This window comes from Serratia sp. LS-1 (assembly GCF_003719595.1).
Taxonomy (GTDB): Bacteria; Pseudomonadota; Gammaproteobacteria; order Enterobacterales; family Enterobacteriaceae; genus Serratia; species Serratia ureilytica.
This window is the reverse complement of sequence record NZ_CP033504.1, coordinates 4,484,632-4,715,317: the sequence shown is the minus strand read 5'-3', so window position 1 is coordinate 4,715,317 and position 230,686 is coordinate 4,484,632. Positions and strand designations below refer to the sequence as shown.

At 60.4% G+C, this 230,686-nt stretch carries 204 protein-coding genes, 6 tRNA genes, 1 other RNA gene and 1 pseudogene (2 of these 212 running past the window's edge); 69 read left to right on the top strand and 143 right to left on the bottom strand.

The features are described from left to right. The 8 genes from tatA to udp all read right to left on the bottom strand — a co-directional run. Positions 1-232 carry the 5' portion of a Sec-independent protein translocase subunit TatA gene (gene tatA, locus EDY99_RS22465; protein ID WP_004934452.1) on the bottom strand. The gene continues 32 nt to the left of window position 1, outside the view, so the window shows 232 of its 264 coding nt (coding positions 1-232); it begins with the start codon at positions 230-232; its stop codon lies off the left edge, out of view. Between the two features lie 80 nt (positions 233-312). After that, positions 313-1,944 carry a ubiquinone biosynthesis regulatory protein kinase UbiB gene (ubiB, locus tag EDY99_RS22460; protein ID WP_033644971.1) on the bottom strand — a complete coding sequence of 544 codons (1,632 nt, stop codon included), beginning with the start codon at positions 1,942-1,944 and terminating at the stop codon, positions 313-315. Next, the gene (locus tag EDY99_RS22455; protein ID WP_033644973.1) at positions 1,941-2,549 is read right to left on the bottom strand and encodes an SCP2 domain-containing protein; all 609 of its coding nucleotides are present in this window, start codon (positions 2,547-2,549) and stop codon (positions 1,941-1,943) included. Before EDY99_RS22455 ends, ubiB begins: the two co-directional genes overlap by 4 nt. A 13-nt stretch (positions 2,550-2,562) precedes the next feature. Next, positions 2,563-3,318, bottom strand: coding sequence for a bifunctional demethylmenaquinone methyltransferase/2-methoxy-6-polyprenyl-1,4-benzoquinol methylase UbiE (gene ubiE / locus EDY99_RS22450; protein WP_004934443.1), 756 nt, complete (start codon positions 3,316-3,318; stop codon positions 2,563-2,565). Between the two features lie 78 nt (positions 3,319-3,396). After that, the gene (gene rmuC / locus EDY99_RS22445) at positions 3,397-4,944 is read right to left on the bottom strand and encodes a DNA recombination protein RmuC (RefSeq protein WP_123062076.1); all 1,548 of its coding nucleotides are present in this window, start codon (positions 4,942-4,944) and stop codon (positions 3,397-3,399) included. A gap of 140 nt (positions 4,945-5,084) precedes the next feature. Beyond that, positions 5,085-5,615, bottom strand: a complete 531-nt coding sequence (locus EDY99_RS22440) for a DedA family protein (protein ID WP_004934438.1) — start codon at positions 5,613-5,615, stop codon at positions 5,085-5,087. Between the two features lie 79 nt (positions 5,616-5,694). Further along, positions 5,695-6,477 carry a tyrosine-protein phosphatase gene (locus EDY99_RS22435; protein WP_033644975.1) on the bottom strand — a complete coding sequence of 261 codons (783 nt, stop codon included), beginning with the start codon at positions 6,475-6,477 and terminating at the stop codon, positions 5,695-5,697. Between the two features lie 294 nt (positions 6,478-6,771). Continuing rightward, entirely contained in the window at positions 6,772-7,533 is a 762-nt protein-coding gene (gene udp, locus EDY99_RS22425) for a uridine phosphorylase (RefSeq protein ID WP_004934432.1), read from the bottom strand. A 487-nt stretch (positions 7,534-8,020) separates the two neighbouring features. On the opposite strand from udp, the gene EDY99_RS22420 reads away from it, so the two are divergent. Further along, on the top strand, positions 8,021-8,848 hold the full coding sequence (locus tag EDY99_RS22420; protein WP_033644976.1) for a dienelactone hydrolase family protein: 828 nt from the start codon (positions 8,021-8,023) through the stop codon (positions 8,846-8,848). Positions 8,849-8,932: 84 nt separating this feature from the next. Here the strand turns inward: EDY99_RS22420 and metE are convergent, their stop codons facing one another. Further along, the gene (metE, locus tag EDY99_RS22415; protein ID WP_080376453.1) at positions 8,933-11,221 is read right to left on the bottom strand and encodes a 5-methyltetrahydropteroyltriglutamate--homocysteine S-methyltransferase; all 2,289 of its coding nucleotides are present in this window, start codon (positions 11,219-11,221) and stop codon (positions 8,933-8,935) included. Between the two features lie 90 nt (positions 11,222-11,311). Between metE and metR the strand changes: the two genes are divergently transcribed. Then, complete coding sequence (metR, locus tag EDY99_RS22410; protein WP_046688062.1) at positions 11,312-12,256, top strand: HTH-type transcriptional regulator MetR; 945 nt, start codon at positions 11,312-11,314, stop codon at positions 12,254-12,256. 15 nt (positions 12,257-12,271) lie between these two features. Here the strand turns inward: metR and EDY99_RS22405 are convergent, their stop codons facing one another. Further along, on the bottom strand, positions 12,272-13,132 hold the full coding sequence (locus EDY99_RS22405) for a carboxylate/amino acid/amine transporter (protein WP_033652651.1): 861 nt from the start codon (positions 13,130-13,132) through the stop codon (positions 12,272-12,274). Between the two features lie 151 nt (positions 13,133-13,283). Here EDY99_RS22405 and EDY99_RS22400 point away from each other — a divergent pair, with 151 nt between their 5' ends. Next, positions 13,284-13,613, top strand: coding sequence for a hypothetical protein (locus EDY99_RS22400; RefSeq protein ID WP_033652650.1), 330 nt, complete (start codon positions 13,284-13,286; stop codon positions 13,611-13,613). Here the strand turns inward: EDY99_RS22400 and EDY99_RS22395 are convergent. From EDY99_RS22395 to EDY99_RS22340, 12 genes are all read right to left on the bottom strand, one after another. Next, entirely contained in the window at positions 13,594-14,550 is a 957-nt protein-coding gene (locus EDY99_RS22395; protein WP_046688061.1) for an AEC family transporter, read from the bottom strand. The genes EDY99_RS22400 and EDY99_RS22395 overlap by 20 nt on opposite strands. Positions 14,551-14,610: 60 nt before the next feature. Next, entirely contained in the window at positions 14,611-15,348 is a 738-nt protein-coding gene (gene ugpQ / locus EDY99_RS22390; protein ID WP_047573114.1) for a glycerophosphodiester phosphodiesterase, read from the bottom strand. Then, the gene (locus EDY99_RS22385; protein WP_046688059.1) at positions 15,348-16,418 is read right to left on the bottom strand and encodes a sn-glycerol-3-phosphate import ATP-binding protein UgpC; all 1,071 of its coding nucleotides are present in this window, start codon (positions 16,416-16,418) and stop codon (positions 15,348-15,350) included. Before EDY99_RS22385 ends, ugpQ begins: the two co-directional genes overlap by 1 nt. A gap of 5 nt (positions 16,419-16,423) precedes the next feature. Then, positions 16,424-17,269: a sn-glycerol-3-phosphate ABC transporter permease UgpE gene (gene ugpE / locus EDY99_RS22380; RefSeq protein WP_123062074.1), complete on the bottom strand. Its 846-nt coding sequence runs from the start codon at positions 17,267-17,269 to the stop codon at positions 16,424-16,426. Further along, on the bottom strand, positions 17,266-18,153 hold the full coding sequence (ugpA, locus tag EDY99_RS22375) for a sn-glycerol-3-phosphate ABC transporter permease UgpA (protein ID WP_015376293.1): 888 nt from the start codon (positions 18,151-18,153) through the stop codon (positions 17,266-17,268). The genes ugpE and ugpA overlap by 4 nt, the downstream gene beginning before the upstream one ends. Before the next feature lie 78 nt (positions 18,154-18,231). Beyond that, on the bottom strand, positions 18,232-19,551 hold the full coding sequence (ugpB, locus tag EDY99_RS22370; protein WP_033644983.1) for a sn-glycerol-3-phosphate ABC transporter substrate-binding protein UgpB: 1,320 nt from the start codon (positions 19,549-19,551) through the stop codon (positions 18,232-18,234). A 187-nt stretch (positions 19,552-19,738) separates the two neighbouring features. Beyond that, a complete protein-coding gene (locus tag EDY99_RS22365; RefSeq protein ID WP_033652643.1) occupies positions 19,739-20,926 on the bottom strand; it encodes a PLP-dependent aminotransferase family protein in 1,188 nt (395 codons plus the stop codon). Positions 20,927-20,970: 44 nt separating this feature from the next. Beyond that, complete coding sequence (livF, locus tag EDY99_RS22360; RefSeq protein WP_015376292.1) at positions 20,971-21,672, bottom strand: high-affinity branched-chain amino acid ABC transporter ATP-binding protein LivF; 702 nt, start codon at positions 21,670-21,672, stop codon at positions 20,971-20,973. 4 nt (positions 21,673-21,676) lie between these two features. After that, on the bottom strand, positions 21,677-22,444 hold the full coding sequence (gene livG / locus EDY99_RS22355; RefSeq protein WP_004934389.1) for a high-affinity branched-chain amino acid ABC transporter ATP-binding protein LivG: 768 nt from the start codon (positions 22,442-22,444) through the stop codon (positions 21,677-21,679). Next, positions 22,441-23,724: a high-affinity branched-chain amino acid ABC transporter permease LivM gene (locus EDY99_RS22350; protein ID WP_042783462.1), complete on the bottom strand. Its 1,284-nt coding sequence runs from the start codon at positions 23,722-23,724 to the stop codon at positions 22,441-22,443. Before EDY99_RS22350 ends, livG begins: the two co-directional genes overlap by 4 nt. After that, positions 23,721-24,647: a high-affinity branched-chain amino acid ABC transporter permease LivH gene (livH, locus tag EDY99_RS22345; protein WP_015376290.1), complete on the bottom strand. Its 927-nt coding sequence runs from the start codon at positions 24,645-24,647 to the stop codon at positions 23,721-23,723. Before livH ends, EDY99_RS22350 begins: the two co-directional genes overlap by 4 nt. A 117-nt stretch (positions 24,648-24,764) precedes the next feature. Continuing rightward, positions 24,765-25,880, bottom strand: coding sequence for a branched-chain amino acid ABC transporter substrate-binding protein (locus tag EDY99_RS22340; protein WP_025304902.1), 1,116 nt, complete (start codon positions 25,878-25,880; stop codon positions 24,765-24,767). A gap of 405 nt (positions 25,881-26,285) precedes the next feature. Here EDY99_RS22340 and panM point away from each other — a divergent pair, with 405 nt between their 5' ends. From panM to EDY99_RS22325, 3 genes are read left to right on the top strand one after another with little or no spacing between them, the layout of a single operon-like run. Further along, positions 26,286-26,678, top strand: coding sequence for an aspartate 1-decarboxylase autocleavage activator PanM (gene panM / locus EDY99_RS22335; protein ID WP_033644987.1), 393 nt, complete (start codon positions 26,286-26,288; stop codon positions 26,676-26,678). Further along, positions 26,675-27,892, top strand: coding sequence for a DUF3142 domain-containing protein (locus EDY99_RS22330; RefSeq protein ID WP_033644989.1), 1,218 nt, complete (start codon positions 26,675-26,677; stop codon positions 27,890-27,892). The genes panM and EDY99_RS22330 overlap by 4 nt, the downstream gene beginning before the upstream one ends. Positions 27,893-27,935: 43 nt before the next feature. Next, positions 27,936-29,948 carry a hypothetical protein gene (locus tag EDY99_RS22325; protein ID WP_370453986.1) on the top strand — a complete coding sequence of 671 codons (2,013 nt, stop codon included), beginning with the start codon at positions 27,936-27,938 and terminating at the stop codon, positions 29,946-29,948. A gap of 62 nt (positions 29,949-30,010) precedes the next feature. Here EDY99_RS22325 and rpoH read toward each other — a convergent pair whose 3' ends face one another. The 4 genes from rpoH to ftsY form a co-directional block, all read right to left on the bottom strand. Next, complete coding sequence (gene rpoH, locus EDY99_RS22320) at positions 30,011-30,868, bottom strand: RNA polymerase sigma factor RpoH (RefSeq protein WP_038874147.1); 858 nt, start codon at positions 30,866-30,868, stop codon at positions 30,011-30,013. 317 nt (positions 30,869-31,185) lie between these two features. Next, positions 31,186-32,139, bottom strand: a complete 954-nt coding sequence (gene ftsX / locus EDY99_RS22315; RefSeq protein ID WP_033636680.1) for a permease-like cell division protein FtsX — start codon at positions 32,137-32,139, stop codon at positions 31,186-31,188. Next, positions 32,129-32,800: a cell division ATP-binding protein FtsE gene (gene ftsE, locus EDY99_RS22310; protein ID WP_004934337.1), complete on the bottom strand. Its 672-nt coding sequence runs from the start codon at positions 32,798-32,800 to the stop codon at positions 32,129-32,131. Before ftsE ends, ftsX begins: the two co-directional genes overlap by 11 nt. 5 nt (positions 32,801-32,805) lie before the next feature. Further along, positions 32,806-34,371: a signal recognition particle-docking protein FtsY gene (ftsY, locus tag EDY99_RS22305; RefSeq protein ID WP_123062072.1), complete on the bottom strand. Its 1,566-nt coding sequence runs from the start codon at positions 34,369-34,371 to the stop codon at positions 32,806-32,808. A 242-nt stretch (positions 34,372-34,613) separates the two neighbouring features. Between ftsY and rsmD the strand changes: the two genes are divergently transcribed. Beyond that, the gene (rsmD, locus tag EDY99_RS22300; RefSeq protein ID WP_033644994.1) at positions 34,614-35,234 is read left to right on the top strand and encodes a 16S rRNA (guanine(966)-N(2))-methyltransferase; all 621 of its coding nucleotides are present in this window, start codon (positions 34,614-34,616) and stop codon (positions 35,232-35,234) included. After that, positions 35,224-35,496, top strand: coding sequence for a DUF1145 family protein (locus EDY99_RS22295; RefSeq protein WP_004934327.1), 273 nt, complete (start codon positions 35,224-35,226; stop codon positions 35,494-35,496). The genes rsmD and EDY99_RS22295 overlap by 11 nt, the downstream gene beginning before the upstream one ends. Positions 35,497-35,499: 3 nt before the next feature. Here the strand turns inward: EDY99_RS22295 and EDY99_RS22290 are convergent, their stop codons facing one another. Further along, the gene (locus tag EDY99_RS22290; RefSeq protein WP_123062071.1) at positions 35,500-35,856 is read right to left on the bottom strand and encodes a DUF2500 domain-containing protein; all 357 of its coding nucleotides are present in this window, start codon (positions 35,854-35,856) and stop codon (positions 35,500-35,502) included. A gap of 160 nt (positions 35,857-36,016) precedes the next feature. Between EDY99_RS22290 and EDY99_RS22285 the strand changes: the two genes are divergently transcribed. Further along, positions 36,017-36,643: a lysoplasmalogenase gene (locus EDY99_RS22285; RefSeq protein ID WP_033644998.1), complete on the top strand. Its 627-nt coding sequence runs from the start codon at positions 36,017-36,019 to the stop codon at positions 36,641-36,643. A 40-nt stretch (positions 36,644-36,683) separates the two neighbouring features. Here the strand turns inward: EDY99_RS22285 and EDY99_RS22280 are convergent, their stop codons facing one another. Both EDY99_RS22280 and EDY99_RS22275 read right to left on the bottom strand, forming a co-directional pair. Further along, positions 36,684-37,061 carry an AprI/Inh family metalloprotease inhibitor gene (locus tag EDY99_RS22280; protein WP_025304893.1) on the bottom strand — a complete coding sequence of 126 codons (378 nt, stop codon included), beginning with the start codon at positions 37,059-37,061 and terminating at the stop codon, positions 36,684-36,686. A gap of 54 nt (positions 37,062-37,115) precedes the next feature. Then, positions 37,116-38,579, bottom strand: coding sequence for a serralysin family metalloprotease (locus EDY99_RS22275; RefSeq protein WP_033644999.1), 1,464 nt, complete (start codon positions 38,577-38,579; stop codon positions 37,116-37,118). Positions 38,580-39,259: 680 nt separating this feature from the next. On the opposite strand from EDY99_RS22275, the gene EDY99_RS22270 reads away from it, so the two are divergent. After that, positions 39,260-41,578, top strand: a complete 2,319-nt coding sequence (locus EDY99_RS22270; RefSeq protein ID WP_123062070.1) for a zinc/cadmium/mercury/lead-transporting ATPase — start codon at positions 39,260-39,262, stop codon at positions 41,576-41,578. 59 nt (positions 41,579-41,637) lie between these two features. Here the strand turns inward: EDY99_RS22270 and EDY99_RS22265 are convergent. From EDY99_RS22265 to tusA, 3 genes and pseudogenes are all read right to left on the bottom strand, one after another. Further along, positions 41,638-41,889: pseudogene (locus EDY99_RS22265) on the bottom strand (type II toxin-antitoxin system RelE/ParE family toxin); the annotation flags it as partial. Positions 41,890-41,907: 18 nt separating this feature from the next. Further along, positions 41,908-42,108 (bottom strand): stability determinant, encoded by a 201-nt coding sequence (locus tag EDY99_RS22260; RefSeq protein ID WP_223524348.1) that lies wholly within the window; start codon positions 42,106-42,108, stop codon positions 41,908-41,910. Between the two features lie 61 nt (positions 42,109-42,169). Beyond that, positions 42,170-42,415, bottom strand: coding sequence for a sulfurtransferase TusA (tusA, locus tag EDY99_RS22255; protein WP_025304890.1), 246 nt, complete (start codon positions 42,413-42,415; stop codon positions 42,170-42,172). Positions 42,416-42,635: 220 nt separating this feature from the next. Between tusA and EDY99_RS22250 the strand changes: the two genes are divergently transcribed. The 3 genes from EDY99_RS22250 (at position 42,636) to EDY99_RS22240 (ending at position 44,415) form a co-directional block, all read left to right on the top strand. Then, on the top strand, positions 42,636-43,295 hold the full coding sequence (locus tag EDY99_RS22250) for a 7-cyano-7-deazaguanine/7-aminomethyl-7-deazaguanine transporter (RefSeq protein WP_025304889.1): 660 nt from the start codon (positions 42,636-42,638) through the stop codon (positions 43,293-43,295). A gap of 41 nt (positions 43,296-43,336) precedes the next feature. Continuing rightward, the gene (locus EDY99_RS22245) at positions 43,337-43,771 is read left to right on the top strand and encodes a GNAT family N-acetyltransferase (RefSeq protein ID WP_123062069.1); all 435 of its coding nucleotides are present in this window, start codon (positions 43,337-43,339) and stop codon (positions 43,769-43,771) included. 80 nt (positions 43,772-43,851) lie between these two features. Next, positions 43,852-44,415, top strand: a complete 564-nt coding sequence (locus tag EDY99_RS22240) for a DcrB family lipoprotein (RefSeq protein WP_060438278.1) — start codon at positions 43,852-43,854, stop codon at positions 44,413-44,415. A 35-nt stretch (positions 44,416-44,450) separates the two neighbouring features. Here EDY99_RS22240 and glpC read toward each other — a convergent pair whose 3' ends face one another. From glpC to glpA, 3 genes are read right to left on the bottom strand one after another with little or no spacing between them, the layout of a single operon-like run. After that, positions 44,451-45,650, bottom strand: coding sequence for an anaerobic glycerol-3-phosphate dehydrogenase subunit GlpC (glpC, locus tag EDY99_RS22235; protein WP_033645005.1), 1,200 nt, complete (start codon positions 45,648-45,650; stop codon positions 44,451-44,453). Next, positions 45,647-46,915: a glycerol-3-phosphate dehydrogenase subunit GlpB gene (glpB, locus tag EDY99_RS22230; RefSeq protein ID WP_089195354.1), complete on the bottom strand. Its 1,269-nt coding sequence runs from the start codon at positions 46,913-46,915 to the stop codon at positions 45,647-45,649. Before glpB ends, glpC begins: the two co-directional genes overlap by 4 nt. Next, positions 46,905-48,554, bottom strand: coding sequence for an anaerobic glycerol-3-phosphate dehydrogenase subunit A (gene glpA, locus EDY99_RS22225; protein ID WP_033645008.1), 1,650 nt, complete (start codon positions 48,552-48,554; stop codon positions 46,905-46,907). Before glpA ends, glpB begins: the two co-directional genes overlap by 11 nt. 364 nt (positions 48,555-48,918) lie before the next feature. On the opposite strand from glpA, the gene glpT reads away from it, so the two are divergent. Both glpT and glpQ read left to right on the top strand, forming a co-directional pair. Next, positions 48,919-50,274: a glycerol-3-phosphate transporter gene (glpT, locus tag EDY99_RS22215; RefSeq protein ID WP_033645009.1), complete on the top strand. Its 1,356-nt coding sequence runs from the start codon at positions 48,919-48,921 to the stop codon at positions 50,272-50,274. An 82-nt stretch (positions 50,275-50,356) separates the two neighbouring features. Next, complete coding sequence (gene glpQ / locus EDY99_RS22210; RefSeq protein ID WP_025304882.1) at positions 50,357-51,436, top strand: glycerophosphodiester phosphodiesterase; 1,080 nt, start codon at positions 50,357-50,359, stop codon at positions 51,434-51,436. Positions 51,437-51,479: 43 nt separating this feature from the next. Here the strand turns inward: glpQ and yigL are convergent, their stop codons facing one another. Beyond that, complete coding sequence (yigL, locus tag EDY99_RS22205) at positions 51,480-52,277, bottom strand: sugar/pyridoxal phosphate phosphatase YigL (RefSeq protein WP_033652427.1); 798 nt, start codon at positions 52,275-52,277, stop codon at positions 51,480-51,482. A 4-nt stretch (positions 52,278-52,281) separates the two neighbouring features. Then, complete coding sequence (pldB, locus tag EDY99_RS22200; protein ID WP_033645012.1) at positions 52,282-53,325, bottom strand: lysophospholipase L2; 1,044 nt, start codon at positions 53,323-53,325, stop codon at positions 52,282-52,284. 147 nt (positions 53,326-53,472) lie between these two features. Here pldB and rhtB point away from each other — a divergent pair, with 147 nt between their 5' ends. Beyond that, positions 53,473-54,093: a homoserine/homoserine lactone efflux protein gene (rhtB, locus tag EDY99_RS22195; protein ID WP_042783450.1), complete on the top strand. Its 621-nt coding sequence runs from the start codon at positions 53,473-53,475 to the stop codon at positions 54,091-54,093. A gap of 48 nt (positions 54,094-54,141) precedes the next feature. Here rhtB and rhtC read toward each other — a convergent pair whose 3' ends face one another. Together rhtC and recQ are read right to left on the bottom strand one after the other, a co-directional pair. After that, complete coding sequence (gene rhtC, locus EDY99_RS22190; protein WP_033645015.1) at positions 54,142-54,762, bottom strand: threonine export protein RhtC; 621 nt, start codon at positions 54,760-54,762, stop codon at positions 54,142-54,144. 12 nt (positions 54,763-54,774) lie between these two features. Beyond that, positions 54,775-56,607 carry an ATP-dependent DNA helicase RecQ gene (gene recQ / locus EDY99_RS22185; protein WP_046688049.1) on the bottom strand — a complete coding sequence of 611 codons (1,833 nt, stop codon included), beginning with the start codon at positions 56,605-56,607 and terminating at the stop codon, positions 54,775-54,777. Positions 56,608-56,806: 199 nt separating this feature from the next. Here recQ and EDY99_RS22180 point away from each other — a divergent pair, with 199 nt between their 5' ends. Both EDY99_RS22180 and rarD read left to right on the top strand, forming a co-directional pair. After that, complete coding sequence (locus tag EDY99_RS22180) at positions 56,807-57,277, top strand: thioesterase family protein (protein WP_033645017.1); 471 nt, start codon at positions 56,807-56,809, stop codon at positions 57,275-57,277. Positions 57,278-57,343: 66 nt separating this feature from the next. Further along, positions 57,344-58,231 carry an EamA family transporter RarD gene (rarD, locus tag EDY99_RS22175; protein ID WP_033645018.1) on the top strand — a complete coding sequence of 296 codons (888 nt, stop codon included), beginning with the start codon at positions 57,344-57,346 and terminating at the stop codon, positions 58,229-58,231. A gap of 16 nt (positions 58,232-58,247) precedes the next feature. Here the strand turns inward: rarD and corA are convergent, their stop codons facing one another. After that, entirely contained in the window at positions 58,248-59,198 is a 951-nt protein-coding gene (gene corA, locus EDY99_RS22170) for a magnesium/cobalt transporter CorA (protein ID WP_004934262.1), read from the bottom strand. A 446-nt stretch (positions 59,199-59,644) separates the two neighbouring features. On the opposite strand from corA, the gene EDY99_RS22165 reads away from it, so the two are divergent. Further along, complete coding sequence (locus EDY99_RS22165) at positions 59,645-60,118, top strand: WbuC family cupin fold metalloprotein (RefSeq protein WP_025160392.1); 474 nt, start codon at positions 59,645-59,647, stop codon at positions 60,116-60,118. Positions 60,119-60,163: 45 nt separating this feature from the next. Here the strand turns inward: EDY99_RS22165 and uvrD are convergent, their stop codons facing one another. From uvrD to EDY99_RS22135, 6 genes are all read right to left on the bottom strand, one after another. Beyond that, the gene (uvrD, locus tag EDY99_RS22160; RefSeq protein ID WP_025304874.1) at positions 60,164-62,326 is read right to left on the bottom strand and encodes a DNA helicase II; all 2,163 of its coding nucleotides are present in this window, start codon (positions 62,324-62,326) and stop codon (positions 60,164-60,166) included. A gap of 78 nt (positions 62,327-62,404) precedes the next feature. Continuing rightward, entirely contained in the window at positions 62,405-63,121 is a 717-nt protein-coding gene (yigB, locus tag EDY99_RS22155; protein WP_033636653.1) for a 5-amino-6-(5-phospho-D-ribitylamino)uracil phosphatase YigB, read from the bottom strand. Next, entirely contained in the window at positions 63,121-64,032 is a 912-nt protein-coding gene (gene xerC, locus EDY99_RS22150) for a tyrosine recombinase XerC (RefSeq protein ID WP_033645020.1), read from the bottom strand. The genes yigB and xerC overlap by 1 nt, the downstream gene beginning before the upstream one ends. Then, positions 64,029-64,742 carry a DUF484 domain-containing protein gene (locus EDY99_RS22145; protein WP_033645022.1) on the bottom strand — a complete coding sequence of 238 codons (714 nt, stop codon included), beginning with the start codon at positions 64,740-64,742 and terminating at the stop codon, positions 64,029-64,031. The genes xerC and EDY99_RS22145 overlap by 4 nt, the downstream gene beginning before the upstream one ends. Further along, complete coding sequence (gene dapF, locus EDY99_RS22140) at positions 64,739-65,563, bottom strand: diaminopimelate epimerase (protein WP_004934244.1); 825 nt, start codon at positions 65,561-65,563, stop codon at positions 64,739-64,741. Before dapF ends, EDY99_RS22145 begins: the two co-directional genes overlap by 4 nt. A gap of 71 nt (positions 65,564-65,634) precedes the next feature. Continuing rightward, complete coding sequence (locus tag EDY99_RS22135; protein ID WP_080350231.1) at positions 65,635-65,841, bottom strand: lipoprotein; 207 nt, start codon at positions 65,839-65,841, stop codon at positions 65,635-65,637. Between the two features lie 78 nt (positions 65,842-65,919). On the opposite strand from EDY99_RS22135, the gene cyaY reads away from it, so the two are divergent. After that, entirely contained in the window at positions 65,920-66,240 is a 321-nt protein-coding gene (gene cyaY, locus EDY99_RS22130) for an iron donor protein CyaY (protein WP_033645025.1), read from the top strand. Positions 66,241-66,276: 36 nt separating this feature from the next. Here the strand turns inward: cyaY and EDY99_RS22125 are convergent, their stop codons facing one another. Further along, the gene (locus EDY99_RS22125; RefSeq protein WP_019452546.1) at positions 66,277-68,829 is read right to left on the bottom strand and encodes a class I adenylate cyclase; all 2,553 of its coding nucleotides are present in this window, start codon (positions 68,827-68,829) and stop codon (positions 66,277-66,279) included. 316 nt (positions 68,830-69,145) lie between these two features. On the opposite strand from EDY99_RS22125, the gene hemC reads away from it, so the two are divergent. Genes hemC through hemY form a run of 4 tightly spaced genes read left to right on the top strand, consistent with a single transcriptional unit; the run spans position 69,146 to position 73,171 of the window. After that, positions 69,146-70,087 (top strand): hydroxymethylbilane synthase, encoded by a 942-nt coding sequence (gene hemC, locus EDY99_RS22120; protein ID WP_033645026.1) that lies wholly within the window; start codon positions 69,146-69,148, stop codon positions 70,085-70,087. Beyond that, a complete protein-coding gene (gene hemD, locus EDY99_RS22115; RefSeq protein ID WP_033645028.1) occupies positions 70,084-70,824 on the top strand; it encodes a uroporphyrinogen-III synthase in 741 nt (246 codons plus the stop codon). The genes hemC and hemD overlap by 4 nt, the downstream gene beginning before the upstream one ends. Positions 70,825-70,846: 22 nt before the next feature. Next, positions 70,847-71,971, top strand: a complete 1,125-nt coding sequence (hemX, locus tag EDY99_RS22110; protein ID WP_123062068.1) for a uroporphyrinogen-III C-methyltransferase — start codon at positions 70,847-70,849, stop codon at positions 71,969-71,971. A gap of 3 nt (positions 71,972-71,974) precedes the next feature. Beyond that, on the top strand, positions 71,975-73,171 hold the full coding sequence (gene hemY / locus EDY99_RS22105; RefSeq protein WP_033645031.1) for a protoheme IX biogenesis protein HemY: 1,197 nt from the start codon (positions 71,975-71,977) through the stop codon (positions 73,169-73,171). A 706-nt stretch (positions 73,172-73,877) separates the two neighbouring features. Here hemY and EDY99_RS22100 read toward each other — a convergent pair. From EDY99_RS22100 to trxA, 20 genes are all read right to left on the bottom strand, one after another. Next, positions 73,878-74,009: non-coding RNA, RtT sRNA (locus EDY99_RS22100), on the bottom strand. A 32-nt stretch (positions 74,010-74,041) separates the two neighbouring features. After that, positions 74,042-74,118: transfer RNA gene (locus EDY99_RS22095), tRNA-Pro, on the bottom strand. A gap of 74 nt (positions 74,119-74,192) precedes the next feature. Beyond that, positions 74,193-74,279 (bottom strand) — tRNA-Leu (locus EDY99_RS22090). A gap of 42 nt (positions 74,280-74,321) precedes the next feature. Then, positions 74,322-74,397: transfer RNA gene (locus EDY99_RS22085), tRNA-His, on the bottom strand. Between the two features lie 63 nt (positions 74,398-74,460). Further along, positions 74,461-74,537, bottom strand: a tRNA-Arg gene (locus EDY99_RS22080). A 135-nt stretch (positions 74,538-74,672) separates the two neighbouring features. Continuing rightward, the gene (locus tag EDY99_RS22075; protein ID WP_004934226.1) at positions 74,673-76,076 is read right to left on the bottom strand and encodes an amino acid permease; all 1,404 of its coding nucleotides are present in this window, start codon (positions 76,074-76,076) and stop codon (positions 74,673-74,675) included. 365 nt (positions 76,077-76,441) lie between these two features. After that, positions 76,442-77,182: a lipopolysaccharide N-acetylmannosaminouronosyltransferase gene (wecG, locus tag EDY99_RS22070; RefSeq protein ID WP_033645032.1), complete on the bottom strand. Its 741-nt coding sequence runs from the start codon at positions 77,180-77,182 to the stop codon at positions 76,442-76,444. 14 nt (positions 77,183-77,196) lie between these two features. Then, positions 77,197-78,564 carry an ECA oligosaccharide polymerase gene (gene wzyE, locus EDY99_RS22065; protein WP_033631481.1) on the bottom strand — a complete coding sequence of 456 codons (1,368 nt, stop codon included), beginning with the start codon at positions 78,562-78,564 and terminating at the stop codon, positions 77,197-77,199. Next, positions 78,561-79,646 (bottom strand): TDP-N-acetylfucosamine:lipid II N-acetylfucosaminyltransferase, encoded by a 1,086-nt coding sequence (locus EDY99_RS22060; RefSeq protein WP_060660083.1) that lies wholly within the window; start codon positions 79,644-79,646, stop codon positions 78,561-78,563. The genes wzyE and EDY99_RS22060 overlap by 4 nt, the downstream gene beginning before the upstream one ends. After that, the gene (gene wzxE / locus EDY99_RS22055) at positions 79,643-80,893 is read right to left on the bottom strand and encodes a lipid III flippase WzxE (RefSeq protein ID WP_123062067.1); all 1,251 of its coding nucleotides are present in this window, start codon (positions 80,891-80,893) and stop codon (positions 79,643-79,645) included. The genes EDY99_RS22060 and wzxE overlap by 4 nt, the downstream gene beginning before the upstream one ends. Position 80,894: 1 nt before the next feature. Further along, positions 80,895-82,025: a dTDP-4-amino-4,6-dideoxygalactose transaminase gene (gene rffA / locus EDY99_RS22050; RefSeq protein WP_033631478.1), complete on the bottom strand. Its 1,131-nt coding sequence runs from the start codon at positions 82,023-82,025 to the stop codon at positions 80,895-80,897. Continuing rightward, positions 82,012-82,743 carry a dTDP-4-amino-4,6-dideoxy-D-galactose acyltransferase gene (gene rffC / locus EDY99_RS22045; RefSeq protein ID WP_069100561.1) on the bottom strand — a complete coding sequence of 244 codons (732 nt, stop codon included), beginning with the start codon at positions 82,741-82,743 and terminating at the stop codon, positions 82,012-82,014. Before rffC ends, rffA begins: the two co-directional genes overlap by 14 nt. Further along, entirely contained in the window at positions 82,721-83,602 is an 882-nt protein-coding gene (gene rfbA / locus EDY99_RS22040; RefSeq protein ID WP_033645039.1) for a glucose-1-phosphate thymidylyltransferase RfbA, read from the bottom strand. The genes rffC and rfbA overlap by 23 nt, the downstream gene beginning before the upstream one ends. Before the next feature lie 49 nt (positions 83,603-83,651). After that, on the bottom strand, positions 83,652-84,719 hold the full coding sequence (rffG, locus tag EDY99_RS22035; RefSeq protein WP_033645040.1) for a dTDP-glucose 4,6-dehydratase: 1,068 nt from the start codon (positions 84,717-84,719) through the stop codon (positions 83,652-83,654). After that, a complete protein-coding gene (wecC, locus tag EDY99_RS22030; RefSeq protein ID WP_033645041.1) occupies positions 84,716-85,978 on the bottom strand; it encodes a UDP-N-acetyl-D-mannosamine dehydrogenase in 1,263 nt (420 codons plus the stop codon). The genes rffG and wecC overlap by 4 nt, the downstream gene beginning before the upstream one ends. Further along, on the bottom strand, positions 85,975-87,105 hold the full coding sequence (wecB, locus tag EDY99_RS22025; RefSeq protein ID WP_033645042.1) for a non-hydrolyzing UDP-N-acetylglucosamine 2-epimerase: 1,131 nt from the start codon (positions 87,103-87,105) through the stop codon (positions 85,975-85,977). Before wecB ends, wecC begins: the two co-directional genes overlap by 4 nt. A gap of 84 nt (positions 87,106-87,189) precedes the next feature. After that, positions 87,190-88,242, bottom strand: coding sequence for an ECA polysaccharide chain length modulation protein (gene wzzE / locus EDY99_RS22020; RefSeq protein WP_103101692.1), 1,053 nt, complete (start codon positions 88,240-88,242; stop codon positions 87,190-87,192). Between the two features lie 27 nt (positions 88,243-88,269). Further along, on the bottom strand, positions 88,270-89,367 hold the full coding sequence (wecA, locus tag EDY99_RS22015) for a UDP-N-acetylglucosamine--undecaprenyl-phosphate N-acetylglucosaminephosphotransferase (protein WP_025160399.1): 1,098 nt from the start codon (positions 89,365-89,367) through the stop codon (positions 88,270-88,272). Between the two features lie 296 nt (positions 89,368-89,663). Further along, positions 89,664-90,923 carry a transcription termination factor Rho gene (rho, locus tag EDY99_RS22010; protein WP_004934188.1) on the bottom strand — a complete coding sequence of 420 codons (1,260 nt, stop codon included), beginning with the start codon at positions 90,921-90,923 and terminating at the stop codon, positions 89,664-89,666. A gap of 400 nt (positions 90,924-91,323) precedes the next feature. Beyond that, a complete protein-coding gene (trxA, locus tag EDY99_RS22005; RefSeq protein ID WP_004934187.1) occupies positions 91,324-91,650 on the bottom strand; it encodes a thioredoxin TrxA in 327 nt (108 codons plus the stop codon). Between the two features lie 131 nt (positions 91,651-91,781). Between trxA and rhlB the strand changes: the two genes are divergently transcribed. After that, on the top strand, positions 91,782-93,068 hold the full coding sequence (gene rhlB / locus EDY99_RS22000) for an ATP-dependent RNA helicase RhlB (RefSeq protein WP_033645045.1): 1,287 nt from the start codon (positions 91,782-91,784) through the stop codon (positions 93,066-93,068). Between the two features lie 5 nt (positions 93,069-93,073). After that, positions 93,074-94,570, top strand: coding sequence for an exopolyphosphatase (ppx, locus tag EDY99_RS21995; protein ID WP_047573155.1), 1,497 nt, complete (start codon positions 93,074-93,076; stop codon positions 94,568-94,570). Between the two features lie 32 nt (positions 94,571-94,602). Here ppx and rep read toward each other — a convergent pair whose 3' ends face one another. Then, positions 94,603-96,627, bottom strand: coding sequence for a DNA helicase Rep (rep, locus tag EDY99_RS21990; protein WP_033645047.1), 2,025 nt, complete (start codon positions 96,625-96,627; stop codon positions 94,603-94,605). Positions 96,628-96,736: 109 nt separating this feature from the next. On the opposite strand from rep, the gene ppiC reads away from it, so the two are divergent. Next, the gene (gene ppiC / locus EDY99_RS21985) at positions 96,737-97,018 is read left to right on the top strand and encodes a peptidylprolyl isomerase PpiC (RefSeq protein WP_004934175.1); all 282 of its coding nucleotides are present in this window, start codon (positions 96,737-96,739) and stop codon (positions 97,016-97,018) included. Between the two features lie 25 nt (positions 97,019-97,043). Here the strand turns inward: ppiC and EDY99_RS21980 are convergent, their stop codons facing one another. The 9 genes from EDY99_RS21980 to bcsR form a co-directional block, all read right to left on the bottom strand. Further along, positions 97,044-98,549, bottom strand: coding sequence for a pitrilysin family protein (locus tag EDY99_RS21980; protein ID WP_033645048.1), 1,506 nt, complete (start codon positions 98,547-98,549; stop codon positions 97,044-97,046). A gap of 260 nt (positions 98,550-98,809) precedes the next feature. After that, complete coding sequence (locus tag EDY99_RS21975) at positions 98,810-100,096, bottom strand: dicarboxylate/amino acid:cation symporter (protein WP_033645049.1); 1,287 nt, start codon at positions 100,094-100,096, stop codon at positions 98,810-98,812. Between the two features lie 273 nt (positions 100,097-100,369). Next, on the bottom strand, positions 100,370-102,376 hold the full coding sequence (gene hmsP / locus EDY99_RS21970) for a biofilm formation regulator HmsP (protein ID WP_047573158.1): 2,007 nt from the start codon (positions 102,374-102,376) through the stop codon (positions 100,370-100,372). Positions 102,377-102,606: 230 nt separating this feature from the next. Further along, positions 102,607-106,080: a cellulose synthase complex outer membrane protein BcsC gene (gene bcsC, locus EDY99_RS21965; RefSeq protein WP_096242708.1), complete on the bottom strand. Its 3,474-nt coding sequence runs from the start codon at positions 106,078-106,080 to the stop codon at positions 102,607-102,609. After that, positions 106,062-107,174: a cellulose synthase complex periplasmic endoglucanase BcsZ gene (bcsZ, locus tag EDY99_RS21960; RefSeq protein ID WP_080301929.1), complete on the bottom strand. Its 1,113-nt coding sequence runs from the start codon at positions 107,172-107,174 to the stop codon at positions 106,062-106,064. Before bcsZ ends, bcsC begins: the two co-directional genes overlap by 19 nt. Positions 107,175-107,179: 5 nt before the next feature. Further along, on the bottom strand, positions 107,180-109,468 hold the full coding sequence (bcsB, locus tag EDY99_RS21955; RefSeq protein WP_123062066.1) for a cellulose biosynthesis cyclic di-GMP-binding regulatory protein BcsB: 2,289 nt from the start codon (positions 109,466-109,468) through the stop codon (positions 107,180-107,182). A gap of 62 nt (positions 109,469-109,530) precedes the next feature. After that, on the bottom strand, positions 109,531-112,134 hold the full coding sequence (bcsA, locus tag EDY99_RS21950; RefSeq protein ID WP_123062065.1) for a UDP-forming cellulose synthase catalytic subunit: 2,604 nt from the start codon (positions 112,132-112,134) through the stop codon (positions 109,531-109,533). Next, positions 112,131-112,871 (bottom strand): cellulose biosynthesis protein BcsQ, encoded by a 741-nt coding sequence (bcsQ, locus tag EDY99_RS21945; RefSeq protein ID WP_033645054.1) that lies wholly within the window; start codon positions 112,869-112,871, stop codon positions 112,131-112,133. Before bcsQ ends, bcsA begins: the two co-directional genes overlap by 4 nt. A 3-nt stretch (positions 112,872-112,874) precedes the next feature. After that, positions 112,875-113,066, bottom strand: coding sequence for a cellulose biosynthesis protein BcsR (gene bcsR, locus EDY99_RS21940; protein WP_033645055.1), 192 nt, complete (start codon positions 113,064-113,066; stop codon positions 112,875-112,877). A gap of 189 nt (positions 113,067-113,255) precedes the next feature. Between bcsR and bcsE the strand changes: the two genes are divergently transcribed. From bcsE to bcsG, 3 genes are read left to right on the top strand one after another with little or no spacing between them, the layout of a single operon-like run. Next, positions 113,256-114,824 carry a cellulose biosynthesis protein BcsE gene (bcsE, locus tag EDY99_RS21935; protein WP_060660090.1) on the top strand — a complete coding sequence of 523 codons (1,569 nt, stop codon included), beginning with the start codon at positions 113,256-113,258 and terminating at the stop codon, positions 114,822-114,824. Continuing rightward, positions 114,811-115,017, top strand: a complete 207-nt coding sequence (gene bcsF / locus EDY99_RS21930) for a cellulose biosynthesis protein BcsF (RefSeq protein WP_033645228.1) — start codon at positions 114,811-114,813, stop codon at positions 115,015-115,017. The genes bcsE and bcsF overlap by 14 nt, the downstream gene beginning before the upstream one ends. After that, positions 115,014-116,669, top strand: coding sequence for a cellulose biosynthesis protein BcsG (gene bcsG, locus EDY99_RS21925; RefSeq protein WP_123062064.1), 1,656 nt, complete (start codon positions 115,014-115,016; stop codon positions 116,667-116,669). Before bcsF ends, bcsG begins: the two co-directional genes overlap by 4 nt. 287 nt (positions 116,670-116,956) lie before the next feature. On the opposite strand, the gene dppF is transcribed toward bcsG, so the two are convergent. The 13 genes from dppF to EDY99_RS21860 all read right to left on the bottom strand — a co-directional run bounded on the left by dppF (position 116,957) and on the right by EDY99_RS21860 (position 132,212). Continuing rightward, complete coding sequence (gene dppF, locus EDY99_RS21920) at positions 116,957-117,946, bottom strand: dipeptide ABC transporter ATP-binding subunit DppF (RefSeq protein ID WP_015376237.1); 990 nt, start codon at positions 117,944-117,946, stop codon at positions 116,957-116,959. After that, positions 117,943-118,923 (bottom strand): dipeptide ABC transporter ATP-binding protein, encoded by a 981-nt coding sequence (gene dppD / locus EDY99_RS21915; RefSeq protein WP_033645058.1) that lies wholly within the window; start codon positions 118,921-118,923, stop codon positions 117,943-117,945. The genes dppF and dppD overlap by 4 nt, the downstream gene beginning before the upstream one ends. 15 nt (positions 118,924-118,938) lie before the next feature. Continuing rightward, the gene (gene dppC / locus EDY99_RS21910) at positions 118,939-119,841 is read right to left on the bottom strand and encodes a dipeptide ABC transporter permease DppC (RefSeq protein WP_033645059.1); all 903 of its coding nucleotides are present in this window, start codon (positions 119,839-119,841) and stop codon (positions 118,939-118,941) included. Between the two features lie 11 nt (positions 119,842-119,852). Beyond that, on the bottom strand, positions 119,853-120,872 hold the full coding sequence (dppB, locus tag EDY99_RS21905; RefSeq protein ID WP_033645060.1) for a dipeptide ABC transporter permease DppB: 1,020 nt from the start codon (positions 120,870-120,872) through the stop codon (positions 119,853-119,855). Positions 120,873-121,040: 168 nt separating this feature from the next. Beyond that, positions 121,041-122,648 (bottom strand): dipeptide ABC transporter periplasmic-binding protein DppA, encoded by a 1,608-nt coding sequence (gene dppA / locus EDY99_RS21900; RefSeq protein WP_042783430.1) that lies wholly within the window; start codon positions 122,646-122,648, stop codon positions 121,041-121,043. Between the two features lie 601 nt (positions 122,649-123,249). Continuing rightward, positions 123,250-124,941: a glycosyl hydrolase family 18 protein gene (locus EDY99_RS21895; RefSeq protein ID WP_033645062.1), complete on the bottom strand. Its 1,692-nt coding sequence runs from the start codon at positions 124,939-124,941 to the stop codon at positions 123,250-123,252. Positions 124,942-125,365: 424 nt separating this feature from the next. Next, a tRNA-Pro gene (locus EDY99_RS21890) sits at positions 125,366-125,442 on the bottom strand. Positions 125,443-125,562: 120 nt separating this feature from the next. After that, on the bottom strand, positions 125,563-126,894 hold the full coding sequence (locus tag EDY99_RS21885) for an MFS transporter (protein WP_033645063.1): 1,332 nt from the start codon (positions 126,892-126,894) through the stop codon (positions 125,563-125,565). 95 nt (positions 126,895-126,989) lie between these two features. Beyond that, complete coding sequence (uhpB, locus tag EDY99_RS21880; protein WP_033652277.1) at positions 126,990-128,534, bottom strand: signal transduction histidine-protein kinase/phosphatase UhpB; 1,545 nt, start codon at positions 128,532-128,534, stop codon at positions 126,990-126,992. Continuing rightward, the gene (uhpA, locus tag EDY99_RS21875) at positions 128,531-129,121 is read right to left on the bottom strand and encodes a transcriptional regulator UhpA (RefSeq protein ID WP_033645065.1); all 591 of its coding nucleotides are present in this window, start codon (positions 129,119-129,121) and stop codon (positions 128,531-128,533) included. The genes uhpB and uhpA overlap by 4 nt, the downstream gene beginning before the upstream one ends. A 119-nt stretch (positions 129,122-129,240) precedes the next feature. Beyond that, positions 129,241-130,935, bottom strand: a complete 1,695-nt coding sequence (eptB, locus tag EDY99_RS21870) for a kdo(2)-lipid A phosphoethanolamine 7''-transferase (protein ID WP_122016879.1) — start codon at positions 130,933-130,935, stop codon at positions 129,241-129,243. Positions 130,936-131,161: 226 nt separating this feature from the next. Then, positions 131,162-131,587, bottom strand: coding sequence for an organic hydroperoxide resistance protein (locus EDY99_RS21865; RefSeq protein WP_004934114.1), 426 nt, complete (start codon positions 131,585-131,587; stop codon positions 131,162-131,164). A gap of 160 nt (positions 131,588-131,747) precedes the next feature. Then, positions 131,748-132,212: a MarR family winged helix-turn-helix transcriptional regulator gene (locus tag EDY99_RS21860; RefSeq protein ID WP_033645067.1), complete on the bottom strand. Its 465-nt coding sequence runs from the start codon at positions 132,210-132,212 to the stop codon at positions 131,748-131,750. A gap of 97 nt (positions 132,213-132,309) precedes the next feature. On the opposite strand from EDY99_RS21860, the gene EDY99_RS21855 reads away from it, so the two are divergent. After that, positions 132,310-132,909 (top strand): HD domain-containing protein, encoded by a 600-nt coding sequence (locus EDY99_RS21855; protein WP_033645068.1) that lies wholly within the window; start codon positions 132,310-132,312, stop codon positions 132,907-132,909. Here EDY99_RS21855 and EDY99_RS21850 read toward each other — a convergent pair whose 3' ends face one another. From EDY99_RS21850 to bglF, 3 genes are all read right to left on the bottom strand, one after another. Then, positions 132,910-134,280 carry a carbohydrate porin gene (locus tag EDY99_RS21850; protein ID WP_370453985.1) on the bottom strand — a complete coding sequence of 457 codons (1,371 nt, stop codon included), beginning with the start codon at positions 134,278-134,280 and terminating at the stop codon, positions 132,910-132,912. 150 nt (positions 134,281-134,430) lie between these two features. Next, positions 134,431-135,834: a glycoside hydrolase family 1 protein gene (locus EDY99_RS21845; RefSeq protein WP_042783423.1), complete on the bottom strand. Its 1,404-nt coding sequence runs from the start codon at positions 135,832-135,834 to the stop codon at positions 134,431-134,433. A gap of 14 nt (positions 135,835-135,848) precedes the next feature. After that, positions 135,849-137,714 carry a PTS beta-glucoside transporter subunit IIABC gene (gene bglF / locus EDY99_RS21840; protein WP_060660094.1) on the bottom strand — a complete coding sequence of 622 codons (1,866 nt, stop codon included), beginning with the start codon at positions 137,712-137,714 and terminating at the stop codon, positions 135,849-135,851. Positions 137,715-138,374: 660 nt separating this feature from the next. On the opposite strand from bglF, the gene EDY99_RS21835 reads away from it, so the two are divergent. Beyond that, the gene (locus EDY99_RS21835) at positions 138,375-139,124 is read left to right on the top strand and encodes an NAD(P)-dependent oxidoreductase (RefSeq protein ID WP_033645071.1); all 750 of its coding nucleotides are present in this window, start codon (positions 138,375-138,377) and stop codon (positions 139,122-139,124) included. A gap of 32 nt (positions 139,125-139,156) precedes the next feature. On the opposite strand, the gene EDY99_RS21830 is transcribed toward EDY99_RS21835, so the two are convergent. Continuing rightward, positions 139,157-140,323 (bottom strand): MFS transporter, encoded by a 1,167-nt coding sequence (locus EDY99_RS21830; RefSeq protein WP_060660095.1) that lies wholly within the window; start codon positions 140,321-140,323, stop codon positions 139,157-139,159. Positions 140,324-140,702: 379 nt separating this feature from the next. On the opposite strand from EDY99_RS21830, the gene EDY99_RS21825 reads away from it, so the two are divergent. Both EDY99_RS21825 and EDY99_RS24705 read left to right on the top strand, forming a co-directional pair. Next, complete coding sequence (locus EDY99_RS21825; protein ID WP_069100555.1) at positions 140,703-141,803, top strand: alkene reductase; 1,101 nt, start codon at positions 140,703-140,705, stop codon at positions 141,801-141,803. Between the two features lie 380 nt (positions 141,804-142,183). Next, positions 142,184-142,354, top strand: a complete 171-nt coding sequence (locus EDY99_RS24705) for a hypothetical protein (protein WP_162837995.1) — start codon at positions 142,184-142,186, stop codon at positions 142,352-142,354. Positions 142,355-142,418: 64 nt separating this feature from the next. On the opposite strand, the gene EDY99_RS21820 is transcribed toward EDY99_RS24705, so the two are convergent. From EDY99_RS21820 to EDY99_RS21795, 6 genes are all read right to left on the bottom strand, one after another. Continuing rightward, complete coding sequence (locus EDY99_RS21820) at positions 142,419-142,931, bottom strand: DUF962 domain-containing protein (protein ID WP_123062063.1); 513 nt, start codon at positions 142,929-142,931, stop codon at positions 142,419-142,421. Between the two features lie 71 nt (positions 142,932-143,002). Beyond that, the gene (locus EDY99_RS21815; protein WP_033645075.1) at positions 143,003-143,446 is read right to left on the bottom strand and encodes a universal stress protein; all 444 of its coding nucleotides are present in this window, start codon (positions 143,444-143,446) and stop codon (positions 143,003-143,005) included. Positions 143,447-143,467: 21 nt separating this feature from the next. Further along, entirely contained in the window at positions 143,468-144,241 is a 774-nt protein-coding gene (locus tag EDY99_RS21810) for a siderophore-interacting protein (RefSeq protein ID WP_033645076.1), read from the bottom strand. Continuing rightward, positions 144,222-145,667: an efflux transporter outer membrane subunit gene (locus tag EDY99_RS21805; RefSeq protein WP_069100554.1), complete on the bottom strand. Its 1,446-nt coding sequence runs from the start codon at positions 145,665-145,667 to the stop codon at positions 144,222-144,224. Before EDY99_RS21805 ends, EDY99_RS21810 begins: the two co-directional genes overlap by 20 nt. Continuing rightward, entirely contained in the window at positions 145,664-146,707 is a 1,044-nt protein-coding gene (locus EDY99_RS21800) for an HlyD family secretion protein (RefSeq protein WP_047573192.1), read from the bottom strand. The genes EDY99_RS21805 and EDY99_RS21800 overlap by 4 nt, the downstream gene beginning before the upstream one ends. Positions 146,708-146,748: 41 nt before the next feature. After that, on the bottom strand, positions 146,749-148,284 hold the full coding sequence (locus tag EDY99_RS21795) for an MFS transporter (protein ID WP_033645079.1): 1,536 nt from the start codon (positions 148,282-148,284) through the stop codon (positions 146,749-146,751). Between the two features lie 140 nt (positions 148,285-148,424). Between EDY99_RS21795 and EDY99_RS21790 the strand changes: the two genes are divergently transcribed. Together EDY99_RS21790 and EDY99_RS21785 are read left to right on the top strand one after the other, a co-directional pair. Then, entirely contained in the window at positions 148,425-149,327 is a 903-nt protein-coding gene (locus EDY99_RS21790) for a LysR family transcriptional regulator (RefSeq protein WP_046688564.1), read from the top strand. 199 nt (positions 149,328-149,526) lie between these two features. After that, a complete protein-coding gene (locus EDY99_RS21785) occupies positions 149,527-149,865 on the top strand; it encodes a colicin E1 family microcin immunity protein (protein WP_123062062.1) in 339 nt (112 codons plus the stop codon). A gap of 147 nt (positions 149,866-150,012) precedes the next feature. On the opposite strand, the gene EDY99_RS24700 is transcribed toward EDY99_RS21785, so the two are convergent. From EDY99_RS24700 to EDY99_RS21775, 3 genes are all read right to left on the bottom strand, one after another. Further along, positions 150,013-150,107, bottom strand: a tRNA-Sec gene (locus EDY99_RS24700). A 98-nt stretch (positions 150,108-150,205) separates the two neighbouring features. Next, positions 150,206-151,549, bottom strand: a complete 1,344-nt coding sequence (locus EDY99_RS21780; RefSeq protein WP_123062061.1) for an esterase-like activity of phytase family protein — start codon at positions 151,547-151,549, stop codon at positions 150,206-150,208. A gap of 75 nt (positions 151,550-151,624) precedes the next feature. Next, positions 151,625-152,824, bottom strand: coding sequence for a cyanate transporter (locus tag EDY99_RS21775; RefSeq protein WP_033645099.1), 1,200 nt, complete (start codon positions 152,822-152,824; stop codon positions 151,625-151,627). Between the two features lie 126 nt (positions 152,825-152,950). On the opposite strand from EDY99_RS21775, the gene EDY99_RS21770 reads away from it, so the two are divergent. Beyond that, positions 152,951-153,805, top strand: a complete 855-nt coding sequence (locus EDY99_RS21770; protein ID WP_060660099.1) for a LysR family transcriptional regulator — start codon at positions 152,951-152,953, stop codon at positions 153,803-153,805. Positions 153,806-153,811: 6 nt separating this feature from the next. Here EDY99_RS21770 and EDY99_RS21765 read toward each other — a convergent pair whose 3' ends face one another. Both EDY99_RS21765 and EDY99_RS21760 read right to left on the bottom strand, forming a co-directional pair. Then, on the bottom strand, positions 153,812-154,252 hold the full coding sequence (locus tag EDY99_RS21765; RefSeq protein WP_033645101.1) for a hypothetical protein: 441 nt from the start codon (positions 154,250-154,252) through the stop codon (positions 153,812-153,814). Next, the gene (locus EDY99_RS21760) at positions 154,203-154,823 is read right to left on the bottom strand and encodes a nucleotidyltransferase domain-containing protein (protein WP_033645102.1); all 621 of its coding nucleotides are present in this window, start codon (positions 154,821-154,823) and stop codon (positions 154,203-154,205) included. The genes EDY99_RS21765 and EDY99_RS21760 overlap by 50 nt, the downstream gene beginning before the upstream one ends. Before the next feature lie 208 nt (positions 154,824-155,031). On the opposite strand from EDY99_RS21760, the gene EDY99_RS21755 reads away from it, so the two are divergent. From EDY99_RS21755 to EDY99_RS21745, 3 genes are all read left to right on the top strand, one after another. Further along, the gene (locus EDY99_RS21755) at positions 155,032-156,420 is read left to right on the top strand and encodes an amidohydrolase family protein (RefSeq protein ID WP_033645103.1); all 1,389 of its coding nucleotides are present in this window, start codon (positions 155,032-155,034) and stop codon (positions 156,418-156,420) included. A 100-nt stretch (positions 156,421-156,520) separates the two neighbouring features. Next, positions 156,521-157,072, top strand: a complete 552-nt coding sequence (locus EDY99_RS21750) for an isochorismatase family protein (RefSeq protein WP_046688011.1) — start codon at positions 156,521-156,523, stop codon at positions 157,070-157,072. A gap of 2 nt (positions 157,073-157,074) precedes the next feature. Continuing rightward, on the top strand, positions 157,075-157,998 hold the full coding sequence (locus tag EDY99_RS21745; protein WP_069100549.1) for a GlxA family transcriptional regulator: 924 nt from the start codon (positions 157,075-157,077) through the stop codon (positions 157,996-157,998). Here the strand turns inward: EDY99_RS21745 and EDY99_RS21740 are convergent. After that, positions 157,993-158,985: an acyltransferase gene (locus EDY99_RS21740; protein ID WP_123062060.1), complete on the bottom strand. Its 993-nt coding sequence runs from the start codon at positions 158,983-158,985 to the stop codon at positions 157,993-157,995. The two genes, EDY99_RS21745 and EDY99_RS21740, sit on opposite strands and share 6 nt — an antisense overlap. A 217-nt stretch (positions 158,986-159,202) precedes the next feature. Here EDY99_RS21740 and EDY99_RS21735 point away from each other — a divergent pair, with 217 nt between their 5' ends. Further along, positions 159,203-160,450 carry an MFS transporter gene (locus tag EDY99_RS21735; RefSeq protein ID WP_033633516.1) on the top strand — a complete coding sequence of 416 codons (1,248 nt, stop codon included), beginning with the start codon at positions 159,203-159,205 and terminating at the stop codon, positions 160,448-160,450. A gap of 53 nt (positions 160,451-160,503) precedes the next feature. On the opposite strand, the gene EDY99_RS21730 is transcribed toward EDY99_RS21735, so the two are convergent. Continuing rightward, complete coding sequence (locus EDY99_RS21730; protein WP_033645107.1) at positions 160,504-161,130, bottom strand: LysE family translocator; 627 nt, start codon at positions 161,128-161,130, stop codon at positions 160,504-160,506. 121 nt (positions 161,131-161,251) lie between these two features. Between EDY99_RS21730 and EDY99_RS21725 the strand changes: the two genes are divergently transcribed. After that, positions 161,252-162,163, top strand: coding sequence for a LysR family transcriptional regulator (locus EDY99_RS21725; RefSeq protein ID WP_033645108.1), 912 nt, complete (start codon positions 161,252-161,254; stop codon positions 162,161-162,163). A gap of 11 nt (positions 162,164-162,174) precedes the next feature. Here EDY99_RS21725 and EDY99_RS21720 read toward each other — a convergent pair whose 3' ends face one another. The 10 genes from EDY99_RS21720 to fdnG all read right to left on the bottom strand — a co-directional run bounded on the left by EDY99_RS21720 (position 162,175) and on the right by fdnG (position 173,029). Then, complete coding sequence (locus EDY99_RS21720; RefSeq protein WP_033636570.1) at positions 162,175-162,450, bottom strand: type II toxin-antitoxin system RelE/ParE family toxin; 276 nt, start codon at positions 162,448-162,450, stop codon at positions 162,175-162,177. Next, positions 162,450-162,710, bottom strand: a complete 261-nt coding sequence (locus EDY99_RS21715) for a CopG family ribbon-helix-helix protein (protein ID WP_033639076.1) — start codon at positions 162,708-162,710, stop codon at positions 162,450-162,452. Before EDY99_RS21715 ends, EDY99_RS21720 begins: the two co-directional genes overlap by 1 nt. Positions 162,711-162,792: 82 nt before the next feature. Then, positions 162,793-164,634 (bottom strand): selenocysteine-specific translation elongation factor, encoded by a 1,842-nt coding sequence (selB, locus tag EDY99_RS21710; protein ID WP_123062059.1) that lies wholly within the window; start codon positions 164,632-164,634, stop codon positions 162,793-162,795. Then, positions 164,631-166,025, bottom strand: coding sequence for an L-seryl-tRNA(Sec) selenium transferase (gene selA / locus EDY99_RS21705; RefSeq protein ID WP_123062058.1), 1,395 nt, complete (start codon positions 166,023-166,025; stop codon positions 164,631-164,633). The genes selB and selA overlap by 4 nt, the downstream gene beginning before the upstream one ends. Positions 166,026-166,094: 69 nt before the next feature. After that, entirely contained in the window at positions 166,095-166,700 is a 606-nt protein-coding gene (locus tag EDY99_RS21700; RefSeq protein WP_033645111.1) for a glutathione S-transferase, read from the bottom strand. A 40-nt stretch (positions 166,701-166,740) separates the two neighbouring features. After that, a complete protein-coding gene (locus EDY99_RS21695) occupies positions 166,741-167,391 on the bottom strand; it encodes a DcrB-related protein (RefSeq protein WP_033645112.1) in 651 nt (216 codons plus the stop codon). Between the two features lie 114 nt (positions 167,392-167,505). Further along, entirely contained in the window at positions 167,506-168,435 is a 930-nt protein-coding gene (gene fdhE / locus EDY99_RS21690) for a formate dehydrogenase accessory protein FdhE (protein WP_033645113.1), read from the bottom strand. Beyond that, positions 168,435-169,070 carry a formate dehydrogenase cytochrome b556 subunit gene (gene fdoI, locus EDY99_RS21685; protein ID WP_004934017.1) on the bottom strand — a complete coding sequence of 212 codons (636 nt, stop codon included), beginning with the start codon at positions 169,068-169,070 and terminating at the stop codon, positions 168,435-168,437. The genes fdhE and fdoI overlap by 1 nt, the downstream gene beginning before the upstream one ends. Continuing rightward, positions 169,067-169,969, bottom strand: a complete 903-nt coding sequence (gene fdxH, locus EDY99_RS21680) for a formate dehydrogenase subunit beta (protein ID WP_004934014.1) — start codon at positions 169,967-169,969, stop codon at positions 169,067-169,069. The genes fdoI and fdxH overlap by 4 nt, the downstream gene beginning before the upstream one ends. A gap of 12 nt (positions 169,970-169,981) precedes the next feature. Beyond that, positions 169,982-173,029: a formate dehydrogenase-N subunit alpha gene (gene fdnG, locus EDY99_RS21675; protein WP_103101707.1), complete on the bottom strand. Its 3,048-nt coding sequence runs from the start codon at positions 173,027-173,029 to the stop codon at positions 169,982-169,984. 427 nt (positions 173,030-173,456) lie between these two features. Here fdnG and sodA point away from each other — a divergent pair, with 427 nt between their 5' ends. After that, a complete protein-coding gene (gene sodA, locus EDY99_RS21665; RefSeq protein ID WP_004934003.1) occupies positions 173,457-174,077 on the top strand; it encodes a superoxide dismutase [Mn] in 621 nt (206 codons plus the stop codon). A 125-nt stretch (positions 174,078-174,202) separates the two neighbouring features. Then, complete coding sequence (locus EDY99_RS21660; RefSeq protein WP_123062057.1) at positions 174,203-176,131, top strand: methyl-accepting chemotaxis protein; 1,929 nt, start codon at positions 174,203-174,205, stop codon at positions 176,129-176,131. 32 nt (positions 176,132-176,163) lie between these two features. On the opposite strand, the gene EDY99_RS21655 is transcribed toward EDY99_RS21660, so the two are convergent. Next, positions 176,164-176,778 carry a histidine phosphatase family protein gene (locus tag EDY99_RS21655; RefSeq protein ID WP_031299772.1) on the bottom strand — a complete coding sequence of 205 codons (615 nt, stop codon included), beginning with the start codon at positions 176,776-176,778 and terminating at the stop codon, positions 176,164-176,166. A gap of 131 nt (positions 176,779-176,909) precedes the next feature. Between EDY99_RS21655 and yiiM the strand changes: the two genes are divergently transcribed. Further along, complete coding sequence (yiiM, locus tag EDY99_RS21650) at positions 176,910-177,581, top strand: 6-hydroxyaminopurine reductase (protein ID WP_033645117.1); 672 nt, start codon at positions 176,910-176,912, stop codon at positions 177,579-177,581. Between the two features lie 102 nt (positions 177,582-177,683). Continuing rightward, complete coding sequence (locus EDY99_RS21645) at positions 177,684-178,463, top strand: class I SAM-dependent methyltransferase (protein WP_033652303.1); 780 nt, start codon at positions 177,684-177,686, stop codon at positions 178,461-178,463. Positions 178,464-178,474: 11 nt separating this feature from the next. Here EDY99_RS21645 and EDY99_RS21640 read toward each other — a convergent pair whose 3' ends face one another. Together EDY99_RS21640 and EDY99_RS21635 are read right to left on the bottom strand one after the other, a co-directional pair. After that, positions 178,475-178,837 carry a YibL family ribosome-associated protein gene (locus tag EDY99_RS21640; RefSeq protein ID WP_021504152.1) on the bottom strand — a complete coding sequence of 121 codons (363 nt, stop codon included), beginning with the start codon at positions 178,835-178,837 and terminating at the stop codon, positions 178,475-178,477. Between the two features lie 73 nt (positions 178,838-178,910). Continuing rightward, a complete protein-coding gene (locus EDY99_RS21635; RefSeq protein WP_033652304.1) occupies positions 178,911-180,377 on the bottom strand; it encodes a PLP-dependent aminotransferase family protein in 1,467 nt (488 codons plus the stop codon). A 148-nt stretch (positions 180,378-180,525) separates the two neighbouring features. On the opposite strand from EDY99_RS21635, the gene EDY99_RS21630 reads away from it, so the two are divergent. After that, a complete protein-coding gene (locus tag EDY99_RS21630; protein ID WP_060660109.1) occupies positions 180,526-181,134 on the top strand; it encodes a LysE family translocator in 609 nt (202 codons plus the stop codon). On the opposite strand, the gene EDY99_RS21625 is transcribed toward EDY99_RS21630, so the two are convergent. The 4 genes from EDY99_RS21625 to EDY99_RS21610 form a co-directional block, all read right to left on the bottom strand. After that, positions 181,131-181,682 (bottom strand): MltR family transcriptional regulator, encoded by a 552-nt coding sequence (locus EDY99_RS21625; RefSeq protein ID WP_016929575.1) that lies wholly within the window; start codon positions 181,680-181,682, stop codon positions 181,131-181,133. The two genes, EDY99_RS21630 and EDY99_RS21625, sit on opposite strands and share 4 nt — an antisense overlap. Before the next feature lie 94 nt (positions 181,683-181,776). After that, a complete protein-coding gene (locus EDY99_RS21620; protein WP_123062056.1) occupies positions 181,777-182,922 on the bottom strand; it encodes a mannitol-1-phosphate 5-dehydrogenase in 1,146 nt (381 codons plus the stop codon). 58 nt (positions 182,923-182,980) lie between these two features. Then, positions 182,981-184,900, bottom strand: a complete 1,920-nt coding sequence (locus EDY99_RS21615; RefSeq protein ID WP_123062055.1) for a PTS mannitol transporter subunit IICBA — start codon at positions 184,898-184,900, stop codon at positions 182,981-182,983. A 542-nt stretch (positions 184,901-185,442) separates the two neighbouring features. Beyond that, positions 185,443-186,162 carry a DUF3053 domain-containing protein gene (locus EDY99_RS21610; protein WP_025304780.1) on the bottom strand — a complete coding sequence of 240 codons (720 nt, stop codon included), beginning with the start codon at positions 186,160-186,162 and terminating at the stop codon, positions 185,443-185,445. A 217-nt stretch (positions 186,163-186,379) separates the two neighbouring features. On the opposite strand from EDY99_RS21610, the gene EDY99_RS21605 reads away from it, so the two are divergent. Then, the gene (locus tag EDY99_RS21605; RefSeq protein ID WP_123062191.1) at positions 186,380-187,384 is read left to right on the top strand and encodes a Fic family protein; all 1,005 of its coding nucleotides are present in this window, start codon (positions 186,380-186,382) and stop codon (positions 187,382-187,384) included. A 40-nt stretch (positions 187,385-187,424) separates the two neighbouring features. Here the strand turns inward: EDY99_RS21605 and glyS are convergent, their stop codons facing one another. Both glyS and glyQ read right to left on the bottom strand, forming a co-directional pair. Next, positions 187,425-189,494 (bottom strand): glycine--tRNA ligase subunit beta, encoded by a 2,070-nt coding sequence (gene glyS / locus EDY99_RS21600; protein ID WP_033645123.1) that lies wholly within the window; start codon positions 189,492-189,494, stop codon positions 187,425-187,427. Between the two features lie 9 nt (positions 189,495-189,503). Continuing rightward, a complete protein-coding gene (glyQ, locus tag EDY99_RS21595) occupies positions 189,504-190,421 on the bottom strand; it encodes a glycine--tRNA ligase subunit alpha (protein WP_004933966.1) in 918 nt (305 codons plus the stop codon). A gap of 474 nt (positions 190,422-190,895) precedes the next feature. On the opposite strand from glyQ, the gene EDY99_RS21590 reads away from it, so the two are divergent. After that, positions 190,896-191,570 carry an acyl-homoserine-lactone synthase gene (locus EDY99_RS21590; RefSeq protein WP_033645124.1) on the top strand — a complete coding sequence of 225 codons (675 nt, stop codon included), beginning with the start codon at positions 190,896-190,898 and terminating at the stop codon, positions 191,568-191,570. Here the strand turns inward: EDY99_RS21590 and EDY99_RS21585 are convergent. Next, complete coding sequence (locus EDY99_RS21585; RefSeq protein ID WP_033645125.1) at positions 191,517-192,263, bottom strand: LuxR family transcriptional regulator; 747 nt, start codon at positions 192,261-192,263, stop codon at positions 191,517-191,519. The genes EDY99_RS21590 and EDY99_RS21585 overlap by 54 nt on opposite strands. A gap of 591 nt (positions 192,264-192,854) precedes the next feature. Next, entirely contained in the window at positions 192,855-194,843 is a 1,989-nt protein-coding gene (locus EDY99_RS21580) for an autotransporter outer membrane beta-barrel domain-containing protein (protein ID WP_123062054.1), read from the bottom strand. Positions 194,844-195,040: 197 nt separating this feature from the next. Between EDY99_RS21580 and EDY99_RS21575 the strand changes: the two genes are divergently transcribed. The 8 genes from EDY99_RS21575 to ghrB all read left to right on the top strand — a co-directional run bounded on the left by EDY99_RS21575 (position 195,041) and on the right by ghrB (position 202,476). Next, entirely contained in the window at positions 195,041-195,607 is a 567-nt protein-coding gene (locus EDY99_RS21575; protein WP_042783395.1) for a DNA-3-methyladenine glycosylase I, read from the top strand. Continuing rightward, positions 195,604-196,056: an N-acetyltransferase gene (locus EDY99_RS21570; protein ID WP_046688561.1), complete on the top strand. Its 453-nt coding sequence runs from the start codon at positions 195,604-195,606 to the stop codon at positions 196,054-196,056. Before EDY99_RS21575 ends, EDY99_RS21570 begins: the two co-directional genes overlap by 4 nt. 248 nt (positions 196,057-196,304) lie before the next feature. Then, on the top strand, positions 196,305-196,967 hold the full coding sequence (locus EDY99_RS21565) for an OmpA family lipoprotein (RefSeq protein ID WP_033645129.1): 663 nt from the start codon (positions 196,305-196,307) through the stop codon (positions 196,965-196,967). 124 nt (positions 196,968-197,091) lie between these two features. Next, positions 197,092-198,126, top strand: coding sequence for a LacI family DNA-binding transcriptional regulator (locus EDY99_RS21560; protein WP_004933951.1), 1,035 nt, complete (start codon positions 197,092-197,094; stop codon positions 198,124-198,126). A gap of 165 nt (positions 198,127-198,291) precedes the next feature. After that, positions 198,292-199,044 carry a sugar phosphate isomerase/epimerase gene (locus EDY99_RS21555; protein ID WP_047573224.1) on the top strand — a complete coding sequence of 251 codons (753 nt, stop codon included), beginning with the start codon at positions 198,292-198,294 and terminating at the stop codon, positions 199,042-199,044. Between the two features lie 7 nt (positions 199,045-199,051). Further along, positions 199,052-200,017 carry a sugar kinase gene (locus EDY99_RS21550; RefSeq protein WP_046688560.1) on the top strand — a complete coding sequence of 322 codons (966 nt, stop codon included), beginning with the start codon at positions 199,052-199,054 and terminating at the stop codon, positions 200,015-200,017. Between the two features lie 139 nt (positions 200,018-200,156). Beyond that, positions 200,157-201,425: an MFS transporter gene (locus EDY99_RS21545; RefSeq protein WP_033645131.1), complete on the top strand. Its 1,269-nt coding sequence runs from the start codon at positions 200,157-200,159 to the stop codon at positions 201,423-201,425. 73 nt (positions 201,426-201,498) lie between these two features. Continuing rightward, positions 201,499-202,476: a glyoxylate/hydroxypyruvate reductase GhrB gene (gene ghrB / locus EDY99_RS21540; RefSeq protein WP_033645132.1), complete on the top strand. Its 978-nt coding sequence runs from the start codon at positions 201,499-201,501 to the stop codon at positions 202,474-202,476. 67 nt (positions 202,477-202,543) lie between these two features. On the opposite strand, the gene EDY99_RS21535 is transcribed toward ghrB, so the two are convergent. The 5 genes from EDY99_RS21535 to EDY99_RS21515 form a co-directional block, all read right to left on the bottom strand. Beyond that, positions 202,544-203,494, bottom strand: coding sequence for a hypothetical protein (locus EDY99_RS21535; RefSeq protein WP_033652314.1), 951 nt, complete (start codon positions 203,492-203,494; stop codon positions 202,544-202,546). Next, on the bottom strand, positions 203,484-204,746 hold the full coding sequence (locus EDY99_RS21530) for an ATP-grasp domain-containing protein (protein ID WP_123062053.1): 1,263 nt from the start codon (positions 204,744-204,746) through the stop codon (positions 203,484-203,486). Before EDY99_RS21530 ends, EDY99_RS21535 begins: the two co-directional genes overlap by 11 nt. A gap of 103 nt (positions 204,747-204,849) precedes the next feature. Next, a complete protein-coding gene (locus EDY99_RS21525; protein WP_080273428.1) occupies positions 204,850-205,788 on the bottom strand; it encodes a phosphotransferase in 939 nt (312 codons plus the stop codon). Between the two features lie 5 nt (positions 205,789-205,793). After that, complete coding sequence (locus tag EDY99_RS21520; protein WP_046687995.1) at positions 205,794-206,933, bottom strand: PLP-dependent aspartate aminotransferase family protein; 1,140 nt, start codon at positions 206,931-206,933, stop codon at positions 205,794-205,796. Positions 206,934-207,012: 79 nt separating this feature from the next. Continuing rightward, a complete protein-coding gene (locus tag EDY99_RS21515) occupies positions 207,013-207,792 on the bottom strand; it encodes a 2OG-Fe dioxygenase family protein (RefSeq protein ID WP_033645137.1) in 780 nt (259 codons plus the stop codon). 1,012 nt (positions 207,793-208,804) lie between these two features. On the opposite strand from EDY99_RS21515, the gene EDY99_RS21510 reads away from it, so the two are divergent. The 3 genes from EDY99_RS21510 to EDY99_RS21500 all read left to right on the top strand — a co-directional run bounded on the left by EDY99_RS21510 (position 208,805) and on the right by EDY99_RS21500 (position 210,730). After that, entirely contained in the window at positions 208,805-210,055 is a 1,251-nt protein-coding gene (locus tag EDY99_RS21510; RefSeq protein ID WP_033645138.1) for a valine--pyruvate transaminase, read from the top strand. A gap of 73 nt (positions 210,056-210,128) precedes the next feature. Next, positions 210,129-210,350: a ribbon-helix-helix domain-containing protein gene (locus EDY99_RS21505; RefSeq protein ID WP_025304767.1), complete on the top strand. Its 222-nt coding sequence runs from the start codon at positions 210,129-210,131 to the stop codon at positions 210,348-210,350. After that, complete coding sequence (locus EDY99_RS21500) at positions 210,350-210,730, top strand: type II toxin-antitoxin system VapC family toxin (RefSeq protein ID WP_025304766.1); 381 nt, start codon at positions 210,350-210,352, stop codon at positions 210,728-210,730. Before EDY99_RS21505 ends, EDY99_RS21500 begins: the two co-directional genes overlap by 1 nt. 10 nt (positions 210,731-210,740) lie before the next feature. Here EDY99_RS21500 and EDY99_RS21495 read toward each other — a convergent pair whose 3' ends face one another. The 3 genes from EDY99_RS21495 to ibpA form a co-directional block, all read right to left on the bottom strand. Then, complete coding sequence (locus tag EDY99_RS21495) at positions 210,741-212,399, bottom strand: putative transporter (protein WP_069101019.1); 1,659 nt, start codon at positions 212,397-212,399, stop codon at positions 210,741-210,743. A gap of 167 nt (positions 212,400-212,566) precedes the next feature. Continuing rightward, positions 212,567-212,995 (bottom strand): small heat shock chaperone IbpB, encoded by a 429-nt coding sequence (gene ibpB, locus EDY99_RS21490; protein WP_004933922.1) that lies wholly within the window; start codon positions 212,993-212,995, stop codon positions 212,567-212,569. A gap of 106 nt (positions 212,996-213,101) precedes the next feature. Beyond that, complete coding sequence (gene ibpA, locus EDY99_RS21485) at positions 213,102-213,515, bottom strand: small heat shock chaperone IbpA (RefSeq protein WP_004933919.1); 414 nt, start codon at positions 213,513-213,515, stop codon at positions 213,102-213,104. A 309-nt stretch (positions 213,516-213,824) separates the two neighbouring features. Between ibpA and EDY99_RS21480 the strand changes: the two genes are divergently transcribed. Next, complete coding sequence (locus EDY99_RS21480; protein WP_016929593.1) at positions 213,825-214,172, top strand: YceK/YidQ family lipoprotein; 348 nt, start codon at positions 213,825-213,827, stop codon at positions 214,170-214,172. 30 nt (positions 214,173-214,202) lie between these two features. Here the strand turns inward: EDY99_RS21480 and EDY99_RS21475 are convergent, their stop codons facing one another. Then, on the bottom strand, positions 214,203-215,483 hold the full coding sequence (locus EDY99_RS21475; protein ID WP_033645140.1) for a DUF3748 domain-containing protein: 1,281 nt from the start codon (positions 215,481-215,483) through the stop codon (positions 214,203-214,205). Positions 215,484-215,945: 462 nt separating this feature from the next. Between EDY99_RS21475 and EDY99_RS21470 the strand changes: the two genes are divergently transcribed. Next, positions 215,946-216,914: a threonine/serine dehydratase gene (locus EDY99_RS21470; protein WP_033645141.1), complete on the top strand. Its 969-nt coding sequence runs from the start codon at positions 215,946-215,948 to the stop codon at positions 216,912-216,914. Further along, positions 216,901-217,842 (top strand): ornithine cyclodeaminase family protein, encoded by a 942-nt coding sequence (locus EDY99_RS21465; protein ID WP_033645142.1) that lies wholly within the window; start codon positions 216,901-216,903, stop codon positions 217,840-217,842. Before EDY99_RS21470 ends, EDY99_RS21465 begins: the two co-directional genes overlap by 14 nt. Positions 217,843-217,867: 25 nt before the next feature. On the opposite strand, the gene yidA is transcribed toward EDY99_RS21465, so the two are convergent. The 5 genes from yidA to dnaA all read right to left on the bottom strand — a co-directional run bounded on the left by yidA (position 217,868) and on the right by dnaA (position 224,872). After that, positions 217,868-218,683, bottom strand: a complete 816-nt coding sequence (gene yidA, locus EDY99_RS21460) for a sugar-phosphatase (protein ID WP_033645143.1) — start codon at positions 218,681-218,683, stop codon at positions 217,868-217,870. A gap of 125 nt (positions 218,684-218,808) precedes the next feature. Next, the gene (gene gyrB, locus EDY99_RS21455; RefSeq protein WP_004933898.1) at positions 218,809-221,223 is read right to left on the bottom strand and encodes a DNA topoisomerase (ATP-hydrolyzing) subunit B; all 2,415 of its coding nucleotides are present in this window, start codon (positions 221,221-221,223) and stop codon (positions 218,809-218,811) included. An 18-nt stretch (positions 221,224-221,241) separates the two neighbouring features. Further along, positions 221,242-222,327: a DNA replication/repair protein RecF gene (gene recF, locus EDY99_RS21450; protein WP_004933895.1), complete on the bottom strand. Its 1,086-nt coding sequence runs from the start codon at positions 222,325-222,327 to the stop codon at positions 221,242-221,244. A gap of 45 nt (positions 222,328-222,372) precedes the next feature. After that, positions 222,373-223,473 (bottom strand): DNA polymerase III subunit beta, encoded by a 1,101-nt coding sequence (gene dnaN, locus EDY99_RS21445; protein ID WP_004933892.1) that lies wholly within the window; start codon positions 223,471-223,473, stop codon positions 222,373-222,375. A 4-nt stretch (positions 223,474-223,477) separates the two neighbouring features. Next, entirely contained in the window at positions 223,478-224,872 is a 1,395-nt protein-coding gene (dnaA, locus tag EDY99_RS21440) for a chromosomal replication initiator protein DnaA (protein WP_004933889.1), read from the bottom strand. 682 nt (positions 224,873-225,554) lie between these two features. Here dnaA and rpmH point away from each other — a divergent pair. The 6 genes from rpmH (at position 225,555) to EDY99_RS21405 (ending at position 230,342) form a co-directional block, all read left to right on the top strand. Continuing rightward, positions 225,555-225,695: a 50S ribosomal protein L34 gene (gene rpmH / locus EDY99_RS21430; RefSeq protein WP_000831330.1), complete on the top strand. Its 141-nt coding sequence runs from the start codon at positions 225,555-225,557 to the stop codon at positions 225,693-225,695. Positions 225,696-225,712: 17 nt separating this feature from the next. Then, positions 225,713-226,072: a ribonuclease P protein component gene (rnpA, locus tag EDY99_RS21425; protein ID WP_004933883.1), complete on the top strand. Its 360-nt coding sequence runs from the start codon at positions 225,713-225,715 to the stop codon at positions 226,070-226,072. Continuing rightward, on the top strand, positions 226,036-226,293 hold the full coding sequence (gene yidD / locus EDY99_RS21420; RefSeq protein ID WP_004933881.1) for a membrane protein insertion efficiency factor YidD: 258 nt from the start codon (positions 226,036-226,038) through the stop codon (positions 226,291-226,293). Before rnpA ends, yidD begins: the two co-directional genes overlap by 37 nt. Before the next feature lie 2 nt (positions 226,294-226,295). Then, positions 226,296-227,933, top strand: coding sequence for a membrane protein insertase YidC (yidC, locus tag EDY99_RS21415; protein ID WP_033645144.1), 1,638 nt, complete (start codon positions 226,296-226,298; stop codon positions 227,931-227,933). Positions 227,934-228,029: 96 nt separating this feature from the next. Beyond that, on the top strand, positions 228,030-229,394 hold the full coding sequence (mnmE, locus tag EDY99_RS21410) for a tRNA uridine-5-carboxymethylaminomethyl(34) synthesis GTPase MnmE (protein WP_004933873.1): 1,365 nt from the start codon (positions 228,030-228,032) through the stop codon (positions 229,392-229,394). Between the two features lie 147 nt (positions 229,395-229,541). Beyond that, positions 229,542-230,342: an MBL fold metallo-hydrolase gene (locus EDY99_RS21405; protein ID WP_016929603.1), complete on the top strand. Its 801-nt coding sequence runs from the start codon at positions 229,542-229,544 to the stop codon at positions 230,340-230,342. A gap of 10 nt (positions 230,343-230,352) precedes the next feature. On the opposite strand, the gene EDY99_RS21400 is transcribed toward EDY99_RS21405, so the two are convergent. Beyond that, positions 230,353-230,686, bottom strand: the 3' end of a protein-coding gene (locus tag EDY99_RS21400) for a threonine/serine transporter (protein ID WP_123062052.1). Its footprint extends 779 nt past the window's final position; 334 of the gene's 1,113 nt are visible here — the last part of the coding sequence; its start codon lies off the right edge, out of view; the stop codon is at positions 230,353-230,355.

Genomic DNA, 230,686 nt, shown 5'->3' with positions numbered 1-230,686 from the left:
GTTTCACTTCCGGCTGCTTATCGGTAATAGGCTTGGCCGAGAAATCAGCGTCATCCAGGCTGCTTTTTTCAGCCGTGTTGGGGGTCGACGGCGTGTCGTCGCCGATCGCTTTTTTGAAGCCCTTGATCGAGGCGCCGAGATCGGAACCCAGCGTGCGCAGTTTTTTGGTACCGAACAGCAGCACCACGATCACTGCGATGATCAACAATTGCGTAATACTAATACCGCCCATTTTAATTACCTCTAATTTTAAGGGGTCTTTTAAAGCCAGCCCGCATTATAGAGCCGACTTTACCAGAGTAACGAATTAAATCAGGTGGTTCGCTTCCAGCCAATCACCCAGCATACGATGCCAGCGGCCATCATCCAGGCAGGGAACACCTCGATTTGCCCCAGCAGCAACAGCGTGCCGCTTACCAACAGTGTAGCGCCAACGCCGAACAAATAACGTGACTGCCCCTGACGAACCCGCTGAGCCTGCATCTGGTTGGTCAGCTTATCAACGCTTTGTTGCAACAGTTTATGCTGCTGCAGGCTGTCGTAAAACAGCTCGGGCAGCTCGGGCAGTTTCTCCGCCCAGAACGGCGCCTTCTCTTTCAGCGCGCGCACCACGGCGGGAATGCCGACCTGATCGCGCAGCCAACTCTCGAGGAACGGCTTGGCGGTGGTCCACAGATCCAACTGCGGGTAAAGCTGACGCCCCAGCCCTTCAACATACAGCAAGGTCTTCTGCAATAACACCAGCTGCGGCTGCACTTCCATATTGAAGCGGCGCGCGGTGTTGAACAGGTTCAGCAGCACGTTGCCGAAGGAGATCTCCGCCAGCGGCTTCTCGAAAATCGGTTCGCACACGGTACGGATGGCGAATTCGAAGTCTTCCACGTTGGTGTCGCGCGGCACCCAGCCGGAGTCGACGTGCAGTTCCGCCACCTTGCGGTAATCGCGGTTGAAGAAGGCGATGAAGTTTTCCGCCAGATAGCGTTTGTCATCCTTGTTCAACGAACCGACGATGCCGCAGTCGATGCCGATGTAGCAGGGATCTTCCGGATGTTCGTAGCTGACGAAAATATTACCGGGATGCATGTCCGCATGGAAGAAGCTGTCGCGGAATACCTGGGTAAAGAACACCTGAACGCCGCGTTCCGCCAACAGTTTCATGTTGGTGCCCTGCTGCTCCAGCGTGGCGATGTCCGAGACCGGAATGCCGTAGATACGCTCCATCACCAACACGCTTTCGCGGCAGTAGTCGGAGTAAACTTCCGGCACGTACAGCATCGGGCTGCCGTCGAAATTGCGACGCAGCTGAATGGCGTTGGCCGCTTCGCGCAGCAGGTTCAATTCGTCCAGCAGGGTTTTTTCGTACTCGCGCACCACTTCGCGCGGACGCAGGCGGCGGCCGTCCGGCAACAGCTTCGGCACCCAGCCTGCCAGCCGGTACATCAAGCGCACGTCGGCTTTGATAATCGGCCCGATATCCGGCCGGATCACCTTCAGCACCACTTCCTGGCCGGTGGTTTTCAGCCGCGCGGTATGCACCTGCGCGATCGAGGCGGACGCCAGCGGCTGCTGCTCGAAGTCGTCGAACCAGGTTTCCAGCGGGCCGCCCATCGCCAGCTCGATATGCTTGCGCGCCAGCGCACCGTCGAAAGGCGCCACCCGATCCTGCAGCAGCGTCAGCTGATCGGCAATGTGCGGCGGGAACAGATCGCGGCGGGTCGACATCATCTGGCCGAACTTGATCCAGACCGGCCCCAATTCCTGCAGCGCCAGCCGCAGACGTTCGCCCAGCGGTTTGTCCTTGTGCCGATTAGGCATCCAGAACAGCAGCCGGCGGCCGAAGCGCAGCGGCAGCGTCAAACGCATTGTCGGGATCAGCTCGTCCAGCCCATAGCTGAGAAAAACGCGGACGATAAAATACAAACGGCGCAGTTCGCCTGGGGTCATCGCTTGCCCTCCAACTTATCCATGCGGGCAATCAGCGCTTCCGCGCTGCGGGCGAGCGCATCCACTTCTTCATTGAACCACACCACTTCCAGCGGCCCCGGTGCCAGACGCCACTCTTCCGTCAGCGCCTCAGCCATGTCTTGCTGCCGACGCATCAATCCGGCCTTGAGTAACGAAGCACCTTTGCCCAGCGCCTGCGTAATGCCTTGAGCGGCGATATCGCCGATATAGGGCGCCAGCCATTCCGCCGGATCCCACTCCGCCAGATCGAGCAGGCCAACCAGCTGTTGCACCACCTGAATATCCCCTTCCACCGTCAATTCGCCGCTGCGCATCAGCACCGGCAACTGCTGGCGATCGCGCAGCTTCAGTAAGGAGGGAATGCGGCTGCGCACCGTGCAATCGGCGCTGTCTTCAGACTGCCCCAGCACATCCACGCGCAGTTCGCTGAACACCAGCACCAGCGGTGAAGCCAACTCTTCCAGTTCGATGCGCAGCACCTTGCCCGCCAGGCGTTGGCGAGCGGCTTTCATGCTGCGATCGCGAAACAGCAGGTTATTCAGCGAGGTTTCCAGCGCACCGGTCAGCAGAGGGGTAAACAGCATCGGCATCTCCCTCTCAGAACTTGAAGCCGCGATGCAGGGCGACAATCCCACCGGTCAGGTTGAAATAGGTGACGTTTTCAAAACCGGCGTTGCCCATCATGCCCTTCAGGGTTTCCTGATCGGGGTGCATACGGATCGATTCCGCCAGATAGCGATAGCTGTCCGGATCTTTCACTACCAGCTCGCCGATCTTCGGCAGCACGTGGAAAGAGTATGCGTCGTAAGCTTTGCTCAGCGGCGCCAGCAGCGGTTTGGAGAACTCCAGCACCAACAGGCGGCCGCCCGGCTTCAGCACGCGGAACATCGAACGCAGCGCTTTGTCTTTGTCGGTGACGTTACGCAGGCCAAAGGAGATGGTGATGCAATCGAAGTAATTATCCGGGAACGGCAGCGCTTCGGCGTTGGCCTGCACGTAATTGATGTTGCCGACGATGCCGCGATCGCGCAGCTTCTCGCGCCCCATCTTCAGCATCGAATCGTTGATGTCCGCCAGCACCACCTGCCCCTGCTCGCCAACCATGCGGGAGAACTTGGCGGCCAGGTCGCCGGTGCCACCGGCCAGATCCAGCACGCGCTGCCCGCGGCGCACGCCGCTGCAGTCAATGGTGAAACGCTTCCAGATACGGTGGATGCCGAACGACATCAGGTCGTTCATCACGTCATACTTTGCCGCTACCGAATGAAAAACGTCCGCCACCATGGCCTGTTTTTCGTCTCTAGCGACGGTGCGAAAACCGAAATCGGTGGTTTCCTGCGATTGATCTGCCATTGTCCTGCCTGCTATTCAGTCAATTTTGTGTGGATGAGTGTACCAGAAGCCCGAGGAATACCCCACCTCGCCACGGCCTCAGCCGTGCGAAACGAAGCCCGGTTCCCCGGCGGTATCATCATCGTCGTTCGTCTGCGGCAGCGCGGCGACCTCGTCGTCGTTCGCCTCTTCCGCTTCATCGTGTTGCGCGCCGGCTTGCTGCGCCAGCAGCGGGTTGATCGGCCGCTTGACCTCAACCCCCAGCGCGCGGAAACCTTCAATTTGGCCGATAAGATTACCACGGCCTTCGCTCAGTTTGTTCATCGCCTGACGATAACTGCCCTGCGCCTTGTCCAGGCTCTGCCCCAGTGCGGACATATCGTCCACGAACAGCCGCATCTTGTCATACAGTTTCGCCGCGCGCTCGGCGATGCGCTGGGCATTCTGGCTCTGATGCTCATAGCGCCACAGGTTGGTGATGGTACGCAGCGCCACCAGCAACGTGGTCGGGCTGACCAGCATGATGTTGTGCTTGAGCGCTTCGCTGATCAGCTCCGGCTCGCGATCGATAGCCAGCAGGAAGGCCGGCTCGACCGGAATGAACATCAGCACATAGTCCAGCGAACGCAGCCCCGGCAGCTGCTGGTAGTCCTTGCGGCCCAGCATGCGAATGTGGCCGCGCAGCGAAGCGATATGTTCGCTCAGCGCCGCTTCGCGCTCCGCCTCGTCTTCACCGTTGAAATAGCGCTCGTAGGCGATCAGCGACATCTTGGCGTCGATCACGACATCCTTGCCCTGCGGCAGGCGCACGATCACATCGGGCTGCATGCGGCTCTGATGATCTACCCGCACGTTGACCTGCGTTTCATACTCGTGCCCTTCGCGCAGGCCGGAGGCCTCCAGCACCCGGCTCAGCACCACTTCACCCCAGTTGCCCTGGGTCTTGTTGTCGCCTTTCAGCGCCTTGGTGAGGTTGATGGCCTCGCGCGCCATCTGCGCATTCAACTGCTGCAGATTGCGTATCTCGTGCGTCAGCGTATGGCGCTCACGCGCCTCCTGGCCAAAGCTGTCCTGCACCTGCCGGCGGAAACCGTCCAGTTGTTCGCGCAGCGGCAGCAGTAACCGATCCAAACTTTGCTTATTTTGCTCGTCCACCTTGCGGCCGCTGTGTTCAAAAATGCGGTTGGCGAGGTTTTCAAACTGGGTGGTGAGGCGCTGTTCGCTGTTGATCAGCAGACGCTGCTTCTCCTCCGCCGCCATGCGCGTCTCTTCCAGACGGATGGTGACTTCGCGCAGCTCGGCCTCCTGCGCGCTGTTCACCTCGCGCTGGGCGCGCAGCTCTTGGTTGAGCAGCTCGCATTCGTTGCGCCAATGGTTGAGCTGTTGCAGTTTTTCATGTCCGGCCGCCAGCTGGCTGTGCAGGTTGCGCAGCTCCAGCTCGTTCTGGCGCGACTGCTGTTCGTGGCGCTGCTGGGCCTCCTGCCGCACGGCCATCTCCTGCTGCGCCTGCTGCAACGCTTGCTCCAGCAACCGCAGTTCGGTTTCATGTTGCGCGTTCGTCTGCTGCACTCGCAGACTGGCGATCAGCCACCCTAACAGCATGCCGATCGCGACGCCGCCAATCCCATAAATCAGACTGGTATCCACCCTGCCTCCTGTTGCACCTTGCCGTTCCGGCGTTTCGCACGCCCATTGCCCGTCACGTTAAGGGGAGGCTGTATGGATGTCCAGCCTGATTTTGCCCGCCGCGCACAATATTGCGCGGCGCTGCGCAATTTAGCGAGAAATCAGCCCAGCCACTGGCTGAGCCACTTGATGCCGAACGCCCCCGGCGCCAGAATGCCGAACGCCCAGATCATCGCCGACGTGACGTTGGCCAACTGGAAGTAGCGCTGCGGCATGCCGCAAATGCCCCCCACCAGCGGCACCACGGCGCGCAGCGGGCCGAAGAAGCGGCCAATGAAAATGCCCAGCACGCCCCAGCGCTCAAAGAAGGCGTGGCCGCGCGCCAGCAGCTGCGGATTGCGCGACAGCGGCCACATATGGGCCACCCGATCCTGATAGTGGTAGCCGATCCAGTACGAGAGCCAGTCGCCGAAAAACGCCCCGGCGGCGGCGGCGGCCCAAATCGGCCAAAAGGCGATGCCGCTTTCGCCGATCAGCGCGCCCAGCGCCAGCAGGATCACCGTGGCCGGCAGCAGCAGCGACAAAAACGCCAGCGACTCGCCGAACGCCAGGAAGAAGATGATGGGAATGGCCCAGCCTTCGTGCTGACGCACGACGTCGCTGACCCAGTTAATAACGTCATTGAGGCTCAATGCGGGGCTCCTGATACGCGATGGTTCGCCGCCTAGGATAAGCCGGGGCGAGTTAAACCCCGGCTAAACACGCGGCAATTTACTCGAGGTAGAACGCCCGCAGCACTTCGCGCTGGGCCGCGCCCAGGCCGTATTCCGCTTCCAGCCAGCGGTCGGTGGAGCCGTATTGTTGGCGGATGCAGCCCAGCGCCGTCATCAGGAACTCCTCGCGCGCGCTGAGCACGTAGGCGAATTGCTCCAGCGCCGCCGCATTCAACTTGATAGACAGCTGATCCAGCATCTGCTCGCGGAAAGCGGCCAGCGTGGTTTCGGTCAGCAGATAGTCTTCCAGCACCGTCGCTTCGTCGGCCCCCAGCGCGAACAGCACCAGCGCCGAACCGACCCCGGTGCGATCCTTGCCGACCGCGCAGTGTTGCACGATTGCGCCGCCGCCGGGGTTGCTCAACAGCTGCGCCAACCGCTGATAGGCCGCATTGCCGAACGGCAGGCGGCGATACAGCTCCAGCATGAACGCCCGGGCGTCGAAAGCGGCCAGCGTTTCGTTGGTGAGCTTTTCCAGGTTGGCGTTGACTTCGCTGCTCAGCGGGTTGGCCGGCACGTGGTGATAGTCGGCGCCATTCCACAGAATATCCGGTTTGGCCTGCACTTCGTCGGCATCGCGGTAGTCCAGCACCGAACGCACCGGCACCCCAGCGAGGAAAGTGCAGTCGTTTTCCGTCAGCCGCTCGAGAGAACCGGAGCGGAACAGCAGGCCGCGTTTGATGCGGCGCCCGTCGGCCACGCCGTTGCCGCCGAAGTCACGGAAGTTAATGCCGCCGTCGAGCGGCGCAAGCGAAGGATGAAGCAGGATCTGGGCGGTCATAAACGTCCTCGTTGTTTTTGTTATGACAACGCGCGGCGGCCATCGGCGCAGCGCTGAGGAGTATCACCGTAACAGATTAGCCGCGAATGGAAAAACGGACCGCGTCGGCGGCCCGTTCAGTCCGTTGACAAAGGAGGAAAAAACGCGGTTTTTCCTCCTTTGTGGTTATCAGCCGAAACTCAATAAATTGATTTTCCCTGTTTGTTATCCGCTGCTTTCTGCAAACCGGGCAATGGCATGAGGTTTGTCATCAATCTCAACGGACCGCGTCGGCGGCCCGTTGAGGGAAGGCGATTACAGCAGACGGCGGGCGGCGTCCACCACGATCTGCACCGCTTTGCTTTCGGTGTTTTTCATGGTCTCGGCGTTCGGGATCTCTTGCTGGGTGCGGTTAACGATCACCCCGGCCACCATGCCGGCGCGCAGGCCCTGGCTGGCGCACATGGTCAGGAGCGTGGCGGATTCCATTTCATAGTTCATCACGCCCATCGCCTGCCATTCTTCCATCGAGCCTTTGAAACGGCTGACCACGCGGCCAGAGTAGGTATCGTAACGTTCCTGGCCCGGATAGAAGGTATCGGAAGAAGCCGTCACGCCAATGTGGGTGGTGGCGCCGCTGGCTTTGGCCGCTTCCACCAGCGCGGTGGTGCAGGCGAAGTCCGCGACCGCCGGGAACTCCATCGGCGCAAAGTGCAGGCTGGCGCCGTCGAGGCGTACCGCTGCCGTAGTCACCAGCACGTCGCCGACGTTGATGTTCGCCTGAATGGCGCCGGTGGTGCCGATGCGCAGGAAGGTGCGGATGCCCAGTTGCGCCAGCTCTTCCACCGCGATAGAGGTAGACGGGCCGCCGATGCCGGTGGAGCAGACGATCACCGCCTTGCCATCCAGCTCTGCGCGCCAGGTGGTGAATTCACGATGGGAGGCCAGATGCACCGGATTTTCCATCAGCTTGGCAATTTTCTCTACGCGCTGCGGATCGCCCGGCACGATGGCAAGCTGGGCCCCTTGTAAATCGTTCTTGGTGAGGCCGAGATGAAAAACATCAGACTGAGACATACGAGACTCCTCATGGATCATGTTTATTGGGAGGAACAAAAAAGCACTCTACTGAAAATCGCCGCTTAATTTCGTGACGATAGTCACTATGAAAAGAGAAACAAATTACATGCTACATATTTTTTGTGATTTTTATCACAAAAAAGCACTGCAAGGCATCCAGAACGTACCGCTAAACCTCAGTCTAGCCGACAAACCTTGCCGCTCCCTGCCTGTTGGTTGCCGACTGAAACTATTTAGCTCATCAATTCGAAATACCCCCATCTTATCGGTTGCTTAGGGACAAAAAAGCCCTCTAACGCACCTTATGGCACTTACGCGGGCCAAAACGCGTAATAACATGATAAAAAGCGCTTAAAAATGCCGTAAAGCCAGATAATTAGCCGTTTTTTATCGACTTGTCCGAAAGTGCGCCACGCGGCGCCAATAATGGGTAATCTTTCCTATAGTTAATCTCAGCGCTTTTTTCTATTGCACGGAGACCGCAATGAAAACCGAACATGTGATGACATTAGAACAGGCTCAGGGAGGATTCGCCCCGGCCGCCGCGCCGGTAGCCGCCTCCGCGATTATCACCGATGAACAGGGCATTCACGCCGGGCAAACGACTATTCCTTCCCAGGGAGACGCGCTGCCGGCCTACGTCGCCAAACCCGCCGACCACAACGGCCCCTTCCCCATCGTGCTGGTGGTGCAGGAAATCTTCGGCGTCCATGAACATATTCAGGATCTGTGCCGCCGTCTGGCCAAACAGGGCTATCTGGCGATTGCTCCCGAGCTCTATTTCCGCCAGGGCGACGCCAACGACTACACCGATATCGGCGAGCTGTTCCAGCAGCTGGTGACCAAGGTGCCGGATCGTCAGGTGCTGTCGGATCTGGATCACGCCGCGCACTGGGCTATCCGCCACGGCGGCGACGCCGGCAAGCTGGCGATCACCGGTTTTTGCTGGGGCGGCCGAATTACCTGGCTGTACGCGGCGCACAACCCGCAGTTAAAAGCGGCCGTCGCCTGGTACGGCAAACTGGTGGGTGAAAAAACGCTGAATTCGCCGAAGCATCCGGTCGATATCGCCACGCACTTGTCAACGCCAGTGCTGGGGCTGTATGGCGGGCAGGACAGCGGCATTCCGCTGGATACGGTGGAAAACATGCGTCAGGCGATCCGCGCCGCCAACGCCGATGCCGAAATCGTGGTGTATCCTGGCGTCGGGCACGCATTCAACGCCGACTATCGCCCCAGCTACAACGCCGAAGCGGCGGAAGACGGCTGGCAGCGCATGCTGGCGTGGTTCGCCCAGCACGGCGTCAAGTAATCCCCCTCGCATAAAAAAGGGCGCCGAAGCGCCCAATCATCACACCAGTAAATCTATCTGCGGCGGTTTACCCGCCGCACGGCATCACGCGTGCTCGCGCAGGCGCTGCGCCGCCAATACCATGTTGGCCAGCGACTGCCGGGTTTCAGGCCAACCGCGAGTTTTCAGGCCGCAATCGGGGTTGACCCACAGGCGTTCCGCCGGGATGTTCTGCGCCGCTTTACGCAGCAGCGCTTCGATCCATTCCACGCTCGGCACGTTCGGCGAGTGGATATCGTAGACGCCCGGCCCGATTTCGTTCGGGTATTCGAACTCTTTGAAGGCTTCCAGCAGATCCATATCGGAACGCGAGGTCTCGATGGTGATCACGTCGGCGTCCAGCGCGGCGATGGAGTCCATGATGTCGTTGAACTCGCAGTAACACATGTGGGTGTGGATCTGGGTGTCATCCTGCGCCACGGCGGCGTTCAATTTGAAGGCATCCACCGCCCAGTTCAGGTAGGCGGCCCAGTCGGATTGTCGCAGCGGCAGCCCCTCGCGCAGCGCAGGTTCGTCGATCTGAATGATGCCGATGCCGGCTTTTTCCAAATCTTCCACCTCGTCGCGCAGCGCCAGCGCAATCTGCTTGGCGATCACTTCGCGGGTCACGTCTTCACGCGGGAACGACCAGCACAGGATGGTCACCGGCCCGGTCAACATGCCTTTCACCGGCTTGTCGGTCAACGACTGGGCGAATTTGGCCCATTCGACGGTAATGGCTTCCGGGCGGCTGACGTCACCGATGATCACCGGCGGCTTCACGCAGCGGGAACCGTAGCTCTGCACCCAACCATTCTGGGTAAACACGAAGCCGTCGAGGTTCTCACCGAAATATTCCACCATGTCGTTGCGCTCGGCTTCACCGTGCACCAGTACGTCCAGCCCGAGGCGCTCCTGCTCGACGATCGCCTGTTTGATGTGCTCACCGATGCTGGTGCGGTAGTTGCTGCCGTCCAAACGGCCCTGTTTGAAGTCCAGACGCAGGCCGCGGATTTCGGTGGTCTGTGGGAACGAACCGATGGTCGTCGTCGGCCAGGCCGGCAGCTTGAAACGCTCGTGCTGCGCCCTGGCGCGCTCGGCGTACGCGCTGCGGCGTTCGCAGTCCTGCGCGGTGATCGCGGCCAGACGGCGCTCAACCTGTGGGTTATGCACGCGGTTCGACTGGCGACGGGCGCGGATCGGCGCGCTGTAGGCGTCCAGCTCGGCCTGTTTCGTCGCGTCAGGCGCGTTCAGCGCCGAGCTCAACAGCGCCAGCTCGGCGCATTTTTGCAGGGCGAAGGCGAACCAGCTTTTCACTTCTTCGTCCAGACGGCTTTCCACGCTCAGATCGATCGGGCTGTGCAGCAGTGAACAGGAGGTGCCGATCCATAGCGGGCGCTGTCCCACCAGCGGCTGCAGACGTTCGAACCAGCGGCTCAGATCGGCGCGCCAAACGTTGCGGCCGTTGATCACGCCCAGCGACAGCAGCCAGTCTTGCGGCAATGCGGCGCTCAGCGCGGCGATATCGTCATGGCCGGCGACCAGATCGACGTGCAGCCCCTGCACCGGCAGCGTGCGAATGGTGTCGAGGTTGTGGCCGACGCTGTCGAAATACGTGGTCAACAGCAACTTAACCTGCCCCTGCAACGCGTCATACGCCGGTTTGAAGGCGTCCAGCCAGGCTTGCGGCAGCTCCAGCACCAGCGCAGGTTCGTCGATTTGCACCCACTCGACGCCGCGCTTCGCCAGCTCCGCCAGCACCTGCTGGTAAACCGGCAGGATCTCTTTCAGCAGCGACAGGCGGTCGAACGGCTCGCCCTTCACTTTACCCAACCACAGATAAGTCACTGGGCCAAGCAACACCGGCTTGATGTGATGCCCCAGCGCCAGCGCTTCGTCCACTTCGTCCAGCAGTTGGGTCCAGCCCAGCTTGAACTGCTGGCCTTGCTGGAATTCGGGCACCATGTAGTGGTAGTTGGTATTGAACCATTTGGTCATTTCCGCCGCGGCCGCCGGCTCGCCGGTCGGTGCGCGGCCACGGCCGATGCGGAACAGCGTGTCCAGATCAATAGAGCCATCCGCATTCTGATGGCGCGCCGGCACGTTGCCCAGCAGCAGGCTGGTGGTCAACACATGATCGTACCAGGCGAAATCGCCGACCGGCACCAAATCCACCCCGGCCTGCCGTTGCTGCTGCCAATGACGAGCGCGCAGCTCGCGGCCAACCGCCAACAGCTCTTCCTGCGTTGAGTTGCCGGCCCAGTAGCTTTCCTGAGCTTTTTTCAGCTCACGTCGTAGCCCAACGCGAGGAAAACCCAGTGTGTGATTCAAAATTGCCATCGTCATATTCCCCATTTAGCCGTCCAGATGTTTACACATCCATAATCAGCAGGTACTGTATTAACCACAAGCGCAATTTATTCACTGTCAATGTGAAGGACTCTCATGATCGAACTGAAACATTTACGGACGCTGCAGGCTCTGCGCAACAGCGGTTCGTTGGCGGGGGCGGCGGCCCAACTTCATCAGACGCAGTCTGCCCTGTCGCACCAGTTCAGCGATCTTGAACAACGTCTGGGCTTCAAGCTGTTCGTGCGCAAGAGCCAGCCCCTGCGCTTCACCGCCCAGGGCGAGATCCTGCTGCAGCTGGCGGAACAGGTGCTGCCGCAGATCCAGCAGGCGTTGCAGGCCTGCCACGAGCCGCATCAAACCACGCTGCGCATCGCCATCGAATGCCACAGCTGCATTCAGTGGCTGACGCCGGCGCTGGACAACTTCCGCCAGCGTTTCCCGCAGGTGATGATGGACTTCACTTCCGGCGTGACTTTCGATCCGCAGCCAGCCTTGCAACAGGGCGAACTGGATCTGGTGATGACGTCGGATATTCTGCCGCGCAGCGGCCTGCACTATTCGCCGATGTTCGATTTCGAGGTGCGTCTGGTGCTGGCGCCGGATCATCCGCTGGCCGGCAAGCCGCACATCGAGCCGGAAGACTTGAGCGATGAAACGCTGTTGATTTACCCGGTGCAGCGCCAGCGGTTGGATATCTGGCGGCATTTCCTGCAGCCGGCGGGCGTCAACCCGGCATTGAAGAACGTCGATAACACGCTACTGCTGATCCAGATGGTATCGGCGCGGATGGGGATTGCGGCGCTGCCGCATTGGGTGGTGGAGAGTTTCGAACGGCAGGGGCTGGTGGTGACCAAAACCCTGGGTGACGGCCTGTGGAGCCGCCTGTACGCCGCCGTGCGCGACGGCGAACAGCGCCAGGCGGTGACCGAAGCCTTTATCCGCTCGGCCCGCCAGCACGCCTGCGATCATCTGCCGTTCGTGCGCGACGCCGCACGCCCCGGCGCGACCGGCGCCAAAGCGTTGGCGGCCGGCGTGTAAACTGCCGGCCCTCGTTTAGCCGAGCTGTTTCGGCGCCACCCAGCGGCGGTGCACCCACAGCGAAGCGACGATCACCGCCCCACCGAGGATAAAGCTCGGCCAGTGCGGCTGCTGCTGCCAAATGGCCAGGTTGACCAACAAGCCGGCCGGCACATGCATGTTGTTCATGATGCCGAGCGTGCCGGCATCCACCTGCGTCGCGCCGTAGTTCCACATGAAATAGCCCAGCCCAGACGCTACCACGCCCAGCCAGATCAGCACGCCCCACTGCAGATTGGTGGTTGGCAGCTGCTGCGGGTTGCCCCACAGGAACCAGGCCACCACCGCCACTGCCGCCGCCCCCAGGTAGAACCAGGAAAAGGCGGTATGTTGCGGCAAGGGGTGCACTTCCATCAGGCGCTTATAGCCGACCATGCCGATGGCGAAGCTGATGTTCGCCGCCTGCACCAGCAACAGCCCCCACCAAAAATGTTCGCTCAGTTGGTGATAGCGAATGATCGCCGCGCCCAGCACCGCCAGCAGCGCGCTGAAGGCGTAGCCCCAGCGCAGGCGACGGCCGCTCAGCAAGTCGTAGATCAGCGTGATGTACAATGGCGTCAGCACGGTGAACAACAGGAACTCCGGCACCGTCAGATAGAGATAAGCGCGGAAGCTGATGAGGTACATGATGCCCAGCTGGAAGGCACCCACCAGCATATACAGCAGGATCACCTTGAGTTTGATGTTGCGCCAGCGCAGGAACGGCAGGAACACCAGCGCCGCCAGCCCGATGCGCATCAGCACCGAGAACCAGCTGTCGACATGGCCCGCCAAATATTCGCCGATCAGGCTGAAAGAGAACGCCCACAGAATGGTGGTGATAACCAAAAGCAGCACGATGGGTTCATCCTAACAATTCATAAACCGCGATTGTAACGGAAGATGGACGCATAAGGGGATGAAAGGCGGTTTACATCTGAACAAAATACAAACTACCAGCAAAATTTCACCGCTGAGTTAGGCTTAATAAAAAGGCGAGGTAACCATCATGAAAACTTCTCACATTCTGTTCGCTCTGCTGTTGCTGCCTGGGTTGGCGGCGGCGGCCAACGGCGTAACCGACCTGCGCTCACAGCAGCAGTTACTCAACCAAAACAGCCAGCAGGCGCAACAACAGCGCTTGTTGAACAACCGGCAGATGGATCAACGCCGCCTCCAGCAGCAGCGACAGTTCGACAATCAACGGCAACAGCTGTTGCAAACCGCGCCGAACGGCGGGCAACTGCTGCCTAACGGCAACCAGCCGCGCGATCCGTTCAATCGCACCGCGCCGGCGGTGCCGCAGGCGCCGATGCCGGCTACGCCCGCACGCCCATAACGGTGAGGATCAGCGGCGTGGTGATCGCCGCCAGCACGGTGGACATCACCAAGCTGGTGGCGGCCGGGCCGGTGAGCGTATTGAACTGGCGCGACATCAGGTAGACGTTCACCCCCACCGCCATTGAGCCCAACAGCACCACCACGCGGGTCTCCATCGGCGGCAGATCCATCATCCAGGCCAGCAGCCAAATCACCAACGGCTGCACCAGCAACTTCAGCACGCAGATGGCGCTGCTCAGCTGCCAGCCTTCGCTGATGCGATACTCCGCCAGGCCCATGCCGAGCACCACCAGCGACAGCGGTGCCGCCACCTGGCCGAGCATGCTGACCGGCCGATCGACGAAGGCCGGCAGCGGCAGGCCGGTCAGGCTGAACAGGGTGCCGGACAGGATGCCGACGATCAACGGGTTGGTCAGCACGCTGCGGGCGGTTTTGGCAAAGCCGCTCAGCGTCGGCGAGCCGTTGCGCGCCCATTCGATCGACACCGTCACCAGCGTCCACAGGATCAGGCCGTTGAACACCAGCACCAGCGCTACCGACGGGATCGCCGCCTGCCCCAGCATCACGCTGGCGATCGGTAAACCGAGCATCACGTTATTGGAGAAAATACCGCCCAGCGCAAACACCGAACCAGCGACCCCATCCAGCCGGAAGAGGTGCCGGGCGACCAGGCGGCCGAGCACGAACACCAGCAGGCAACTGCCGAAGAACGCGATCAGCAGCCGGGCGTCGACCGCCGGGCGCTGCGAGAAGTCGCACATCATGCGAAACAGCATGGCGGGCAAGGCGAGGGAAAACACGAAGCGCGTCAGGCCATCAGTGATACTGGAAGGCCATTTCCCCCAGCGAATCAGCCCATAACCCAACGCGATCAGGACGAACAGCGGTAAAGACAGCACGATCTGGTGCCACAGTGACAGGATAAAGCCAGGCATCGCATTCCTTCCGGTGGTGCGGCGGCAAGGCTTGTCGTCGCGGGATTCATCGGCGCCGGATTAAAAATCCGGGCCAATCAAATCTATCCGGTCGGTGCAAATGCAGTCAACGCCCCAGTCGAGCAGCAGACGCGCGCGATCCGGTTGGTTGACGGTATACACCAGAATGCGTAGACCGGCGTCTTTCAACGCTTTCACCCGCTCAGCGGTCAGCGCTTTGTGATCGATATGCAGCGAGACGCAATCCAGACGCTCCGTCAGCTCGCGCCAGTTGTCGTCCCAGGCCTCCAGCAGCAGGCCGCGCGGCAAGTCCGGCACGGTGCGTTGCGCCGCCGCCAGCGCTTCGACCGAGAAGGAGGAGAGCAGCGGGTCGGTCTGCCCTTGCCACAGCAACCGCGCCGCCAGCGCCACCACCCGCCCGGTTTCATCGTCGCTGCCGGTGGTCGGTTTGATCTCGATATTGGCCATCAGGCCGTGTTCCCGGCAGCGTTCCGCCACCTCCGACAGCAGCGGCAGCCGCTCGCCCTTGAAGGCCGAACTGTACCAGTTGCCGGCGTCCAGCTGCACCAGTTTGTCCCACGGCAGCTCGCCCGCCACGCCCCAACCGTTGCTGGTGCGATCCAGCGTGTCGTCGTGCAGCAGGAAAATTTGCCCGTCCTGCGCCAGCTTGGCGTCGAACTCGATCATCTTGTGGCCGTGGCGCGCGCCGACGTTGATCGCCGCCAGGGTGTTTTCCGGCGCCAGAGAACCGCCGCCGCGGTGGGCGACAATATGAGGGTAAGGCCAGGGTCTCGTCATCAATCCATCCGTAATCCGCTGTGGGTGTCAAAGAAGTGCAGCGCCTGAGCAGGCAGCTGCAAATATAGCGTACTGCCCGCCGTCGGCAAGGTTTCATGCGACAGCCGCGCGATCACCCCGTGCCCGCCCCACTGGCCGTGCGCCAGATTGTCGGCCCCCAGCAGTTCCAGCGTCTGCAGCTGCAGCGGCACGCCCTGGCCTTGCGCCACCAGCTGAATATGCTCCGGCCGAACGCCCAGCGTCAACGACCGCCCCGCCCACTGCGGCTTGGCCGCCGGCAACGGCAGCGCCATGCCGTCCGCCAGCAGCAGCTGGCCGCCGTCGGCACTGAGGGTGCCGGGCAGCAGGTTCATCGCCGGCGATCCGATAAAGCCGGCGACAAACAGCGAAGCCGGCCGTTGGTACACTTCACTCGGGGTGCCGATCTGCTCCGCCACGCCCTTGTTCATTACGATCACCCGCTGCGCCAGCGTCATCGCCTCCACCTGATCGTGGGTGACGTACAGGCTGGTGGTTTTCAGACGACGATGCAGCTGTTGCAGCTCCAGGCGCATCTGCACCCGCAGCTTGGCGTCCAGGTTGGACAGCGGCTCATCGAACAGGAATACCGCCGGTTCGCGCACGATAGCGCGCCCCATCGCCACGCGCTGGCGCTGGCCGCCGGAAAGTTCGCGCGGTTTGCGTTTGAGCAGCGGCTCCAGCTCCAGGATGCGCGCCGCCTCCTCCACCCGCTGGCGGATATGCTCCTTGCCGAAACCGCGGATCTTGAGGCCGTAGGCCATGTTGTCGTACACGCTCATGTGCGGATAGAGCGCGTAGTTCTGGAACACCATCGCGATGCCGCGATCCTTGGGCTCCAGATCGGTCACGCGCCGGGTATCGATATAGATATCGCCGCTGGTGGTGCGCTCCAGCCCGGCCACCATCCGCAGCAGCGTGGATTTGCCGCAGCCGGACGGGCCGACCATCACGATGAATTCACCGTCCGCCACGTCGAGGTCGATCTGTTTGATCACCGGCGTTTTACCGTCGTAAGACTTGGTGACCGCCTGTAGTTTTAATCCTGCCATCGTCGTTATTTCTCGCTATCAACCAGACCGCGCACAAACCAGCGCTGCATCAGAAGCACCACCGCCAGCGGTGGCAATAAAGTCAGAATCATCGCCGCCATCACCTGGTTCCACTGGGTCGGCGCGCCGGAAGTGGAGATCATGCTCTTGATGCCCGCCACCGCGGTGCCCATCGAAGCGTCGCTGGTGATCAGGATCGGCCACAGGTATTGGTTCCAGCCGTAGATAAAGGTGATGACGAACAGCGCCGCCAGATTGGTTTTCGACAGCGGCAACACGATGTCCCAAAAGAAACGCATCGGCCCGGCGCCGTCGATGCGCGCCGCCTCCAGCAGCTCATCCGGCAACGTCATGAAGAACTGGCGCAGCAGGAAGGTGGCGGTGGCCGAGGCCATCAGCGGCAGCGTCAGGCCGGTATAGCTGTCCAGCAGGTTGAGGTTGGAGATCACCTCCACCGTCGGGAAAATGCGCACTTCCACCGGCAGCATCAGGGTGAGGAAAATCAGCCAAAAAAACAGGCTGCGCAGCGGGAAACGGAAATACACGATGGCGTAAGCCGACAGCACTGACACCGCGATCTTGCCGCAGGTGATCGTCAGCGCCATGATCACGCTGTTGAGCAGCAGCAGCGAGAACGGCACCTTGAGGTTGCCCACGCCGCCCTGCCAGATATTGCGGATGTTCTCCCACAGGTGACCGCCGGGCACCAGCGTCATCGGCACCTGAAACACCTGTTTGTCGTCCAGCGTGGCGGCGACAAAGGCCACGTACAGCGGGAACAGCACCACCAGCACGCCGATAATCAGCATCACATGGCTGAAGACATCCAGCCCGCGTCGATTCTCAATCATTGGTAGCGCACCTTACGTTCAACGAAGCGGAACTGGATCACCGTCAGGCCGATCACCAGCAACATCAGGATCACCGACTGCGCGGCGGAACTGGAGAGATCCAACCCTGCGAAGCCTTCGCGGTAGATCTTGTAGATCAACGTGGTGGTGGACTGCACCGGCCCGCCGCCGGTGGCGGCGTCGATCACCGGGAAAGTATCGAAGAAGGCGTACACCAGATTGACCACCAGCAGGAAGAAGCTCACCGGCGCGATCAGCGGCAGCACCAGATGGAAGAAACGCCGCACCGGGCCGGCGCCGTCGATGGCCGCCGCTTCCACCAGCGAACGCGGGATCGACTGCAGCGCCGCGAGGAAAAACAGGAAGTTATAGCTTATCTGCTGCCATACCGAGGCCAGCACCACCAGGAACATCGCCTGGCCGCTGTTTTGCGCATGGTTCCAGTTATAGCCCAGACCATTGAGGAAATGGGTGATCAACCCCAGACCGGGGTTGAACAGAAAGATCCACAGCACCGCCGCCACCGCCGGCGCCACCGCGTAGGGCAGGATCATCAGCGTGCGATAGAGGCGGCTGCCGCGCAGCACGTAGTCCACCAGCGCAGCGAAGAACAGCGAAACCGCCAGCCCGATGCCGGCCACCAGGAAGCTGAAGATCAGCGTGGTGTAGAACGAGTCGAGGTAGTAAGGATCCTGGAACAGCTGTTTAAAGTTATCCAGCCCGACAAACTGGCTGGACAGGCCGAACGGATCGAGGCTCTGCACCGAATACCACAGCGCTTCGCCGGCGGGCCATAAAAAGAAGACGGCGGTAATCAGCAGCTGCGGCAGCACCAGCGCATAGGGCAACCAGCTGCAGCCGAAACCGGGACGGGAAGATGACATAGCAGTTAAACCATTAATCGGGTACGGAAGGATCGGCATGAAGACGCGAGCCCGGTCTACCGGGCCCGCGACGCGGGGTTACTTGGTCGAAGCTTCGAAGCGGCGCAGCAGCACGTCACCGCGCTGCACGGCGGCGTCCAACGCCTGCTGAGGCGTTTTCTTGCCGGTCCACACGCCTTCCAGCTCCTCATCCACCACGCTGCGGATCTGCGGCATGTTGCCCAGGCGCAGGCCCTTGGTGAACGGCAACGGCGGCTTGTTCAGCATCTGACGAGTGGCGACGTCGGCACCCGGGTTCTTGTCGTAGAAGCCCTGCTGCTTGGTCAGATCGTAAGCCGCGGTGGTGATCGGCAGATAGCCGGTCTTCTGGTGCCATTCGGCGGCGATTTCCGGCTGCGCCAGGTACTGCAGGAATTCGGCCACGCCCTTGTAGGTGGCGGCGTCTTTGCCGTTCATCACCCACAGGCTGGCCCCGCCGATGATGGCGTTTTGCGGCGCATTTTTCGCGTCGGCGTCGTACGGCATCATGCCGACGCCGTAGTTGAATTTGGCGTAGTGCTTGATGTCCGCCAGCGAACCGGATGAGGCGGTGGTGATGGCGCAGTCGCCGTTATAGAACTTCTCGGTGGATTCGTCTTTGCGGCCGAAATAGGTGAAGTCGCCCTTCTTGTTCATCGCTTCGAGCAGCGCAATATGTTTGACCTGCAGCGGTTGGTTGAACTCCAGCTTGGCGCTGGTGCCGCCAAAGCCGTTGTTTTCACTGGCGAACGGCACGCCGTGCCAGGCGCTGAAGTTCTCCAGTTGGATCCAGCCCTGCCAGCCGCTGGCGTAACCGCACTTCATGCCGGCTTCGCGCAGTTTGGCGGTATCCGCCGCCAGTTCCTGCCAGGTTTTCGGCGGTTGTTCCGGGTTCAGGCCGGCCTTTTTGAAGGCGTCTTTGTTGTAGTACAGCACCGGCGTGGAGCTGTTGAACGGCTGCGACAGCAGATGGCCGCTCTTGTTGTCGGTGTAATAGCCGGCCACCGTCGGCACGAACACCGACTCGTCGAAGTTGATGCCGGCCTCTTTAAACACTTCATAGACCGGTTTGATGGCTTTGCTGGCCATCATGGTGGCGGTGCCCACCTCGTAAACCTGCAGGATCGCCGGCGCCTTGCCGGAGCGGTAAGCGGCGATGCCCGCCGCCAGGCTCTGTTCGTAGTTGCCTTTATAAACCGGCACAATCTTGACGTCGCTGTGCGACTGGTTGAAGCGATCCGCCAGAGAGTCCACTTCTTTACCCAGTTCGCCTTCCATCGAATGCCAGAACGGGATTTCTGTCGCCGCCAGCGCCTGTGCGCTGACCGCCAGGGTCAATGCGACGCACAGCGTGGTTTTGCGAATAGCGTAGGTGAGCATGCCTAACTCCTGAAAAAGCTGGTGTAAAAGCGCGTGAGCGAAAAGAATCAGTTTTTTGTTCGGAAGCTAACATGCCATGCGCGGATGACAGAAAAATAACCGTTAGATGACAGCCACATGACGGCAAGGTGAAGTGAAGATGGCGGTTTGATGTCGGCGGCGGGCATGGGCTCCGCCGCCGCGAGGATTACAGCGAACGGCGCAGGCGCGCGACCGCTTCTTGCATCTGCTGCTCGGTGGCGGTGGCGAACGACAGGCGGAAGGTCGAACGATCCGGGTTGTCGGAGAAGAAGTATTCCCCCGGCACGAACACCACACCCTGCTGCAGCGTGGTGTTCAGCCATTCGGTGGCGTTGAACGGCTGGCGGAAACGCGCCCACAGGAACATGCCGCCCTTCGGTTTATCGAAGGTGATGTAGTCGCCCAGCTCCTGCTCCACCAAACCGGCCAGGATCTCGCCCTTGTGTTTATAGGCGGCGCGGATCTTGTCGATCTGCGCCGGCAGGCGATCCAGGCCAAGGTAGCATTCGACGATGCTCTGCGACAGGGCGCTGGCGTGCAGATCCGCCGCCTGTTTGATGATCGCCACTTTATGCAGCAGGAACGGCGGCAGGATCGCCCAGCCCAAACGCAGGCCCGGCGCCAGGATCTTGGAAAAGGTCGAGGTATAGATGATGTGGTCGGTGTTGCCCAGCACCTGCTGCGACACCTGATGCAGCGTCGGGTGGCGCTCTTCGGTGAAACGCAGCTCGCCGTACGGATCGTCTTCGATGATCAGGAAGTTATGTTCGGCGGCCAGCTTCACCAGCAGTTCGCGGCGCGCGGCGCTGAGGGTGATGCCGCTGGGGTTGCCGAAGTTCGGCACCACGTACACGCCCTTGATGCGCTGGGTTTTCAGCAGCTCGGCCAGCTCTTCCACCACCATGCCGTCGCTGTCGGACGAGACCGACATGATGTTGGCCTCCGCCAGTTCCAGCGTTTGCAGCGCCGCCAGGTAGGTCGGGCGCTCCACCACGAACACGTCGCCCGGGTTGACGATGGCGCGCATCACCAAATCCAGGGCCTGCTGAGAGCCGGCGGTGACCATCACCTCTTCTGCGCGCGCGGTGACGCCGCGCTCGGCGCACAGCGCGCAAATGCGCTCACGCAGCAGCGGGCTGCCCTCGGTCAGGCCATACTGGAATGCGCTTTTCGGCTGTTCGGTGATCGCCTGCTGGGTGGCGATGCTCAGTCCTTCGAAATCGAACAGCGCATCAGAGGGGATGCCGCCCGCCAGCGAAATGACGTGTTCCATCTTGCTGTGCTTAAGCAATTCACGGATGGCCGAACTTTTTACGTTAACGATGCGCTGCGCGAGTAACCCTTCTGTCTTCATTTCTTCTTCTCGTACCTGATTATTTTAATTCGTAGGGGGGCGGATTAACCGCCCAGATACGCCGACCTCACTGCTTCGTTGGCTAACAATGCAGCCCCCGTATCTTCCAACACCACGCGGCCGTTTTCCAGCACATAACCGCGGTCCGCCAATTTCAGCGCCTGATTGGCGTTTTGCTCCACCAGAAAGATGGTCATGCCCTCTTCCCGCAGCTGCTGAATGATGTCGAAAATCTGCTGGATGATGATGGGCGCCAGCCCAAGCGAAGGTTCGTCGAGCAGCAGCAGCTTCGGCTGGCTCATCAGCGCGCGGCCGATGGCCAACATCTGCTGTTCGCCGCCGGACATGGTGCCGGCACGCTGGCTTCGGCGCTCCAGCAGGCGCGGGAACAGCGTGAACACCCGTTCGATGCGCTGCTGATATTGGTGACGATCGGCGAAGAAGCCGCCCATCGCCAGATTTTCTTCCACCGTCATGCGCGAGAAGACGCGCCGCCCTTCCGGCACGATCGCCACCGCTTCGCGCATGATGCGCGAGGTTTGCCACTGGGTGATGTCCTGCCCCTGGAAGACGATGCTGCCTTCGCTGGCGCGCGGTTCGCCGCACAGGGTGCCGAGCAGCGTGGTTTTACCGGCGCCGTTGGCGCCGATTAACGTCACGATTTCGCCCTGACTAATCGTGAGACTGACCTGATGCAGCGCCTGGATTTTGCCGTAATGGGCGGATACCTGATTGAATGACAACATATTATTATTCGCCCAAATAAGCCCGGATCACGTCCGGATTGTTGCGGATCTCCGCCGGTGTGCCCTGCGCCAGCGGCGTGCCCTGATTCACCACGTAAATGCGATCGGAGATGCCCATCACCAGCTTCATGTCGTGCTCGATCAGCAACACCGAGACCTTATGCCGATCGCGCAGCTCGACGATCAGATGATCCAGCTCGTCGGTCTCTTTCGGGTTCAGACCGGCGGCCGGTTCGTCCAGCATCAGCAGCTCCGGCCGGGTCACCATGCAGCGGGCGATCTCCAGCCGACGCTGCTGCCCGTAGGCCAGGTTGCCCGCCGAACGGTTGGCCATCGATAGCAGGCCGACGCGCTCCAGCCACTCCGCCGCGCGCGCCAGCGCCTCGGCTTCGGCGCGGCGGAAGGCCGGGGTTTTCAGCAGCCCGGCGAACACGCCGCTTTTCAGGTGCTGATGCTGCGCCACCAACAGGTTCTCAATCACCGTCATTTCACGGAACAGCCGCACATGCTGGAAGGTGCGCACTACGCCCATACGGGCGATGGCCTGCCCCGCCAGCCCTTCCAGATGGCGATCGCGCAATTTGATGGTGCCGCCGCTCGGGCGGTAGAAACCGGTCAGGCAGTTAAACACCGTGGTTTTACCGGCGCCGTTGGGGCCGATCAGCGACACGATTTCGCCTTCATTGAGCGTCAACGCGACATTGTTGACCGCCAGCAGCCCGCCAAAACGCATTGACAGGCCTTCCACCTGCAGTAAAGGTTGAACGCTCATGCCTGTTCCCCCTTGCCCGCGTGAATGTCCGCCGCCTGCAGCTTCAGCTGCGGCCGTTTCATCGGCAACAGCCCCTGCGGCCGCCAAATCATCATCAGCACCATCAGAGCGCCCAGCAGCAGCATGCTGTATTCATTCAGATCGCGCATCAGCTCGCGCGACACCACCAACAGGATCGCCGCCAGAATGACCGCGAACTGCGAGCCCATGCCCCCCAGTACGACGATCGCCAACACGAAGGCCGACTCGACGAAGGTGAAGGATTCCGGGCTGACGAACCCCTGGCGCGCGGCGAACAGCGTGCCGGCAAACCCGGCGAACGCGGCGCTGATGGTAAAGGCGGTCAGCTTGATGCGCGTCGGGCTGAGGCCCAGCGAGCGGCAGGCGATCTCGTCTTCGCGCAGCGCTTCCCAGGCGCGCCCGAGCGGCATGCGCAGCAGGCGGTTGATGACGAACAGCGTCAGCACCACCAGCAGCAACGCCACCAGGTACAAAAATACGATGCGATCGCTCGGATCGTATTTCAGGCCGAAGACGTTATGGAAGGTATCCCAGCCGCCGTCGCGCACGCTGCGGTTAAACTCCAGGCCGAAGAAGGTCGGTTTCGGGATCTGGCTGATGCCGTTCGGCCCGCCGGTGATCTCGGTATTGTTCAGCAGCAGAATGCGCACGATCTCACCGAAGCCGAGCGTCACGATCGCCAGATAGTCGCCGCGCAGCCGCAGCACCGGGAAACCGAGCAGGAAGCCGAAGGCGGCGGTGACGATACCCGCCAGCGGCAGGCTCTCCCAAAAGCCGAGGCCGTAATAATGATTCAGCAGCGCATAGGTGTAGGCGCCGATGGCGTAGAAACCGCCGTAGCCGAGCACCAGCAGACCGGACAGGCCCACCACCACGTTGAGGCCGAGGCCCAGCATCACGTAGATCAGCGTCAGGGTGGCGATATCCACCGTGCCGCGCGACACCAGGAACGGCCAGGCGACCGCCGCGACGAGCAGCAGAGCCGCCAGCAGCTTTTGCCGCGGCGTGGTGCCGTCGAAGCTCGGCAGCACGAACGCCGGGCCGGAGACCTTTTTCAGGCCCTGCTGCAGCAGCGGGCGCAACAGCTGGAAGAAAAAGACGATGACGCAGCCGATGCCGATCCACATCCAGCGCACTTCCGCCGCGCCGTGCACCACCAGTTTGGTGCCGTCCAGGCTCAGCTGCATGCCCATCAGGAACGACGCCATCACGAACAGCACCGCCGTGGCGATCAGCGCATTGAGCAGATTGAGTTTCATACTTTCTCAACCTCCGGACGCCCGAGGATGCCGGTCGGCATGATCAGCAGCACCACGATCAGCAGCGCGAACGACACCACGTCTTTGTATTCGGTGCTCAGGTAGGCGGAGGTCAGCGCTTCCGCCACGCCCAGCACCAGGCCGCCGATCATCGCGCCCGGAATGCTGCCGATGCCGCCCAGAACCGCGGCGGTGAAGGCTTTCATACCGGCCATGAAGCCGATGTAAGGGTTGATGACGCCGTAGAACTGGCCGAGCAACACCCCGGCCACCGCCGCCATCACCGCACCGATGACGAAGGTCAGCGAGATCACCCGGTCCGTGTTGATGCCCAGCAGGCTGGCCATCTTCAGATCTTCCGCACAGGCGCGGCAGGCACGGCCCATGCGCGAATAGCGGATAAACAGCGTCAGCGCCAGCATCGCCAGGAAGGTCACGAGCCAGATGGTCAGCTGCATGGTGCTGATGGTGGCGGCGAAGCCGTTGCTTTCCCCCAGCACCCACTGGCCGGTGACCAGGCTGGGCAGCGCCAGATCGCGTGAGCCCTGCGTCAGGCTGACGTAGTTTTGCAGGAATATCGACATGCCGATGGCCGAGATCAGCGCAATCAGGCGCTTGGAGTTGCGCACCGGCTTGTAGGCCACCCGCTCGATGCTCCAGCCGTAGGCGCTGGCGATGACGATCGAGACCAGGAACGCGGCGCCGATCAGCAGCCAGCCGACGTCGATGCCGAGCATCATCAGGGCGGCAATAACGATAAAGGAGACATAGCTGCCGATCATGTACACCTCGCCATGGGCGAAGTTGATCATGCCGATGATGCCGTAAACCATGGTGTAACCGATGGCGATCAATGCATAGGTGCTGCCCAACGTTAAGCCGTTGAACATCTGCTGCAGAAAATAGAGGAGCTGCTCTGACATACTCTGAACCCTTGGCTGCGAAACCCGCCGGCGGAGAACCGGCGGGTAAAGGGAGACGGGGCCGACAAGCCGACCCGCCGGGCGCAGCGGGCTGCGCCCCACCCTAATCATTATGGCTTATTTGATCGGTGTGGACGTGCCGTTGGCATGCCATTCGAACACGCCGAACTCGAAGCCTTTCAGGTCGCCCTTGTCATCCCAGGTCAGCGGCCCCATCACGGTTTCCACCGGCTTACCGGTTTTCAGATCCTTGACGATGTCCGCCGGTTCCTGACTGCCGCTGCGCTCCATGCCGGTGGTCAGCGACTGCAGCGCGGCATAGGTGGTCCAGACGAACGGGCCGGTCGGATCCAGCTTCTTGGCTTTCAACGCATCGACGATCGGCTGGTTGGCAGGCACCTGATCGTAGCGTTTCGGCAGCGTCACCAGCATGCCTTCCGAAGCGGCGCCGGCGATGTTGGACAGTGAGGAGTTGCCCACGCCTTCCGGCCCCATGAAGCGGGTAGTCAACCCGGCCTGTTTGGCCTGACGCAGGATCTGGCCCATTTCCGGGTAGTAACCGCCGAAGTACACGAAGTCGATATTCTCTTTCTTCAGGCGCGCCACCAGGGTGGAGAAGTCTTTGTCGCCGGCGGTGATGCCTTCGAACATCGCCACTTCGGTGCCCTGTTTTTTCAGGCTGTCGCGCACCGAGCGCGCCAGGCCTTCGCCGTATTGTTGCTTGTCGTGCACCACGGCGATGCGCTTCGGCTTGATGTCGCTGAGGATGTATTTGGCGGCGGTCGGGCCCTGATCCGAATCCAGACCGGTGGTGCGCAGGATCATCTTGTAGCCGCGGGTGGTCAGATCGGCGTTGGTGGCCGCCGGGGTAATCATGATCACGCCTTCATCTTCATAGATATCGGACGCCGGCTGGGTGGATGAGGAGCACAGGTGGCCGATCACGTAGCGAATGCCGTCGTTGATCACCTTGTTGGCGACCGCAACCGCCTGTTTCGGGTCGCAGGCGTCGTCGTATTCCACGCCGACCAGCTTGTCGCCCTTGATGCCGCCCTTGGCGTTAATGTCGGCAATCGCCTGGCGCGCGCCGGTAAATTCCATGTCGCCATACTGCGCGACCGGGCCGGACATTGCCCCGACGATCGCCACCTTGATGTCTTTCGCCATGGCCGCCTGGCTCATGGCCATCGCAATACAACCCGCCAGCAGTGCCTTACCTGTTGTTAATTTCATCCGCAAATCCCCATCTGTCGTTGTGAACGTACCTGTTGTGTTTGCCTGCGCCCGATCGTTATTGACCGCTTTTGTTATAAGTAATAATGATTTAGGCGCTTCGTTGGCATTATTTTCTAATAAGACTTTATTTTTCATACCATTAAACAGGAATTTTCTGCTGCAAATCAACTTCATCCGACAGAAACAAGCGGTGTAAACAGGATAAAATTCGAATTAAATCTGCGCTGTTTACCTTGAGTCGTAGCGCGTTGTGCTGGTTAACAATCCGTTTACTAACTATTTACTCGGAAAATGCCCCGTGCAAAAAACATATTGCACAGTAATCGTACAGAAAAACTTACACAACGCTCTGCACAAGATCTATTACACTGTCGGCATCATTTAGCTGCGCGGAAATTCTGCATGAAACTGACCATCGAGCGCCTGACCGCGCTGTCCCCGCAAGACCTTATCGACCTCGGTAAAATTTGGCCGCACCAGCAGCCGGAACAGTGGCAGAGCTGGCTGAGCGGCGGCAAGGCGCTGTTCGCCGCCCGCTTCAACGAGCGTCTGCTGGGCGCGGTGAAAATTGCGCTGCAGGACGACCGCGCCGAACTGCTGGATCTGCTGGTACGCGAAGTGACGCGCCGCCGCGGCGTCGGTCTTTACCTGGTGCAAGATGCACAGCGTCAGCTGCCGCAGGTCGCCCATTGGCAGCTGTCGACCGCCGGTCTGGCGCCGCGCGAACGTGGGGAAGTCGATAACTTCATGCGCGCCTGCGGCTTCGCGCCGCAGGGCGATCTCTGGCAAAAATGAAACGCTGGCTGGCGGCGCTGGTCTTGATTGCGCTGGGGTTGGCGGCCTGGTTCGCCGGGCGTCAGCAGGCGCTGCGCCAGGCCTCAGGCTGGGATCAGCAGGTTTACGTTTGGCAGCGGGTTTGGACGCCGCAACACGCCGATGCGCTGGCGCGTAGCCGCGATCTGTTCGGCGCGCTGCGGGTGCTGGTGCTGCAGGTGCATCCACGCGAAGGCTGGCGGGAAATCCCGGCCGATCTCAGCCTGCTGAAGCGGGACGGCCGCCCGCTCTGGCTGGTAGCGCGCCTCGACGGCCAGCTGCCGCAGCTGGACCAAGAAGCCATTATCCAGCGTCTGCTGGCGATCACCCAGCGCTGGCAGGCGGCCGGGCTGCCCGTCACCGGCGTCGAGATCGATCATGACGCCGCCACGGCTCGCCTGCCGGATTACCAACGTTTTCTGCAGCGGCTGCGCCAACGGCTGCCCGCCGCTTTGCAACTCGGCATCACCGCCCTGCCCGCCTGGATCGGCTCGCCCAACTTGCCCGGCGTACTGCAACAGGCCGACAGTTCCGTTCTGCAAGTGCATGCGGTGCTCTCACCGCAGCAGGGGCTGTTTGACGGCCCGCTGGCGCTGCGCTGGGTGCGGCAGTACGCCGCCGTCACACCGAAACCGTTTCGCGTCGCGCTGCCGGCCTATGGCATGGCGCTGTTGGGGTTTGATGCGCAGGGCGCGCAGGTGGAGAGCGAATCCTCGCTGCGCGTAGCCGGCAACGGCCGAGAACTGACGGTCGCGCCGCAGCAGATCGCCGATTTTCTGCAAACGCTGGCGCAGCAAACGCCGCCCCGGCTGCGCGGCGTGATTTGGTTCCGACTGCCGCTGGCGGACGATCGGCGCGCCTGGTCGCTCGCCACGCTGCGAGCGGTGATCGAACAGCGGCCGCTGAATGTAGACTGGCAGGTAAAATTTAGGCCTCAGCCGCAGCAAAACGGGCTGTATGATCTGATAATTCATAACAACGGGCCGGTGGACGCCCCGCTGCCGCAAGAGGTGGTCATCCGCGCCGACGACTGCCTGGCGGCGGACGCGGTCGGCAACTACCGGCTGGAATCCGCACCGCAACGGCAACGCTTTATTCGCATCAGCAGCGACCAGCTGCGCGCCGGGCAATCCCGGCCGTTGGGCTGGCTGCGCTGCCAACAACTGACGCCAGGAGGCACCCTTGTCACACCTTGATTCGCGCGCGGCACGGAACACCCGCCGCCTTCTTCCGCTGGCCATGCTGATCGGCGCCGCACTGCCGCTGGGCGGCTATGCCTGCGGCCCGGATTTTCCTAATCGGCTGCTGATCGATCGCAACGGCACCCTGCTGTATATGCCGGAGGGCAATTTCGCCTTCGAAGCCGGCCGGCTGGTGCCGACGGATAAACAGTTGCCGCACTGGCAAGCCCCGCCGCCGCCGATGCCGCCGAAACCGATGCCGCAATCGCCGGAAACGATAGCGATAGGCAAAATGCGCGCCGCCAAAACGGTGGAAGAGGCTGACGCCGTCAATACGCAGGGGTTGTCCAACGCCGCGCGTCTCTATCAACTGGGCGCCGTGGCTTTCGCCAACCACGATCCGCGCGCCGCAGACTATTTCCAGCAGGTGCTGAAGCTACCGGCCGCCGAACAGGGCGACTGGGGACTGCGGGCGCAGTATTCGCTTGGCCGCGTACTGATGGCTGACCACGGGACGCCGGTGAACGAATCCGGTGAAGCGGCCCCCGCCGCCGAGCACCCGCCAAAAGCCGCGCTTGAACAGGCGCTGACGGCATTCCAGCAGGTGATCGACCGGGTGAAAAGCGGCGCCGCCGATCCCGATCAGTTGGCGCTGAGCAGCCTTGGGCAGCAGGCGCGCATCCACCTGTGGCTGGGTGACGTCGCCCCCGCCGCCCATCTGTACGCGCAACAGGCGGCGCAGGGCGATCCGAGCGGCGGGCAGTCGCTGCAGTACGTCTCCAGCTTCCTGGTCAATCCCGACCATTTGGACACGCTGAAACAGATTATCGGCGATCCGTTGATCCAGCAGCTGGTGACCATTGAGCTGTTCGCCCGCAGCGGCAACCTGCAAATGGCGGATACCGACGGCAACGGCCGCTCCGCGCAAATCATCAACCAGATCCTGACGCTGCTGGACGGCTCAGTGAAAAGCGGCTTCGCCGGCAGCGATCGGCTGGCGGCGCTGGCTTACCGTTCGGGGCAGTACCCGATGGCGGCCAGCCTGCTGAAAAACGCCGGCGACAGCGGCCTGGCGTGGTGGCTGCGCGCCAAAATGGCGCTGCGCGACGGTGACGTGAAAGCCGCCACCGCCGCCTACGCCAAGGCGGCAAGCGCGTTCCCCGCCGACGAAAGCTGGGGTGAACAGCGCAACGCCGACTTCGTCGCGGAAACCATCGTGCCGGAGTGCCGGGTGGCCGGCGAACAGGCCATCCTGGCGCTGAACCGAGGCGACTATCTGCAGGCGATGGACCTGCTGTATCGCGGCAAAGCGCTTTACTGGGCCGACGTGGCCGACGTGGCGGAACGGGTGCTGACCGTCGATGAGTTGAAAGGCTTTGTCGATAAGCACGCCCCGGCGCCGACGACGCCGCTCAAGCCGGTTAATCCGGACGATTACGGCGGCCAGCAGATCACGCCGGAGGTGCAGCTGCGCGAACTGCTGGCGCGGCGGCTGATGCGCGCCGGGCGAGCGCCGGAGGCGCTGGCCTACTTCGATATTCCCAACTACCGGCAAGCGGCGCAGCAGTTCGCCGACGAGCTGAAGGCCGCCAAGGACAAATCCGCTGCGCCGCTGGCGCGCGCGCAGGCTTACTATCGCGCCGCCAACCTGCTGCGCGCCCAGGGGCTGGAGTTTACCGGCTATGAGATGACGCCGGATTACGCCATCTATGGCGCCGGCTATTCCTATCTGGGGGATGCGTTCGATACCCGCGAACTGAAGCATAAAAGCTGGATCGACAGCGCAGAAGCGGCGCGCGCCAAGGCGGCGCTACCGGAGGAAGACAACCGTTTCCTGCACTATCGCTGGCAGGCGGTGGGACTGGCGCAACAGGCGGCCGATCTGCTGCCGCCGAAGAGCCAGGCCTATGCCGCCGTGCTGTGTAACGCCGCCAGCTGGGTTATCAAACGCGATGCCAAAACTGGCCGGGCGCTTTATCAGCGCTATATCAACACCGGCACCCGTTATCCGTGGGCGACGAAATTCGGCTACGACTGCCCGGCGCCGGACTTCGCCGCCGTGGCGCCATAACGCCGAATTTCAGGCACTAAAAAGCCCGGCTTGCCGGGCTTTTTTTCGAATATCGCATCGACTCAGGCTTCGATCGCCATTTTCAATTTCTTCATGGCGTTCTTTTCCAACTGGCGCACACGCTCGGCGGAAACGCCGTACTGATCGGCCAGCTCCTGCAGCGTCGACTTGTTGTCGTCGTCCAGCCAACGGGCGCGGATGATATGCTGGCTGCGCTCGTCCAGACCTTCCAGCGCATAGGCCAGTTTGTCTGCGGCGTTGCTTTCCCAGTTATCTTCCTCGATGCCTTCGGCGAAGTCCGAGCTCTTGTCCTGCAGGTACAGCACCGGCGCCATCGCCTGGCCATCGCGGGCCTCGTCGTCCGGAGTCGGATCGAAGGTCATGTCCTGCGCCGCCATGCGAGATTCCATCTCGCGCACGTCTTTGCTGGTGACGCCCAGCTCGCGGGCCACCAGCTCCACTTCGTCCTGGTTGAACCAACCCAAACGCTGTTTGGTTTTGCGCAGGTTAAAGAACAGCTTGCGCTGCGCTTTGGTGGTCGCCACTTTCACGATGCGCCAGTTGCGCAATACGTACTCGTGGATTTCCGCCTTAATCCAATGCACCGCAAAGGAAACCAGACGCACGCCGACTTCAGGGTTGAAGCGGCGAACGGCTTTCATCAGGCCGATATTGCCTTCCTGAATCAGATCCGCCTGCGGCAGACCGTAGCCTGAATAGTTGCGGGCAATATGAGCGACAAAGCGCAGGTGAGACAGGATGAGCTGCTTAGCGGCATCCAGATCGCCCTGATAATGCAGCCGTTCAGCCAGCTCCCGCTCTTCCTCTGCCGTCAGCATCGGATAGGCGTTGGCTGCCCGGATATAGGCTTCCAAGCTACCTTGGGGTACTAAGGCTAAAGTTTGCATTTCTTTGGTCATTCAAACCCTCTCTATGAGAATACAAAATCATGCAGGTGATTATTACAGCGGGGAAATGATTGATTCTACGGCAGTTGCTGAAGCAAAAGCGGTTCCACACGCCGGGCACCTTAACATTTGCTGCAATTTTTGACCGTACTCCGCCCTAAAAGTTCACCCTTTTTTGCAAGCATTGTTGCTGACAATACGTGACGAGGGTGCAGGCCGATAGGGAATTTGTGCGCTAAGAAGAGAGGGATGGTGCTGACTTCGCTTGAGGTCACTCTTCTCCCGCAACGCGATCAAAAGCAGCAGGAGAAGAGTATACCAAAAAAATCTTACTGTGGTGTAAATCGGCGTAAATGTTGCACCGTCGCCAGCCAGGCGGCGATCCAGCCGATCATCGCGGAGATGATCAGCAGCAGCAGCGCCTCATCCCAGCCCAGCCCGTGCAAGGTGAAGGTGGTGCCGAATACCTTGGCCACCCCGGCGACCACCGACTCCAGCTGCCACACCAGCGCGCCGGACAACACCAGCGACAGCAGCGCGCCGGCAAAACCCAGCATCGCCCCGCCGTTGAGGAACGGCCGCAGAATAAAGCCGTCGGTGGCACCGATCAGCTTCATCACGTTAATGGTGTCGCGGCGGCTGAAGATGCTCAGACGCACGCTGTTGCCGATCACCAGGAACACCGCCACGATCATCAGCACGCCGATGATCGCCGCGATCTGACCCGCCAGCCCGGTCAGCGCCGCCAGGCGGGCAAACCAGCTGTCATCCATACGCACTTCTTCCACGCCCTGCACCGCCGCTACGCGATCGCGCAGGGTGTTGAGGGTATCCGAACTCTGGAAGCTCATCTTCGGCGTGACGATCGCCACCGCCGGCAGCGGGTTCTCTTCCAGCATGTCCAGCGCGCCGCCAAAGCCCGACCAGTTGCGGAACTCGCCGCGCGCTTCTTCACGCGACAGGTAATTGACCTTCTCCACGCCGGCTTCCGCCTTGATGGCGTCGAGCACTTTCAGCGCGGCGTCGTCATCGAGCGATTTATCCAGATAAACGGTCAGCTGCGGCGTTGGATACCACTGGCTGGCCGCGGTGCTGACGTTTTTCCACACGATGTAGCACACACTCGGCAGCGTCAGGGAAATGGCGATCACCATCACCGTCAGCAGCGTCGCCAACGGCTGACGCAGCATGTCTTTGATGGCGTTCATCCAGGCGTAACGCCACTGTTCGCGCCAGCCGCCGCGCAGCGCCTTGCTCTTGGCGGTTTTTGCGTTATTGGCCATGGTGAGCGCCCCCTTGCATGCGGCCCTGGCTCAGCGTCAGGATGCGGTAATTGCGGCGGGCGATAAGCCCGGTGTCGTGCGTCGCCATCAGTACGGTCACGCCGACGCGGTTGAATTCTTCAAACAGGCGCAGAATGCCTTCCGACAGCGCATCATCCAGGTTACCGGTCGGTTCATCCGCCAGCAGCACCGCCGGCTTGTTCACCACCGCACGGGCGATGCCCACGCGCTGCTGCTCACCGCCGGACAGCTGAATCGGGAAGTTTTTCGCTTTATCCAGCAAACCGACCTTGTCCAGCGCGGCGGAAACGCGGCGGCGGATATCTTCGGTGCTGGCGCCGGCGATGATCAGCGGCATCGCCACGTTGTCATACACCGTGCGATCCAGCAGCAGGTGGTGATCCTGGAAGATCATGCCGATCTGCCGACGCAGGAACGGCACCTCGCGGTTTTTCAAGCGACTGATGTCGTGACCGCCAAACCAGATGTGGCCGGCGCTGGGCCGTTCGATACCGCAAATCAGTTTCAGCAGGGTACTTTTCCCCGCGCCGGAATGGCCGGTCAGAAACGCCATCTCCGCCGGGCGCAGATGGAAATCAACCCCCTGCAGCGCTTGCCGTCCGCCCAGATAAGCTTTACTGACCTGTTCAAAGCGAATCATCCGTATTAATCCTCTCGGGCAAAAAGTGCCTCAATAAAATCGTCAGCCTTAAACGGCCGCAAATCTTCGATGCCTTCCCCGACGCCGATATAGCGGATCGGGATACCGAACTGATCGGCGATGGCGAAGATCACCCCGCCCTTGGCGGTACCGTCCAGTTTAGTCAGCGTGATGCCGGTTAAGCCCACGGCCTCATTAAATAATTTCGCCTGACTGACCGCATTCTGGCCGGTGCTGGCATCGAGCGTCAGCATAACCTCATGGGGGGCCTGGTCGTCCAGTTTTTTCATGACGCGGACGATCTTCTTCAGCTCTTCCATCAGGTGCGATTTGTTCTGCAGACGGCCGGCGGTATCGGCGATCAACACATCGATGCCGCGCGCCTTGGCGGCCTGCACTGCATCGAAGATCACCGAAGCGGAATCCGCGCCGGTATGCTGCGCCACCACCGGAATGCGGTTGCGTTCACCCCACACCTGCAGCTGCTCCACCGCGGCGGCGCGGAAGGTATCCCCCGCCGCCAGCATCACCGACTTGCCTTCCGCCTGGAATTGACGCGCCAGCTTGCCGATGGTGGTGGTTTTACCCACGCCGTTCACCCCGACCATCAAGATGACATACGGGGTTTTCCCGCTGACATCCAGCGGCTGATCGACCTTGGCCAGAATTTCGGACATTTCCTCCTTCAGCTTGCCGTACAGCGCTTCGGCGTCTTTCAGCTGCTTGCGGCTGGCGTGCTGGGTCAGGGAGGTGATGATTTTGCGCGTGGTATCCACGCCGACGTCAGCGATCAGCAGCTGTTCTTCCAGCTCGTCGAACAGATCGTCGTCGATCTTTTTACCGCGGAACAGCCCCATAAAGCCGGAGCCGAGGTTTTGTTTGGTCTTCAGCAGGCTGCGTTTCAGGCGGGCGAAGAAGCCTTCTTTGGTCGGCCTTTCCTGTTCTTGCGCCGCGGCCGGCACCACCGGCTCAAGCGGTTCTTCTTCCACTTCCGGCACGGATTCAGGTTCAACGACCGACACAGGCTCGACGACCGGCTCAGGTTCAACGACCGGCTCAGGCTCGACGACCGGCTCGGGTTCAACCACCGGCTCAGGCTCGACGACCGGCTCAGGCTCAACGACCGGCTCAGGCTCAACCACCGGCTCAGGCTCAACGACCGGCTCAGGCTCAACGACCGGCTCAGGCTCGACGACCGGCTCAGGCTCGACGACCGGCTCAGGTTCAACGACCGGTTGCTGTTGCGCCGCCACCTGTTCGGTGACGCTGACGAGCTCTTCGGCCAGCGCTTGCGCCGCCGGCTGTTCAGCCGCCGCCGGCAAATTTTCCGCGATTTGCTCGCCGGCCTGACCGTTATCCCACTCTCCCGGGGTGTCGACGGAGGCGGCAGGTTCAGATTCCTGGGCGGGGAGCTTGTCGTCCAGCTTGGCGGCGGCCGGTGCAGCCGGCGTCTCCGCGGCCTGAGCTTCCGCCTGCTCTACCGGCTGCTCAGGTTGCTGTTGCTCTTCTTCCTTTTCCTTCTGGCCAAAGCCCAGCCAGGAGAAAAACCCACGTTTCTTATCTTTTGCCATGTTATGACTCTACTCCGTACCGAAGGCTCGCTTACCCTACATACCTGAAGGATATATGCTGACAATAATCCGCCGAGTCTATCACTTTCCCTCGCGCAGCAACACGCATCCGGCATGCTTTCCGGTGTGAAATCAGACAACAAAGTTTTACCGTTCCCCCCGACGCCCGTCACCGGTAGAATAGGGACAACTTTTCGTTAACCTCTGCGGCCCCGCGCCGCAAAAGAAATCAAACAACGCTTATGACAAGACTCTCGCCACGGGCGGCGGCCAAAAAACCGCCCCAGGCCGCAGCCGGACAGATCCGCATCATCGGCGGCCAATGGCGCGGCCGTAAGCTTCCGGTGCCGAACAGCCCGGGGCTGCGCCCCACCACCGATCGGGTACGCGAAACCCTGTTCAACTGGCTGGCGCCGGTGATTCAGGGCGCGCGCTGCCTGGACTGCTTCGCCGGCAGCGGCGCATTAGGGCTGGAAGCGCTGTCGCGCTATGCCGGCAGCGCCACGCTGTTGGAATTCGAGCGGCCGGTGGCGCAGCAGCTGGAAAAAAATCTGGCGCTGCTGCAGGGCAAAGGGGTGGTTATCAACACCAACGCGCTGAGCTGGCTGGCGGGCGACGGTCAACCGTTCGACGTGGTGTTCCTCGATCCGCCGTTTCGCAAAGGCCTGCTGGCGGAGACCGCCCTGCTGCTGGAGCAGCGGGGCTGGCTGGCCGACGAGGCCTGGATCTATGTAGAAGCCGAGGCGGAAAGCGCCGCGGCGGACGTGCCTGCCAGCTGGCAGTTGCACCGGGAGAAGGTCGCCGGCCAGGTGGCTTATCGCCTTTATCTTCGTTCGCAAGAGAAAACCGACCATGCTGATTAATCTGGGCCGCCTGCTGATGCTGTGCGTATGGGGCTTCCTGCTCTCTAACCTGTTCCATCCGTTTCCCAAGCCGCTGAAGTATTTCATCGACGTGGCGCTGTTCTTTATGGTGGTGATGCACGGCCTGCAGTTGGTGCTGTTGAAATCCACCCAGCCGAAGGATCAGCCGATCAGCTACTGGCAAGAGGCCAAGATCTTTATCTTTGGCGTGTTCGAGCTGCTGGCCTGGCAAAAGAAACAGCCGCCCATCAAGAAAAAGTGACCGCTACGGCTGAACGGTGAACGAGACGAAGCGCGTGCCCTGCATGTTTAACTTGCCCTGCGCGCCTTTTTCTATCGGGTTGTACTGCCATTGCTTCAGCCGCAGCGTAATGTTTTCACCACCCTGGTTAGGGCTGAACACCACCTCGTAATACATCGGCTCGTTGACCAACGGCTCGCGCTGCGGCGCACGGGTCTTGGCGACCGGGAAGCTCCGCTTGTCACTCACCGTCACCTGCAGACTGCGCATCGGCGCGCGATCGTTTTCCGCCTCCTGCTGGCGCTGTTTGAAGTAACGTTGCGTGGCCAGCACGGCGATCAACGCAATGACGGCGACAAAAAATAGCGGTGGCTTACTCATCGGTTTCCCATTTCCTTCACGGTCAAATCGGCGTAAACATAGCATTCTCAAGAAAGCATTGTCGATCGTCGGCAGGCTACCTACACTGAAATGAAGAAGTGACATGGGTGACAGTTTGGAGCCGGTGGTTGCGGCTCCCTCCTACATAAGGAAGACATAAATGAGTTGGCCGTTCCTTGCCGTATTCTTTTCCGGTTGGCTGTTCGTCGACGCCTCTTACCGTGGGCCGCGCTGGCAGCGTTGGGTGTTCAAACCCGTCACGCTGCTGCTGCTGTTGCTGTTGGCCTGGCAGGCGCCGGTGCTCAGCGCCGCGGGCTATCTGATCGTACTCGGCCTGCTGGCAACGCTGATCGGCGATGCGCTGCTTCTGTTGCCGCGCGAGCGGGTGCTGTACGCCATCGGCGCCTTTTTCCTGTCCCACTTGCTGTACACCCTGAGTTTCGCTAGCCAGATGACGTTCAGTCTGTTCTGGCCGCTGCCGCTGGCGCTGCTGGCGATCGGCGCATTGCTGCTGGCCGCCCTTTGGACCCGGTTGGAAGAGATGCGTTGGCCGATCGTCACCTATGTGGCGATGACGCTGCTGATGGTCTGGCTGGCGGGCGAGCAATATTTCCTGCGCAGCACCGATTTCGGCTTCTCGCTGCTGACCGGCACCTCGCTGCTGCTGCTGGCCAACGTGGTTTGGCTGCTCAACCGCTACCGCTTCACCTTCCGCGCGGCGGACGCCATCGTGGCTTTCTGTTACTTCTCCGGCCACTTCCTGATCGTGCGTTCGCTCTACCTGTAGAGACCTGCCGCGGGTTCGGCGCGCCGAACCCGTTTCTTCATCAAGCCAGCGCTTTCAACGTCAGGGCATCACCCGCACCCAGCTGATTGCGGTACAGATCGCCGTCGCGCGAGAAGAACGCCAGCGTGCTGCCATCCGCCTGCAGCAGGGCGATGCCGTCCGGCGCCGGGCGCCAGCCCACCACCTCGGCCGCAAATACGCTTTGCAGACAACGCTGCCGATCCACCAGCTGGTAGCCGTTGGTCTCGCTTTGCTCATTGGCCAGAAACTCGATTTGGCATTGCCGTTCGCTGTCGGCTACCTGCCATTGCCCCGCCAGCGACTGCGCGGTCGGCAGCGCCAGACTGCCGGCCATCACCGCACTCGTCACCATCATGCCTCCCGCCGCCAGGGCGGCGCGCGTTAAAGTACCTTTCATACCGGCTCCCACATCACGCCCGGCCGAGACTGCGCCGGGCGCTCCGTTGCTGCGTTACACGATAAAGTCAGTGGCGACGTCTACCTGACCGACGATTTTCACCAGGAAGTCAGGCGCCTGATGACCACCGATGTTCACCGACAAATCGGTCACGTTGTTGGACGCGTTGTAGCTCAGCAGCGCTTCACCGGCCGCGCCGCTGAAGTGATCGACGAAGTGAATGAAATCGCTGCTCTGCGCTTCTTTGTTGAAGAACGAAAGATCAATCTTGTCGATCCCTTTCTGGAAGTCGCGGATCCAGTCTGAAGCGCCCGGCGCGGAATCGCTGGCGGCAGAGAACACGAAGATGTCTTTACCGGCACCGCCCCACAGCTCATCCGCCCCGCCGCCGCCGAACAGCACGTCGTTACCCGCGCCGCCTTTCAGCACGTTATTGGCCGCGTTGCCGACGATCACGTCGTTGCCGGAACCGCCAATGGCGTTCTCGATGGTCACACCGGCGGCGATCGAGACGTTGCCTTTCAGGCCGCCCACGTCGGAGAACGACTTCTCGTTCAGGTTGATGCGCTGGTTAGCGGTATAACCGGAGAAGTCGAAGGTATCGTTGCCACCCGCATCCCAGGCCGCAAAGATCACTTTCTGCGAATTGCTGGTGGTGCTGAGGAAGTCACGACCGGTGTTGGAGTTAAAACCGTACACGGTGTCGCCGGTGCGGGTCGACAGGTTGGCGCCATACAGATGTTGAATGGCGGCAATGTCATCCAGCAGCGGAGCTGCGGCGTAATGACCGCCGTTATCACCACCGGTGTTGGTTTCGCTCCAGTAGCTCATCAGGCTGAACTGACGGGTGTCTTCCGCATAAGTGACGTCGCGATAGGTCGGGTTGCCTTCACCGGCGTTGTAATCGCCCGGATGGCTCAGACCCAGCGCATGGCCAATCTCATGGGTAAACGTCTGGCGGCCGTAGTCTTCGGTCGCCGGATGCTTCACGTTGGACTGGTTGACGTTGTACCAGGTCTGGCCCCCCAGATCCTGCCCCTGCCAAATGGTGTTCGGCAGGAAGGCGTAGGCCTGGGTGCCGTAATCATAGTGGCCGGGACGATCCTGGCTGTAGTTACCGAAGGTGATGTTGGCCTTTTGTCCGGCCGCCACTTCGGTAAAGGTGATATTGGCGACGTCGGCCCAGGACTGCAGCGACAGCTTAGCCTGCTGCTGCTGTTCCGCGCTGAACTTGCTCAGCCCGGTGTCGCCGGCGACGTTGGTGGAAGAGAACTTATAGTCCGGGAAGGAGAAGGTTAATTTGACCGGCTGGCCAAATACCTTGTAACCGTTCCAGGTTTGGTTCTCACGGGTAATAAACAGCCCAGCTTGCTCGTTAGAAAATGAATCCTTGCCATTAATCTGAATCCCGTTGCCCCGCTCATGATAATGCAACAGGTCGTCTACAGCATCGTAGCCGGTTGTGGCGGCCGCGAAGTTGGATTCAGTAATTTCAATTGCCTTTTTAGTAGATTGCATTGGTTCGATTCCACTCATTACCTGATTGATATCAATCAGACAGATAGACATAACCTCCCCGTAAGCCACGGTTAATGAACCTTAAGCTTGCTGGAAGGGGCTTATGCGCCGTTGCCGGCAGTGTGTTTGGTAGAATTAATGCATATATATCAGCAAATAAGATCACCATTAAAAATGGTAATCGATTCCAATTATAGGCAGGACCGCAAAACTGCACATAAAATAATCAACCATTTATTATCGCAACGAAAGTTTGTTATGCTACTTTTTGCGCTTATTTACAAAACAAATGAAACTTAGAGAGGAGAAGTTGGCACCAAACTTCAATAGCAATGCGGCTTGCAGACACAAGCGAATCATGCTGGCTAATCAGGCGCCAAAAGATAAATTTTGCTAACGCGTTATAGATAAATAACTCTTTATTATTAGACCGGGCGACTTTTTAGTTTCTATAGGAATATTATTTTCTTATTTAAACTAACGGCGGCGAGACTTTTTCTCGAAATAGGTAATAAGAAAAAGCAATAGATTAAAATTCGCATTATTCATTATTGAATGAATCCCCCCATAACGCCTGAACGCCGTTAGCAATAATTCTCATCCGGCGCTTGACTCTGGAGTGGACTCCAGGGTGTAGAGTCAGCTGAGCAAACCCGGTTAACTGCCCGAAGGGGGACGTTATGCACAATCAGCAAAATCATAATCATCAGGAACATCACCACGCCGAAGGCGGATGCGGCTGCAACCACAGCCACAGCAAAACCCAGCATGGCTGCAGCAGCGAGCCGAAAAACGCCGCTGCGCAGACCGAACACGCCCATCACCATCACGATCATGGCGAGAGCGGCTGCTGCGCCGCCGCCCACGACGATCCGGACGAGGAAAGCGACAGGCTGGCCGCCGCTCCCCCTTCCGGCAGCCAACGTTTCAGCTGGAAAGTCACCGGTATGGACTGCCCCAGCTGCGCCAAGAAAATCGAAAATGCCGTCACCGCGCTCCCCGGCGTTGACAGCGCACGCGTATTGTTCGCCACCGAAAAACTGGTGGTCGACGCACAGTCCGATATCAGCCTGCGGATCCAGGACGCGGTCGCCCAGGCCGGTTTTACCCTGCTCGGCGCTCAGACAGCCAAAGATGCCGTGCCAAAAGCCTCGCGCTTCGGTGAATTTGCGCCGCTGCTGTTGTTAACCACCCTGATGGTGGTCAGCTGGGTGCTGGATCGGATTAACCCGGAGCTGGGTCGCATCGCCTTTATCGCCACCACGCTGGTCGGGTTGGCGCCGGTCGCCGCGAAGGCGCTGCGTCTGATTCGCTCCGGCACGCCGTTCGCCATCGAAACGCTGATGAGCGTGGCGGCCATCGGCGCGCTGTTCATTGGCGCCACCGCCGAGGCGGCGATGGTGCTGCTGCTGTTTATGGTTGGCGAGCTGCTGGAATCCTACGCCGCCAACCGTGCGCGGCGCGGGGTGAAGGCGCTGATGGAGCTGGTGCCGGAAGATGCGCTGCTGCTGCAAGGCACGGAACGCAAACGCGTGCCGGTCGCCAGCCTGCGCCCCGGCGACGTGATTGAAATCGCGCCCGGCGGGCGTCTGCCGGCCGACGCCGAACTGCTCAATCCGTTCGCCAGCTTCGACGAAAGCGCCCTGACCGGCGAATCGGTGCCGGTCGAGCGTCAACGGGGGGAAAAAGTGGCCGCGGGCAGCCTGTCCGTCGATCAGGCGGCACAGATGAAGGTGATCTCAGAGCCCGGCAAAAACGCCATCGACCGCATTCTGCAATTGATTGAAGAGGCCGAAGAGCGCCGCGCGCCGATCGAACGCTTCCTCGATCGCTTCAGCCGCTACTACACCCCGGCCATTATGCTGCTGGCCGTCGCGGTGATCCTGGTGCCGCCGCTGCTGTTCTCGCAGCCGTGGGAGACCTGGATCTATCGCGGCCTGACGCTGCTGCTGATCGGCTGTCCATGCGCGCTGGTGATCTCGACGCCGGCGGCCATCACATCCGGGCTGGCCGCCGCCACGCGGCGCGGCGCGCTGATTAAAGGCGGTGCGGCGCTGGAGCAACTGGGCCAGATTCAAACCATCGCCTTCGATAAAACCGGCACCCTGACCGAAGGCAAGCCGACGGTCACCGACGTGCTGCCCATCGGCGCGCTCACCGAACAACGGCTGTTGCAGCTTGCCGCCGCGGTAGAGGCCGGTTCACATCACCCGCTGGCGCAAGCGATCATTAACCGCGCCGCCGCCAGCGGGGCCGAGCTGCCGCTGGCGCAGGCGCGCCGCGCGCTGGCCGGCGTCGGTGTGGAAGGGATCGTGGACGGCAAGACCGTGCTGATCAGCGCGCCGGGCAAGCTGGCGCCGGGCCTGCTCGCCACACAATGGCAGAGCCAGGTAGACAAGCTGGAAAACGCCGGTAAAACGGCGGTGGTGGTGCTGGCAGACGGCGCGCCCATCGGCTTGCTGGCGCTGCGCGATACGCTGCGCAGCGACGCCAAACAGGCGATAGCCGAACTGAACGCGCTGGGTATTCGCGGCGTGATGCTGACCGGGGACAACCCGCGCGCCGCCGCGGCGATCGCCGGCGAGCTGGGCCTCGACTATCGTGCCGGTCTGTTGCCGGAAGATAAGGTCGCTGCGGTTACCGAGCTGAACGAACTGCGCCCGACGGCGATGATCGGCGACGGCATCAACGACGCCCCGGCGATGAAAGCCTCCAACATCGGCATCGCCATGGGCAGCGGCACCGACGTGGCGCTGGAGACCGCCGACGCCGCCCTGACCCACAACCGGCTGGTGGGCGTCGCGGAAATGATCCGCATCTCGCGCGCCACCCACGCCAATATCCGGCAAAACATCACCATCGCGCTGGGATTGAAAGGGGTCTTTCTGATCACCAGCCTGCTGGGGTTAACCGGGCTGTGGCTGGCAGTGCTGGCGGACTCCGGCGCCACCGCGCTGGTCACCGCCAACGCGCTGCGGCTGTTGAGAAAGCGCCAATAACGTGACGCCAGGCCGGGTTCCTCAATGGGAACCCGCCATTATCGATTGCAGCGAAGATACTAAGGATATTGTCGGCGCGTATGTAATACCCGCAACACCCGGATGTGAGTTTCCAGCACCTGGTAAATCAGGAGATAATGGGGATGCAAGGGGATTTCATGCGTGCCGTCCACTCTGCCACGCCGGAAAATTCGGGGATGCCTGGCGGCGGGAGTGACGGCCTCCATGATGAGAACCTTCATTTTTCTGGCCGCCAGAGGGTTATCGTTGGCGATGAATCCCACAATCTCCGCCAGATCCTGACGTGCGGCTCGAGTCCATGTTGAGCATTATGCCTGCTTCGCGTTGATCCTGGCTTCTGCAGCAGCGATAACAGCATCCATTTCAGCCATCACGTCATCATGAGGAATACCGGGCCACGGCTCATCCATGGCTTCCTGAACTCTTTCAAGAAACCAGCGCTCATAGCCCTGTGTGTGTTCCTCATTTTCCATCTTGGCAACCGTAGGCAGTAGTAAAATACTCATCATCGTTTGTCCCTTTCGAACGCTCCCCAATCGCAGGGAGCTTATCTTACGAGACGATTAAAAACTATACACCTTTCCGTAACAGATAACGGTATGGCGCCTGCTCGGTCTCCTGCGCCACCAGCGTGTGCTCCATAAAGCGGCAGAACCCCGGGATATCGCGGGTAGTGGCCGGATCGTCGGCAATAATCAGCAGCGTTTCGCCGTTGTCCATATGGCGCACGGTTTTACGCACCATCATCACCGGTTCCGGGCAACGCAGCCCCAGCGCGTCGAGCGTCTGGTCTGCCTGGGCAAATAAGTCAGTCATGCAATTTTTCTCGTTCAAAAACGATCGGCGAACGCTCGCCGCATCTCATTAGCGCCTAGTTTACGCCGGTAGTTTTTCTGCGCAAGATGCGTTAACGTTTGCGTTAAATTTAACCATTGCATTGGTTGCGCAAACGCGTATCATGCCGCCGCGCAGCGTTTTTTGCTGTTTTGACAAGACACACTGGGTTCCCTCACCCCACTGCTAAAAAGGCTACAACATGTATTCGTTTACCGCACAGCAGCGCTTCACGGCGTTGGTCTGGCTTTCGCTGTTTCATATCGCCATCATTACCTCTAGCAACTACCTGGTGCAGCTGCCGATCACCGTTTTCGGCTTCCATACCACCTGGGGCGCCTTTACCTTCCCGTTTATCTTCCTGGCGACCGATCTGACCGTACGCATTTTCGGCGCGCCGCTGGCGCGACGTATTATCCTGGCGGTGATGGTGCCGGCGCTGTTCATCTCTTATGTGATCTCCACCGTCACCTATCAGGGAGAATGGCAGGGCTTCGCGGCGCTGAGCAGTTTTAACCTGTTCGTGGCGCGCATCGCCGTGGCCAGCTTTATGGCCTATGTGCTCGGCCAGATCCTCGACGTACACGTCTTCAACCGCCTGCGCCAACGCAGCGCCTGGTGGGTGGCGCCGGCGGCGGCGATGTTCCTCGGCAACATCAGCGATACGCTGGCGTTCTTCTTCATCGCCTTCTACAAGAGCAGCGATCCCTTCATGGCCAACAACTGGGTGGAGATCGCGCTGGTGGATTACAGCTTCAAGGTGATGATCTGCCTGCTGTTCTTCCTGCCGATGTACGGCGTGTTGCTGAACATGCTGCTCAAACGCATCGCGGCGCGCAGCGGCAGCCTGCAGCCGAGCTGAGCCGTGTTATTCTGGGCGGCCCTATTCTTTGGAGGCCGCTCATGCTCCCCATCGTCCGCACCGCCACGCTCGAAGACATCCACCGCCTTTACCAAAGCATCCCCGAATTCGGCAGCCTGCATAGTCTGGCCGATCTGCAGCGGCGTATCGGCACCGCCCCCGTCAGCCTGTTGATCGCCGAGATAGACGGGCAGCCGGCCGGTTTCAAACTCGGCTATCAACGGCAAGAAACGGTGTTTTACAGCTGGCTGGGCGGCGTGCTGCCGGCATTTCGTCGCCACGGCGTGGCGCAGGCCTTGTTGGCTGAACAGGAACGCTGGGCGCGGGCGCAGGGCTATCGCCAACTGACGGTCAAAACCCGTAACCGGTTCCGCGCCATGCTGACGATGCTGCTCGCCCACCACTATCAGATTGTTCAGCTGGAAAAGAAAGGCGAAGTGGCTGATTATCGGCTATTACTGGAAAAAAACTTGTGACAACATCTGCCTTGCATTTCAACCTGGAATAGGTTGCGATACGACAGTGAATCCCTACCGGAAAGGAAGAAGGAAGCCCGATGCGTAAAGTAGCGAAATTGATGGGTATCAGCCTGCTGGCGCTTGGCCTCGCGGCCTGCGACGGCGACACCAAAGACACCAAGGCAGCGTCTGACGGCGCGGCGGCCAGCGCGCCGGCCGGGCAGCAGGTGAGCCTGCTGGACGGTAAACTGGCGTTCACCCTGCCGGTCGGCATGGCGGATCAAAGCGGCAAGCTGGGCAACCAGGCCAACAACATGCATGTTTACGCAGACAGCACCGGCCAGCGCGCGGTGATCGTCATCTTGGGCGACAAGACCGCCGACAGCCTGGAGACCTTGGCCAAGCGCCTGGAGAACACCCAGCGCGCACGTGACGCCAACCTGCAGGTGATCACCAACAAAGCGCTCGACGTCAACGGTGTGCCGCTGCGTCAGCTGGACAGCATCATCACCAGCGGCGGCGAAAAAGCCTATTCCTCCGTTCTGATCGGCTCGCTGAACAACAACATGCTGACCATCCAGGTAACGCTGCCGGCAGACAATCAGCAGCAGGCGCAGACTGAGGCCGAAGGCATCATCTCCACCCTGAAGCTGAAGCAGTAATCCCACAGAGGGCCGGCTTGCCGGCCCTTTCGTTTTTATGCCAGCGCCTGCGCCAGCAGGGTGATCGGATGTTCGCAGCGTTTGCTGGTGGACATTTCGATCTGCCACTTGCAGGTTTCGCAGTCGGTCACCACCAGATCCACTCCGCTCTCTTCTATCTGCCGGAACAGCGGCGCGCCAATGCCTTGCGACGTGGCGTAGTTCTCCGATTTGAACCCGTAAGTGCCGGCGATGCCGCAGCACTGCGAATCCAGCACCACCAGCTCCAGCCCCGGTATCTGCCGCAGCAGCTCCAGGGTATAGGCGGTCCAGCCCATCTTCTCCATATGGCAAGGCGTGTGATAAGCCACCCGCAGCGGCGTGCGCTTGAGCGGCAGGCTGCGCCCCTGATTGATCAGGCGATAGAGATAGCGCGTCGCCAGCTCCACCCGATCGCGCACCGCAGTGGTGTCTACGTCCAGCAGATGAGGGTATTCGTCACGCAGGGTGAAGGTGCAGCTCGATGAGGTCGCCACCACCGGAATGCCGCGCTCCAGCACCGTTTCCTGCAGCGATTCGGCATTGACCCTGGCCTGCTTTTTAGCCTGCTCGATAAATCCGTTGGCGATCAGCGGCACGCCGCAGCATTTCTCGCGTTTCAGCAGCTGCACGCCGATATCCAGCGCGTTGAACACCCGGACCAAATCCTTGCCCAGCTGCGGGTGGTTATAGTTGACGAAGCAACCGTGGAAGAATGCCACCTGCTCGGCGTAACGCTGCTGAGCCTGCGCCTGTTGCCGGTACCAGCGGCGGAAGGTGCCGAAGGAATATTTCGGCAGTTCGCGCCGGTGATCGATCTTCAGCGCCTTGTCCAGCAGCTTGCGCACCGGTTTCAACCCGGTGGCGGCGTTGACGATCGGCGCAAACGGCGTCGACAGCGATCCCATGATATCGGTATGGCTGAGGATGGCATCGCGCAGCGTCGGCTTGCTCTGGGCGAAGTCGGCGCGGGCGCGCTGAATGATGTCGCCGATTTTGACGTCGGACGGGCAGGCCACTTCACAACGCTTGCAGTTGGTGCAGTATTTCAGCGCTTCGTCGTACAGCGCCGGGTCTTTCAGCCGCAGCCGCTCACCGTCCGGCCCCGCCTGTTTCGGTCCCGGGTAAAGCGGGTTCACTTTGGCGACCGGGCAGTAAGTGGTGCAGACGGTGCATTTGATGCAGCTTTCAAAGCTGTGGTCCCGATGCAGGCTCATACGTTCTCCTCCGCGGCGATCTGCTGCGCGACGTGCAGCGCGCCGATCAATGACACGCCGGCGCCGCAGCCCTGCTGCAGCGGATCGTAGCCGCCGGCGACCGCGCCGATGGCGTACAGGTTGTCGAACGGCACTCCCTGCTTCATCGCCCGCAACCTGCCGTCGGTACGCACGCCGAACTGCAGGTAAGGCTGCGGCGCGAACAGCTCGCGTCGGCTCCAGTCGGCGCGATCCGCCCGACTGTGTACGTCCAGCCCGAAGATCGGTTCGCGCACCCCGTCGAAATCGGCCACCAGTCCATTGCTGAAGAAGCTGCCGCTGGCCAGCACCACCTGCTGCGCCCGCAGCGGAATATCGCCGTGGTTGCGGGTGTACAAACCGGTGACGCGGCTGGCCTCGCTCTCGGCGCGCAGCACGCTGTCGCCCGGCATGAAAACGCCGCCCAACTGCTGGAAACGCCGCCGCAGCGCCTGATGCAAGCGCATGCCGGGCACCGAAGGCGGCAACGTCGGCAGCAGTCGGATCGGCTTGCCGACCGCATCCTGCAGCACCGCCAGCGACGCGTCGTCCTCCAGACCCAGACAGGCCGGCAGGAAGAGCGCCTCGGCCTCGCCCGCCAGCCGCCGCAGCTCTTCGGCCATCGGCGGCAGGCTTTCCATCAAATCCAGTACCCGGGCGATGTTCACCGCGCGGAACTCGCTGGGATTATTGCGCAATCTGTCCAGCGCCGGCATGTGCAGATAGGCCACGTCCGTCTGCACGCCGAGCTCGCGGCTCAGGGCGTCGGCGGCCATCTGCGGTTGGAAGTCGAGGAACCCTTCGATGCCGATCACCGCAATACGCCGCCACGGCAGTTGGCCGGTCAGCGGCAGCGTCGGGATCGCCTGCGGGCTGAGCCAGGTGGCGCGGCGCGTGCCGAGCGGCGTGATGCGCAGATGGTTGTTCACCCCCTCGCCCTGCAGATTCAACCCGCAGCGTTCCAGCAGCCGCTGCGCGGCGGCGGACAGCGCCGCCACCCGGCCGGGCCCGATCAGGGCGTACGGATGCTGCGGCGCCTGTTGCGCCAGCTGCGGCAACGCCGCCAGCGGCATCTCGACCGGCGTGCCGTCCGGCAATCTCGCCAGCAGATCGAGCGAGCCTGAGGAGAAGTAGAGCGCGCTCTGGCCAGAACTAACCACCGCGCAGCGCTTGCCCTGTTCGGCCACGGCAATGGCGCAGCTCAGGCCCGCCAGACCACCGCCAATCACCACAACGTCAAATCGCATCATCCGCCTCCTGCTCCTGGTCGGCCTGGGCTTCAAGCCCGCATAATCCCTGGTAAACCCAGCTGGTGAATTCGCTCTCGCGCAGCGCATCGCCCCAGGCGATCGGCCGTACGCCTTTCCAGCGTTCGTTGAGGAACTGCGACAGCTGCGCGATGGATTGCTGCGGCGTGCTGACGTTAAAGCGCGTCAACAGCCCGGCGGCGCGGCAGGCGCAGAGTTCGCCCTGGCAGGTGCCCATGCCGACACGGGTGCGGCGGCGCAGATCCACCAGGTTATTGACGGTCAGCGAGTTGACCGCATAGCGCACTTCCCCGGCGGTCACCGCCTCGCATTCGCACACCAGGCTGGTGTCGAGCCGATCGGCCGCCGGCACCTGGCTGGCGCGATCGCCGTGCCGATAGATCGCCGAGCCGCGAATGCTGGCGGGCAGAGAAACCACGCTGCGCACCGTTTCCTCCGCCGACTGACGGGATCCGGGCAGCGCGTCCTGCGCGGTGGTGCACGGACTATTTACGCCGAGCTTTTCGCATACCTTGTCGGTGGCCCACTCCGCCATCAGGCGGTAGGTCATCAGCTTGCCGCCGGTAATGGTGATAAACCCTTCCAGCCCGTCGCGGGCGGCGTGATCGAGCAGCACGATGCCGCGGCTGACGTTGCGCCCGCTGGGATCGTCGTCGCTGGCCACCAGCGGCCGCACCCCGGCATAGGCGCGCAAAATGCGGGTCTGCGCTAGGGTGGGCGCCAACAGCGCCCCTTCGCGGATCAGAATGTCCACCTCCTGCGGGGTCACCAGCATGTTGTCAATTTGGTCGTAGTCGATATGGGTCGAGGTAGTGCCGATCAGCGAGATAGTGTCGCCCGGCACCAGGATGTCGGCATCCGCCGGTTTGCGACAGCGGTTGATCACCATGTTGTTGATACGGTGGCCGAGGATCAGCAGCGCCCCTTTGGCCGGGAACATGCGGATGCGCAAGTCGGCGTATTCGGCGATCTGCTGGCCCCAGATGCCGGCGGCGTTGACCACCACCGGCGCATGCAGCTCATAACGCCGCTGATTCTGATGGTCGTAAACGCGCACGCCCGTCACCCGGTCGCCGCTGCGCAGCAGCCCCACCACCTGGTGGTAGGTCAGGATCTGCGCGCCGTGTTCACGCGCGTCCAGCATGTTGGCGGCGGTCAGCCGGAAGGGATCGACGGTGCCGTCCGGCACCCGCACCGCGCCGATCAGCGCCGGGTTGGCCGCCGGCTCCAGGCGCAGCGCCAGCTGCGGGTCGATCGCTTCGGCGTCGATGTCGGCCTGGCGACAGGCGGCGATAAACTGTTGCTGATAGTCCAGCGAGTCCTGCGGCAAGGTGATGAACAGCCCATCGGTGCGCTCGATGCAGTGGTGGGCAATGCGTTTCAGGATGCGGTTCTCTTCTATGCATTCGCGCGCCGACTCGCCGTCGGTCACCGCATAGCGCGCGCCGCTGTGCAGCAAACCGTGGTTGCGGCCGGTGGCGCCGGTGGCGATGTCGTGGCGCTCCAGCAAAATGCATCGCAAGCCGCGCCGCGCACAGTCGCGGGCAATGCCTGCGCCGGTGGCGCCGCCGCCGATGATGATCACATCCGTTTCGCCGCCGTCAAAATAGCTGCTCATGTCGCTCCCTCAGGATCGGTAGTTATGAGCCTATTGAGCCACGGTTATTAGGGTCTTTGTTTGATAAGGAACAATAACGAACATGAAACGAAATAAAAATGTCCACAAAAAACCATCAATGTGATCATAATCACGATTTTTGGACGTTTTTCTATTTCATAACGTTAACGAATCGCTCAAAATCCGCCGTGGTTTCATGAAAGTGTAACAATTGCGCCATTCGTCACAGCGACACCAGGCGTATTTGATGACAATGGCGCTCGTTATGGAACACAAAAACACCACATTCGATATCCGCTCAATCATCAAATGAACGTAAAAGGTCATATTGATGTGATAACAGATAAAGCCATCGGAGGCGCTCATGTTGAGTATTTTTAAGCCGGCCGCACACATCGCCCGTGTGCCGAGCGATAAGGTAGACCCGCTCTACCGTAAGCTGCGCTGGCAAATTTTCCTGGGGATCTTCTTCGGTTACGCCGCCTACTATCTGGTGCGTAAGAACTTCACCCTGGCCATGCCTTACCTGATCGAACAAGGCTTCAGCCGCGGTGACCTCGGCTTCGCGCTGTCGGGCATCTCCATCGCCTACGGCTTCTCCAAATTCATCATGGGTTCGGTCTCCGACCGTTCCAACCCGCGAGTGTTCCTGCCTGCCGGCCTGATCCTGGCGGCGGCGGTGATGTTGTTCATGGGCTTCGTGCCGTGGGCAACCTCCAGCATCGCCATCATGTTCGTCCTGCTGTTCCTGTGCGGCTGGTTCCAGGGCATGGGCTGGCCGCCGTGCGGCCGCACCATGGTGCACTGGTGGTCGCAGAAAGAACGCGGCGGCATCGTCTCCATCTGGAACTGCGCCCACAACGTGGGCGGCGGCCTGCCGCCGCTGCTGTTCCTGCTGGGCATGGCCTGGTTCAACGACTGGCACGCGGCGCTGTACATGCCGGCCTTCGGCGCCATCCTGGTGGCCCTGATCGCCTTCGGCCTGATGCGCGACACCCCGCAATCCTGCGGCCTGCCGCCGATTGAAGAGTACAAAAACGACTACCCGGACGACTACAGCGAAAAAGACGAAGAAGAGCTGACCGCCAAGCAGATCTTCATGCAGTACATCCTGCCGAACAAGCTGCTGTGGTACATCGCGGTCGCCAACGTGTTCGTCTACCTGCTGCGTTACGGCATTCTGGACTGGTCGCCGACCTACCTGAAAGAAGTGAAGCACTTCGCGCTGGACAAGTCTTCCTGGGCCTACTTCCTGTATGAATACGCCGGTATCCCGGGCACCCTGCTGTGCGGCTGGATGTCGGACAAAGTGTTCAAAGGCAACCGCGGCGCCACCGGCGTGTTCTTCATGACGCTGGTGACCATCGCCACCGTGGTGTTCTGGATGAACCCGGCCGGTAACCCGACCGTGGATATGATCTGTATGCTGGTCATCGGCTTCCTGATCTACGGTCCGGTGATGCTGATCGGCCTGCACGCGCTGGAGCTGGCGCCGAAGAAAGCCGCCGGCACCGCCGCGGGCTTCACCGGCCTGTTCGGCTACCTGGGCGGCTCGGTTGCGGCCAGCGCCATCGTCGGTTACACCGTAGACTTCTTCGGTTGGGACGGCGGCTTCATGGTGATGATCGGCGGCGGCGTGCTGGCGGTTATCCTGCTGCTGCTGACCATGCTGAACGAGAAGAAACACCACGCGGAAATCGCTGCCGGCAAGCGCGGCTAACCGTCACACGACTTTTGCATGATTTAAAGGCCGCCCTGCGGCCTTTTTACTACCCTGCCCCCAACAACACGGAGAAAACGGAATGCGGACTCAAGTCAAAGCCCTGCTGACAGGGATCATTCTCGCCACCTCAATGGTCAGCGCCGCGCAGGCGGCGGACAAAGTGGTGATCGCCCACCGCGGTGCCAGCGGCTACCTGCCGGAACACACCCTGCCGGCGAAGGCGATGGCCTACGCGCAAGGCGCCGATTACCTCGAGCAAGATCTGGTGATGACCAAGGACAACGAGCTGGTGGTGCTGCACGACCATTACCTCGATCGCGTCACCGACGTCGCCGAACGTTTCCCGAACCGCGCACGCAAAGACGGCCGTTATTACGCCATCGACTTTACGCTGGCGGAGATCAAATCGCTGAAGTTCACCGAAGGCTTTGACATCGAAAACGGCAAGAAGGTACAGGGCTACCCTGGCCGCTTCCCGATGGGCAAATCCGACTTCCGCGTCCACACCTTCCAGGAAGAGATCGAATTCGTACAGGGTCTGAACCATTCGACCGGCAAAAACATCGGCATCTATCCTGAAATCAAAGCGCCTTGGTTCCACAAGCAGGAAGGCAAAGACATCTCCAGCAAAGTGCTGGCGGTGCTCAAGCAGTACGGCTACACCGGCAAGAACGACAACGTCTACCTGCAGTGCTTCGACGCCAACGAGCTCAAACGCATCAAGAACGAGCTGGAGCCGAAGCTGGGCATGGATCTGAAGCTGGTGCAGCTGATCGCCTACAACGACTGGCAGGAAACCTACGAGCAGAAAGCCGACGGCAAGTGGGTGGAATACGACTATGACTGGATGTTCAAACCGGGCGCGATGAAGAAAATCGCTCAGTATGCCGACGGCATCGGGCCGGACTACCACATGCTGGTGGTGGCGGATCAATCCAAACCGGGCCACATCGTGCTGACCGACATGGTGAAAGAAGCGCACGCCAGCAAGCTGGCGGTGCACCCGTTCACCATCCGCGCCGATGCGCTGCCGAAGTACGTGACCGACGTAAACCAGCTGTATGACGTGATTTACAACCAGGCCGGCGTCGACGGCGTGTTCACCGACTTCCCGGACAAGGGCGTGCAGTTCCTGCAGAAGCAGGGCCAGCACAAGTAATAACAAGGGCGCCGCAAGGCGCCCTGATTATTTAAAGGTTATTTCAGAGGAACATCTTGCGCAGGTAGTGCGGCACCGCGTTATCGGCATTGGAACCGATCACCTCCAGCTCCGGCAGCATATCCTTCAGGCGCTGATGCGCATCGCGCATGATGCAGCCCTTGCCGGCCATCGACAGCATCTCCAGATCGTTCATGCCGTCGCCGAAGGCGATGCACTCTTGCAGCGTATAACCGATGATCTTGGCCACTTCTTCCAGCGCATGCCCTTTCGACACGCCGCCCGCCATCACTTCCAGGCAGGTCGGGAACGAGAAGCTGACGTTGACCCGATCGCCCCAGCGGGCGTTGATGGCGTCTTCCACCTGCAGCAATCGCTCGTGGTCTTCACAGGTGAAGTAAACCTTGCAGACGCCGTCGGTTTCCAGCAGGCCCGGCTCGAACAGCTGATATTTGAACACAGACTCCTGGAAGAACTCTTCCTGCTCCGGGCTTTCGCGGTTGGTAAACCAATCGTCGTTGCGGTAGACGTTAGTGGTGATCTGCGGATCGTCGTGCAGCATGCCGTACAGATCGCGGGCGATATCCCCGTCCAGGTTATGGCTGAAGATCAGCTCGCCGGCCGTGTTGTGCACCCGCGCGCCGTTGGAGGTGATCATAAAGGCGCTGATTTCCAGGCTGTCGCGGATCTGCGCCACGTCGATGTGGTGGCGGCCGGTGGCGAACACGAAATGCACGCCTCGCTGGGTCAGCAACTTCAGCGTTTCTTTGGCGTACGGCGACAGGGTATGGTCGGGAGACAGCAGCGTGCCATCTAAATCGGAAGCGACGACGTGATACATAGCGTTATGTTCTAACCTCTGATGGAGTTGTCGGCGGCAGCGCGCCGCCTAAGTGTTGAGCAAAGAAGCGCAGGATTGCGTTCAGTGCTTCGGCGCGCATCGCGTCCCGCTCGAACAGGATCTCATGGCGTGCGCCGTTGATAACCCACGGAAGCCCCCCTTCGCAAGGGCGCCCCGCGTCTGACAGAGCCTGACAAAAAGCCTGGTGCGAACGGTTGTCGACCACCCGTTCTTCACCGGCCTGCAAAAGCAACAGCGGCGTTGTGATTTTCCCGGCCTGCGCGATGATCTGCCGGCCAGCGCGGATGCTCTCACGCACCCAATGGTAAGTCGGCCCGCCCACCTGCAGCTCGGGATAGTCGGCGTAATAACGCAGGCTGCGCCGGTAGCGCTCGCGGCTGTGGGTCAACACGTTGACCACATAGGGCAGCGGACGCCACTGGCCGGTGCCCACCGCGTAATAATCACGGATCGCCGGGCGTGTCTCCACCCAGTCGAGAATGCGGTCGGCCAGCCAGCCCGGCATCGGCAACTGGATGCCGAACATCGGCGCGCAAAACGCCGCCGCGTCGAACGCCTGCGGCCGCCGCTGCAGGAACTGCGCCAGGATCGCGCCGCCCATCGAATGCGCCAGCGCGAAACGCTGCCGGTAACCGCGCGACTCGACCTCGCGCAGCCACAGCTGCTCGAAATCGTCCACGTAGTCGGCAAAGTTTACCACATGACCGCGGTGCGTATCCGCCAGTAAACGCCCGGAGCGCCCCTGGCCGCGATGATCGACGATCACCACGTCGTAACCGCAGTGGAACAGGTCGTAGGCCACCTCAGGGTATTTCACGTAGCTTTCGATGCGGCCAGGGCTGACCACCACCACCCGCTGATGCCGCGCGGAACGGAAACGCACAAAGCGGATCGGCACGCCGTCCACGCCGCTGAACTCGCCTTCTTCGCGCTGCCGCCAGAAATCCAGCAGCGGCCCGGTGGCGAAAGCAGCGAACTGCGTTTCACGCGTTAACCAGTCATCGGAGCTGAGAGTGAACGAGGTCATCGAGAGCGTTTTCCCTGTGGAGCCGGCGGAAAATGTGACCGCTGGCACAAGAAATCATACTAGCGTATTGTGATTCAATTCTGACAAAAAACGGCGCCGCCTCGGCGCATTGTGGCACAAAACGACACTTTCAGGGAGCCGAGAACCATGACCTTGGACTGGTGGTTAACCTACCTGCTGACCACGCTTATCCTTAGCCTCTCCCCCGGATCCGGCGCCATCAACACCATGAGCACCGGCATCAGCCACGGCTATCGCGGCGCCGCCGCGTCGATCGCCGGGCTGCAGGCCGGGCTGAGCGCGCACATCGTGCTGGTGGGCATCGGCCTCGGCGCGCTGATATCGCAATCGCTGCTGGCGTTCGAGCTGCTGAAATGGCTGGGCGCCGCCTACCTGGTGTGGCTCGGCATCCAGCAATGGCGCGCCGCCGGCGCGCTGGATCTGCATGCGCTGGCGGGCAGCATGCCGCGCCGCCGCCTGTTCCGCCGCGCGGTGCTGGTCAACCTGACCAACCCGAAAAGCATCGTGTTCCTCGCCGCGCTGTTCCCGCAGTTCATCTTGCCCCATCAGCCGCAGGCCGAACAGTATCTGGTGCTCGGCGTCACCACCGTGGTGGTGGATATTCTGGTGATGATCGGTTACGCCACCCTGGCGACGCGCATCGCCGGCTGGCTGAAGACCCCGCGTCAAATGCAGCTGCTCAATCGGGTGTTCGGTTCGCTGTTTATTTTGGTGGCGGGGCTGCTGGCGACCGCCCGCAAAGCCTGACAAAAAAGGCCGGGCATCGCTGCTCGGCCTTGGGCATTTCACTGCCGGTTAGCGGGTAAAGATCAGGTGTAACCCGAAGCCGGTAAACAGCACGCCAGCCACCCCGTCTATCCACTTGGCCAACCGCTGATAACCGCGGCGCATCGCCGGCAGCGCGAACACCACCGCCACCAGGCTGAACCAGACGAAGGTCTCGGCGACGATCAGCAAGAACAGCCCCCAGCGCGCCCCGGCGCCGACGCTGTCGCCGACGAACAGCGAGAACACGCTGCCGAAATAGATCACCGCTTTCGGGTTGGACAGGTTGGTCAAGAAGCCGCGAATAAAGCTGCGCCCGGCCTTCGGCAACGCCACCTGGGCCTCTGCCGCGGGCGGAGCTTGCTGCGCCCGCGCGGAACGCAGCAGTTGCCACCCCATCCAGCACAGGTAAATGCCGCCGCCGACCATGATTATCTGATGCAGCCAGGCCATCTTCTGCAGGATCAGATGCAGCCCCATCAACGCCACGCCGGCCCATACCACGATGCCGAGCGAAATGCCGACCACGCCCATCATCGCCTCGCGGCGCGAGCGGCTGGCGGCGGTCTGCGACACGAAAAAGAAGTCCGGCCCCGGGCTCATCAGCGCAATCAGATGCACCAGCGCCACGGTGAGAAACAGCATCAGCATGATTTATCGCCCTCAGTCTTCGTCATTGTCGAGATGGTCGCGGATCATCGCCATAAAGGGCGCGCCGAAACGCTCCAGTTTGCGCTGCCCCACGCCGTTGACGCTCAGCAGATCGCCGGCCTTGATCGGCATCTGTTCGGCCATTTCCAGCAGCGTGGCGTCGTTGAACACCACGTAGGGTGGAATGTTTTCTTCGTCGGCGATCGACTTGCGCAGTTTGCGCAGCTTGGCGAACAGCTTGCGATCGTAATTGCCGCCGTAGGATTTCTGGTTGGCGCTGCTGCGCGACTTCAGGCTCTGAATGCGCGGCACCGCCAGCTGCAGCGCCACCTCGCCGCGCAACACCGGACGCGCCGCCTCGGTCAATTGCAGCGCCGAGTGCATGGCGATGTTCTGGGTGATAAAGCCCAGGTGGATCAGCTGACGCAGCACGCTGGTCCAGTGCTCCGTGGTTTGATCGCGGCCAATGCCGTACACCGGCAGCTTGTCGTGACCGTATTCGCGAATGCGCTGATTGTTGGATCCGCGCAGCACTTCCACGATGTACCCGAGGCCAAAGCGCTGGCCGACGCGGTACACGCAAGACAGCGCCTTGCGCGCGTCCTCCAGCCCGTCGTAGCGCTTGGGCGGATCGAGGCAGATATCGCAGTTGCCGCAGTTTTCGTGCTTGCCTTCGCCGAAGTAATTGAGCAGCACCAGGCGACGGCAGGTTTGCGCCTCGGCGAAAGCGCCCATGGCGTTCAGCTTGTGACGCTCGATGTCCAGCTGTTGCCCGGCGGGTTTCTCCTCCAGACAGCGGCGCAGCCAGGCCATGTCGGCGGGATCGTACAGCAGGATGGCTTCGGCCGGCAGGCCGTCGCGCCCGGCGCGGCCGGTCTCCTGATAATAGGATTCGATATTGCGCGGGATGTCGAAATGCACCACAAAACGCACGTTGGGTTTGTTAATGCCCATGCCGAAGGCGACGGTGGCCACCACCACCTGCAGATCGTCACGCTGGAACGCCTCCTGCACCTGGGCGCGGCGATCGTTGTCCAGCCCCGCGTGGTAAGCGCCGACGCTCAGCCCGCGGCTTTGCAGGCGCGCGGCGGTGTCTTCCACCTTGGCGCGGCTGTTGCAATAGATAATGCCGCTCTTGCCGCGCTGATCCTGCACGAAGCGCCACAGCTGGTCGAGCGGTTTGAATTTTTCCACCAGCGTGTAGCGGATGTTCGGTCGGTCGAAGCTGCTGACCTGCACCAGCGGATCCTGCAGCGACAGCAGACGCACGATATCGCCGCGCGTGGCTTCGTCGGCAGTGGCGGTCAACGCGATCACCGGCATCGACGGGAAGCGCTGTTTCAACTGCCCCAGCGCGCGGTATTCCGGCCGGAAGTCGTGGCCCCATTGGGAGATGCAGTGCGCCTCATCCACCGCCAGCATCGCCGGCGGGCAGTGATCGAGCAGGTTGAGGAAGCTTTCCATCATCAGCCGCTCCGGCGCGATGTACAGCATCTTGATGGTGCCGTTGCGGCAGCCGGCCATGACGTCCAGCTGCTCCTCGCGGGTTTGCGTCGAGTTGTAGCAGGCGGCGGAAACGCCGTAGGCCAACAGTTGGTCGACCTGATCCTTCATCAGCGAGATCAGCGGAGAAACGACCAGCGTCAGGCCGTCCATCACCAGCGCAGGGATTTGGTAACACAACGACTTGCCGCCGCCGGTCGGCATCACCACCAGGCAATCCTGCCCGCCGATCGCGGCATTGATAATCGTTTGCTGCCCCGGACGGAATTGCTGGTAGCCGAAGGTATCGCGCAATACCTGCTCGGCCAGCAACTCTCTGTTAATCACTGCTGCGGTTGACACACACTTCCCCATTTTTTCATCGGTACACACCCACCGGGTATGATTACACAATATCGTTCAGCATGACACCAACGCGCGCGTGACTCTTTTGCCTAAACGGGCTGGCAAGCAACAAAGGTTAAGCATAAAATCAACATTCCATTAACCTGGACTGACCAGTTAGCTCCCTTAAAACGCAAAAGAAAAACGGAAACCCGCTATGTCGACAACACCACTGACCCTGGAAGCCGCCCGCCGCAAGATCGGCGAAATTTTTGTCTACCACATGCCGTTCAACCGCGAGCTTGGCCTGGAGCTGCGCCGCTTCGACGATGACTACGTCGAGCTGAGCTTCACCAACCAGCGCAAGCTGGTGGGCAACGCCGCGCAGGAAATTCTGCACGGCGGCGTGATCGCCGCCGTGCTTGACGTCGCCGCCGGGCTGGCCTGCGCCGGCGGCGTGCTGACGCGCCTGGAGCCGCTGGTTGAAGAGGAGATCGCCGCCAAGCTGTCGCGCATGGGCACCATCGACCTGCGCGTCGACTACCTGCGCCCCGGCCGCGGCGAGCACTTCGTCGCCTCCGCCAGCGTGCTGCGCAGCGGCAACAAAGTCGCCGTCGCGCGCGTAGAACTGCATAACCACGACGGCCTGCATATCGCGACCGCCACCGCCACCTACCTGGTCGGCTGATGATTGTGTGCGGTGAGCGTCTTCAGTACACTCACCGCATCTTAAGTTCCCCACCAGAGTGACGTCATGGACGCAAAGCAAACGCGTCAGGGCATTTTCTTTGCCCTGGCCGCCTATTTTATGTGGGGCATCGCCCCGGCTTATTTCAAACTGATCCAGCAAGTGTCCGCGGATGAGATCCTCACCCACCGGATCATCTGGTCGTTTTTCTTCATGCTGGCGCTGATCACGCTGGGCCGCAACTGGCCTAAAGTGCGCGCCGCCTGCCAAAATCGCAAACGGCTGCTGTTGCTGGCGGTCACCGCGCTGTTGATCGGCGGCAACTGGCTGCTGTTCATCTGGGCGGTGAACAATCACCATATGCTGGAAGCCAGCCTGGGCTACTTCATCAACCCGCTGGTTAACGTGCTGTTGGGGATGCTGTTTCTCGGCGAACGTTTCCGCCGCATGCAGTGGGTAGCGGTGGCGCTGGCGTTCACCGGGGTGCTGGTGCAGCTCTGGCAGTTCGGGTCGTTGCCGATCATCGGTCTGGGGCTGGCGTTCAGCTTTGCCTTCTATGGCCTGCTGCGCAAGAAAATCGCCATCGACGCGCAGACCGGCATGCTGATTGAAACGCTGTGGCTGCTGCCGGTGGCGGCGGCCTATCTGTTCCTGTTCGCCGACAGCCCCACCAGCCACCTGAGCGCCAACCCGTGGTCGCTGAACCTGCTGCTGGTCGCCGCCGGCATCGTCACCACCGTGCCGCTGCTGTGCTTCACCGCGGCGGCTACCCGGCTGCGCCTATCGACGCTCGGTTTCTTCCAGTATCTCGGCCCGACGCTGATGTTCCTGCTGGCGGTCACCTTCTACGGCGAGACCGTCGGCCAGGACAAGCTGGTGACCTTCGGCTTTATCTGGGCGGCGCTGATCCTGTTCACCCTCGACGCGCTCTATACCCAGCGCAAGCTGCGCTGAGCCCGGCGCCGCCGGGTTACAGCCAGTTCTTGCGCTTGAAGTACAGGTAAGGGGCCAGGCCCGCCAGGATCATCAGCGTGATCGCGCCCGGGTAGCCGAACGACCATTTCAGTTCCGGCATGAATTCGAAGTTCATGCCGTAGCTGGAAGCCACCAGCGTAGGCGGCAGGAACACCACCGACACCACCGAGAAGATCTTGATAATACGGTTCTGTTCGATGTTGATGAAGCCCATCGCCGCCTGCATCAGGAAGTTCACCTTCTGGAACAGCGATTCGTTGTGCGGCAGCAGGGATTCGATGTCGCGCAGCACTTCACGCGCCTGCTCCAGCTGGCCGGTCGGCAGACGCGCCTTGCGCACCAGGAAGTTGAGCGCGCGCTGGGTATCCATCAGGCACAAACGCACCTTCCAGCCGATATCTTCCAGCTCCGCCAGCGTCGAGAGCGCGGCGTCGTATTCGTCGCCCTGATGCCCTTCCATGATCACCCGGCTGAGCTGTTCCAGATCGCTGTAGATATTCTCTATCTCGTCCGCCAGCTGTTCAATCTTGGTCTCGAACAGATCCAGCAGCAGTTCGTAAGCGTTGCCTTCGAGCATCGTCTGGTTGCGGGCGCGCATGCGGTACAGGCGGAACGCCGGCAGTTCACGCTCACGCAGGGTATACAGGCGGCCGTCGCGGATGGTGAACGCCACCGTGGAGTTGCCGGCGTGATCTTCCGCATCTTCAAAGTAGAAAAAGGAGTGGATATGCAGACCGTCTTCGTCTTCGAAGAAACGGGCGGAGGCTTCGATGTCGTCCAGTTCGGGACGCGTCGCCAGGCTTTGTCCCAGCTCATTCTGCACGCGCTCACGCTCGCCCTCTTCCGGCTCGACCAGATCAACCCACAGCGATGACGTGAGATCATCCGAGTCGTCCAGTTCCAGACGGGACAAGCGGCGGTTATCTAATTTAAAAGCGCTCAGCATGTGCCAAAACTCCGTGAAGGTAACGGGTGCGGACAACGCGTTGAAGCACAGAAACAGAGGGAGATGCGTATCACCGATTTGTTTCAGACCATGAAGAGATCTGACTCATAGCGACACTTTGCGGGGTCGCCGACAACCACGAAGGCTATCAGCAAAAACGGAGAGCCTTAGAAGTTATACCTGCGGCGCAGGTCAGTGAGCCAGTATCTACTGGGTGTGTCCAAGGCGTCTGTCCTCAATGATAATAGTGCGCGCATGTTACGCCGAGAAGAAAAAGCCTGTCAACACGTTAGGCGGGATAATTGCGCAACAAATCATCACGATGATCAATAGCAGAAATGGGGCTTAAACCGTACTGAAAAAGTCGCGGCGATCGCTTACCGCCACCAAGAATGTTGCTAAGATGACATCACCCTAATGGTACGACAAGCATGCGGATTTAAATGATGAAACAGATTACCGCCCATGAACTGACCGCGATGAGCGAACAGGCCGCCAGCGTGGCCCGCCTGCGCGCGCACCGCACCTTACACGAAGAGCTGAGCGACCCGGTGCAACGCCTGGCGATCGCCATGGAACCCGGCACCTATATCCGCCCGCACCGCCATCCGCAAACCTGGGAGCTGCTGACGCCGCTGCGCGGCCGCTTTGTGGTGCTGCAGTTCAACGATGACGGCGTTGTAACACAGCGCACCCTGCTTGGCGAAGAAACCAAAGTGCTGGAGATGCCGGCCTTTACCTGGCATGCGGTGCTGTCGGTCGATGCTGGCGGCGTAGTGTTCGAAGTGAAGCAGGGCCCGTATCAGGCGCTGACCGAAGAAGACTGCATGCAGTGGGCGCCGCAGGAAGGCGGTGAAGGCACCGAAGCGGTGATGCGCTGGTATGCCACCGCACAGGTCGGCGACCGGTACCCTCACTGATCGTGAAAGGTTGCAGGGGCTGGCCCCTGCAACTCTCCCCTCTCTTTATACCGTTTCCAGGCGAGCGTAGGCCGCCACCAGCCACTTGATGCCCTCGCCCGGGAAAGCGATCTGCAGCCGGCTGTGCTCGCCACTGCCCTCCAGATTGACGATGGTGCCTTCGCCAAACTTGGGATGACGCACGCGCTGGCCCAGCTTGTAACCGGTGTCGTTCTCGCTGATCGGCGTGCCCATGCGGCGGTGATTGACCGGGCGCGATACGCTGGCGCGCAGGCGCACTTCTTCCACGCACTCCTCCGGCAATTCGCCGATAAAGCGCGACGGCCGGTGATAAACCTCTTTGCCGTACAGACGGCGCGTTTCGGCATAGGTCAGCGTCAGTTTCTGCATGGCGCGCGTCACGCCCACATAGGCCAGACGGCGCTCCTCCTCCAGACGGCCGCCTTCGTCCAGCGACATCTGGCTCGGGAACATGCCTTCTTCCATGCCGACGATAAACACCAGCGGGAACTCCAACCCCTTGGCCGAGTGCAGGGTCATCAGCTGCACCGCGTCCTGATAGGCGTCGGCCTGGCCTTCGCCCGCTTCCAGCGCCGCATGCGACAGGAATGCCTGCAGCGGCATCAGATCCTGATCTTCTTCCTGATAGCTGAACTGGCGCGTCGCCGTCACCAGTTCCTCGAGGTTTTCGATGCGCGCCTGTCCCTTCTCGCCCTTTTCCTGCTCATACATGATGAACAGCCCGGAATCGCGGATCACCCGATCGGTCTGCACGTGCAGCGGCATATCGGCGGTTTCATGCGCCAGCGACTCCACCAGCTCGATGAAGCGCTGCAGCGCCGACGCGGCGCGGCCGGCCAGAACCTTGTCCTGCATCAGTTCACGCGTCGCCTGCCACAGCGTCAGCTGGCGATCGCGCGCCGCCTGGCGCACTACGTCGAGGGTGCGATCGCCGATGCCGCGCGTCGGGGTGTTGACCACGCGCTCGAAGGCAGCGTCGTCGTTGCGGTTGGAGATCAGGCGCAGGTAAGCCAGCGCATCCTTGATTTCCTGACGTTCGAAGAACCGCTGGCCGCCGTAGATGCGGTACGGCATCGCCGTCTGCAGCAGCGCCTCTTCCAGCACGCGCGACTGGGCGTTGCTGCGGTACAAAATGGCGCAATCGTTCAGCGCGCCGCCGTTGTCTTGCCAGGTCTTGATGCGGTTGACCACGAAGCGCGCTTCGTCGAGTTCGTTGAAGGCGCAGTAGAGGGAAATCGGCTCGCCTTCGCCGCCTTCGGTCCACAGGTTTTTACCCATGCGCCCGTCGTTGTTGGCGATCAGGGTGTTGGCCGCTTTCAGGATGTTGCTGGTGGAACGGTAGTTCTGCTCCAGGCGGATGGTTTCCGCGCCGGGGAAATCCTTCAGGAAGCGCTGGATGTTTTCCACCTGCGCGCCGCGCCAGCCGTAGATAGACTGGTCATCGTCGCCGACGATCATCACGTTGCTGTTACCGCCCGCCAGCAGGCGGATCCAGGCGTACTGGATGCTGTTGGTATCCTGGAATTCGTCCACCAGCACGTTGGTGAAACGTTCGCGATAGTGGTTGAGGATATGCGGCTTGTTCAGCCACAGCTCGTGCGCGCGCAGCAGCAGCTCGGCGAAATCCACCAGCCCCGCGCGATCGCAGGCTTCCTGATAGGCCTGGTAGATACGCAGCCAGGTGGCCTCTACCGGGTTGTTGTAGGTCTCGACGTGCTGCGGGCGCAGGCCTTCGTCTTTCTTGCCGTTGATGTACCACATCGCCTGACGCGGCGGCCACTGTTTCTCGTCGACGTTCAGCGCCTTGATGATGCGCTTGAGCAACCGCAACTGGTCGTCGCTGTCGAGGATCTGGAAATCCTGCGGCAGGTTGGCTTCCAGATGATGAGCGCGCAGCAGGCGGTGCGCCAGACCGTGGAAAGTGCCGATCCACATGCCGCCCTGGCTGGTGCCGATCAGATGTTCGATACGGTGGCGCATTTCCGCCGCCGCCTTGTTGGTGAAGGTCACCGCCATGATCGAATACGGTGAGCAGTTCTCCACCGACAGCAGCCAGGCGATGCGATGCACCAGCACCCGCGTCTTGCCGCTGCCCGCTCCGGCCAGAACCAACAGGTTGCTGCGCGGCGCCGCCACGGCTTCACGTTGTTTTTCATTCAGGCTGTCGAGCAGATCGGAGACGTCCATAGGCACCACTAATGGTTAAGGAAAAACCCGCCGGCGACGGGTTTTTCACTGGAAATTTATACAGAGTTCTGGCAGGGATTATAACAATGCTGTCAGCGATGCCAACTGCGAAATCTCAATATGCGGCAGCAGGCGGCTGTCGGCGGCCTGCATCAGGCTGCGTTGCCGATCGTTGATCCAACAGGCCTGCAGCCCCGCGCGCAGCGCGCCGGCCACGTCGGTGGTCAGATCGTCGCCCACGTGCAGGATCTGCTCGGGCGCCACACCCAGCCGCTCGACGGCCAGGTGATACATGTCCTGATACGGCTTGGCGCGCCCGTCCGGCCCGGAACGCAGCACAAACTGAAAGTAGCCGTCCAGGCCGCACTGCGCCGGATCGGCGTTGCCGTTGGTGATCGCCACCAGCGGGTAGCGCGCCGCCAGCGCCTTCAGCGTGGCATGGGTCGCTTCCGGCACCTCAATACGGCTGCGCCACAGCGCGAAATTCTGCATCGCCGCATCGGCCCCGATCGCCGCTTCGGCGTCGCGCAGCCCCTGCCGGCTCAACGCCAGATGAATGGCGCGCCAGCGCCACTGGGTGACGTCGTGGTAGATCTCCGGATCCTGCTCGCGCAGTTCCTGGCGCAGGCGGTGGAAATCCGCCGACTGGAAGCCGTTCAGGCCGGGATGGTAGCTCTGCAGGAAGGCCACCGACTGCTGCTCGGTTTGCCGGATCACCGGACGGTTGTCATACAGCGTGTCGTCCAGATCGAAAGTCAGCGCCGCCAGCGGACGCAGCGGGCGATAAAAATGCATCAGGATTTCCCCCGTTTGGCGCGCGGATGCGCGGCATCGTACACGTTCGCCAGATGTTGAAAGTCGAGGTGGGTATAAATTTGCGTGGTGGTCAGGTTGGCGTGGCCGAGCAGCTCCTGCACCGCGCGCAGATCGCCGCTGGACTCCAGCATATGGGTGGCGAAGGAGTGGCGCAGCTTGTGCGGGTGGATATGGCTGTTGACGCCCTGCTTCACGCCCCATTCGGCGAAGCGTTTTTGCACGTTGCGCGTCGAGATGCGTCGCCCCTGATTGGACAGGAACATGGCGTCGTCCTGCGGTCCAAACAGATCGCGCATCGCCAGCCAGTGTTCCAGCCAGGTGACGGCGGTGCGCCCGATCGGCAGTTTGCGTTCTTTGCTGCCTTTCCCCATCACCCACACCTCGCCCGCCGCCATATCGACATGGCGGCAATCCAGCCCCACCAGCTCGGAGAGGCGCAGGCCGGCGCCGTACATCACCTCCAGCATGGCGCGATCGCGCACCGCCAGCGGATCGTTGAGATCGATCTCCAGCAGCTGGTTCATTTCATCGACGTCGATGTTTTTCGGCAGATGGCGGCCGCTGCGCGGCGTGCGGATGCCCTTGGCGGGGTTGGCGTGCAGCACGCCCTGGCTGACCAGCCAATCGAGGAAGCTACGCAACGAAGAGAGCCGCAGCGCCAGGCTGGCGGACTGCAGACCGGCGCGTTTGCTGCGCGCCGCCAGCATGCGCACCCGGGCGGCGTCCAGCGTCGTCCAGTCGGTGACGCCGATCTCCTGCGCCAGGCGCATCAGCGCCGTCAGCTGGCGTGAATAGCTGAGCTGCGTCAGCGGGCTGAGTTGCCGTTCTACCTTGAGATAACGCAGAAAAGCGTCCACCGGCTGCTGCAGGCTGGGCGCAATCGGCGTCATGCGCGTTCGATCCAGCGTTCCAGCAGCGCCGGCAGCATGCGCGCCAGCTGATTGAGCATCACCGTGCCCATGCCCTGCTGATAATGTTGCGTATCGCGGCTGCTGAAGATCACCATGCCCAGCTCGCCGTCGTCGCCCAACATCGACAGCGCCACCGAGCCAATTTGGCCAATCTGTTTGGCCTGCGGCAACAGCAGCAGCAGCTCGGGGCCGTTCAGGCTGCCGAGATAGTGTTGTTCGCTGCCCAGCCGCTGAATGCGGAACGGCTCGAACGCCGAACGCGTCAGCGCCAGGTGGGTGAAATCGGAAGGCGCGCCGATATTCCAGCGCTCGGCGAACAGCCGAACCGTGGCGCCGGCCAAACCGAAGCCGCGCGCCCAGCGCTGCAGCCGGTTTAGCATGTCCTGCAGGCTGTCGGCGGTGGCCAGATCGGCCTGCAGGTGCAGCAGCCTGGCGAACAGCCCTTCGTTGGCGCTGGCCTGCTCCATCAACAGCGTGATCTCTTCTTCCAGCCGTTCGATGTGATTGCGCTGACGAGCCAGATGCCATTCCACCAGCGAAACGGTGCCGCGCACCGGGTGAGGCACGCGCATCTGCTCAACCTGGCGCGCGTTGCGAATAAAGAAATCCGGGTTCTGCAGCAGGTACTGCATCACGGCGTCGTCATCCAGCGCCAGGCCGGCGACGCTCTGTTCTTCTACGCTTTTCATAGATGAATAAATCCGTCATAGACATGGGTTGCCGGACCGGTCATAAACAGCGGATTGCCCGGCCCTTTCCAGCGAATATGCAGGCTGCCGCCCGGCAGTTCTACATGCACCTCTTCTGACAGCAATTCCTGTTGGATCCCGACCGCCACCGCCGCACAGGCGCCGCTGCCGCAGGCCTGCGTTTCACCGGCGCCGCGCTCGTAAACGCGCAGCTTGATGTGATCGCGGCTGACCACTTGCATAAAGCCGATGTTGGCCCGTTCCGGGAAGCGCTCATGCCCTTCCAGCACCGGTCCAAGCAGCTCCACCTTGGCGGTTTTTACATCATCCACCTGCAAAACACAATGCGGGTTGCCCATCGACACCACGCCGCACAGCACGGTATGTTCCGCCGCGCGCATGATGTAGGTCTTTTCCGCCTTGGCGGCGCGGAACGGCACCGCCTGCGGATCGAAATTCGGCTCACCCATGTTGACGCACACCAGATCGTCGTCGGTGACGCTGAGCACCATACGCCCGGTTTGGGTACTGACGCGGATATCGCGCTTGTTGGTCAGCCCTTTCAGCCGCACAAAGCGCGCGAAACAGCGCGCGCCGTTGCCGCACTGCGCCACTTCGCTGCCGTCGGCGTTAAAAATTCGGTAGTGAAAATCCAGCTCGGGATCGTAAGGCGGTTCTACCACCAGCATCTGGTCAAAGCCGACGCCCAGGTGCCGATCGGCCAGCCGGCGGATCAGCTCAGGTGAAAAATAGACATTCTGTGTAACGGCATCGACCACCATAAAGTCGTTGCCCAGACCGTGCATTTTGGAGAACTGCATATCATACTCCGCTATCTGGACGCGCTATCCGTCTTGATTTTGCGGCGGCGCTCGCCACCGCAAACCGGGTGTTACTGGGCAACCATCGACGGTTTTTGCTGAGAGCCAGACTGCTCCTGCTGGTTCTTTTGCACCTGATCGCCCGTTTGCACCGGCGGTTTGGCCGTTTTTTGGCCGGCGGAGTCGGCAGGTGGGAAGTAAAGCGGGCCTTTCAGACCACAGCCGGCGAGGCCGGTAACCAGAACGGCCATCAGCGCATAGCGTAGTTGTTTTTTCATTTGCATTAATGCCTGTAATTCATGCGTCCAAGGTCTCTATAATCGCAGGTGGATCATGAAAAGCAATAGGAATTGAATATGAACGACAGTGAGTTTCACCAGTTGGCCGACCAGCTGATGCTGAATATTGAAGAGACACTGGACGATTTTGACGGCGATGCGGATATCGATTACGAAACCAATGGCGGCGTGATGACGCTGAGCTTCGAAAACGGCACAAAAATCGTCATCAACCGCCAGGAGCCGCTGCACCAGGTGTGGCTCGCCACCAAGGCCGGCGGTTACCACTTCAACTACCGCGACGGCGTCTGGGTATGCGATCGCAGCGGGCAGCCGTTTTACCAACTGCTCAGCGAAGCGGCCAGCGCGCAGGCCGGCGAGGAACTGAGTTTTTCCTGAGGCTAAGCAGGGCTCGGCAACCGAGCCCTTGCGGCGTCAATGCAGCTGGAACTGCTGCTTCAGCGGCTGAGCGGCGCCGTCGGCCACCGTCACGCACAGGCTGGACAGCACGTTGCTGCGGAACGGGATCACCTGCGTGCGCCCGTCGAGCTGCACGATTTGATAGAACTGCGGCAGGTTGAAGTTGATGAAGCTGGAGCCGTAGGTAAAGCGGTCGTGCGACGAGGAATAGAAGCGGCTGACGTCGCGCACCAGCTCCTCTTTGCTGCCCTCGCAGTGGTGATACACCTCTACCCGATTCGACTCATCCAGAATATAGATGTTGAAGCCCTTGTCGTCTGAGGTGTCTTCGAAGAAGAACTGGATGATCCCCTCGCTGGCGAAGCCGTCCACCACCGGCGGCAGATGCACCTGATCGGTTTCCACCTTGATAGACAGGCCGTGCAGCTTGTTGTTGGAGATGGCGCCGTAAAACTCCACCGCGTTCTCCAGCTTCTGCACCGACACGCTCAGGCGCTCGAAGAACAGCCCCCAGGTTTGCCCGGCGACGCGCACCGCCTTGAAGCGGCCGGGTTCCAGCCGGGTGCTGGACAGGCGCAGCTCGATGCACTCAGACACCAGCTGCTGAATGCGGGTGCGAATAAGGCCGCGCAGGTGCTGACTGTAGCAGAACACTTCCACCGACTCCGGCGGTGCGGCGTCCTGGTGCATTTTGCCGAGAATGGTTTTCAATGCTTCCAGCACCGACTGCTCGCCGCTGAAATGCAGGGTGCGCACTTCGTTCCAGGAGTTGCGATACAGCAGATCGATGCTGCCCACCAAACACTGCTGCTGCTGGCCGAAGCTGAACACGTCCAGCTTGCGGAAATCGAAGTGCACCACCTGATTGCGGAAGGCGGCGGTCGGATCGTTTTCCAGATTGACGATGATTGCCAGATGGCGAATCTCGCACGGGCTGTACAGCGCTTTCGGCGTCGGCGCCGGCAGGCGCAGCGGGAAGTGATGGGAAACGTCGGCCACCAGCTCCTGCAGCTTGGCGGTGTCGCACAGGTTGCCGCTCTTGATGTGCAGGCGGGTCTGCGGCGTCAGCAGGCCGTTGAAATAGGCCCAGGCCACCAGCTTGTTCAGGTAGCGGTTATATTCCAGCGGCTGATGGCTGACGATCGAATCCATAGCCGGTGCCTGATTATACAGGTACCAGCCGGTGCGGTTGGCGCGGCCAACCGGCACATGAATAAAGGTTAAATCGTTTTCCGACAGGTCCGGCGAGATCTGCGGGTTCACCAGCGTCACCTTGCCGGGCAGCGCTTCGAACGCCGCATACAGTTTGCGGGTCAGCACGCCGATATCCTGCGGGCTGGCGCTGACGCTGAGGTTGTTGCGGCGGGCGAAACGGATCAGGTTGCGGTAGCTCTGCATCATCGCGTCGAGCAGTTCGTTGTGCGCTTCGCGCACTCGCTCGATCTTCCAGTTGGCGCGGTTGTCCAGCATCGCCAGACGCTCTTCGCTCCAGCCCCACTCGCTGACCAATTGGCTGAGGATCTCGCGCCGCCAGCCGACGCAGGCCTTGGCCAGCGACAGCTTTTCACACACTTTCAGGTAGAAACAGCGACGGGCCAAATCGAGGCGGGTGGTGTCGTTGATGTCGGTCAGGTAGCGGGTGACGCGCTCGAGCATCATGCAGTAGGCGTCGAGCCCGAAGCTGACGATCTCGCCCTGGTGCAGGCGATGTTTGATGTCCGTCGCCAGCAGTTGGGTATTGGGGTATTCCCAGGAATAGGCTTCCAGCAGCAGTGTTTTCAGCACCGCCTTGTAAGGCGAATCGATGCTCTTGTACAGCTGCCACAGGCTGGCGCCGAAGTACTCTTCCGCCGACAGCGAACTCAGGCCGCCGAGATCCAGCCACTCGTTCGGCGTCAGCGCGCCCTGCGCGTACAGCGACAGCACGTATTCATCGTAGTGCGCTTCTTCTTCGCCCGGCACCATGTTCCACAGGATGCGTTTGCCGGCCAGGCGCACCGCGGTGCGGTAGAACTCGTCCAGCAACAGGATGTGCTGCGTCGAGCCGCAGTCTTCGCCGCCCAGGCTGCCGCTTTCATTATGGCGGAAGCGGTTTTCGTCGATCAGGAAGAAGCTGACTTCCACCCCCATCGACGCGGCCCACTTCTCAAGCAGGCTGCATTTTTGCTGCAGGCGGGTGCGTTCTTCGTTGTCCAGCCAGGACTGGTGGCAGACCCAGATGTCGAGATCCGAGCTGCAGCTTTGGCCGATAGACGAGGTGCTGCCCATCGAATAGACGCCGGTGATCGGCAGCTCGCCGCTGGCCGGTTTGTCAAACGGGCTACCCCATTTGTCTTCTAAATCGTTCAGGTAATCTTGTTGAGTTTCATCAGGCGTGTAGAGGCAAATGCCGTGGGGAACGTTACCGTTCAGGTAACCCGGCATCAGCGGGTGGTGGTGGTGCAGTAAGGTGGGCAGCAGACTGTATACCCGTTGAAACGCGGGCTTCATAGCCGCCAGGGCGCGATCGACGCGTAGCTGATTGATCGCATCCAGTCTCTGCTTCAATGTCTCGATGTAGAGGTACAAGACGTCTCGCCTGATTATCCCGGTGTTTAGAAAAAAACCCGTATTCCATAAGCGCCGTTAGTGTAAGAAGAATATTTGGCGACTTATTGCTGGAAACGTGATCAATTTAACACCTTGCTGATTGACCGTAAAGGAGGTAACGCTTCACAATTATTGTAGCGCTTCCCTAAACGATTTACCCGCAGTGTTAACTGCCCCAAAGCACATCACACGTCCCTTTGATTCCGTTGTCCTTTTTCCGCCTCCGGCTTCTTGCACTGACAGTATTGACTCTCAGTGGTAGGATGGATGGCGAAATATAAAAACGGTAACAAGCATGTTAGACAAAATTATTCGAATTGCCACCCGACAAAGCCCGCTTGCACTTTGGCAAGCACATTATGTGCAGCAACGTCTGATGGCCTGCCATCCCGGCCTGCAGGTCGAGTTGGTGCCGATGGTCACCCGCGGCGACGTTATTCTGGATACGCCGTTGGCGAAAGTCGGCGGTAAAGGCCTGTTTGTTAAAGAACTCGAGCTCGCGCTGCTGGAAGGCCGCGCCGACATCGCCGTGCATTCGATGAAAGACGTGCCGGTCGATTTCCCTGCCGGGCTCGGTTTGACCACCATTTGCGAACGCGAAGATCCGCGCGACGCTTTTGTTTCCAATCGTTTCGCCTCGCTCGATCAGCTGCCGCTGGGCAGCGTGGTCGGCACCTCCAGCCTGCGCCGTCAGTGCCAGCTGCGTGAACGCCGCCCGGATCTTGTCGTGCGTGACCTGCGCGGTAACGTCGGCACTCGCCTGGCCAAGCTGGACAACGGCGACTACGACGCGATTATCCTGGCGGTGGCCGGCCTGAAGCGTTTAGGCCTGGAGCAACGCATCCGCAGCCCGCTGAGCGCCGAAGAGTGCCTGCCGGCGGTCGGCCAGGGTGCAGTCGGCATTGAATGCCGTCTCGACGACAGCGTCACCCGCGCGCTGCTGGCGCCGCTGAACCATGCGGCCACCGAAACCCGCGTGCGCGCCGAGCGGGCGATGAATACCCGCCTGGAAGGCGGCTGCCAGGTGCCGATCGGCAGCTATGCCGAACTGGATGGCGACAGCCTGTGGCTGCGCGCCCTGGTCGGCGCGCCGGACGGCAGCCAGATGGTGCGCGGCGAACGCCGCGGCCCGGCCGCCGAGGCCGAACGGATGGGCATTGAGCTGGCGGAAGAGTTGCTGGCGCGCGGCGCGCGCGAGATCCTGCGCGAGGTTTATCAGGGAAATCCGCCGGCATGACGATCCTGGTAACCCGCCCATCGCCTTCGGGGGAGCTGTTAGTGAGCCGGCTGCGCGCACTCGGCCGGGTTGCCTATCATGCACCGCTGATCGACTTCGCGCCGGGCGGCGACCTGCCGAAGCTGCCGCAGGCGTTGCAGCAGCTTAGCGCCGGCGATCTAGTGTTCGTGCTGTCGCAACATTCGGTGAGTTATGCCGATTCGGTTATCGGCCGCGCCGGGTTGAGCTGGCCCGCTCACCTGGCTTATTACGCCATCGGCCGCACCACCGGGCTGGCGCTGCACCGCATCAGCAGTTTGCCGGTGGAATACCCGCGCGAACGCGAGATCAGCGAAACGCTGCTGCTGCTGCCGGCGCTGCAAAAATTGGCGGGCAAACGCGCGCTGATTTTACGCGGCAACGGCGGCCGCGAACTGTTGGGGTCGACGCTGAGCGAGCGCGGCGCCGACGTCAGCTATTATGAATGCTATCAACGCAGCCCGGTGCACTACGACGGCAGCGAGCAAAGCGCCCACTGGCAGCGCGCCGGTGTGGATACGCTGGTGGTGACCAGCGGTGAAATGTTACAACAGCTCTATACTTTAGTTCCTGATTACTATCGTTCTTCATGGCTGCTGCGTTGCCGCCTGGTAGTAGTGAGCGAACGCCTGGCTACCCTCGCCCGGGAATTGGGCTGGCGTACGATTCGGGTAGCTGACAACGCCGATAATGACGCGCTGATCCGCGCGCTACAATAATCTGACTATGGGATGTGCCACTATGACGGAACAAAATACCCCAGCCGCCCCGGTTGAAGAACCCACCACCGCGGTTGAGAGCTCCCAGCAGCCAGCCGCTGCCAGCCGCAAAGGCAAGAACACCGGCCCGGTGCTCGGCGCGATCGCTATCGTGCTGGTCATCGCCCTCGGCGCGGGCGGTTATTACCATACGCACAAGCAGGCACAACAGCTGATCGCCGCCAATCAGGCGCTGCAGCAGCAGCTTGACGGCGTGAAGCAGAGCCAGCAGCAGGAAAGAAATGCGCTGGAAGGCCTGTTGCAACAGCAGGGTAAAACCCTGGACGCCGCCGAACGCGAGCAGGCAAACCTGGCGCGCCAACTGAGCGAGCTGCAGGAAAAAGTGGCGACCATCTCCGGCAGCGACGCCAAAACCTGGCTGCTGGCGCAGGCCGATTTCCTGGTGAAAATGGCCGGCCGCAAGCTATGGAGCGATCAGGACGTGACCAGCGCCGCCGCGCTGCTGAAAAGCGCCGACGCCAGCCTGGCGGACATGAACGATCCGAGCCTGCTGGACGTGCGCCGCGCCATTACCGAAGACATCAGCACGCTTTCTACGCTGACCCAGGTCGATTACGACGGCATCATCCTCAAGGTCAATCAGCTGTCCAATCAGGTAGATAACCTGCGCCTGGCCGATAACGACACCGACGAAGCGCCGATGGATCAAAACAGCAGCGAGCTCTCCGGCTCGATCGGCGAATGGCGGCAGAACCTGGCCAAGAGCTGGCGCAATTTCATGGCCGACTTCATCACCATCCGCCGTCGCGATACCAGCGCCGAACCGCTGCTGGCCCCGAATCAGGACATCTACCTGCGCGAAAACATCCGTTCGCGCCTGCTGGTGGCCGCACAGGCCATTCCGCGTCACCAGAACGAGACCTACAAGCAGTCGCTGGAAACCGTCTCCACCTGGGTGCGCGCCTATTTCGACACCACCGACCCGGCGACCAAGGCCTTCCTTGAAGAGCTGGACAGCCTGAGCCAACAGTCGATCTCGATGGACGTGCCGGATCAGCTGAAAAGCCAGCCGCTGCTCGAGAAAGTGATGCAGACCCGGGTGCGCAACCTGATGACCCAGTCCCCTGCCGCTCATCAGGAGGGTTAAGCCATGTTACGCGTGCTATTTCTGTTCCTGGTGGTGATCGCCAGCGTGGTGCTCGGGCCGATGTTGGCCGGGCATCAGGGCTATGTGCTGATCCAGACCGATAACTACAATATTGAAACCAGCGTCACCGGCCTGGTGATCATGTTGGTGCTGCTGTTCGTGGTGCTGCTGGCGATCGAGTGGATCCTGCGCCGCATCTTCCGTACCGGCGCCCGCACGCGCGGTTGGTTTATCGGCCGCAAGCGCACCCGCGCGCGTCAGCAAACCAAAGCCGCGCTGATCAAACTGGCGGAGGGCGACTACAAGCAGGTTGAAAAACTGATGACGCGCAACGCCGATCACGCTGAGCAACCGGTGGTGAACTATCTGCTGGCCGCCGAGGCTGCGCAGCAACGCGGCGATGACTTCCGTACCAATCAGTATCTGGAGCGGGCCGCCGAAGCCGCCGATACCGATCAGCTACCGGTGGATATCACCCGGGTTCGCATCCAGCTGGCGCAGGGCGAGAACCACGCCGCGCGCCACGGCGTCGATCGCCTGCTGAACCAGGCGCCGCGCCATCCGGAAGTGTTGCGCCTGGCGGAACAAGCCTATCTGCGCACCGGCGCCTATGCGTCGCTGCTGGAAGTGCTGCCGTCGATGCGTAAAATCGAACTGCACAGCGAAGAGCAACTGCAGGCGTTGCAGCAACAGGCTTACATCGGGCTGATGAATCAGGCGATGGCGGACGAAGGCAGCGAAGGCCTGAAACGCTGGTGGAAAGATCAGAGCCGCAAGACGCGTCACGAAGTGCCGCTGCAAATCGCGATGGTGGAGCACCTCATCGAATGCAACGACCACGAACTGGCGCAGGAGATTGTGCTCGACGGCCTGAAACGCCAATATGACGAGCGCCTGGTGCTGTTGCTGCCACGGCTGAAGTCCGGCAACCCCGAGCAGCTTGAGAAAGCGCTGCGTCAGCAGATGAAGCAGCACGGCGCGACGCCGCTGTTGAACAGCACGCTGGGGCAGTTGCTGATGAAGCACGGCGAGTGGCAGCAGGCGGCCGACGCCTTCCGCGAAGCGCTGAAACAGCGTCCGGACGCCTACGATTACGCCTGGCTGGCCGATACGCTGGAGAAACTGCATCGTTCGGATGAAGCGGCGCAGATGCGGCGTGAAGGACTGATGTTGACGCTGAAACAGAACGGCGGCGAATAACGGCCCGCCCGGCAGAGAAAGCGTGGCCTCGGTGCCACGCTTTTTTTTGCCCGTTAGCTTGCTGAAGCGCAAAAAAAAAACACTTGCCGCATGGCAAGTGTATAAAGAAGCAATCAGGTCTAGGACAACAGGGGCGGTGCCTCACTCAACGTTTTGCCCTGAGCGTGATGACGGGTTAGTCATCGTTCTCGTGGGCGATAGGCACCCTAAATCGGCTCTGCGTCATTCCCAGGGTTTATGAAGCCTAAGGCGAACATAAGAAATGGAATGAGCATCTACGCTGTAGGTATTGCACTTGGCGTGCCAACTTTCAGATCCAGGAAAGTCTCTATAAAAAATAGCATTCAATTAATTGAAAATATTGAATTTTTATTTACGCCTAACTTTCTCTCAGCATGCCGTCCCCTGTCGTTCTTTACCCACGGCCGATCTGGCGCTGTCGCCGCAAAACGACGACTTAAGCCAAAGCCAATTTTAATGTTTAAAATCAATTAATTATGTGTCTCAAGCTGGCGACAACGTCGAACCACATTGTCGCTGAAAACCTACACACGTGCCGGTTGAGACAAAATGCCAATGTTCAGATACGCAAAAACCCGTGCAATGCTGCACGGGTTGGTCGCTATGCGTTTCGTCGCGGCGGGAAGGACTTACCCTCATAAACGGCGGACGTAAAAAAACCGACTTACGTCGGTTTCTTTGAAACTGGTCGGCGAGAGAAAGATGACGCGCGCCCCAGGATGTAACGCCCAGCGGGCCGTTGCTAAAGCAACGTTGTTTCGCTTCGCGAGGCTCGAACCTCCTGCGGAGGTGCTCATCCTCATAAACTGCAGGCGTAAAAAAACCGACTTGCGTCGGTTTCTTTGAAAGTGGTCGGCGAGAGAGGATTCGAACCTCCGACCCACTGGTCCCAAACCAGTTGCGCTACCAAGCTGCGCTACTCGCCGATTTGTGTTGCTCATACTACCCGATTTATCAGACCGTTGTCCATATAAATCTTATATTTATCAGATATTTTGCGTGGTGCGAAGAGAGGGACTTGAACCCTCACGTCCGTAAGAACACTAACACCTGAAGCTAGCGCGTCTACCAATTCCGCCACCTTCGCACTGTCACAAAATACTGCTAAATCTTCACTTCGCTTAGGAAGTGGGGTGGCTAATGGGACTCGAACCCACGACAACTGGAATCACAATCCAGGGCTCTACCAACTGAGCTATAGCCACCATTACTACTTCTTCTTACTCACGCGGTAATATTACCACCGCAGCTCCTGCGCACAAACTTAATGGCGCGCCCGACAGGATTCGAACCTGAGACCTCTGCCTCCGGAGGGCAGCGCTCTATCCAGCTGAGCTACGGGCGCGTAGCGCCGTTGCGGGAGGGGATACTACGGATTTACACCAATCCTGTCTAGTGCTTTTTCGCAGAAATGTTGCGTTTGATTACGCTTTGCTCACTCCTGCGCAGGAAAGCGCACTCCGTAGCCCCTTTTCACCGTTTATTGCCGCGTTTCTACCCGATTTTCAGCCGGATGATGTTTCTTATGCATGCCGAAAGCGAAGTAGCACAGGCTGACGCCCGCTAAGAAAATCGCCCCGACCAGCAGGGAAATTCGCGTATCCGGGTTGATTCCCATGCCGACCAGCACGCAAACCAGAAAAGCGATGGTCAGATAGTTCACATACGGGAACATGATCGACTTAAAGCTGTGGTTTTTGATCGCTTCCTTGTGCGCGCGGCGGAAATAGAGTTGGCTTATCAGCACCACGAACCACGGCACCATGCCCGGCAACACGCTGGCGCTGTAGACATAGACGAACACCTGCTCCGGATTAGGGATGATGTAGTTCAGCGCGGAGCCCACCAACAGGCAGCCGATGGTGACGGCGATGCAGTTGACCGGCACGCCGCTGGCGGAAAGCTTGGTCAGCGCCGCCGGCAGTTGGCGATTCTTGGCCAGGGCGTACAGCATGCGGCCGCCGCTGTACATGCCGCTGTTGCAACCGGAAAGCGCGGCGGTCAGTACCACGAAGTTAATGATGCCGGCAGCGGCGACGATGCCGATCTTGGCGAAGGTCAGCACGAACGGGCTGCCGGTAGTGCCGATGCCGTTCCACGGGAAGATGGTCACGATGACGAAGATCGCGCCGACATAGAAGATCAGGATGCGCCACAGGATATTGTTGATCGCGCGTTTCAGCGTCACCTGCGGGTTTTTGGCTTCCCCGGCGGTAATGCCCACCAGCTCAACCCCCTGATAGGACGCCACCACGATGCACAGCGCAAACAGGAAGCCCTTCCAGCCGCCGGCAAAGAAGCCGCCGTGCGCCGTCAGATTGGCGAAACCGATAGGTTCACCGCCGTTGCCGAAACCGAAGAAGATCACCCCCAGCCCCACCAGAATCATCACGATGATGGTGGTGACCTTGATCATGGCGAACCAGAACTCCAGCTCACCGTACAGGCGCACCGCCGCCAGGTTGGCCAGCGCCACCATCGCCACGGCGATCAGCGCGGGGACCCACTGCGGTATTTCCGGGAACCAGAACTGCACATACACCCCGATGGCGGTGATCTCGGAAATGCCGACGGCGATCCACATAAACCAGTACCCCCAGGCGGTCAGGTAGCCGAAATAGGGATTCATGTATTTATGCGCGTAAACGGCGAACGACCCGGCGACCGGCTCGAGGAACAGCATCTCCCCCATCGAACGCATAATGAAGAACACGAACAGCCCGGCGATGATGTAAGCCAGCAGTACCGACGGCCCGGCCCATTTCAGCGTACTGGCCGATCCCATAAACAGGCCGACACCAATGGTGCCCCCGAGAGCGATAAGCTCGATGTGCCGGGCCTCAAGGCCTCGGTGTAGCCCTTGCGGTTTCTCTTTGTGTGCCATAAATCCTCAATAATTTTTCTCGGGTTGTGTTTGCCTGCCGGCCGCTGCCGGTCGTTATTGTCATTATTAAAAGAATAAATCATCCCCTGCCGTTCGGGTTGGCATCAACGGGTAGTCGGAGCGAAGTTACCGTGAGAAGAACATCGTTCAGCGCTGTCGCATCAGGCTTCAGCGGCCAGGGATAATTTCCGGGCGGTATCGTTTCGCATTTCGTCGCTATAAGCAAACCGCAATTTAAAACTTTATGGAATAAATGCGGCGACGTTTAGGGCTGGGGGTTATAGATATGCGGGAGAAATAGGCAAAAGCAGATTATTGGTACAGCAGACCGGGGCGAACCGACACATTCCCCCCCGGATAAGCGATTACATTTTACCGCTGTAGTAGTAGCCGACAAACTTCAACAGCTTCAGCTGCCGGCCGATGCGGCTGGGCTGGCTGAGCAGGCGGTAAAGCCACTCCAGACCGAGTTTCTGCCATACCTTGGGCGCACGCTTCACATGGCCGGTAAACACGTCGTAGGTGCCGCCCACGCCCATATACAGCGCCTGCGGATGCACCTTGCGGCAGTCGCGCATCAGGATCTCCTGCTTCGGCGATCCCATCGCCACCGTCACGATGGCGGCGCCGCTGGCGCGAATACGCTCGAATAGCGCCTCTCGCTGCTCCGGTTTGAAATAGCCGTCCTGGCTGCCCACCAGGTTAACGTTCCACTGGCTGCGCAGCTTCCGTTCGGTTTCCGCCAAGACTTCCGGCTTGCCGCCGACCAGGAAGACCGGCGTGCCTTCGCGGCCGGCGCGCTGCATCAAGGCTTCCCAAAGGTCGGCGCCCGCGACGCGCGAAACGTCCGCCGCCGGGTATTTGCGGCGAATCGAGCGCACCATGCTGATGCCGTCGGCGTACTTGTACTCCGCTTCATCCAGCAACGCATGCAGCGCCGGGTCCTCTTCCGCCTTCAGGATCTTTTCCGCATTCATGGCCACCAACGTGCCCTGTTTGACTCGGCCGCCGTCGAACAAAAAGTCCATGCAGTGCGCCATATCGCGAAAGCCCCACAGGCTGAAACCGCGCAGCTCATACTGCGGCACCGAAATCTTTGTTTCCATCGTCGTCATTACCCTTACAAAAGACCGTCCGCCCTTGGGGGAGAGGCCAGCGCGCGGGCGCGCGTCACTCTGGCCTTGATGAGCCCGGCGGTATCGAACAGCCAATACAGCAACTTCGCCAGCACCAGACAGGCGCCGAAAATAATGCAGAAGAACACCACGCGCGAAACGAATGAGTCCACCCCTTCGCGCGCCAATACAATCATGTTGAACACCGCGCCGAAGCAGAATCCTTGCAGGATAGCCGCCTTATAGCGGTTCGGTTCGGTTTTGCCCAACTCATACAGCCAGTCGAACCACTTGATGATCATGCCCACCAGAATCGCGCCGAGCGGGATGAACAGCGCGCCGCCCATCACCACCAGCGAACCGATCAGCGTCGGGGATATCGCCAGCCCGGAGTGGTTGTTCAGCACTTCCCAGGTAAAATAGTTGGCCGAGTTCAGCACCACGTCCGGCCGGCCCGGCCATAGCCACGTTGGGATAAAGACGTAGAAATCACGCAGGATCGGCGCCAGGCCCTGGAAATCGATCTTGTCGTAATTTTGCAGCAGCAGCGCCAGATTTTCCCACGGCGAGAAAGTGTCTCGGGTCAGATAGAGGAAGGTATAAAACGCTTCCGCGCCGCTGACGTCCAGGCTGTAGCGCTTCAACGCCAGCCAGAACATGCCGACCACGCCGAATATGCCGGCCGCCGCCAACATCCACAGCGTGATCCAGCCGCGCACGATGCCGATAAACAGGAACAGCGCGAAGGCGATGATGATATTCGCGCGGGTGCCGCCGACGATGACGTAGGTCAAAATGCCGAACGCCACCGTCGCCACCAGGAACAAGAACCAGGCGCGCAGATCCTGCCGCAGGAAATAGACCACCAGCATCGCCGGAATGAAGAAGTAGAAGAACCGTTTGAGCGCCACGCCGGACACGTCGCTGGAGAAGATCTGGCTGTAGGAATTGAGCTTGAACAGCAGGAAGCCGTTCTGCATGAAGAAGATACCCACGGTCCCGATCGCCACCAGCGCCAGCAGCACCCAGGTCATATGGGTTTCCACCCGGTTCATGGTGAACAGCGCCGCGCGCGGCTGAGAGCGGCGCTTGCGCAGCCGGGTCTTGTAGGTGACGTAATAGATGGCGTAAAACGCCGTCGCCGACAGCAAGGCGTACAGCAGAAACTCCACCGGCACCACCTCGACGTCAAACTGAAACACCAGCAGACAGGTCAGCGGGAAGCCGAAATAAAACGTCAGCAAATACAGCAGCGAGAAGAAGACGTTGAAGTTAAAGCGCACGCGCCGAAACTCCTGGTAGGTCAGCGTCAGAATAAACGTCAGGCTGACCAGGTAGACGACGAACAGGCCGCCGAATTGCGCCAACGTCATGAGTGCTCTCCCGCCGCCAGCGCCAGGGCTTGCTGCCAGCCATCGACATAGTTCGGATTAAAGAAGGCGATCGTCTGCTTGTCCACCGCCGCCAGCTGACGCTGCGCTTCGCGCACCACCGCCTCGTCGAGCGAGTCGCCGTAGAACAGCACCGGCAGGTGCTGTTCCGCCAAATCCTGCCAGAACGGGTTCTGCCGGCTGAGCACGAAAGGCACGCCAAACTGAATCAGCAGACACAGGGTGCCTATCCCCTGCTGGCGATTGAAAATGAAATAACCCAGATCGCAGGCGCGCAGGATGTTGAGGTAGTCCTCAAACGCCACCTGCTGCGTGAGCAGCTGCAGGTTTTTCTCGCCGAACAGCGGCAACCCGGCGGCGCGCACCTGCTCGATGTAGACGTCGTTATTGGCCGGATAGCCCATCGGCAGAATCACGCGCACGTCGGCGCCGAACTGCTGATGTATCGCCTGCAGCGCTTCGATATGCCGGTTGCTGCGATCGCCGGAGTTGCCCACCAGAATCGTCATCGGCCCGGCCAGATTTTTCTCGACGTGAACGTCGGTCAGCGCCGGATCCATCCGCGTCGGGAAGTACAACAGCGAGGCCGGCACCCGCGCATGGCGCTGCTGATAGTGGATCACGTCGCCGCGGGTGGCGAACACGTTCCCCACTCGCCCCTGAGCAATGCGGCGCAGCAGGTAAAACAGCCGAAATTTCCAGCTGGTGGCGTCTTCGTACAGATCGGCACCCCAAATATGCCAACTGACCTGATGCGCCTTGATCTTGCCGCTCAGCAGCGCCAGCCACAGCCCCGGGTTAAACTGACCGTGCAGGAAGAAGCGCGCATCGCGATCGGCCTGGGCGCGGGCGATCACCGCCGCCGCCAGGCTCTTCTTGTCGGCGTAAGGCTCAATGTTCAGGGCGGGGAAATCCCCCAGTGCCGCCACATCCTTGGCCGCCACCATAAAATGCCGCGTCTGCTCAGCCGGCAAACGCGGCGCCAGCACGTCGTTGAAGAAGCGCAGCACCGTCTGGTTATGATGCGGGATATCGGATCCCAGAACGTGAATCAGTGTGGTCATACTCGTCTACGATAAATAAGAAACACGCAGCTACAGAGCGCGAAATACACGATGTAGGTTGCCATATAGGCCTGAGCCGCCCCCAGCGCGCCGCGCAGCGGGATCAGCCAGTGCGAGAACAGCGTCAGCAGCAGAAACTGGCTGACTTCCGTCAGGATATAAAAGCGCAGCGACGCTTTGGCGATCACCAAATAGCCGAACACATAGGCCCCGACTTTCAGCACGTCGCCCACCAGCTGCCAGGCAAACAGATCGCGCATGGCGACGAACTTGTCCGAGAACAGCAGCCAGATGGCGAAATCACGCAGCAACCACACCGTAAAGCTCGCCACCGCTACCGCCGGCAGCACGAATTTCAGCGAGCGCACGATCTCCCGCGAGATGGCGCCCTTGTCCGTCAACCGCGACAGCGTCGGCAGCAGATAGACGGTAAACGAGGCGGTGATAAACTGCAGATAGGCATCGGAAATGCTGCTGACGCCTTGCCAGATCCCCACCTCATCCCAACCGTAATGCGCGGCCAACAGGTTACGCATCATCACGTAGGCCACCGGCAGCGTCACCGAGGTGATCAACGCCATGAGGGTGAATTTGCCGAGGTTGCCGGCCACCCCTTTGTCCCAGCGTGGAGCCAGGTAGCGCAGCGGCAACGTTTTGCGCCGCCACAGCATCAGCCCGGCCGGCAGCACCACCAACGCCGGCACCAACGCCAGCCCTGCCAGCGCGCCTTCATAGCCGCCCAGCTTGAAGCACAGATAATAAGCCACCACGCCGATCAGGCTGCCGCCGATCACCGCCAGCGCGTTGCCCATCGCGTCGCGATAGCCTTTCAGCACCGCCATGAACAGGTTGGCGTAGGCGATGCCCATCTGAATGAAGGCGACGGCGCGCACCACGCCGACGTAATCGGCATGCCCGAACAGCCCGATGCTGATCGGCTCGGCGGCGAACAAAAACACCAGCGCCAGCAAGGTCGAAAAGCCCAGCACAATGCTCGACGCGGTGCCGACCGCCAGACGCAGACGCTGCGAGTCCTGGTGGTACTCCGCCACGTATTTGGTGATGCCGTTAAAAATGCCCGCGCCGGACAGCACGCCCAGCACGGTGATCAACTGGCGAAAGTTACCCGCCTGCCCCACGCCGCTGGGGCCAAACGCCACCGCCAGCAATTTCACCACCAATAGCCCCACGCCAATTTTGATCAGCGTAGAGCCGGCGGTCCATATCGATGCTTTTGCCAACGACATATCAGGCGAAGAAGCTCAGAATGGTATTGATTACCGTACGCTGATTGACATCGGACATATTGTAGAACAGCGGCAAGCGCACCAGACGCGCACTTTCCTGCGTGGTGTAACGGTCTTCGCCGGCAAAGCGGCCAAACTGTTCGCCGGCCGGGCAGTCATGCAGCGGGATATAGTGGAACACGGCCATGATTTCGGCTTCCTTCAGGTAGTCGATAAAAGCCGTGCGCTCTTCGATATCGCGCAGCTTGATATAGAACATGTGCGCGTTATGCACGCAGTCCGCCGGAATGCTCGGCAACTCGATACGGCCTGACCGAACCAACGGCAGGAAACTGTCGTAGTACTTCTGCCACAGCGACAGGCGGCGCTGGTTGATGCGCTCCGCCACTTCCAGCTGACCCCACAGGTAGGCGGCCTGCAGGTCAGACATCAAGTAGCTGGAGCCGATGTCGCGCCAGGTATATTTGTCGACCTGGCCACGGAAGAACTGGCTGCGGTTGGTGCCTTTCTCACGGATGACTTCCGCCCGATCGATCAGGGCCGGATCGTTCACCAGCGTCGCACCGCCTTCGCCGCCGGCGGTATAGTTTTTGGTTTCATGGAAGCTGAAGCAGCCGATATGGCCGATGGTGCCCAATGCCTTGCCTTTATAGGTCGACATCACGCCCTGCGCGGCGTCTTCCACCACGAACAGGTTATATTTCTTCGCCAGCGCCATGATGGTATCCATCTCGCAGGCGACGCCGGCGTAGTGTACCGGCACGATCGCGCGGGTTTTATCGGTAATCGCCGCTTCGATTTTGGTTTCGTCGATGTTCATGGTGTCCGGACGCAGATCGACGAACACCACTTTGGCGCCGCGCAGCACAAAGGCGTTGGCGGTTGAAACGAAGGTAAAGCTCGGCATGATCACTTCGTCGCCCGGCTGAATATCCAGCAGGATGGCGGCCATTTCCAACGACGCGGTGCAGGAAGGCGTCAACAGCACTTTCGCGCTGCCGAAATGCTGTTCCATCCACTGCTGGCAGCGACGGGTAAAACCGCCGTCGCCGCACAACTTGCCGCTGCCCATGGCAGCCTGCATATATTCCAGTTCAGTGCCAACAACCGGTGGTGCGTTAAATGGAATCATGTCTACCTCTGTATAACCAGTACGCGGTGCTTTCAATCACGGCACCCTGTCGTTGATAGAGTCGTAATGCGGCGATATTGCCTATCTGGGTCGCGACCCGCAGGTGCTGCATCCCCTGACGCCGGGATTCGGCGATCGCCGCCGCCATCAGCCTGGAACCAATCCCCCGGCCGGATGCGCCGGGGAAAGCTGCCAACAGGCCGATGCGTGTTTCCCGTTCGCCCAAATTGCGCAGGCTGACGAATCCTTCTGGGTGCCCCTGTTCGTCCAGCGCCAACAGGCACTGATGATCGAAGGTGCCCAAAACGGCCTTTTCGATCCACAAAGCATAAAACCGGCCGCTGTCATCAGGTTGATACCAGGGCGCACGAAAGCGGCTGGCGGCGAACGCCTGAGCCGCCGCGCTACGCAATGCGGGGATATCGGCCTCGGTCGCAAAGCGTATCGCCTGTACGCGGTCACCAAATTCAAGTATCGACCTGTTATCAAGCGCCAAAACCAGATCGACCTCGCCCTCAACCAGGCGGAAGCCGAAATCGGCCAAGTCATCCGCCAAGGCCAGTTGCTGCGCGGAGATTTTGGCCTGCACCAGGGCATAAGCCGCCAAGTCGGCCTCAGCCAGAACCGGAGCTGAGGAGGAGAAGATGAGTTTCGCGCTGTCCAGCGCGAAAAACTCACTTTCCCATGACAAAGGCTCAATAATGGCGTGGACGCACATGCAGCAAATCCAGCAAATACTTGCCATAGCCGGTTTTGGACAAGGAGTGGGCGGCACGTTTGACGCCCTCATCATCCAGCCAACCGTTGCGCCAGGCGATCTCTTCCAGACAGGCGATTTTAAATCCCTGACGTTTCTCGACCGTCTGCACGAAGCTACTGGCTTCCAGCAGGCTGTCGTGAGTCCCGGTGTCCAACCAGGCAAAACCGCGCCCCAGCAGCTCGACAGTCAGATCACCGCGCTCCAGATACATCTGGTTGATGCTGGTAATTTCCAGCTCGCCGCGCTCGGAAGGCTTCACCTGCTTGGCAAACTCCACCACCTGGCTATCGTAGAAATACAAGCCGGTTACCGCCCAATCGGATTTCGGTTTTTTCGGTTTTTCTTCGATCGACAGCGCGCGGAAATTGTCGTCAAACTCCACAACGCCAAAGCGCTCAGAATCCATGACCTGATAACCGAACACGGTGGCGCCCTCGGTACGAGCCGCGACGGTTTTTAATTTCGGACTGAAAGACTGGCCGAAGAAGATGTTATCTCCCAACACCAGGCAGCAAGAATCGCCGTTGATGAACTCCTCGCCGATCAGGAACGCCTGAGCCAGGCCTTCCGGCTTAGGTTGCGCGGCGTAGCTGAGATTGACGCCAAACTGTTCGCCATTACCCAGCAAACGTTCGAAGGACGGCAAATCCGCTGGGGTCGAGATGATTAAAATGTCGCGAATCCCCGCCAACATCAGCACCGACATCGGATAATAAATCATCGGTTTGTCATAGATCGGCAACAGCTGTTTGGACACGCCACGCGTGATCGGATGCAAACGCGTGCCGGAACCGCCGGCCAGAATAATACCTTTCATACTAGCTCCCAAATCCGCAGCGCCTTATAAGGACAGCACTGCGCTACATTCAATCGGACAGCCCCAAACGCTCGCCGGCATAAGAACCGTCTTGCACCCGGCGCCACCAGACTTCGTTATTCAGGTACCAAACCACGGTTTTGCGAATGCCGCTTTCGAACGTTTCCTGCGGCCGCCACCCCAACTCACGGTCGATCTTGCCAGCGTCGATGGCGTAACGCATATCGTGGCCCGGACGATCCTTGACGTAAGTGATCAGATCGCGGTAGTGCGCCACGCCCTGCGGTTTGTTCGGCGCCAGTTCTTCCAGCAGGTCACAGATGGTCTGCACCACTTCGATATTCTTGCGCTCGTTATGGCCGCCGATATTGTAAGTTTCGCCCACCACGCCTTCGGTCACCACCTGATAGAGCGCGCGCGCGTGATCCTCGACATACAGCCAGTCGCGCACCTGCGCGCCGTTGCCATATACCGGCAGCGGTTTACCAGCGACGGCATTCAGGATAACCAGCGGGATCAGCTTCTCCGGGAAGTGATAAGGGCCGTAGTTGTTCGAACAGTTGGTGACGAGGGTCGGCAAACCATAGGTGCGCAGCCAGGCGCGCACCAGATGATCGCTCGACGCCTTGGAAGCGGAATACGGGCTGCTCGGCGCATAGGGCGTGGTTTCGGTGAACAGATCGTCAGTGCCATGCAGATCGCCGTACACTTCGTCGGTGGAGATATGATGGAAGCGGAAAGCCTGCTTCTTCTCCGCCGCCAACGGCTGCCAATAGTGGCGCGCCGCTTCCAGCAGGGTGTAAGTGCCGACCACGTTGGTCTCGATAAACGCCGCCGGGCCGTCGATAGAGCGATCGACGTGACTTTCCGCCGCCAGGTGCATCACCACATCCGGCTGATAGCGGGCAAACACCCGATCCAACCCGACGCGATCGCAGATGTCGATCTGCTCGAAGGCATAACGATCGCTGTCGGCCACTACCGCCAGCGACTCCAGGTTACCGGCATAGGTCAGCTTATCCACCACCACTACGCTGTCGCCGGTGGCCTCGATGATATGTCGCACGACCGCAGAACCAATAAATCCGGCGCCACCGGTGACTAAGATACGCTTCAACGCCAAACTCCTTTGGTATCCACCACCCAGCTTTGCTTGATCTCTTCCGGCCGGATGGCCTTGAACTGCTGATGATCGACCAACATCACGATCACATCGGCCTGCTGCAACGCCTCAGCGATCGTTTTCAACGCCACATGACCCACCAACGATGCCGGCAGGTGTTCGACGTTAGGTTCCACGACTAGCGTTTCCCCCGAATGCCAATCAGCAATCAAATGGGCAACTTCCACCGCCGGGCTTTCACGCAGATCGTCGATATTGGGTTTGAACGCCAGGCCGAAGCAGGCGATTTTCACCTCGGACGCGCGCTTGTTAGTCGCGGCCAGGCAATCGGCCACCGCCGCTTTCACCCGGTCGACTACCCACAGCGGTTTACCGTCGTTTACCAGGCGCGCGGTGTGGATCAGACGCGCCTGCTGCGGATTTTGCGCCACGATAAACCACGGATCGACGGCGATGCAGTGGCCGCCGACGCCCGGGCCAGGCTGCAGAATATTCACTCGCGGATGACGGTTCGCCAAACGAATCAGTTCCCAGACGTTGATCCCCTGCTCGGCGCAAATCAACGACAGCTCGTTGGCGAAGGCAATGTTCACATCACGGAAGCTGTTTTCCGTCAGCTTGCACATCTCGGCGGTTCGCGCATTAGTCAGTACGCATTCACCCTCGAGAAAAATCTTGTATAGCGCACTGGCGCGCGCCGAGCACTTCGGCGTCATACCGCCGATCACACGGTCGTTTTTAATCAGCTCCACCATCACCTGCCCCGGCAACACGCGTTCCGGGCAGTAGGCAATATTCACGTCCGCCGCTTCGCCCGCTTGCTGCGGGAAGCTGAGATCGCTGCGCGTTTCAGCCAACCATTCCGCCACCTGCTCAGTGGCGCCCACCGGCGAAGTGGACTCAAGGATCACCAGATCGCCTTTTTTCAGCACCGGCGCCAGCGACTTCGCCGCTGTCTCGACATAGCTCAGGTCGGGTTCATGATCGCCCTTGAACGGCGTGGGCACCGCGATCAGAAACGCATCGGCCGGCTGCGGTTTGGTCACCGCCCGCAGATAACCGCCCTCAACGGCGTCCTTGACCACTTTATCCAGATCCGGTTCGACGATGTGGATCGCGCCACGGTTAATGGTATCTACCGCATGTTGGTTTACATCAACGCCCACCACTTTTTTCTTGCGTGAGGCAAACGCCGCCGCCGTTGGCAAGCCGATATAACCCAGACCAATGACAGAAATAGTGTCAAAGCTCATAGTGTCACCTGATGATTCTTTAAGGCTTCGAGGATACGCTGGCAGGCATGTCCGTCACCGTATGGGTTATGCGCCCGGCTCATCGCTTGATATTCGCTTTCGTCCGTCAACAACCGAGTTACCGTATCAACGATTTTGGTCACATCGGTCCCAACCAGACGCACCGTTCCCGCATCCACCGCCTCCGGGCGCTCGGTGGTATCGCGCATCACCAGCACCGGCTTGCCTAACGAGGGCGCCTCTTCCTGAATGCCGCCGGAATCGGTCAGGATCAGGTGCGCTTTGGTCATCAGATAAATAAACGGCAGATAATCCTGCGGTTCGATCAACATGATGTTATCGATACCTTTCAGAATACGGTTGACCGGCTCGCTGACATTCGGGTTCAGGTGCACCGGATATACTACCTGCGCCTCCGGGTGGTTGCGGGCTATTTGAGCCAACGCGCTGCAGATCCGCTCAAAACCGCCGCCGAAACTTTCCCGGCGATGGCCGGTGACCAGAATCAGTTTTTTGTCGGCGTCGAGGAACGGGTAACGCTGCGCCAGGCTAGCCTGCAGAGCGGCATCGCTCATCACCCGATCGCGCACCCAAAACAGCGCGTCGATTACCGTATTGCCGGTCACGAAAATCTGATTATCCGGCAGTGTTTCGCGCAGCAGGTTTTGACGTGAATTTTCGGTCGGCGCAAAATGGAATTTCGCCAAATGCCCCGTCAGAGTTCGGTTGGCTTCTTCAGGCCAAGGGGAGTACAGATCGCCAGTACGCAATCCGGCTTCCACATGCCCGACAGGAATTCGCTGATAGAACGCCGCCAGGCTGGTCGCCAGCGTGGTGGTGGTATCGCCGTGCACCAGCACCACATCAGGTTTGAACTCTTCCAACACCCCTTTCAGCCCTTCCAGGATGCGACAGGTGATTTCCGTTAGCCCCTGGCCAGGTTTCATGATGTTCAGGTCGTAATCCGGCGTAATCTCAAACAACCGCAATACTTGATCCAACATCTCACGATGCTGCGCCGTTACACAGACCTTTGCGTCAAAGGCCTCATCCTGAGCCAAAGCATGTACCAGCGGCGCCATTTTAATGGCTTCAGGTCTGGTGCCGAAAACAGTCAACACTTTCACAGAGAATCTCTTTTTGGTCAGTTAAGCGCAGGCGTACCTGCGAACCGAGCGCACTAAGCGCCCATCGGTAAGTTAAATCTATGGTTACTTCGGCTGCCGACGCGCCAAGGCCACACCGGCGCCAACCAACGCGCCCATCGCGCCCCACAAAATCAGCCAGAAGACCCGGCGTGGGCTGTCGCGTTTTACCGGCTCTTCCGGCGTGCGCAAATAGCGATAGGTCTGGAACTTCTCATCCAACGTCGGGCCAATGTTCAGCGTCGCCAGCATTGCGCGGTTCTGATCGTAATCCAGATCGTAGGTCGGGCCGGAGGCCTGCAGGCCTTCCAGACGCGCCTGCAGCATTGGCCGGCCCAGCAAGAACAGATCCGAATCCGGCAACTGTTCGGCCGGAGTGTCGGTTTGCGTACGGCTGATCCCCTGGCTCTCGGCAATTTTCAACGCCTGTTGCGTGGTGTTCAGCTCGCGCTTGTAAACCGACTCCGCGACCGCTTCCTGACGCTTGACCTGTGCCTTCATCGAGGTGGTGCGAGCGGCCCACGCGCCCTGGATCTCTTCGTTCAGGTGCAGGGCTGCGCGGTGGCTGGCGAAGGCCACGTATTGTCGCAGCAGGCGGTTGGCGTCCGCGGCGGTTTCCGCCGTCAGCTTCACGCCGTCGTTCGGGACTTTTTTGTCGTCGCGCGGCGTAAACAGGATGTTATTGATCAGCTCGTCGAGCAATGCCGCATCGGCACGGGCATCCCCTTCCTGACGCTGTTTGTAGTAATCGCTCTGCAGCCAGAAATCGCGACGCGTGTCGTAAGCCGCCAGCTGCATGATGAATTCATTGTACGCTTCATCCGCGATGCTCGGCTGATCGCCGGCCGCCGCCGGCAGCGTGCGCACATCCAGATTGCGCAGGAACTGCTGCTGGGAGTAATAACCGCCCAGCGCATTCACCGTCGGCCTGTCGGTGATCGCGGTGGCGCTCCACTCTTGCTTAACCAGGTAAGAAACGATCAGCGCGACCGCCGCGAACAGCACCGCAATGCCGATAATCCACGGTTTGCCGCGCCACAGGGTGCAGCACAGGCCGCGGATATCGAGTTCGTTATCCACCGCCGGGGTATGCTTGTCAGACGTTGTTTCTGGATTCATCACAGCCAAAAAGCCTCTGGTCTCTGGTTAAGGTACTTGCTTGTTATCGCCCGAACGCCGCAGCCGGCGCTTGATACGCTTAATGTACCGCGCAACCCGCCAGGCGCGCTTGATGCAGTAACCGTACAGGAAGAAGGCAAGCAAGAATAATGCCAACATAACCCACTCAGGGATAAAAGTCAGGCGTTCGCCGATCACGCCCACCGCAGCCAGCAACGCGGCCGCCAGGGTGATCAGCACGAAAGCCTGCCGCGGCGTAAAGCCGGCGCGCATGATCAGGTGGTGAATATGTTGACGATCGGGAGAGAAGGGGCTCATCCCCTTGCGTAAACGACGATACATGATTGCTATCATGTCCATCAGCGGAATAGCGATGATCCACAGCGCGGTCACCGGGTTGATCGAGTGCGCCTTTCCCTGTGAACTTTGCAGCAGCAGCCAAATGGCGGTAAAGCCGATCAGGGTGCTGCCGGCATCCCCCATAAACACCTTATAACGGCGGCCGAGGATGCCGAGATTGAGCAAAATATAGGGAACGATAGTGGCGATCATCGCAAAGCACCAGAACGCCAGCTCATGATGGCCGCTCAGGTACAGCAGCAGGCCCAGCGCCCCGAAGGAGACGCACGACAAACCGCCCAGCAGACCATCGATGCCGTCGACCATATTGAAAGCGTTGATCGCCGCCCATACCGCGAACAGCGTCACCAGATAGCCGAACGGTCCCAGCAGCATCTCCCAGTCACCCAGCACATGGCCGAAGCTGCGCAGATACAGACCGGCGAACACCATCATGGCGATGCCGACCAGCGCCTGCACCAGGGCGCGAATTTTAACGCTGATATCGAAACGATCGTCGAGCGCCCCCACAAACACCAGAATACCGGCGCAGGTGAGATAAAGCTTGGCGTGTGCGATGGGTTGTTCAGAGATCCAAAACGCGAAGCACAACCCGGCATAAACGGAAATACCGCCGACCAGAGGAATCAGCCCCTGATGGCGTTTGCGATAATTGGGTTTATCTACCAGACCAATACGTTTTGCCGCCTTGCGGGCAACAAAGAGAAAAGCCAAAGAAAACAGGAAAACAAATAGAATTTCAGTACTCATAGTGAGTAAGTTCACAGTTAACAGATCTCTGTAGAAGATAAGGCAGCTTACCACGGGCTAAGGCTTGTGCCATCGGCCCCCGCTACCTTTCGGTCATTTCCTATGACAACGGTGATTCATGCCTATTTTCTTCGCATCGACTGACAAAATGACAGCAGCAAAGCCGACCGGCGCGAAACCGACCGACAAACAAGATGAATTCTCAATAAGTCGAGGAAACAACTTACTTTTCCATTACTGCTACTTATCGTATCCGCCAAAAGCGAAAAACGCCACGACTAGGCGTGGCGTTCAGCGAATTTTTTAACGAATTATGAGCGTTTCATCATATCGAAGAATTCATCGTTGGTTTTAGTCATCGCCAACTTATTAATGAGGAACTCCATCGCGTCGATTTCACCCATCGGATGAATGATTTTGCGCAGGATCCACATTTTTTGCAGCTCTTCAGAGGTGGTGAGCAGCTCTTCTTTACGGGTACCGGAGCGGTTGTAATCGATAGCCGGGAATACGCGTTTCTCGGCGATTTTACGCGCCAAGTGCAATTCCATGTTGCCGGTACCTTTAAATTCTTCGTAGATCACTTCGTCCATCTTCGAACCAGTATCAACCAGCGCGGTCGCGATAATGGTCAGGCTGCCGCCCTCTTCCACGTTACGCGCCGCACCGAAGAAGCGCTTCGGACGATGCAGGGCGTTGGCGTCCACACCACCGGTCAGCACCTTGCCCGAGGCCGGCACCACGGTGTTGTAGGCGCGCGCCAGACGGGTGATGGAGTCGAGCAGAATGATCACGTCTTTCTTGTGCTCAACCAGGCGCTTGGCCTTCTCGATCACCATTTCGGCCACTTGTACGTGACGCGAAGCCGGCTCGTCGAAGGTCGATGCGATCACTTCGCCTTTCACCAGGCGCTGCATCTCGGTCACTTCTTCCGGACGTTCGTCGATCAGCAGCACCATCAGCACACAGTCTGGGTGATTGTAGGCGATGCTCTGCGCGATGTTCTGCAGCAGCATGGTTTTACCGGCTTTCGGCGGTGCCACGATCAGGCCACGCTGGCCGCGGCCAATTGGCGCCGCCAGATCCAGTACGCGCGCCGTCAAGTCTTCGGTCGAGCCGTTGCCGCGTTCCATCCGCAGACGGGAATTGGCGTGCAGCGGCGTCAAGTTCTCGAACAGGATCTTGCTGCGGGCGTTTTCCGGCTTGTCGTAGTTGACTTCGTTGACTTTCAGCAGGGCAAAATAGCGCTCGCCTTCTTTTGGCGGACGAATCTTACCGGAAATGGTGTCACCTGTGCGGAGGTTGAAGCGGCGGATTTGGCTAGGGGATACGTAGATGTCGTCGGGACCGGCGAGGTAGGAACTGTCTCCAGAGCGGAGGAAACCGAATCCATCCTGCAATATCTCGAGCACGCCGTCGCCGAAGATATCTTCTCCGCTTTTCGCATGTTGCTTCAGAATGGAGAAGATGATGTCCTGCTTGCGCATGCGGGCAAGGTTTTCCAGCCCCATATTTTCGCCGAGAGTAATCAGCTCAGAAACCGGCGTATTCTTTAATTCGGTAAGATTCATAGTGGTGGGTTCTTAAACTCGGGGTATGTCTCGAACTTGTATCGTGAATGGTATGGCAGCGAGATGCGTGCCTGTTTACTGGACGTTCGATCACCGGGCGCAGAGCCGTCGCGGTAAGAAATGGCTTACATCGGGCGCACGCATTGACGGTTGAAGATCGAAGGTACCTTAAAAATGATTTTTGCAAAACCGTTTGATTGCCAAAACACGGGTTGAGTTCAGTTTACTTTCAACGCCGGTGGTTCGACACAGAGTATAGCTTTAGATTCAAACTCTTTAGATTTAAAACTTCGGGCAAGTTCTATATGCAGTGTGGTTAAACTTAACACGCTTCTTGGCAGGCGTCTAGCGGTGAATTGAACATCACCGCCAGGCGCCTGATACTGGGCTTCCCGCCCGATTACAGATTCGCGTTCAGGAAATCTTTGAGCTGACCTTTGGACAACGCGCCAACCTTGGTCGCGGCCACTTCACCGTTCTTGAACAGCAACAGCGTAGGGATGCCACGGATACCGTACTTAGGCGCGGTAGCCGGGTTCTGATCGATATTCAGCTTGGTGATGGTCAGTTTGCCTTCGAACTCTTCGGCAATCTCATCCAGAATCGGAGCAATCATCTTGCACGGCCCACACCATTCAGCCCAGAAATCGACCAGGATCGGCCCTTCCGCTTTCAGCACGTCAGCTTCGAAGCTGCTGTCAGTCAGGTGAATAATTTTATCGCTCATGTTCTACTCCACAGGATTATGTCTACCTTGTTGGTGTAGCATTAACCAACTCAAGGTGATTTTATTGCACCGCGTTTATTTCAACGGATGTGCTTTCGTAAAGCAATAGTTAGCTGATATTCTACCACACTATGAGCAAAACACACTTGACCGAACAGAAGTTTTCCGACTTCGCCCTGCACCCGTTAGTCCTTGAAGCCCTTGAGAAAAAAGGGTTTCACAATTGCACGCCCATCCAGGCGTTAGCATTGCCGCTCACGCTCTCCGGGCGTGACGTTGCAGGTCAGGCGCAAACCGGTACCGGAAAGACGCTGGCGTTTTTGGCGTCTACTTTTCACTATTTGCTGACCCACCCGGCGAAACAGGATCGCCAGACCAATCAGCCGCGCGCCTTGATCATGGCGCCTACGCGTGAACTGGCGGTGCAAATCCACTCCGATGCGGAAGCCCTCTCCCAGAGCACCGGCCTGAAGCTGGGCCTGGCCTACGGCGGCGACGGCTACGACAAACAGCTGAAAGTGCTGGAAAGCGGCGTGGACATTCTGATTGGCACCACCGGCCGTTTAATCGATTACACCAAGCAGAACTATGTCGATCTCGGCGCGATGCAGGTCGTCGTGCTGGATGAGGCCGATCGCATGTACGATCTCGGCTTTATCAAAGACATCCGCTGGCTGTTCCGCCGCATGCCTGCGGCCGATCAACGCCTGAACATGCTGTTCTCCGCCACGCTGTCCTATCGCGTACGCGAACTGGCCTTCGAGCAGATGAACAACGCCGAATATGTTGAAGTGGAACCGGAACAGAAAACCGGCCACCGCATTAAAGAAGAGCTGTTCTACCCGTCCAACGAAGAAAAAATGCGTCTGCTGCAGACGCTGATCGAAGAAGAGTGGCCGGATCGCGCCATCATCTTCGCCAACACCAAGCACCGCTGCGAAGACATCTGGGGCCACCTGGCCGCCGACGGTCACCGCGTCGGCCTGCTGACCGGCGACGTGGCGCAGAAAAAACGCCTGCGCATCCTCGACGACTTCACCAAGGGCAATCTGGATATCCTGGTCGCCACCGACGTCGCCGCGCGCGGTCTGCACATTCCCGCCGTCACGCACGTCTTCAACTACGATCTGCCTGACGACTGCGAAGACTACGTGCACCGCATCGGTCGTACCGGCCGAGCAGGCGCCAGCGGCCACTCCATCAGCCTGGCTTGTGAAGAGTACGCGCTCAACCTGCCGGCGATCGAGACCTATATCGATCACAGCATTCCGGTGAGCAAGTACAACAGCGATGCGCTGCTGACCGATCTGCCGGCACCGAAGCGCCTGTCGCGTCCGCGCGGCGGCAACGGCCCACGTCGCAACTCCGCGCCACGTCGCGGCGGCGCGCCGCGCAGCAACCGTAAACGCTCGAGCTGATCGCCATGCTCAGCTCCAGCACGCTTTATGCTGCCATCGATCTCGGCTCCAACAGCTTCCATATGTTGGTGGTGCGCGAGGTGGCCGGCAGCATTCAGACTCTGGCGCGGATAAAGCGCAAGGTGCGCCTGGCGGCCGGGCTGGATCAGCACAATCACCTGTCGCATGAGGCCATGCAACGCGGCTGGCAGTGCCTGCGGCTGTTCTCCGAACGCCTGCAGGACATCCCGCGCGAGCAGATCCGCGTCGTCGCCACCGCCACCTTGCGCCTGGCGTCCAACGCCGATGAGTTCCTGCAGGTCGCCGAGCAAATCCTCGGCTGCCCGGTGCAGGTCATCAGCGGCGAAGAAGAAGCGCGGCTGATTTATCATGGCGTCGCGCACACCACCGGCGGGCCGGATCGGCGGCTGGTCGTCGATATCGGCGGCGGCAGCACCGAACTGGTCACCGGCACCGGCGCACAGGCATCGCAGCTGTACAGCCTGTCGATGGGCTGCGTCACCTGGCTGGAGCGCTACTTCAGCGATCGCAACCTCGGGAAAGAAAACTTCGAGCGCGCCGAACAGGCCGCGCGCGAAATGGTGCGGCCGATCGCGCCGCAGCTGCGCCAGCACGGTTGGCAAATCTGCGTCGGCGCTTCCGGCACCGTACAAGCGCTGCAGGAAATCATGGTGGCGCAAGGCATGGATGAACGCATCACCCTGCCCAAGCTGCGCCAATTGAAACAGCGGGCCATTCAGTGCGGCAAGCTGGAAGAGCTGGAGATCGAAGGGTTGACGCTGGAACGCGCGCTGGTCTTCCCGAGCGGCCTGTCCATTCTGCTGGCCATCTTCCAGGAGCTGGGCATCGAAAGCATGATGCTGGCCGGCGGGGCGCTGCGTGAAGGCCTGGTTTACGGCATGCTGCATCTGCCGGTGGAGCAGGATATTCGCATCCGCACCATCCGCAACCTGCAGCGTCGCTACCTGATCGACACCGAGCAGGCCGAGCGCGTCAGCCAGCTCGCCGCCAACTTCTCGCAGCAGGTCGCCAACGAGTGGCAGTTGGATGCGCGATGTCGCGAGCTGTTGCACAGCGCCAGCCTGATCCACGAACTCGGCCTCAGCGTCGATTTCAAGCAGGCGCCGCAACACGCCGCCTACCTGATCCGCCACCTGGACTTACCCGGCTTTACCCCCGCGCAGAAAAAACTGCTGGCCACCCTGCTGCAAAACCAGAGCAACACCCTCGACCTGTCGCTGTTGAACCAGCAAAACGCCCTGCCGCCGCGCACCGCGCAGCGTCTGTGCCGCATTTTGCGCCTGGCGATCATCTTCGCCAGCCGCCGCCGCGACGACACGCTGCCGGCGGTGCGTTTACGCGCCAATCAGGACGATGAACTGACGGTGATCTTGCCGCCGGGTTGGCTGGAGCAGCATCCACTACGCGCCGAGGCGCTGGAGCAGGAAAGCCACTGGCAGAGCTACGTCCACTGGACGCTGCGATTGGAAGAACAACGTTGAAATAGCAAGGGCGCGATGAGCGCCCTTTCTTTTTAATTCCCGCCTTTGGCCTTGGCCAGCTGGGCGCGGATATTGGCCAGATGGCTCTGCCCCTTCTGCATCCGCTCCTGCGGGCTCACCACTTTGCGCTCGGTTTCCCACGCCAAATCGTCCTGCGGCAGCTCCAGCAGGAATCGGCTCGGCTCCGGCCGCACCAACTCACCGTACTGACGGCGTTCGCGGCACAGGGTGAAGATCAGCTCTTTTTGCGCGCGAGTGATCCCTACATAGGCCAGACGCCGCTCTTCATCGACATTGTCTTCGTCGATGCTGCTCTGGTGCGGCAGCAGCCCCTCTTCCATACCCACCAGGAACACGTAGGGGAACTCCAACCCTTTGGAAGCGTGCAGCGTCATCAGCTGCACCTGATCCAGCTCCTCTTCGCTTTCACCGCGCTCCATCATGTCGCGCAGGGTGAAGCGCGTCACGACCTGGGTCAGCGTCATCGGCTCGTCCAAATCGTTGCCTTCCAGCATCTCCGTCATCCAACCGAACAGCGTATTGACGTTCTTCATCCGCATTTCGGCGGCCTTCGGGCTGGTCGAGGTTTCAAACAGCCAGCTTTCATAATCCACGCCGCGGATCAGATCGCGCACCGCCGCCACCGGCTCACGCTCCGCCTGTTGGGCGATGCCGCCCAACCAGTGGGTGAAGCGCTGGAGCGATTCCAGTCCGCGCCCGGTCAAGTGCTGGCTCAGCCCCAGATCGAAACTGGCGTGGAACAAACTCTTGTTGCGCTGGTTGGCCCATTCGCCGAGCTTCTGCAGCGTCGCCGGACCGATCTCGCGCTTGGGGGTATTGACGATGCGCAGGAAGGCGCTGTCGTCGTCCGGGTTGGTCAGCACGCGCAGGTAGGCCAGCAGATCCTTGATCTCGGGGCGAGAGAAGAACGACGTGCCGCCGGAAATCTTGTACGGGATGCGGTTCTGCATCAGCATCTTTTCAAACACCCGCGACTGGTGGTTGCCACGGTAGAGAATCGCATAGTCGCCGTAGTTGGTTTTTTTCACGAAGTGGTGGGCGATCAGTTCCCCCACCACGCGCTCGGCTTCGTGATCCTCGTTGTTGGCGGTCACCACCTTCAGCTCTTCGCCATACCCCAGCTCGGAAAACAGCCTTTTTTCAAACACGTGCGGGTTATTGGCGATCAGGATATTGGCCGCCTTCAAAATGCGCTCGCTGGAACGGTAGTTTTGCTCCAGCTTGATCACCTGCAGCGCCGGGAAATCTTCCTTCAGCAGCACCAGGTTCTGCGGCCGCGCGCCGCGCCAGGAGTAAATCGACTGGTCGTCGTCGCCCACCACGGTAAAGCGCGCGCGATGGCCCACCAGCAGCTTCACCAGCTCGTATTGGCTGGTGTTGGTATCCTGATACTCATCCACCAGCAGATAGCGGATGCGCTGCTGCCAGCGTTCACGCACCTCTTCGTTGCGTTGCAGCAGCAGCGTCGGCAACAGGATCAAATCGTCGAAGTCCAGTACGTTACACGCCCGCATATGGGCGTGGTAAAGACCGTAGCAATGGGCGAACAGCTTGTCGCGCTCCGAGCGCGCCAACTCTGCCGCCCGCTGGGGATCGATCAGGTCGTTTTTCCAGTTGGAGATGGTCGAAATCAGCTGCGCCACCAGCGTCTTATCGCTTTCCAGCCACTTTTCGGTCAGCTCTTTCAGCAATGCCAGCTGATCCTGGTCGTCGAACAGCGAGAAGTTGGACTTCATGCCCAGCGCCACATATTCCCGCTTGATGATCTCCAACCCCAGGGTGTGGAAGGTGGAAATCATCAGCCCGCGCGCCTCTTTGCGTCCCAGGGTTTGCGACACGCGCTCTTTCATCTCGCGCGCGGCTTTGTTGGTAAAAGTCACGGCGGCGATGTGCCGCGCCTGATAGCCGCAGTGGTGGATCAGGTGGGCTATCTTGTTGGTGATAACGCGCGTCTTGCCGGAACCGGCACCGGCCAACACCAGGCAGGGCCCGGTAACGAATTCGACGGCTTGTTGTTGGCTGGGGTTTAATCGCATGGCGCTGACTTGCTCGACTGTAAAACGTGGAAGGGAATTGTAGCAGAAAGCGCCGATGAGATTTAGCGGGTATAATCAGCGCAATTTTCGCATCGACAAAGGCAATACCATGGCAAAAACGGCGTGCGCCCTGCACATTCTGGTAGACAATGAAAAGCTGGCCAACGAGCTGCTGGCCAAGCTGAAGCGCGGCGTCAGCTTCGACACGCTGGCGCGCAAATACTCGAGCTGCCCGTCAAAACGCAACGGCGGCTCGCTGGGCGAATTCAACAAAGGCGCAATGGTGCCTGCGTTCGATAAAGCGGTGTTCAGCATCCCGCTGCTCAAACCTTACGGCCCGGTCAAAACCCAGTTCGGTTACCATATCATCAAGGTGCTGTACCGCAACTGAGGGGGCCTGAGCCCCCTGCCACGAATTACTGCGCGCCAGCGGCGTCCGTCGCCGGCGAAGCGACTGCGGTGTCCGCCGGTTTGGCTTCTTCCGTCACCACCGCCGGCGGCGGCATCATGATGCCGTTATAGGTATCCTGCAGCTGCTTCATGCTCATTTCCGGCTCGCCCTTCGGCTGCATCAGCACCAACGTCGCGTCCTGAGACAACTGCAGCTTCAGCGCCTGATTCAGCGTCTCCAGCGTCAGGCTGGACAGGAACTCCTGGCGCAACTTCTGGTACAGCTCCGGCGCGATATCCACCACCCCGCTCTGCTGCGACCGCAGACGCTGGCTCATCAGCACGTCGGTGTCGGTACGGGCGTAGGTCGCGAACAGCTTGCTCAGCTGATCGTTTTTCTGCGCCAGCAGCGCATCGAATTCCTCTTTCGACAGGCCGTTGTCCCGCACGTTGGCCAGTTCGCGGGCAATGAAGCCCAGGCTGCCGTTCAGGTTGTTGTTCGGCGTATCCAGGTGGATGGCGCACTGCCCGCGCTGGTACTGCACGCGGCAGTCAAAGCCCAAATGCAGGTTTTTCTGGTCGCTTTTTTCCAGCGTCTGCTGGAGGTGCCAGAACAACGCCTCGCGGGCGAGATCGCCACGCCAGTAGCGCAGCAGGCTTTGCGAATCGCGAATCGGGTGCCACGGCGAATCCCACATGATCGACAGCGTATCCTGCTTCACCTGCTCGCTGATCAGGCTCACCGGCTGCTGCGGCAGCGGCGTCAGGGTCGGCATCGGAGCCGGGGTTTCACGTTTGCCCTGCAGCGGCGAGAAAGCCTTGTTGATCTGCTCGCCCAGGCTGCGGCTGTCAACCTTGCCGACCACGAACAGCGTCATGGCGTCCGGTGTGTACCACTGCTGATAGAATTTCTTCAACTGCTCAAGGTTGACCGGCCGTTTCGCCGGCTGCGCCGGATCGTGCGCCAGCAGCGTCGAGCCTTTCAGGCGGTAACGCCACCAGGCGTCTTTGGTATTGGGTGGGAAAGTGCCGACCGGATTGATGCTGGAATTCATCACCGCGTGCACCGTGTGCTCGTCGATCGCCAGTTTGCCGGTCGTGTCCGCCAGCCAGGCCAGCGCTTCTTTCAGCAGATCGGGCCGGTTGTTCGGCAAGCTGAGGTTATACATGGTGAAATCGTACGAGATGATAGCCGGCGGCAGCGGCCGCTCGTTATCTACGCTCTGCTGCCACAGCGCCCGCAGCTGCGGCGCCGTGAAGCTTTCGCTGCGCGTCAACGCCAGCCGCGGCAGCAGGTGGGCAAAGCCGGTCTGCTGCGAAGACTCCACCAAAGAGCCGGTATTGACGATCAGCCGCAGTTCCACGCGGTCGCTCGGCCGCTGCGGCGTATCGAGAATCTGCCATGAAAACCCGTTGGCCAGCGCCCCCTGCTGCCAGGCAGGATCGGGTTGTAGTGCTTCAGCCTGCACGCTGCCACTGGCTGCCGCCAGTAGCAGCCCACCAACTATAAGATGAATTCTGGTGCCCTGCATGTGAACCCCTACTTAATGACTATCCAATTTCTTATGCAAATGCGTGTATTCCATTCAATGGAATCATAAAAATACGCCCTGAGTTTCACGGTGGGGCGGAAAGCAGAAAGTGTACCATCGTGTTAGACCGCGCGCCTTTGCGGATGTCACTCATTAGAGTGAAAAATAATAGATTGCGGGGTTTTTAATGCAAAAAATCGTTACGAGGCAGGGGAAGAAGCTCACCGGCCGCGGATGCGACCGGTGATTTACCGCCGAAATCAGGCGGAAGGCAGCGTTTTGTCCGCGCCGGTATTTTTGTTGTTCAGGGTGTCTTTCAGCTGCTTCTCATCCAGCTGATTACACCATTTGGCCACGACCACGGTCGCCACGCCATTGCCCACCAGGTTGGTCAGCGCGCGAGCTTCCGACATAAAGCGGTCGATGCCGAGGATCAGCGCCAGGCCGGCCAGCGGCAGGTGGCCCACGGCGGAGATGGTGGCGGCCAACACGATAAAGCCGCTGCCGGTCACGCCCGCCGCCCCTTTGGAGGAGAGCAGCAACACCACCAGCAGGGTAATCTGATGCATGATATCCATGTGGGTGTTGGTCGCCTGAGCGATAAACACCGCGGCCATGGTCAGGTAGATAGAGGTGCCGTCCAGGTTGAAGGAGTATCCGGTCGGGATCACCAGACCCACCACCGATTTCTTGCAGCCCAACTTCTCCATTTTATCCAGCATGCGCGGCAGCGCGGATTCAGACGACGAGGTCCCCAGCACGATCAGCAGCTCTTCTTTGATGTAGTTGACAAATTTGAAGATGCTGAAGCCGTTGGCGCGGGCGATGCTGCCCAACACCACCACCACGAACAGGATGCAGGTGATATAGAAGCACACGATCAGCTGGCCGAGTTGCACCAGCGTACCGACGCCGTATTTACCGATGGTAAACGCCATGGCGCCGAAGGCCCCCAGCGGCGCCAGGCGCATGATCATGTTGATGATGCCGAAAATCACCCGCGAGAAGCTGTCGATCACGTTGTAGATCAGCTGCCCTTTGTCGCCCAGACGATGCAGGGCGAAGCCGAACAGCACCGCGAACAGCAGCACCTGAAGAATGTTGCCGCTGGCGAACGCGCCGATCACGCTGCCGGGGATGATGTCCAGCAGGAACGGAATGATGCCCTGCTGCTGCGCCTGCTCGGCGTAGATCGCCACCGCTTTGGCGTCCAGCGTACCGGGATCGACGTTCATGCCGGCGCCCGGTTGCACCAGGTTGACGATCACCAGGCCGATAATCAGCGCGAGGGTGCTGACGATTTCAAAATACAGCAGCGCGATGGCGCCGGTGCGCCCCACCGCCTTCATGCTTTCCATGCCGGCGATGCCGGTCACCACGGTGCAGAAAATCACCGGGGCGATAATCATCTTGATCAGTTTGACGAAGCCATCGCCCAAGGGTTTCATCTGGGCGCCGAGGTCAGGGTAGAAGTGGCCAAGCAGGATACCCAGCGTGATCGCCGTCAGCACCTGAAAATAGAGGCTCTTAAAAATTGTTGTTTTCATATGAACATCCTATGGGGGGAAGACACGCACCAGGCGGCAGTCTAAAAATCCAGCCTGTTCATTGCTTGCGCGGAAAATAACACCCACTTAACAACATGGAAATAATTTGTTGCACCCACCCCTCAGGGTTGATGTGAATTTAAGAGCTGAAACGCGTCAGTCCGGGTGCAAAGCTGAAAATTGCGTAAGCCTTTGTTTGCACTAACGCAAAAGAGGTATGAGTGGAATAGCGATTTTCGGACGGGGAAAAGTACCGGAAAGGTAACGCGGCGCTCACGGCGCCGCGCGGCAAAACTCGGTTTCGAACGCTTCACGCGGCAGCGGCCGAGCGAACAGGAACCCTTGCCCGCTGCGAATGCCGTGCTGCAGCAGCCAGTCGCGCTGCTCGGCGTTTTCCACGCCTTCGGCCATCACCGGCAACGCCAGCACTTCAGAGATTGAACTGACGATGCGCACCATCGCATCGTCGGCCGGCAGCCCCTGAATGAAACTGCGGTCGATTTTAATCAAATCGATCGGCAGGGATTTCAACCGGTTCAGGTACTCCAGGCTGGAGTAGCCCATGCCGAAGTCGTCCAACGCGATCGACAGCCCCAGATCGTGCAGCTCGCGCAGCAGCGCCAGCGCGCGGTCGAGATCGTCGATGCGTACCGTCTCGGTGATCTCCAGCAGCAGCTTGCGCGGATCGATTCGATACTGCGCCAGCAGATTTTTCAGATGCGGAACAAACGCCTCGTCCTGCATCTGAATGCCGGAAACGTTGACCGCCAGCGGCAGCGCAATGCCGCGCTGCTGCCAGTCCGCCAGGATACGGCAGGACTCTTCCAGCACCCAGTTGCCGAGCGGCACAATCACGCCCAGCTCTTCCGCGAGCGGAATGACGTCGGCCGGCAGGGTATAGCTGCCGTCGTACTGCTGCCAGCGCAGCAACGCTTCTGCGCCAATCACCTCGTTGGACTGCATGTCGATCTGTGGCTGCAGGAACAGCGTGAAATGCCGCTGCTCAATGCCGTGCAGGATCTCGCTCTCCTGCGTCAATCGCTTCTGCGTGCGCTCCGTCAGGCTGGGTTCGAAGAACAGGATCTGATTTTTCCCTTCGCGATGCGCGGACATCATCGCCGAGGTGGCGCTACGCAGCAGCTGTTCCGCACTCTCCCCCTGATTGAGGTAGTGGGCGATGCCGATGCTGGCGTTGGGCCGCAGCGCCAGTCCTTCCAGCGTCAACGGCGCGTTGATCTCCGCCATGATGCGCCGCGCCAGCTGCATAGCGTGGAACGGCCGCTCGATGCCCTTGGCCAGGATGGCGAATTCGGTATTGCTCAGCTGTGCCAGCACGCCGTTTTCGTCGATGCAGCCGCGCAGCTTCTTCGCCAGCGCCAACAGCAATGCCTCGCGCATCGCCGGGCTCATCACGCCCGACGCTTCATGCAGCGTCTCGATGCCGATCACCAGCAGGTTAAAACGCTCGGGGCGCAGGCTGGAGGCGATATGCTGTTCCAGCAACGCGTTCAGCAAGGCCGGGTTCGGCAGTTCGGTCACCGGGTGGCGGGTGCTCAGGCGGCTCATGTCGGCATGCGCCTTGGCCAGCGTCTGTTGATTGCGGTTGTAATTGCGCACCAGCAGGCCGAGCTCATCATCCTGGTGCAGCGCCGGCAGCATCAGTTGATGATAGGGCGCTTCGTCCTGCGAGATGTTCTCCAGCTCTTTGGCCATCGCGCGCAGCGGATGCACCATCAGCCGGTTCATGCACCAGGTGATGGACACCGACAGGATCAGCGCCAGCAGCAGGTAGGTCGACAGCATGGTCGACAATATGCTGAGGATAAACTGATACATGCGGAACGAATCGGCCTGCAGCACCAGGTAGGCCAGCGGCTGCTGGTTGGCCGGCACCCGTTCCAGCGAATAGAGCGGCACGGATATTTGGATAGGCAGTTCAAACAGCCGGGCGATCAGCGTCGGCACCGGCCGCTCCGGCGGGAAATTGGCGTGCAGCGCCTGAAACTCGTTCGGCAAGACGATATCCGCCCGGCTGAGAATGCCGACCGGCAACAGCGTGTTCAGCACCCTTTTGGCTTCCGGCACGTCCATGCGCAGCACCGCCTCCGCCAGCGGCTGGCGCACGGAGTGGGCGATATTCTCCAGTTGCTGGGCGTAGTCATCCCTGCGCTGCTGCACAAAGTGGAATAACTGGATCACGATAAAGATGCAGATCGTAACCAGCGCCACGCCGGACACTGTCGCCATCTGCTTAATCGTTAACGAACGCCTGACCCGCAAACCTGCTCTCCGTGAAATCGGGCTGAAACAAAAAAGGGGGCTGACTCTCACCCGCCCCCTCGAACCGGGCTGAGTATACTCGATCATCGGCTGTTTTTATCTGGCTATGCCGCAGGCAAAACCAAGAAAATCGCGGGTTTCAGTCTTTTCCTAAAGCGAACAAACGCGACCCGCACACAGGGTAACAAAACTCCCCGGCGTCCGACACTCCGAATCTTTCCCCCTTCCGGCTACTTGAAGTCGGCGTAAGGCGTCAGCGGCTGCGGCGGCAAATCGAGATCCCCTTGCCAGCCGGCCAGGGAATAACGCAGATAAATCAACGCGTGGCTCGGCGTATAGTCCTTCGCCTGTTGAATGTCGATGCCGGCGCCGAGCGTCCAGTGCGAACTGAGACGGCGTTCGACGATCGCCCGCAGGGTATAACCGACGCCGCTCGAGGCGCTGCCGTCCTCGACGGCGAACTTATCGGGCAACGAATCCGGGATCAGTCCCTGCAGCGGATAGCGGCGCTGGCTGTCGGTTTTGGAATGGGACAGCGAAACCGAACCGCCCAGCTCCCACGACCAGTTCTCGGTGCGCTGACGGTAGTTGACCGGCAGCGACAGCGACAGATATTGCTGCGGGCTGTAATAGCCGCCCTGCCCCAGCGAATAGCCGCTCAAATCCTTCTGGTAGTGCCACAGCATGGTATTGAGCCCAACGCTCAGGCGGCGATTGTCTTCGTTGATCAGCTTGTAGTAGTAACCGGCCATCAACCGCTGCCGCTGGTTGTCCGCCACGTTCTTGCCGGTGAGCTGGTGCGCGCTGAGATCGGCCCACACGCCGTTCGCCTCGCCGCGATCGTAGCTGGCGCTCAGACTGACGCCGGTGGCGCGCACGCCGCCCCAGGTAGTGCCGGTATTCGGATCCTTGGCGCCGCCAAACGCCAGCAGCGAGCTGGAGATCGGCCGCCGCGAGGCCGCCAGCGTCCAGCCGATGTGGTTCCAGTCGCCGCTGTAGGCCAGGCCGCCGGTCCAGTCGACCACCTCAAAGCCCATCGGCGTCGTGCCGATGTCGGCGGCCCAGCGATCGTTTTTCCAGCCGGCCGCCACGCTGGTGCCGGTGGTTTTCTGGTGTTCATCGCCGCGGCACCCTTGCGTGTTGCAGGTGCCGAAGGTTTCGTAGTACTTGCCGCTGCCGTCGGTCGAGAAGCGGCCGGCATCCAGCTGCACGGTGTCGGTACGCAAAAAGGCGCGCCCGTCATACAGCGGCATGTCCACCTGCAGCATGGTGTCGTGCGCGTTGAAGTCGGAAATGCCGCCGGTGCCGCTCGAGCGCCAGTAATCGTGATCGAGCGTGACGTTCACGTCTTGCTGTCGATACAGATCCGCGGCGTCGGAGCGGATGCCGCGTTTCAGCCAGTCGTCGCTCGGATTATTGCGCGTCAAATAGGTGTAGCCGTCATTATCCTGCGGCAGCGTCGGCGTGATGCCGCCGGCCACCATCGCCTGGCGGTAATCCTGCTGCGCCCGCTCAGGCTGTTGCTGAGCCCGTTCCAGCCGGGCGGCGTCACGATAAACAAGCGCCTTGGTCTGCCCGGCGGGCTCCGAAGCCGCCGCCGTTTTCAGCCGGCTGAAGAGCGCGTCGGCCTGCTGCGGATCGCCGACCGCGCCCCAGGCGTTGGCGACCCGCCGTTGGCTGTTGAGCGAAGCGTCTTGCGGCTGCGGTTCGGTTTTCAGCCGCTGACGCGCCGCGTCCAGATCCCCCTGCGCCACATAGGCTTCGATCTCGCCCAGCTGCGCATCCGGGTTGTTCGGTTCACGCCGTTTCACCCGCTGATAGTCGTCCAGCGCCGCCGCATACTCCCCGCGCGCCAGCGCCCAGTCGGCGAGCAGCAAATCGATGCGGGTGTCCGCCGGCTGCCGACGCAGATAGGCTTCCGCCGCCGCTTCGTCACCGGCGGCCCGCAGCCGTTCGGCATGCTCGATTACCGCCTGCATTTTCAGCCGCTGCGCCAGTTCGCGCATGTTGTCGTTCCATTGCGCCGCAGGCAGCGTATTGAGCTGCGCCAGCGCCTGCCTGTCGCGATCGCTGCCGGAAAGATAGAGCGCATAGGCGTAGGTCAGCTGCGGATTGGCGTGCTGGCGCTGCGTCAGCTGCCGGAATAAGGCGTCCGCCTGTTGCGGCTGCCCGGCCTGACGCAGCGCCTGGGCATAGCGATAGGTCAGCCAGACATCGTCGGGCGCCATCGGCTGGGCGCGCCGATAGATTTCCGCCGCCTGCTGCCACTGTTGCTGCTGCGCCAGCGTCTCCGCCTGCTGTTTCAACCTGTCGAGCCGCAGCCCATCGAGAGTGCTGCGCAGCTTGGCCTGCTGGCTGCGCGGCAGGCCGTCAAGGTAGGCCAGCGCTTTTTCCGGCGACTGGCGTTGATAGATATTCACCAGGCCGCGCAGCGCGCTGCCGTTGCCGGGATCGCGCCGCAGCGCCTGCTGATAAAACCCTTCCGCCGCGGCGTCATCCTTGCTCGCCACCGCCACATCGCCCAGGCCGATAAACGCGTCGCCGTTGCTGTCGTCGAGCTGGCGCGCCTGTTGATATTTCTGCCGAGCCAGCGCGAGATTGCCGGCCTTGAGCGCTTTGTCGCCCTCGTCGATCGCCAGCCAGTAGCCGGTGCTCTTGATCAGACTCTGCCATTTGCCGCTGCCGTAGCCGCTCTTGTCGGCGGCCAGCGCCTGGCGAAACAGCTTCAGCGCCTGCGGGCGGTTGCCGGCGCGCGAGTAGGCCTGGCCGAGCGCGCCCAGCACCTCGGCGTCGTTCGGCGCCGCCGCCAGCGCCTTTTGCAACTCTGGAATGGCTGCCCGGCTACCGCCTTTATCCACCTGCGCCAGACCGCGCACCCTCGCCTGATAAGCCGGATCGGCCAACAGTTTCTGCTGTCTGGCCAGCTCTTCACGGGCGCGGGTCGCCTGATCGCCGGTGTCGAACACGCCGAGGAAACGGTTGAGCGCCGCTACGCTCTGCGCGCTGACCGGCATCGCTTTGACCTTGTCCAGCCACAGATCGGCGGCGTCGCCGCGCCCGGCCGGATCGGCGGCGATCTTCTGCAGCAGTTCATAGGCCTGCGCGTCCTGATTCTGGCTGAACAGCATGCGCGCCAGCGACATGCGCAGCGCCGCGTTGCCGGAATATTGCTGATCCAGCGCCTGCAGCTGCTTTAACGCCTTCGCCTCCTGTCCCGGCAAGCGCGCCACCAGCCGCCAGTATTCCACCGCCAGATCGAGCGTCGGCGGCTCGCCGTGGAACAACGCATCGTACTGCGCCTTGGCCTCCGGCAACCGGCCGGCGGTCGCCATCAGGCGCGCCTGCTGCAGCTTTTGCCGGGTTTCCGGCTGGGTCAGCAGCATGTTCATTTGCGCCTGGCGATAAGCGCTGGACTGCGGCGCGAGCGTTTTCAGCTTGTCCAACTGCTGCTGCGCCAGCGCCATGTTGCCCTGCCGCAGCGCCAAACGCATGCGCGCGGCGATCACGTCCGGGTTGTTCGGATCCATCAGTTCGAGCCGGTACAGCGATTGGCGCACCAGATCGTCCTTGTTGCCGGCCTCGCCAATGCGCACCTGCTCCAGCAGCCACTGCTCCGGCGCCACGGCCTCCGCAGCGCGCGCCTGCGGCAGCATCGCCAGACTCAGCGGAATCAAATTCAGCCAGTTTATTTTGAAGTTGTGCATTGGCCGTCCCACGAGGGTTGCAATTCACCCTGACGATTAAAGCGATAACGTTGTTGATCCCACCCCTGGCCGAACAGCGTCAGCGAGGCGCTGAAATAGGCGTCGTCACCCGGCGGGTGTTCGCCGATCCGTTGCCGCTGGGCCGCCAGCGCGTCGGCCTGCGCCGCCAACATCGGCAACATCGCGGCGGAAAAGCCGACCGGGCCGTCGCCGGTGGTTTTGCCGCTGGCGGTATCGGTTTTCTCCGGCGGCACGCCCTGGCTGGCGGTGAGCTGCGCCATCGGCTGGAAGCGTTTGAGCAGCGCCGCCTTGTGTTCATCGTCGTCCGCCAGCATGCCGGCCCACAGATAGACCCGAATGGCGTCGTAGCTGCCGACGTTCGGCTTGACGGTGTCCGGTTGCCAGCCGGCGCCAACCCGCCATACCACCCAGTCCGGTGAGAAACCGTGCGGTGCGGTGTCCAGCCACAGCCGCTGATTGACCTGGCGCATCGCGCGCCACGGGCCGTTCAGCGCCGCAAAACGCGCCAACAGCTGCGGCGGCAGGTAACTGGGGTTCAGCCGCCAGCGATCTTCCGCCACGAACCCGACTTTGCCCGGCAGCAGCATCAGGCCCAGGCCGGGAACGTCGGCCACTTCCTCGCGGCCGATGCGCTGCAGCAGCAGCGTTCCCAGGGTTTGATAACGCCGGCTTTTCCACAGGCGGCCAGCTTCGAGCAGGTTATAAGCGATCCACAGATCGGCATCCGACGCCGAGTTGGCGTCCAGCACCTTCCACTGTTTGTCGTCGCCCTCGCCCCACAGCCAGGCGGGTAGACGGGCGCTGAGATCGCCCGCAGCCAGGTTGTTCTCCGTCCAGGTCAACAGCCGATCGAAGGTCACCCTATCGTTGGCCACCAGAGCGAAGAACAGGCCGTAACTCTGCCCCTCGGAGGTGGTGATTTTGTTCGGGCTGCTCGGATCGATCACCCGTCCCTGCGGGCTGATATAGAACTGCTTGTACTGTTGCCAGCCCGGCCACTCGCAGGCCGCCACCGCGCTGAAGGCGCACAGCAGCAGCATGCCGAGCGACAGGCGTTGCAGCATCGCGCTCACCGCCGTCAATCCCGATCTTCAGGCGCCAGACGACGCCGGCTGAAGGCCTTCAGGCCGCGCCACAGCATCAGCCCCAGGATCACCACCAGCACCACCGCAATCACCGCCAGCAGTACCGGATGGGTGGAGAGGGCATACCACAGCCGCTCCCACCACGGCAGGTGGCCGACATAATAAATATCGCCGACGCGCAGGCTGTTGACCCCCGATTCGCGGATCACCGCCACCGAACCAAACACTGCTGCGCGCTTGCCGCTGTCCAGCAGGGCATTGTTCAGCAGCTCATAGCCGCGCGGACTGTCCGCCAACAGCGCCACGATGCTGCGCTGATCGTTGAACGGCGACTGCACGCCAATGATCGCCGACATCGCGCCCTCGGAGCTGACGGTGGTCTTGCTGTCCGGCCGTGTATCCTCCGCCAGCACTTCCGCACTGGGCAGCGGCGGCTGACGCGTCGGCTGTTTCACCCAGCTTTGGGTCGCGTCCACCAGCAGGCTGATTTTCTTGTCGTCGCGCAGCTCTGGCGGAATGGTGCCGACCATCAGGATATCGTCGTCGCGCTCCTTGGCCTGCGACCAATCGTCGCTCAGCGTAAAGGCCAGCGCCGGGTAGCCGGTTTGCGCGCCGATCACGCCGAGCGCGTTCAGCAGCGCGCTGACCTGCGCCGGCTGCGGTTTCTGGTTCACCAACACCAGCGTTTGCGACAGATCCGCCAGGCGGCTGAACGGGAAGCCGGCGTTGGCGAAGGCGCGCAGGTCCGGCATCGCCATAAAGTGGCGATAGCCGGAGAAATCGATGGTAGACGCGCCGTCGATCACCGCGTGGTTTTGCGTGAAGGAGTAGGTTTCGCAGCGCCCTTCCGCGCCGCTGGCCAGCAACGTGGTGTAATCAAAGTCAAAGCGCAGCTGGTTGGTGGCACCCAGCCGCAGCGCCGGGATACTGACGTTCTTGTCGGAGTCGAGCAGCCCCTGCGTCAACGGCAGGCGCAGCAGCTGCGTGCCCTGTTCGTGTTCCGGCACCAGCGAGTACGCCTGCACGAACTGGTTGTTCAGGCTGACGCTCAGCCGCGAACCGTCCTGAATGCGCGGCGCGGTATAACGGTACTTGAGGTGCATGTCGATGCCGGTGCTGCGGATCAGGAACAGATCCGGCGGCAGGTTCATGGTCAATGAAATCGGGCCGGGCTCGATACCGCTGGTTTGCAGCTGTTCGGCGTATTGCTGCAGTTCGGCGAAGGTCATCGGCCGATCGGTGCGCACCCAGTTCGGCGCGTCGTAAGGCTGACGCGCCGCCAGCTGTTCCACCTTGTCCACCGTCACGTTCTGGCCGCGGAACAGAATGTCGCCCTGCGCGATGCCTTTCACCGCGGTGATCAAATCGTTGTCATCACGCCCCTGAATCAGCAGCAGTTTGACGTAGGGATTGTCCGGGTGGCTGATCATCTCCACCGTCGGGCCGTTGACCGCCGGGTAATCGCGCAGGAAATCCGGGCGCTGCTTATTGGTGGCGAACACCACCGCGTGCTGCGTCGGCAGCGCGTTATACAGCGTCGGGAAGGATTGCCCGCGCCACTGCGCCTTGCTGCCGAACCACGAGGCCAGAATGCCCGCCGCGCGCTGCTGGGCCAGATCCGGCTGGCCGGCGAACACCATCGGCAGCGTCAGCGGCCGATTATCGCGGCTGTCGAAGAACGGCTCAGGGAAGTGCGACAGCTCGTTTTTCACCGGCAGCGTCTGGAAGCGCAGCTTCAGCGCGCTGGATTTGCTGACGTCGAGCCACAGCGAGGTGCTGGCCGGGTTTTCGCAGATGTTTTGATAATGGCCGACGAACACCAGCCGGACGCGGTTAAAATCGGTGATATAGCGCGGATCGATCGCCATCTGGATGCGATTGGGCTTGCCCAACTGCTCCTTGGCGATCGTGGTCACGCCCATCAGCTCGTCGTTCAGGTAGACTTTGACGTGCGACTCCACCGGGATCAGCGCCGGCGACGGCGTAAATTCCAGGTCGAGCATCGCCTGCGAGACCACCTCATCGCTGCGCACGCCGAATTCGATCTGCCCGTCCGGCCGGGTGCCGCGCAGAACAAAGGTGCCCGGCGGCGGCGCTATCTGCGCGAACGGCAGCGACACGTCGCGCACCGGCGCATTCGGATCCTGCGGCGCGGTCGCCGTATCAGCCGCCGCAGCGATCGGCGGCTGGGCCGCCACGGTCGGCGCGGTGGCGGTTTCGGCCTGCGACAGGGTGCTGATGCCTAAGGCCAGAGCAGTTAACCAGGTTATTTTTCTCGTCATCGTATCATCATCAATGTTGGAGCCTGTTCACCGGGCGAGTGAGCGGGCGGTTGAACTCGCAGCTAACCCACGGTTTCTTGTTGACCCAAGGTCGGATCCCTGCCGACGCCGCGCGGAATAAACGACACTACCCAGGCGGTCAACGACGTGACCCCGACCAGCAGACCGCGCACCAGCGGCGGCGCGTAGTCCGCCATGCGCACATAGCCGCGGGAGCCCAGCGCCAGCACGTCGCGCAGGCTTTCGATCGGCCGGTCTTCAGGGAACCCGTCCTGCCACAGCGCCCAGGTATCGGCGCGGGCGAAGGTGCACTGAATAAAATCGATGTGTTCGCGGGTGGAAAGACTGACCAGACGCACCCCCACCTTGTTGCCGAAGGCGCGCGTCACCACGCAGGGGAAGCTGTACTCCTGCTGGCCGCGTTTGAGCAGCAGCGAGGCCTTGTCGCCCTCTTTCAACGTGTCCGCCACCCGCATCTCGATGCCCACGCCGCCATCGGAGTAATCGCGCAGCGTGCAGGGGTAGAGGTGGCCGTCGGCACGCGCGATCGCCGCCGGCATGGCGATCTCCACGCGGTGCGCCTGACGCACCTGTTTGGCTTCCACCGCCACCGCCACCGCGCCGCCGAGAATGGTCATGTTGTACAGCACCCACACCAGGCTGATGATCACCGTCATCACCTCGTCCGTCGGGCCATAGGCCAGCCGCCAGGCGCCGAACGCCAGCCCGGCGAGGTTAAGAACCACCAGGAACATGTAAGGCCGGGTGATCACCCAGTCGACGTGCTCCTCCTCCACCAGCCCGCCCTTGGCGGTCACGTTGAATTTGCCCTTGTGCGGATTGAACAGCGCCACCGTCGTCGGCCGCGCGATATACCAGGCCAACACCGTTTCATAGATTTCGCTCCAGAACGAATGGCGGTATTTCCCCTGGATGCGCGAGTTGGTCAGGCTGGCGTGGATCATGTGCGGCAGCACGTAAAGCGCGATCGCCAGCGCCGGCGCGAAGATGATGTAGGCATGCAACAGCAAAAACGCCAGCGGCGCGGTGAGGAAGATCAGCCGCGGGATGCCCGACAGGAAGTGCAGCATGGCGTTGGCGTAGCACAGGCGCTGCGCCAGTTTCAGCCCCTTGCCCAGCAACGGGTTGTCGAGCCGGAAGATCTGCACCATGCCGCGCGCCCAGCGAATGCGCTGGCCGATGTGCGCCGACAGGCTTTCGGTCGCCAGCCCGGCGGCCTGCGGAATGCGGATATAGGCCGAGGTATGCCCGCGCCGGTGCAAACGCAGCGAGGTATGGGCGTCTTCGGTGACGGTTTCCACCGCAATGCCGCCGATTTCGTCCAGCGCGCTGCGGCGCAGGATGGCGCAAGAGCCGCAGAAGAAGGTGGCGTCCCACATGTCGTTGCCGTCCTGCACCAGCCCGTAGAACAAAGTGCCCTCGTTGGGCGTCTGACGGAAGCGGCCAAGGTTGCGCTCGAAGGGATCCGGCGAGAAGAAGTGGTGCGGGGTCTGCAGCATCGCCAGCTTTTTGTCTTTGAAGAACCACCCCATGGTCAGCTGCAGGAAGGAGCGCGTCGGGACATGGTCGCAGTCGAAAATCGCCACGAACTCGCCGGTGGCCTGCTTCAGCGCGTTGTTGATGTTGCCGGCCTTGGCGTGTTCGTGAGTCGGCCTGGCGATGTACTTCACTCCCACCTCGGCGGCGAACGCCCGGAACTCGGGGCGATTGCCGTCATCAAGGATATAGATGTTCACTTTCTCTTTCGGCCAGTCGATGCCCAGCGCCGCATAGATGGTGGGCTTCACCACCCCGAGGTCTTCGTTGTAGGTCGGCACCATCAGATCGATGGTCGGCCAGGTGGCGCTGTCTTCGGGCAACGGCACCGGCTGGCGGTTAAGCGGCCAGATAGTCTGGAAATAGCCCAGCACCAACACCACCCAGGCGTAAGTTTCCGCCACCAGCAACAGCAGGCCGCATACCAGGCTGAGCGGATCGTCCCAGTTCAGCGTGGCGGTATAGCGCCACCACAGGTAACGGCAGGAGACGGTCAACGACAGCACGATCAGCATCAACGCAGGCAAGCGCCCCGGCACCCGTCGCACCACCATCGCGATCCCCCACAGCAGCAGAACGAACACGAACTGCGCCGACAGATCGAACGGTTGCGAGATGCACAGCATGGCGAGGATCGCCGCCAGCACGCCGACCAGAATGAACAGCGCGCGCCGCAATCCGCGGTTCATGCGGCCGAGTCGCTCTACCGAGCGCTGTTCCACGCCGGCGTTTTTCAGCCGCTGCGGCAAGCCCTGCAGCCAGTCGGCATAGCGCTGCTGCAGCCGCCGCCAACCGGCGAAATAATCGCGCTGCACCGGCGCGCGGCCGCTGCGGAACAGCAGCAGCCACGCCCCCTGCAGCAAATAGCGCAGCGCATCCGCCGGGCGGGGGCGTTCGGCGGACAGATGCGGGAACCAGTAAGCGCGGCCGGCGCGCACGCGCCGCCAGGCCGGTGACTCCAAACGCAGCAGCATCCACCCCAGCGCCACCAACAGCGTAGTGAAAAAGGCGGTCAGCGCCGACGCCCCGCTGCGGCGATAGGCGCGGTAGCGCGCCTGCACCGCCTGGCGCACCGGCGGCACCAGCAGCAGGCTCAGCACCCGACTCATGGCGCAATGCCCCGTTTGAGGTTGATCAGGCACCAGTTGGCCAGCGTCAGCACTTCATCCGCCGCCAGGCTCTCGGGGCGGTACTCGCCCAGCGGCTGTTTGGCCGCCAGCGCTTCCGCCAGCGCTTCATCGCGGTGGATAACCACCGGCAACAGGCCGCTCAGCGTTTGCAGCCACAGCTGATGCAAATCCTGCTGCAGCCGGCTGGCCGAAGAGTAATGGTTAATCAGGAAATGACTTGCGTGCGGCAGCGCCTGCTGATGGAGCCGCACCTGGCAGTTGGCGTCGGGGTTCAACAGCACGAACACGCTGTCGGCCAGTTGCAATGCCTGCTGCGCCAAAACGCCATCCCCGACCGGGACGTCCAGCAGGATCCAGCGCTGCGGATCGCCGGCCATCAGCTGACGCAAATTATCGCGCCAGCGATCGGGATGCGCCTGACACCGATGTTGCACTTCCAGCCGTTCCGCCGCATTCAGGCGGCCAAACGGTAAAAAGTCGAGGTTTTCGCAATAACGCAGCGCGCCTTCCCGCCAACCGCCGCCGTCCTGTTCCGCGCGTGCCCAGCCGCGCGCCAGTTCGAATGGCGTGTTGAAATGCAGGCGCAGCAGATTGTCCGGCGTAAAGTCTATCGCCAGCACCGACTCGCCAAGCTGGCGCAACGCCCAGGCGAGCGCCGCCGTGACTGACGTCGTCCCCATTCCACCCCGCAACCCTTGCAGCGCGATCGCCGGCATAGATCAGTGGCTCCCCGCGTTTTGCGCCAATTCGGCCAGCAGCGGCCAGCGCGTCATCATTTGCGTTAACCGCTCCTGCCGCGAAATATCGACATAGCTTAATTTTGGTAATGAAAAAGCCTGGCTGAGCGCCTGCAGGTCATCCTGGCTCTCCTCCGGCGCCGCTGCACGAAAATGGCTGGGTGCGTTATTCATTCTTCCGCCTTGGCGAAAATAGGCTATGTTAATTAACTATAGCAACGATACAAAAAGAGACAGGCAATAAGATGATTCTCAACAAATATTATTGAAGAGCATCGGAGATTTGTTATTGCCAGCGTAAAAATGGCTATCTTTAAATATAAACGCCTTTAGTCGGCTTTCAACGAAAGTAGAACACATCCTATGGCGCACTCTTTTTCTCTAGGCATTCGGCAGATTTGGGAAGAGCTGTCGGTGATGCAGGCCCCCGGGCTTTATTGGATCAATATCGACAGGCAAAGCGACGCCGCGCTGTTGTGTCGCCAGGCCATCGCCGCCCAGCCGGCCACCCGCAAGCTCGCCCTGATCTGCAGCGGAGACAAACCCGATCGCCTGCTGGCCGAGCTGGCTGCGCCCGCTTTGCAGAAGCTGCCGCTGTATCAACTACCGGAGAAAAAAGCCGCGCTGGCGCAGTTGAGCGACGATCTGATGCGCGCCCTGCGGCCGCAAAATCGCTTACTTATCCTGCTGGCCCACGCCAGCCTGTGGCAAACCTTCACCACCGAAGAACTGCGCGAATGGACGCGCACCCTCGCCGCCTGGCTGCGGCGGCAGGGGTGTACGCTATTGATCCTCAGCCACGGCGGCGGCATCAATAAGCTCAAAGGGCAGCTCAGCACACAGCACCGCATCCTGAACGGCCTGTCCAGCCTGCAATGGCAGCAGGACAGCGCGCAATACCTGGTGAACTGGTGGAGCACCGAAAACGGCATCAACGCCAATCAGCTGCTGACGCTGTATGCGGCGGAAGGCGGTTGGCAGGGCGAGGAGGAAAATAGCCAACCCTCCCCCACCGCCTTGCGCAGCGACGAAGGCCAGTATCTGGCCGAGCGCAGCATCCTGGAAGGCGCACCGCCGCTGTCCGCCAACTGGCAGCTGTTGGAGAGCAACGACGAACTGGCGCAGCACGGCATGCTGAGACTCTCGGCGACGTTGATTTTCGCGTTGTATCAAAGCGACCAAATCGATCATCTGGCGCACCAAATCCACACCCTGCGCCGCAGCCGCGGCAACGGCCTGAAAATCGCGGTGCGCGAGATGAGCGCCAGCCTGCGCTACAGCGACGAACGGCTGCTGCTGGCCTGCGGCGCCAACCTGATCGTGCCGCACGTCGCGCCGCTGTCGCGTTTTCTGACCATGCTTGAAGGCATCCAGGGGCAGCGCTTCTCACGTCACGTGCCCGCCGACATCGATGCGCTGCTGGCCGGGCTGCGTCCGCTGCAGCTGAAAGGCTACATGCGGCCGGAACCGTTTAGCCAGGCGGTGCTTTCGCTGATGGCCAACACCTTGCTGCCCGAGGACGGCAAAGGCGTGATGGTGGCGTTGCGCCCGGCCACCGGCCTGCGCGCCGAACAGGCGATGACCCTGTGCCACCTGCGGCGTTTCGGCGACGTGATGACCGTGGTGCAGGGGCGCCTGGTGCTGTTCCTCTCCACCTGCCGCATCAACGATCTGAACACCGCGCTGAAGTTCATCTTCCGCCTGCCGGTGGATGAAGCCTTCAGCAACCGGGTGGTGTGGCACCAGGATGTCGATATCATTTCGGAAATCAAACGCATGGCTCAGGGGCGCTGGCAGCTTACCGCCACCGGCGCCGCGGGCGTCGCGCCGCCGCCCCCCGTGGTGACGGCCGCAGAGCCCGCAGAACGCCGCCAGCCGATCGCTTTCACGCTGCCGCTTGGCCCGCAGGAGGAAAAGCATGCTGAACCTTAACGACATCCTGCAACTGATCTTGCTGTGCGCGCTGGTCTTCATTCCGCTGGGCTACGCCTTTCACCGGCGTTTTCCGCATTTGCGTCAATACTGGCAAAACCTGTTGTTATCGCCGCGCTATTTGAAATCCGCCGGTTTATGGGTGCGCACAGGCTCATCCTCCCAGATTAAACGTCATAAGAAGCAGCCATGAATCCAAACTCAAATACGCAATCCGATAACGCTCTGTGGCGCTACTGGCGCGGGCTGGGTGGCTGGAACCTCTACTTTCTGGCGAAATTCGCCCTGCTGTGGTTCGGCTACCTGAATTTCCACGCGCTGCCGAACCTGGTGTTCATGGCCTATCTGCTGATGCCGATCCCCTCGCCGCGGCTGCACCGCTGGCGCCATTACCTCGCCATCCCGATCGGCATCGCGTTGTTCTACCACGATACCTGGCTGCCGGGCATCAACAGCATTCTCAGCCAGGGCTCTCAGCTGGCCGGCTTCAGCGCCCAGTACCTGCTGGAGCTGGTCAGCCGCTTTATCAACTGGCAGATGGTCGGCGCCGCCTTCGTGTTGCTTATCGCCTACCTGTTCGTCGCCCAGTGGGTGCGCGTTACGGTGTTCACCGTGGCCGCGCTGGTGTGGCTCAATATCGTCAACATCGCCGGGCCGGCGGTCTCACTGCTGCCCGCCAGTTCCACGGCTGCCGCCGGCGGCGCCGGCACGCCGGCCACGGCCGCGCCGACGGCAGGAGATAATGCGCCGGCAGACAGCCTGCCGCCGACCAGCGCCAACCTGACGGCCTATCTGAACCAGTTCTACGAGCGGGAAAAAGGCCGCGCCACCGCGTTCCCGGCCACTTTGCCCGCCGACGCCCAACCGTTCGATCTGTTGGTGATCAACATCTGCTCGCTGGCTTGGACCGATATGGAGGCGGTCAACCTGCAGAATCATCCGCTGTGGTCGAAGATGGATATCATGTTCGACAGCTTCAACTCGGCCACCGCCTACAGCGGCCCGGCGGCCATACGGTTGCTGCGCGCCAGCTGCGGCCAGCTTTCGCATCACGATCTGTACCAGCCGGTGAACCAGCAGTGTTACCTGTTCGACAACCTGGCGAAGCTCGGCTTCAAGGAACAGCTGATGCTCGATCACTCCGGGGTGTTCGGCAACTTCCTGAAAGAGCTGCGTGAACAGGGGGATATGCAGGCGCCGCTGATGTCGCAGGCCGGCGTCGGCAACGAGCTGACGTCATTCGACGGTGAGCCGATTTATAGCGATCTGGAATTGCTGACCCGCTGGCTGGATCAGCAGCAAAAAGCCGGAGACGCCCGCACCGCCACCTTCTTCAACGTCATTCCGTTGCACGACGGCAACCGCTTCGTCGGCTCTAACAAGAGCGCCGACTATCAGCCGCGCGCGCAGAAGCTGTTCGATCAGCTGAACACCTTCCTCGATCAGCTGGAAAAATCCGGCCGCAAAGTGGTGGTGGTGATCGTGCCGGAGCACGGCGCGGCGTTGGTGGGTGACAAGATGCAAATGTCCGGCCTGCGCGATATCCCCAGCCCAAACATCACCCATACGCCGGTCGGCATCAAACTGATCGGCATGAAGGCGCCGCATCAGGGCAGCCCGCTGCAGATCAAAACACCGAGCAGCTATCTGGCGCTGTCGGAGCTGGTATCACGTCTGGTGGACGGCAAAGTCTTCAGCGAGTCCAGCGTCGACTGGCAGGCGCTGACGCAAGGGCTGCCGCAGACGCCGGTCATCTCCGAAAACGACAACGCCATCGTGATGCAATATCAGGGGAAACCTTACATTCGCCTGAACGGCGGCGATTGGGTGCCTTATCCGCAATAAGCGCGGCCTTATCGACCCAAAGCACGCCGACGGCGTGCTTTTTTTATTGAGCAAGTCCGACAAAAGGCGAAGTTAAACGTCTGGCAAAAATATTATTACTCACCTCCCGTTAAATTTTTTATTCGCTTATTAATTCATTGCGAAAATTCCTATAAAAATAAGCATTCGTCAGATTTTCGTTAAGCATTCAATAACGCCCCGAAAAGCGATTCGATTAACTGATTGATTAAATAATAAAAAACGCCGGCGTTAAGCCGGCGTGGGTTTATGCGGTGAAATCCGACGCTTTACGCCCCCGGATGTTCGTCCTGATCGACCGCAAAACAGGCCACCATCTGCTCACCGTACTGCTTCAGCTGCGGCTGCAGCTGTACGCAGGTGCCGAAGGCGCGGCGGCAGCGGGCATTGAATGCGCAGCCCGGCGGCGGGTTCATCGGGCTGGGCAGTTCGCCGGTCAGCTTGATGCGCTCGCGGCGCATATCCGGGTTCAACCGCGGCGTCGCCGACAGCAGCGCCTGGGTGTATGGATGGCGCGGGTTGTTGAAGATCGCCTCTTTGCTGCCCTTTTCCACGCAGCGGCCCAGGTACATCACCATCACTTCATCGGCGATGTGTTCCACCACCGACAGATCGTGCGAGATGAACACGTAGGACAGCCCCAGCTCCTGCTGCAGATCCATCATCAGGTTCAGCACCTGCGCGCGCACCGATACGTCCAACGCCGACACCGGCTCATCGGCGATCACCACGTCCGGATTCAACATCAGCCCGCGGGCGATGGCGATACGCTGACGCTGGCCGCCGGAGAACATGTGCGGATAGCGATCGTAATGCTCGGTCTTCAGGCCGACCTTCGCCATCATCTCCAGCGCTTTTTCCCGCCGTTCAGCGGCGCTGAGCGAGGTGTTGATCAACAGCGGCTCCTCGAGGATCTGCCCGACCTTCTTGCGCGGGTTGAGCGATCCGTAAGGATTCTGGAACACGATTTGGATCTTCTGGCGCCGCAATTTCTCGGCGGAAACGTCCGGCTTCAGCAGATCCTGTCCCTGGTAGTACAGCTCGCCGCCGGTCGGCACTTCGATCATCGTCAGCAGGCGGCCGAGCGTGGATTTGCCGCAGCCCGACTCACCGACTACCGCCAGCGTTTTACCGCGCTCCAGAGTGAACGACACGCCGTCCAGCGCCTTGACCAGCCGCTCCGGCGCGAACAGGCCCTTTTTCACCGGGTAATGCTTTTTCAGGTCGATCGCCTGCAGTAAAGGTTGATTCTGGCTCATACGGTCGGCCTCCCCGCATCATCCAGCGGTGTGTGACATTTAACCTGACGGCCGGGAATGCTGCGCAGTTCCGGCTCCTCGTTACGGCAGCGCTCGTTGGCGTACGGACAACGCGGATTGAGCAGGCAGCCGGTCGGGCGATCGTATTTGCCCGGCACCACGCCCGGCAGCGAAGCCAGCCGCGCCTTGTCGGCGGCGAACTCCGGCAGCGCGCGCAGCAGCGCCTGGGTGTACGGGTGGCGCGGCGCGCGGAAAATCTCCGCCGCTTTGCCGGATTCCACCACCTGGCCGGCGTACATCACGATAATGTGATGCGCCGCTTCCGCCACCAGCGCCAGATCGTGGGTGATGAGCAACAGCGCCATGTTCTCGCGCTGCTGCAGATCCAGCAGCAGTTCGATGATCTGCGCCTGGATGGTCACGTCGAGCGCGGTCGTCGGCTCATCGGCGATCAGCAGCTTCGGCCGACAGGCGATAGCCATGGCGATCATCACGCGCTGGCTCATGCCGCCGGAAAGCTGGTGCGGGTACACGTCCAGCCGCGAGGCCGGATCGGGAATCCCCACCTGCGTCAGCAGGTCGATAGCGCGCTGGCGGCGAGTGCGGCGGTTGCCGCCCTGATGCACCTTCAGCGCCTCCATAATCTGATAACCGACGGTGTAGCACGGGTTCAGGCTGGTCATCGGATCCTGGAAGATCATCGCCACTTCGGAGCCCACCAGCTGGCGGCGCTCTTTTTCGGAGATCTTGCGCAAGTCCTGGCCGTTGAACTCCAGCTTGTCGGCCATCACTTTGCCGGGAAAATCGATCAGGCCCATGATCGCCAGCGAACTGACGGATTTGCCGGAGCCGGATTCGCCGACGATGCCGACCACCTGACCTTGATCCACGCTGTAACTGATGCGGTCTACCGCGCGGAACGGGGTGCCTTCGTCACCGAAGTGCACCGAAAGCTTGTCTACATTCAATAACGCCATCTCTCTCGTCCTCTGTTACTGCTTGAGTTTGGGGTCGAGAGCGTCACGCAAACCGTCCCCCATCAGGTTGAATGCCAGCACCGTCAGCAGGATCGCCAGGCCGGGGAAGGTCACTACCCACCAGGCGCTTTGCGCGAACTGCAACACGTCGGAGAGCATGGTGCCCCACTCCGGCGTCGGCGGTTGCGCGCCCATGCCCAGAAAGCCGAGAGCGGCCATGTCGAGAATGGCGTTCGAGAAACCGAGAGAAGCCTGAACGATCAAGGGCGCCAGGCAGTTAGGCAGAATATTGACGAACATCTGACGCAGCGCGCCGGCGCCCGCCACCCGCGAAGCGGTGACGTAATCGCGGTTCACCTCCGCCAGCACCGCCGCGCGCGTCAGACGCACATAGTGCGGCAAGGCGACGAAGGTGAGCGCCAGCGAGGCGTTGACGATCGACGGTCCGAATACCGCCACCAGCACCAGCGCCAGCAGCAGGCTCGGCAGGGCCAGCATGATGTCGACGACGCGCATGATCACCGCGTCCACCGCGCCGCCGAAGTAGCCGGCCAGCAGGCCGAACACCACGCCCATGACCAGCGACAACACTACCACCAGACAACCGACCAGCAGCGACAGGCGCGCGCCGTACATCAGGCGCGACAGCACGTCGCGGCCCACGTCGTCGGTGCCCAGGATGTATTGCCAACTGCCGCCCTCCTGCCACACCGGCGGCTTGAGCAGCGCGTCGCGGAACTGGTCCGCCGGCGCATGCGGCGCCAGCACCCCGGCGCCGAGCGCGATCACCAGCATCAAAACGATATACACCAGGCCGACCACGGCCCCTTTATTGCGCTTGAAATAGTGCCAGAACTCCTGAAACGGGGTCATCGGCTTCGGCGCACCTTTAACTGCAGACTCAGTGATTTGAGACATGAGAGCGCCCCTTATTTCTTGTGGCGAATACGCGGGTTGACCACGCCGTAGAGCACGTCTACCAGCAGGTTAACCAGAATGATCATACAGGCGACCAGCAACACCCCGCCCTGCACTACCGGGTAATCACGGCGCTGCAGCGCATCGATCAGCCAGCGGCCCAGACCCGGCCAGGAGAAGATGGTTTCGGTCAGAATGGCGCCGGCCAGCATGGTGCCGACCTGCAGCCCGATCACCGTCACCACCGGCAGCAGCGCGTTGCGCAGCGCGTGAACGACGATCACCCGCATGCGGCTCACGCCCTTGGCGCGCGCGGTGCGGATATAGTCTTCGCCCAACACCTCCAGCATCGAGGAGCGGGTCATGCGCACGATCACCGCCAGCGGGATGGTGCCCAGCACGATGGCCGGCAGGATCATGTGCATCACCGCATCGATAAAGTCGCCCGGTTCGCCCCAGATCAGGGTGTCTATCAGCATGAAGCCGGTCAGCGGGTGGCTGTCGTCGAGGAATACCGTGTCGCTGATGCGCCCCGACACCGGCGTCAGGTTAAGCTGCACCGACACCAGCATGATCAGCATCATGCCCCACCAGAAAATCGGCATCGAATAGCCGGTCAGCGAGATGCCCACCGCGGTATGGTCGAAGACCGAGCCGCGTTTGACCGCCGCCAGCACCCCGACCGGGATGCCCACCAGCACCGCGAAGATCATCGCGCACAGGCCCAGCTCCAGCGTGGCCTGAAAGCGCGGAACGAACTCGCTCCAGACGGAGATGCGGCTTTTGAGTGAGGTGCCCAGATCGCCGTGCAGCACGTTGGACACGTAGGAGAAATATTGTTGATAGAGCGGCTTGTCCAGCCCCATTTCCGCCATCAGCTGCGCGTGGCGCTCGGCGGAGATACCGCGTTCCCCGGCCATGATGGTCACCGGGTCGCCGGGGATCATATGGACGAATGCAAAAGTCAGCAATGTAATGCCGATAAACGTTGGGATAACTAACCCCAAACGTCGGAGTATGAACTGCAACATATCCCGAACTCTCTGTATCAATGCCCGGCAGCTCATCGTCCGCCAGGCTTATTAACGCTCACATGCCTTTGAACGATCCAACGGCCATACGCCGGAGACTGGTCAGCAGAGGCGCAAACCTGTTGCGCCCCTGCAAGTCCATTCGTGCATCTCCGGTTTAGGTCGGAATCAGTCTACAGAGACATTCTCGAAGTGATGCTTGCCGAGCGGATCCACGACGTAGCCCTTCACTTCCTTACGCACAGGCTCATACACGGTGGAGTGCGCGACGATCAGCGCCGGAGCCTGATCGTGCATCACCACCTGCGCCTGCTTGTACAGTTCGATGCGTTTGTCGTGGTTGGACTCGGCGCGCGCCGGTTGAATCAGATCTTCAAACGGCTTGTAGCACCAGCGGGAGTAGTTGGAGCCGTCTTTCGCCGCCGCGCAGCTGAACAGCGTGGCGAAGAAGTTGTCCGGATCCCCGTTGTCGCCGGTCCAGCCCATCATCACCGTTTGGTGCTCGCCCGCTTTGGCGCGCTTGAGGTATTCACCCCACTCATAGGTCACGATTTTGGCTTTCACGCCGATCTTGGCCCAGTCGGCCTGGATCATTTCCGCCATGCGGCGCGCGTTCGGGTTGTAAGGACGCTGTACCGGCATCGCCCACAGGTCGATGCTGAAACCGTCGGCCATGCCCGCTTCTTTCAGCAGTTCTTTTGCCTTGGCCGGATCGTAAGCGTAATCCTGCACCGCGTCGTTATAGCCCCACATGGTCGGCGGGATCAGGTTCTTGGCCGCCTGGCCCGCGCCCTGATAAACCGCGTCGATGATCGCCTGCTTGTTGACCGCCATGGTCAACGCCTGACGCACCTTCACGTTATCCAGCGGTTTTTTCTCGGTGTTGAACGACAGGTAACCCACGTTCAGCCCCGGCTGCTCCATCAGGTTGATGGATTTGTCCTGCTTCATGCGGGCGATATCGGCCGGGTTCGGGAACGGCATCACCTGGCATTCGTTTTTCTGCAGCTTGGCGTAACGCACGGAAGCGTCAGGCGTGATGGAGAACACCAGGCGATCGATCTTCGGCTTGGTGCCCCAGAAACCGTCGAACGCCTTGTACAGGATTTTGGAGTCTTTCTGGTATTGCAGCAGCTGGAACGGGCCGGTGCCGATCGGGTTCAGGTCGACTTTTTCCGGCGTACCGGCTTTCATCATGACGTCAGCGTATTCGGCGGACAGGATGGACGCGAAGTCCATGCCCAGGTCAGCCAGGAACGGCGCCTCCGGGCGGTTCAGCACGAAACGCACGGTGTTGTCGTCTACTTTTTCGATCTTGGCGATCAGCTTCGGCATGTCCATGCCTTCAAAGTATTCGTAACTGCCGCCGGACACTTTGTGGTAGGCGTTATTGGCATCCAACTGGCGTTCGAAGGAGAACACCACGTCGTCGGCGTTGAAGTCGCGCGTCGGTTTGAAATCTTTGCTGCTCTGCCACTTCACGCCTTTGCGCAGGTGGAAGGTATAGGTTTTGCCGTCTTCGCTGACGTCCCACTTCTCAGCCAGGCCCGGCTGCAGTTCGGTGGTGCCGACTTTGAATTCGACCAGGCGGTTGTAGATCGGTACCGAACTGGCGTCGTAGGTGGTGCCGGAGGTGAACAGCTGCGGGTTGAACCCTTCCGGGGAACCTTCAGAACAGTAAACCAACGTCTTGGCCTGTACGCTGGCCGCCACGGTCAGCGCGATCAGCCCAATGCCGAATTTCAGAACCCCCGATTTACCCAAGGAACGTGTCATCGTTAGTGCTCCATTGTGTGATGTGATGTGTGTAATTGCCGCCAGACCTGTATTTTTTATTGCGTGGCCTGTGCGGTCAGCGCCCGAAGGCAGAAGGCGTACGATGAGAGGATGCCGGATGGAACGCATCGCGACGGGGACGTCTGAGCGCGTGGAATTCACTCAAACAACTCTCGCTCTTACCCCTGAGGCTATCAAGTTGCCAACTGTTTGGGGTGTCGTCAATATAACCAGTGGGGATTTACGCAGACTGTGAGAAACAGCAAACAAACATAAAAAAAACCTTTTGTTAACAGTTCCAGCATGAAAATTTATGCTAAGCGGTCATTTTTAGCGCATTGGTCTGACCCTGATAAATTTACTGGTTTTAAACTCCGCTAAAAAACCCCAAAACTTTGTTGCTGAACGATGAATATCTGAACGGTTATTTTTGTGATCGCCGTTAAAGACAGAAGGAAATGCTGAAGGATTACCCAAAAGGGTGAGTCCGATGAGCGCATTTTTCGCCGGGCAGGCCCACAATCTGTGCGGCGTAAAAAAACTTTCGGCGGCGAAAAAGCCGGGGGCGAAAGGATATCCCCCGGCAACGCACTGCAACCGATTATTGAACGCCGGCGCTGTTGCCCAGGCTGGCGTTCATGCTGTTGAGAATATCGCCGTTGTCCGCGTCGATCTCCCAGGAGAACAGGCCGCCCAGCTGCTTATCCAACACGTACTTGCCTTTGGCCTGCACCGAGCGGGCATCGTCAAAGGTGATCAGATCGCCGGTGGAAGGTTTGAACACGTAAGGCGCTTCCGCCGTGGCGTCGTAGGTGTACTGCCACTCGCCGCTCATGAACTGGCTGGCGATCTGGCGGTAGTCCACGATGCCGTTCTCCCAGGTGCCTTTGACCGGCCCGGTGGCGGTGCCGGTGAACGGAATGTTGTTCTGGTAGCCGTTCACCCCGGTCCAACCGCGGCCATACATGGCGGTGCCGACCACGATCTTGCCCGGCTTGACGCCCTGCGCCAGCAGCGCATTCACGCCGTTTACCGTGGTGTAGGCGGTGTCCGGTTTCCAGGCCGGCGCATTCAGCGCGGTCTGATGCCCCAGGTTTTTCAGATCGAAGGCGCCGTAGAAGTCGTAGCTCATCAGGAAGATGTGATCCATCGAGTTCTGCGCGACGTTGTATGCCACCTTGTCGATCTTGTCCTTGCCGGCGCTGATGGCGGAGGTCAGCTCATACTTGCGGCCGGTTTCCGCCGACAGCTGATCCAGCATCGCCCGCAGTTCTTTCATCAGCAGCACATAAGTTTCCCCGTCCTGAGGGCTGCCCAGATTCGGGTTGGCGCCTTTGCCGCCCGGGAATTCCCAGTCGATATCCACGCCGTCGAAGAACTTCCAGGTCTGCAGGAACTCTTTCACCGAGCCGACGAAGCGATCGCGCTTCACCTTGTCGCCCATGAAGAAGAACGGGTCGGACAGCGTCCAGCCGCCGATCGACGGCAGGATTTTCAGATCGGGACGCGCCTGCTTCAGCGCCATCAGCTGGCCAAAGTTGCCCTTGTAGGGGTCATCCCAGGCGGTGACGCCCTTCTGCGCTTTTTGCAGCGCGGCGAACGGATCGTGGATGGAGACTTTGAAATCCTCGCGGCCCTGGCAGGAGCGCTGCAGCGCCTGGAAGCTGCCTTCAATCTCTTTCAGGCTGTCGTTGATGCCGTTGCCGCCGCAGATCGGGATAAAGCCGTACAGCAGGTGAGTCAGGTTCTGCGCCGGGATCTTGTCGACGGTGAAATTGCGCCCGTAAACGCCCCACTCGACGAAATAAGAACCGACCACTTTGCCGGAGTTCTGTTTATACGGTTTATTTTTTTCCAGCAGCGGCTCTTTCAACGGCGCCAAATGGCTGCCGTCGGTGTCGGCCACCACAATTTCAGTGGCGTCGCTGGCGGTGCAGCCGTCGGCATTGCACAATGCCACCTGCATTTGATAACGGCCGCCTTTATTGACTTTAAAATTCGCCGTACCGGAAGAACCGGTTGAAGGGCCGCTCCACGCCTCTTTGCCATTTAATAAAATCTTGGCCGTCGTGCCCGCGTCGCCATTCCATAAATTCCAGGAGACGGAAACATCGGCGGCATTTTTTACCTTCACCAAATTATTATAAGCGGTAGCCGCCTGGTCAACTTCAACGATGGCGAACTTGGTGTTGCCCCAGGCGATGGTCGGCTTGCCCGGCGCGGCGGCCTGCGCCGCGGAACACAGCGTGCTGCCGATCAACAGCGCCAACAGCGGTTTATTAAATTTGCGCATAACTGATTCCTTTATTCCGAGAGGATAAACATAAAAGAGTTAATCGTCGCTACGCATTGCCGAAGCGAAAAAATTCCGCAATAATCCACGAAGATTAAAGTCAATAAATAAAAACAGCGTTTTTACACGTAACGGAAAAATCATTCCCGCCGCGTACATTCAGACTATAAATAAAAAAGGCCTGAAAACAAGAGCGCTATCAACTGGGTTTTATTCAGCAAGCGTGAATTTATTTAAATATGAGAAAAAGAACCTAACTGGAATAAGGAGTTTGAATTAATTAAGCGTAAAGGATAAATATATTTCATGAGGATGGCGGATTGACACGTGCCATAAAGCGAAGCCGGTCGTATCGCAGGAGGTGCTCATCCTCATAAACCGCAGGCGAAAAAAAACCTGCTTTAAAAGCAGGTTTTTCGAATGGTGGTCGGCGAGAGAGGATTCGAACCTCCGACCCACTGGTCCCAAACCAGTTGCGCTACCAAGCTGCGCTACTCGCCGATGCGGGGCGCATCTTACTGCTGGCGGTTATAGGCGTCAATCACTTTTTTTCCCCTGCATTTCAAGTGGTGATAAAAGCGCCATAATGCGCTGCGCCGGGGGTTGCGCAGCGCATTTTACTCAGGCTTTGGCGGTTTTCAGCACCGGCGTCTGCGCACGCAGGAACGGCAGCAGGAACAGCGCCGACAGGCAGGCGGCGATGGAAATCACCACAAAGAAACCGTTCCAGTGCCAGATTTCCATCACCCGCGCGATCGGGTAGCCGGACAGCGCCGCGCCCAGGTAGGCGAACAGGCCGACGAAACCGGTCGCCGCGCCCGCCGCATCTTTATGCGAGCACTCCGCCGCCGCCATGCCGATCAGCATCTGCGGGCCGAAGATGAAGAAGCCGATGGCGAAGAAGCAGCAGGCCTGCAGCAGGTAGGTGACGCCCGGCATCAGCCACAGCGCCGCCACCGACAGGAAGATGCCGATGGCGAAGATCAGGTTCATCGGGCCGCGGTTGCCGCGGAACAGCTTGTCGGAACCCCAACCGGCCACCAGCGAACCGATAAAGCCGCCCACTTCAAACAGCGAAATGGCCGAGTTGGCGGTCATCAGCGAATAGCCCTTTTCCTGCGTCAGGTAGAGGTTGCCCCAGTCGTTGATCGCGGTGCGCACGATGTACACCAGCACGTAAGAGACCGCCAGCAGCCAGATGTACTTGTTGGTCAACACGTAGCGCTTGATGATCTCGCGGTTGCTCAGCCCCTGGCCTTCCGATTCCTGCACCAGCTCCATGGCGTCGTTGCGCCATTTGCCGACGCTCGGCAGCCCCAGGGTGGATGGCTTGTCGCGCAGGCGCCAGCACATCAGCAGGCCGAGCACCACGCCGATGATGCCGGGAATGATCATGCCGTAACGCCAGCTGAAGTGCAGCGAGATAAAGCCCACCAGCAGCGGGATCAGCGCGCCGCCGACGTTGTGCGAAGTGTTCCAAATCGCCCACCAGCTGCCGCGCTCGGAGCGCGAATACCAGCTGGTGAGGATTTTGGAGCACGGCGGCCAGCCCCAGCCCTGGAAGAAGGCATTGAGGATCCACAGCGTGCCGAGCATCAGCAGCGAAGAACTGAGGCCGAAGAAGATATTCAGCACCCCGGTCATGATCAGGCCCAGCCCCATAAAGTAACGCGGGTTGGAACGATCGCTGATCATGCCGGAAATGAATTTCGAGCAGCCGTAGGTGATGTAGAACAGCGTGCCGAGGATGCCGACGTCGGACATCGTCAGGCCCAGATCGCTCAGCATCGCCGGCATGATAAAGTTGAAGCTTTTGCGCGTGAAGTAAAACGCGGCGTAGCCGATGTACATGGTGCACATCAGCTGGATGCGCCAGTATTTGTAGCTGGCGTCGATCTGCCGTTGATCGGTGACCTGCGGCGCATCCGGGCGGCTTTTAAGGAAAGACCACATGTGGAACCTCAGAGGATTGAATAAAGTGCCGCTATGATGCTCCCCGCGCGCGCGGGAGGCTTACGCCGGATTCCCGACGCGGTTAGGAGTTTTTCCTAGTTTTGCGCTTGCGCCGGTGAAACTGTGGGCAAGATCACACTCAAACAGGCGCCCCGCTCAGAGGTGAGCCGCAGGCTGCCGCCGAGAGCGCTGATGCGCTCCTGCATGCCGCGCAGGCCGTACCCCGGCTGATGGTGGTCCGCATCGAAGCCCACGCCGTTATCGCGGATGGTCAGGGCAATCTGCGGCGCGGCGCCTTTGCGCGGCTGCAGACGCGCGTCCAATTCCAGGCGGCTGGCGCCGGCGTGGCGGCACACATTGGTCACCCCTTCCTGGCACACCCGGTACAGCGTGATTTTCAGCGTTTCATCCAGCAGTTCGTCCGGCACCTGCCACTGCATGCTGCTCACCAACGAGGCGTCCTGCGGCAGCGACTCCCGCAGCATCGCCGCCACCGCCGCCGACAGCGGCAGGTTGTTCAGCGCCGCCGGCCACAGCTGGGTCAGCACATCGTGCACCCCATCGTAGACCCGCAGCGCTAACGCATCGATGGTGTCGGCGCAGCCGATCACCGCCGGCTCCGGCGCCAGGCGTTTAACGATGCTGGCCTGTGTGCGGATCACGGTGATGGTCTGCCCCACTTCATCGTGCAGCTCGCGCGCCACCTCGCGCCGGGTTTGTTCCTCCGCCGTCACCAGCGCCCGGGCCAGCTGCCGGTTCTCCGCCAGCCGCAGCCGCAGCTGCTGATTCAGTTCGCGCTGGCGCTGAATACCGGCGCCCAGCAGCAGCCCGGTCAGGCTCTGGGCCAGCAGCGACAACAGCAAGTCGCGGTGCGACTCGGGCTGCGGCGGCTCGTTGACCATCAACGCCACGCCGTTGAGCAGCGTCGCCAACAGCGCGCCCTGCCAGCCATAACGGTAAGACATGAACACGATCGGGATCGCCAGGCAGAAAGGCGCAAAGCGGCGCAGCTCGGCGGCGTTAACCTGCTGCTGCAGCCAGATGCTGAATGCAAACAGCAGCAGATAGCTGGCCAGGTGGCCCAGGCGCAGCTCCACCGGCTTGTGGATCAGCCCCGGCTCCAGCGGCACCCAGATTTGGCGCGCCAGATAGTGCCACAACAGCAGGCAGGTCGGCGCGATGGTGAAACCGCCGGTCAGGCCGAGCAGCAGCGCGCGGGCGCCTTCGCCGCTCACCAGCTGCCACACAAGCGCCTGCAGCAAAGCGGCGGCGGCGACCACCGCGCCCTGCAACAGCGGCCAGCGCCATTCGCTGTCGCTCTGCTGATGGCGCAGCAGCCACGGCGAGGCCAACAGGCTGAGCAGCACCGTCAGCACCAGCACCGCCACCGACGCCCACAGCGCCGGGCCGTAGCCGTACTGGTCCGCCAGCAGCGCCATCAGCAGCAGGTCGGCCAGCAGGATCCCCGGCCAGAAACGGTACGGGCTCTGCAGCAAAATGCCCATGCGCAGGCCGAACGGGAACAGCAACAGCGCCTGCCAGGGCGGGTCGATCAGCGCGGTGCCAATGCCCCACAGGCAAAATGCGCTGGCGGCATAAATGAAGAACAGCGCCAGCTGGGTGATCAGACGCTGCGTCACAGGTTCAGCATCCGTCTGGCCAGCTCAACGTTATTGGTGATGCCCAGCTTGGCGAACAGGTTGGCGCGATGCACATGCACCGTCTTCGGCGACAGCCCCAGCGCGGCGGCGATCTCGCGCACCTCCTGGCCCTGCGCCAGCAATAGCGCGATCTCGCGCTCGCGGCGGGTCAACGGATCCACCTTCACCCGCGCCAGCTGCTGGGCGATTTCCGGCATCAGATAGACGCCGCCGCCGGCGACGGTGCGCACGGCGGTGATCAGATCTTCCGGCTTGCAGCGCTTGGAGAGAAAGCCGCTGGCGCCGCGTTCCAGCGCCATTTCCACCAGCGCCGGATTATCGTGCATCGACAGCATCACCACGCGGATGCCGGAGGGAATGTCCGCCAGCAGATCCAACCCGCTGCCGTCGGGCATCGAAATGTCGCAAATGCAGATTTCCGCCTCCAGCCCCGGCAGGCCGGCGCGCGCCTGCGCCGCGCTGCTGAACTCGCCCACTACCTGAATATCGGCCTCCAGCGACAGCAGCTGCACAAAGCCCGAACGCACAATGTCATGATCGTCGATAAACGCCACGCGCAGGGTCATGGAAATCTCCGGTTAGAAGGGGAAGTGCGCAAGTATACCGTATGCACACACCGGAATAATTGATGAAGAGAATGTATTGGCGGAAATTACCGGGTGCGCAAGGCACCCGGCGGGAGGGATTACAGGCTGGAAGGCGCCGTTTTATTCTGCGGGAGATGGCACCAGTTGTTTTTATCCACGATGCCGCCGTTCGGCGAGGTGTAGCCGAGGCAACCGAGGATGGTGTCGAACAGCTCGACGTGGCGATGCGTTCTGCCGATGCGTTGCTGCGCCTGCAGTTGCTCAAAGGCGCTGAGGTGCTGCGGGTTCTCGAGGAACTTGTCCGACGCCCACACCATCATCGGCACGCGGAATTGTTCCGGCGGCGCCATTTCGCGCGGCGTGCCGTGCAGGTGCGTATTCTCGCCGATCGACTCGCCGTGATCGGCGGCATAGAACACGATGGCCTTCTTGTCCCGCACCTGGTCGATCACATTACTGATAAAGCTGTCGGTATACAGCACCGTATTGTCGAAGGCGTTGATCAGCTGCGCCTTGGTGCAGGAGTCATCCACCCCCATGCACTCCGGCTGATAGCGCGCATAGCTGCGCGGATAACGCTGCGAGTACAGGTAGTGCGAGCCTTTGGTATGCAGGATCACCAGGTGTTTGCCCTTCGGATAACGCGCCAGCGACTCCTTCATTTCGTCCACCAGCAGCATATCGTCGACCGCCTTGCCGTCGTTGCGCTTCTCGGACGCGATCATCTCGCGGAACGAATAGTTGTTCACCTCGGTGTTGTTGTAGAACCACACCTCACTCTGCATGGCGAACAGCTCGGAAGAGAAGCCCAGTTCCTTCATCACCGCGAACACGTTTTGCTCTTTCAGCGTGCGTTGCGGGTTGTCCTCGGTGCCGCCTTCGCGCACGAACATGCAGCGCAGCGACAGCTTGGTGGCGGTGTCGCACGACTCGCCGCGGAACGCCACCAGATTCTTCTCTTTCGACAGGCGCGGCGTAGTATCGCGCTCGTAGCCCAGCATGCCCATGTGATCCCAGCGCGTGGTCTCGCCGATGATGAACACCACGTAGGTATCGTCGATGTCCGCCGGCGGCACATAGGTAAAGTGTTTGCCCGGATCGAACAGCGTGCTCTGATCCTGACTTTCGTCATAGCGGGTATAGGCGAACAGCCCCAGCGCCGACAGCCAGTTAGACGGCAGGTACGAGTGCGCCACCACGCCGCCGTAGCTCGGCAGATCGACGTTGGCGAGCTTCTCCTGCACGCTTTGCTCGTCGTCCAGCATGCGCAGCGGCAGCCAGACCAACGCTACTACCGCCAACAACACCAGCAGCGGTTTGATGCGGTGACCGGGGGTTTTCAGCTGTTCGATCAGGGTGAAGCGCAGGCTGTTTTTCCAGATCAGCAGCAGCGGCAAGGCGCTGAGCGCCACCATCCACAGCACGAAATGCAGGCCGACCACCTCTTTCGACAGATCGATATCGGTGGTCATCACCGACACCACGATGCCGTAGCCGATCACCACGTTGAAAAACGTCATGTAGTAGCTGGCGGCAACCGAGATCAGCACCAGCAGCGAGGCGACGATGCGATAAAACAGCCGGCCGCCGAGCGACACCAGCCGCATGATGAAGAACGTGAACAGGACGATAGCGATGACTTCCGTCACCGCCGAAATAAGCTTAATTCCCTGAATGCCGTGCGCCAGCGAATCAAAACGGCGATAAAAAACGGACAGGTTTAGAAAGATGCCGATATAGATCGCTAACAATAACGATAAATTCTGCTGTGATAGCGATTTAACTTTGTTCATGTAACGCGGTGGCTCCGGGGACGGTGTAGCGGTTCTGACTCAGTCAGACACTGATTGCGGCTTCTGGTTCAGCCAACCGGCAATAAGCGTTATTTTGCGAGTAATAATCAAGAGAATTCTCACAAAACGGGCAAAATTTACCGCTTTTTTGAGCACTTTTCAGACGGGATATCAAAGAAAATGGAGGGATAAACCCTCCATTTTTTCCATGATGTCGGCAAAAAACTTACTTAACGTTCAGCGTAACGTCGATATTGCCGCGGGTGGCGTTGGAATACGGGCACACCACGTGCGCCTTTTTCACCAGATCTTCCGCCACGCTGCGCTCGATGCCCGGCAGCGAAATATCCAGCTGCACTTCGATGCCGAAGCCGTTCGGGATTTCACCGATGCCGACGGTGCCGTCGATCTTCGCTTCGGCCGGGATTTTGACCTTTTCTTTCGCCGCGACAAACTTCAACGCGCCGAGGAAACAGGCCGAGTAACCGGCGGCGAACAGCTGCTCGGGGTTGGTGACTTCGCCGCCGGCGCCGCCCATCTCTTTCGGTACGCCCAGTTTCACGTCCAACACGCCGTCGGAGGAGGTTGCACGGCCGTCGCGGCCGCCGGTTGCGGTGGCGTGAGCGCGGTAAACCACTTTCTCAATAGACATCGTTCATTCCTTCTTGCTGGTTGGCGAGATGACAACGGCCCCCGCGAGGGGTAGCCGGTCACATATATATCTTTTACGATTAAATCGTGCACTACTTATTTTTGACGCTTATTAACCAGTGTAGACCACCCCTGCCGTTCTTGCGTCCGGCGTCGGTGGGTCAAATCTGATCGATCAGGCTGCCGCGCAGCTTTTCCAGCTGCTGTTTGAGCGAGACGATCTCGTCCAGGCTGCAGTCGGTGGCGCACATCACCGCCTCGGGCACCGACTGCGCCCGTTCACGCAGCGCGCGGCCGGCTTCGGTGAGCGCGATGATCACCTGGCGCTCGTCGGTAGTGGCGCGATAGCGCACCAGCAAACCGGCGGTTTCCAGCCGTTTCAGCAGCGGCGTCAGCGTGGCGGAATCGAGGAACAGCCGCTCGCCGATATCCGATACCGTCACCCGATCGCGTTCCCACAGCACCATCATCACCAGATACTGCGGGTAGGTGAGCTCGAGCTGATTCAACAGCTTGCGGTAGACTTTGTGCAGCGCCAGGTTGGCGGAGTACAGCGCGAAACAGAGCTGCTGATCGAGCAGCAGCAGGTTCTTCGCGTTGGGTTGTTCGGTATCGGTGCTTTTCATGTGAGTGAATATAGATAGCGCACGATGTAATCGCAAGCTATTTCTTGTGAGGTATGCTACATTTTTTTCATGCAGAGGATGCCGGGAGGGAAAGGAAATGACGAATACGCTTGCAGAACGCGCGCGCCGCTACGCCACCAAGGCGCATGCGGCCATCGATCAGCGCCGCAAATACACCAACGATCCGTACATCGTCCACCCGCAGGCGGTCATGGAGCTGGTACGCAGCGTGCCGCACACCGAAGAGATGCTGGCGGCCGCCTGGCTGCATGACACGGTGGAAGACACGCCCACCACCCTCGGCGATATCGAAAGCCACTTTGGGCCGCAGGTAGCGGAGCTGGTGCGGATGTTAACCAACGTCAGCCACGCCGAGGACGGCAACCGCTTCGAGCGTAAAAACCGCGATCGGCGCCACAGCGCCAGCGCATCGCCGCAGGCCAAAACCATCAAACTGGCGGATCTGATCGACAACACCCGCTCGCTGCTGGACTACGACAGCCACTTCGCCCAAACCTATCTGATCGAGAAACAGCGCCTGCTGGAAGTGCTGACCGAAGGCGACCCGACGCTGTGGCGCCAGGCCAGCCATATCGTCGAACAGGGGCTGCTCAGATTACAGCAGCCGCCGCACAACGTGCCGGCCAGCTGGTTTGAGCACGCACGCCGGCGCTACCGCGAGAACGACGCGGCCTGATCAGAAGGTCACCACCGTTTTCAACGCCGTCACCCAGGCGTCCTGCGTTTCGCTGACGCCCGCCGGATGATGCCAGTATTGCAGGCCCGGCTGCAGCTGCAGCCACGGCGTGACGTTAACGCGGTAGTACAGCTCCGCCGTCACCGAGTGGCCCGGCACCGGCCGGTAGTTCGGATCGTGATAATCGCTGATGCCGCTCATCTCGTTGAGGTAACGCTGATTGTCTTTATAGCGATCGCTCAGTTTCACCACCGAAACGCCCAGCCCCAACCAGTCGTCCGGCCGCGCATCGAACAGCCCGCGATAGCGGATGCCGGTCGAAGTGGACCAGTGCAGGTAGTTGCTGCGCTGATCCCCCAGCCCCAGGCTGTAGAACACGCTCAGGCCACGGTTGACGTCATCCGCATGGCGCGTCACCTGCTGGTTGAAACCGGTATACAGGAACCAGGTGCGATCGTGGCTGCGATAGCCCTGCGGATCGCTGGCGCCCGGCCCGCCGGATACCCCTTCATAAAGATCGCTCTGGCGCGCGTTGGTGAACAGCACGCCCAGGTTATACACCCCCGGCAGCTGGTTGACGGCGTGGGTTTTCAGCTCCACCTCCATCGGCAGCAGGAAGCCTTTGCTGCCCTTGGTGGACCAACTCCAGGCGTGGCTGCGGCTGGGGGCGCTCGGGTTCTGCTCCATCACGCCGCCCTTGAGCGTCAGGCCGTCGGTCAGCTTGTATTGCAGCGTGGTGCCCCAGTAATGCACGTTCCAGTTGTACCAGGTCAACGAGTTGGCGGACTTGCCGCCGCACAGCGTCAGCGTCTGAAAATCGCAGGGGATGATCTGATCGAAATCCTGCACCTTGTTCATCATGCCGATACGCCATTGCAGCCGGCTGTCGAGGAAGGAACGGCTGAAGGTCAACCAGCCCAGCCGGGTGATCGACTGCCCGCCAAAGCTCTCCTGCGACAGATCGGTCAGGCCGACGCGCGGATCCTGCAGCCGATCGCGGGTCAGGTTGTTGTCATGGTTGCGGTTGACGATATTGCCTTCGATCGCCGCATCCGGAATGCCGGTCAGCGCCTGCAGATCCTGGCTGAAGGTCAGCGAAAATTGGTCGATGTACGACGCCTGTTTATCGTGGTTGTAACCGCCGCCGGCGTTATACGACAGCTGGCTGAGGTAGCCGAGATTATAGTGGAAACCGTGATCCTCCAGGATCGGCCTGATCCCCAGCATATCCCCCAACAGCCCAGGCTGCGGCGGTTCAAAGCCGAGCGCCACCCCTTCCCATTTGGCGGTGGGAGCTTCAACGTCCTTGCCGGTTTGCAGCGTTTCCGCCTGCGCCTGGCTACAGAGCAGCGCCAGCGCCGCCAGGGTCATGGAACGAGGTAATAAGCTTTTCATCATTATTATATTTCTCCGCATAACGGCTGACTGCGGGCAACAGCATTCCCTGGGAGAGAATTTCCCATCATGAACAGCAGCGAATAAGGTTAGTTAACGCCCGGCGTTTGCCGCCGGGCTGAAGGGTTAGCGCCGGTCTTTCAGGCTGGCGCCGTTGCTGTGGATCACATCGCGATACCAGTAGAAACTCTTCTTGCGGCGGCGCTCGAGGCTACCGTTGCCGGCATCGTCTCTGTCGACGTGAATGAAGCCGTAGCGCTTCGACATTTCGGCCTTCGAGGCGCTGACCAGATCGATCGGCCCCCAGCTGGTGTAGCCCATCACCTCGACGCCGTCGTCGATCGCCTCGGCCACCTGCACCAGGTGGTCATTGAGGTAGTTGATGCGGTAGTCGTCGTTGATGCTGCCGTCGGCCTCGACGCGGTCTTTGGCGCCCAGCCCGTTCTCGACGATGAACAACGGCTTCTGATAGCGGTCGTACAGCACGTTGAGCAGGTAGCGCAGCCCGATCGGGTCGATTTGCCACCCCCACTCCGAACTGGCCAGGTGCGGGTTCGGCACCATATCGAGAATGTTGCCGCGCGCCGTTTCATACTGCTCCGGGTCGGCGGTAACGCAGCCGCTCATGTAGTAGCTGAACGAGATGAAGTCGATGGTTTCGCGCAGCGTTTGCCGATCTTCCTCGGTGATCGCCACCTGAATGCCGTTTTCACGGAAGAAGCGCTGCATGTAGGCCGGGTAATAGCCGCGCGCCTGCACATCGCCGAAGAACAGCCAGTCGCGGTTTTGCCGCTGGGTTTCCAGCAGATCTTCCGGCTTGCAGCTCAGCGGATACAGAATGCCGCCCAGCAGCATGTTGCCGATTTGCCCCTCCGGCACGATCTCGTGACAGGCCTTCACCGCTCTGGCGCTGGCCACCAGCTGATGGTGGATCGCCTGATAGACGGCGCTCTTGTCGCTCTCTTGCGGCAGGCCAACCCCGGTGAAGGGCGCGTGCAGCGACATGTTGATCTCATTGAAGGTCAGCCAGTATTTAACCTTGTGCTTATAGCGTTCGAACACGGTGCGCGCATAGCGCTCGAAGAAATCGATGGTGCGGCGATCGCCCCAGCCGCCGTAGCGCTTCACCAGACCGTAAGGCATCTCATAGTGCGACAGCGTGATCAGCGGCTGAATGCCGTATTTCGCCATCTCATCGAACAGCCGATCGTAAAACGCCAGCCCGGCTTCGTTCGGGGTCTCTTCATCGCCCTGCGGGAAAATGCGCGTCCAGGCGATCGAGGTGCGCAGGCACTTGAAACCCATCTCGGCGAACAGCGCGATATCCTCCGGGTAACGATGATAGAAATCGATCGCCACGTCCTTGATGCCGCTGTCGCCCGCCGTGCGCGGCGTGATGGCGCCGAAGATGCCCTGCGGCTGCAGATCGGAGGTCGACAGCCCCTTGCCGTCGGCCTGATACGCGCCTTCTACCTGGTTCGCCGCTACCGCGCCGCCCCACAGAAAATGTTGCGGAAACTTGCCGTTCATCGCTTGCTCCTCAATTAACGTAATAAAGTCAGCAGCGGCGCCTGTTCCTGCACCGGAGACAGGCCGCTGGTCAACACGTCCACGTAGTCATCGCTGTTGCTGATGATGATCGGCGTGGTGGTGTCATAGCCGGCGGCATGGATCGCCGCCTGGTCGAACTCGATCAGCAGATCGCCCGGCGCGATCCGCTCGCCTTCCCGCACGTGGGCGGTGAAATGCGCCCCGTCGAGCTTCACGGTATCGATGCCGACATGGATGAGAATCTCCGCGCCGTCGTCCGATTCGATGCCGATGGCGTGTTTGGTTTTGAACAGCGACGCCACGCTGCCGCTCACCGGCGCCACCACTCGCCCCTGCTGCGGCGCGATCGCCACCCCTTTCCCCAGCAGGCCGCTGGCGAAGGTCGCGTCGTTCACCTGTTCCAGCGGCACGATGTCGCCGGCGATCGGGCTGAGAATGGCCTGCTTGCGGTTAAGCGGCGCGGCGGCTTCAGGCGGCGCCGTCTCTTCCGCCGGCGCGACGCCGAACAGGTAGCTGGCCAGCGCGGCGAACACAAACGACAGCAGAGTGCCGCCGATCGCGCCCCACACCGTGGCGTCGATGCCGCCGTTGGGAATGATTTGCGCGAAGGTGAACACGTTCACCAGGCCGAACGAGTAGACCGAGGTATGGAAGTAACCGATCACCGCCCCGCCCAGCGCGCCGCCGATGCAGCCGAAGATGAACGGACGCTTGTTCGGCAGGGTGACGCCGTACACCGCCGGTTCGGTGATGCCGAAAATCCCCGCGCCGATGGCCGAACCGGACAGCGCCCGCAGCTTGGCGTCGCGGGTGCGCAGCATCACGCCCAGCGTGGCACCGACCTGCCCCATCACCGCCGGCAGCAGCAGCGGCACCATGGTGTCGCGCCCCAGCACGCTCAGGTTGTTGATCATCAACGGCACCAGCCCCCAATGCAGGCCGAAGATCACGCACACCTGCCACATCGCCCCCATGAAAGCGCCGGCGATGATCGGGTTGAAGGCGTAAATGGCCTGATAGCCGTTGGCCAGCAGATGGCTGAGCCAGGTCGCCGCCGGGCCGATCAGCAGGAAGGTCAAGGGCACGGTGATCGCCAGACACAGCAGCGGCGTGATGAAATTGCGCAGCGCGCTGTGGATCACCCGGTTAAACAGCGGCTCCAGACGGCAGGATACCCAGGCCGCAAAGATGATGGGGATCACCGACGAGCTGTAGTTGATAAAAGTCAGCGGAATGCCGAAGAAATATTCGCGCACCGCGCCCGGCTGTTGCGCCGCCTCAAACGCCGCCATCATCAGCGGATGCGTCAACGCGCCGCCGATCGCCATGGTGACGAACGGGTTGCCGCCGAATTTTTTCCCGGCGGTGTAGCCGAGCATGATCGGGAAGAAATAGAACAATGCGTCGCTGGCGGCGAACAACATTTTAAAGGCGCCGCTGCTTTCCAGCAGCCAGCCGCAGGCCAGGCTCAGCGCCAGCAATCCCTTCAACACCCCCGAGGCAGCCATCACCCCGAGCAATGGGGTGAAGATGCCGGAAACCACGTCGATAAAGCGGCTGAGCAGATTGTCTTTTTTACCGTCCGCATCGCCGCCGCTCGACGCGCCTTCGGCCAACCCGCCGACCCGGTTGACCGCATCGAACACCTCGGCCACGTGGTTGCCCACCACCACCTGAAACTGGCCACCGCTCTCCACCACCATGATGACGCCCGGGTTTTTCTTCAGCGCTGCCGCGTTGGCGCGGCGGTCGTCACGCAGCTTGAAACGCAGGCGGGTGGCGCAATGCACCAGGCTTTTCACATTGTCGCGGCCACCGACGCCGGCCAAAATCTCACTGGCTAATGTGTCATATTTCATACGGTTATCCTTAGACTTCGCGTTCTGCCGATCCCGCATTTGCGCTGGCCTGGCGCAGGAGCGAAATTCGGCGCAAAAAAAAACCTAAACCTCGCGGCCTCTGCCCCATCGGGGAACAGAAACGCGAGGTTTAGGTTTTGCCTGCCGCAGCAGTAACAACCCTAAATCGGTTGAGTTATGACGTTAACACCGCAGATTTTAGCGGAGCAAGGCTTTGCGACGGCAAATTGCCGAACTGTGATCGCAAAGGCAAAACGGCCTCAATGCGCGAAATAATGCATGCCGCCCTCTACCGGGATCACTGCGCCGATGATATATCGCGCGAGCGATAGAGAGGGATGAGAGAGTATCGCCCGGCCTCACGTCAAAAAAACATAAGATTAACTAACCTAATAATTCACTATCAAGCTAAAGCGAAACACGCATTTTCCAGCGGCCAATCGGCTTTTCTGGCAATATTCGCAGCCATTAAGGCAAATACATCGCCAAACCTCATCGAATATTGTTATCATTCCACGATATTCACCCGCGTAAAAATCACCGTGCGCAATTGAATACGGCAAATAAACATCAGAATAACTAATTAAAACAACTAGACAAAAATCACACGGGGGATTATTACTGGTCAACGCTTAATCGAGAGTAGGGATGACAGTCACCATGGTGTTGCGTACTGATGTAGGACGGATTTTGATTACCGGCGCCGGCGGCCGAGTCGCCACCGCGTTTCGCCAGGCAGTGGGCGATCGCTATGCATTGCGGCTGGCGGAACGAGATCTCGCTCTGTTGCGCGATCGCCGGCCCGGCGATGAGGTCATCAGCTTCAACATCGCCGATCTCGACGCCTGCCGTGAGGCCTGCGCCAATATCGACACCGTGTTGCACCTGGCCGCCGATCCGGCTCCCGACGCCGATTTTTGCGGTTCGCTGATGGACAACAACATTCTCGGCACCTTCAATATCTTCCGCGCGGCGAAAGACGCCGGCTGCCGCCGGGTAGTGTTCGCCAGCAGCGCGCAGGCGGTGGAAGGCTACCCGCTCGATTATCAAATCCGCCCAGATGACGCGCCGAAGCCGAAAAATCTGTACGGCGCCAGCAAGGCGTTCGGCGAAGGCATCGCCGCCTATTTCGCCCATCAGGAGGGGCTTTCCGCCCTGTCGGTACGCATCGCCAACTTCACCACTCTAAGCCGGGGCGAACAGCTTAGCGCCCGCGACATGAGCGCTTTTCTCAGCCATCGCGACGCCGCCGATCTGCTGGATCGCTGTATTCGTGTCGAAGGGGTGCAATATGCGGTGGTGCACGGGGTTTCCAATAACCGCTATACGCGTTTGTCGCTGGAAGAGACCCGTCGCCTGCTCGGCTACGCCCCGCAGGACGATGCGTTCAGCCAGCTCGGCTTTGAGTGAGCGCGGCGGGGAACCCCGCCGCACATTATCGTTTACCCGTTGGCGTAGGCCACTTTTTCGGCCTGACGGTGGGTGAACAGCACCAGCAACAGCGCCAATCCGGCAATAATAGCCCCCATCACCGGCACGAAGCTGTATCCCAGCCCGGCGGAGACTACCGCGCCACCGGCGGCGGCGCCCAGCGCATTGCCCAGGTTAAAGGCGCCGATGTTGACCGAGGACGACAGGCCCGGCGCTTCGCTGGCGACACGCATCACGCGCATCTGCAGCGGCGGCACCACGGCAAAGGTCGCCGCACCCCAAATCACCATGCTGACCGCGGCGCCGATTTCACTGCGCGCCAGGAACGGGATCACCAGCATAATGACCACCAGCAGCAGCAAGAAACCCTTCAGCGTCGCGCTCTCGGAGCGGTCGGCGAATTTACCGCCCAGGTAGTTGCCGATGGAGAAACCGACGCCGATCAACACCAGCATGACCGTCACGAACAGCGGCGTCGCATCGGTGATGTGCTGCAACACCGGCGAGATATAGGTATAGAGCGTGAACATCGCGCCCGCGCCCAGCACGGTCGTCAGCAAGGCGGACAGCACCTGCGGGCGTACCAACACCGACAGCTCGCGTTTCACATCAGGCCGCGCGCCGGCGCTGCCTTTCGGCAACGAGAACCACAGCCCCAGCATGGCGATCACCCCTAGCCCTGCGGTGGCCAGGAACGACATGCGCCAGCCGATGGTTTCACCCAGCCAGGTCGCAGCGGGCACCCCGCCGATATTGGCGATGGTCAACCCCATAAACATGGTCGCCACGGCGCTGGCCTGTTTCTCCTTCGGCACCACGCTGGCGGCCACCACGGAACCGAGACCAAAGAACGCGCCGTGGTTCAGGCTGGTGATAATGCGCGACAGCATCAGGGTGGTGTAGTCAGGCGCAATGGCCGACAGCACGTTACCCAGGGTAAAGATCGCCATCAGGAAGATCAGCGCGCTTCTGCGTGCCCGGTGAGAAAGCAGCAACGTCATCAGCGGTGCGCCGACCATTACGCCAACGGCGTAGGCGCTGATCAACATGCCGGCCATCGGGATGGAGACATCCACCCCTTTGGCGATGGTCGGCAGCAACCCCATCGGGGAAAACTCGGTCGTGCCGATGCCGAACGCCCCCACCGCCAGGGCTAATAAGGGAAAGTTAATTTTCATTCAACAACTCCGGTTAACCGCTGCCGAAGCGCGGGAAAGTTAAGATGCCAAAAGTATGACATTGATCACACCAAAGATAAGCAGGCAGGAGGCTAAAAGACTTTTGCGATTTTGTTAAAAATCGTGGGAAAAAACAGCCGCCGACTCTATCTCAGCAATGCGCCGGCAAGCAATAGCCGCCGTCGCCCGAGCGCACATCGGGTTCATTCTCGCCACCTGGCCCACCCGCCATACCGGCTCACCGGCGGCTACCGAGACTATTGAACACAGAGCAAAAGTGTTTTGTTATTGTGCGCGTTTTTAGAATTAAACGACGAAATATAATGGCCTCAGTAAAACATCAATGCCCTACGACCTAATTCACATAGAGGGAAGCGCCATGCTTTTTGACTCGTATTCTTTAAACGGTTTATTGCTGAACAATCGCATCGTCATGCCGCCAATGACCCGCTCTCGTGCCGGCGCCGGCGACGTCGCCACCGACATGATGGCTGAATATTATGCCCAGCGCGCCAGCGCCGGGCTGATCGTCAGCGAAGGCACGCAGATCAGCCGGCAGGGCCAGGGTTATGCCTGGACGCCCGGCATTTACACCCCGGAACACATCGCCGGTTGGAAAAAAGTCACCGACGCCGTACATCATGCCGGCGGCAAGATCTTCGCGCAGCTTTGGCACGTCGGCCGCGTGTCGCATACCATTTTACAGCCTGGCCACGCCGCGCCGGTCTCCTCCTCCGCCATCCAGGCCGACGGGGTCAAGGTGTTCGTGGATGTCGAAGGCCGCGGGCCGGAGCATGGCGTGGGTGAAATGGTGCAGCACTCCGCACCGCGCGCCTTAACGCGGGAAGAAATTCCGGCGATCGTCAACGACTACGCCCAGGCGGCCCGCAACGCCATCGCCGCCGGTTTCGACGGCGTAGAGCTGCACGGCGCGAATGGCTATCTGATCAATCAGTTTATCGACTCGCGGGAGAATCAGCGCGACGACGAATACGGCGGTTCACTGCAAAATCGCCTGCGTTTCCTGCGGGAGGTGGCGCAGGCGGTCGCGGACGCCATCGGCAAAGAGAAACTGGGCGTGCGCCTGGCGCCGCTGACCACTCTGATGGGCTCGCAGGACGATACCCCGGAAGCCACCTATCTGGCGGCGGCCAGCGTGCTGAACGATATCGGCGCCGCTTATATTCACATCGCCGAAGCGGATTGGGATGATGCCCCGGTGATGCCGGCGGCGTTCAAAGAATCGCTGCGCCTGATTTTCCGCGGCACGCTGATTTACTCGGGCAAATACACGCCTGAACGCGCTGAAGAAGCGCTGGCCAAAGGTTGGGCAGACTTGATCGGCTTCGGCCGCCCGTTCATCGCCAACCCGGATCTGCCTCACCGCCTACAGCACGGGCTGGCGCTGAATGCGCCAATCAAAGAGAAATTCTTCGGCGGCAGCCGGGAAGGCTACACCGATTACCCAGCGATCGGGTAAATACATTCAGCCCCCCGAGCTTGGAGGCGGGGGGCTTCGCCGGCCAGGCAAACAACGCTCTTAAAAATAAGCGACATAATCCAGATTTTCAGTGTCCGCACGATAAAGAAAAAAATCGAAAACCTTAAATATAAAATAATAAATTAAACATTTTCATTGCAATTTCTTATTAGAATACAAAATAACAAAGCATATAAAAACAATATAATTTGAAACAAAAACAATGAAAAAAACGAAAATAAAAACGGAAAAGACAATATTAATTGGAGATTTAAACACATAGTCCGTATTGACCGAACAGGGTTGAATATATACACGAACGTGTAAATATCTTTCTGAACAGCGCTACTGTGGCGCTGCATTGATTAAGGAAAGATCTTATGTCTAAATCACCTATTGGCACTACAGCCACGACAGGACAGAAATGCCCGGAAAGCGGCGTCTGGGAAGTGGTTGGCAAACCCTCAACCACAGCGCCAATCGCTAAAGGCAATATCATGCCTCCTTATGGCGGCAAAGGGGTCACCTGGAAATTGATCCAATACGCATAATCCGTCGTCTTCAGGCCTCTTTTTTCAAAAGGGGCCTCGCAGAAAAATCCTATGACGCCTTATTTTATACCCTCCCGTTGCGCACTTTGCCCGATCGCATTTCGATGTTCCGTTGCAGTTCGCGCAGCCCGCCGGCCAGGAAGCAGGCTTCCGCCAGCACGAACAGCGGGCCGATGATCAGGCCCGTCACGTCGTCCATAAACGCCGGTTTTCGTCCCTCCCAGAAATGTCCGACAAACTGAAACAGCCAGCCGATGACGAAACCGCCGATGCCGACGCTCAGCCACGCCGTCGTCGATAGCGACGCCACCCAGGCGCCGACCCCGAGGCACAGCAGCAGCAACGCCAACATCATGACGCCAAGCCGCAGACTCAGCCGCAGGTAATAGAGAGCCGACACGATCACCACCGCGCAGGCCGGCGAAAACGGCAGCCATCCCGCGCCCCATGCCGGCCGGGAGAGCCGCGCCAGCAGGCTGACGACGATCAGGGGGATGCCGATAAAGTGCGTGACGATATTGCGCGCATCGCGATGATAGGCGGCATAAGCGGCAAGTTGATCTTCCAGACTTCGCATGTTGACCTCCGGTATGTACGGCCTTCGTCGCCGAACGCGTGCAGCCGCATGCGGCTGCCCTTACCCATAGCTTAGCGCGGGATCACCAATACCGGTTGGCCAATCTCATCCAGCAGGCCACGCGTGACGGAGGCGTTCAACCAGCGCCCCAACGAAGACAGGTGGCGGTGCGAGATGATCAGCAAATCGCAGTTGAACAGCGCCATCTGTTCCGGGATCACCTCGATGGGCGTCCCCGCAGCCAGCAAGCCCTGGGCGTTGAAACCCTGCTGTTTCAGCGCCCGCGTCACCTGCCCGACCTGCTTTTCCGCCAGCGCCTCTTCCCGTTGCGCGGCGGGATACTCCTCGCGCTCCTCGCTGTCGAAACGCAGGCCGCTACGGCTGAGCGTGAAGGCATTGTCCACCACCGTCAGTACGATCACGTCGCCGATGCTGCCTTGCAGGCGCGCCATAAAATCCAGGGCATTGCCGCTGTGCTCAAAGCAGTCCACCGCCAATAACACTCTCTTAATCATAACAATCCTCGTTCGGCTGAGTTAAATCGCGCCCTTGAAGTTGGCTTCGCCCTTTTTCCAATACCCCTTGGCAAACAGCGCCGCACGGGAGACGCCCATTTCGTTGATAAAGCGCGCCTTCAGGTATGCGGCGATCTGCTGCTCGCAGGCCAGCCACACCTGCCCTTCGCCGGGCGGCAGTTCGCAATGGCTGACGGCCTGCACCAGCGGGCTGTTCATCACGCTGTCAAAATGGCGCGTGCGAATTTGCCAGCTGTTCACCTGCAAGAAGGAACAATCGACATCCTGAATCTCCTGCGCATCGCCCACTTCGGCGAACCACAGCACCGGCAACGGGTCGGACAGCGAGGCGAGAATGGTGCGCATGGCGGGCAACGCGGTCTCATCGCCCAGCAACAGCAGCCAGCGAGTTTGCGGCAACAATCGGAAGCCGCCGGAACAAGGGCCGGCGAACCCCAGCTTGTCGCCCGGCATCGCGTCGCGCGCCCAGTTCGACGCCGGGCCTTCGCCGTGCAGTACCATATCGATATCGAAGGTGCGGGCGAGTTTGTCGATGCCGCTCAGGGTGTAAGCCCGCCCGGCCAGCGTGTCGCGCCACGGGAAGAACACTTTGACCCAACTGGCCGGCTCCTGCGCGCGCGGATCGGCGATAAACTTATCCACATCATCGCCGCTCAACGTGATGCGACGGATCCGGGCGGTGACTTGCCGCACGGCGCTCACCCGGGCCTCCCGTTTGCGGCGGGTGTCCCTTTCCAGCATCTCGTCGACAATCTTATTCAGCGTGTTGTGCATCAGCCTTCTCCTGTGGCGCCGCAGACGGGTAGGTGTGTTCCCAGCCGCCGCCCAGCGCTCGATAGATATTCACCACGGCGATCGCCGTCTCCTCCTCTGAAACAATTTGCGCGGACTGCAGATCCAGCAGCGCGCGCTGCGTGCTCAGAACGTGGATAAAATCGCTGGCGCCGTTCAGATAGCTGTCGCGCGCCAGCGCAAACGCGTGTCGGTTGGCGGCCAGCGCCTCGGCCAGGTGCGTCTGGCGGCGCTGCTGGGCGCGATAACCGGCAAGCGCGTCGTCAATCTCGTGCCAGGCGCGCAGCACCGTTTTCTGGTAGGCGATGGCCATTTCCTGCTGCCGGTATTCGCTCAGGCGCACCCGTTGGGTGATTTTCCCCCCGTCGAACAGCGGCAAATACAGGGCGGGGCCGATGGCGAAGGTATGCGTGGACCAACTGCCCATATCCGCCAGCGCCAACGCCTGATAACCCGCATTGCCGGTCAGCGTGATGCGCGGGTAGTAGTCGGCGGTGGCGACGCCGATCTCGGCGGTCGCCTGATGCAAACGCTCCGCCGCTTCGCGAATATCCGGCCTGCGCAGCGCCAGATCCGACGGCACCCCCATCGGCACGGCGCGCGCCAGCGTCGGCAGCGGCCCCGTCGGCGACAACATCGCTGTCAGCGCGCCCGGTCGCTCGCCCAACAGCAGGCTGATGGCGTTGATCAAGCGTTCCTGCCGATCGAACAGCGCCGGCAGCAGGGCATCCACCTGCGCCAACTGCACCTGCGCCTGATCGACATCCAGTTCGTTGCCCGCGCCGCTCTGATAACGGTTTTGCGTCAGCTGCAGCGTGCGCAGCGCCGTAGTGCGGTTTTCCTGCGCCACCGCCAGCTGTTGCTGCGTGGCGCGCAGGCGCAGATAGTCGCTCGCCACCTCCGCCGTCACCGACGTCAGCAGTGCGCGCCGGTTCTCCTGCGAAGCGGCGAAGCTGGCGCGCGCACTTTCCGACGCGCGACGCAGCTTGCCCCACATGTCCAGCTCCCAGGTGGCGCTGGCTCCGCCGCGCCAGAGGTTATAATCCGCCTCTCCGCCGTTGCCGGACGGATCCATGCTGCCCACCGAGGTGGCGCGTTGGCGCAGATAAGCGCCGTCCAGACTCAGATCCGGCATCAGCGCCGCCTCCGTCACGCCCAGCAGGGCGCGGCTTTGTTGCATGCGCGCCGTGGCGAGCTGCAGATCCAGGTTGCCGGCCGCCGCGCGCTGCACCAGTTGCGACAGCGACGCATCGTTGAATATCGACCACCAGGCCACCGGCAGCGCCCCGCCGCCGGCCTGCTCCCCCCAGCTTTCGGGCAGCGCGTTCTGCGGCCGAGCGTAGTCCGGCCCTACCGCCCGGCAGCCGCTCAGCGCAATCAGCAGCAGCGGGATCACGACTCTGTTCATTGCAGGCCCCCGTCCAGCGTATTGATGCTGACGTCCGCAGACATGCCGACGCGCAGGGCGCTCAGCAAGGCGGCGTGCTCTTTGTTGATATCAAACACAATCTTCACCGGGATGCGCTGAACGATCTTGGTGAAGTTGCCGGTGGCGTTCTCCGGCGCCGCGGCCGCGAAGCTGACGCCGGAAGCCGGCGCGATGCTGTCCACCAGCCCTTTCAGCGTTTGGCCGGGAAAGGTATCGATATGGATGTCTACCGACTGCCCGTGCGCAATGTTTTCCAACTGGGTTTCCTGGTAGTTGGCGATGATGTACAGCTTGTCCTGCGGCACGATGGCCAGCAGCGCATCGCCCGGTTTGACGAACTCCCCGACCCGCAGGCTTTTCTTGCCGATCACGCCGCCGATCGGCGCGGTGATACGGGTGTAAGACAGGTTCAGCTCGGCCATCGCTTTCTTCGCCTGCGCCAGCATCAGCTCGGCATCGCTGTCCGCCAGCTTGGCTTGCAGCACCTGCTCCATGTTTCGCGCCGCTTTGAGCGTCGCCTCCGCCTGCGCCACATTGGCGGAAAGCGTGTGCACCCGCGTTGTCGCCTGCTGCGCCGCCTGCTGCGACCCCGCACCGCTGCTGGCCATTCTCTGGTAGCGGTTCTGCTCCTGGCGCGCAAACGCCAGCTCCGCCTGCGCCGCCTGCCGCTCCGCCAACGCGGCGGCGATCAGCGCGCTCTGTCGGGTCAGGTTGGCCCCGGCGTCGTCCTGCCGGGCGCGGGCGGATTGCTCCTGGGCCGTCGCCTGCGCCAGCGCGACGTTGAATTCACGCGGGTCGATCACCGCCAGCAATTCCCCCTGTTTGACCCACTGGTTGTCCCTGACCAACACCTGCGCAATTTCACCGGCAATCTGCGGAGAAATACGCGAGATATCGGCGCGAATATAGGCGTCGTTGGTATTCTGCTGTGTTTCTTTAATAAAGAACTTATTGATTAATAACCCCAGCGTAATGACGGCAACCGCCAATACGGCAACGGCGACTTTCTTGTTAGCCATAAAAGTGACTCCACTTAATATTTATGTCTGATGATAAAATGTCAGGCAGCGACCGAACGCGGCGGGTAAATACGGGTCGGCATAACTAAAATCAGCGCGGTCAGTAATAACGCCAGGCCGGCAACCAACAGATAAAGATCGGCGCTGGCCAGCACGTGGCCCTGCCGGGCGGCAAGCTGCGCCAACTGCTCCGCCGATCCCGATGCGCGGCTATAGGCCGAGCCGAAGCCGTCGGCGATCGTACCGGCGTGATAATCCCCGCGCTGCCGGCTGAGCAGTGCGATGGCGCCGCCGGCCGCGGTGGCGGCGAAACCTTTCACCGCGTTGAACCAGGCCGCCGCAAACGGCCCGTCGGTCGGCAACAGCCCGCCGGTCGCCTGCATCAGCAACGGGATGATCGCCATCGGTTGAGCAATCGCCTGCAACAGTGCGATGACGCGAAACGTGTCGCCGTTCCATTCCGGCGTCAGCTGGGCGGCCAGTACGCAGGCGGTGGCCATCAACAGCAGGCTGATCGCCAGCACCCAGCGGCAATCCACCCGCGGCGTATTGCAAATTATGGCGACGATCGGCAGCGTAATTAATTGCGGCAACGCCACCCACAGCATTAAGTCGGAGGTTTGTTCCTGACGGTAACCCTGAATCGCGGATAAATATCCCGACGTGATATTGACCAGCGACACCATAATTAACAGCACGCCACCCAGCGTAATTAAGGAGAAGGACAAGTTCCTTTTGCTTAATAGCTGCAAATTGAAAAAAGGCAGCGGGTGATACCATTCGTTAATCAGAAATAATGCCAATAGCCCAATGCCGCCCAACAATAAAACGTAGATCAGCGGCGAGTTCAGCCAGTCGAGGCGCTCCCCCTGTGAGATGCCCATCGTCAGCATGCCGAGCGCCATGCCGCCGAGCAGCAGGCCGCGCCAGTTGAACTGCCGCAGGCGCTCCAGCCGCAACGGATCCTGCGGCAGGCCGTAACCGATGCACACGGCGGCGATCGCCATCAGCGGCAGGTTCCAGTAGAAATATCCGCTCCAGCCCCAGTGAAAGGCGAAGGCGGCGGCGGTGGCGCCCAGCGTAGCGCTCCAGGCCGAGACCCAGCCGTAGGCGCCCAGCCCCAGCACCTTGATCAGCGGCGGCATAAAACGCAGCACCACCGTCATCAGCATCGGCGGCAACGCGCCGCCGGCGAAGCCCTGCAGGCTGCGCACCGCCAGCAGCACGCCATATTGTTCTCTCAGCCAGGGCGTCAGCAGCCCGCCGGCCAGGTAAATGCCGCACATCGTCAGCGCCACCCGGCGCAGCGAAAAGGTCGGCCAAAAACAGGGCGTGAACCCGGAACCGATCACAAAACCGGTGACGTAGCACGTGGTCAGCCAGCTGCCGGCATCGAAACTCAGCAGCATGCCGCCCTGTATATCCGCCAGCGCGAACTTGCTGGCGTTTTCCCCCACGCCGCTGGCCATCACCGCCAAAAACACGCCGAACAACCCCAGCCAGGTACGGCCGTTGATTTCGCCGGCGCTGGCGAGCCATCTATTCTTGTGATGCGGCGTAACAGACACCTCAACCATTCCCCACTCCTGCTGTTTCAGCCTCAATCTTTGTTGTCGTGGGCAGTATCCGGGCTTATTTGGATTGTTTAAAATGAAATGATGTAATTAACTAGTTGCACAAAACGCAATCCATTGAGCGCACCACCACCGGAGAGGCCATGCCGCAAAAAATTGATTTCAACCTGATCTATGCGCTGAATCTGCTGCTGGAAGAAGGCAGCGTGAGCGGCGCCGCCGAGAAGATGAATCTGAGCGCGCCGGCAATGAGCCGCATTCTGGGGCGCATCCGCCGGCAGTTCGACGATCCGATCATGGTCAGGGCCGGCAAGCATCTGGTGCCGACGCCGCGCGCGCTGGAGTTGAAACGCCAGCTCGGCGATATCATCGAACAGGCCGCCGCGCTGATCGCGCCGAGTGAATCCTTCGAGCCCGGCAAGCTGACCCGAACCTTCACCATTCGCGCCAACGACATTTTTATCGGCGCGCTGGCGGGCGGCCTGCTGGAGACGCTGCGGGACATGGCGCCGTTAAGCGGCCTGAAGTTTATCGCAGAAAGCGACGGCGAGGATGATGCGCTGCGCAGCGGCAAGGTGGATCTGGTGATCGGCTCCTCACGCGACTGGCACCCGGAAATCAAGACGCAGAGCCTGTTCACCAGCACCTTTCAGGCGCTGGTGCGCCCTGGGCACCCAATTATCGGCCGGGTAACGCCCGAAACCCTGACTCATTACCCGCATATCAGCGTCTCCCGCCGCGGGCGCACGCAAGGGCCGATCGACGACGCGCTGCGCGATCTCGGCCTGCAGCGCAACGTCGCCCTGACCCTGCCGGGCTTCCATTCGGCGATGATGCTGACCATGAAATCGGACTTTATCCTGCCGCTGCCGCGCCACGTGCTGCAGGGGGTGAGCAACATCCACCTGCCGTTGGCGGAGATCGAGCTGCCGCTCGAGCTTGAATCGGTGTTTATCGTCCAGGCCTGGCACCCGCGCCTGGATCGCGATCCGGCGCACCGCTGGCTGCGGCAGACCATCAAGCAGTTCTTTTTGCAGCGGGAGTGAGGGGGCTATGTGTTGGGGAGAGGGACGCTCGCGACAGAACCCAAATACGCCTGCCAGATAAGCCGGTAATATGGCATTTTGCCGAAGCCCTGCGCATACTCAGACGTCTTGGGTAAACCGCGCAACGCGGGCAATGGCATCGATATTCCATTTCGCCAAGCACGAAAACAGAAAGGAAGTCATGTCCAGGGAGGCACAAATGGCCAAAGCGTATTATTGGAAAAGTCAGGTGTGGGGCGTGACTTACTTTTTTATCGCGCTTTATTACATCTATTCTTTCCAGGACATGGTGAATATCGCACTTTCGTTGATCCTCTCCATCCTGAGCTTTTTACTGTATCCCTGTGCTAAAAAAGGCACTGAAATGGCCGCCCTGCAGTTCACGAGTGAAGAATTTTGGCACCGCGGACTGTTCGCCGATACCATAGGCAAAAATGGCGTGCTGATCCTGTATTATGCATTCTGTTATGTCATGGCCCTGCCGCTGGGCGCCCTGTATCTGCTTGCCCTGTTTCTCAGAAATAAAAAGGCCGCGTAAGCGGTTTTTACGTCAACGGCTTACTGCCTCATAGTCCTTCTTCATGAACGTTTCTTCTACCCACGCAAGCTGCGCTATCACAAAGCGAAAGAAGCAAATTACCCCTACCGGAGCCGACAATCACAGAGGAGATTGGGAGACATTGATTGGCGGAAGATCACAGGAGTCGAACCTGCCCAGGACCGCTGGCGGCCCCAACCGGATTTGAAGTCCGGCCGCCCCACCGGGGACGAGGATCTTCCTTGGAGAAGAGAAGAAGCAAGGCGCTGATTATAGCGCAGTTTGTTCGCTGCGCTAAGCGGGAAATGGCGGCCGCCGGCGATTCGGCGGCCGGGGAGCGCTACTTCAGGAAATCCTTCACGTCCAGCAGGATGAACTCGTTGTCATCCGCCATATTGGGCTGGCGGCTGGAGGAGAACGGGAAGTTGTTGTCGTTGCCGATGATGATGTGGTTGGCGTCCACCACGTCCACGTTCTCAATGGTGAAGAACGGGAAGGTCAGCACGCCGTCGTTCAGTGGCTTGCGCGCCAGCTTGTTCGGATCCTGAATGTTCATCAGGTCGATATAGCCCAGTTTTTCGACCGGTTTGCCGACGTTGGCGTCCGAGAAAGCGATTTTATACACTCGCTTGAACTTGGCCACCTGGCTGAAGCAGTTGTCGGTTGGCGCGCCGGCGGCGCAGGCTTTATCCGGCGTGCCTTCGCCGTTGTCGCGCTCGATCACCAGCCCGTGGGTGGCGTCGATCATGTTGAAGTCGCCGATGGCATTCTGGTTGTCTTCCAGTACGTACTGCCAGCTGCGGCCGGTCCATGCCTGCTGTTTGACGTCGAACTCCAGCACCCGCAGGTAGCGTTTGCCGCCGACGTTCTCGAACTGTTCGCCATCCCACAGCGCCCCTTCCAGCAGCGGGTACAGCTTACTGCCGTCCGGTGAGGCGGCCATGCCTTCAAAGCCTTTGGAACGCGCCACCTGGAAGTTCTGTTTGCCGTCCGGCGCGCCCGGCAGGGTCAGCGTCGGGTTGTCCGGCGATTTCACCACCTTGCCGTCCACTTTGGTGTCGAACACCGCCAGCACCTTGCCGTTCAGGTCGGCCTTGATTAGGTAAGGCCCGAACTCTTCACCGATCCATAAGGCATCGTCGGCAAACTGGAAGCTTTCCGGATCGAAATCGCTGCCGGTCAGATAGCGCTGCTCGGTGCTCTCGTTGATGATGTGGAACGGCACCTTTTTATCCGGATCGTGCAGGAACACCGTCTTCAGCGGCGCGACCGTGCCGTCTTTGAAATCGATCTTGTAGTGGTTGAGGTACAGCATGGCGTCCGGGGAGTTGGCCTTGCTGCCGAAACCATTGTCGGTCAGCACCCAGTAGGTGCCGTCGGGCATGTGTTTGATGCCGGAGTGGCCCTGCAGCGGCTGGCCGTTGATCGGCAGGCCGAGGCCGGTCAGGCGATCGGCGGATTTACCCGCCACGCTGCCCAACTCGGTGACGCGTTTCCCGCTGGTGTATTTGCCGCTCTGCTGCAGATCGCTCGGCGCGTCCTTCGGTGTGGAAACGGCGGATTTCACCGGCAGCAGCGCATGCCCCGCCAACGTCGCCGGCACCGGCTGCGCGTCGGCCCACAGGTTGGCGCTCAGCGCCATGCAGCCGACCAGCAGCGCCAGCCGGGTTTTGGTGTTGTGCATGTCATTGTCCCTTTTCGTTGTTATCGCCCAGAAGTAAAAGCAACGTCACTATAGGGAGCGGCAATGACAGAAATATTATTCGGCGAACGCCCGCCGGTAGCTGTGCGGATGGAAGCGCCAGGTGATGGCGATCAGCACCACCACCAGCAGCGCGTGGATCTGCCAGTCCAGCACGAAGCCGCCGCTGTAGTCGCGCAGCAGGCCGGAAAGGTAAGGCGTGACACCCGCCAGCAGGAAGCCAACGCCCTGCATAAAGGCCACCAGCCGCCCGGCCGCCGCCGGCTGGTGCAGGTGATCGAGCGCCAACACCAGGCACAGCGGGAACGCGCCGCCCAACCCCAGCCCGGAAAGCAACACCCACAGCCACGGCAGCGTTTGCGGCAGGTAAATCAGGCCGATAAAACCGATCAGTTGCATCATCAGCGCCAGCAACAGCAGCGGCCGCCGGTCATGATTGCACGCCAGCGCCGGCAACAGCAGCGCCCCCACCACCTGGCCGAAGGTCATCAGCGCCAGCAGCGAACCGCTGGCCTGCGGCTGCCAGCCGAGCTGCATGTAATACGGCGGCAGCCACGCAATCAGGCTGGTATAGCCGCCATTGATCAGGCCGAAATAGGCGCCGAGCAGCCAGGCGCGCCGGTTGCGCAGCAGGCTTGGCCCGCGGTTTTCGCCCGCCGCGCCCAGGCGAGACAGCCCACGGCTGACCGGCCACCAGGCCAGCAGCGCCACCAGGGCCGGCAACGCCCACCAGGCCAGTGCGCTGTGCCAGTCGTGCCCTACGCTCATCAGCCACGGGGTGATCGCCGCCCCCAACCCGCCACCGCCCATCAGCGCCGCCGACCACAGCCCGGCCACCAGCGCCATGCTTTTGAGGAAGTGATGCTTGATGATGCCGGGCATCACCGCCTGGATCACCCCGATGCCGAGCCCGCCCAGCACCGCGCTCATCAGCAGTTGCACGCTGCCGGGGGCCAGTTCGCGCCAAAGCGCGCCCAGCCCGATCGCCAGCAGGCTCAACGCCACGGCGCTGCGTTCGCTGAACAGTCGGTTGATGGCGCCGCCCGCCAGCGCCATCAGGCCCATCATCAGCACCGGCAGCGTGGTCAACAGCGCCGCGCCGCCAAAACTCAGCCCGGTAGCCTGGCGCAACGTCGGCAGCAACGGGCCAATCGAGGTCAACAGCGGCCGCATGTTCAGGCCGATCAACACCAGCGCCAGCAGCAGAGGGTTGAGCCAGCGGCGTGGAGAAGGTGAATTAACAGAATGATTTAACACGGCATATTCCTGGTACTGCGAAATGAAGAGTGCGGCGTCACAGCGCGATCGCCGCAGCGTTGCGTTACTGTAGGCAACGCCGCTAGTATTGGGAAATTAAATAATAAAATAGCCAACAGTGGGAAAATGAATCGCTACCCGATGTTCAATCCGCAGCTGCTGCTCAGCTTCGTCGCCGTGTGCGACAGCAACAGCTTCACCCGCGCCGCAGAGCGGGTGTTTTTGTCGCAGTCCACCGTCAGCCAGCAGGTGCGCCGGCTGGAAGAGATGCTGGGCAAGCCGCTGTTTGAGCGTTCCTCGCATCAGGTGCTGCTGACCGAAGAAGGCGTCAAGCTGTTGAGCTACGCGCGCCGCATTATCGCGCTGAATGAAGAAGCCCACGATGCGCTGACCGGCATCTGGCGCGACGGCGTGCTGCGGATCGGCATGCCGGAAGATTTCGCCGTGCCCACCACCGGGCTGCTGGCCGAATTCAGCCGCGAGCACCCGCACCTGCGGCTGGACGTCGCCAGCGGCCTGAGCGCCGATCTGCACAACGCCTACGCGCGTGAAGAGCTGGATCTGATCCTGGTGAAGCAGCGCCGCCGGCAACCGCCGCGCGCCGCGCGGCCGGAACCGCTGCTGTGGCTGGACAGCCTGGCCTTCCCGGCCATCGAGCAATCGCCGGTGCCGCTGGCGGTATTTCCACTGAACGGCCTGTACCGCGACGAGCTGTGCCAGGCGCTCGACAACCTCGGCAAACGCTGGCGCATCGGCTACAGCAGCGCCAGCCTGGCGGCGCTGACCGCCGCCTCCGCCGCCGGGCTGGGCGTCACCCTGCTGCCGGCCGGCTGCCGTCTGGCGACGCACCGGGTGCTGGGCGCGGCCGAAGGATTGCCGCCGATAGACAGCTTCGAACTGGCGCTCTACTACCGCGACGGCGCCCCCGCCGCCACGCTGGCGCTGGCCCAGCGGCTGGCGGCGTTTTGCGGGCTGAAGTAAGGCATCTTACGCCACTATCTGCGGATGTTCGCGCTGCAGCCAGTCGATAATCCGTACCCACAGCGCTTCTGTCTGCTCAAGGCAAGCCTGTACCGCCGCGTCCGTCACCAAGTCGCCGGAATAATCCGCCACGTTGCGCTGTTTTCGCAATGCATCCAGGCAGATCATTTCCTCTCGCGGCAGCCCTACGGTGAGCGGCAACGATTGGATCATGATCTGGTGATGGCCGGGTTTGCTGGTCAGCGTGCGGTATCCTTTGGCTTGTAAAGCGGCATTCGCCATTTGCATGACCGCCTTGTATGCCGTGTCGAAACGGCTCTCATTGCTAAGCTGAGTGATACCCGCATCGCGTCGGTTGCGAGCGGCGGCGGCCAGCAATTTTTTAATCGCCCCCGCGTCAGGCGTTATCACCTCCAGTCCCAGCCCGACCAGATTGTCCAGCGTCATCCTTGTCTCCCACAATCCAGAGTTGGGGTTTATCCATAATGTCCTGAATAAACGCGGAGTTCTCGGCCAAAGCCGCTCGCCACTCTTCAGGCGAATACAGTTTGGGGTTAATTTCCCGACCCAGCGTTGCCTGCAGCGGGTAAACCGCCTGAATCACCTCCGCAAAAGACAGTTTGCCGACGATCAGAACATCGATATCACTGGCCGCCGTCGCTTTGCCACTGGCGACAGAACCAAAAATAAAAGCGCGTTCAATAGCTTCGCCAAACGCTGCCAATGTCTGCCTTAAGCACTCCGCCGGCCCGCAAACCTTGCGGAAAATCGCCGCCAGCTCAGGGAAAATCAGGCAATCGGCGTTGGCCTGATAGCAAATTTGGTTGCCCTGCCGCTGCCTGAGCAAGATGCCGCTCTCCGCCAACCTGCTCAACTCTTTATGTAAAGTGCCGGCCTGAGTTGCGGTGCGCCGCGCAATTTCTCGCACATGAAACGCACGCCCGGCTTCAATAAACAGCAGGCTTAGCACTTTTCTACGGTATTCGCTGAACAGCAACTCGAGCATCGGATCGTGCATAACGCTGACCTCAATGTAGCTTTAATGACTACAAATGTAGCCATTAAAGCTACGAAAGAGCAAGCCAGGAAAATCCTTGCCCCGGCGCACGCCGGTCATTACCAAATCGAATAGTCACCAGTGGCAAATGTCGCTGCCAACCGGCCGGTTCCTCTCCTAAATTGGGGGATGTTTTCACCCACCTCACCTCTGGATTAAGGAACCGAACGTGGAAAACCCTCAACAACCGGGCCGCAGAGCCTTCCTCAGCCAAACCGGCAAACTCACCACCGCCTGCGCGGTGATCGGCCTGACCGGCGGCATGGCGCAGGCCGCTTCGCCTGGCGGCGAGCCGTGTGCGCCAACGCCGATGACCCTGACCGATCGCCACTACTGCCTGAGCGAGGTGCGGCTGGAAGACGGCTTTGAATACGACGGCGAAACGGTGATCGGCACCCGCACCGCGCTGTACACCCTGGAGATCAAAGACGGCAAGATCGCCGCCATTCACGCCGCCAACGCCGCGTTGCCGGCCGGCGTGCCCCGCTATAAGGCGCAGGGCCGGCTGCTGCTGCCGGCATTTCGCGACATGCACATCCACCTGGATAAAACCTTCTACAGCGGCCCGTGGCAGGCGCCGCGCCCGCGCCAGGGCAAAACCATCATGGACATGATCGCGCTGGAGCAGACACTGATCCCGACACTGCTGCCCACCTCGCAGCAACGGGCGGAAAACCTGATCGCCTTGCTGCAGTCCAAAGGCAGCACCGTGGCACGCAGCCACTGCAATATCGATCCGGTCAGCGGCCTGAAAAGCCTGGAGCACCTGCAGCGCGCGCTGGAAAACCACCGGGCGGACTTCAGCTGTGAAATCGTCGCCTTCCCGCAGCACGGCCTGCTGCACTCCAGGGTCGATGCGCTGATGCGCGAAGCGATGCAGATGGGCGTGCAGTACGTCGGCGGGCTGGATCCGACCAACGTCGACGGCGCGATGGAGAAATCGCTCGACGCCATGTTCCAGATCGCCCTCGATACCGGCAAAGGCGTGGATATCCACCTGCATGAAACCAGCCCGGCCGGGGTCGCCGCCATCAACTACATGATCACCACCGTGGAGAAAAACCCAGCGCTGCGCGGCAAGGTCACCATTAGCCACGCTTTCGCCCTGACCACGTTGACGCCGGGCGAACTGGCGGAAACCGCCACCCGGCTGGCGGCGCAGCAGATCACCATCGCCTCCACGGTGCCGATCGGCGGCCTGATGATGCCGCTGCCGCAGCTCAGTGAGAAAGGGGTGTTCGTGATGACCGGCACCGACAGCGTGATCGACCACTGGTCGCCGTTCGGCACCGGCGACATCCTGGAGAAGGCCAATCTGTACGCCCAGCTGTACCGCGGTTCCGACGAGTATCACCTGTCGCGCGCCATGGCCATCTCCACCGGCGGCGTGCTGCCGCTGGACGATAAGGGGCAGCGCGCCTGGCCGAAAGCCGGCGATGCCGCCGAGTTCGTGCTGGTCAACGCCAGCTGTTCCGCCGAGGCGGTCGCCCGTCTGCCGGCGCGCAGCGCCACCTTCCATCAGGGGCGCCTGGTCGCCGGCCAGGTGAGCAAAGCCTAAGGTCGGTCCGTTGTTGTCATCATGATGGCCGTTTTTGGCCTTCTGCCAGAGTAAGGCGCGGCGCAAGATGGTCGCTACACACACTGGCGGAGGGCCGAAAATGTCACAGAGCGCGTTATTGATCATCGATGTCCAGCAATCATTCCAGCACCGTCCATTCTGGCAGGAGGACGATCTGCCGGCGTTTCAACAGGCGCTGACCCGCCTGATCGCGGGCTGCCGACAGCGCGGCGCGGCCCTGGTCGACGTGCTGCACGTTTCGCCGCAAGGGCCGTTCTCACTGGCTTCGGGCCATGTGCAGCGCCTGCCGTTCCTCACCCACCAGGCGGATATCACCATACACAAGCATGTGCACAATGCGCTGACCGAATCCGGCCTCAACGCCTGGCTGCGCGAGCGGGACATCAACCACCTGATCGTCTCCGGCATCCGCACCGAGCAGTGCTGCGAAACCACCACCCGGGTGGCGTCCGATCTCGGTTATCGGGTGACTTTCGTCACTGAGGCGACGTTAACCTTCCCGATGCGCCATCCCGGCGGCGAAGTCTTTACCCCCGCGCAGTTGAAGCGGCATACTGAAACCGTACTGGTCGATCGTTTCGCCCGCATCGCCAGCGTGGATGAGGCGCTGGCGCAACTCGCACAGGAGTAACCATGTCGCAGGCCGTCTATTTTCTGCTGTTGCCCAACGTGCTGTCGCTGGACGTCAGCGGCCCGGCGGAAACCCTGCGCCTCGCCGGGCAGTTCAGCCTGCGTTACCTCAGCCCGGCGCCGCAGATCGTCTGCTCCATCGGCATGACGCTGAGCGGCCTGCAGCCGTTGCCCGAGCGCCTGGAAGACGGCGCCATCCTGGTGCTGCCGGGCGTCGGCGATTCGCAGCGCTATTTCGCCGGAGAGGAGGCCGAGCAGGTGCGCCGCTGGCTGGCGACGCTGCGGCCCGATCTGCAACGGCAGCGCATCACCCTGGTGTGCATCTGTTCCGGCGCGCTGCTGGCGGCGCAGGCCGGGCTGCTCGACGGCTATCAGTGCACCACCCACCACGACGTCATCGAACGTATCCGCCTCCAGGCGCCGGCGGCGCAGGTGAAAGAGAACCGCATCTTCGTCGAAGACCGTGGCGTCTACACCAGCGCGGGCATCACCACCGGCATCGATTTGGCGCTGCACCTGGTCCACCGCCACTGTGGCTCCGGCCGGGCGCGCGACGTCGCACGCGACATGGTGGTTTATTTCCGCCGCGCCGGCGACGATCCGCAGCTGTCGCCCTGGCTGCGCTACCGCAACCACCTGCACCCGGCGGTGCACCGCGCGCAGGACGTGATGGCCGCAGAGCCGGAGGCCGACTGGTCAGTGCCGCAGATAGCGGAGAAGGCGCACGTCAGCAGCCGCCACCTGGCGCGGCTGTTTCGCAGCCACGTCGGCATCAGCGTGCGGGAATATCATGAGCAGCTGCGGCTGGCGGTGGCGCAACAACGCCTGCAGCAAGGGTATGGCTTGGAGAAGGCCGCGCTGGCGGCTGGGTTTTCTTCCGGGCGGCAACTGCGCCGCGCCCAGCAGCGCCAGCGCTCGCCGCTATGACACCAGCCGGCGGGTATCCAGCCGCTGCAGGCCGACAGACAGCAGCAGGCTGGCCCCCAGCGCCACGCCGAACACCCAGAAGATATCCAGCAGCGGGTGGCCGGTGAAATCAAGGTGCCGATTGCGCATCACGTTGACGATAAGGGCGTGAAAACCGTAGATCGCCAGCGAATGACGGGAAAATACGCTCAGCCAGCCGATCGGCTGCGGCAGACAGTGTTTCACCCACACCAGCAGCGCCACCGCCGCCATAAACACCAGCGGGCCGCTGTAGATGTAGTAGGTATCGGCGAAGTTGCCGTTGATGAACAGCTGATGCTTGGTGCCGCGCGCAATCAGCGCCACGCACAGCGCAAATCCCAACGCCGCCAACCAGCCCACGGCGCGCCCGCGCGCCTCCATCATGCCAATCGCCCGTCCGGCCAACGCATACAGCAGGTAGTAGAAGGTATCGCCGTAGATATACAGGTTAACCGGCAGCAGATGCGCGTTGCCGAAGGTCAGCTTATCGGTATTCGGGTTGGCGATCGCCGCCAACATCACCAGCGCGACGGCCAGGTAGCGGCGCGATACCGGTTTGACGCTAATCAGCGGCGACAGCAGGTAAATCACCGCGATGGCGTAGAAAAACCACAGATGATAGAACACCGGCTTTTGCAGGATGCCGCGCAGCGACGGCCAGAAACCGATCTTGGTGAAAGCCGCGATATAGATCAGCGCAATGGCGCTGTAGAACAGAATGCAGCAGAGGATGCGGGTGAAATGCCGCCGGCCGGCGCTCTTTTCGCCGAAGAACAGGTAGCCGGAAATCATGAAGAACAGCGGCACCGACACGCGCGACAGTGAGTTCAGCACGTTGGCGATGTCCCAGTTGTGCAACCCTATCGCCGCGCCGTTGGTGACGTAATAGGTGGTGGCGTGGATCATCACCACCATCATGCACGCCATCGCCCGCAGGTTGTCTATCCAGCCGATTTTCTCGCTCAAACGCTCGCCCGATCTTGTGTCATATTGATATGTTAAGAAGAGGTTATCGGGCACGGCGTTCGGCGACAACCCAAAAGCGAAATATCAGAATGCACTTAAACAACACCTTATGATTGCGAAGGTGAACAATTGGCGGCAAAATAGCCGCCATAACTCGCTCAGTTTGCGCTTCCCGCCCTGGCAGTTCCTTTTTCTCTTTTACTATCAGTACAATAATATGAAAACGACATTACCACCTGCGGCACGTTTGGGCCGGCAGGCGCTTTTATTCCCTCTTTGTCTGGTGCTGTTCGAGTTCGCCACCTATATCGGCAACGATATGATTCAGCCCGGCATGCTGGCCGTCGTGGCGGATTTCAACGCCGGCGAAGAGTGGGTGCCCACCTCGATGACCGCCTATCTGGCCGGCGGCATCTTCCTGCAGTGGCTGCTCGGGCCGCTGTCGGATCGCCGCGGCCGTCGCCCGGTGATGCTGGCCGGGGTGGCGTTCTTTATCGTCTCCTGCCTGGCGATCCTGCTGGTCACCACCATCGAGCAGTTCATCGCCATGCGTTTCCTGCAGGGCATCGGCCTGTGCTTTATCGGCGCGGTCGGCTACGCCACGATTCAGGAGTCGTTCGAAGAGGCGGTGTGCATCAAAATCACCGCCCTGATGGCTAACGTGGCGCTGATCGCACCGCTGCTGGGGCCGCTGGCCGGTGCGGCGCTGATCCACGTCGCACCGTGGCAAAGCATGTTCGTGCTGTTTGCGGCGCTGGCGGCCATCGCCTTCTACGGCCTGTGGAAAGCCATGCCGGAGACCGCCACGCTGCAGGGCGAGGCGTTCTCCGCCGCCAACCTGTGGCGCGACTACCGCCAGGTGCTGGGCAACCGCCGCTTCCTGTGCGGCGCCCTGGCGATCGGTTTCGCCAGCCTGCCGCTGCTGGCCTGGATCGCCCAGTCGCCGGTGATCCTGATCAGCGGGGAGTCGTTGTCGACGCTGGATTACGGCCTGCTGCAAATCCCGGTGTTCGGCGCGCTGATCCTCGGCAACCTGACGCTGGCGCGCCTGACCGGCAAAAACAGCGTGGAGCGCCTGATCAAGCTGGGCGCAGGCCCGATGCTGCTGGGGCTGCTGATCGCCGCGCTGGCGACTCAGTTCTCCAGCCACGCCTACCTGTGGATGACCGCCGGCCTGAGCCTGTACGCCTTCGGCATCGGCCTCGCCAACGCCGGGCTGTACCGCCTGACGCTGTTTTCCAGCAACGTCAGCAAAGGCACCGTGTCCGCCACCATGGGCATGCTGAGCATGATGGTGTTCACCGTCGGCATCGAGCTGGCCAAGGTCGCCTACGTCTGGGGCGGCAGCGGGTTGTTCAACCTGTTCAACCTCATCAGCGGCCTGTGCTGGCTGACGTTGGTGGCGCTGTTCCTCGCCAAACGCCGCAACGGCGATCCCACCCCGCAGCCGAACGGCGCGGCATAAGCGCGACGATAAAACGCCGGTCTGGTTTCCCGACCGGCGTTTTTTATGCGGCTTCAGCCGAGCAGCCCCCCCAGCGCATACCCCGCCCCCACCACCGCTACCGCCAACAACAGCAACGCCGACAGGACGGAGATCGCCCGTCGCGCGCGCTGCAATGCCGTTCCCGACAGCAGGGTGATATAGGCCAGCAAGATGGCGAAGTCCATCAGCACCCACAGCGCGGTCAGCAACGTCAGGCTGCCGCCGACCGAGGGGGTGACGGCGATGAACTGCGGAAAAAAGGCGACGAAGAAAATGATGTCCTTAGGGTTGGCGATGCCCACCAGAAAACCGTTCACGATCGCCGAGCGTTTTTGCGGCGGCGCAACGGGCCGCGCATCGGGGGCCGGCGAGGAGAAATCCTCATACAGCGAGGCGATCGCCATGCGGGCGATAAACAAGCAGCCCAACAGGCTGATCCCCTGCAGCATGCGCCTTTCGACGGCGAACAGCCCGGTGACGATCAGCGCAGCGATGCCGATCAGCAGCAGTGAGGCCCCGTTGCTGCCCAGCGCGGTCCACAGCGCCCGCCGGGCGCCAAAGCGCGTCGCGGTGTTGGCGACCATTACCACCACCGGCCCCGGCGTGGCGATAAGCAGGAAAATAGCGGCGAAATACGCCGCCAGCAACGACAGGTTCATCTTTATTTCACTCACATTCAGACGGTTGGCATCGGATCATTATGATGCCGCCGCCCCCGCCTTGAAAAAGGAGTAATCCTGTCGTTTACTGTGAATCAGACTCATCCTGAGAGACGCCGCGATGGCCAGTTCCCTTCCGCCGCTTTACGCCCTGCGCGCCTTCGAAAGCGCCGCCCGCACCGGCTCGTTCACGCTGGCCGCCGACGCGCTGCATCTCACCCCCAGCGCCGTCAGCAAGCATATCAAAACGCTGGAGCAGCACTTTGGCTGTCGCTTGTTCCAGCGCAATGGCCCGCGCATCGAGGTCACCCCGCAGGGAAAAATCTTCGCCGCCGAGCTGCAGCAGGGGTTTGCGCGCATCGAGCAAGCCTGCGAGCTGTTCAGAAGCCACCGCGATCTGCTGCGGCTGAAGGCGCCCTCTACCCTGACCCTGCGCTGGCTGCTGGACTGCCTGAGCCGGTTCCGGCAAACGGCGCAGGCGTTCGAAGTGCAGGCAGCCAGCGTGTGGATGGACATCGACAACGTGGACTTTTTCAGCGAACCCTACGACTGCGCCATTCTGCTCGGCAACGGCTATTTCGGCGCCAACACCGCCGCCGTAAAACTGTTCGACGAATGGCTGATCCCGATTTGCGCCCCTGCGCTGCTCGCCGACGCGCAGCGCGATCTTGCCGCCTGCCCGCTGCTCCATCCTTCGCCCGATCGGCGCGACTGGCGGCGCTGGCTGCAAAAAAGCGGCATCGCGACCCCGATCGATCTTATGCGCGGCCAGGTATTTGATTCGCTGGAACAGGGCAACGCGGCGGCCATCGCCGGGCACGGCGTCTCGATCGGCGATCTGGCGCTGAGCCTGCGGACGATTGAGGAGGGGTTATTGGCGGTGCCCTGTGACGCCGCCGTGCGCACCGGCGACGGTTACTATCTGGTTTGGCCGGAGGAATCGGCGAAACGGCCGCTGATCGAGCGTTTACAAGCGTTTCTCGCCGCCCAAACGCCCGACGTCAGCCGGGCCGCCGTCAGGTTTATCGGGTAGGGGAATTCGGCCTATCGCTCTTCGCGGGTATGCCAAATACGCAGAACATAAATCGTTGCCGGCTGCACCTGGTAACGTATCTCATAACGGCCGACCAGAATACGCCTCACTTCCTGCGGTAAAAACTCGTCCAGTCTTTCACCCAGGCGAGGATTATCGAGCAACGCTTTAGGCGCGGCGACCAAGGCCTTCACCGAATTCGCTGCCGCAGTGCGGTTAGCCAAGGCAAGAAACTCAAACAAACGCGCCAAATCCGATAGCGCCTTACTCGTCCATTTTAACTCCATCAGCGCGGTACCGGCAGCGGCTCGTCACTGTCCAGGCTGGCCGCCCAGGCTTCTACCGACTCATGATCGATAACGTTTTGCTGTTCGACATCGGCCAGCGCCGCCAGCGTTAACCGACGGCGCTCTTCCTCTTGCTCAAGCCAGGCGGCGAGGGCTTGCTTCACTATCCATCCCCGTGAGCGTTCAAGTTTGGCGGCCATTTCATCCACCTTTTCAGCCAAAGGCAGCGGGACATGAGCGGTGATGACTTTCGTATTCATCGTCTTGCTCCTCAGTACAATCAATATCAATCAAAGTGATTAAAGCTGATTATACCGGCATCAGAGAACAAAAAACACGCAATCAGTTGCCGAACAGCCCGCCGTCTCGCAGCAGATGCTCGTTGCCCTTGCGGCGGGTAAAGCCGCTGCGATCGAAGAACTCCAGCACCTGGATCGCCAGCTTGCGGCCGACGCCGAGCCGATCGCGGAAATCGGCGGCGTTGGCGCCCCCGCGCTCCGCATCCAGCTCGCGGATCAGCGCCGCGAACTGATCGATGCGTCGGCTGAGGTAGTAGCGATCCACCACCACCGCCGTCACATGGCCCAGTTGAGCCGCCTTGCGCAGCAGCGCGCGCACCCGGCTCTCGTCTTCGCCCAGCTCGCTCGCCAGATCGCGCACCCACCACGGCTCGTCGCCGAACAGCGGCTCGATGCGCGCCCACAGCGGCGCCTCGTCGGCGCTGAACGCCAGGCCGTGTTCCGGCAGATGCAGCCAGCCGCGCGTATTGCGCAGCGCGCCGGCCTTCAGCAGCCGATCGATCATCATAAACACCAGCGTTTCCGGCTGCTGAGGCAGGGCCATGCGCCGCAGGCGGGCGCGCCCTAAGCCCAGCTGATCGGCGTGCTGTTGGTGATACTCCGCCAGCACCTGCAGCAGGCGGCTTTCCGCCTGTTGCACCTGATCCTGCGCCAGCGCCCGGTCACCGACGATCAGCAGATCGCGGTTCGCCAGCAGTGCCGCCAGGCCGTCGTCGGTCAACTGACGCGCCCAAGCAAACGCCGCCAGCGACAGCGCGCCGTGCGGCAGCTCAAGCGCCAGCGCCTGCGCATCGTCCTGCGCCTGCGCCAGGGCCTGCAGCCAGGCCAGGTAGTCCGGCTGGCGCTTGCCGCGCTTGGGCGCATTCAGCCTGAGTACCCGGGCCGCGCCCAGCGTTTGCCGCGCGCCGATATCGCGCAGCACCAGCCGATCGTTCTGTGCCAACCACAGCGGACGATCGAGGATCAGTTCCGCCAGCCCGTCGTTCAATAGCGAAATGCGCCCGGTGATGTGGCTGGCGGCATGGTGCAGATGCAGCGGCTGCCAATGGCGGATCGGCCGATCCGTCTCAAGCGCCACCAGAATGCGTTCCGCCGCCTCCGGCGGGCGCTGCGCCAGCAGCCAATCGCCGCGCGCGATCCGGTCTTTATCGACATCGCCGCTGATGTTAAGCGCGATGCGTTGCCCGGCCTGCGCCTGTTCCACGGTCTGATTCTGGGCATGCAGGCCGCGCACCCGCACCGGCGCGTCGGCGCCGGTCAGCCACAGCGTATCCCCCACCTTCACCCGGCCGCCGAGCGCGGTGCCGGTCACCACCAGCCCCGCCCCTTTGACGCTGAACGCACGGTCTACCGCCAGACGAAAACGGCGCGTCAGCGCATGCTCGCCGGGCGACAGCGCCAGCAAATGCGCGCGCAGCGCCTCGATACCCTCGCCCGCCGCCGCCGCGGTGACAAACAGCGGCGCATCGGGCCAGCCCTGGCGCGCCAGCTCGTCGCGCACCTGAACGCGCACCTCATCGATACGCGCCGCCTCCACCCGGTCGGCCTTGGTCAGCGCCACCGTCAGCGCCGGGCGCCCGCTCAGGCGCAGGATCGCCAGATGCTCGCGGGTCTGCGCCATCACACCATCGTCGCAGGCCACCACCAGCAGCGCATGGTCAATGCCGCCGACGCCCGCCAGCATATTGGCGAGGAATTTTTCGTGGCCGGGCACGTCGATAAAGCCCAGCACCCGGCCGTCCGGCTGCGGCCAGTAGGCGTAGCCCAGATCGATGGTCATGCCGCGGCGCTTTTCTTCCGGCAGGCGATCCGCGTTGATCCCGGAGATCGCCTGCAGCAGAGTGGTTTTGCCATGATCGACATGGCCGGCGGTGGCGATGATCATGATGCGCTCAACGCGTCGATCAGCGCCCCTTCCTGTTCCAGACAGCGCAGATCCAGCCACAGCCGGCCGTCGCCAAGGCGGCCGATCACCGGCTGCGGCAGACGGCGCCAGCGTTCAGCCAGCGCTTCCAGCGTGGCGCCGCGGCCGTCGCGCGGCGTGAAGGTCAGCGCATAGCTGGGCAGGCGATCCACCGGCAGCGAACCGCTGCCAATCTGCGACCAGCACGGTTCGGCGCGCAGCGCGAAATCGGCGGTGAACCGTGGCGTCAGCGCCGTCAGCAGCCGCTCGGCCGTCTGTTGCATCTCCTGCTGCGGGCGGGTCAGCAGCCGCAGCGTCGGCAGTTGCTCAGACAGCTTTTCCGGCTGCAGATAAAGCCGCAGCGTGGCCTCCAGGGCCGCCAGCGTCAGCTTGCCGACGCGCAGCGCGCGCTTGAGCGGGTGCTGCTGCAGGCGCGCGATCAGCGCCTTTTTGCCGACGATGATGCCGGCCTGCGGGCCGCCCAGCAGCTTATCGCCGGAGAACGTCACCAGATCGACGCCGGCGGCCAGCAACCGCTGCGGCATCGGTTCGGCGGGCAGGCCGTACTGCGCCATATCGATCAGCGAGCCGCTGCCCAGATCGGTGGCGGTCGGCACGCCCTGTTCGGCCCCGAGCAGCGCCAGTTCGGCCTCATCGGCCGCCGCGGTAAAGCCCTGAATGCTGTAGTTGCTGGTGTGCACTTTCATCAACAGGCCGGTCTGCTCGTTGATGGCCTGGCGGTAATCCTTCAGATGGGTGCGGTTGGTGGTGCCGACCTCAACCAATTGGCAGCCGGCCTGGCGCATCACGTCGGGAATGCGGAACGCGCCGCCGATCTCCACCAGCTCGCCGCGCGATACCACCACCTCTTTGCCGGGGGCGATCGCCGCCAGCATCAGCAGCACCGCCGCCGCGTTGTTATTGACGATGCAAGCGTCTTCCGCGCCGGTCAGCCGGCACAGCAGACTCGCCACCGCCCGATCGCGATGGCCGCGCCCGGCGCCGTCCAGATCGTACTCCAGCGTCACCGCCTCCCCCATCACCGCGCTCACCGCATCCTGCACCGGCTGCGCCAGCAGGGCGCGCCCGAGGTTGGTGTGCAGCACAGTGCCGCTGAGGTTGAACACCGGCAATAACGCCGGGCGCTGCTGCCGGGCCAGCTCCGCCCGCAGCGCCTGCGGCCAGTCGCCGCACCAGGCCGGTAAACGTTGCTGCTGTTTTATCGCGTCGCGCGCCTCGGCCTGCAGCCGGCGCAGCAGTTCGCCGATCAGCGTCTGGCCATGCTGCGCCACCAGCGGTTCAATCGCGGGTTCACGCAGCAGGCGGTCGATGGCGGGCAGTTGGCTGTAAAGAAGGTGGGATTCAGTGCTCATGGTCGCTCGGTTTTCAGTTTAGACGTATCGGCATAGCAAAACCCCGCCGCGGCGGGGAGAAAAGAACGTTCAGGGCGGCGCCGTGCGGGCGAAACTTTCGCGGGCGAACAGGCGTTCGGCCAGCTTGACCAGCGCCGGACGTTGGACGCACCAGTTGGGCAGGATGCGGCGGAAATTCAGGTAGCCCAGCGCGCAGCCGGTGGCGATATCCGCCAGCGTCAGCCGCTCGGCATTGAGCCACGTTTTTTCCTGCGCCAGCGCCTCCAGCGCATCCAGGCCGTGCGTCAGCTTGTCACGCTGGCGCAGCATCCAGTTTTCGTCCTGCTTTTCCGGCGCACGCCGGCTTTCTCGGTACAGCGTCGCCGCCGCTTCGGTCACGCCGTCCGCCAGCGCCGCCACCTGGCGGACGCGCAGCGCCACGGCGCGATCGGCCGGCAAAAACGCCGGCTCCACCGTCAGCAGTTCGAGGTATTCGGCCACGATCGGCGAGTCGTAAAACACCTCGCCGTCATCGGCGATCAGCACCGGCACTTTGCCGAGCGGGTTCTGCTCCTTCACCCGGCTGCCGGGCTCATACGGCGGATCGTTGACGAATTCAAACGCGATCCCCTTCTCCAGCAGCATCACGGAAATCTTGCGCACAAAGGGGCTGGTGTAACTGCCGATAAGCTTCATCCGGTCTCCTCCGCTTCGTCCTGGCCGCGGCGCAATGCCCTTACTTCACCGCCAGAGTATCGATAATCCGCTGCACCAGCGCCTGATGCACTTCCGGCGTTTTGGCCGGCGACAGCATTTGCAGCGTTACCACCCGTTTGTTGAACACCGTCAACACCAGGGTGGACACCACCTTTTGGCCGTTGACGGTCTGCTCGGTATCCACCCGGCGAAACTTCTGTTTGCCGACGGTGAAGTTCTCTTCTTTGGTGGTCTGGATATTCTGATAGCGCTCGGCCAGCACCGTGATGGCGCTCTGCGTCAGCTCTTTCAGCATTTTGTCGCTGGTATTGATCTTCATGCCGTCCGGCGGGATCACTTCGGACGAAACCGCGCTCTGGCGCGACTTGCCGTCGAGGAAGCGCTGGATGGTGGAGGTGCTGTCATTGACGATGCCGCTGTTCAGCGTTTGATCGCTAAAGCCCGGCGGCAACTCGAAGGTGATCTTGCCCTTCTGCAGCGACACGTTCAGCCCCGGCGGCGCGGGTGGGGCCTCTACCGGCGCAGGCGGCGGCGGTGGCGCGGGCTGCGTCACGGTCGGCTTGGTGTCCGGTGGCGGCACCGCCGGTTTGGTGTCGTCCTTGTTGTCGCAGGCCGCCAGTCCGATCGCCAACACGGCGACCGCGGTCAGTTTTGCCAGGGTGTTTAACATCGTGGTTCCTTTCGCTTGGCGCGTCATGGCCTAAACGTAGCAACTCGCCCGGGCGAATGCCAGAAGCCCGTTCTGAAATTGCTTGTCCGGCCCCGCGCGAACGGGGCCGGGCGGTTACTCCGCCGGGAACAGGAACGGATTGATGCTGCTGCGGCCGAAGCCTTCCTCTTCCATGCGGGCGTCCAGCACCAGCGAAGCCAGATCGTCGGCCACCGCTTCGACCTGCGGGTCTTTTTCCTGATAGAGGATCTTCAGGTAAGTGCCGCAGTCGCCGCAGCTTTCCGCCTTCACCGCCGCCTGCTCGCTGTCCAGCGACCAGTAGTTGAGATCGCGGGTCTGCTCGCAGTTGCTGCACTTCACCCGCACCACGTGCCATTCGCTTTCGCACAGGTTGCAGTGCAGGTAGCGCAGGCCGTTGACGGTGCCGATATGCACCATGCTGGAAACCGGGATGCTGCCGCACACCGGGCAGAACTGGCGCTGCTCGCCGTATTCGGCGCGCGCCTTGCCGGGGATCAGGCTGGCCATCTGCGCCCAATAGAGCGACAGTGCGGCCCAGAGGAACGGCGCCTTCTCGCTGCCCACCTTGCCGAACTCGCGGTTGAGCAAGGCGTCGGCCATCAGCTCCAGCTCGTGCGCCGAGGCCTTCTCCAGGTTGTCCAGCACCACCAGAATGTGCTCCGGCGCCTGCGGACGCAGCTCGGCGATCAGCGACGTCAGCAGCTTGCGCCAGTGCTCGCTGCGCGGGAACACGCTCAGATCGAGCGGCGGTTTGCCGCTGGCGGCGCCCTGCACCAACGCTTCACTCAGATCGAGCTGCAGCGGGTTATCGTGCAACGCATGCTGCTGCGCCTGCGCCAGCTCGGCGGCAAAGTTCAGGTAGTCACCCAGCGGGTTGTCGACCGCCAGCTGACGCAGACGATCGGCGCGGCGGCTGTACAGGCTTTTCAGGTTGGCGAAAAGTAACGGCGGGATGTTCTCCGCCGTTGTGGACTTCTCACGCTGTGCCCCTAACTGCTCTTTAGGAACGATGCGGATACTCATCAGGGTTTATCTTCCTGTCGTTTCTCGCGGACCTCACGGTACCAGCGCGGATGATGTTTCTTGGCCCAGGCCGCCGGCACCCAGCCTTCCACCATCGCGGTAATGGTGCCTTTTACCCACAATGCGGCGTAAATGTGCACCATAATCACGATGATAAGGCCGACCGCGGCCAGCGAATGCACCAGCAGCGCGATGCGGATCAGCGGGATGGAGAACGACGGCGCAAAATACGGCCGCCAGATCACCACGCCGCTGGCCAGCAGCAGCACCAGGCTGATAATCGCCGCCCAGAACACGCACTTCTGGCCGAAATTATAGCGCCCGGTATCACCCACTTCCTCGTTCATGGCGATTTTGTGGATGTTCTTGGCCCAGACGATATCTTCCCGGTTGATCAGGTTATGCTTCCAGTAGCGCAGGAACATCAGCAGGAACGCGGCGAACATGATGACCCCGACAAACGGGTGCAGAATGCGCGCCAGCTGCGGCGTCCCGAAGATGTTCATCAGCCAGTTGAAGGAGGGGAAGAAGAACCCCAGCCCGCTGATGGCGGCGAACACGAAGCAGAACGCCACTATCCAGTGGTTGATGCGCTCCGGCGCGCTGTAACGCTGAATGGGCTTTTCCTTTCTCATTTGCGCGTCTCCTCGTCATGCGACTCGTCGTGCTCGTCCTCATCCTCGACGCGGTTAGGCCCGACGCCGACATAGTGGAACACGCTGGCCGCGAAGGTGGCGGCAAAGCCGATGGCCGCCAGGGGTTTCCACACGCCCTTCCAGAAGGTCACCGCCGGGCTGATGCTCGGGTTGTCCGGCAAACCGTGGTACAGCTGCGGTTTGTCGGCGTGGTGCAACACGTACATCACGTGCGTGCCGCCCACCCCTGCCGGATCGTACAGACCGGCGTTCTGGTAGCCGCGGGTGTTCAGCTCGCTAACGCGATCCGCCGCCACCTGCTTCATCGCTTCCTTGGTGCCGAAGTGAATGGCGCCGGTCGGGCAGGTTTTCACGCAGGCCGGTTCCTGGCCGACGTCCACGCGGTCGACGCACAGGGTGCACTTGTACACCCGGTTGTCGTCCTTGTTCATGCGCGGCACGTCAAACGGGCAGCCGGCGATGCAGTAGCCGCAGCCGATGCAGTGCTCGGACTGGAAGTCGACGATGCCGTTGGCGTACTGAATGATCGCGCCTTCCGACGGGCAGGCCTTCAGGCAGCCCGGATCGGCGCAGTGCATGCAGCCATCCTTGCGGATCAGCCATTCCAGCTTGCCGTTTTCCTCCACCTCGGAGAAGCGCATCACCGTCCACGACTTGGCGGTCAGATCGGCGGGGTTATCGTACACCCCGACGTTGTGCCCCACTTCGTCGCGGATGTCGTTCCATTCGGAACAGGCCACCTGACAGGCCTTGCAGCCGATACAGGTGGTGACATCGATCAGTTTGGCCACTTCTTCCTGGTGGTCACGGGCGCGCGGCGCCGGCGTGAAGCCATTGGTGGCGGATTTACGAATGATGTCTTGAGATTGCATGGCCATAATTCGTCTCCGTTACACCTTTTCCACGTTGACCAGGAACGCCTTGAACTCCGGCGTTTGCGTATTGGCGTCGCCGACGAACGGCGTCAGCGTGTTGGCGATAAAGCCTTTCTTCGCCACCCCTTCGTAACCCCAGTGAATCGGGATGCCGATGGTGTCGACTTCCTGGCCGTGCACCTGCAGCGTACGAATTCGCTTGGTCACCACCGCCTTGGCCTTGATGTAGCCGCGGTTGGAACTGACCTTCACGGTATCGCCCTGCTTGATGCCCTTCTTCTCCGCCAGCTTTTCGCCGATCTCCACAAACTGCTCCGGCTGGGCGATGGCGTTCAGCCGCGCGTGCTTGGTCCAGTAGTGGAAGTGCTCGGTCAGACGATAGGTGGTGCCGACGTACGGGAACTTGTCGGATTTGCCCATCGCCGCCAGATCGTCCTTGAACACGCGCGCCGCCGGGTTGGACACCACGTTCGGGTGCAGCGGGTTGGTGCCGAGCGGCGTTTCGAACGGCTCGTAGTGTTCAGGGAACGGCCCTTCCGCCATTTTGTCGGTGGCGAACAGGCGGCCCATGCCTTCCGGCTGCATGATGAACGGCCCGACGTCGCTGCCCGGCGCGGCGGTGCTGTAGTCCGGGATATCGGCCCCGACCCACTTGGCGCCGTCCCACTCCAGCAGCTGGCGTTTCGGATCCCACGGTTTACCCTGCGGATCCGCCGAGGCGCGGTTGTACAGAATGCGGCGGTTGAGCGGCCATGCCCAGGCCCAGCCCAGCGTGTTGCCGAGACCGGACGGATCGGCGTTGTCGCGCCGCGCCATCTGGTTGCCGGCCGGCGTCCAGCTGCCGGCGAAGATCCAGCAACCGCTGGCGGTGGTGCCGTCGTCGCGCAGCTGCGCGAACGAGCTGAGCAGCTCGCCTTTTTTCACCACCACTTTGCCATCGGCATCCAGCAGATCCGCCAGCGCCTTGCCGTTGTTCTCCTGCGCCACCTCTTCCGGGGCCGGGTTGTCCGGCGTCAGGTAGTCCCAGCGCATGTTCAGCACCTGTTCCGGCACCGCGCCGCCGTCGCGCGCATACATCTCGCGCAGGCGGCTGAAGATGCCCGCCAGGATCTCGCCGTCGTTCAGCGCTTCACCCGGGGCGTCCGCGCCTTTCCAGTGCCACTGCAGCCAGCGGCCGGAGTTGACGATCGAGCCGTTCTCTTCGGCGAAGCAGGTGGACGGCAGGCGGAACACTTCGGTCTGGATCTGCGAGGAATCCACCTCGTTGAACTCGCCGTGGTTCTGCCAGAAGTTGGAGGTCTCGGTGTTCAACGGATCGATGGTCACCAGGAACTTCAGCTTGGACAGCGAAGCCACCACCTTGTTTTTGTTCGGGAACGACGCCACCGGGTTAAAGCCTTGGCAGAAGTAGCCGTTGACCTTGCCCTGCGACATCATCTCGAAGTACTGCAGCACGTCGTAGCCCTTGTCCCACTTCGGCAGCCAGTCAAAGCCCCAGCTGTTGTCCTTCTGCGCCTTGTCGCCGTAGAAGGTCTTCATCATGCTGACGAAGAATTTCGGGTAGTTGCCCCAGTAGTTCACCTGGCCCGGCAGCAGCGCCTTCGGCGTGTTGGCCTTCAGGTAGGTCTCGAGATCGGTCTGTTTCTCCGACGGCAGCGTCAGGTAGCCCGGCAGGCTCTGCGACAGCAGGCCGAGATCGGTCAGCCCCTGGATGTTGGAGTGGCCGCGCAGCGCGTTGACGCCGCCGCCCGCCATGCCCATGTTGCCGAGCAGCAGCTGGATCATCGCCATGGTGCGAATGTTCTGCGCGCCGACCGAGTGCTGAGTCCAGCCCAGGGCGTACAGGAACGAAGCGGTCTTATCCGCGACGCAGGTTTCGGCGATGTATTCGCACACCTTGAGGAAATCGTCCTTCGGCGTGCCGCAGATGTTGGTCACCACGTCAGGCGTGTAACGGCTCACGTGCTGCTTCAGCAGGTTCCACACGCAGCGTGGATCCTGCAACGTGACGTCGCGCTTGGCGAAGCCGTTCTCGTCGAACTGGTAGTTCCAGGTGGTTTTGTCGTACTTGCGGTTTTCCGCGTCGTAGCCGCTGAACAAGCCGTCTTCGAAGGCAAAGTCTTCCCGCACCAGCAGGCTGGCGTTGGTGTAGGCCTCGACGTACTCGCGGTTAAACTTGTTGTTGGTCATCAGATACAGCAACACGCCCGACAGGAAAGCAATGTCGGTCCCGGAGCGGATCGGCGTGTAGAAGTCCGCCACCGATGCGGTTCGGGTAAAGCGCGGATCGATCACGATCAGCTTGGCATTGTTGTGTATTTTGGCTTCCATCGCCCAGCGGAACCCCACCGGATGCGCTTCCGCCGCATTACCGCCCATGACGATAATCAAATTCGCGTTCTTGATATCAACCCAGTGGTTGGTCATCGCACCGCGACCAAATGTTGGAGCAAGACTTGCTACCGTTGGTCCGTGTCAGACACGCGCCTGGTTGTCTACGGCAAGCATGCCGAGAGCGCGACTAAATTTTTGCGACAGAAAACCGGTTTCGTTGCTGGCGGCCGAGGCGCACAGCATGCCGGTGGTCAGCCAACGGTTGACGGTAACGCCCTGGTCGTTGGTTTTGATGAAGTTGGCGTCACGGTCTTCTTTCACCAGCTTGGCGATGCGGGTAAAGGCGTCGTCCCAGCTGATGCGCTGCCATTTGTCCGACCCCGGCGCCCGGTATTCCGGGTACTTGAGGCGGCTTTCGCTGTGGATAAAGTCAACCAGGCCGGCGCCTTTCGGGCAAAGCGCGCCACGGTTTACCGGGTGATCCGGATCCCCTTCGATATGGAAAATGCTTTCTTTGGCGTTTTTGGCGCCATCACCAAGGCTGTACATCAACAGCCCACAGCCGACGGAACAATACGTACAGGTATTACGGGTCTCGCGGGCGCGCAGCAGTTTGTACTGCCGGGTTTCCGCCAACGCCACTTCGGGGGCAAAGCCCAGCGCGGCTACCGTCGTTCCTGCCATACCGCCAGCGCAGATCTTAAAGAACTGCCTTCTGCTGACCTGCATGGGGGTCTCCTTTACTCTCGATTGTCACATTGTTCAAATGGCGCTCCTCGCCAAAACGGCGGAGCGCTAATGTCACTGTTGTTATGCTGATACGCGACGCGGCGATATTACCACAGCGTGCTTGTGGTTGTTACACACTCGTGCTCATTCAGTGAACGCATTGGCACATTTCGATACATTTCGGCGTCGCAGCAGGCTCGGCGCTCTCTACAGTATAGAGAGTAACCAACGCATCGGCGCCAAGGCATGAAGAGGCGCTCAAGGCCTCCTTTCTATCAGTATGTTAACGCAGCGATTTGTTCATTAACCACACAGTCAGCAGGGCATTGATAATCATTTTCAATATCATTTAATTAACTATAATGATCCGACTGCTTACGCGGTGCTCGCCCTTTGCGCCGCCCATACACCACTGGAGATGATGATTATGAGTTATTCACTGCCATCCCTGCCGTACGCTTACGACGCACTGGAACCGCATTTCGACAAGCAGACGATGGAAATCCATCACACCAAACACCATCAGACCTACGTCAACAACGCCAACACCGTGCTGGAAGCTTACCCTGAGCTGGCCAAATACAGCGTTGAAGAGCTGATCCAGGATCTGGATAAAGTGCCTGCCGACAAACGCACTTTCATGCGCAACAACGCCGGCGGCCACGCCAACCACAGCTTCTTCTGGAAAAACCTGAAAACCGGCACCACGCTGGGCGGCGATCTGAAAGCGGCCATCGAGCGCGATTTCGGCAGCGTTGAGAAATTCCAGGAAGAGTTCGAGAAAGCCGCAGCCACCCGCTTCGGTTCCGGTTGGGCCTGGCTGGTGCTGAAAGACGGCAAACTGGCCGTGGTGTCTACCGCTAACCAGGACAGCCCGCTGATGGGCGAAGCCGTCGCCGGCGCTTCCGGTTTCCCAATCATCGGTCTGGACGTGTGGGAACACGCTTACTACCTGAAATATCAGAACAAACGCCCTGACTACATCAAGGCGTTCTGGAACGTGGTCAACTGGGACGAAGCGGCCGCACGCTTCGCCGCGAAGAAGTAATTCGCCCCCGTTGATGAAGATGCCCGCCGCAGGCGGGTATTTTTTTGCCTGAAATCCGCTAAAGTTTGACCACTTCTTGCCGATGGTTTGTTCAATTGACGTTCGCCCGGAGAAGGAAAAACGCTATGGCGGCATTGCAAGCATTGGCAGGAAAGTTCACCCATCTCACCGTAGGTAAAAAGCTCGGCTTCGGTTTCGCGCTGTTGCTGCTGTTGGCGGTCGTCATCGCCGGCACCGGGGCGCAATACCTGCACATCATCGAATCCCGCGCCGATCGCATCGACTTCAGCAACCGGCTGAACGAGGAGATCAACCAGGCCAAATACAACCGCGCCATGTACGGCCAGACCTACCAGCCGGAGTATCTGCAGAACAACCGCGCCAATATCGATAACGCCGTCAAACTGATAGACCAGGGCCAGACGTTGGACTGGGACGCCCAAAGCCGCAAGGATCTGCAGCGTCTGGTGACGCTGATTGGGGAATATCAGCAACAGCAAAAAATCTTTGAGCAGGCGGTCTCGGCGAAAGACGCGGTGCGCCAGAGCTGGAACATGTCGGAAGTGCAGGCCAGCCTGAGCCAGGTGGAGCGCCAGCTCACCAACGGCGATCTGCAGTTGGCCTTCATCCAGCTGAACCAGAAGCTGACCCAGGTGCGCTACGGCGCGCGCGGTCTGCTGCTGAGCCTGAACAAGGAAACCGAAGCGCCGCTGATGGCAGCCATCGACGACGCGCGCGACGCGGCCAACGCCTTGAGCCGCCGGGTCAGCGACGCGCAGCGCCCGCAGCTGCAACCGCTGCTGGCTGCCCTGGACGATTACAAAAACCGTATCGCGGCCTACCTGCCGGCCTATGAGCACGAGCAGCAGATCAGCCGACAGCTCGGTGAACGCGCGCATGAGATCGGCACGCTGGTGAACGCCTTTATGCAGGACGAATTGGCGCAGACGCGCAGCAACATCAACCTGGCGCAGCTGCAGATGGGCATCACCACCCTGATCGCGATTATCGCCGGAGTGCTTATCGCCTGGCGCATCACGCTGCAGATCACCCGTCCGCTGCAAAGTACGCTGGCGATGGCGGAACGCATCGCCGGCGGCGATCTGCGCCAGGCGCAGACCAGCACCCGCCGCGATGAGTTGGGGCAGTTGCTGAACGCGGTGGCGGCGATGAGCCAAAATCTGCGCACCATGATTGAGAAGATCCAGATGGGGGTCAGCCAGGTCTCCACCGCCTCGGCGGAAATCGCCGCCGGCAACACCGATCTCTCTTCCCGCACCGAACAGCAGGCGGCGGCGGTCGAAGAAACCGCCGCCAGCATGGAACAGCTGACCGCCACGGTGAAACAAAACGCCGACAACGCCCATCACGCCAATCAGCTGGCCACCGACGCCTCGCAGACCGCGCAACAGGGCGGCAAGCTGGTGGAGAACGTGGTCAGCACCATGCGCGATATTTCCAGCAGTTCACAGCGTATCGCAGAAATTACCACCCTGATCAACGGTATTGCCTTCCAGACCAACATCCTGGCGCTCAACGCCGCGGTGGAAGCGGCGCGCGCCGGCGAACAGGGACGCGGCTTCTCGGTGGTCGCCAGCGAAGTGCGCAGCCTGGCGAGCCGCAGCGCCCAGGCGGCGAAGGAGATCGAAGGGCTGATCGCCGAATCGGTCAGCCGGGTGAAAACAGGCACCGACCTGGTGGAAAGCACCGGCAATACCATGGAGCAGATCGTCCGCTCGGTTACCCACGTGCGCGACATCATGGCCGAGATCGCCGCCGCCTCCGATGAACAGACGCGCGGCATCGCCCAGATTGGCCAGGCGATCGTCGAAATGGACCATACCACTCAGCAGAACGCCGCGCTGGTGGAAGAGTCCGCCGCCGCCGCCGATTCACTGGAAGAGCAGGCCGACATGCTGTTGCAGAGCGTTTCGGTGTTCCGTTTGGCGGAGCAGACCGAACCCGCCGCCGTGAAAGCCGCCGCGCCGAAAGCGCCGGCCGTAAAACCCGCGGCCGCCAACGCCGCAGCGGAAGAGAACTGGACCACCTTCTGACGCCCTCAGGCGAGGAATATCCGTTCCTCGCCCTATCTTTGTGGCAACAGGTGGGTCGCGACTCCCCAATTCAACAAGTTAAAACCAGAGGCGGTCGCATCAAGCATTGCGTAGCCGCAATTGCGATGACCGTATCTGCGGAGGTCCTCCTGCGGGTCGGCCCCTTTAAGCCACCAAATCAGTGCCTGCAGAGCATGGCCGTGCGTAACAACACCAAGCGTTTGATTTTGTCCATCGACAGCCAGATCGGACAGACAAGCCATCAGGCGCCAGGCAACCTCATAAGCATTCTCCCCTCCCGGAGCCGACGCCTCTGCCTTACCGGCAAAGAGGCACTGCGTCGCTTCTGGATAATCGCGCATGGCCTGCGCATAAGATAATCCTTCCAGTCGGCCAAAATCTTGCTCCTGCAAACGCTCATCCATTTGCACAGTGCAGCCACATCTCTCAGCCAACGTCTCCGCTGTCGTAAAAGCCCGACCAGCCGGTGAACTGATCAACAAAGTGACCGATAACATTTGCAAGCGAGCGCCAAGCCCAGCGATTTGACGTCGCCCCTCTTCTGTCAGCGGACTGTCACTTCGCCCCTGAATAATCCCCGAGCGGTTCCATTCTGACTCCGCATGCCTCAATACAATGAAACGCATGGTTTTTTCTCGACGATAAAAGCCTAAATATAGACAGGAAAAACACATCCTTCCGTACAGGTAAATGCCGGGTAGTGTACGAGAACAACTCAGGCTATGCTGAGCCCTCGACGCGAGACACGGAGGCGCACATGCATCACCCAGACGTTTACATCGGCAGCATCCAACCCTATGAAGGCGGGCGCCCCAGCGCCATCGCCAAACGCCAGGTGGATGGCGCCATCCGGCTCACGCCGCTCGGCCTGGAAGGCGACGAACAGGCCGAAAAAAGCTACCACGGCGGGCCGGACCGCGCGCTGTGCCACTACCCGCGCGAGCATTATGCCCACTGGCGCGAGCAGTTTCCGGCGCAGGCCGAGCAATTTTGCGCCCCGGCCTTCGGCGAGAATATCTCCACCGAAGGGCTGACCGAACACAATGTGTTTATGGGCGACATCTTCCGCTGGGGCGAGGCGCTGATCCAGGTCACCCAGCCGCGCTCGCCGTGTTTCAAGCTCAATTATCACTTCGCCATCGAGGACATTTCGGTGCTGATGCAGCAAAGCGGCCGCTGCGGCTGGCTGTATCGGGTGGTGTCGCCGGGCGCGGTCAGCGGCGATCGTCCGCTGGCGCTGGCGGCGCGCAACAGCGATGTGTCGGTGGCCGAAGCCATCGCCATCGCCTGGCACATGCCGTTCGATGCGGAACAGTATCGCCGCCTGTTGGCGGTGGCCGGCCTCTCCGCCAGCTGGAGCAAGACCATGCTCACTCGGCTCGCCGAAGGGCGCCTTGAGGATTTCAACCGCCGCCTGCTCGGCCATTGAAAGCGCGGGCGGAAAAATGAAAAACGTGCGCCGAATGCCGCGTTAACCCTTTTCTTCCGCCTATACTGTAGCCGCACGTTTTTTCAGCCAGGAGCCAGGTATATGACCACCCCGACCCATTCGATTCATCACGCCGCCGCCGAGGGCTATCAGGCCAATGCCGATCGCTATGTGAAAGGCCGGCCGGATTACCCGCCGGAAATCGCCGCCTGGCTGCGTGACGTCATCGGCCTGCACGCCGGCATGACGGTCATCGATCTCGGCGCCGGCACCGGCAAGTTCACCCCGCGCCTGCTGGAAACCGGCGCGCAGGTGATCGCCGTCGAACCGGTGCCGCAAATGCTGGAAAAACTGTCGGCGGCGCTGCCGCAGGTGAAAACGCTGGCGGGCACCGCCGACGCGATCCCGCTACCGGACGAGTCGGTGGATGCCGTGGTGTGCGCCCAGTCCTTCCATTGGTTCGCCACGCCGCAGGCGCTGGCGGAAATCCAGCGCATTCTCAAGCCCGGCGGCAAACTCGGCCTGGTGTGGAACATGCGCGATGCGCGCGTCGGTTGGGTGCGTAAACTGAATCAGATCGTCGATAGCCACGAAGGCGATGCGCCGCGTTTCTATACCGGCGAATGGCGCAAACTCTTCCCGTTCAAAGGCTTTGAACCGCTGCAGGAGCAGGTGTTTATGCTCGGCCACCGCGGCGCGGTGGAGGACGTGATCTACAACCGCGTGCGTTCAACCAGCTTTATCGCCGCGCTGCCGCAGCCGCAACAGGAGCAGGTTATCGATCGGTTGCGCCAACTGGTGGCGGAAGAAGAGGAACTGCGGGGCAAGGACACGGTCACCGTGCCCTATCAGACCAAGGCGTATTTCACCACCAAGGTCTGACGCCCGGGGATTCAGAACGCTTTCTTGGCGTAGCCGGTGACCGCTTTCAGGCCCATCTCGCGGCCCAGCGCGGTCATCGGGTGCACCACAATCAGCCCGCGCGCGCTTTTCTTCAGCGCGCCCATATCGGCCTGCTCTTTCTTGGTGATCTCGCGGCTGAACGGCAGCTGGCTCAGCTTCTGCGCTTCGGCGCTCAGCTTCTCGCCGCGCACGTTTTTCAGGCGCTCGATCTCCGTCGCCAGTTTCTCTTTCTCTTTGGTGTGCTGCGCGATCAACTCAGGGTTGCCCTGTTGGATCACGGTGGCGTCTTTGTGGTTCAAGGCGTCCAGCAGGTCGCTCAGGCGCTTAATCTCTGCCTTTTCTTTCTCTTTCATGGTCTCTGGCCCGTTGTGCCCAAAATGGCACGCTAATCAATGATACCGGCATTGTAGCAAAAGGCGCGCGCCGTTACCCGTCCTGCGCAATGCCGGGCGGCAGGCCGCTCATCTCGCAGGCCCTGGCGCCGAGCCGAGCCAGCGCCTGGGTGTAGCGCGCGTTGAACGGGTAGCAGCAGGAGAGCCGCAGCGCGTTGCGGTAGCGCCCGCTCGGGGAATACAGGGTGCCCGGCGTCAAACAGATCTGCTCCTCCAGCAGCTGATGGAACAGCGCCACGCTGTCCACGCCGGGAGGGAATTCGACCCAGAACACGAAGCCGCCCGCCGGCTGCGTGGCCAGCGTGCCGCGCGGGAAATGCCGGGCGATCAGCGCCCTCGCCTCGTCGACCTGCGCCGCATAGCGCTTGCGCAGGTTGCGCAAATGGTGATCGTAGCCGCCGCTCTCCAGGAAGGTCGCCAGCGTTTCCGACAGCAGCTGCGACTCGGACATCGACGACACCGCCTTCAGCTTGCGCAACGCCTCGTGAAAACGGCCGCCGCAGATCCAGCCGACGCGAAAATCCGGCGCCAGCGTTTTGGTGAAGCTGGAGCAAAACAGCACCCAGCCGTCGCGATCGAACGCCTTCACCGCCGGCGACAGCGCGCCGCCGAACTGGATCTCGGCATACAGCCCATCTTCAATCAACGGCACCTGATGATCGTTCATCAGCCGCGCCAGCCGCTTTTTCGCCGCCAGCGGCATGGTGCAACCCAGCGGGTTTTGCACCGTCGGCATGGCGATCACCGCATTCAGCCGCTTCTCGTTCAGCAGCAGCTCCAGCGCGTCCAGCGACAGCCCCAGCTGGGGATCGGTAGGGATTTCCAGCGCTTTCAGCCCCAGGCTGGCCAGCAGCGGCAGCAGATAAAAGTAGGTCGGTGACTCCAGCCCGACACAGTCGCCCGGTTTGGTGGTGACGCGCAGCGCCAGCTGCAGCGCCTCCATGCAGCCATGGGTCAACACCACGTCGCCCGGCTCCAACAGCATGCCGAGCGTCATTGAGCGGCGGGCGATCTGCTGACGCAGCCGCAGGCTGCCGGGCGGCAACGGATATTGTCCGATCAGACCCGGCTGGCGGCGCAGTTGGGAAGACAGCATGCGCCCCAGTTTGCCGCCGGGATAGAAATCGCTGGTCTGCGGGCAGGCCAGCGCAATGTTGGTGAAGGCCGGGTTCTGCTGGGCGGCGAACACCGTATCGATCAACGCCAGCACGTCGTCCGCCGGCGGCTCGATGCGGCCGCTGGGCGCCGAGGCCATCTTCAGCGCCGGCAGCGTGCTGCGGACATAAAACCCCGACTGCGGCCGCGCTTCGATCAGCCCGCGATCCTCCAGCGTGCGGTAAGCCGACACCACGGTATTGATGCTGACCCGATGGGTTTGCGCACAGCGCCGCACCGAAGGCAAGCGGTCGCCGGGCTGCAGCGTGCCGCGGCGAATGGCTTCGGCCAGCGTATCCGCCAGCTGCAGGTAACGGGTATCCGGGGTTTCATCGAGCAAGGTCACAGTTTCTCTCCAGGTAATGGGTACAGTTTACATTTCATACAACTGTAACCATGACAATATCCGATTTGTGATTCTGTCACCATCCCATCGCAGCGATTATGCTGATCCTCTCGTTATTACCGTCATTTTCACGTTCAAGGAACCTGCCATGCTGGACTCCGCCTTTGTCAGCTACGTCACCGTCATGTCGATCACTCCCGGCCCCAACAACCTGCTGCTGGCCTCGTCGGGCGTTAACTTCGGCCTGCGCCGCACCCTGCCGATGCTGTTCGGCATCTGCGTCGGTTGTGCGGTACAGCTGGCGATCATTATCCCGCTGCTGGCGCTGGCGCTGAGCTGGGCCGGCGTCATCCGCCTGCCGCTGGCGGTGATCGGCTGCGCCTATCTGCTGTGGCTGTCATGGAAGCTGTTTCAGGCGGCCTCGCCGGACGCCAAAGAACAGGCGCAGCCGATGAGCCTGCTCAGCGGCGCGCTGTTTCAGGCAATCAACCCCAAGGCCTGGCTGATGGTGATCAACGTGGCGATCCTGTTCACCCCGCGCGAAGGCGCCACTTTCGTCCATACGCTGTCTATCATCGCCGGTTTCGCGCTGCTGAACTTGCCGTGCGTGCTGCTGTGGGCGGTGTTGGGCGACCGGTTGCGCAACGCGCTGCGGGTCACCTGGAAACTGCGCGCCTTCAACGGCGTGATGTCCGGGCTGATGGCCGCCACCGCGCTGTGGTTGCTGTTCGACGAATGGCGCGCGGCCTTCGCTTAGCCGCGGCCGAGAGGAGAGAGTCGGGAAGGTTGTTTGGCGCCGATGCCGGCGATCAGGTCGGTAATGGACAGCACCATGGTGGAGCGCACCATCTGCTGATAGCGCTGGCGCTGCATGGCGATCAGCGCTTCATCCGCCTCGCCCGGCTGCAGGAAGGTCGGCACCGGCGGCAGCGCGGCCACGCAGTGCAGCTCGCCGAACGGCCCGAGGATTTCGTCGTCAACGAAGCGGTATTCCGAACCGTCGTGGTTCAGCTCTTCGCGCATCGCCATCAGCAGTTCGGCGTCTTCATATTCGTGGCGGGAGATCACCCCCAGCCCGTACATCAGCTTCAGGCGTACCGACAGCTCCCCCAGCGGGCCGCTGCCGGACAATAGCGGTTCGACGGCGTATTTCACCGCATAGTCGTCCTTGCGGAATACCTGCACCACCAGCACGTTGAGCGCTTCCGCCAGCAGCTCTACCGCCGCGATCAGGAAGCTGCGCACCGTTTTGCCCGCGTTCAGCTTTTCCAGAACCTGGTTTTCAAATGCCTGTGCTTCTTCCATCGTCGCTTTTCGAAAGGCGTGGGGAGGGCCGTCGATGCCGAACTCGGGTTCCAGGAGCGCAGCAAGCTGCGCTCGGGTGTTCATCATCACGATTCTACTTGTGCATGGCGTTATACACAGCAACGGCCTCTTCTACAACCTCGCTTTCCGCCGGCAGGCCGGAAATTTGCGCCAGCGCGGCTTTCGGCCCGAGCGTGTTCAGCAGTTCCGCCAGTTCCTGCGCCTGCGGATCCTGTTCGCTGCGGTAGCTCATGGCGGCGGCGATGCCCTGGATCAGATTGGCATGCGGCAGGCCGTATTCCAGCGTGCCCAGCAGCGGTTTGATCAGGCGATCGCCGGCGCTCAGTTTACGCAGCGGCTGGCGCCCTACGCGCTCGACGTCGTCGTGCAGATACGGATTTTCAAAGCGGCTGAGGATTTTGTTGATGTAGGCGGCATGCTTGTCGGCGTCGAAGCCGTAACGCTTGATCAGCACCGCGCCGCTCTCTTCCATCGCCCCTTTCACCACGCGGCGGATCGCCGGGTCGAGAATGGCGTCGCGAATGGTTTGCAGCCCGGCCCGTTGGCCGAGGTAGGCGGTGATGGCGTGGCCGGTGTTGAGGGTGAACAGCTTGCGCTCGACGAACGCCATCAGGTTGTCGGTCAGTTCCATGCCGGCGATCGCCGGAGGCTGGCCTTTAAACTGCGTCTGATCGACGATCCATTCGCTGAAGGTTTCCACCGTCACTTCCAGCGGATCGCTACTGTCCGCCGGCGGCACAATGCGGTCGACCGCCGAATCGACGAAGCCGACGTGCTGTTCAACCCATGCCTGCTCGTCCTGCGGCAGCGCGGCGAACACGTGCTGCTTCAGCTGGCTGGTGCCGCGCACCATGTTCTCGCAGGCGATGATGTTCAGCGGCTGCACATTGCCCTGCTGATGGCGCAGCACCAGCCCTTTGGCGATCGTGCCGGCGATTTTGGCGAGAATTTGCGGACCCACGGCGGTGGTCACCAGATCCGCCTTGGCGATCAGCGCCGCCGCGGCCTCGCTGCCGCTGTTGACGGCGCTGACGTTGTTGACGCGCTCCACGCGCTCTTGCTCGCCCACCACGTGCACCGAGTAGCTTTTTCGGCTGTTCAGCAGATCCAGCACCGTTTGATTGACGTCGGCGAAGGTCACCTCAACCCCCGCGTCCGCCAGCAGCTTGCCGATAAAACCACGGCCGATATTCCCTGCGCCAAAATGTAATGCTTTCATAACTCTACCTTCTTAATGTCGAAGGGTGCAGCAAGCTGCACCCTTTAAAATGATTCCGTTATCCGGCTTTTTTGCCGCCGAGCAGGTCCAGCACTTCCTGAACGCTGGTGGTATTCGCCAGCCGCTCGATCACGCTCTCGTCATCCAGCGCGTTGGTCAGGCTGGTGATCACCTGAATATGCTCGTTGTTGCGCGCGGCGATGCCGATCACCAGACGGGCCACTTCATCCTCTTCATCGCCGAAGCGCACGCCCTGTGGGTACTGACAGAACACCACGCCGGTGCTCAGCACCCGGTCTTTGGCCTCGATGGTGCCGTGCGGCACGGCGATCGATTCGCCCAGGTAAGTGGAGGTGAGCTTTTCGCGCTCCAGCATCGCCGGCACGTATTCCGCCTCGACGTAGCCGCCCTTCACCAGCTGCTCGCCGGCGAAGCGGATCGCCTGCTCTTTGTCGCTGGCCTGCAGGTTGAGGAACACGTTGCTCTCGCTCAGCTTGAACAGGTTCGGTTCCCCGGCTTCAAAGCTGTCGTCCAGCGCGCCCAGCACCTTCTGCTGGTTGTCGGTGGTTTTGTTGACCGCCACCAAACGCTCGACCAGATCGCTGTACAGCTTGCTGTCGAGGAAGTTGGTCAGCGAGATGTGCTGGGCCTGCGGCGCGTGGCGCATCGCGCGCTCGGTCAGATCGCGGTGGGTGATCACCAGATCCACGTCGTCCGGCAGGCTATTGATGGCGCTGTTGGTCACCGAGATGTTCTTCAGCCCGGCGTCGGCCACTTTCTTGCGCAGCACCCCGGCGCCCATGGCGCTGGAACCCATGCCCGCATCGCAGGCGACGATGATTTTGCGCACGGTGCTCAGATCGCCGTCGACCGATGCCGGCACCGCCGCGCCGCCTTTGGACTGCGATTTCATCTCTTGCATGCGACGGGTCGCGGCTTCCAGATCGTCATCCTCTTTCACCTTGGAGGTTTTCAGCAGGAAAGCGGATACCACGAAGGAGACGGCGAAGGCTGCGCATACCGCCGCAATGTTGGCGAAGTAAGCGCCTTTCGGCGTCATCGCCAGCACCGCCAAAATCGAACCCGGGGAAGCCGGAGAAACCAGGCCGCCGTTCAGCATCGTCAGGGTAAAGACGCCGGTCATGCCGCCCAGGATCACCGCCAGCAGCAAGCGTGGGTTCATCAGCACGTAGGGGAAGTAGATTTCGTGGATGCCGCCCAGGAAGTGAATGATCGCCGCACCGCCGGCGGATTGCTTGGCGCTGCCGCGGCCAAAGAACATGTAGGCCATCAGCACGCCCATGCCCGGACCTGGGTTGGCTTCTATCAGGAAGAACACCGATTTGCCGGCTTCCGTGGCCTGCTGAATACCCAGCGGCGAGAAGATGCCGTGGTTGATGGCGTTGTTCAGGAACAGGATTTTCGCCGGTTCAACGAAGATGGACGCCAATGGCAGCAGGTTGTTCGTCACCATCACGTGCACGCCCGCCGCCAGCAGCTTGGAAAGCACCTCCACCAGCGGCCCGATGCCCAGGAAGGCCAGGATCGCCAGCAGCATGCCGATGATGCCGGCGGAGAAGTTGTTCACCAGCATTTCAAAGCCGCTTTTGATCTTGCCGTCCACCCAGCGATCGAAATGCTTGATGGCCCAACCGCCCAGCGGGCCGGCGATCATCGCGCCGAGGAACATCGGCATGTCGGCGCCGACGATGACGCCCATGGTGGTGATGGCGCCGACCACGCCGCCGCGATCGCCGCCCACCAGCCGCCCGCCGGTGTAGCCGATCAGCAGCGGCAGCAGGTAGGTGATCATCGGGCCTACCAGCTTAGCCAAGGTCTCATTCGGCAGCCAGCCGGTTGGAATGAATAGCGCGGTGATAATCCCCCAGGCGATAAAGGCGCCGATGTTGGGCATCACCATGTTGCTCAGGAAGCGGCCAAAGTTTTGCACTTTAACCTTGATGTCTGGTGAAAACATAAAACACACCCCTATTGTTACGCGCTGACAATAGAGCGCGTGATTATTGTTGTGACGATCCAGCCGTGTTGCCGCTGTATGCGAAACGGACTCTATCACGCTGTTTTTGTCACGCGAACTTCACGGATTTTTTGTGATACAAATCACACACAACACCCCAACAAACCACCCTTTATAGTGACTAAGATCACATTTATGGCGTGTAAAAAAAGCACAGTGAGAAAAAAGTCGCCACAAAACCCCCAATAAAGTGACTATGATCACATTTTTAAATTGGCGTTTTGTTTTTGAATTGTGACATTAGTCACAATTTATTTTTAGCTGCAGCGCCGATCGCAACGCTCTGTTTGATCTTCCCTGTGAGCACTCATCCCGCCGGGAACTAGCGAAGTGATGAATGAAAGAAAACTACATTGCCTAATGAATGGATTAATTGAAGTGTAGTACAGAAGCCTGCGCAATAAGCCAGCAAGCGATTGGAAACGCTGAGGGGAAATAAAACAGGCCGGCAATGCCGGCCTGTTTCGCGCCTGGACGCGTTATTATTGCGTCACGCTTTGAATGGTTTTCTGCGCATTCATCAGGTTCTGCTGCTTAGCCACCAGATTCGACATCATGGTGTTGTATTGCGCCACCTGCTGCGCAGTGCGGAACTGCACGCCGTTGTTGTTGAAGCTGACCTGATTGCCCTGGCTCTGCAGGAAGTCGCCGACCTGCACCAGATCCTGCACAAAGCTGGCGGTAGTCGGGATCGCCGGCATCAAGGCGTTGGCCGGGGCGGTGACGATCTTGTCATAGGCCTGGTTGTACACCGCCTTCAGATCGTCAGGCTGCTTCAGCGCCGCGTGGGCAGTATCCGCCTGCGATTTGGCCGACTGGATCTGCTGGCCCAACAGGTTCAACGCCCCGACCGATTGCTGCAGCGCGTCGCGTTTGTTCAGGTAGTCCTGCGCGGTGCGGATCTGGTTAATCTGATCCAGCGCCGGCGTCAGGCTGGCGCCGACCGATTTAGACAACTGCTGCGAAAAGCCGACCAATATCGCGTAATCACCGGCATAGTTGCCGAACTTCTGTTTCTGGTCTTCGCTCAGCGTGGGGATGTTCGCCCCGCTGCGCATCACGGTATTCTGTAAGTAATCGATAAATGCTTTGCGCTGTTCCGGCTCTTTATCGCCGCAGGCGGTCAATTGCATGACCACCAACAATGCCAATACCGGTGCCAACCAACGCGCGAAACCTCTGCTCTGGATCCCTACCGCCATGTGACATAACTCCTGTTATAAACCTGCTTTTTCATTGGACTCCGCCCCTTTTTCCGCACTCCGTGCGCCTATAAGAATAGATCAACTGGCGGCGTTCCGATACGCGATTCCGCTTGCGGTGAACATTGTCTCAGCCGGGCGGTTGAAAACGGCGTACTGCACGTGCCACGCACGCATGGTACACTTTTCCAACGTTTATCGTCGGGCCAACTTGCTCATGTCCTCTTATCAGCCACCGTTGACCATCACGCCCTCCATTCTGCATCTGGCGACAGACGTCGGCGCCGCATTGGCCCGTTTGACGATACAAGCGGAACAAGAGCATGCATTGCGGCTAAGGCGCATCAATCGGATCCGCACTATTCAAGGTTCGTTGGCGATCGAAGGCAATACCCTGAGCGAAGAGCAGATCACCGCTATCATCGCAGGTAAGCGCGTCATCGCCCCTCCGCGTGACGTTCAGGAAGCGATGAATGCCATCCATTGCTATACCAACCTGAATCATTGGCATCCCGAAAATGAACGCGATCTGCTTGCCGCACATGGGATGTTGATGAACAGCTTACTGCCTGATGCCGGCCGCTATCGTCAAAGCGGCGTCGGCGTGATGAACGGCAATGTTGTGATCCATATGGCTCCACCGGCGGAACGCGTACCGTTGCTAATCCGTCAATTGCTCATCTGGCTGCAACAAACCGACCTGCCACCGCTGATCGGCAGCTGTGTATTTCACTATGAATTCGAATTTATCCATCCCTTTGCCGATGGAAACGGCCGTATGGGACGGTTGTGGCAAACGCTGATTTTGTCACGCTGGGATCCGTTGTTCGCCAACGTGCCGGTTGAGAGCCTGGTACATGATAACCAGCCCGGATATTACCAGGCGCTGAATGCCAGCAACCAAAAGACCGATTGCTCACCCTTCGTTGAATTCATGCTGGAAATGATTCTAAAAGCGCTTGAGCTGAGCATTACCCCCCAAGTCACCCCCCAAGTCACCCCCCAAGTCGCTGACTTGCTAGCGGCGCTGCAAGGGGAGATGTCGCGAGAAACGCTTCAGAATGTTCTACAGTTGCAAGATCGAAAATCTTTCCGCGAGCGCTATCTACAGCCGGCCTTGAATGCGGGTTGGATTGAAATGACGCTACCGGATAAACCCAAGAGCCGTTTACAACGCTATCGCTTGACCGCTGCCGGTATCAGACTGTTACGCCAACCATAAAAAAGGCGCCCGCAGGCGCCTTTTCACAGCAGAGAATCGCTTACTGCAGCACGGAGATATCCGCCACCTGCAGGAACAGCTCACGCAGTTTGCTCAGCAGCGTCAGACGGTTAACGCGCACTTCCGCATCGTCCGCCATTACCATCACGTTGTCGAAGAACGCATCCACCGGCTCACGCAGCGCGGCCAGTTCCACCAGCGCTTCCTGGTAGTTGCCCGCCGCGAAGTACGGCTGCAGCTTGTCGCGCAGCACCACCAGGTGAGTCGCCAGCTGGATCTCCGCCGCATCCTTCAGCACCGAGGCGCGCACGCTGTCGTTCAGCGTTTCGGTAGACTTGGCCAGAATGTTGGAGACGCGTTTGTTGGCCGCAGCCAATGCCGCCGCCTCGTCCAGCGTGCGGAAATGGGATACCGCCTTGACGCGCGCGTCGAAGTCGGCCGGTTTGGTCGGACGGCGCGCCAGCACCGCCTGAATGGTATCGACCGCGTGGCCTTCTTCCTGATACCAGGCGCGGAAACGACCCAGCATGAATTCCACCACGTCGTCGACCACCTTGGCATTGGTCAACTTGCTGCCGTACAGGCGCACGGCCTCTTCGGTCAGAGTCTGCAGATCCAATGGCAGGTTTTTCTCGACGATGATGCGCAACACGCCCAGCGCGGCGCGGCGCAGCGCGAACGGGTCTTTATCGCCCTTCGGATGCTGCCCGATGCCGAAGATGCCGGCCAGGGTGTCCATCTTGTCGGCGATCGCCAGCGAGCAGGCCACCAGCGACTGCGGCAGCGCATCACCGGCGTAGCGCGGCTGATACTGCTCGTTCAGGGCAACGGCGACATCTTCCGCCTCACCGTCGTGGCGCGCATAGTGCATGCCCATCACGCCCTGGGTGTCGGTGAATTCGAACACCATGTTGGTCATCAGGTCACACTTCGACAACAGGCCAGCACGGGTGGCGTGGTTGACGTCGGCGCCAATCTGGCCGGCAACCCAGCCCGCCAGCGCCTGGATGCGATCGGTTTTGTCGCGCAGGGTGCCCAGCTGCTGTTGGAACAGCACGGTTTCCAGGCGCGGCAGGTTGTCTTCCAGACGTTTTTTGCGGTCGGTGTTGAAGAAGAACTCGGCGTCGGCCAAACGCGGACGCACCACCTTCTCGTTGCCGGAGATGATCTGCTGCGGGTCTTTCGACTCGATGTTGGCCACGAAGATAAAGTTAGGCAGCAGTTTGCCTGCGGCGTCGTACACCGGGAAATACTTCTGGTCGCCCTTCATGGTGTACACCAGCGCTTCCGCCGGCACCGCCAGGAATTTCTCTTCGAATTTGGCGGTCAGCACCACCGGCCATTCCACCAGCGAGGCCACTTCTTCCAGCAGGCTGTCGCTCAGATCGGCCTTGCCGCCGATCTTCTGCGCCGCCAGTTCGGCGTCGCGTTTGATAAGGGCTTTGCGCGCTTCGTAGTCAGCGACCACTTTGCCGCGCTCCAGCAGGATCTGCGGATATTGGTCGGCATTGTCGAGGGTGAACTCGGCTTCGCCCATGAAGCGGTGGCCGCGCACGGTGCGCGCGGATTCGATGCCCAGCACGGTGCCCGGGATCAGATCGGCGCCCAGCAGCATCGTGACGGTGTGCACCGGACGCACGAACTGCACGTCGGAATCGCCCCAGCGCATCAGTTTCGGGATCGGCAGCTTGCCGAGCGCGGTGCTGACCATGCCGGCCAGCAGTTGTTGCGCCGACTGGCCTTTGACATGGGCGCGGTACATCAACCACTCGCCCTTGTCGGTCACCAGGCGCTCCGCCTGATCGACGGTGATGCCGCAGCCGCGCGCCCAGCCTTCGGCCGCTTTGCTCGGTTTGCCTTCGGCGTCGAACGCCTGAGCGATCGCCGGGCCGCGTTTTTCAATTTCGCGATCGGCCTGCGCCGCGCTCAGGTTGGCCACTTTCAGCGCCAGGCGGCGCGGTGCGGCGAACCAGCTCACGTCACCGTGCTCCAGGCCGGCGTTGTCCAGCTCGGCGGTGAAGTTGGCGGCGAAAGATTCCGCCAGGGAACGAAGAGCCTTCGGCGGCAGCTCTTCCGTGCCGATTTCCACCAGGAAAGTCTGTTGAGTCATGGCTGCCTCTTAGTTCTCGTTCTTCTTGTTGCACATCGGGAAGCCCAGCGCTTCGCGGGAAGCGTAGTAGGCTTCGGCAACGGCTTTGGTCAGCGTGCGGATGCGCAGAATGTAGCGTTGACGCTCGGTCACCGAAATCGCCTTGCGCGCGTCCAGCAGGTTGAAGGTATGGCCCGCCTTCAGGATGCGTTCGTAGGCCGGCAGCGGCAGCGGTTTTTCCAACGCCAGCAGCGATTGGGCTTCTTTCTCGTACTGCTCGAAGCAGGAGAACAGGAAGTCGACGTCGGCGTATTCGAAGTTGTAGGTGGACTGCTCCACTTCGTTCTGATGGAACACGTCGCCGTAGGTGGTGACGCCCAGCGGGCCGTTGCTCCACACCAGATCGTACACGCTGTCCACGCCCTGGATATACATCGCCAGACGCTCCAGGCCATAGGTGATCTCGCCGGTCACCGGCTTGCACTCCAGGCCGCCGACCTGCTGGAAGTAGGTGAACTGCGTCACTTCCATGCCGTTCAGCCACACTTCCCAACCCAGGCCCCAGGCGCCGAGCGTCGGGTTTTCCCAGTTGTCTTCCACGAAGCGGATGTCGTGGATAGTCGGATCCAGACCCAGCTCTTTCAGCGAGCCCAGGTAGAGTTCCTGAATGTTGTCCGGCGATGGCTTAATCACCACCTGGAACTGATAGTAGTGCTGCAGACGGTTCGGGTTTTCGCCGTAGCGGCCGTCGGTCGGGCGACGGGATGGCTGCACATAAGCGGCGGCCATCGGCTCCGGCCCCAGTGCGCGCAGGCACGTCATCGGGTGTGAGGTTCCCGCGCCGACTTCCATGTCCAATGGTTGAACGATGGTGCAGCCCTGGCGCGCCCAATAATCCTGCAGTGTCAGGATCAGGCCCTGGAAGGTCTTGGTATCAAACTTTTGCATGTTGAATTCGCACGCGATACAAGTGGATTTATATGGAATGCGCCAGTATACCCTTTGACCGTAAGATATACAGCCAGAATCCGGCAACAAGTGCGAATCGGGGCAAGAAGCGCTGGATTTTCACCCGTCGGCCAAGAAAACCGTCGGCAGCATCGGCGCCGCAGAAGGCGAGGTACCGCACCGCTTTCGCAGGCTCGGGTATCGGCTGGCTTTAGAGAAACGCCGATTCATCCCCCGCATGCTTCCACTACCGGCAGCTTGAGGCTTCTTCGACAAACAACAGGCGTGTTGAACAATATTCAAATAAGTGAATGGAATGAAAAAAAACATAACTCAGTGTTATATATTTACTTTATTCTTACCGACGCGGCATCGACTGAAATTTACTTGCCATAGTGACTCTGGTAGTATAACAAGAACAAATAACAGCCGCAGCTAAAAAGCCATTTAAGTCGCTTAGGAAAAAGATTGAAAATGATAGAGCTCTTTGACGTAGACTATAATTTGCTGCCAGATAACAGATCGAAAGAACTATTCTCTTTAAGAAAAAAAACGTTTAAAGACCGTTTAGACTGGCTCGTTAATTGCGAAAATAACATGGAGTTTGACGAATACGACAACCGTCACGCCACCTATATTTTCGGCACCTACCAAGATCACGTCATTTGCAGCTTGCGATTTATCGAAACGAAATACCCAAACATGATCAGCGATGGCGTATTCGACAATTACTTTAACGATATAAAACTCCCCGAAGGGAATTACGTTGAAGCCAGCAGATTATTTATAGACAAGGCGCGCATTCAAGCACTTCAACTCCATCAAGCGCCAATTAGCACCATGCTTTTCCTGTCGATGATAAACTATGCAAGAAGCTGCGGCTACGAAGGCATATACGCCATTATCAGTCACCCGATGCGCATTATTTTCCAACGCTCCGGCTGGCATATCTCGGTGGTAAAAACCGGATGCTCCGAAAAGAATAAAAATATTTATCTGATCTATCTGCCGATAGACGATGTCAACCGGAACAGATTGCTGGCGCGCATCAACCAACACGCCACAAAGTGGGATAACCCGTTGGATTCCTGGCCATTATCCTTCCGAGTCAGCGAGAAGCGGCCGGATGAGCTGCAGCTCCACACCTAACCTGATGGCATGTTTGGCATTGGTGACGCCAAGCTTTTTGACGGCGTTGCCGATGTGATATTTTACGGTGGTGAGTTTTATTCCCAGGATAAGGGCAATTTCTTGATAGGATTTACCTAAGCTCGCCCAGTAGATGATCTCATTTTCACGCTTGGAGAAAAACTCCCGCTGGTTCATTTTTTCAAAGTCAGCAGGCGTGCTCATTTCCTGGTAGAGCGCCGTCATTTTTCCGTGCATGGTAATCAGCAGCATTTGAATTTCGGCCTTATTATTGTCAATCTGCTGTTCAACATCCGCATCACAATGCTTATCCAACATAATGGATAACACCACCAGATTATGATGATGATCGTGCAAGACGAAAGTATACCCATTAATAATATTGTAGTTCTTGGCCATATCAAAAATCTTTGGCAATTTTAATCCTGCGCCAATTTCCAAATCTTTATCCCAGGTAAACGGGGTGATTCTATGCGATGCGGTAATCAAAACGGGATCAATAAACTGATAGTTATTTTTGATATAAAACTCGAACCACTCCGTCCTATTGGAAATGATTGAAAAGCTAGTCGGATTTCTTTTATTCATTATAGCATAGGCATATTTTATATTATTGTATTTGCTCAGCCCGCGTTCCAACTCTTCTTTTATAGAGGCATTAATGGTTTCATTATTGAAAAAAAAGTTAGACACTCACCAATCCTCTTCAAGAAATAACATCACTATAAAACTGAGAAGAGTATAACCCGGTTGCGCCGCCAAGTAAATTAAACCGACAGGCATAATAGGAAGCGTTAATAATCAACAGGCGTTTTAAAGAGTCAATTAAAATAATTTCGGAGGGGAAATTAATTTAATCGAGAAATAAGCGCGTCGCTGAAGAAGGGGCGGCAGAGGGCATTATCCGGCAAAGAAACACAAAGAAAACAAAATCATAACAACTCGGCATCATGACATGCATCTGACAAAAGCGTTCTGTCGCGTTGAAGATGAGAGGGGCCAGACAGGCAGGCGAAAACGCCCCGCATCCGATGATGAAGGGAAAAAGCCATTGACAGTGAAGATTTGGATATACAATAATAACCAAAATTTTCCCTGGTGTTGGCCAAGTGGCTACCTGATCCTTTATAGGATCAGTTTTTTTTTGTAGCGCTGTATTTTATCGTTATGCAATAACGATAAGAACTTTCAGCGATAAATGATAGTTGTACTAAAGTACAGTCTCATCCGCCCACATCGCCTCGCCATCTCGCCGTCACAGGCTCTATCCTCTCCCGAGAGTTCTCAGAAGCGCGCGCTGACGCCGACGTTATACATAAACTGCTCGCCGCTGCTCAGGCCGCCGGTTTGCGAGACGGTGGCGAAGGCCGACACTCTGTCCGTCAACGGCATGTTGGCCCCCAGCGTGACATCCACCCAGTTTTTGTCCTGACCCGCACTGTCGCGAGTAAATGAGGTTTGCGTCGATTTCAGGCCGCCGCCGGCGCGGTAGACGTCATCGCCGAACTGATGCTGATAACTCACTTCCGCATAGGGGTTAAACACGCCGAATTGCGTATCCAACCGCCAGCCCAACGCGCCGATCTGCGAATGATAGGTTTGATCGTTGAAGCGCATGGCGGTGCTGTCATCACCGTCTTCGCTGTAGCCGGACACATGGCTGTAATCCCAGGCGAACTGCGCCACCGGCCCGGTGGTGAGGTAAGCAGCGATAGGGAAGTCGTAGCCGGCGGTCACGCGCGCCCCCCACTGCTTGCCGGAGGTCGAACCGGTTTCGGTGCGCGTCAGCGGCCCCAACCGCATGCTGCGACGGATGTCGTCATAATCCATCGTCGCATAGTGCAGATCGGCATTGACCCACCCCTGCTCGAATATGGCCAGCGAACTGAAGGCCGACAGCAGCACCCCACGCGCCTTGTAGTCATAGCGGCTGGAAGGATGCTGATCGTCGTTGGAACCGGCGATCAACGCACCGATCAACCAGCTGTCGGTCAGCTGATAGTCCACGCCGACGGTCAGGTTGTGGGTGGTGGCGTTGCCATCCCCCGCCGCCCGGTTATCGGCATAGTCATAGTGCTGGCCTGCGTAGCCGCCGAATACGCCCAGCGAGCCCTGCGGATTGTCGCCGTTGCGCAGCTGCTGGAAACGGCTGTCGAGCGTGGCGCGGCTGTCACGCGCCATCGCCGCCGTCGCCTGATTCAGCGCCACCACCTGCGCCGGGCCATCCAACACCGCCTGGATATAATCCGCAATCAGCAGGTGCGCCTGCGGGCTGGGGTGGAAATGGTCGGAGAACAGATAGGACTGGCCGGCGTCGAAGCCAGGCATGTCGGAACGGCAAACCGCCGAGGAAACGCCCGCCGGACAAGCCATGCCGGCCGTGTTGGCGAAGCCGAACTGCGCCGGATTGGCGATCGCTTCGGCGAACAGCTTGTTCACGTCCACCCGCACGATATTGCCGCCGCCCTGCGCCAGCAAACGGTCTTCGCTTTGATTATAGAAATCGGTCAGCTGAGCGGCCTGCGCGCTCAGGCTGTCATATGCCGCCACAAGCTGGGCGGCGATCGCCTGCTGCACCTGAGGGATCGCGCTGCCCTGCTTCGCCGCGGCGGTCAACGCCGCGTGGATCGCCTGCGTGCGCGAAGCGTTGTCCGGGGTAGCCACCGAATTGAGCGTGGCATAGGCCGCCTGAATCGCCGCCCCCTGTACCGGCGGCAGCGCCTGCTGAATGATCAGTTCCATCAGCTGCGGCGTGGAGCCGATGTTCGGCACCGTCGGCACGATCACCGTGCCGGCGCCGGCGTTCAGCAGCGAATGCACCTGCGCGGCGGCGGCCGCGGCGCTGTTATAGGCCACGCCGGGCGCGGTAGCGGCGTTCAACGCCGCCGCCGCCAAATCGTTACCGCCGATCCAGTGAATATACAAACCGTCGCCATCGGCCTGGCCATGAACCCGATTCAGGTAGCGCTGCACCTGATCCTGAGTGTTGTCGACCGGGTTCAGGCCCGGCACCGCCACGGCGCCGCCGGCGGCGTAGTTTTCTCCGCCGTTGTCCGAGGCCACCAGCGCCGCGCCGATGCGTTGCGCCAACGCTTCGTCGTACAGCAGGTGCTGACTGCCGTCATAGGTGAACCGGCCGTTGTTGCCGGTATCGCTCAGGCTGTCGCCAAAGACGTAGAGTTGGTCATACGCCTGAACCGGAAGGGTCACACTGCAAAGTAACGCCACTGCAAGCGCCGCCGGGCGGGGCATGCATGTTATTTTTAGAGGCATGAATCGACTCCTGAGAGCCTGCAAATGAAGGCAATGTCGTTTTTATCGTTGGCCGGTTTTCCACCGGCCATGTAGTAACTATTGTCGGCTTTTTCGTCACGTCAAGCGGGGCTGCGGACAAAACAATCAGAGGCTTGCCAAGTTCGCCGCTTCGAGCGATGATTACTGTTCATAAATACAGCATAAGGACATTCAGGATGGCAGACGAACGTTGCGGTTGGGTGACGGCCGATCCGTTGTATCTCGAGTATCACGACAAGGAATGGGGCACGCCCACCACCGACGCGCGCGAGCTGTTTGAAATGCTGTGTCTGGAGGGACAACAGGCCGGTCTTTCCTGGATCACCGTGCTGAAAAAGCGCGAGAACTACCGCCGCGCCTTCCATGATTTCGATCCGCAGCGGGTCGCCGCCATGACAGAACAAGACGTGGAAAGGCTGCTGCAAGACAGCGGCATCATCCGTCACCGCGGCAAGATAGAAGCCATCATCACCAACGCCAAAGCCTATCTGGCGATGGAGGCGGCCGGCGAGAATTTCGTCACCTTCATATGGGACTTCGTCGGCGGCCGGCCACAGCTCAACCGCTGGCAGGCGCTGAACCAGGTTCCGGCCAAAACCGAGCAGTCCGACGCCATGTCCAAGGCGTTGAAAAAGCGCGGCTTCAAGTTTATCGGCTCCACCATCTGTTACGCCTTCATGCAGGCCAGCGGGCTGGTGAACGATCATCTCACGGGGTGCATGTGCTACCCAAAGCCACGGTGATCCGCCCCTGTGGCCCGGCGGATATCGATCGGCTGATGGCGCTGTGGCTGCCCAGCACCATCGCCGCCCATCCGTTCGTGGCGGAAAAATACTGGCGTGAAAGCGCCGCACTGGTGCGGGAAAATTACCTGCCGCGCGCGCAGAGCTGGGCCTGCTGGCATGAAAACGAGATCGTCGGCTTTATCAGCGTGCTGGACGAACAGTTCATCGGCGCGCTGTTTGTCGATCGGGCGTATCACGGCCGCGGCGTCGCCCAGGCGCTGATGACGCACGTGCAGCAGCGCTACCGCCGGCTCAGCCTGGAGGTTTATCAGCAAAACCTGCGCGCCTGCGCGTTTTACCACAAGCACGGTTTTCAGGTGACGCAGCGCCTGTTTAACGACGAAACCCAGGCCTATACGCTGATCATGAACTGGCCGGCAATCGAGAATTCAACCGGTTACGGTTAAAAAAGGCGCATTCGCGCCCTGGCGGCGCGCAATTAGGAATCCGCTGCATGGCGCCGCCCGGCGTTTTGTCGCATAACTCCCCCAGCACTTACCCGCGCTCATCATTTGTCACGTTTTTCTCCGGAACTGCCGGCGAGCCAACGCGTCATAGTAGCGCGGTGATGCGGGCCCCACCTGCGTCGCCTACTTTTTTGCGCCCCCGTGTTGGGCCGGCGCGTACAGATATTGATGCCATTAAGGACAAGAACATGAAAAAACGCATTGCAATTATTGCCGGCGCAGTGAGCGTCGCGCTCACGCTGTCGGCCTGTACCACCAACCCTTACACCGGCGAATCCGAAGTCGGCAAGTCCGGCATCGGCGCGGGCCTCGGGGCCGCACTGGGCGCCGGCGTCGGCGTACTGTCCTCTTCCAAGAAAGATCGCGGCAAGGGCGCGCTGATCGGCGCGGCGGCCGGTGCGGCGCTCGGCGGCGGCGCTGGCTATTACATGGACGTGCAGGAAGCCAAACTGCGCGACAAGATGAAAGGCACCGGCGTCAGCGTCACCCGTCAGGGCGACAACATCGTGCTGAACATGCCGAACAACGTGACCTTCGACAGCAGCAGCGCCACGCTGAAACCGGCGGGCGCCAACACCCTGACCGGCGTCGCTATGGTGCTGAAAGAGTATCCGAAAACCGCAGTCAACGTCATCGGCTACACCGACAGCACCGGTTCCCGTTCGCTCAACATGAACCTGTCGCAGCAGCGCGCCGATGGCGTAGCCAGCGCGCTGATCACCCAGGGCGTGGCGGCGAACCGTATCCGCACCGCCGGTGCCGGCCCGGACAACCCGATCGCGTCCAACAGCACCGCGGAAGGCAAGGCGCAAAACCGCCGCGTCGAGATCACCCTCAGCCCGCTGCAATAATCCCGCGCGGGGCGCCACCGGCGCCCCGCCGCTTCCCTGCGATTTTCTCCTTATCCTTCAACATTCCCGCCCGCACGCCGGGTATGGTAGTCTCCTTGGCAATTAACCGCAGGAGGGATCGGCTGTGAGCACTGTCAAGGCAACGCGCGCCTCAGGACGCGCCACCATCAGCGATGTAGCGAGCATCGCCAAAACCGGCAAGACCAGCGTGTCACGCTATCTGAATGGTGAACAGCACCTGCTTTCCGACGATCTCAAACAGCGCATCGAACAGGCGATCCAGCAGCTCGACTACCGCCCAAGCCAGATGGCGCGCAGCCTGAAGGGCGGCCAAACGCGCCTGATCGGCCTGATCCTCGCCGATATCACCAACCCCTATTCGGTGGACGTGATGCGCGGCATCGAGGCCGCCTGCCGCCAACACGGCTTTACCCTGCTGGTGTGCAACACCAACAACGAAGTCAATCAGGAACAGCACTACCTGCAGCTGCTCAGCAGTTACCGGGTGGAAGGCATCGTGGTCAACGCGGTCGGCATGCGCGAGGAAGCGTTATCCACGCTGCAACAGTCGATGCTGCCGATGGTGCTGATCGACCGCAAAATCCCCGACTTCGCCTGCGACGTAGTGGGCCTGAACAACCGCGAAGCCGCCACCGTCGCCACCGAGCACCTGCTGCAACAAGGCTTCGAAGCGATCCTGTTCCTCAGCGAACCGCTCGGTACGGTCAATACCCGCCTGGAACGCCTGCACGCCTTCAGGCATACCATGGCGCAGCACCCTGCGCTGCTGGCGGAGCAGGCCGAAACGCCGCTCAACGATCGGCAAAAACTGGAACAGGTGCTGAGCGATTTCAGCGGCCGTCATCGCGGCATGCGCAAGGCGGTGATCTCCGCCAACGGCGCCCTGACACTGCAGGTGGCGCGCGCCATGCGCCGGCTCGGCATCCAGTGGGGCAACGACATCGGCCTGCTGGGCTTCGACGAGCTGGAGTGGGCGGAACTGGCGGGCGTCGGCATCACCACGCTGAAACAACCCACCTACCAAATGGGGCACGCGGCGCTGGAGCGGCTGGTGCAGCGTATTCAGGGTCTGGCCGCCCCCAGCGGCGAGCAGATGTTCTCCGGCGAGCTGATCGTCCGCGGCTCCACCACCCGCTAACCCGCCTTCTCCGGGGCCTTAACCGCCCCGCCTTCATCGGCTGTTTTTTGCTCAGCTTCGTGATTGCGATCATATTTTTACACTCTGTCGCTTTCTACTGGAACCGGTTCCATTTAACGTACCGGTAACAGCAGCGGCGGCGACAATGCCGCCTCAGGAGTCAAAATGAAAACAGAAATCATCGTGGTCACCGGCGCCTACGGCGCCGATACCGTCAAACAACAGGGCGGCCAGCGCGCGCTGTTGCCCATCATTGCCGGCGCGGGCGCCGACGGGGTGGAGATCCGCCGCGAACTGTTCGCCGCCGGCGAACTGGACAGCCTGCCTGCGCTGGCCCAGGAGATAGAACGCCAGCAGCTGTTCGCCGTCTATTCCGCCCCTGAGGCGCTGTTCACTCCGCAACATACGCTGAATCCCGACCTGCCGGCGCTGCTGGCGGAAGCGCAGGCGCTGAACGCGCGCCAGCTGAAGCTCTCCCTCGGCCATTTCCGCCCCGGCTTCGATTTTACCGAGCTGAAAGTGGCGCTGGAGCAACATCCGGTCAAACTGGTGGTCGAGAACGACCAAACGCCGGACTGCGGCATTTTGTCGATGCTGAACGCCTTTTTCCATGCAGCGGAAGATAGCCACCTGCCGGTCAGCATGACCTTCGATATGGCCAACTGGCTGTGGGTGGGGCAAGACGCCTTCGCCGCCGCCGAACGCCTGGCCCGCCACGTCGGTTACGTGCACGTCAAGGCCGCCACGCAAGGTCCGCGCGGCTGGCGCGCCATTGCGCTGGACGATACCGACGGCAGCTGGCGCGATCTGCTGGCCCGCCTGCCGCACGATGCGCCGCGCGGCATCGAATTCCCGTTGCAGGGTGATGACCTGGAAGCCGTCACCCGCCATTACGTCAATATTTTGCGTGCGGAGTAACCCCATGATGACAACGTTAACGGCAACGACGGCGCAGCAGGCGCCCCTGGATGTGGTCACTCTGGGTGAAGCCATGGCGATGTTCGTGGCGGCGCAGACCGGCGATTTGGCGGAGGTGGAAACCTTCACCAAACGCATCGCCGGCGCCGAACTGAACGTGGCGATCGGCCTGGCCCGTCTGGGCATGAACGTCGGCTGGGTCAGCCGCGTCGGCAACGACTCGTTTGGCCGCTTCACCCTGCAGCAGCTGAAAAAAGAAGGCATCAACTACCGGCAGGTGACGGTCGACGGCCACTATCCGACCGGTTTTCAGGTGAAATCCAAGACTACCGATGGTACCGATCCCAGCGTGGAATATTTCCGTAAAGGCTCGGCGGCCAGCCGCCTGTCAGTCGCCGATTTCAACCGCGAGTATTTCGGTTCCGCGCGCCACCTGCACCTGAGCGGCGTGGCGGCGGCGCTGTCCGGCGAATCGCTGGCGCTGTGCCACCATGCGGCGCGCGAGATGCGCGCCATGGGCAAAACCATTTCGTTCGATCCCAATCTGCGCCCGGTGCTGTGGCCCAGTCGCGAGGTGATGATCGAGCAGCTGAACCAGCTGGCGTTCGCCGCCGACTGGGTGCTGCCGGGGTTGAAAGAGGGACAGATCCTCACCGGCCAGTCGACGCCGGAAGGCATCGCCGATTTCTATCTGGAGCGCGGCGTGCAGGCGGTGATCATCAAAACCGGCCCGGACGGCGCCTGGTTTAAAACCGCCGCCGGCGATAAAGCGGCGGTGGCCGCGGTCAAGGTCGACAACGTGGTGGATACCGTAGGGGCGGGTGACGGCTTTGCCGTCGGCACCCTCAGCGCCCTGCTGGAAGGCAAAACGCTGGTACAGGCGGTGCAACGCGGCAACAAAATCGGCTCGCTGGCGATCCAGGCCATCGGCGACAGCGAAGGCCTGCCGACCCGCGCGGCGCTGGCCGAATAACAATAAAAAAACGACTTCTCCGCATGACGTCAGCCTCTGGCCCTACAACCGGGACGCGTCGGGAGAGCATCTGCCCCTTCGTCTTTCATGCCCAACGGGCTGGGCGAAAGGGATGCAACACCACTGAAGGATACTGAACATGAACAAAGCGACTGTCGCGGCCAAACGCTGGTGGTACATCATGCCCATCGTGTTTATCACCTACAGCCTGGCCTATCTCGATCGCGCCAACTTCAGCTTCGCCTCCGCCGCCGGCATCAATGAGGATCTCGGCATCACCAAGGGCATGGCCTCGCTGCTGGGTGCGCTGTTTTTCCTCGGTTATTTCTTCTTCCAAATTCCCGGCGCCATCTACGCCGAGCGCCGCAGCGTCAAAAAACTGATCTTCTGGTGCCTGATCCTGTGGGGCGGCTGCGCCTCGCTGACCGGCGTGGTGAGCAATATTCCGATGCTGGCCGCCATCCGCTTTATCCTCGGCGTGGTGGAAGCGGCGGTGATGCCGGCAATGCTGATCTACATCAGCAACTGGTTCACCAAATCGGAGCGTTCACGCGCCAATACCTTCCTGATCCTCGGCAACCCGGTGACGGTGCTGTGGATGTCGGTGGTGTCCGGTTACCTGATCCACGCCTTCGGCTGGCGCGAAATGTTCATCATCGAGGGCATTCCGGCGGTCATCTGGGCGTTCTGCTGGTGGGTGCTGGCGAAAGACAAACCGGCGCAGGCCGGCTGGTTGAGCGCCGATGAGAAACAGGCGCTGCAACAGCAGCTGGACGAAGAACAGAAAGGCATCAAGGCCGTGCGCAACTACGGCGAAGCCTTCCGTTCGCGCAACGTGATCCTGCTGTGCGTGCAGTACTTCGCCTGGAGCATCGGCGTATACGGCTTCGTGCTGTGGCTGCCTTCCATCCTGCGCAGCGGCATGCAGATGGGCATGGTGGAAGCGGGCTGGCTGTCGGCGGTGCCTTACCTGGCGGCGACCATCGCCATGATCGTGGTCTCCTGGGCGTCGGACAAAATGCAAAACCGCAAGCTGTTTGTCTGGCCGCTGCTGCTGATCGGCGCGCTGGCGTTCTTCGGCTCTTACGCCGTCGGCACCAACCATTTCTGGATCTCTTACGGCCTGCTGGTAGTCGCCGGCGCCGCGATGTACGCCCCTTATGGGCCGTTCTTCGCCATCATTCCGGAAATGCTGCCGAAAAACGTCGCCGGCGGCGCCATGGCGCTGATCAACAGCATGGGCGCGCTGGGTTCGTTCTTCGGTTCCTGGTTCGTCGGTTACCTGAACGGCGCCACCGGCAGCCCGGCGGCTTCCTACATGTTTATGGCCATCGCACTGGTGGTGGCGGTGGTGTTGACGCTGATCGTCAAGCCCGCCCGCAACGAGATCCAGCCGCAGATGGCTTGATCCGGTTATACTTTTTCTCTGTCAATCAACCCGAGGGGGCGCCAGGCCCCCTTTGGCCCAGCTGGAGTTCGTGATGAAACCTTCTATCGTATTGTACAAAAGCCTGCCCGCCGACCTGCGTGAACGTCTGGAACAACACTTCACCGTACACGCGTTCAACGGCCTGCAGCCGGAGAACCGCGAGGAACTGCGCCAGGCGTTGCAGCAGGCCGAAGGGATCATCGGTTCCGGCGGCAAAATTGACGAAGCCTTCCTGCAGCAGGCGCCCAAACTGCGTGCGGCCTCGACCGTTTCCGTCGGCTACGACAACTTCGACGTCGAGGCGCTCAACGCCCATAACGTGCTGTTGATGCACACCCCGACGGTGCTGACCGAAACCGTCGCCGACACCATCATGAGTCTGGTGCTGGCGACGGCGCGCCGGGTGGTGGAAGTGGCGGAACGGGTCAAGGCCGGCGAATGGCGCGGCAGCATCGGGCCGGACTGGTTCGGCGTCGACGTGCACCACAAAACCATCGGCATCCTCGGCATGGGCCGCATCGGCCTGGCGCTGGCGCAGCGCGCGCACTTCGGCTTCGGCATGCCGGTGCTGTACAACGCCCGCCGCACGCACGAAGAGGCGGAGCAACGCTTCAACGCCCGTCGCTGCGACCTGGATACCCTGCTGGCCGAGTCGGATTTCGTTTGCATCACGCTGCCGCTGACCGAACAAACTTTCCATCTGATCGGCCGCGATCAGCTGGCGAAGATGAAGAAAAGCGGCATTCTGATCAACGCCGGCCGCGGGCCGGTGGTGGATGAGCAGGCGCTGATCGAAGCGCTGCAAAACGGCGTGATCCACGCCGCGGGGTTGGATGTGTTCGAGAAGGAACCGCTGCCGGCCGACTCGCCGCTGCTCAGCATGCCGAACGTAGTGGCGTTGCCGCACATCGGCTCCGCCACCCATGAAACGCGCTACGGCATGGCCGCCTGCGCGGTGGATAACTTGATCGCGGCATTGACCGGCACGGTGAAAGAAAACTGCGTCAACCCGCAGCTGTTGCAGAAATAACTCAGCGCGGCCGGCGATCTGCGGATCGCCGGCCTCGCCGCTTTTTGCGGCTGTCGACGGAGTATTTTCACTCCGTCAAACTCACGGGCTTCCCCCTTATCTTGCTGACGACAAATTTGCCCACGTCGTCATTGGCGATCAGCATGACCAGCAGCAGCATCACCAACACCGCCAGTTTCATATGGCTGTAGGCTATCGACGGGTCAAAAGCCTCCAGCAACAGCGTAATGCAGGGTGAAACATTCACAATAATGTTGGTGGTCAAGGCGCTGGTGAGTTCAATACCCTTTTGCAGCATCCATAGCGGCAATATATTCCCTAATATGACGATGATCGGCAGGTACATCCAGAAGCTGGATTGCGTCGTTGCCAATACGCCTTCGCTCGGCAACATCAGCGCGCAAACGCCAATGAGCAAGGGAAATCTGAACGACTGAATATTGACGGCGTTAAACGCTTGTTTGGACAATGATTTTGCAATATAGGTGCCGACAGCCATACAGGTTGAGGTGACGAGACACACTAAGCCAAGCGCCAGAACAAATAGGGTGTTTGAATCGAAGGGGTTAAAACGCTGCCCTTTCACGGCCAATATCATCAGCACGGCGACAATAAAAGCCAGCATCACGGCTATAACGATGTTTTTTACACCCACCGAATTTCGGTTATAAATCTCAATGAAAACAGAAATGATCGGGCTCAGTCCAAAAAGCATGGCCACCAGAATGGAGGGCTCCGTCCATTTCAACCCAACGAAAAGCCCAACCCAAGCTCCCAGCGTAGAGATATTCAATAATAGAATTAACTTCCAGGCGTTGAGGCAAGCTCGCAGCTTGACGGGGAAAAACAGCACGGAGATCACAAAGAAACCGAGCCAGGTCAAGGTGAAAGTCCAAAACAATAATACGAACAGATCGATGCTCTGCAACAAACCTGAGAGAAAAACATCTATGGCCGCACCCAGGATGCAATATCCAAGAATGTACGTTGGGCCGGACGCCTTGATTTTAGTGTTCATAGACTTCAAACATGCCCTTACTTTCAAGGCCAACGATATATTGATAGTCGGCATTGAGCTGATCGGCGCAACGGTGGCTTAACGCAATCCAGCCCGGAGAGCTGTAAACGTCCGTCGTGAGTTTTATTTCCTGATCAACATCCGGCAGATTTGATTTCTTGTAGGATGGCAAACCGGCGATGGTATCGACATGCTTAACGGCCTTGATAGTGCCAGCGCTAAAAGATATCAGCTCTTTAATTTTTAAATAGTTTAACGGTTTATATTCCTCTGCGACCGCTTCCAGGAATGCCTCGGTTGAACACACGCTCAGTACCAGTTCGTCAATCTGCGTGCGCTTCAGCGCCAGGGATGACAACGCCGGAAAACCCGCTCCGTGCGGTCTGGCCCCGGTTTCAATTAGCGTCCAACCGTCTTTGGTTAAAAACAGTTCCGAGTGCGCTGCGCCAAACTTGATCCCTAAAGCATCCAGACAGCTAAAGATGTAATCTTTGAGCTGAGCGTGATTCTGCGCATCGAAGGAGGTCAGTTCGGTGAACTCACAGATGGAATCGGCCCCGTTGTAACTGCCCTTGCCCATCTTCCATATCGCACAGATCTTGTGACGGCCTTGATAACTGACAGTATCGACGACGTACTCTTCCCCCTCAATAAAAGGCTGCAGAATAATGACTTCATTTTTTAAATTGAGCTGATTGCTTTTTTTGAACAAATCACCTGAATGAGCTTCAACTTCTTCAACCGTTTTGCAAACAAAAACGGAGTCCGTGCCTGCACTGTCAACGGGTTTTAGGACCAGCTTCCGGTATTTTTTAAACAGCTCAGTCGCATATTGCGTGGCGTCGTTAAGGGTAGTTAACCGGTGCGTGGGGATATGATTGATCGCGCTATTTTTCAGGCACTCCTGCATCAGGTATTTATTCCTGCGAGAACGGCTCGTGCCGGTATCGTTACCGGGCAGGTCCAGAAGCTCAGCCAGGTGATCTGCGAGTTCAATGCCTGTTTCACAGCCTGCAATCACAGCGATAACATCATACTCTTGCAATTGATTGAGGATCTCATCCCCCGTATATTGCAAACTGATAAAGAAATCATCCCCTCTGTAGCTATTCAGCAGCTTCGCCGGGATATCTTCTCGACTTTGAATGTGCGCGCACCCGTATCCTTTTTTATTGAATTCCGGTGCCACATCATTTCCGGATGAGTAGGCGTCAACGAGGATGACGATTTTTTTCGTGTCTTTGATGTCCATGCAGCGGGTTACTCCGTACTATAATCAGGGCCGAATATTAACGTTCGATTGTCTTGGCGTCGAATTTACGCTCGACGCCCTTTTACTTTATGAAGGGAACGTGTCAGCAAATTTGTGAGAAGTCGGTGCGTTCAATACTTTTAGCCAGGCTTGTCATTTCGCGATATTTATCAGATTTATCACCACCCGGCTGATAGATTCTATACCGCCAATAACGCCAAAGAGATGTCAGGATGGCGGCGTATTCCGTATAGGTTTTCAACACCTTAATTTCGCGCGCTTCAAGCATTCTTATAGAATTATAACCCGCGATGATATGCTTCGCTTTTTCCGGCGACAGCGTCCCATTGATGCCGCAGGTGCCGACAATCGCCATGGCGATATCGAAAACGGAGTGATAAATACAGGTCAACTCAAAATCTATCATGCCGACGAACTGCTCGCCTTCAAACAGCATATTGTCGTAGAAAAGATCGGAGTGGATGACAGAGGTAGGCAAGCCGCTGATGCGTTCTACGGCAAGATGCCTGAGTCTGTCTTTGGCCCAGCGCTCATAATCCTGATCGATATTGGCATCGAGGGCATCCATGAACTTTTTCTGCTCATAGAAGACTGAGTCTGTTAAGAAATTAGGGACGGGGATCGTATGCAGTTTCGCCATGGCAACGCCGAGCTGCCTGAGCATATGTTCGTTGAAATCCCGGCGGACGGCGCCATCCATATAGGTTCTTAATAGAGAGTGCTTGCCCCTTAATATAATTGAATAGCTTTCTTGCCCTTTGGGTTTGACCAGCAAGGAGGTCTCATAATCATGTGCTTCCAGCCATACCAGCGTCTTCGCCATGATCTCAACATCATCACGGCTTTGCTCTTCAATAATGCTGAAAACACAGCGGCCGATATCCGTTTCGAGGCAGTAATTGGTATTGCCAGATCCCATCCCCAAGAAGGCGCTGCTTTTTACCGTCAGCCCATAAAGAGATTCTATGCGGTGAACTTCATCACTATTCAACGTTGAGCCTGTTTGCATTTCTAATTCCATATCATTCACTTGAGCGCTTGATGCAAATCTTCATACAAGTCATTAACGTCTTCGATGCCGACTGACATTCGTATTAATTGCCTCGTAATCCCTGATTTTTTCTGCTCCTGCTCGCTAAGACTTCTGAACGACGATGAGGCCTGATAAGGCGAGTTCAGCGTGGTCTCCAAATCCCCCAAACTGTTGGAAGGGACGATGAGATTTAACTTCTTCTGAAAACTTGTCGCGTCAAACCGCGGGGCGATTTCAAAGCTGACCATGCCGCCGAACCCCCTCATTTGTTCGCGGGCTACGCTATGATTATGATGACTCGGCAACCCCGGATAGAACACGTTCGTCACATTAGGGTGCTCATTTAAACGGCTGGCCAGTTCCATCGCGTTGCGGTTAATGGCATTCATTCGAATGGCCAACGTGCGCAAGCTTCGCTCAAGCAGATGACATGACTGCGCGTTCAGACACCCGCCAAAGTCATTCATATATTCGGCCATTGCAGCAATGGACTCTTCACTGCCGACAGCCACGCCGCCTGACACATCGCCGTGGCCGCCCAAAAACTTGGTGGCGCTGTGCAATACCAAATCGACGCCATATTCCAGAGGGTTTTGGTTGATAGGCGTCGCCACGGTGTTATCAATAATGGTGAACACCCCCCGACTCTTGGCGAATCGGGTCAATAGCTCAATGTTCAGGATTTTAAGCAATGGATTTGTCGGTGTTTCGATATATATCATTCGCGTATTCGAATTGACTAATGCGATGATGCTCTCTACTTCACAACTCTCCGAAACGCTGTATGTGATGCCTAATTTTGCAAAATGATTCTGTACAAACTTGAGCGCACCTGAATACACGCCGTTTTGTAAAACAATATGGTCACCGGCTTTTAAATGCGAAAGCATCGCCGTCGCGAAAGCCGCCATACCGGAACTGAATACCAGAGCGGCCTCACCACCGCTTTCCAATGCGCACATCTTCTCGGCAACGGCGCGTTGATTGGGTAAGTTACCATGTCTTGGATAGACATCTTCTGTCATATCAAGATGCTTGTGAGAACTCGCGGAGAATAGCGGAGAAAGAATGCCACCATGCATTTCGTCGATAATGGTTCCGCTGTGAACGGCAAGAGTTTCTTTTGCTAACACGGTTACTGCCTATTTTCGAGTATCAGGAAGTGGGGGGCATGCCTTGAATAAAGGATCCCCCCGTTCATGTGAGTCTTTATTACGATGGGTTATTTGGCACCGCGAACATCGGGGTGAAATCGATTAATATGACATCGCGGAAGCCCACCTTACCGTGCCCATCCACATGAACCGGTTTCACCTGGTGCCAGACTAGATCATCAACGATGCCGATGGAGTCCAGCGGTTTGAGCATCGCCTCATTACACAGGATGTTCGTCTTGGTGTTATCTGTAATGATGTTCTCACCGCCAGAAACACCATCACGATTGATCAAATGTATCCAGGTGCAAGGCTCGCCATCCTTATGAAGTCGATTCGGTACGGAAATCCCCGGCGCATCAACCGTCGCTTTCATTCTGATGAAGTGAATGCCGACCTCCATGGGAATCGTGGAAGCATACTCATGTAACGGGGAGTTTTTAAAATCATGCAGGACAAGCGACGTGATCAGATTATTTGACAAAATTTCGTTTGGAACAGGCTGAAACTTCCTTGCCTCCTCAACGACTTCATCATTAAATCCGACATCTTGTTTGTAACTGTAGGCGTGTTCGGAAGATTGAGGAATCAAGAGATTAAAGCAAGGTAAAAGCACATATTTACTGTGCTGCCGATAGCGCCCCGCATTTTCACCGTAGGGATCCAGAGCAAGCGTATCGAAATGCCGCTGAATAATACTTAAGTCTGATTTTTGCGCATCGGTAAGGTTAAAGTCATCCGAAGCCAATTTGCAATACCCTACATCTGTCATCATGGGGTATGCGCTCACACGGCACTCAAGTGTGTTCTCAAACTCTTTAATGTTACCACGAATCATCGTGCAATCTTCCTTTTTACTCTGATTGGAATAACGACATATTGATGTTCACCGCAATGCTCATGAACATTGAACAGCAAATGCTTCCCTGTTTTTCAAGTGAAGTAATTCATCTCACAAATAAAAGAGCTTGATTATTTATTCTTTAAACTTCCTGCATGCTAAAAAGTGCGAAAGAGACTTTTATAGATTTCTTTTCCACTTATTTATCGAAACCAGACTTGCGCTGTTTTTCATTGCTACCTGACCTCATCTCACTTGTGCGCGGTGAGCGAAAGTCTACGCTGCATACGGGTTTTCAAATGACGCCAGGTGAATCGGCGCGAAACCTTTATCCTCCAGCCCTACCCGCCTAATGGGCTGCGATGCCTGGCGATGCGCATCTGCCGGACACAGAGCGCCCTACCCTGGCGTTACGCCGCTAAATGCTATTTGCGGCTCCCTCGCGGGTAGTATGATTAGTGTTTTTTATACAAAACAGCCAATTTTCAGCAACGGCAACGTACATGCCCCATGCTGGCCAGCAGGAGACACCGCTCATCAAACCGATTGCTCTGTAGATAGACAGGGACGAAACTGGCAACTAACTATGGTCAGCCAAGTAAAACCGCCTTGAAAGCCGTGCTTTTGGCTGGCTTCATCCACGCTACCGCACTACTCATCCCTTCCCGAGCATTAGTTTAGATAATCTTTATTGTTAAGCTAAATTTAACGGATGCGGAAGTTACTCGATATGGTTATAAATTGCCATAGTGTTAATGAAATGCAGCGAAAAAGTGTGATCTGGGTCGGGACCGCAAAACCTGTGCCAACCCTAAGATCGCGTGGCTGAAAGGTTGAGGCGATAATGACGTGGGCCGGCGAACGGTCATAATAATCCAGCGTAATATGCTGCTAATCGAACGCAGGGCAAAACTTGTGCCCACCGGTCGATTTGTCAGCCGCATTGCAGCGGGGTTTATCTGGCGGTATGGTGGGTGATTACCTGCTAAAAAACAGTACTGCTGCACCTATGACTTTCTCACTTTTCGGCGAAAAATTTACCCGTTATGCGGGCATTACCCGTTTGATGGACGACCTGAACGAAGGCCTGCGCACCCCCGGCGCCATCATGCTCGGCGGCGGCAACCCCGCACAGATCCCAGAGATGGAAGCCTATTTCAAACAGCTGTGCCAGGAGATGCTCGACCAGGGCAAACTGACCGAAGCGCTGTGCAACTACGACGGCCCGCAAGGCAAGGACGCGCTGCTGAAAGCGCTGGCCAATCTGCTGCGCGACGAGCTCGGCTGGGAGATCTCGCCACAGAATATTGCTCTGACTAATGGCAGCCAAAGCGCATTTTTCTACTTGTTCAACCTGTTCGCCGGCCGCTACGCCGACGGCTCGCGCCGCCGCGTGTTGTTCCCACTGGCGCCGGAATATATCGGCTATGCCGATGCCGGGCTGGATGAAGGGCTGTTCGTCTCCGCCAAACCGAACATCGAGCTGCTGCCGGACGGCCAGTTCAAGTATCACGTCGATTTCGAACATCTCACCATCGGCGATGACATCGGCATGATCTGCGTTTCACGGCCGACCAACCCGACCGGCAACGTGATCACCGACGAAGAGCTGATGAAGCTCGATCTGCTGGCGCAACAGCGCGATATTCCGCTGGTCATCGACAACGCCTACGGCGTGCCGTTCCCCGGCATTATCTTCAGCGACGCCACGCCGCTGTGGAACCCGAACACCATCCTGTGCATGAGCCTGTCCAAGCTCGGCCTGCCCGGCTCACGCTGCGGCATCGTGATCGCCGACGAGAAGGTGATCACCGCGCTGACCAACATGAACGGCATCATCAGCCTGTCCCCAGGCAGCATGGGGCCGGCGATGGCGACGGAAATGATCGCGCGCGGCGATCTGCTGCGCCTGTCGAACGAGGTGATTCGCCCGTTTTACAAACAGCGCGTCGAGCACACCATCGAGATCATTCGCCGCTACCTGTCGCCGGAACGCTGCCTGATCCACAAACCGGAAGGGGCTATCTTCCTCTGGCTGTGGTTTAAGGATCTGCCGATCACCACCGAAGTGCTGTATCAGCGCCTGAAAAAGCGCGGCGTGCTGATGGTGCCCGGCCACTACTTCTTCCCGGGACTGGAGCATGAATGGCCACATACCCACCAGTGCATGCGCATGAACTACGTGCCCGATCCGGAGAAAATCGAGCGCGGCGTGGCTATTCTGGCGGAAGAGATCGAACGCGCACATCAGGAAGGCTAACGCCGACTGATTGAAAATCGACCGATAAAGATATACGATGCATATATCGTATATCTTTTTTGGAGGGCCAACGATGACTCGCATCGTGATCGATTTACCTGAAGAAGACCTGCGGCAGCTCGATAATCTGAAAAATATCCGCCACGTTCCCCGGGCCGAAATCATTCGTCAAGCAGTCTCCCGCTATCTGACGGAGAACCACGTGGAAGATCCCAGCAACGCTTTCGGGCTCTGGTCCGGGGCGATGGGAGATGGCGTGGAGTACGAAAATCGTCAGCGCGAGGAGTGGGAATAATGGTGGCTCAACGGGCGTTATTCGACACCAATATCCTGATCGATTATCTCAACGGCATTCCTCAAGCCAGGGACGTTCTGGTCGAGTATCACATCAATCCGGCCATCAGCGCCATCACCTGGATGGAAGTGATGGTAGGTGCTAAAAAACAGGGTCCGGCACTGGAGCTGAAAACACGTCAGTTTTTAGGGCAATTTCTGCTGCTGCCTATTACCGATGAAGTCGCCGAACGCGCCGTAGAACTGCGCCACTCACAGCATGTGAAACTGCCAGACGCCATTATCTGGGCCACCGCGCAGGTGGGATTCCGGATGCTCATCTCCCGCAACCCCAAAGATTTCGGCACTGACAATGGCGTGTTGATGCCTTATCGGCTGTAGACGATCCGCACTACAACGTCCAGAACAGCACCGCCAGCAGCTGCGGCGACATGATGCGCAGGAACATCGCCAGCGGATATACGGTGGCGTAAGACAGCGCGGCGGCGCCGCTGGTGGGATGCAGGCCGTTGGCGAACGCCAGCGCCGGCGGATCGGTCATCGACCCCGCCAACATGCCGGACAGCGTCAGATAGTTCATCTTGCCCACCGTGCGCGCCAGAATGCCGACGCTCAGCAGCGGAATGGCGGTGATCAACGCGCCATAACCAATCCATGTCAGCCCCTCGCCATGCAGCAACGTATCGATAAAATTGCCGCCCGATTTCAAACCGACCACCGCCAGAAACAGCACGATGCCCAGTTCGCGCAGCGCCAGGTTGGCGCTCGGCGGCATAAACCAGTACAGCTTGCCGATACTGCCGATGCGCCCCAGGATCAGCGCCGCCACCAACGGCCCGCCGGCCAGCCCCAGCCGCAATGCCGCCGGGAAGCCTGGCACAAACAGCGGAATGGAGCCCAGCAGCACCCCGAGGCCGATGCCGATAAAGACCGGCAGCATCTGCACCTGCTGCAGCTTTTGTTGGGCGTTGCCGACGATTGCCGTCACCGCGTCGATGGCCTCCGGCCGGCCGACCAGGTTGAGAATATCGCCAAACTGCAGCGTCACGTTGCTGCCGGCCACCAGCTCCACGCCGGCGCGGTTGAGGCGTGAAATCACCACGTCATATTTCTGCTTCAGGTTCAGATCGCGGATTTTTTTCCCCAGCACCTGCTCGTTGGTCACCGCCGCCCTCACTACCTGCAGCGCAGTGCCGCGCGTGGACAGCGAAGCGTCAACCTCTTCGCCGATCACCAGCCGGGCGTTCTCCAGATCTTCGCGTTTGCCCACCAGGTGCAGATAGTCGCCGAGCTCCAGCCGCTCATGCGGCGCCGGCACCATCAACAGCTCGCCGCGTTTGAGGCGCGAACAGACGATCGCTTCACCGTTGAGCAGCGGCACGCTTTTGATCGCCATGCCCTGCAGATTGGGGTTACGCACCGCCACGTTCATGGCGTACAACAGCTCGCGCTGATTGCCCAGGCTGCTTTCAAACGCCTGCGCCTCGCGCTCGATGTTGATGCGGAAAACCAATCGGATCAGCCACATCACCAGCAGGATGCCGCAAATGCCGAACGGATAGGCCATGGCGTAACCCATGCCCATGCCGTCCACCAACGCCGGATCGGAACCGAGATCGGTCAGGATTTGCTGACCGGCGCCCAGCGCCGGCGTGTTGGTGACCGCGCCGGAGAACACGCCGAGGATGATCGGCAGCGGCACGTCGAACAGCTTGTGCACCGCCGCCGCCACTGCGCCGCCGGTCAGCACCAGCAGCACCGCGAAGGCGTTGAGCCGCAGACCGGAGACGCGCAGCGAAGAGAAGAAACCGGGGCCAACCTGAATGCCGATGGTGTAAACGAACAGGATCAGGCCAAACTCCTGGATGAAGTGCAGCATGTCCCCGTTCAGGCTGATTTGCCCGCTCTGGGCGAAGTGGCCGACCAGGATGCCGCCGAACAGCACGCCGCCAATCCCCAGCCCGACACCGTACAACTTCCAGTTCCCCATCCACAGCCCAATGACGGCCGCCAACGCCAACATGCTGACGGTCAGGGCGATATCGCTCATAGGTCACATCCTTGCCAAAGTTGAATAGGGGATTTGCGGATATAGACACACAATTAACAAGGATTATGGCATCGGGCAGACGGGGGGACTGTGGCGTGCGCCACATAACGCAACGGGGGAGATCCGTCTGGATCTCCCCCGCATGATGATGACCGTTTTTCAGTCGGTTATTTGGCTTCCAGCTCCGGCGTCGCGCCGATGGCGATGCGCTGAGGCTGCAAGGCTTCCGGAACCTGACGCACCAGATCGATGTGCAACAGGCCATTTTCAAATTTGGCCTCGGATACCTGCAGGTGTTCCGCCAGAGTGAAGGTCAGCTGGAACTCTTTGCACACCAGCCCCTGATGCAGGTACTCGACCTGTTTTTCCGGCGGCGTGGGTTTACCGCTGACGGTCAGCCGCGGCCCTTCCACTTCGATATTCAGTTCGCTCTGCCGGAAACCGGCCAGCGCCAGAGAAATGCGGTAGTGATTGTCATCGCTTTTCTCGATATTATACGGTGGGAACCCCTGAGGTTCCTGGCCCCCCATGGAACTGGCCAGTTTATCAAAACCAATCCATTGACGCAGAAGCGGGGATAGATCGTAATTACGCATAGGAACAACTCCTTTCATTAAGCGAGATGTGTTTATTCAGCCCCCTGACGGCAGGCGGATTATTACTGCATATTTGCCGACAGCGTTCCTGCCGGCGAAAACGGAATTATTTAATTTCGATACGGCGCGGTTTTAATGTTTCCGGCACGATGCGCTGCATATCGATATACAGCAGACCGTTTTCCAGTTTGGCGCCTTTAATTTGAATATGTTCGGCCAGCTGGAATTTACGCTCGAAATTACGCTCAGCGATGCCCTGATATAAATAGGTTTTTTCTGCCGGTTCGTTATTGTGCGCACCGCGCACGATCAGCAGATTATCTTGCGTGGTGATCTCCAGCTCCTGCTCGGCAAACCCGGCTACCGCAATGGCGATGCGATAATGATTTTCGTCCACCAGCTCGACATTATAAGGGGGATAACCGCCGTTGCCCTGGCTCTGGCCGGCCTCCAGCGCGTTGAACAGGCGATCGAAACCAATGGCGGAACGGTATAGCGGAGAAAGATCGAAATTACGCATAAAACAGCCTCCTAAGGCACTTCAGCGAGGTTGAAATAAATACGCCTTCCATTCTGGACAGGCTAATTAAGCCAGAATTCCCTTACGGCAAATTCTCAATCCGGCTCTGATGATAAAATGGGGGTTGATTTCATCAATTCAACGGGCGAGGATCAAAAAAAGCGCTTTTCGGTTAGGTGAAAGTTTTTTTACCACTTACACTAAAGTGAGAGAGCCGCCACAGAGCGGGATTTTGCTTCTTTTAAAGCAGCAACAGGATGTTATAAATCAGCTTAATTTAGGGGCACAGCAACCCTGCAGGATGGATTAATGACGACGATGAAAGCGATAGCGACGGGCTGCATGTTGTTGGCGACCAGCGGTTGCTCCAGCGTGATGAGCCATACCGGCCCGAATCAGGGTTACTATCCCGGCACCCGCGCCAGCGTGGACATGCTGAAGGACGACAACACCAGCTGGGCGATGATGCCGCTGGTGGCGCTGGATCTGCCGTTCTCCGCAGTGATGGATACCGTGCTGCTGCCTTACGACTATCTGCGTTCAGGCAATGACGCCACCGCAGACTCGCCAAAAGCGCGCATCCTGCGCAGCGAGCAGCAGAATCTGGCGGCAACCGGCAACCCCGGCGAGGGCAACGACAGCACCGCCACACACTAATCACGCACGCAGCGGGCCATCAGGCCCGCCTTACGCCTCAACCACAAAGATCTGGTTGAATCCGGCAATCTCGCGCATAAATGCCACTTTCTTGCCATCCGGCGAAAACACCACGGCATCCCCCGACGGCGGCTGCACGCTGCGCTGCGTTAAACGCTGCAGGCGGCCGCTGGCGACCTCACACAGCATCACGCTGTTGTCACACACCAGGGCTATCGTCCCGCCCTGCGGGTGCCAGCTGAACGCCGACTGGATGTCATGCTCGCCGCGGCTGACCTGGCGCGGCTCACCGCCGTTCGGCGACACCGTCCACAGTTGCACCACGCCGCCGTCATCCTTCATCAGAAAAGCTATCTGGCTGCCGTCCGGCGAGCTGCGTAGCCAATGGCGCGGCGCACCGACCACGCCCGGAAAACGGCGTTCACCGGTAAAGGTCACCCGCCGCTGCCTGACGCCAAGCGGCGGCGCCGGCAGCTCGCTTTCCGTCCCCTGCAGCGGCACCGTGCCGGCCCTGGCGTAGTCGGCGTCGTTCTCCGGCAGATCGACGATAAACACCTCCGGCAGTTTCTCGCCGGCGGCGGACAGCGTATCGCCGATGAACGCCAGCGCCCAACGTTGCCGACTGCCGTCGGCCTTACGGTAGCCTTCGCGGCCAATCCAGCCTTCTTCGTAGGCGCGATTGATCTGATCGCTGCCCGGCTGCGGCTGCGGCACGGTCTCGCTAACCAGCACGCAATAGTGGCTGCCGTCATATTCACGGGGATGCTGTTTCGGCGGATTGACCCCGTGCAGCGGCACGGCCACGCCGACGTTGCGCAGATCGCGCGCCGGATCGCATTCATGCATCACGTGATCGTTGTAGGTAAAGCTGAGGCGGCTGCCGTCCGGGCTGAAAACGTGCACATGGCTGCCGCCGCGCAGCGCGCCGGGCGTGTAGGGCGCCGTGATATCCAGCGCGTCGAGGGTAATGGCCAACTCGCGATCCGGTTCGCTGACGATCACCCCGCGGCGGTGATGAAAATCATACTGCCAGGCGCTGTCCGGGTGTTCCGGGCCGTGGATGAAGACGTAACGCGCCGGCGCATCGGGGCTGACCGTGACCACGCCGACGTGTGCGCCGTGCTGGGCGCGATAAACCACTTCCACCGCGCCGCTGGCGACGTTAACCCGCTCGATGCTCAGGCCGGTGAAAGAGGCGCCGCGCGGGCGCACGTCATAAGCCAGCCATTGGCTGTCCGGCGTCCAGACGTTGATATTGGTTAACTGATGCCCGCGTGGGTCGAAAGTCAGTTGTTTTTCCCGATGGCTCATGGCGGCTCTCCTGCGCATGCTGGCACTGAACGGCCATCTTACCGGATCGGCAGCCGCGTTTCATATGGCCGGCGAGGACGAGCCGGGGGCTTTCCCGCGTCGAAATTTCCATGAGACTTATCCGTTAAGCCTATCGACGACGCCGGCAGGAAATAAACGCCCAGCTAGCCGGCCCCATTCCTGATGGGGAAACTCAACGACGCCCAAACGGTATAAGTAAAGGAAGCGAGCATTATTTTATTGATTATCCTTCTCCTCATTAAATACGCCCACAGCGGCACCTTACTTAACGCAAATAAATAAAAAATTGTGCCGCTAAACGCCCAGTAATGTTTATTTTCACCGCATACGCGATGCCGTACCCCCGCCATTTCCGCTTTCTGGCCGGGTTGCCCGACGGGGTTTACAATCCATACAAAAAAGTACAAACTGGATTTTAAGTCTAAAAAATCCGGAGCCGGTATGAACCCCCTTTTCGATGCCATTGTTTCTGCACATCAGCAACTGCGCCCTCAGGTGCGAGTCACGCCATTGGAGCGCAGCGTGCTGCTTTCTCAGCAATTGGGTTGCGAGCTGTATTTGAAATGCGATCACCTGCAGCACACCGGTTCCTTTAAATTTCGCGGCGCCAGCAACAAGCTGCGGCTGCTGGATAACGCGCAACGCCGGCGCGGCGTGATCGCCGCCTCTACCGGCAACCACGGTCAGGCCGTCGCTTTGGCGGGGCAACTGATGGGCGTTGGCGTCACGGTTTATGCGCCGGAGACGGCGGCGAGCATCAAGCTCGACACCATTCGCGCGTTGGGCGGCACCGTGGAATTGGTGCCGGGCGATGCGCTGAACGCCGAACTGGCGGGGGAACAGGCCGCACGCGAACAGGGGAAAACCTATATCTCGCCGTATAACGACGAGCAGGTGATCGCCGGCCAGGGCACCTGCGGCATGGAGCTGGTTGAACAGCTCACCGATCTGGACGCCGTGTTCGTGGCGGTCGGCGGCGGGGGTTATATCGCCGGCATCGGCACCGTTCTGCGGCAACTGTCGCCGAACACGCAGCTTATCGCCTGCTGGCCGGAAAACGCCACCAGCCTGTACAGCGCGCTGGAAGCGGGCCATATCTTCCCGGTGGAAGAGCAAGAAACCCTGTCCGACGGCACCGCCGGCGGCGTCGAGCCGGGCGCCGTGACCTTTCCGCTGTGCCAACAGCTGATCGACCGCAAAGTGCTGGTCAGCGAGGCGGAGATTAAACACGCGATGCGCCGGATAGCCGCCAGCGATCGCTGGATTATCGAAGGCGCGGCCGGCGTGGCGCTGGCGGCGGCGATCAAACTGGCGCCGGAATACCAGGGTAAAAAGGTGGCGGTGGTGCTGTGCGGCAAGAACATCGTGCTGGAGAAATACCTCAAGGCCATCGCCGATGCACATCCTTAATCGGCAGCAAATCCTCGCCGCGTTCGATGCCGAGACCATAACGCCGCTGCTGAAGCAGGGTTTTATCGCCTACTCGCAACAGCGGGTGCAACAGCCGCCGGTGCAGCATTTCCTGTTCGAGCGGGCCGACGGCGACTGCTGCATCAAGTCCGCCTGGTTGGAAGGCGACGAACTGTTCGTGGTCAAGATCTCTACCGGTTTCTATCGCAATGCCGAACACGGCCTGCCGAGCAATCAGGGGCTGATGATGGCGTTCTCCGCCCAAACCGGCGAGCCGCAGGCGCTGCTGCAAGATGAAGGTTGGCTGACCGCGCTGCGCACCGCCCTGGCCGGCCGCATCGTCGCCGAGCTGTGCGCGCCGCCGCATATTCAGGCGATCGGCATTGTCGGCACGGGCCTGCAGGCGCGGCTGCAGCTGCAATGCCTGAAACCGGTGACCGATTGCCGCGAGGTGTGGGTGTGGGGGCGAGACGAACAGGCGCTGGCGGCGTATCGGCGCGATACCGAAGCCGAGGGTTTTCGGGTGCGGGTTACGCAGAATGCGGCGGAACTGGCGGCGCACTGTCAGCTGATCGTGACCACCACGCCCAGCCGCGAACCGATATTGCAGGCGGCGGATATTCGGCCCGGTACGCACATCACCGCCGTGGGCGCCGACACGCCCGGCAAGCAGGAACTGGCGACCGAGCTGGTGGCCCGCGCAGACGCGCTGCTGGTCGATGCGCTGACGCAGTGTGCGGACTATGGCGAGATCGCGACGGCTTATCGGCAAAATAGGCTGATTTCAACGCCGATCGTCGAAATTGGCGCCGTCTTGGCGCAGGGAGGGCGGGTACGACGCGAGCCGCAGCACATCACCATCGCCGATCTCACCGGCTTGGCGATTCAGGATCTGCAGATCGCCAAAGGGGTGTTGGCGAAAGTATAAAGGGGCGCCGCAGCGCCCCGCGTTATCAGGCGTTGAGCACGAACTTCTCGATAGCGCGCGCCACGCCGTCTTCGGTATTGGCGCTGGTGACAAACTGCGCCACCGCTTTCAGCTCGGGAATGGCATTGCCCATCGCCACGCCGACGCCGGCATATTCGATCATCGCCGTATCATTGGCCTGATCCCCCAGCGTCATGATGTTCTCCCGCGCCACGCCGAGATGCTCGGCCAGCATTCTCACCCCGGCGCCTTTATCGACGTTTTTGTGCAGGATCTCGAGGAAATAAGGCGCGCTTTTCAGGATGGTGTAACGCGCGCGCGTTTCCGCCGGGATGCGCGCGATGGCGCGGTCCAGCAGCTCCGGCTCGTCGATCATCATCACTTTCGGGAAACGCATCTGGCGATCCATCTCTTCCACGCTGCGGTATTTCAGCGGAATACCGGTCATTTCCGCCTCGTGTATGGTGTACTTGCCGATGTCCTTGTTCGGGGTATACAGGGTATCGAAATCAAACGCCTGGAAGTGAACGCCGAACTCGCGCGCCATCTGCTCGAAATGCAGATAATCCTCAAAGCCCAGCGTTTCTTGCAGAATGCAGGCGCCGTCGACCGCACGCAGCACCAGCGCGCCGTTATAGGTGATACAGAAATCGCCGGGGCCCTGAATGTCCAACTGGCGCAGATAATCCTGCACGCCGACATAAGGCCGCCCGGTGGCCAGCACCACGTGTACCCCTTTGCGCCGCGCCGCCGCGATAGCCTGCTTTACCGCCGGCGTGATTTGGTGCTGCGGATCCAGCAACGTGCCGTCCATGTCGATCGCAATCAGTTCAATAGCCATTCAACGCTTCTCCCAGTGGTTTTTATTCATGCTAACGCGTTTCAGCCTCGGCTGTCAGCGCCAAAAAAGGCCAAAAAAAAATCCGCGCGGGTCGCCCGGCGCGGATTTTCACAGCCATTAACGCATCAGATATCGATGTTCGCCGCTTTCAGGGCGTTTTCTTCGATAAAGGCGCGACGCGGTTCAACCGCATCGCCCATCAGCGTGGTGAACAGCTGATCGGCAGCGATGGCGTCCTTGACGGTCACGCGCAGCATGCGGCGGCTTTCCGGATCCATGGTGGTTTCCCACAGCTGCTCCGGGTTCATCTCGCCCAGACCTTTATAACGCTGCACCGACAGGCCGCGGCGCGACTCTTTCACCAGCCACTCCAGCGCCTGTTCGAAGCTGTCTACCGGCTGACGGCGTTCGCCGCGCTCAATGAACGCGCCCTCTTCGATCAGCCCGCGCAGCTGCTCGCCCAGCTGGCAGATCTTGCGGTATTCACCGCCGTGGATGAAATCGAAGTCCAGCTTATAGTCGGTATCCACGCCGTGGGTACGGATGCGCAACGCCGGCTCGAACATCTGGCGCTCGCGGTTCTCGAAGATCACGAAGTCATAGCTGCTGCCGTGCTGCTCTTTGTCGTTCAGCGCCTGCACCAGCGACGCGATCCAGGTTTTCACCTTGGCTTCATCGCTGAGATCGCCTTCGTTCAGCGTCGGCTGGTAGATCAGGCTGTTCAGCAGCGCGCGCGGGTAGCGGCGCTCCATGCGGCCAATCAGCTTCTGCACGCCGTAGTGCTCGGCCACCAGTTTCTCCAACTGCTCGCCGCCGAGCGCCGGTGCGCTGGCATTGGTGTGCAGCGTAGCGCCATCCATCGCGATGGCGATCTGATACTGATCCATCGCCTCGTCATCTTTGATGTACTGCTCCTGCTTGCCTTTCTTCACCTTGTACAGCGGCGGCTGTGCGATGAACACGTGGCCACGCTCGATGATTTCCGGCATCTGGCGGTAGAAGAAGGTCAACAGCAGCGTACGGATGTGCGAACCGTCGACGTCGGCATCGGTCATGATGATGATGCTGTGGTAACGCAGCTTGTCCGGGCTGTACTCGTCGCGGCCGATGCCGCAACCCAGCGCGGTGATCAGCGTCGCCACTTCCTGCGAAGAGAGCATTTTGTCGAAACGCGCTTTCTCGACGTTGAGGATTTTCCCCTTCAGCGGCAAGATAGCCTGATTCTTGCGGTTGCGCCCCTGCTTGGCAGAGCCGCCCGCGGAGTCCCCTTCCACCAGGTACAGTTCGGACAGCGCCGGATCGCGTTCCTGGCAGTCCGCCAGTTTGCCCGGCAGGCCGGCCAGATCCAGCGCGCCTTTGCGGCGGGTCATCTCACGCGCTTTACGCGCCGCTTCGCGCGCGCGCGCCGCGTCGATGATTTTGCCGACCACGATTTTCGCGTCGCCCGGATTCTCCATCAGGTAATCCACCAGCTTCTCGTTCATCAGCGTTTCAACCGCGGTTTTCACCTCGGAAGAGACCAGCTTGTCCTTGGTCTGAGAAGAGAACTTCGGATCCGGCACCTTCACCGACACCACGGCGATCAGGCCTTCACGCGCGTCATCGCCGGTGGCGCTGACCTTGGCCTTCTTGCTGTAGCCTTCCTTCTCCATGTAGCTGTTCAGCGTACGGGTCATCGCGGTACGGAAACCGACCAGGTGCGTGCCGCCGTCGCGCTGCGGAATGTTGTTGGTGAAGCAGTAGATGTTTTCCTGGAAACCGTCGTTCCACTGCAGCGCCACTTCCACGCCGATGTCGTCTTTCACGGTGGAGAAGTAGAACACGTTCGGGTGAATCGGGGTTTTGTTCTTGTTCAGGTACTCGACAAACGCCTTGATGCCGCCTTCGTAATGGAAGTGGTCTTCACGGTCGGTGCGCTTGTCCTTCAGGCGAATAGACACGCCGGAGTTGAGGAAGGACAGCTCGCGCAGACGCTTGGCCAGAATGTCGTACTCGAATTCGGTCACATTGGTGAAGGTCTGGTGACTCGGCCAGAAGCGCACCATGGTGCCGGTCTGCTCGGTTTCGCCCACCACGTTCAGCGGCGCCTGCGGCTCGCCGTGGCTGTAAGTTTGTTCGTGCACTTTGCCTTCGCGGCGGATCACCAGCTCCAGTTTCTCCGACAGGGCGTTAACCACCGAGACGCCCACGCCGTGCAGGCCGCCGGAAACTTTATAGGAGTTGTCGTCGAATTTACCGCCGGCGTGCAGCACGGTCATGATGACCTCTGCGGCTGAAACCCCTTCTTCCGGGTGAATGCCGGTCGGAATGCCGCGGCCGTCATCCTGCACCGATACCGAGTTGTCGGCATGGATGGTGACCTGAATGTCACTACAGTGGCCCGCGAGCGCTTCGTCGATAGCGTTGTCCACAACCTCGAATACCATGTGGTGCAGACCGGTGCCGTCATCGGTATCGCCGATATACATGCCCGGGCGCTTGCGCACCGCATCCAGCCCTTTTAATACCTTGATACTTGAGGAGTCATAAGAATTCGACATCAACGTTTCTCGCTCATTTTAGTCCTGTGGTTGAACCTCTATTTTACCCTGTTCCACGCGGAACATCTTGCCCTTTTCACCGGCCATGTCGGTCACTTGTTCAGCGCTGACCGCGCTGACAAAAACCTGGGCCTGGGTGGCTTTCAGGCGATCGGCCAGTAACCGGCGACGGCCGGTGTCCAGCTCGGAGGCAAAATCATCAATCAGATACAGGCAACGCCGCCCGCTCTGCCGGGTGAGAAACTCACCCTGCGCCAAGCGCAACGCGCACATCAGCAGCTTAAGCTGACCGCGCGATAACAAATCCTCTACCGGCGTGCCGTCGGCACGAATGCGAAAGTCCGCTTTATGCGGCCCCACCGCGGTATAGGTCAACGCCCTGTCGCGCTCAAACTGGCGCTCCAGCAGCTCGCCGTAGTCGCTCTCTTTGTCCCAGCCGCGCTGGAAGGAGAAGCTCAGGGCGAATTCAGGCAGAAACTGCGCGCAGGTCGCGGTGATATCCGCGGCGATCGCGTCGCTGTATTCCGCCCGCCATTCGCTGATGCGCTCCGCGAGCGGGATCAGTTCCTGATCCCAGGCGCGGATCTGCGCATAGCGACTCACCTGGCGCAGCGCGGCATTGCGCTGCTTCAGTAACCGTTTCAGGTTGCTCCAGGCGGTGAAAAAACCGGGTTCGTTATGAAAACAGCCCCAGTCCAGGAAAGCGCGCCGGAATTTCGGCCCGCCGTTCAGCAGGGTAAAACCTTCGGGGGTGATCAGCTGCATGGGCAGCAGCTGCGCCAGCTCGGCCACCTTGTGGCCGTCGCTGCCATCGATGCGTACTTTGCTGTCACCCTGACGGCTCTTGCTCAATCCTACCGATAGCTCGCGCTCCGCGCCTTCGATGCGGCCATGCAGCACGAACTCCGGTTGGTCGTGGCGGATCACCCGACCGGCCTGCAGACTGCGAAAGGCGCGGCCATGGCCGAGCGTATACACCGCCTCCAGCACGCTGGTCTTGCCGCTGCCGTTAGCGCCGACCAGGAAGTTGAATCCCGGCGCCAGCGCCAAATCCGCCGCCTCGATATTGCGGAAATCTTTAATCAATAAACGCGTCAGAGCCATGCAATCTCTTTACCGATGACGGTGCTGTAATTCAAGGTAACGAGACTACAACCGCATTGGCATGACAACGTAGGCCGCCGCCTGGCTGGCGCCGTCTTCGATCTGCACGCTGGAGACCGAGTCGGTCAACAGCAGGCGCACGTCTTCACACTTGAGCGCGTTCAACACGTCCAGCACGTAGCTGACGTTGAAGCCGATCTCCATCTCCGCGCCGTCGTAGCTGACGTCGAGGATCTCTTCCGCCTCTTCCTGTTCCGGGTTGTTGGCGGTGATCTTCAGCTGATTCTGGCTGACGTACAGCCGCACGCCGCGGAATTTCTCGTTCGAGAGAATAGCCGCGCGGGCGAACGCCTGCTTGAGCAGATCGCAGCCGGCTTCCAGCGTTTTGTCCGGGTTCTTCGGCAAAACGCGGCGATAGTCCGGGAAACGGCCGTCAACCAGCTTGGACGTGAAGATGAAATCGCCGACGTGGGCGCGAATGTTGTTGCTGCCGATCTGCAGCTGCAGCAGCGAATCGCCGCCGTCCAGCAAGCGCACCAGCTCCATCACCCCTTTACGCGGCACGATCACCGAATGCGACGGCAGCTGCTGGCCGATCGGCATCGAGCACACCGCCAGGCGGTGGCCGTCTGTCGCGACGGTGCGCAGCTCTTCGCCTTCGGTTTCAAACAGCATGCCGTTCAGGTAGTAACGTACGTCCTGATGGGCCATCGAGAACTGGGTGGCTTCGATCAGGCGCTTCAGCGTCGCCTGCGGCAAGGTGAATTCCACCTCGCTCTGCCAGTCGTCCAGGTTCGGGAAGTCCGCCGCGGGCAGCGTGGACAGCGAGAAACGGCTGCGGCCGGATCGCACCAGCATGCGCTCGCTCTCCAGCGTGACGGCGATCTCCGCCCCTTCCGGCAGGCCACGGCAGATATCAAAGAATTTGCGCGCGGGCACGGTGGTCGCGCCCGGCTCATGCGGCTGGGACAGGGCGACGCGCGCCACCATTTCCATCTCCAGATCGGTGCCGGTCAGCAGCAGGGAGCCTTCCGTCACCTGCAACAGCAGGTTGCCCAGGATCGGCAAGGTCGGGCGGCCGCCCAGCGGGCTGCTCACCTGTTGCAGCGGTTTTAGCAGATGCTCACGTTCAACGATAAATTTCATAGCGCTATGAAGATAATGTTCTGATTAAATTGGAGAAATCTTCTTTGATGTCGTGACTTTCCTCACGCAGCTGCTCGATCTTCCGGCAGGCGTGCAACACCGTGGTATGGTCGCGGCCACCAAACGCATCGCCGATTTCCGGCAGGCTGTGGTTGGTGAGTTCCTTCGCCAGCGCCATCGCCATCTGGCGCGGGCGGGCAACGGATCGCGAACGCCGCTTGGACAGCAAATCCGCGACTTTAATCTTGTAATACTCCGCCACCGTCTTTTGGATATTGTCGATGGTGACCAGCTTTTCCTGCAGCGCCAACAGATCGCGCAGCGCTTCGCGCACGAAATCGATGGTGATGGCCCGGCCGGTAAAGTTGGCGTTGGCGATCACGCGGTTCAGCGCCCCTTCGAGCTCACGCACGTTGGAACGCAGGCGCTTGGCGATGAAGAACGCCACTTCGCCCGGCAGGCGAATGTCGTTTTCGTCGGCCTTTTTCATCAGGATCGCCACGCGGGTTTCCAGCTCCGGCGGCTCGATCGCCACCGTCAGCCCCCAGCCGAAGCGGGACTTCAGACGATCTTCCACCCCGTTGATCTCTTTAGGGTAGCGATCCGAAGTCAGGATGATCTGCTGATTGCCTTCCAACAGGGCGTTAAAGGTATGGAAGAACTCTTCCTGCGAACGCTCCTTGTTGGCGAAGAATTGGATGTCATCGATCAGCAACGCGTCGACCGAACGGTAGTAGCGCTTAAACTCTTCGATGGCATTGTTCTGCAACGCTTTGACCATGTCTTGTACGAAGCGTTCCGAGTGCATGTAGACCACTTTGGCGTTGGCCTTGCGCGCCATGATGCCGTTGCCGACCGCGTGCAGCAGGTGGGTTTTACCCAGGCCGGTGCCGCCATACAGGAACAAAGGGTTGTAGGCGCCGCCCGGATTGTCCGCCACCTGGCGAGCCGCCGCGCGCGCCAGCTGGTTTGACTTACCCTCGACGAAGTTGTCGAAGGTGTGTTTGGGGTTGACGTTGGAGCGGTAAGAGAGCTCGGGCTGCGCCGCCGCGTTGTCCCAGCTCGGGCGCGAAGGCGCGGCCGTGCGCGCCGCCGGGGCCGCAGGGGCGCTGCTGACGCTGGCGGTCACGGTCTGGCTGATCACCTGCGTGATCGGCTTGCTGCCGACTTCAAAACGCAGCAAAGGCGCATCCGTGCCGCAGAAATCATTCAGCAGACCATTGATATTGTTTAAGTACTTATCGCGAACCCAATCCAGCACAAAACGGTTAGGCGCGTACAGCGCCAGGGTGTTGTCACTCAGTTCCGCCTGCAATGGGCGAATCCACATACTAAATTCTGTGGCAGGTAACTCATCCTGCAATCGGGCAAGACACTGCTGCCAAAGCGAAAGTGACACGGCGGACTCCACTCGAACAAGATCAATAAAGAAAAGAAACGGGCAACTTTTTTATAACTCATGATTTTTGACACATACCCGGCATCGGCTGTTTGCCTGTGGGGGATGCGAACCGCCTTTCACGGTTTGTGTCCTTCACGATCCCGGCATGAGGGATCGCGATCGGAATGACGGATCATAGCGCAATCCGCGCAAGAGATCCTCCCCTTCCTCACAGATTAGATCCATTTTATCCACAGGCCGCGGCCGGCGGCGATCTTTTCACCGCTGCGGCCGCACGACCGTGCAGATCCCGGCCTCTGCGCCGCGTTTTTTACATTGTCAACCGGTTATACCCTGTTATCCACGTCGGATCCTGGGATCGCGCGCAAAGGATCTCACGGGGATCCTTGCGATTTCACCCCGAGTCCGTATAATCTTCGCCCTACGTGTGATACCTGGTTCCTTATGGTGCGTCATTAGCCAGACAGGATTCTGCGGTGACCACGGGCCAAGACCGGATTTTGTGCCGTTATTGGCAGACAACCAGGTAGGCTGGCGCGATGCGAATTGACTCAGGACTGTACAATTATTACAATCCCGCTTCTTTATGTATTGCGATTGAGGCGTCGGTCATCTTCACGCCGAGTAGCCAAACGCGTTTACTGATCAGTAATTATTTTAAGTTTAGGTAGAAATCGCTATGAAACGCACTTTCCAACCGTCCGTATTGAAGCGCAACCGTAGCCACGGTTTCCGTGCTCGTATGGCCACCAAAAATGGTCGTCAAGTTCTGGCCCGCCGTCGTGCGAAAGGCCGTGCTCGTCTGACTGTTTCTAAGTAATAAAGCTAACCCGCTGAGTGGTTAAGCTCGCTTTTCCCAGGGAGTTACGTTTGTTAACTCCCACTCATTTCACTTTCGTCTTCCAGCAGCCACAACGGGCTGGCACGCCGCAAATCACCATCCTCGGCCGCCTGAACCAGCTGGGGCATCCCCGCATCGGTCTTACCGTCGCCAAAAAACACGTCAAACGCGCGCACGAGCGTAATCGGATCAAACGCCTAACCCGCGAAAGCTTCCGCCTGCGCCAGCACGAATTACCGGCGATGGATTTTGTCGTGGTGGCCAAAAAGGGGATAGCGGATTTGGATAACCGCGCGCTGACGGAAGCTTTGGATAAATTATGGCGTCGCCACTGTCGCCAGGCTCCCGCATCCTGATCGGGCTGGTGCGGGCCTATCAGCTCGTCATCAGTCCGCTGCTAGGGCCTCGTTGTCGCTTCCAGCCGACATGCTCTCATTACGCAATTGAGGCATTAAGCAGGTTTGGCATGATAAAAGGCAGTTGGTTAGCATTGAAACGCGTATTAAAATGCCACCCTTTGAACCCAGGTGGCGATGATCCGGTGCCGCCAAAAACCGACGATAACAGAGAACACTAACGATGGATTCGCAACGCAATCTTCTCCTCATCGCTCTGCTGTTCGTGTCTTTCATGATCTGGCAGGCATGGCAAACGGACAACGCTCCGCAGCCGGCCGCACAGACCACGCAACAGACTTCGAACGCAGTAGCCGGTGATGCCGCCAGCCAGGCCGTGCCAGCCAGTGGTCAGGGTAAGCTGATTACCGTGAACACCGACGTGCTGTCACTGACCATCAACACCCGTGGTGGCGATATCGAGCAGGCTAAACTGTTGGCCTACCCGGAAACTCTGGGTTCATCGACTCCGTTCCAACTGCTGGAAACCACTCCGTCGTTCGTCTATCAGGCGCAAAGCGGCCTGACCGGTAAAAACGGCCCGGACAACCCGGCCAACGGCGAACGCCCGCTGTACCAAGCGGCGCAGGACAGCTACACCCTGCCGGAAGGCCAGGACGAGCTGCGCATCCCGCTGACCTACACCGATAAAGACGGCGCGGTCTACACCAAGACCTTCGTGCTCAAACGCAACCACTATGCGGTCGGCGTGGATTACAGCATCGACAACAAAGGCGCGGCGCCGCTGGAGCTGACCCTGTTCGGCCAGCTGAAGCAGACCACCGAATTGCCTAAGCACCGCGATACCGGCAGCAGCAACTTCGCGTTGCACACCTTCCGCGGCGCGGCATACTCGTCCAGCGAGGACAAGTACCAGAAATACGCGTTCGACAAAGACGAAAACCTGAGCGTCACCACCAAAGACGGTTGGGTCGCCATGCTGCAGCAGTACTTCGCCACCGCGTGGGTACCGGCGACCAAGGGTGACAACACCTTCTACACCGCCAAACCGGGTGACAACTTGTCCACCATCGGCTTCAAATCTACCCCGGTCGTGGTGCAGCCTGGCGCTCAGCAGCAGCTGAACGCGACCCTGTGGGTCGGCCCGGAGCTGCAGGACCAGATGGCCCAACTGGCGCCTCACCTGGACCTGACCGTGGATTACGGCTGGCTGTGGTTCATCTCCCAGCCGCTGTTCAAACTGCTGAAGTTCATCCACGGCTTTATCGGCAACTGGGGCTTCTCCATCATCATCATCACCTTCATCGTGCGCGGCATCATGTACCCGCTGACCAAGGCGCAGTACACCTCGATGGCGAAAATGCGCATGCTGCAGCCGAAGCTGCAGGCGATGCGCGAACGCATCGGCGATGACAAGCAGCGCATGAGCCAAGAGATGATGGCGCTGTACAAGGCGGAGAAAGTCAACCCGCTCGGCGGCTGCCTGCCGCTGATCATTCAGATGCCGATCTTCCTGGCGCTGTACTACATGCTGATGGGTTCGGTCGAGCTGCGCCACGCGCCGTTCGCCCTGTGGATCCATGACCTGTCGGCGCAAGACCCGTACTACATCCTGCCAATCCTGATGGGCGTGACGATGTTCTTCATCCAGAAGATGTCGCCGACCACCGTGACTGACCCGATGCAGCAGAAAATCATGACCTTCATGCCGGTGATCTTCACAGTGTTCTTCCTGTGGTTCCCGTCCGGTCTGGTGCTGTACTACATCGTCAGCAACCTGGTGACCATCCTGCAGCAGCAGCTGATTTACCGTGGTCTGGAAAAACGCGGTCTGCACAGCCGCGACAAGAAAAAAAGCTAAGCGTATTGTAGGGGTTCGGCGCGCCGACCCTTGCAGTTACCCCAAAGGCGGTCATTAGACCGCCTTTTTGCATCTTAATCGTCAGAGAGAACCGTTATGAGCACCACCGATACCATCGTAGCCCAAGCCACCCCGCCGGGACGCGGCGGCGTCGGCATTCTGCGCATTTCCGGAAGCAAGGCCAAAGACGTCGCCCAGGCGTTGCTCGGCAAGCTGCCGAAGCCGCGCTACGCTGACTATCTGCCGTTCCGCGACGCTACGGGCGCCACCCTCGATCAGGGCATCGCGCTGTGGTTCCCGGGGCCGAACTCCTTTACCGGCGAAGACGTGCTGGAACTGCAGGGCCACGGCGGGCCGGTGATCCTCGATCTGCTGCTCAAGCGCGTGCTGGCGCTGCCCGACGTGCGCATCGCGCGGCCGGGCGAGTTCTCCGAGCGCGCGTTTCTCAACGACAAACTCGATCTGGCGCAGGCCGAAGCGATTGCCGATCTGATCGACGCCAGCTCCGAGCAGGCGGCGCGTTCGGCGATGAACTCGCTGCAGGGCGCGTTCTCCACCCGCATCCACCAGCTCGTGGAAGCGCTCACTCACCTGCGAATCTATGTGGAAGCGGCGATCGACTTCCCGGACGAGGAAATCGACTTCCTGTCCGACGGTAAAATCGAGGCGCAGCTCAACGACGTGATGGCGGATCTGGACAACGTGCGCGGTGAAGCGCGCCAGGGCAGCCTGCTGCGCGAAGGGATGAAGGTGGTGATCGCCGGGCGCCCCAATGCCGGCAAATCGAGCCTGCTCAATGCGCTGGCCGGACGCGAGGCGGCGATCGTCACCGATATCGCCGGCACCACCCGCGACGTTCTGCGCGAACACATCCATATCGACGGCATGCCGCTGCACATCATCGACACCGCCGGCCTGCGCGACGCCAGCGACGAAGTGGAACGCATCGGCATCGAACGTGCATGGAACGAGATCGAACAGGCCGACAGGGTGCTGTTTATGGTTGACGGCACCACCACCGCCGCCACCGAGCCGGCGGAGATCTGGCCGGAGTTTATGGCGCGCCTGCCTGGCACGCTACCTATCACCGTGGTGCGCAACAAAGCCGACATCACCGGTGAAACGCTGGGTCTGACGGAAGTGAATAACCACTCACTTATTCGCCTGTCGGCCCGCACCGGCGAAGGCGTCGATGTGCTGCGCGATCATCTTAAACAGAGCATGGGCTTCACCAGCAACATGGAAGGCGGCTTCCTGGCGCGCCGCCGCCACCTGCAGGCGCTGGAACTGGCGGCGCAGCACCTGGTGCAGGGCAAAGAACAGTTAGTGAGCGCTTACGCGGGGGAGCTGCTGGCCGAGGAACTGCGCCAGGCGCAGCTGGCCCTGAGCGAAATCACCGGCGAATTCACCTCCGACGATCTGCTGGGCCGCATCTTCTCCAGCTTCTGTATCGGCAAGTAACACCGCCAGACGCCTTCACGGCCGGGACAAGCCCTTGTTCCGGCCGTTTTTCTTTCCCGCGCTCGCTCTGCGCGCCGGCTCACAGAGCCGCCGCAGCGTCCCGCGCTATACTGGCCAGTCAGGAATCTCTCTCAGGAACGAGTCAACATGGCATTGACCCTCAGGGTACTGCTGGAAAACCGCCGCGCCGCCGGCGCCAACCCGCTATTGCAGGCCAAGGCCGGGTTAAGCCTGCTGATTGAGGATGATACGACGTCCATACTGTTCGATACCGGCCCCGACGACAGCTTTCTGCGCAATGCGGCGCTGATGGGTGTCGATCTCTCCCGTATCACCGCGACGGTGCTCTCCCACGGCCACTATGACCACTGCGGCGGCGTCGCCTGGCTGCCAGACAACAGCCGTATCATCTGCCACCCGCAGGTCGGCGATGAGCGCTATGCGGCGCTGAAGGTGCTGGGCCACACTCGGAAAATCAAAAAGCTCTCTTTGGATATCGACTACTCGCGCCACCGCATGCAATACAGCCGAGAGCCGCTGGCGATCGGCGATCGCTTTATGTGGTCAGGCGAAATCGCGGTGCCCGCACCCCGCGCCTACGGGGTGATCGCCGGGGAGAACGCAGCGGTAGATTACGTTATTGACGAAGGGGTGCTGATTTACAAATCGGATCGCGGTCTGGTGATCGTGACCGGCTGCGGGCACCGCGGGATCGTGAATATCGTGCGCCATTGCCAGCAAATCACCGGAATCGACAGGATCCACGCCTTGATCGGCGGTTTTCATCTGCGCTGCGCTTCCCCGCGCACGCTCTGGCGCGTCCGCCGTTTTTTGCGCCAGCATCAGCCGGAAAAGATTATGGGCTGCCACTGTACCGGCGCCTGGGGCCGGCTATGGCTGCCGGAAGGGATCGCGCCGGCCACCGGCGATAGGCTGGTTCTGGATTAAGCGTGCCGCTTTACACCAACAGCGTTGCGATTACCGCGATCCCGCAGCCCAGCACGACGACGCCGATCCCCTTTTGCCTGCCGTCGCCCCGTAGCAAAAAATACAGTGATGGGATGAAAAAGACGGTCATCACGATAACGGGTATCGACCAGCCCGAGATGATCTTGATAATGCTCGGGTTGATCGCGCCAATAAACGTACAGACAACGATATTCCCTGCGATGATTCTCTTTTTGCCCGCCACGCCGAAGGACGTAATGCCATCGATCACGCCGGTCAACGTGCCGATATAGGCGCCGCCGGTCAGTAAACACAGCAACAGGGCAGCGCCTAACCACGCCGTG

Bases quoted from the DNA above. Each gene is read 5' to 3' on its own strand.
- EDY99_RS22330 (WP_033644989.1), top strand. From the start codon at position 26,675: ATGAAACGCTGGCTGGCGGCGCTGGTCTTGATTGCGCTGGGGTTGGCG.
- EDY99_RS22135 (WP_080350231.1), bottom strand. From the start codon at position 65,841: ATGAAAAAACAACTACGCTATGCGCTGATGGCCGTTCTGGTTACCGGC.
- EDY99_RS21850 (WP_370453985.1), bottom strand. From the start codon at position 134,280: ATGACCCTGGCGGCGCTGGCGCTGCTCTGTAGCCAGGCGCAGGCGGAA.
- EDY99_RS21975 (WP_033645049.1), bottom strand. From the start codon at position 100,096: ATGAAAACAACAATTTTTAAGAGCCTCTATTTTCAGGTGCTGACGGCG.
- fdxH (WP_004934014.1), bottom strand. From the start codon at position 169,969: ATGGCCATGCAATCTCAAGACATCATTCGTAAATCCGCCACCAATGGC.
- EDY99_RS21735 (WP_033633516.1), top strand. From the start codon at position 159,203: ATGAAAACGACATTACCACCTGCGGCACGTTTGGGCCGGCAGGCGCTT.
- wzzE (WP_103101692.1), bottom strand. From the start codon at position 88,242: ATGAATCCAGAAACAACGTCTGACAAGCATACCCCGGCGGTGGATAAC.
- EDY99_RS21475 (WP_033645140.1), bottom strand. From the start codon at position 215,483: ATGAGCCATCGGGAAAAACAACTGACTTTCGACCCACGCGGGCATCAG.
- EDY99_RS21580 (WP_123062054.1), bottom strand. From the start codon at position 194,843: ATGCCTCTAAAAATAACATGCATGCCCCGCCCGGCGGCGCTTGCAGTG.
- glpC (WP_033645005.1), bottom strand. From the start codon at position 45,650: ATGAGCCTGCATCGGGACCACAGCTTTGAAAGCTGCATCAAATGCACC.
- EDY99_RS21760 (WP_033645102.1), bottom strand. From the start codon at position 154,823: ATGCACGATCCGATGCTCGAGTTGCTGTTCAGCGAATACCGTAGAAAA.
- EDY99_RS21745 (WP_069100549.1), top strand. From the start codon at position 157,075: ATGTCGCAGGCCGTCTATTTTCTGCTGTTGCCCAACGTGCTGTCGCTG.
- dppD (WP_033645058.1), bottom strand. From the start codon at position 118,923: ATGGCGTTATTGAATGTAGACAAGCTTTCGGTGCACTTCGGTGACGAA.
- mnmE (WP_004933873.1), top strand. From the start codon at position 228,030: ATGAGCACCACCGATACCATCGTAGCCCAAGCCACCCCGCCGGGACGC.
- rhlB (WP_033645045.1), top strand. From the start codon at position 91,782: ATGAGCAAAACACACTTGACCGAACAGAAGTTTTCCGACTTCGCCCTG.
- ugpA (WP_015376293.1), bottom strand. From the start codon at position 18,153: ATGTCATCTTCCCGTCCCGGTTTCGGCTGCAGCTGGTTGCCCTATGCG.
- cyaY (WP_033645025.1), top strand. From the start codon at position 65,920: ATGAACGACAGTGAGTTTCACCAGTTGGCCGACCAGCTGATGCTGAAT.
- EDY99_RS22350 (WP_042783462.1), bottom strand. From the start codon at position 23,724: ATGAAACTCAATCTGCTCAATGCGCTGATCGCCACGGCGGTGCTGTTC.
- EDY99_RS21615 (WP_123062055.1), bottom strand. From the start codon at position 184,900: ATGTTTTCACCAGACATCAAGGTTAAAGTGCAAAACTTTGGCCGCTTC.
- EDY99_RS21830 (WP_060660095.1), bottom strand. From the start codon at position 140,323: ATGAAAATTAACTTTCCCTTATTAGCCCTGGCGGTGGGGGCGTTCGGC.
- rep (WP_033645047.1), bottom strand. From the start codon at position 96,627: ATGCGATTAAACCCCAGCCAACAACAAGCCGTCGAATTCGTTACCGGG.
- selA (WP_123062058.1), bottom strand. From the start codon at position 166,025: ATGAGCACTGAATCCCACCTTCTTTACAGCCAACTGCCCGCCATCGAC.
- dppC (WP_033645059.1), bottom strand. From the start codon at position 119,841: ATGTCTCAAATCACTGAGTCTGCAGTTAAAGGTGCGCCGAAGCCGATG.
- EDY99_RS22325 (WP_370453986.1), top strand. From the start codon at position 27,936: ATGCTGATCGGCGCCGCACTGCCGCTGGGCGGCTATGCCTGCGGCCCG.
- ppx (WP_047573155.1), top strand. From the start codon at position 93,074: ATGCTCAGCTCCAGCACGCTTTATGCTGCCATCGATCTCGGCTCCAAC.
- yidC (WP_033645144.1), top strand. From the start codon at position 226,296: ATGGATTCGCAACGCAATCTTCTCCTCATCGCTCTGCTGTTCGTGTCT.
- rarD (WP_033645018.1), top strand. From the start codon at position 57,344: ATGGACGCAAAGCAAACGCGTCAGGGCATTTTCTTTGCCCTGGCCGCC.
- EDY99_RS22400 (WP_033652650.1), top strand. From the start codon at position 13,284: ATGAAAACTTCTCACATTCTGTTCGCTCTGCTGTTGCTGCCTGGGTTG.
- glpA (WP_033645008.1), bottom strand. From the start codon at position 48,554: ATGAGCAGCTATTTTGACGGCGGCGAAACGGATGTGATCATCATCGGC.
- EDY99_RS22385 (WP_046688059.1), bottom strand. From the start codon at position 16,418: ATGGCAGGATTAAAACTACAGGCGGTCACCAAGTCTTACGACGGTAAA.
- EDY99_RS21660 (WP_123062057.1), top strand. From the start codon at position 174,203: ATGGCGGCATTGCAAGCATTGGCAGGAAAGTTCACCCATCTCACCGTA.
- glpT (WP_033645009.1), top strand. From the start codon at position 48,919: ATGTTGAGTATTTTTAAGCCGGCCGCACACATCGCCCGTGTGCCGAGC.
- EDY99_RS21715 (WP_033639076.1), bottom strand. From the start codon at position 162,710: ATGAATACGAAAGTCATCACCGCTCATGTCCCGCTGCCTTTGGCTGAA.
- corA (WP_004934262.1), bottom strand. From the start codon at position 59,198: ATGCTGAGCGCTTTTAAATTAGATAACCGCCGCTTGTCCCGTCTGGAA.
- EDY99_RS22280 (WP_025304893.1), bottom strand. From the start codon at position 37,061: ATGAAAGGTACTTTAACGCGCGCCGCCCTGGCGGCGGGAGGCATGATG.
- ugpE (WP_123062074.1), bottom strand. From the start codon at position 17,269: ATGATTGAGAATCGACGCGGGCTGGATGTCTTCAGCCATGTGATGCTG.
- EDY99_RS21895 (WP_033645062.1), bottom strand. From the start codon at position 124,941: ATGCGCAAATTTAATAAACCGCTGTTGGCGCTGTTGATCGGCAGCACG.
- sodA (WP_004934003.1), top strand. From the start codon at position 173,457: ATGAGTTATTCACTGCCATCCCTGCCGTACGCTTACGACGCACTGGAA.
- wzxE (WP_123062067.1), bottom strand. From the start codon at position 80,893: ATGTCGTTGGCAAAAGCATCGATATGGACCGCCGGCTCTACGCTGATC.
- EDY99_RS22455 (WP_033644973.1), bottom strand. From the start codon at position 2,549: ATGCTGTTTACCCCTCTGCTGACCGGTGCGCTGGAAACCTCGCTGAAT.
- ubiB (WP_033644971.1), bottom strand. From the start codon at position 1,944: ATGACCCCAGGCGAACTGCGCCGTTTGTATTTTATCGTCCGCGTTTTT.
- EDY99_RS21620 (WP_123062056.1), bottom strand. From the start codon at position 182,922: ATGAAAGCATTACATTTTGGCGCAGGGAATATCGGCCGTGGTTTTATC.
- EDY99_RS21785 (WP_123062062.1), top strand. From the start codon at position 149,527: ATGGCCAAAGCGTATTATTGGAAAAGTCAGGTGTGGGGCGTGACTTAC.
- EDY99_RS22290 (WP_123062071.1), bottom strand. From the start codon at position 35,856: ATGAGTAAGCCACCGCTATTTTTTGTCGCCGTCATTGCGTTGATCGCC.
- glpB (WP_089195354.1), bottom strand. From the start codon at position 46,915: ATGCGATTTGACGTTGTGGTGATTGGCGGTGGTCTGGCGGGCCTGAGC.
- EDY99_RS21625 (WP_016929575.1), bottom strand. From the start codon at position 181,682: ATGGAAGAAGCACAGGCATTTGAAAACCAGGTTCTGGAAAAGCTGAAC.
- EDY99_RS21800 (WP_047573192.1), bottom strand. From the start codon at position 146,707: ATGGCTAACAAGAAAGTCGCCGTTGCCGTATTGGCGGTTGCCGTCATT.
- ugpQ (WP_047573114.1), bottom strand. From the start codon at position 15,348: ATGACGAGACCCTGGCCTTACCCTCATATTGTCGCCCACCGCGGCGGC.
- EDY99_RS21645 (WP_033652303.1), top strand. From the start codon at position 177,684: ATGACCACCCCGACCCATTCGATTCATCACGCCGCCGCCGAGGGCTAT.
- recF (WP_004933895.1), bottom strand. From the start codon at position 222,327: ATGGCTCTGACGCGTTTATTGATTAAAGATTTCCGCAATATCGAGGCG.
- EDY99_RS21855 (WP_033645068.1), top strand. From the start codon at position 132,310: ATGACGAATACGCTTGCAGAACGCGCGCGCCGCTACGCCACCAAGGCG.
- EDY99_RS21605 (WP_123062191.1), top strand. From the start codon at position 186,380: ATGTCCTCTTATCAGCCACCGTTGACCATCACGCCCTCCATTCTGCAT.
- EDY99_RS21515 (WP_033645137.1), bottom strand. From the start codon at position 207,792: ATGATTCGTGGTAACATTAAAGAGTTTGAGAACACACTTGAGTGCCGT.
- EDY99_RS21790 (WP_046688564.1), top strand. From the start codon at position 148,425: ATGCCGCAAAAAATTGATTTCAACCTGATCTATGCGCTGAATCTGCTG.
- EDY99_RS21720 (WP_033636570.1), bottom strand. From the start codon at position 162,450: ATGGAGTTAAAATGGACGAGTAAGGCGCTATCGGATTTGGCGCGTTTG.
- xerC (WP_033645020.1), bottom strand. From the start codon at position 64,032: ATGACGCCGATTGCGCCCAGCCTGCAGCAGCCGGTGGACGCTTTTCTG.
- wecC (WP_033645041.1), bottom strand. From the start codon at position 85,978: ATGAGCTTTGACACTATTTCTGTCATTGGTCTGGGTTATATCGGCTTG.
- EDY99_RS21640 (WP_021504152.1), bottom strand. From the start codon at position 178,837: ATGAAAGAGAAAGAAAAGGCAGAGATTAAGCGCCTGAGCGACCTGCTG.
- EDY99_RS21495 (WP_069101019.1), bottom strand. From the start codon at position 212,399: ATGAGCGATATCGCCCTGACCGTCAGCATGTTGGCGTTGGCGGCCGTC.
- ftsY (WP_123062072.1), bottom strand. From the start codon at position 34,371: ATGGCAAAAGATAAGAAACGTGGGTTTTTCTCCTGGCTGGGCTTTGGC.
- EDY99_RS21815 (WP_033645075.1), bottom strand. From the start codon at position 143,446: ATGATTAAGAGAGTGTTATTGGCGGTGGACTGCTTTGAGCACAGCGGC.
- EDY99_RS21780 (WP_123062061.1), bottom strand. From the start codon at position 151,549: ATGCACAACACCAAAACCCGGCTGGCGCTGCTGGTCGGCTGCATGGCG.
- EDY99_RS22365 (WP_033652643.1), bottom strand. From the start codon at position 20,926: ATGAAGACAGAAGGGTTACTCGCGCAGCGCATCGTTAACGTAAAAAGT.
- EDY99_RS22285 (WP_033644998.1), top strand. From the start codon at position 36,017: ATGAGTTGGCCGTTCCTTGCCGTATTCTTTTCCGGTTGGCTGTTCGTC.
- bcsE (WP_060660090.1), top strand. From the start codon at position 113,256: ATGGCGCACTCTTTTTCTCTAGGCATTCGGCAGATTTGGGAAGAGCTG.
- EDY99_RS22075 (WP_004934226.1), bottom strand. From the start codon at position 76,076: ATGGCACACAAAGAGAAACCGCAAGGGCTACACCGAGGCCTTGAGGCC.
- EDY99_RS21565 (WP_033645129.1), top strand. From the start codon at position 196,305: ATGAAAAAACGCATTGCAATTATTGCCGGCGCAGTGAGCGTCGCGCTC.
- EDY99_RS22295 (WP_004934327.1), top strand. From the start codon at position 35,224: ATGCTGATTAATCTGGGCCGCCTGCTGATGCTGTGCGTATGGGGCTTC.
- dppA (WP_042783430.1), bottom strand. From the start codon at position 122,648: ATGACACGTTCCTTGGGTAAATCGGGGGTTCTGAAATTCGGCATTGGG.
- bcsR (WP_033645055.1), bottom strand. From the start codon at position 113,066: ATGAATAACGCACCCAGCCATTTTCGTGCAGCGGCGCCGGAGGAGAGC.
- EDY99_RS21500 (WP_025304766.1), top strand. From the start codon at position 210,350: ATGGTGGCTCAACGGGCGTTATTCGACACCAATATCCTGATCGATTAT.
- wecG (WP_033645032.1), bottom strand. From the start codon at position 77,182: ATGGAAACAAAGATTTCGGTGCCGCAGTATGAGCTGCGCGGTTTCAGC.
- EDY99_RS22245 (WP_123062069.1), top strand. From the start codon at position 43,337: ATGCTCCCCATCGTCCGCACCGCCACGCTCGAAGACATCCACCGCCTT.
- dppB (WP_033645060.1), bottom strand. From the start codon at position 120,872: ATGTTGCAGTTCATACTCCGACGTTTGGGGTTAGTTATCCCAACGTTT.
- trxA (WP_004934187.1), bottom strand. From the start codon at position 91,650: ATGAGCGATAAAATTATTCACCTGACTGACAGCAGCTTCGAAGCTGAC.
- bcsQ (WP_033645054.1), bottom strand. From the start codon at position 112,871: ATGCCGGCGATCGCGCTGCAAGGGTTGCGGGGTGGAATGGGGACGACG.
- livF (WP_015376292.1), bottom strand. From the start codon at position 21,672: ATGTTGTCATTCAATCAGGTATCCGCCCATTACGGCAAAATCCAGGCG.
- dapF (WP_004934244.1), bottom strand. From the start codon at position 65,563: ATGCAGTTCTCCAAAATGCACGGTCTGGGCAACGACTTTATGGTGGTC.
- EDY99_RS21630 (WP_060660109.1), top strand. From the start codon at position 180,526: ATGCTGGACTCCGCCTTTGTCAGCTACGTCACCGTCATGTCGATCACT.
- uhpA (WP_033645065.1), bottom strand. From the start codon at position 129,121: ATGACCCTGCGCGTGGCGTTTATCGACGATCATGACATTGTGCGTTCG.
- EDY99_RS21480 (WP_016929593.1), top strand. From the start codon at position 213,825: ATGACGACGATGAAAGCGATAGCGACGGGCTGCATGTTGTTGGCGACC.
- EDY99_RS21700 (WP_033645111.1), bottom strand. From the start codon at position 166,700: ATGAAGCTTATCGGCAGTTACACCAGCCCCTTTGTGCGCAAGATTTCC.
- ghrB (WP_033645132.1), top strand. From the start codon at position 201,499: ATGAAACCTTCTATCGTATTGTACAAAAGCCTGCCCGCCGACCTGCGT.
- ubiE (WP_004934443.1), bottom strand. From the start codon at position 3,318: ATGGCAGATCAATCGCAGGAAACCACCGATTTCGGTTTTCGCACCGTC.
- bcsA (WP_123062065.1), bottom strand. From the start codon at position 112,134: ATGAGTCGGGTGCTGAGCCTGCTGCTGGTGCCGCCGGTGCGCCAGGCG.
- EDY99_RS21575 (WP_042783395.1), top strand. From the start codon at position 195,041: ATGGCAGACGAACGTTGCGGTTGGGTGACGGCCGATCCGTTGTATCTC.
- EDY99_RS21535 (WP_033652314.1), bottom strand. From the start codon at position 203,494: ATGAACACTAAAATCAAGGCGTCCGGCCCAACGTACATTCTTGGATAT.
- rho (WP_004934188.1), bottom strand. From the start codon at position 90,923: ATGAATCTTACCGAATTAAAGAATACGCCGGTTTCTGAGCTGATTACT.
- glyQ (WP_004933966.1), bottom strand. From the start codon at position 190,421: ATGCAAAAGTTTGATACCAAGACCTTCCAGGGCCTGATCCTGACACTG.
- EDY99_RS21810 (WP_033645076.1), bottom strand. From the start codon at position 144,241: ATGCACAACACGCTGAATAAGATTGTCGACGAGATGCTGGAAAGGGAC.
- dppF (WP_015376237.1), bottom strand. From the start codon at position 117,946: ATGAGCCAGAATCAACCTTTACTGCAGGCGATCGACCTGAAAAAGCAT.
- yidD (WP_004933881.1), top strand. From the start codon at position 226,036: ATGGCGTCGCCACTGTCGCCAGGCTCCCGCATCCTGATCGGGCTGGTG.
- rhtB (WP_042783450.1), top strand. From the start codon at position 53,473: ATGACCTTGGACTGGTGGTTAACCTACCTGCTGACCACGCTTATCCTT.
- EDY99_RS22275 (WP_033644999.1), bottom strand. From the start codon at position 38,579: ATGCAATCTACTAAAAAGGCAATTGAAATTACTGAATCCAACTTCGCG.
- EDY99_RS21795 (WP_033645079.1), bottom strand. From the start codon at position 148,284: ATGGTTGAGGTGTCTGTTACGCCGCATCACAAGAATAGATGGCTCGCC.
- hemX (WP_123062068.1), top strand. From the start codon at position 70,847: ATGACGGAACAAAATACCCCAGCCGCCCCGGTTGAAGAACCCACCACC.
- EDY99_RS21865 (WP_004934114.1), bottom strand. From the start codon at position 131,587: ATGTCTATTGAGAAAGTGGTTTACCGCGCTCACGCCACCGCAACCGGC.
- EDY99_RS21725 (WP_033645108.1), top strand. From the start codon at position 161,252: ATGGCCAGTTCCCTTCCGCCGCTTTACGCCCTGCGCGCCTTCGAAAGC.
- EDY99_RS21655 (WP_031299772.1), bottom strand. From the start codon at position 176,778: ATGCGTTTCATTGTATTGAGGCATGCGGAGTCAGAATGGAACCGCTCG.
- ugpB (WP_033644983.1), bottom strand. From the start codon at position 19,551: ATGCTCACCTACGCTATTCGCAAAACCACGCTGTGCGTCGCATTGACC.
- hemY (WP_033645031.1), top strand. From the start codon at position 71,975: ATGTTACGCGTGCTATTTCTGTTCCTGGTGGTGATCGCCAGCGTGGTG.
- EDY99_RS22060 (WP_060660083.1), bottom strand. From the start codon at position 79,646: ATGACCACACTGATTCACGTTCTGGGATCCGATATCCCGCATCATAAC.
- EDY99_RS22435 (WP_033644975.1), bottom strand. From the start codon at position 6,477: ATGACCGCCCAGATCCTGCTTCATCCTTCGCTTGCGCCGCTCGACGGC.
- fdoI (WP_004934017.1), bottom strand. From the start codon at position 169,070: ATGAGAAAGGAAAAGCCCATTCAGCGTTACAGCGCGCCGGAGCGCATC.
- ibpA (WP_004933919.1), bottom strand. From the start codon at position 213,515: ATGCGTAATTTCGATCTTTCTCCGCTATACCGTTCCGCCATTGGTTTC.
- EDY99_RS21820 (WP_123062063.1), bottom strand. From the start codon at position 142,931: ATGCGAAGTCTGGAAGATCAACTTGCCGCTTATGCCGCCTATCATCGC.
- ftsX (WP_033636680.1), bottom strand. From the start codon at position 32,139: ATGGCCAATAACGCAAAAACCGCCAAGAGCAAGGCGCTGCGCGGCGGC.
- dnaN (WP_004933892.1), bottom strand. From the start codon at position 223,473: ATGAAATTTATCGTTGAACGTGAGCATCTGCTAAAACCGCTGCAACAG.
- wzyE (WP_033631481.1), bottom strand. From the start codon at position 78,564: ATGACGTTGGCGCAATTCGGCGGCCTGTTCGTCGTCTACCTGGTCAGC.
- EDY99_RS21825 (WP_069100555.1), top strand. From the start codon at position 140,703: ATGCTTTTTGACTCGTATTCTTTAAACGGTTTATTGCTGAACAATCGC.
- bcsF (WP_033645228.1), top strand. From the start codon at position 114,811: ATGCTGAACCTTAACGACATCCTGCAACTGATCTTGCTGTGCGCGCTG.
- EDY99_RS21835 (WP_033645071.1), top strand. From the start codon at position 138,375: ATGGTGTTGCGTACTGATGTAGGACGGATTTTGATTACCGGCGCCGGC.
- tusA (WP_025304890.1), bottom strand. From the start codon at position 42,415: ATGACTGACTTATTTGCCCAGGCAGACCAGACGCTCGACGCGCTGGGG.
- udp (WP_004934432.1), bottom strand. From the start codon at position 7,533: ATGTCTCAGTCTGATGTTTTTCATCTCGGCCTCACCAAGAACGATTTA.
- EDY99_RS21730 (WP_033645107.1), bottom strand. From the start codon at position 161,130: ATGAACCTGTCGTTGCTGGCGGCGTATTTCGCCGCTATTTTCCTGCTT.
- panM (WP_033644987.1), top strand. From the start codon at position 26,286: ATGAAACTGACCATCGAGCGCCTGACCGCGCTGTCCCCGCAAGACCTT.
- rffC (WP_069100561.1), bottom strand. From the start codon at position 82,743: ATGTGCGTCCACGCCATTATTGAGCCTTTGTCATGGGAAAGTGAGTTT.
- EDY99_RS24705 (WP_162837995.1), top strand. From the start codon at position 142,184: ATGTCTAAATCACCTATTGGCACTACAGCCACGACAGGACAGAAATGC.
- ftsE (WP_004934337.1), bottom strand. From the start codon at position 32,800: ATGATTCGCTTTGAACAGGTCAGTAAAGCTTATCTGGGCGGACGGCAA.
- EDY99_RS22240 (WP_060438278.1), top strand. From the start codon at position 43,852: ATGCGTAAAGTAGCGAAATTGATGGGTATCAGCCTGCTGGCGCTTGGC.
- rpmH (WP_000831330.1), top strand. From the start codon at position 225,555: ATGAAACGCACTTTCCAACCGTCCGTATTGAAGCGCAACCGTAGCCAC.
- gyrB (WP_004933898.1), bottom strand. From the start codon at position 221,223: ATGTCGAATTCTTATGACTCCTCAAGTATCAAGGTATTAAAAGGGCTG.
- bcsB (WP_123062066.1), bottom strand. From the start codon at position 109,468: ATGACGAGAAAAATAACCTGGTTAACTGCTCTGGCCTTAGGCATCAGC.
- metE (WP_080376453.1), bottom strand. From the start codon at position 11,221: ATGGGGAATATGACGATGGCAATTTTGAATCACACACTGGGTTTTCCT.
- EDY99_RS22340 (WP_025304902.1), bottom strand. From the start codon at position 25,880: ATGAAATTAACAACAGGTAAGGCACTGCTGGCGGGTTGTATTGCGATG.
- eptB (WP_122016879.1), bottom strand. From the start codon at position 130,935: ATGAACAAAGTTAAATCGCTATCACAGCAGAATTTATCGTTATTGTTA.
- yigB (WP_033636653.1), bottom strand. From the start codon at position 63,121: ATGCATTTTTATCGCCCGCTGCGTCCGCTGGCGGCGCTGACTTTCGAT.
- rsmD (WP_033644994.1), top strand. From the start codon at position 34,614: ATGACAAGACTCTCGCCACGGGCGGCGGCCAAAAAACCGCCCCAGGCC.
- pldB (WP_033645012.1), bottom strand. From the start codon at position 53,325: ATGACCTCGTTCACTCTCAGCTCCGATGACTGGTTAACGCGTGAAACG.
- ibpB (WP_004933922.1), bottom strand. From the start codon at position 212,995: ATGCGTAATTACGATCTATCCCCGCTTCTGCGTCAATGGATTGGTTTT.
- hemC (WP_033645026.1), top strand. From the start codon at position 69,146: ATGTTAGACAAAATTATTCGAATTGCCACCCGACAAAGCCCGCTTGCA.
- EDY99_RS22145 (WP_033645022.1), bottom strand. From the start codon at position 64,742: ATGAAAAGCGTAGAAGAACAGAGCGTCGCCGGCCTGGCGCTGGATGAC.
- yidA (WP_033645143.1), bottom strand. From the start codon at position 218,683: ATGGCTATTGAACTGATTGCGATCGACATGGACGGCACGTTGCTGGAT.
- EDY99_RS21860 (WP_033645067.1), bottom strand. From the start codon at position 132,212: ATGAAAAGCACCGATACCGAACAACCCAACGCGAAGAACCTGCTGCTG.
- EDY99_RS21465 (WP_033645142.1), top strand. From the start codon at position 216,901: ATGCACATCCTTAATCGGCAGCAAATCCTCGCCGCGTTCGATGCCGAG.
- EDY99_RS21405 (WP_016929603.1), top strand. From the start codon at position 229,542: ATGGCATTGACCCTCAGGGTACTGCTGGAAAACCGCCGCGCCGCCGGC.
- EDY99_RS22260 (WP_223524348.1), bottom strand. From the start codon at position 42,108: ATGATGAGTATTTTACTACTGCCTACGGTTGCCAAGATGGAAAATGAG.
- EDY99_RS21525 (WP_080273428.1), bottom strand. From the start codon at position 205,788: ATGGAATTAGAAATGCAAACAGGCTCAACGTTGAATAGTGATGAAGTT.
- EDY99_RS21590 (WP_033645124.1), top strand. From the start codon at position 190,896: ATGATAGAGCTCTTTGACGTAGACTATAATTTGCTGCCAGATAACAGA.
- bcsC (WP_096242708.1), bottom strand. From the start codon at position 106,080: ATGCACAACTTCAAAATAAACTGGCTGAATTTGATTCCGCTGAGTCTG.
- EDY99_RS22395 (WP_046688061.1), bottom strand. From the start codon at position 14,550: ATGCCTGGCTTTATCCTGTCACTGTGGCACCAGATCGTGCTGTCTTTA.
- hemD (WP_033645028.1), top strand. From the start codon at position 70,084: ATGACGATCCTGGTAACCCGCCCATCGCCTTCGGGGGAGCTGTTAGTG.
- bcsG (WP_123062064.1), top strand. From the start codon at position 115,014: ATGAATCCAAACTCAAATACGCAATCCGATAACGCTCTGTGGCGCTAC.
- EDY99_RS22420 (WP_033644976.1), top strand. From the start codon at position 8,021: ATGAAAACCGAACATGTGATGACATTAGAACAGGCTCAGGGAGGATTC.
- EDY99_RS21845 (WP_042783423.1), bottom strand. From the start codon at position 135,834: ATGAACGGCAAGTTTCCGCAACATTTTCTGTGGGGCGGCGCGGTAGCG.
- EDY99_RS21550 (WP_046688560.1), top strand. From the start codon at position 199,052: ATGACAACGTTAACGGCAACGACGGCGCAGCAGGCGCCCCTGGATGTG.
- ppiC (WP_004934175.1), top strand. From the start codon at position 96,737: ATGGCAAAAACGGCGTGCGCCCTGCACATTCTGGTAGACAATGAAAAG.
- EDY99_RS21610 (WP_025304780.1), bottom strand. From the start codon at position 186,162: ATGGCGGTAGGGATCCAGAGCAGAGGTTTCGCGCGTTGGTTGGCACCG.
- EDY99_RS21765 (WP_033645101.1), bottom strand. From the start codon at position 154,252: ATGACGCTGGACAATCTGGTCGGGCTGGGACTGGAGGTGATAACGCCT.
- rffA (WP_033631478.1), bottom strand. From the start codon at position 82,025: ATGATTCCATTTAACGCACCACCGGTTGTTGGCACTGAACTGGAATAT.
- EDY99_RS21750 (WP_046688011.1), top strand. From the start codon at position 156,521: ATGTCACAGAGCGCGTTATTGATCATCGATGTCCAGCAATCATTCCAG.
- EDY99_RS21805 (WP_069100554.1), bottom strand. From the start codon at position 145,667: ATGAACAGAGTCGTGATCCCGCTGCTGCTGATTGCGCTGAGCGGCTGC.
- rhtC (WP_033645015.1), bottom strand. From the start codon at position 54,762: ATGCTGATGCTGTTTCTCACCGTGGCGCTGGTGCATCTGATTGCGCTG.
- EDY99_RS21505 (WP_025304767.1), top strand. From the start codon at position 210,129: ATGACTCGCATCGTGATCGATTTACCTGAAGAAGACCTGCGGCAGCTC.
- EDY99_RS21545 (WP_033645131.1), top strand. From the start codon at position 200,157: ATGAACAAAGCGACTGTCGCGGCCAAACGCTGGTGGTACATCATGCCC.
- EDY99_RS21510 (WP_033645138.1), top strand. From the start codon at position 208,805: ATGACTTTCTCACTTTTCGGCGAAAAATTTACCCGTTATGCGGGCATT.
- EDY99_RS22165 (WP_025160392.1), top strand. From the start codon at position 59,645: ATGAAACAGATTACCGCCCATGAACTGACCGCGATGAGCGAACAGGCC.
- selB (WP_123062059.1), bottom strand. From the start codon at position 164,634: ATGATCATCGCCACCGCCGGCCATGTCGATCATGGCAAAACCACTCTG.
- glpQ (WP_025304882.1), top strand. From the start codon at position 50,357: ATGCGGACTCAAGTCAAAGCCCTGCTGACAGGGATCATTCTCGCCACC.
- rpoH (WP_038874147.1), bottom strand. From the start codon at position 30,868: ATGACCAAAGAAATGCAAACTTTAGCCTTAGTACCCCAAGGTAGCTTG.
- yiiM (WP_033645117.1), top strand. From the start codon at position 176,910: ATGCATCACCCAGACGTTTACATCGGCAGCATCCAACCCTATGAAGGC.
- EDY99_RS21695 (WP_033645112.1), bottom strand. From the start codon at position 167,391: ATGTTAAACACCCTGGCAAAACTGACCGCGGTCGCCGTGTTGGCGATC.
- metR (WP_046688062.1), top strand. From the start codon at position 11,312: ATGATCGAACTGAAACATTTACGGACGCTGCAGGCTCTGCGCAACAGC.
- livH (WP_015376290.1), bottom strand. From the start codon at position 24,647: ATGTCAGAGCAGCTCCTCTATTTTCTGCAGCAGATGTTCAACGGCTTA.
- EDY99_RS22180 (WP_033645017.1), top strand. From the start codon at position 56,807: ATGTCGACAACACCACTGACCCTGGAAGCCGCCCGCCGCAAGATCGGC.
- EDY99_RS21555 (WP_047573224.1), top strand. From the start codon at position 198,292: ATGAAAACAGAAATCATCGTGGTCACCGGCGCCTACGGCGCCGATACC.
- rfbA (WP_033645039.1), bottom strand. From the start codon at position 83,602: ATGAAAGGTATTATTCTGGCCGGCGGTTCCGGCACGCGTTTGCATCCG.
- EDY99_RS22250 (WP_025304889.1), top strand. From the start codon at position 42,636: ATGTATTCGTTTACCGCACAGCAGCGCTTCACGGCGTTGGTCTGGCTT.
- livG (WP_004934389.1), bottom strand. From the start codon at position 22,444: ATGAGCGTTCAACCTTTACTGCAGGTGGAAGGCCTGTCAATGCGTTTT.
- yigL (WP_033652427.1), bottom strand. From the start codon at position 52,277: ATGTATCACGTCGTCGCTTCCGATTTAGATGGCACGCTGCTGTCTCCC.
- EDY99_RS21980 (WP_033645048.1), bottom strand. From the start codon at position 98,549: ATGCAGGGCACCAGAATTCATCTTATAGTTGGTGGGCTGCTACTGGCG.
- bglF (WP_060660094.1), bottom strand. From the start codon at position 137,714: ATGAAATATGACACATTAGCCAGTGAGATTTTGGCCGGCGTCGGTGGC.
- EDY99_RS21530 (WP_123062053.1), bottom strand. From the start codon at position 204,746: ATGGACATCAAAGACACGAAAAAAATCGTCATCCTCGTTGACGCCTAC.
- EDY99_RS21470 (WP_033645141.1), top strand. From the start codon at position 215,946: ATGAACCCCCTTTTCGATGCCATTGTTTCTGCACATCAGCAACTGCGC.
- glyS (WP_033645123.1), bottom strand. From the start codon at position 189,494: ATGACTCAACAGACTTTCCTGGTGGAAATCGGCACGGAAGAGCTGCCG.
- EDY99_RS21885 (WP_033645063.1), bottom strand. From the start codon at position 126,894: ATGTGGTCTTTCCTTAAAAGCCGCCCGGATGCGCCGCAGGTCACCGAT.
- EDY99_RS21770 (WP_060660099.1), top strand. From the start codon at position 152,951: ATGAATCGCTACCCGATGTTCAATCCGCAGCTGCTGCTCAGCTTCGTC.
- fdhE (WP_033645113.1), bottom strand. From the start codon at position 168,435: ATGAGTATCCGCATCGTTCCTAAAGAGCAGTTAGGGGCACAGCGTGAG.
- EDY99_RS22270 (WP_123062070.1), top strand. From the start codon at position 39,260: ATGCACAATCAGCAAAATCATAATCATCAGGAACATCACCACGCCGAA.
- uvrD (WP_025304874.1), bottom strand. From the start codon at position 62,326: ATGGACGTCTCCGATCTGCTCGACAGCCTGAATGAAAAACAACGTGAA.